At 63.4% G+C, this 221,889-nt stretch carries 233 protein-coding genes and 1 tRNA gene (1 of these 234 only partly in view); 124 read left to right on the top strand and 110 right to left on the bottom strand.

Annotated features, from left to right (window positions below; all coding sequences use genetic code 11):
- The 4 genes from rpsK to FHS84_RS03945 form a co-directional block, all read left to right on the top strand.
- A protein-coding gene (gene rpsK, locus FHS84_RS03960; protein WP_166930636.1) for a 30S ribosomal protein S11 crosses the window boundary here: on the top strand, positions 1-367 show its 3' portion. Its footprint begins 32 nt before the window's first position; 367 of the gene's 399 nt are visible here — the last part of the coding sequence; its start codon lies beyond the left edge, outside the window; it ends in the stop codon at positions 365-367.
- A gap of 136 nt (positions 368-503) precedes the next feature.
- Positions 504-1,523: a DNA-directed RNA polymerase subunit alpha gene (locus tag FHS84_RS03955; RefSeq protein WP_166930632.1), complete on the top strand. Its 1,020-nt coding sequence runs from the start codon at positions 504-506 to the stop codon at positions 1,521-1,523.
- A 57-nt stretch (positions 1,524-1,580) separates the two neighbouring features.
- The gene (gene rplQ, locus FHS84_RS03950; RefSeq protein WP_166930630.1) at positions 1,581-2,000 is read left to right on the top strand and encodes a 50S ribosomal protein L17; all 420 of its coding nucleotides are present in this window, start codon (positions 1,581-1,583) and stop codon (positions 1,998-2,000) included.
- A gap of 183 nt (positions 2,001-2,183) precedes the next feature.
- Complete coding sequence (locus tag FHS84_RS03945; RefSeq protein ID WP_166930627.1) at positions 2,184-3,635, top strand: Do family serine endopeptidase; 1,452 nt, start codon at positions 2,184-2,186, stop codon at positions 3,633-3,635.
- A gap of 53 nt (positions 3,636-3,688) precedes the next feature.
- Here the strand turns inward: FHS84_RS03945 and FHS84_RS03940 are convergent, their stop codons facing one another.
- Complete coding sequence (locus FHS84_RS03940; protein WP_166930618.1) at positions 3,689-3,943, bottom strand: con-10 family general stress protein; 255 nt, start codon at positions 3,941-3,943, stop codon at positions 3,689-3,691.
- A 159-nt stretch (positions 3,944-4,102) separates the two neighbouring features.
- Between FHS84_RS03940 and FHS84_RS03935 the strand changes: the two genes are divergently transcribed.
- Both FHS84_RS03935 and FHS84_RS03930 read left to right on the top strand, forming a co-directional pair.
- Positions 4,103-5,410 carry a replication-associated recombination protein A gene (locus FHS84_RS03935; RefSeq protein WP_166930615.1) on the top strand — a complete coding sequence of 436 codons (1,308 nt, stop codon included), beginning with the start codon at positions 4,103-4,105 and terminating at the stop codon, positions 5,408-5,410.
- A gap of 89 nt (positions 5,411-5,499) precedes the next feature.
- Positions 5,500-6,024, top strand: a complete 525-nt coding sequence (locus tag FHS84_RS03930; RefSeq protein ID WP_166930612.1) for a hypothetical protein — start codon at positions 5,500-5,502, stop codon at positions 6,022-6,024.
- 30 nt (positions 6,025-6,054) lie between these two features.
- On the opposite strand, the gene FHS84_RS03925 is transcribed toward FHS84_RS03930, so the two are convergent.
- The 3 genes from FHS84_RS03925 to crcB form a co-directional block, all read right to left on the bottom strand.
- Positions 6,055-6,213 (bottom strand): hypothetical protein, encoded by a 159-nt coding sequence (locus tag FHS84_RS03925; protein ID WP_166930609.1) that lies wholly within the window; start codon positions 6,211-6,213, stop codon positions 6,055-6,057.
- 100 nt (positions 6,214-6,313) lie between these two features.
- Entirely contained in the window at positions 6,314-6,682 is a 369-nt protein-coding gene (locus FHS84_RS03920) for a DUF190 domain-containing protein (RefSeq protein WP_166930606.1), read from the bottom strand.
- A gap of 2 nt (positions 6,683-6,684) precedes the next feature.
- The gene (gene crcB / locus FHS84_RS03915) at positions 6,685-7,092 is read right to left on the bottom strand and encodes a fluoride efflux transporter CrcB (RefSeq protein WP_166930604.1); all 408 of its coding nucleotides are present in this window, start codon (positions 7,090-7,092) and stop codon (positions 6,685-6,687) included.
- Between the two features lie 74 nt (positions 7,093-7,166).
- On the opposite strand from crcB, the gene FHS84_RS03910 reads away from it, so the two are divergent.
- The 4 genes from FHS84_RS03910 to FHS84_RS03895 all read left to right on the top strand — a co-directional run bounded on the left by FHS84_RS03910 (position 7,167) and on the right by FHS84_RS03895 (position 11,199).
- Positions 7,167-8,321 (top strand): RluA family pseudouridine synthase, encoded by a 1,155-nt coding sequence (locus FHS84_RS03910; protein ID WP_166930602.1) that lies wholly within the window; start codon positions 7,167-7,169, stop codon positions 8,319-8,321.
- Entirely contained in the window at positions 8,318-9,004 is a 687-nt protein-coding gene (locus FHS84_RS03905; RefSeq protein ID WP_166930600.1) for an ATP12 family chaperone protein, read from the top strand. Before FHS84_RS03910 ends, FHS84_RS03905 begins: the two co-directional genes overlap by 4 nt.
- A gap of 251 nt (positions 9,005-9,255) precedes the next feature.
- Positions 9,256-10,788 carry an acyl-CoA carboxylase subunit beta gene (locus tag FHS84_RS03900; RefSeq protein ID WP_166930598.1) on the top strand — a complete coding sequence of 511 codons (1,533 nt, stop codon included), beginning with the start codon at positions 9,256-9,258 and terminating at the stop codon, positions 10,786-10,788.
- 18 nt (positions 10,789-10,806) lie between these two features.
- Positions 10,807-11,199, top strand: a complete 393-nt coding sequence (locus FHS84_RS03895; protein WP_166930596.1) for a hypothetical protein — start codon at positions 10,807-10,809, stop codon at positions 11,197-11,199.
- 203 nt (positions 11,200-11,402) lie between these two features.
- On the opposite strand, the gene FHS84_RS03890 is transcribed toward FHS84_RS03895, so the two are convergent.
- On the bottom strand, positions 11,403-11,801 hold the full coding sequence (locus tag FHS84_RS03890) for an endonuclease domain-containing protein (protein ID WP_166930594.1): 399 nt from the start codon (positions 11,799-11,801) through the stop codon (positions 11,403-11,405).
- 401 nt (positions 11,802-12,202) lie between these two features.
- Here FHS84_RS03890 and FHS84_RS03885 point away from each other — a divergent pair, with 401 nt between their 5' ends.
- The 3 genes from FHS84_RS03885 (at position 12,203) to FHS84_RS03875 (ending at position 15,146) form a co-directional block, all read left to right on the top strand.
- Complete coding sequence (locus FHS84_RS03885) at positions 12,203-12,760, top strand: GNAT family N-acetyltransferase (RefSeq protein ID WP_166930592.1); 558 nt, start codon at positions 12,203-12,205, stop codon at positions 12,758-12,760.
- 62 nt (positions 12,761-12,822) lie between these two features.
- On the top strand, positions 12,823-13,368 hold the full coding sequence (locus FHS84_RS03880; protein ID WP_166930590.1) for a peptidoglycan-binding domain-containing protein: 546 nt from the start codon (positions 12,823-12,825) through the stop codon (positions 13,366-13,368).
- Positions 13,369-13,472: 104 nt separating this feature from the next.
- Positions 13,473-15,146, top strand: a complete 1,674-nt coding sequence (locus tag FHS84_RS03875; RefSeq protein ID WP_166930588.1) for a M28 family metallopeptidase — start codon at positions 13,473-13,475, stop codon at positions 15,144-15,146.
- Between the two features lie 2 nt (positions 15,147-15,148).
- On the opposite strand, the gene FHS84_RS03870 is transcribed toward FHS84_RS03875, so the two are convergent.
- Positions 15,149-15,535 carry a RidA family protein gene (locus tag FHS84_RS03870; RefSeq protein WP_166930586.1) on the bottom strand — a complete coding sequence of 129 codons (387 nt, stop codon included), beginning with the start codon at positions 15,533-15,535 and terminating at the stop codon, positions 15,149-15,151.
- Positions 15,536-15,543: 8 nt separating this feature from the next.
- On the bottom strand, positions 15,544-17,700 hold the full coding sequence (locus FHS84_RS03865) for an FUSC family protein (RefSeq protein ID WP_166930584.1): 2,157 nt from the start codon (positions 17,698-17,700) through the stop codon (positions 15,544-15,546).
- A 90-nt stretch (positions 17,701-17,790) separates the two neighbouring features.
- Here FHS84_RS03865 and FHS84_RS03860 point away from each other — a divergent pair, with 90 nt between their 5' ends.
- Genes FHS84_RS03860 through FHS84_RS03845 form a run of 4 tightly spaced genes read left to right on the top strand, consistent with a single transcriptional unit; the run spans position 17,791 to position 21,164 of the window.
- Positions 17,791-19,791, top strand: a complete 2,001-nt coding sequence (locus tag FHS84_RS03860; RefSeq protein ID WP_166930582.1) for an ATP-binding protein — start codon at positions 17,791-17,793, stop codon at positions 19,789-19,791.
- Between the two features lie 13 nt (positions 19,792-19,804).
- Complete coding sequence (locus FHS84_RS03855; RefSeq protein ID WP_166930580.1) at positions 19,805-20,098, top strand: acylphosphatase; 294 nt, start codon at positions 19,805-19,807, stop codon at positions 20,096-20,098.
- The gene (locus tag FHS84_RS03850; RefSeq protein ID WP_166930578.1) at positions 20,098-20,454 is read left to right on the top strand and encodes a CidA/LrgA family protein; all 357 of its coding nucleotides are present in this window, start codon (positions 20,098-20,100) and stop codon (positions 20,452-20,454) included. Before FHS84_RS03855 ends, FHS84_RS03850 begins: the two co-directional genes overlap by 1 nt.
- Positions 20,451-21,164, top strand: coding sequence for an LrgB family protein (locus tag FHS84_RS03845; RefSeq protein ID WP_166930576.1), 714 nt, complete (start codon positions 20,451-20,453; stop codon positions 21,162-21,164). Before FHS84_RS03850 ends, FHS84_RS03845 begins: the two co-directional genes overlap by 4 nt.
- A gap of 55 nt (positions 21,165-21,219) precedes the next feature.
- On the opposite strand, the gene FHS84_RS03840 is transcribed toward FHS84_RS03845, so the two are convergent.
- On the bottom strand, positions 21,220-21,657 hold the full coding sequence (locus FHS84_RS03840; RefSeq protein WP_166930574.1) for a cbb3-type cytochrome c oxidase subunit I: 438 nt from the start codon (positions 21,655-21,657) through the stop codon (positions 21,220-21,222).
- Positions 21,658-21,726: 69 nt separating this feature from the next.
- Entirely contained in the window at positions 21,727-22,386 is a 660-nt protein-coding gene (gene lipB, locus FHS84_RS03835; RefSeq protein ID WP_166930572.1) for a lipoyl(octanoyl) transferase LipB, read from the bottom strand.
- A 40-nt stretch (positions 22,387-22,426) separates the two neighbouring features.
- Between lipB and FHS84_RS03830 the strand changes: the two genes are divergently transcribed.
- The 12 genes from FHS84_RS03830 to FHS84_RS03780 all read left to right on the top strand — a co-directional run bounded on the left by FHS84_RS03830 (position 22,427) and on the right by FHS84_RS03780 (position 29,352).
- Positions 22,427-22,663: a FliM/FliN family flagellar motor switch protein gene (locus FHS84_RS03830; protein ID WP_166930570.1), complete on the top strand. Its 237-nt coding sequence runs from the start codon at positions 22,427-22,429 to the stop codon at positions 22,661-22,663.
- A 97-nt stretch (positions 22,664-22,760) separates the two neighbouring features.
- Entirely contained in the window at positions 22,761-23,258 is a 498-nt protein-coding gene (locus tag FHS84_RS21095) for an NAD(P)-dependent oxidoreductase (RefSeq protein ID WP_208393685.1), read from the top strand.
- The gene (locus FHS84_RS03825; RefSeq protein ID WP_208393684.1) at positions 23,255-24,016 is read left to right on the top strand and encodes a phosphoadenylyl-sulfate reductase; all 762 of its coding nucleotides are present in this window, start codon (positions 23,255-23,257) and stop codon (positions 24,014-24,016) included. The genes FHS84_RS21095 and FHS84_RS03825 overlap by 4 nt, the downstream gene beginning before the upstream one ends.
- A gap of 105 nt (positions 24,017-24,121) precedes the next feature.
- Complete coding sequence (locus FHS84_RS03820) at positions 24,122-24,436, top strand: ArsR/SmtB family transcription factor (protein ID WP_208393683.1); 315 nt, start codon at positions 24,122-24,124, stop codon at positions 24,434-24,436.
- A gap of 121 nt (positions 24,437-24,557) precedes the next feature.
- Positions 24,558-24,643 (top strand) — tRNA-Leu (locus tag FHS84_RS03815).
- Positions 24,644-24,793: 150 nt separating this feature from the next.
- Complete coding sequence (locus FHS84_RS03810) at positions 24,794-26,185, top strand: tetratricopeptide repeat protein (RefSeq protein ID WP_166930566.1); 1,392 nt, start codon at positions 24,794-24,796, stop codon at positions 26,183-26,185.
- Between the two features lie 60 nt (positions 26,186-26,245).
- A complete protein-coding gene (locus FHS84_RS03805; protein WP_166930564.1) occupies positions 26,246-26,653 on the top strand; it encodes a bacteriohemerythrin in 408 nt (135 codons plus the stop codon).
- 144 nt (positions 26,654-26,797) lie between these two features.
- The gene (locus FHS84_RS03800) at positions 26,798-27,967 is read left to right on the top strand and encodes an acetyl-CoA C-acyltransferase (protein WP_166930562.1); all 1,170 of its coding nucleotides are present in this window, start codon (positions 26,798-26,800) and stop codon (positions 27,965-27,967) included.
- Positions 27,967-28,176, top strand: a complete 210-nt coding sequence (locus FHS84_RS03795; RefSeq protein WP_166930560.1) for a hypothetical protein — start codon at positions 27,967-27,969, stop codon at positions 28,174-28,176. Before FHS84_RS03800 ends, FHS84_RS03795 begins: the two co-directional genes overlap by 1 nt.
- Before the next feature lie 176 nt (positions 28,177-28,352).
- A complete protein-coding gene (locus FHS84_RS03790; protein ID WP_166930558.1) occupies positions 28,353-28,532 on the top strand; it encodes a hypothetical protein in 180 nt (59 codons plus the stop codon).
- Between the two features lie 78 nt (positions 28,533-28,610).
- Positions 28,611-28,955: a hypothetical protein gene (locus FHS84_RS03785; protein ID WP_166930556.1), complete on the top strand. Its 345-nt coding sequence runs from the start codon at positions 28,611-28,613 to the stop codon at positions 28,953-28,955.
- A 61-nt stretch (positions 28,956-29,016) separates the two neighbouring features.
- Entirely contained in the window at positions 29,017-29,352 is a 336-nt protein-coding gene (locus FHS84_RS03780; protein ID WP_166930554.1) for a hypothetical protein, read from the top strand.
- On the opposite strand, the gene FHS84_RS03775 is transcribed toward FHS84_RS03780, so the two are convergent.
- Positions 29,339-29,791 (bottom strand): BLUF domain-containing protein, encoded by a 453-nt coding sequence (locus FHS84_RS03775; protein WP_166930552.1) that lies wholly within the window; start codon positions 29,789-29,791, stop codon positions 29,339-29,341. The two genes, FHS84_RS03780 and FHS84_RS03775, sit on opposite strands and share 14 nt — an antisense overlap.
- Positions 29,792-30,042: 251 nt before the next feature.
- Between FHS84_RS03775 and FHS84_RS03770 the strand changes: the two genes are divergently transcribed.
- On the top strand, positions 30,043-30,474 hold the full coding sequence (locus FHS84_RS03770) for a DUF1489 family protein (protein WP_166930550.1): 432 nt from the start codon (positions 30,043-30,045) through the stop codon (positions 30,472-30,474).
- A gap of 179 nt (positions 30,475-30,653) precedes the next feature.
- Positions 30,654-31,526, top strand: coding sequence for a PEP-CTERM sorting domain-containing protein (locus FHS84_RS03765; RefSeq protein ID WP_166930548.1), 873 nt, complete (start codon positions 30,654-30,656; stop codon positions 31,524-31,526).
- Positions 31,527-31,577: 51 nt separating this feature from the next.
- Here FHS84_RS03765 and panC read toward each other — a convergent pair whose 3' ends face one another.
- On the bottom strand, positions 31,578-32,429 hold the full coding sequence (gene panC / locus FHS84_RS03760; protein WP_166930546.1) for a pantoate--beta-alanine ligase: 852 nt from the start codon (positions 32,427-32,429) through the stop codon (positions 31,578-31,580).
- A 68-nt stretch (positions 32,430-32,497) separates the two neighbouring features.
- Between panC and putA the strand changes: the two genes are divergently transcribed.
- A complete protein-coding gene (putA, locus tag FHS84_RS03755; RefSeq protein ID WP_166930544.1) occupies positions 32,498-35,611 on the top strand; it encodes a bifunctional proline dehydrogenase/L-glutamate gamma-semialdehyde dehydrogenase PutA in 3,114 nt (1,037 codons plus the stop codon).
- Between the two features lie 34 nt (positions 35,612-35,645).
- Positions 35,646-36,023: a DUF6165 family protein gene (locus FHS84_RS03750; protein WP_166930543.1), complete on the top strand. Its 378-nt coding sequence runs from the start codon at positions 35,646-35,648 to the stop codon at positions 36,021-36,023.
- Here the strand turns inward: FHS84_RS03750 and FHS84_RS21740 are convergent.
- The 4 genes from FHS84_RS21740 to FHS84_RS03730 form a co-directional block, all read right to left on the bottom strand.
- The gene (locus FHS84_RS21740; RefSeq protein WP_166930541.1) at positions 36,017-36,217 is read right to left on the bottom strand and encodes a helix-turn-helix domain-containing protein; all 201 of its coding nucleotides are present in this window, start codon (positions 36,215-36,217) and stop codon (positions 36,017-36,019) included. The genes FHS84_RS03750 and FHS84_RS21740 overlap by 7 nt on opposite strands.
- Positions 36,214-36,639: a hypothetical protein gene (locus FHS84_RS21735; protein ID WP_166930539.1), complete on the bottom strand. Its 426-nt coding sequence runs from the start codon at positions 36,637-36,639 to the stop codon at positions 36,214-36,216. Before FHS84_RS21735 ends, FHS84_RS21740 begins: the two co-directional genes overlap by 4 nt.
- 38 nt (positions 36,640-36,677) lie before the next feature.
- Positions 36,678-37,460 carry a CPBP family intramembrane glutamic endopeptidase gene (locus FHS84_RS03735; protein WP_166930537.1) on the bottom strand — a complete coding sequence of 261 codons (783 nt, stop codon included), beginning with the start codon at positions 37,458-37,460 and terminating at the stop codon, positions 36,678-36,680.
- 93 nt (positions 37,461-37,553) lie between these two features.
- Positions 37,554-39,179, bottom strand: coding sequence for a D-alanyl-D-alanine carboxypeptidase (locus FHS84_RS03730; protein WP_166930534.1), 1,626 nt, complete (start codon positions 39,177-39,179; stop codon positions 37,554-37,556).
- 456 nt (positions 39,180-39,635) lie between these two features.
- Here FHS84_RS03730 and clpS point away from each other — a divergent pair, with 456 nt between their 5' ends.
- Together clpS and clpA are read left to right on the top strand one after the other, a co-directional pair.
- The gene (clpS, locus tag FHS84_RS03725) at positions 39,636-39,980 is read left to right on the top strand and encodes an ATP-dependent Clp protease adapter ClpS (protein ID WP_166930532.1); all 345 of its coding nucleotides are present in this window, start codon (positions 39,636-39,638) and stop codon (positions 39,978-39,980) included.
- Positions 39,981-39,983: 3 nt separating this feature from the next.
- Complete coding sequence (gene clpA / locus FHS84_RS03720) at positions 39,984-42,302, top strand: ATP-dependent Clp protease ATP-binding subunit ClpA (RefSeq protein WP_166930530.1); 2,319 nt, start codon at positions 39,984-39,986, stop codon at positions 42,300-42,302.
- A gap of 59 nt (positions 42,303-42,361) precedes the next feature.
- Here clpA and FHS84_RS03715 read toward each other — a convergent pair whose 3' ends face one another.
- The 6 genes from FHS84_RS03715 to FHS84_RS03690 form a co-directional block, all read right to left on the bottom strand.
- A complete protein-coding gene (locus FHS84_RS03715; RefSeq protein WP_208393682.1) occupies positions 42,362-42,826 on the bottom strand; it encodes a DUF559 domain-containing protein in 465 nt (154 codons plus the stop codon).
- Positions 42,827-42,926: 100 nt separating this feature from the next.
- Positions 42,927-43,565 carry a hypothetical protein gene (locus FHS84_RS03710; protein WP_166930528.1) on the bottom strand — a complete coding sequence of 213 codons (639 nt, stop codon included), beginning with the start codon at positions 43,563-43,565 and terminating at the stop codon, positions 42,927-42,929.
- An 816-nt stretch (positions 43,566-44,381) separates the two neighbouring features.
- On the bottom strand, positions 44,382-46,043 hold the full coding sequence (locus tag FHS84_RS03705; protein WP_166930526.1) for a S41 family peptidase: 1,662 nt from the start codon (positions 46,041-46,043) through the stop codon (positions 44,382-44,384).
- Positions 46,044-46,159: 116 nt separating this feature from the next.
- Positions 46,160-46,576: an HIT family protein gene (locus FHS84_RS03700; protein ID WP_166930524.1), complete on the bottom strand. Its 417-nt coding sequence runs from the start codon at positions 46,574-46,576 to the stop codon at positions 46,160-46,162.
- A gap of 63 nt (positions 46,577-46,639) precedes the next feature.
- Positions 46,640-47,803, bottom strand: a complete 1,164-nt coding sequence (locus tag FHS84_RS03695; RefSeq protein WP_166930522.1) for a GNAT family N-acetyltransferase — start codon at positions 47,801-47,803, stop codon at positions 46,640-46,642.
- The gene (locus FHS84_RS03690) at positions 47,800-48,267 is read right to left on the bottom strand and encodes a RidA family protein (RefSeq protein ID WP_166930520.1); all 468 of its coding nucleotides are present in this window, start codon (positions 48,265-48,267) and stop codon (positions 47,800-47,802) included. Before FHS84_RS03690 ends, FHS84_RS03695 begins: the two co-directional genes overlap by 4 nt.
- 94 nt (positions 48,268-48,361) lie before the next feature.
- Between FHS84_RS03690 and FHS84_RS03685 the strand changes: the two genes are divergently transcribed.
- From FHS84_RS03685 to FHS84_RS03670, 4 genes are all read left to right on the top strand, one after another.
- On the top strand, positions 48,362-49,408 hold the full coding sequence (locus FHS84_RS03685) for an agmatine deiminase family protein (protein WP_166930518.1): 1,047 nt from the start codon (positions 48,362-48,364) through the stop codon (positions 49,406-49,408).
- On the top strand, positions 49,405-50,268 hold the full coding sequence (gene aguB, locus FHS84_RS03680) for an N-carbamoylputrescine amidase (protein ID WP_166930516.1): 864 nt from the start codon (positions 49,405-49,407) through the stop codon (positions 50,266-50,268). Before FHS84_RS03685 ends, aguB begins: the two co-directional genes overlap by 4 nt.
- Positions 50,269-51,207: 939 nt before the next feature.
- Positions 51,208-53,406 carry a hypothetical protein gene (locus FHS84_RS03675; RefSeq protein ID WP_166930514.1) on the top strand — a complete coding sequence of 733 codons (2,199 nt, stop codon included), beginning with the start codon at positions 51,208-51,210 and terminating at the stop codon, positions 53,404-53,406.
- 142 nt (positions 53,407-53,548) lie between these two features.
- Positions 53,549-54,109 (top strand): nitroreductase family protein, encoded by a 561-nt coding sequence (locus FHS84_RS03670; RefSeq protein WP_166930512.1) that lies wholly within the window; start codon positions 53,549-53,551, stop codon positions 54,107-54,109.
- Positions 54,110-54,269: 160 nt separating this feature from the next.
- Here the strand turns inward: FHS84_RS03670 and FHS84_RS03665 are convergent, their stop codons facing one another.
- The 3 genes from FHS84_RS03665 to FHS84_RS03655 form a co-directional block, all read right to left on the bottom strand.
- Positions 54,270-55,196, bottom strand: a complete 927-nt coding sequence (locus FHS84_RS03665; RefSeq protein ID WP_166930510.1) for an ROK family protein — start codon at positions 55,194-55,196, stop codon at positions 54,270-54,272.
- A gap of 106 nt (positions 55,197-55,302) precedes the next feature.
- On the bottom strand, positions 55,303-55,959 hold the full coding sequence (locus tag FHS84_RS03660) for a hypothetical protein (protein WP_166930508.1): 657 nt from the start codon (positions 55,957-55,959) through the stop codon (positions 55,303-55,305).
- Positions 55,949-56,233, bottom strand: coding sequence for a DUF3572 domain-containing protein (locus FHS84_RS03655; protein WP_166930506.1), 285 nt, complete (start codon positions 56,231-56,233; stop codon positions 55,949-55,951). Before FHS84_RS03655 ends, FHS84_RS03660 begins: the two co-directional genes overlap by 11 nt.
- Before the next feature lie 186 nt (positions 56,234-56,419).
- Between FHS84_RS03655 and FHS84_RS03650 the strand changes: the two genes are divergently transcribed.
- Positions 56,420-56,794: a response regulator gene (locus FHS84_RS03650; protein ID WP_166930504.1), complete on the top strand. Its 375-nt coding sequence runs from the start codon at positions 56,420-56,422 to the stop codon at positions 56,792-56,794.
- Positions 56,795-56,797: 3 nt separating this feature from the next.
- A complete protein-coding gene (locus FHS84_RS03645; protein WP_166930502.1) occupies positions 56,798-58,168 on the top strand; it encodes a PleD family two-component system response regulator in 1,371 nt (456 codons plus the stop codon).
- Here the strand turns inward: FHS84_RS03645 and tehA are convergent.
- A complete protein-coding gene (gene tehA / locus FHS84_RS03640; RefSeq protein WP_166930500.1) occupies positions 58,165-59,136 on the bottom strand; it encodes a dicarboxylate transporter/tellurite-resistance protein TehA in 972 nt (323 codons plus the stop codon). The genes FHS84_RS03645 and tehA overlap by 4 nt on opposite strands.
- 73 nt (positions 59,137-59,209) lie before the next feature.
- On the bottom strand, positions 59,210-59,623 hold the full coding sequence (locus tag FHS84_RS03635) for a hypothetical protein (protein ID WP_166930498.1): 414 nt from the start codon (positions 59,621-59,623) through the stop codon (positions 59,210-59,212).
- Between the two features lie 113 nt (positions 59,624-59,736).
- Between FHS84_RS03635 and FHS84_RS03630 the strand changes: the two genes are divergently transcribed.
- Positions 59,737-60,351: an SAM-dependent methyltransferase gene (locus FHS84_RS03630; RefSeq protein WP_166930496.1), complete on the top strand. Its 615-nt coding sequence runs from the start codon at positions 59,737-59,739 to the stop codon at positions 60,349-60,351.
- Here the strand turns inward: FHS84_RS03630 and xth are convergent.
- Entirely contained in the window at positions 60,348-61,130 is a 783-nt protein-coding gene (xth, locus tag FHS84_RS03625) for an exodeoxyribonuclease III (RefSeq protein WP_166930494.1), read from the bottom strand. The genes FHS84_RS03630 and xth overlap by 4 nt on opposite strands.
- Positions 61,131-61,432: 302 nt before the next feature.
- On the opposite strand from xth, the gene FHS84_RS03620 reads away from it, so the two are divergent.
- A complete protein-coding gene (locus tag FHS84_RS03620; protein WP_166930492.1) occupies positions 61,433-62,245 on the top strand; it encodes a hypothetical protein in 813 nt (270 codons plus the stop codon).
- Positions 62,246-62,249: 4 nt separating this feature from the next.
- Here FHS84_RS03620 and FHS84_RS03615 read toward each other — a convergent pair whose 3' ends face one another.
- From FHS84_RS03615 to erpA, 3 genes are all read right to left on the bottom strand, one after another.
- On the bottom strand, positions 62,250-62,606 hold the full coding sequence (locus FHS84_RS03615; RefSeq protein ID WP_166930490.1) for a hypothetical protein: 357 nt from the start codon (positions 62,604-62,606) through the stop codon (positions 62,250-62,252).
- 38 nt (positions 62,607-62,644) lie between these two features.
- On the bottom strand, positions 62,645-63,232 hold the full coding sequence (locus FHS84_RS03610; RefSeq protein WP_166930488.1) for a hypothetical protein: 588 nt from the start codon (positions 63,230-63,232) through the stop codon (positions 62,645-62,647).
- Positions 63,233-63,339: 107 nt separating this feature from the next.
- Positions 63,340-63,687 (bottom strand): iron-sulfur cluster insertion protein ErpA, encoded by a 348-nt coding sequence (erpA, locus tag FHS84_RS03605; RefSeq protein WP_166930486.1) that lies wholly within the window; start codon positions 63,685-63,687, stop codon positions 63,340-63,342.
- A 95-nt stretch (positions 63,688-63,782) separates the two neighbouring features.
- Between erpA and FHS84_RS03600 the strand changes: the two genes are divergently transcribed.
- The 6 genes from FHS84_RS03600 (at position 63,783) to FHS84_RS03575 (ending at position 69,193) form a co-directional block, all read left to right on the top strand.
- Positions 63,783-64,985 (top strand): deoxyguanosinetriphosphate triphosphohydrolase, encoded by a 1,203-nt coding sequence (locus FHS84_RS03600; RefSeq protein WP_166930484.1) that lies wholly within the window; start codon positions 63,783-63,785, stop codon positions 64,983-64,985.
- Positions 64,986-65,065: 80 nt separating this feature from the next.
- Positions 65,066-66,046 carry an SPOR domain-containing protein gene (locus FHS84_RS03595; protein ID WP_166930482.1) on the top strand — a complete coding sequence of 327 codons (981 nt, stop codon included), beginning with the start codon at positions 65,066-65,068 and terminating at the stop codon, positions 66,044-66,046.
- 3 nt (positions 66,047-66,049) lie between these two features.
- Positions 66,050-67,057 (top strand): beta-N-acetylhexosaminidase, encoded by a 1,008-nt coding sequence (nagZ, locus tag FHS84_RS03590; protein WP_166930480.1) that lies wholly within the window; start codon positions 66,050-66,052, stop codon positions 67,055-67,057.
- Positions 67,054-67,857, top strand: a complete 804-nt coding sequence (locus FHS84_RS03585; RefSeq protein WP_166930478.1) for a segregation and condensation protein A — start codon at positions 67,054-67,056, stop codon at positions 67,855-67,857. The genes nagZ and FHS84_RS03585 overlap by 4 nt, the downstream gene beginning before the upstream one ends.
- Positions 67,854-68,741, top strand: a complete 888-nt coding sequence (scpB, locus tag FHS84_RS03580) for an SMC-Scp complex subunit ScpB (RefSeq protein WP_208393681.1) — start codon at positions 67,854-67,856, stop codon at positions 68,739-68,741. Before FHS84_RS03585 ends, scpB begins: the two co-directional genes overlap by 4 nt.
- Before the next feature lie 68 nt (positions 68,742-68,809).
- Positions 68,810-69,193, top strand: coding sequence for a hypothetical protein (locus tag FHS84_RS03575; RefSeq protein ID WP_166930476.1), 384 nt, complete (start codon positions 68,810-68,812; stop codon positions 69,191-69,193).
- Between the two features lie 247 nt (positions 69,194-69,440).
- Here FHS84_RS03575 and FHS84_RS03570 read toward each other — a convergent pair whose 3' ends face one another.
- The 3 genes from FHS84_RS03570 to FHS84_RS03560 form a co-directional block, all read right to left on the bottom strand.
- Positions 69,441-70,454, bottom strand: coding sequence for a zinc-binding alcohol dehydrogenase family protein (locus FHS84_RS03570; protein WP_166930474.1), 1,014 nt, complete (start codon positions 70,452-70,454; stop codon positions 69,441-69,443).
- 72 nt (positions 70,455-70,526) lie between these two features.
- Positions 70,527-71,627 (bottom strand): serine hydrolase domain-containing protein, encoded by a 1,101-nt coding sequence (locus FHS84_RS03565; RefSeq protein ID WP_166930472.1) that lies wholly within the window; start codon positions 71,625-71,627, stop codon positions 70,527-70,529.
- 64 nt (positions 71,628-71,691) lie between these two features.
- A complete protein-coding gene (locus tag FHS84_RS03560) occupies positions 71,692-72,105 on the bottom strand; it encodes a hypothetical protein (RefSeq protein WP_166930470.1) in 414 nt (137 codons plus the stop codon).
- Between the two features lie 129 nt (positions 72,106-72,234).
- Here FHS84_RS03560 and FHS84_RS03555 point away from each other — a divergent pair, with 129 nt between their 5' ends.
- Both FHS84_RS03555 and FHS84_RS03550 read left to right on the top strand, forming a co-directional pair.
- Entirely contained in the window at positions 72,235-72,942 is a 708-nt protein-coding gene (locus FHS84_RS03555) for a response regulator (RefSeq protein ID WP_166930468.1), read from the top strand.
- Positions 72,943-72,945: 3 nt separating this feature from the next.
- Complete coding sequence (locus FHS84_RS03550; RefSeq protein WP_166930466.1) at positions 72,946-74,283, top strand: ATP-binding protein; 1,338 nt, start codon at positions 72,946-72,948, stop codon at positions 74,281-74,283.
- Here FHS84_RS03550 and rnd read toward each other — a convergent pair.
- The gene (gene rnd, locus FHS84_RS03545) at positions 74,280-75,434 is read right to left on the bottom strand and encodes a ribonuclease D (protein WP_208393680.1); all 1,155 of its coding nucleotides are present in this window, start codon (positions 75,432-75,434) and stop codon (positions 74,280-74,282) included. The two genes, FHS84_RS03550 and rnd, sit on opposite strands and share 4 nt — an antisense overlap.
- 187 nt (positions 75,435-75,621) lie before the next feature.
- Here rnd and FHS84_RS03540 point away from each other — a divergent pair, with 187 nt between their 5' ends.
- The gene (locus tag FHS84_RS03540) at positions 75,622-76,140 is read left to right on the top strand and encodes a GNAT family N-acetyltransferase (protein ID WP_166930464.1); all 519 of its coding nucleotides are present in this window, start codon (positions 75,622-75,624) and stop codon (positions 76,138-76,140) included.
- 1 nt (position 76,141) lies between these two features.
- Here FHS84_RS03540 and trpB read toward each other — a convergent pair whose 3' ends face one another.
- Positions 76,142-77,344: a tryptophan synthase subunit beta gene (gene trpB, locus FHS84_RS03535; RefSeq protein ID WP_166930462.1), complete on the bottom strand. Its 1,203-nt coding sequence runs from the start codon at positions 77,342-77,344 to the stop codon at positions 76,142-76,144.
- A 168-nt stretch (positions 77,345-77,512) separates the two neighbouring features.
- On the opposite strand from trpB, the gene FHS84_RS21085 reads away from it, so the two are divergent.
- Both FHS84_RS21085 and FHS84_RS03525 read left to right on the top strand, forming a co-directional pair.
- Positions 77,513-78,295, top strand: coding sequence for a hypothetical protein (locus tag FHS84_RS21085; RefSeq protein ID WP_208393679.1), 783 nt, complete (start codon positions 77,513-77,515; stop codon positions 78,293-78,295).
- 474 nt (positions 78,296-78,769) lie between these two features.
- On the top strand, positions 78,770-80,734 hold the full coding sequence (locus FHS84_RS03525) for an AAA family ATPase (RefSeq protein ID WP_166930460.1): 1,965 nt from the start codon (positions 78,770-78,772) through the stop codon (positions 80,732-80,734).
- 345 nt (positions 80,735-81,079) lie between these two features.
- On the opposite strand, the gene FHS84_RS03520 is transcribed toward FHS84_RS03525, so the two are convergent.
- From FHS84_RS03520 to FHS84_RS03510, 3 genes are all read right to left on the bottom strand, one after another.
- Positions 81,080-81,595: a GNAT family N-acetyltransferase gene (locus FHS84_RS03520; RefSeq protein ID WP_166930458.1), complete on the bottom strand. Its 516-nt coding sequence runs from the start codon at positions 81,593-81,595 to the stop codon at positions 81,080-81,082.
- The gene (locus FHS84_RS03515) at positions 81,583-81,879 is read right to left on the bottom strand and encodes a type II toxin-antitoxin system TacA family antitoxin (protein WP_208393678.1); all 297 of its coding nucleotides are present in this window, start codon (positions 81,877-81,879) and stop codon (positions 81,583-81,585) included. The genes FHS84_RS03520 and FHS84_RS03515 overlap by 13 nt, the downstream gene beginning before the upstream one ends.
- Positions 81,880-82,069: 190 nt before the next feature.
- Positions 82,070-82,555: a GNAT family N-acetyltransferase gene (locus tag FHS84_RS03510; protein ID WP_166930454.1), complete on the bottom strand. Its 486-nt coding sequence runs from the start codon at positions 82,553-82,555 to the stop codon at positions 82,070-82,072.
- Positions 82,556-82,694: 139 nt separating this feature from the next.
- On the opposite strand from FHS84_RS03510, the gene FHS84_RS03505 reads away from it, so the two are divergent.
- Positions 82,695-83,009, top strand: a complete 315-nt coding sequence (locus tag FHS84_RS03505) for a PadR family transcriptional regulator (RefSeq protein WP_166930452.1) — start codon at positions 82,695-82,697, stop codon at positions 83,007-83,009.
- Positions 83,006-83,650: a hypothetical protein gene (locus FHS84_RS03500; RefSeq protein ID WP_166930450.1), complete on the top strand. Its 645-nt coding sequence runs from the start codon at positions 83,006-83,008 to the stop codon at positions 83,648-83,650. Before FHS84_RS03505 ends, FHS84_RS03500 begins: the two co-directional genes overlap by 4 nt.
- Positions 83,651-83,741: 91 nt before the next feature.
- Here FHS84_RS03500 and FHS84_RS03495 read toward each other — a convergent pair whose 3' ends face one another.
- Positions 83,742-85,577: an alkaline phosphatase family protein gene (locus tag FHS84_RS03495; protein WP_166930448.1), complete on the bottom strand. Its 1,836-nt coding sequence runs from the start codon at positions 85,575-85,577 to the stop codon at positions 83,742-83,744.
- Between the two features lie 251 nt (positions 85,578-85,828).
- Here FHS84_RS03495 and FHS84_RS03490 point away from each other — a divergent pair, with 251 nt between their 5' ends.
- The 3 genes from FHS84_RS03490 (at position 85,829) to FHS84_RS03480 (ending at position 89,335) form a co-directional block, all read left to right on the top strand.
- Positions 85,829-86,929 carry an acyltransferase family protein gene (locus FHS84_RS03490; RefSeq protein ID WP_166930446.1) on the top strand — a complete coding sequence of 367 codons (1,101 nt, stop codon included), beginning with the start codon at positions 85,829-85,831 and terminating at the stop codon, positions 86,927-86,929.
- Between the two features lie 184 nt (positions 86,930-87,113).
- Positions 87,114-88,919, top strand: a complete 1,806-nt coding sequence (aspS, locus tag FHS84_RS03485) for an aspartate--tRNA ligase (protein WP_166930444.1) — start codon at positions 87,114-87,116, stop codon at positions 88,917-88,919.
- Complete coding sequence (locus FHS84_RS03480; RefSeq protein ID WP_166930442.1) at positions 88,919-89,335, top strand: hypothetical protein; 417 nt, start codon at positions 88,919-88,921, stop codon at positions 89,333-89,335. The genes aspS and FHS84_RS03480 overlap by 1 nt, the downstream gene beginning before the upstream one ends.
- Positions 89,336-89,586: 251 nt before the next feature.
- On the opposite strand, the gene FHS84_RS03475 is transcribed toward FHS84_RS03480, so the two are convergent.
- From FHS84_RS03475 to FHS84_RS03425, 11 genes are all read right to left on the bottom strand, one after another.
- A complete protein-coding gene (locus FHS84_RS03475) occupies positions 89,587-89,838 on the bottom strand; it encodes a hypothetical protein (RefSeq protein ID WP_166930440.1) in 252 nt (83 codons plus the stop codon).
- A 187-nt stretch (positions 89,839-90,025) separates the two neighbouring features.
- The gene (locus FHS84_RS03470) at positions 90,026-90,526 is read right to left on the bottom strand and encodes a F0F1 ATP synthase subunit B family protein (RefSeq protein WP_166930438.1); all 501 of its coding nucleotides are present in this window, start codon (positions 90,524-90,526) and stop codon (positions 90,026-90,028) included.
- A 27-nt stretch (positions 90,527-90,553) separates the two neighbouring features.
- A complete protein-coding gene (locus FHS84_RS03465) occupies positions 90,554-91,084 on the bottom strand; it encodes a F0F1 ATP synthase subunit B family protein (RefSeq protein WP_166930436.1) in 531 nt (176 codons plus the stop codon).
- The gene (locus FHS84_RS03460) at positions 91,084-91,308 is read right to left on the bottom strand and encodes a F0F1 ATP synthase subunit C (RefSeq protein WP_166930433.1); all 225 of its coding nucleotides are present in this window, start codon (positions 91,306-91,308) and stop codon (positions 91,084-91,086) included. Before FHS84_RS03460 ends, FHS84_RS03465 begins: the two co-directional genes overlap by 1 nt.
- A 32-nt stretch (positions 91,309-91,340) precedes the next feature.
- Positions 91,341-92,096, bottom strand: coding sequence for a F0F1 ATP synthase subunit A (locus FHS84_RS03455; RefSeq protein ID WP_166931800.1), 756 nt, complete (start codon positions 92,094-92,096; stop codon positions 91,341-91,343).
- A gap of 12 nt (positions 92,097-92,108) precedes the next feature.
- Positions 92,109-92,432 carry an AtpZ/AtpI family protein gene (locus FHS84_RS03450; protein ID WP_166930431.1) on the bottom strand — a complete coding sequence of 108 codons (324 nt, stop codon included), beginning with the start codon at positions 92,430-92,432 and terminating at the stop codon, positions 92,109-92,111.
- Positions 92,433-92,931: 499 nt separating this feature from the next.
- Positions 92,932-97,443, bottom strand: coding sequence for an AAA family ATPase (locus FHS84_RS03445; RefSeq protein ID WP_166930429.1), 4,512 nt, complete (start codon positions 97,441-97,443; stop codon positions 92,932-92,934).
- Positions 97,444-97,470: 27 nt separating this feature from the next.
- The gene (locus tag FHS84_RS03440; protein WP_166930427.1) at positions 97,471-98,475 is read right to left on the bottom strand and encodes a thioredoxin domain-containing protein; all 1,005 of its coding nucleotides are present in this window, start codon (positions 98,473-98,475) and stop codon (positions 97,471-97,473) included.
- A gap of 110 nt (positions 98,476-98,585) precedes the next feature.
- Positions 98,586-99,566 (bottom strand): DsbA family protein, encoded by a 981-nt coding sequence (locus FHS84_RS03435; RefSeq protein ID WP_166930424.1) that lies wholly within the window; start codon positions 99,564-99,566, stop codon positions 98,586-98,588.
- Positions 99,567-99,614: 48 nt separating this feature from the next.
- Positions 99,615-100,100 (bottom strand): DciA family protein, encoded by a 486-nt coding sequence (locus FHS84_RS03430; protein ID WP_166930422.1) that lies wholly within the window; start codon positions 100,098-100,100, stop codon positions 99,615-99,617.
- A gap of 209 nt (positions 100,101-100,309) precedes the next feature.
- Positions 100,310-101,038: a thioredoxin domain-containing protein gene (locus FHS84_RS03425; protein ID WP_166930420.1), complete on the bottom strand. Its 729-nt coding sequence runs from the start codon at positions 101,036-101,038 to the stop codon at positions 100,310-100,312.
- 14 nt (positions 101,039-101,052) lie between these two features.
- On the opposite strand from FHS84_RS03425, the gene mutY reads away from it, so the two are divergent.
- Positions 101,053-102,321: an A/G-specific adenine glycosylase gene (gene mutY / locus FHS84_RS03420; RefSeq protein WP_166930419.1), complete on the top strand. Its 1,269-nt coding sequence runs from the start codon at positions 101,053-101,055 to the stop codon at positions 102,319-102,321.
- A 115-nt stretch (positions 102,322-102,436) separates the two neighbouring features.
- Here mutY and FHS84_RS03415 read toward each other — a convergent pair whose 3' ends face one another.
- From FHS84_RS03415 to FHS84_RS03380, 8 genes are all read right to left on the bottom strand, one after another.
- The gene (locus FHS84_RS03415; RefSeq protein WP_166930417.1) at positions 102,437-103,549 is read right to left on the bottom strand and encodes a site-specific DNA-methyltransferase; all 1,113 of its coding nucleotides are present in this window, start codon (positions 103,547-103,549) and stop codon (positions 102,437-102,439) included.
- A gap of 113 nt (positions 103,550-103,662) precedes the next feature.
- Positions 103,663-104,271 carry a ribonuclease HII gene (locus tag FHS84_RS03410; protein ID WP_166930415.1) on the bottom strand — a complete coding sequence of 203 codons (609 nt, stop codon included), beginning with the start codon at positions 104,269-104,271 and terminating at the stop codon, positions 103,663-103,665.
- Between the two features lie 257 nt (positions 104,272-104,528).
- Complete coding sequence (locus tag FHS84_RS22030; RefSeq protein WP_166930413.1) at positions 104,529-104,999, bottom strand: methyltransferase; 471 nt, start codon at positions 104,997-104,999, stop codon at positions 104,529-104,531.
- Positions 105,000-105,016: 17 nt separating this feature from the next.
- Entirely contained in the window at positions 105,017-105,319 is a 303-nt protein-coding gene (locus tag FHS84_RS03400; protein ID WP_166930411.1) for a hypothetical protein, read from the bottom strand.
- On the bottom strand, positions 105,316-105,864 hold the full coding sequence (locus tag FHS84_RS03395) for an RNA polymerase sigma factor (RefSeq protein ID WP_166930409.1): 549 nt from the start codon (positions 105,862-105,864) through the stop codon (positions 105,316-105,318). The genes FHS84_RS03400 and FHS84_RS03395 overlap by 4 nt, the downstream gene beginning before the upstream one ends.
- Before the next feature lie 18 nt (positions 105,865-105,882).
- Positions 105,883-106,284, bottom strand: coding sequence for a DUF6249 domain-containing protein (locus FHS84_RS03390; RefSeq protein WP_166930406.1), 402 nt, complete (start codon positions 106,282-106,284; stop codon positions 105,883-105,885).
- A gap of 12 nt (positions 106,285-106,296) precedes the next feature.
- Positions 106,297-106,512, bottom strand: a complete 216-nt coding sequence (locus FHS84_RS03385) for a hypothetical protein (protein WP_166930404.1) — start codon at positions 106,510-106,512, stop codon at positions 106,297-106,299.
- An 84-nt stretch (positions 106,513-106,596) separates the two neighbouring features.
- Positions 106,597-107,136, bottom strand: a complete 540-nt coding sequence (locus FHS84_RS03380) for a biotin transporter BioY (RefSeq protein ID WP_243850671.1) — start codon at positions 107,134-107,136, stop codon at positions 106,597-106,599.
- A gap of 128 nt (positions 107,137-107,264) precedes the next feature.
- On the opposite strand from FHS84_RS03380, the gene FHS84_RS03375 reads away from it, so the two are divergent.
- Entirely contained in the window at positions 107,265-108,956 is a 1,692-nt protein-coding gene (locus FHS84_RS03375; RefSeq protein ID WP_166930399.1) for a tetratricopeptide repeat protein, read from the top strand.
- 29 nt (positions 108,957-108,985) lie between these two features.
- On the opposite strand, the gene FHS84_RS03370 is transcribed toward FHS84_RS03375, so the two are convergent.
- On the bottom strand, positions 108,986-110,128 hold the full coding sequence (locus tag FHS84_RS03370) for a PA0069 family radical SAM protein (protein WP_166930397.1): 1,143 nt from the start codon (positions 110,126-110,128) through the stop codon (positions 108,986-108,988).
- A gap of 101 nt (positions 110,129-110,229) precedes the next feature.
- On the opposite strand from FHS84_RS03370, the gene FHS84_RS03365 reads away from it, so the two are divergent.
- The 4 genes from FHS84_RS03365 (at position 110,230) to FHS84_RS03350 (ending at position 114,370) form a co-directional block, all read left to right on the top strand.
- On the top strand, positions 110,230-111,078 hold the full coding sequence (locus tag FHS84_RS03365) for a hypothetical protein (RefSeq protein WP_166930395.1): 849 nt from the start codon (positions 110,230-110,232) through the stop codon (positions 111,076-111,078).
- A 75-nt stretch (positions 111,079-111,153) separates the two neighbouring features.
- Entirely contained in the window at positions 111,154-111,786 is a 633-nt protein-coding gene (locus FHS84_RS03360; protein WP_166930393.1) for a glycosyltransferase, read from the top strand.
- A gap of 258 nt (positions 111,787-112,044) precedes the next feature.
- Positions 112,045-113,001, top strand: a complete 957-nt coding sequence (locus FHS84_RS03355; RefSeq protein ID WP_166930391.1) for an isoaspartyl peptidase/L-asparaginase family protein — start codon at positions 112,045-112,047, stop codon at positions 112,999-113,001.
- Positions 113,002-113,017: 16 nt separating this feature from the next.
- Positions 113,018-114,370: a serine hydrolase gene (locus FHS84_RS03350; protein ID WP_166930389.1), complete on the top strand. Its 1,353-nt coding sequence runs from the start codon at positions 113,018-113,020 to the stop codon at positions 114,368-114,370.
- Between the two features lie 4 nt (positions 114,371-114,374).
- On the opposite strand, the gene FHS84_RS03345 is transcribed toward FHS84_RS03350, so the two are convergent.
- Positions 114,375-115,025, bottom strand: coding sequence for a MarC family protein (locus FHS84_RS03345; protein ID WP_166930387.1), 651 nt, complete (start codon positions 115,023-115,025; stop codon positions 114,375-114,377).
- Between the two features lie 136 nt (positions 115,026-115,161).
- Here FHS84_RS03345 and FHS84_RS03340 point away from each other — a divergent pair, with 136 nt between their 5' ends.
- Positions 115,162-115,449, top strand: a complete 288-nt coding sequence (locus tag FHS84_RS03340; protein ID WP_166930385.1) for a type II toxin-antitoxin system ParD family antitoxin — start codon at positions 115,162-115,164, stop codon at positions 115,447-115,449.
- Between the two features lie 29 nt (positions 115,450-115,478).
- Here FHS84_RS03340 and moaB read toward each other — a convergent pair whose 3' ends face one another.
- The 3 genes from moaB to FHS84_RS03325 are packed head-to-tail and all read right to left on the bottom strand — an operon-like array spanning position 115,479 to position 118,698.
- Positions 115,479-116,018 carry a molybdenum cofactor biosynthesis protein B gene (gene moaB, locus FHS84_RS03335; protein ID WP_166930383.1) on the bottom strand — a complete coding sequence of 180 codons (540 nt, stop codon included), beginning with the start codon at positions 116,016-116,018 and terminating at the stop codon, positions 115,479-115,481.
- Positions 115,996-117,819, bottom strand: coding sequence for a lytic transglycosylase domain-containing protein (locus FHS84_RS03330; RefSeq protein WP_166930380.1), 1,824 nt, complete (start codon positions 117,817-117,819; stop codon positions 115,996-115,998). The genes moaB and FHS84_RS03330 overlap by 23 nt, the downstream gene beginning before the upstream one ends.
- Positions 117,820-117,843: 24 nt before the next feature.
- Complete coding sequence (locus FHS84_RS03325; RefSeq protein WP_166930378.1) at positions 117,844-118,698, bottom strand: uracil-DNA glycosylase; 855 nt, start codon at positions 118,696-118,698, stop codon at positions 117,844-117,846.
- A gap of 94 nt (positions 118,699-118,792) precedes the next feature.
- Between FHS84_RS03325 and FHS84_RS03320 the strand changes: the two genes are divergently transcribed.
- From FHS84_RS03320 to FHS84_RS03300, 5 genes are all read left to right on the top strand, one after another.
- Positions 118,793-120,421 carry an electron transfer flavoprotein-ubiquinone oxidoreductase gene (locus tag FHS84_RS03320; protein ID WP_166930376.1) on the top strand — a complete coding sequence of 543 codons (1,629 nt, stop codon included), beginning with the start codon at positions 118,793-118,795 and terminating at the stop codon, positions 120,419-120,421.
- Between the two features lie 9 nt (positions 120,422-120,430).
- Positions 120,431-122,107, top strand: a complete 1,677-nt coding sequence (locus tag FHS84_RS03315) for a tetratricopeptide repeat protein (protein WP_166930373.1) — start codon at positions 120,431-120,433, stop codon at positions 122,105-122,107.
- Positions 122,107-122,964 (top strand): 4-(cytidine 5'-diphospho)-2-C-methyl-D-erythritol kinase, encoded by an 858-nt coding sequence (locus FHS84_RS03310; protein WP_166930371.1) that lies wholly within the window; start codon positions 122,107-122,109, stop codon positions 122,962-122,964. The genes FHS84_RS03315 and FHS84_RS03310 overlap by 1 nt, the downstream gene beginning before the upstream one ends.
- A gap of 105 nt (positions 122,965-123,069) precedes the next feature.
- Positions 123,070-123,273, top strand: coding sequence for a hypothetical protein (locus FHS84_RS03305; RefSeq protein WP_166930367.1), 204 nt, complete (start codon positions 123,070-123,072; stop codon positions 123,271-123,273).
- Positions 123,274-123,438: 165 nt separating this feature from the next.
- Positions 123,439-124,305: a sulfotransferase gene (locus FHS84_RS03300; protein ID WP_166930365.1), complete on the top strand. Its 867-nt coding sequence runs from the start codon at positions 123,439-123,441 to the stop codon at positions 124,303-124,305.
- Positions 124,306-124,309: 4 nt separating this feature from the next.
- On the opposite strand, the gene FHS84_RS03295 is transcribed toward FHS84_RS03300, so the two are convergent.
- A complete protein-coding gene (locus tag FHS84_RS03295; RefSeq protein ID WP_166930363.1) occupies positions 124,310-124,969 on the bottom strand; it encodes a hypothetical protein in 660 nt (219 codons plus the stop codon).
- Positions 124,970-124,986: 17 nt separating this feature from the next.
- Positions 124,987-126,003 (bottom strand): polyprenyl synthetase family protein, encoded by a 1,017-nt coding sequence (locus FHS84_RS03290; RefSeq protein WP_166930361.1) that lies wholly within the window; start codon positions 126,001-126,003, stop codon positions 124,987-124,989.
- Between the two features lie 115 nt (positions 126,004-126,118).
- Here FHS84_RS03290 and FHS84_RS03285 point away from each other — a divergent pair, with 115 nt between their 5' ends.
- From FHS84_RS03285 to FHS84_RS03260, 6 genes are all read left to right on the top strand, one after another.
- Complete coding sequence (locus tag FHS84_RS03285; protein ID WP_166930359.1) at positions 126,119-126,349, top strand: putative signal transducing protein; 231 nt, start codon at positions 126,119-126,121, stop codon at positions 126,347-126,349.
- Positions 126,346-127,053: a methyltransferase gene (locus FHS84_RS03280; RefSeq protein WP_166930357.1), complete on the top strand. Its 708-nt coding sequence runs from the start codon at positions 126,346-126,348 to the stop codon at positions 127,051-127,053. Before FHS84_RS03285 ends, FHS84_RS03280 begins: the two co-directional genes overlap by 4 nt.
- Positions 127,054-127,332: 279 nt before the next feature.
- A complete protein-coding gene (locus tag FHS84_RS03275) occupies positions 127,333-128,232 on the top strand; it encodes a glycine--tRNA ligase subunit alpha (RefSeq protein ID WP_166931797.1) in 900 nt (299 codons plus the stop codon).
- Between the two features lie 208 nt (positions 128,233-128,440).
- The gene (gene glyS / locus FHS84_RS03270; protein WP_166930356.1) at positions 128,441-130,453 is read left to right on the top strand and encodes a glycine--tRNA ligase subunit beta; all 2,013 of its coding nucleotides are present in this window, start codon (positions 128,441-128,443) and stop codon (positions 130,451-130,453) included.
- Between the two features lie 795 nt (positions 130,454-131,248).
- Positions 131,249-133,921, top strand: a complete 2,673-nt coding sequence (gene ppdK, locus FHS84_RS03265; protein ID WP_166930353.1) for a pyruvate, phosphate dikinase — start codon at positions 131,249-131,251, stop codon at positions 133,919-133,921.
- A 390-nt stretch (positions 133,922-134,311) separates the two neighbouring features.
- Complete coding sequence (locus FHS84_RS03260; RefSeq protein WP_166930350.1) at positions 134,312-134,992, top strand: cell wall hydrolase; 681 nt, start codon at positions 134,312-134,314, stop codon at positions 134,990-134,992.
- Between the two features lie 84 nt (positions 134,993-135,076).
- Here the strand turns inward: FHS84_RS03260 and nadC are convergent, their stop codons facing one another.
- The 8 genes from nadC to FHS84_RS03220 form a co-directional block, all read right to left on the bottom strand.
- Positions 135,077-135,928 (bottom strand): carboxylating nicotinate-nucleotide diphosphorylase, encoded by an 852-nt coding sequence (nadC, locus tag FHS84_RS03255; RefSeq protein WP_166930347.1) that lies wholly within the window; start codon positions 135,926-135,928, stop codon positions 135,077-135,079.
- A gap of 31 nt (positions 135,929-135,959) precedes the next feature.
- Entirely contained in the window at positions 135,960-137,552 is a 1,593-nt protein-coding gene (locus tag FHS84_RS03250; RefSeq protein ID WP_166930344.1) for an L-aspartate oxidase, read from the bottom strand.
- A 69-nt stretch (positions 137,553-137,621) separates the two neighbouring features.
- Complete coding sequence (gene nadA, locus FHS84_RS03245; RefSeq protein WP_166930341.1) at positions 137,622-138,653, bottom strand: quinolinate synthase NadA; 1,032 nt, start codon at positions 138,651-138,653, stop codon at positions 137,622-137,624.
- Between the two features lie 719 nt (positions 138,654-139,372).
- Positions 139,373-140,332, bottom strand: coding sequence for an NrtR DNA-binding winged helix domain-containing protein (locus FHS84_RS22180; protein WP_166930339.1), 960 nt, complete (start codon positions 140,330-140,332; stop codon positions 139,373-139,375).
- A gap of 10 nt (positions 140,333-140,342) precedes the next feature.
- Positions 140,343-140,867, bottom strand: coding sequence for a tyrosine phosphatase family protein (locus tag FHS84_RS03235; protein ID WP_166930337.1), 525 nt, complete (start codon positions 140,865-140,867; stop codon positions 140,343-140,345).
- A 63-nt stretch (positions 140,868-140,930) separates the two neighbouring features.
- Entirely contained in the window at positions 140,931-141,518 is a 588-nt protein-coding gene (locus FHS84_RS03230; protein WP_166930334.1) for an HD domain-containing protein, read from the bottom strand.
- The gene (locus FHS84_RS03225) at positions 141,515-142,303 is read right to left on the bottom strand and encodes a sulfite exporter TauE/SafE family protein (RefSeq protein ID WP_341801807.1); all 789 of its coding nucleotides are present in this window, start codon (positions 142,301-142,303) and stop codon (positions 141,515-141,517) included. Before FHS84_RS03225 ends, FHS84_RS03230 begins: the two co-directional genes overlap by 4 nt.
- Before the next feature lie 171 nt (positions 142,304-142,474).
- Positions 142,475-143,605, bottom strand: a complete 1,131-nt coding sequence (locus tag FHS84_RS03220; protein ID WP_243850665.1) for a beta-ketoacyl-ACP synthase III — start codon at positions 143,603-143,605, stop codon at positions 142,475-142,477.
- Between the two features lie 172 nt (positions 143,606-143,777).
- On the opposite strand from FHS84_RS03220, the gene FHS84_RS03215 reads away from it, so the two are divergent.
- From FHS84_RS03215 to FHS84_RS03185, 7 genes are all read left to right on the top strand, one after another.
- The gene (locus tag FHS84_RS03215) at positions 143,778-145,091 is read left to right on the top strand and encodes a PAS domain-containing sensor histidine kinase (RefSeq protein ID WP_166930332.1); all 1,314 of its coding nucleotides are present in this window, start codon (positions 143,778-143,780) and stop codon (positions 145,089-145,091) included.
- 37 nt (positions 145,092-145,128) lie between these two features.
- Positions 145,129-145,839 carry a 7-cyano-7-deazaguanine synthase QueC gene (gene queC, locus FHS84_RS03210; RefSeq protein WP_166930331.1) on the top strand — a complete coding sequence of 237 codons (711 nt, stop codon included), beginning with the start codon at positions 145,129-145,131 and terminating at the stop codon, positions 145,837-145,839.
- On the top strand, positions 145,836-146,471 hold the full coding sequence (gene queE / locus FHS84_RS03205) for a 7-carboxy-7-deazaguanine synthase (RefSeq protein ID WP_166930329.1): 636 nt from the start codon (positions 145,836-145,838) through the stop codon (positions 146,469-146,471). The genes queC and queE overlap by 4 nt, the downstream gene beginning before the upstream one ends.
- 39 nt (positions 146,472-146,510) lie before the next feature.
- Positions 146,511-147,113, top strand: a complete 603-nt coding sequence (locus FHS84_RS03200) for a class I SAM-dependent methyltransferase (protein WP_166930327.1) — start codon at positions 146,511-146,513, stop codon at positions 147,111-147,113.
- Positions 147,114-147,209: 96 nt separating this feature from the next.
- Complete coding sequence (locus tag FHS84_RS03195) at positions 147,210-148,433, top strand: sensor histidine kinase (RefSeq protein WP_166930325.1); 1,224 nt, start codon at positions 147,210-147,212, stop codon at positions 148,431-148,433.
- A 120-nt stretch (positions 148,434-148,553) separates the two neighbouring features.
- Entirely contained in the window at positions 148,554-148,883 is a 330-nt protein-coding gene (locus FHS84_RS03190; protein ID WP_166930323.1) for a hypothetical protein, read from the top strand.
- Positions 148,880-149,503, top strand: coding sequence for a hypothetical protein (locus FHS84_RS03185; protein WP_166930321.1), 624 nt, complete (start codon positions 148,880-148,882; stop codon positions 149,501-149,503). The genes FHS84_RS03190 and FHS84_RS03185 overlap by 4 nt, the downstream gene beginning before the upstream one ends.
- Here the strand turns inward: FHS84_RS03185 and FHS84_RS03180 are convergent.
- On the bottom strand, positions 149,500-150,084 hold the full coding sequence (locus tag FHS84_RS03180) for a nitroreductase family protein (RefSeq protein ID WP_166930319.1): 585 nt from the start codon (positions 150,082-150,084) through the stop codon (positions 149,500-149,502). The two genes, FHS84_RS03185 and FHS84_RS03180, sit on opposite strands and share 4 nt — an antisense overlap.
- 114 nt (positions 150,085-150,198) lie before the next feature.
- Between FHS84_RS03180 and cysE the strand changes: the two genes are divergently transcribed.
- The 3 genes from cysE (at position 150,199) to FHS84_RS03165 (ending at position 152,578) form a co-directional block, all read left to right on the top strand.
- Positions 150,199-151,014, top strand: coding sequence for a serine O-acetyltransferase (gene cysE / locus FHS84_RS03175; RefSeq protein WP_166930317.1), 816 nt, complete (start codon positions 150,199-150,201; stop codon positions 151,012-151,014).
- A gap of 120 nt (positions 151,015-151,134) precedes the next feature.
- Positions 151,135-151,365 carry a DUF3126 family protein gene (locus tag FHS84_RS03170; protein ID WP_166930315.1) on the top strand — a complete coding sequence of 77 codons (231 nt, stop codon included), beginning with the start codon at positions 151,135-151,137 and terminating at the stop codon, positions 151,363-151,365.
- Between the two features lie 7 nt (positions 151,366-151,372).
- Positions 151,373-152,578, top strand: a complete 1,206-nt coding sequence (locus FHS84_RS03165; RefSeq protein WP_166930313.1) for a hypothetical protein — start codon at positions 151,373-151,375, stop codon at positions 152,576-152,578.
- On the opposite strand, the gene FHS84_RS03160 is transcribed toward FHS84_RS03165, so the two are convergent.
- Entirely contained in the window at positions 152,579-153,529 is a 951-nt protein-coding gene (locus FHS84_RS03160; protein ID WP_166930311.1) for a helix-turn-helix transcriptional regulator, read from the bottom strand.
- A gap of 277 nt (positions 153,530-153,806) precedes the next feature.
- On the opposite strand from FHS84_RS03160, the gene FHS84_RS03155 reads away from it, so the two are divergent.
- Positions 153,807-154,100 (top strand): winged helix-turn-helix transcriptional regulator, encoded by a 294-nt coding sequence (locus tag FHS84_RS03155; protein WP_166931773.1) that lies wholly within the window; start codon positions 153,807-153,809, stop codon positions 154,098-154,100.
- Positions 154,101-154,168: 68 nt separating this feature from the next.
- Here FHS84_RS03155 and FHS84_RS03150 read toward each other — a convergent pair whose 3' ends face one another.
- Positions 154,169-154,897: a hypothetical protein gene (locus FHS84_RS03150; protein WP_166930309.1), complete on the bottom strand. Its 729-nt coding sequence runs from the start codon at positions 154,895-154,897 to the stop codon at positions 154,169-154,171.
- Positions 154,898-155,278: 381 nt separating this feature from the next.
- On the opposite strand from FHS84_RS03150, the gene FHS84_RS03145 reads away from it, so the two are divergent.
- Entirely contained in the window at positions 155,279-155,569 is a 291-nt protein-coding gene (locus FHS84_RS03145) for a DUF6949 family protein (protein WP_166930307.1), read from the top strand.
- 2 nt (positions 155,570-155,571) lie between these two features.
- On the opposite strand, the gene FHS84_RS03140 is transcribed toward FHS84_RS03145, so the two are convergent.
- The gene (locus FHS84_RS03140; RefSeq protein ID WP_166930305.1) at positions 155,572-156,312 is read right to left on the bottom strand and encodes a PhoH family protein; all 741 of its coding nucleotides are present in this window, start codon (positions 156,310-156,312) and stop codon (positions 155,572-155,574) included.
- A 281-nt stretch (positions 156,313-156,593) separates the two neighbouring features.
- Between FHS84_RS03140 and FHS84_RS03135 the strand changes: the two genes are divergently transcribed.
- The gene (locus FHS84_RS03135) at positions 156,594-157,127 is read left to right on the top strand and encodes a gamma carbonic anhydrase family protein (RefSeq protein WP_166930303.1); all 534 of its coding nucleotides are present in this window, start codon (positions 156,594-156,596) and stop codon (positions 157,125-157,127) included.
- A gap of 80 nt (positions 157,128-157,207) precedes the next feature.
- Entirely contained in the window at positions 157,208-157,879 is a 672-nt protein-coding gene (locus FHS84_RS03130; protein WP_166930301.1) for a CHASE3 domain-containing protein, read from the top strand.
- Here the strand turns inward: FHS84_RS03130 and FHS84_RS03125 are convergent.
- The 7 genes from FHS84_RS03125 to FHS84_RS03095 form a co-directional block, all read right to left on the bottom strand.
- Positions 157,876-158,442 (bottom strand): DUF4339 domain-containing protein, encoded by a 567-nt coding sequence (locus FHS84_RS03125; protein WP_166930299.1) that lies wholly within the window; start codon positions 158,440-158,442, stop codon positions 157,876-157,878. The two genes, FHS84_RS03130 and FHS84_RS03125, sit on opposite strands and share 4 nt — an antisense overlap.
- Positions 158,443-158,568: 126 nt before the next feature.
- Positions 158,569-159,219, bottom strand: a complete 651-nt coding sequence (locus FHS84_RS03120; protein ID WP_166930297.1) for a hypothetical protein — start codon at positions 159,217-159,219, stop codon at positions 158,569-158,571.
- A gap of 99 nt (positions 159,220-159,318) precedes the next feature.
- Positions 159,319-159,471, bottom strand: a complete 153-nt coding sequence (locus tag FHS84_RS03115) for a DUF3309 family protein (RefSeq protein WP_166930295.1) — start codon at positions 159,469-159,471, stop codon at positions 159,319-159,321.
- Positions 159,472-159,603: 132 nt separating this feature from the next.
- On the bottom strand, positions 159,604-160,566 hold the full coding sequence (locus FHS84_RS03110) for a DUF5700 domain-containing putative Zn-dependent protease (protein WP_166930293.1): 963 nt from the start codon (positions 160,564-160,566) through the stop codon (positions 159,604-159,606).
- Between the two features lie 112 nt (positions 160,567-160,678).
- Positions 160,679-162,058, bottom strand: coding sequence for a glycoside hydrolase family 43 protein (locus tag FHS84_RS03105; RefSeq protein WP_166930291.1), 1,380 nt, complete (start codon positions 162,056-162,058; stop codon positions 160,679-160,681).
- Between the two features lie 71 nt (positions 162,059-162,129).
- Positions 162,130-162,663 (bottom strand): inorganic diphosphatase, encoded by a 534-nt coding sequence (gene ppa, locus FHS84_RS03100; protein WP_166930289.1) that lies wholly within the window; start codon positions 162,661-162,663, stop codon positions 162,130-162,132.
- A gap of 94 nt (positions 162,664-162,757) precedes the next feature.
- A complete protein-coding gene (locus tag FHS84_RS03095; protein WP_166930287.1) occupies positions 162,758-163,162 on the bottom strand; it encodes a DUF4019 domain-containing protein in 405 nt (134 codons plus the stop codon).
- A 373-nt stretch (positions 163,163-163,535) separates the two neighbouring features.
- On the opposite strand from FHS84_RS03095, the gene FHS84_RS03090 reads away from it, so the two are divergent.
- The 7 genes from FHS84_RS03090 to FHS84_RS03060 all read left to right on the top strand — a co-directional run bounded on the left by FHS84_RS03090 (position 163,536) and on the right by FHS84_RS03060 (position 167,499).
- Positions 163,536-164,084, top strand: coding sequence for a hypothetical protein (locus FHS84_RS03090; RefSeq protein WP_166930285.1), 549 nt, complete (start codon positions 163,536-163,538; stop codon positions 164,082-164,084).
- 162 nt (positions 164,085-164,246) lie between these two features.
- Positions 164,247-164,672: a hypothetical protein gene (locus FHS84_RS03085; protein ID WP_166930283.1), complete on the top strand. Its 426-nt coding sequence runs from the start codon at positions 164,247-164,249 to the stop codon at positions 164,670-164,672.
- Between the two features lie 168 nt (positions 164,673-164,840).
- Complete coding sequence (locus tag FHS84_RS03080; protein ID WP_208393671.1) at positions 164,841-165,329, top strand: deaminase; 489 nt, start codon at positions 164,841-164,843, stop codon at positions 165,327-165,329.
- A gap of 298 nt (positions 165,330-165,627) precedes the next feature.
- Positions 165,628-166,074 carry a tellurite resistance TerB family protein gene (locus tag FHS84_RS03075; RefSeq protein ID WP_166930281.1) on the top strand — a complete coding sequence of 149 codons (447 nt, stop codon included), beginning with the start codon at positions 165,628-165,630 and terminating at the stop codon, positions 166,072-166,074.
- A gap of 127 nt (positions 166,075-166,201) precedes the next feature.
- Positions 166,202-166,399, top strand: coding sequence for a toxin-antitoxin system, antitoxin component, Xre family protein (locus FHS84_RS03070; RefSeq protein ID WP_166930279.1), 198 nt, complete (start codon positions 166,202-166,204; stop codon positions 166,397-166,399).
- Entirely contained in the window at positions 166,389-166,724 is a 336-nt protein-coding gene (locus FHS84_RS03065) for a type II toxin-antitoxin system PemK/MazF family toxin (protein ID WP_166930277.1), read from the top strand. Before FHS84_RS03070 ends, FHS84_RS03065 begins: the two co-directional genes overlap by 11 nt.
- 40 nt (positions 166,725-166,764) lie before the next feature.
- On the top strand, positions 166,765-167,499 hold the full coding sequence (locus FHS84_RS03060; protein ID WP_166930275.1) for an AbiV family abortive infection protein: 735 nt from the start codon (positions 166,765-166,767) through the stop codon (positions 167,497-167,499).
- A 162-nt stretch (positions 167,500-167,661) separates the two neighbouring features.
- Here FHS84_RS03060 and sdhA read toward each other — a convergent pair whose 3' ends face one another.
- The 3 genes from sdhA to sdhC are packed head-to-tail and all read right to left on the bottom strand — an operon-like array spanning position 167,662 to position 170,232.
- On the bottom strand, positions 167,662-169,449 hold the full coding sequence (sdhA, locus tag FHS84_RS03055; RefSeq protein WP_166930273.1) for a succinate dehydrogenase flavoprotein subunit: 1,788 nt from the start codon (positions 169,447-169,449) through the stop codon (positions 167,662-167,664).
- Position 169,450: 1 nt separating this feature from the next.
- Positions 169,451-169,828: a succinate dehydrogenase, hydrophobic membrane anchor protein gene (gene sdhD / locus FHS84_RS03050; protein WP_166930271.1), complete on the bottom strand. Its 378-nt coding sequence runs from the start codon at positions 169,826-169,828 to the stop codon at positions 169,451-169,453.
- Positions 169,825-170,232, bottom strand: coding sequence for a succinate dehydrogenase, cytochrome b556 subunit (gene sdhC / locus FHS84_RS03045; protein ID WP_166930269.1), 408 nt, complete (start codon positions 170,230-170,232; stop codon positions 169,825-169,827). The genes sdhD and sdhC overlap by 4 nt, the downstream gene beginning before the upstream one ends.
- Before the next feature lie 189 nt (positions 170,233-170,421).
- Between sdhC and FHS84_RS03040 the strand changes: the two genes are divergently transcribed.
- The 5 genes from FHS84_RS03040 (at position 170,422) to FHS84_RS03020 (ending at position 179,186) form a co-directional block, all read left to right on the top strand.
- Positions 170,422-171,864: a hypothetical protein gene (locus FHS84_RS03040; RefSeq protein ID WP_166930267.1), complete on the top strand. Its 1,443-nt coding sequence runs from the start codon at positions 170,422-170,424 to the stop codon at positions 171,862-171,864.
- A 69-nt stretch (positions 171,865-171,933) separates the two neighbouring features.
- Entirely contained in the window at positions 171,934-173,463 is a 1,530-nt protein-coding gene (locus FHS84_RS03035; protein ID WP_166930265.1) for an alpha/beta fold hydrolase, read from the top strand.
- Positions 173,464-173,798: 335 nt separating this feature from the next.
- Positions 173,799-174,455, top strand: coding sequence for a ribulose-phosphate 3-epimerase (gene rpe, locus FHS84_RS03030; RefSeq protein ID WP_166930263.1), 657 nt, complete (start codon positions 173,799-173,801; stop codon positions 174,453-174,455).
- Positions 174,456-174,459: 4 nt separating this feature from the next.
- The gene (locus FHS84_RS22175; RefSeq protein WP_166930261.1) at positions 174,460-176,169 is read left to right on the top strand and encodes a heparinase II/III domain-containing protein; all 1,710 of its coding nucleotides are present in this window, start codon (positions 174,460-174,462) and stop codon (positions 176,167-176,169) included.
- 32 nt (positions 176,170-176,201) lie between these two features.
- A complete protein-coding gene (locus tag FHS84_RS03020; RefSeq protein ID WP_166930259.1) occupies positions 176,202-179,186 on the top strand; it encodes a P-loop NTPase fold protein in 2,985 nt (994 codons plus the stop codon).
- 3 nt (positions 179,187-179,189) lie between these two features.
- On the opposite strand, the gene FHS84_RS03015 is transcribed toward FHS84_RS03020, so the two are convergent.
- Positions 179,190-180,392, bottom strand: coding sequence for an NnrS family protein (locus tag FHS84_RS03015; protein ID WP_166930257.1), 1,203 nt, complete (start codon positions 180,390-180,392; stop codon positions 179,190-179,192).
- A 205-nt stretch (positions 180,393-180,597) separates the two neighbouring features.
- On the opposite strand from FHS84_RS03015, the gene creD reads away from it, so the two are divergent.
- The 6 genes from creD (at position 180,598) to FHS84_RS02985 (ending at position 186,918) form a co-directional block, all read left to right on the top strand.
- Positions 180,598-181,977, top strand: a complete 1,380-nt coding sequence (gene creD, locus FHS84_RS03010; protein WP_166930255.1) for a cell envelope integrity protein CreD — start codon at positions 180,598-180,600, stop codon at positions 181,975-181,977.
- 139 nt (positions 181,978-182,116) lie between these two features.
- A complete protein-coding gene (locus FHS84_RS03005; protein ID WP_166930253.1) occupies positions 182,117-182,953 on the top strand; it encodes a TolB family protein in 837 nt (278 codons plus the stop codon).
- A gap of 81 nt (positions 182,954-183,034) precedes the next feature.
- A complete protein-coding gene (locus FHS84_RS21725; RefSeq protein WP_166930251.1) occupies positions 183,035-183,682 on the top strand; it encodes an HAD-IA family hydrolase in 648 nt (215 codons plus the stop codon).
- A gap of 146 nt (positions 183,683-183,828) precedes the next feature.
- Positions 183,829-184,860, top strand: a complete 1,032-nt coding sequence (gene tdh, locus FHS84_RS02995; protein ID WP_166930249.1) for an L-threonine 3-dehydrogenase — start codon at positions 183,829-183,831, stop codon at positions 184,858-184,860.
- Positions 184,857-186,047, top strand: coding sequence for a glycine C-acetyltransferase (locus FHS84_RS02990; protein WP_166930247.1), 1,191 nt, complete (start codon positions 184,857-184,859; stop codon positions 186,045-186,047). The genes tdh and FHS84_RS02990 overlap by 4 nt, the downstream gene beginning before the upstream one ends.
- 76 nt (positions 186,048-186,123) lie before the next feature.
- Positions 186,124-186,918 (top strand): succinate dehydrogenase iron-sulfur subunit, encoded by a 795-nt coding sequence (locus FHS84_RS02985; RefSeq protein ID WP_166930245.1) that lies wholly within the window; start codon positions 186,124-186,126, stop codon positions 186,916-186,918.
- Here the strand turns inward: FHS84_RS02985 and FHS84_RS02980 are convergent.
- Positions 186,887-187,801 (bottom strand): LysR family transcriptional regulator, encoded by a 915-nt coding sequence (locus FHS84_RS02980; protein ID WP_166930243.1) that lies wholly within the window; start codon positions 187,799-187,801, stop codon positions 186,887-186,889. The genes FHS84_RS02985 and FHS84_RS02980 overlap by 32 nt on opposite strands.
- A 7-nt stretch (positions 187,802-187,808) precedes the next feature.
- The gene (locus FHS84_RS02975) at positions 187,809-188,771 is read right to left on the bottom strand and encodes a YeiH family protein (RefSeq protein ID WP_243850693.1); all 963 of its coding nucleotides are present in this window, start codon (positions 188,769-188,771) and stop codon (positions 187,809-187,811) included.
- Between the two features lie 525 nt (positions 188,772-189,296).
- Here FHS84_RS02975 and FHS84_RS02970 point away from each other — a divergent pair.
- Positions 189,297-191,975: an alpha-L-rhamnosidase gene (locus tag FHS84_RS02970; RefSeq protein WP_166930239.1), complete on the top strand. Its 2,679-nt coding sequence runs from the start codon at positions 189,297-189,299 to the stop codon at positions 191,973-191,975.
- Between the two features lie 68 nt (positions 191,976-192,043).
- On the opposite strand, the gene FHS84_RS02965 is transcribed toward FHS84_RS02970, so the two are convergent.
- Entirely contained in the window at positions 192,044-192,400 is a 357-nt protein-coding gene (locus FHS84_RS02965) for a hypothetical protein (RefSeq protein WP_166930237.1), read from the bottom strand.
- Between the two features lie 46 nt (positions 192,401-192,446).
- Here FHS84_RS02965 and FHS84_RS02960 point away from each other — a divergent pair, with 46 nt between their 5' ends.
- Positions 192,447-192,662, top strand: coding sequence for a hypothetical protein (locus tag FHS84_RS02960; RefSeq protein WP_166930235.1), 216 nt, complete (start codon positions 192,447-192,449; stop codon positions 192,660-192,662).
- 107 nt (positions 192,663-192,769) lie between these two features.
- Positions 192,770-193,006 carry a hypothetical protein gene (locus FHS84_RS02955; protein ID WP_166930233.1) on the top strand — a complete coding sequence of 79 codons (237 nt, stop codon included), beginning with the start codon at positions 192,770-192,772 and terminating at the stop codon, positions 193,004-193,006.
- On the opposite strand, the gene FHS84_RS02950 is transcribed toward FHS84_RS02955, so the two are convergent.
- Complete coding sequence (locus tag FHS84_RS02950) at positions 192,963-193,820, bottom strand: ferritin-like domain-containing protein (RefSeq protein WP_166930232.1); 858 nt, start codon at positions 193,818-193,820, stop codon at positions 192,963-192,965. The two genes, FHS84_RS02955 and FHS84_RS02950, sit on opposite strands and share 44 nt — an antisense overlap.
- Before the next feature lie 278 nt (positions 193,821-194,098).
- Here FHS84_RS02950 and FHS84_RS02945 point away from each other — a divergent pair, with 278 nt between their 5' ends.
- Positions 194,099-194,503: a DUF7450 family protein gene (locus tag FHS84_RS02945; RefSeq protein WP_166930229.1), complete on the top strand. Its 405-nt coding sequence runs from the start codon at positions 194,099-194,101 to the stop codon at positions 194,501-194,503.
- 69 nt (positions 194,504-194,572) lie between these two features.
- Here the strand turns inward: FHS84_RS02945 and atpC are convergent, their stop codons facing one another.
- From atpC to lepB (FHS84_RS02905), 8 genes are all read right to left on the bottom strand, one after another.
- On the bottom strand, positions 194,573-194,953 hold the full coding sequence (atpC, locus tag FHS84_RS02940) for an ATP synthase F1 subunit epsilon (protein WP_166930227.1): 381 nt from the start codon (positions 194,951-194,953) through the stop codon (positions 194,573-194,575).
- A 60-nt stretch (positions 194,954-195,013) separates the two neighbouring features.
- Complete coding sequence (atpD, locus tag FHS84_RS02935; protein ID WP_166930225.1) at positions 195,014-196,456, bottom strand: F0F1 ATP synthase subunit beta; 1,443 nt, start codon at positions 196,454-196,456, stop codon at positions 195,014-195,016.
- A 20-nt stretch (positions 196,457-196,476) separates the two neighbouring features.
- Positions 196,477-196,881: an organic hydroperoxide resistance protein gene (locus tag FHS84_RS02930; RefSeq protein ID WP_166930223.1), complete on the bottom strand. Its 405-nt coding sequence runs from the start codon at positions 196,879-196,881 to the stop codon at positions 196,477-196,479.
- Positions 196,882-196,895: 14 nt separating this feature from the next.
- A complete protein-coding gene (locus FHS84_RS02925) occupies positions 196,896-197,768 on the bottom strand; it encodes a F0F1 ATP synthase subunit gamma (protein WP_166930221.1) in 873 nt (290 codons plus the stop codon).
- Positions 197,768-199,297, bottom strand: a complete 1,530-nt coding sequence (gene atpA, locus FHS84_RS02920; RefSeq protein WP_166930219.1) for a F0F1 ATP synthase subunit alpha — start codon at positions 199,295-199,297, stop codon at positions 197,768-197,770. The genes FHS84_RS02925 and atpA overlap by 1 nt, the downstream gene beginning before the upstream one ends.
- A gap of 57 nt (positions 199,298-199,354) precedes the next feature.
- Entirely contained in the window at positions 199,355-199,915 is a 561-nt protein-coding gene (locus FHS84_RS02915) for a F0F1 ATP synthase subunit delta (protein ID WP_166930217.1), read from the bottom strand.
- 248 nt (positions 199,916-200,163) lie between these two features.
- Positions 200,164-200,988, bottom strand: a complete 825-nt coding sequence (lepB, locus tag FHS84_RS02910; RefSeq protein ID WP_208393670.1) for a signal peptidase I — start codon at positions 200,986-200,988, stop codon at positions 200,164-200,166.
- A 54-nt stretch (positions 200,989-201,042) separates the two neighbouring features.
- Positions 201,043-201,900: a signal peptidase I gene (lepB, locus tag FHS84_RS02905; protein ID WP_166930215.1), complete on the bottom strand. Its 858-nt coding sequence runs from the start codon at positions 201,898-201,900 to the stop codon at positions 201,043-201,045.
- 130 nt (positions 201,901-202,030) lie between these two features.
- On the opposite strand from lepB (FHS84_RS02905), the gene FHS84_RS02900 reads away from it, so the two are divergent.
- The 3 genes from FHS84_RS02900 to FHS84_RS02890 all read left to right on the top strand — a co-directional run bounded on the left by FHS84_RS02900 (position 202,031) and on the right by FHS84_RS02890 (position 204,752).
- The gene (locus FHS84_RS02900) at positions 202,031-202,558 is read left to right on the top strand and encodes a peroxiredoxin (RefSeq protein ID WP_166930213.1); all 528 of its coding nucleotides are present in this window, start codon (positions 202,031-202,033) and stop codon (positions 202,556-202,558) included.
- A 262-nt stretch (positions 202,559-202,820) separates the two neighbouring features.
- Complete coding sequence (gene queF / locus FHS84_RS02895; RefSeq protein WP_166930212.1) at positions 202,821-203,294, top strand: preQ(1) synthase; 474 nt, start codon at positions 202,821-202,823, stop codon at positions 203,292-203,294.
- A gap of 150 nt (positions 203,295-203,444) precedes the next feature.
- Positions 203,445-204,752 carry a hypothetical protein gene (locus tag FHS84_RS02890; RefSeq protein WP_166930210.1) on the top strand — a complete coding sequence of 436 codons (1,308 nt, stop codon included), beginning with the start codon at positions 203,445-203,447 and terminating at the stop codon, positions 204,750-204,752.
- Positions 204,753-204,767: 15 nt separating this feature from the next.
- Here FHS84_RS02890 and FHS84_RS02885 read toward each other — a convergent pair whose 3' ends face one another.
- Entirely contained in the window at positions 204,768-205,304 is a 537-nt protein-coding gene (locus FHS84_RS02885; protein WP_166930208.1) for a PAS domain-containing protein, read from the bottom strand.
- Between the two features lie 126 nt (positions 205,305-205,430).
- Positions 205,431-205,970 (bottom strand): PAS domain-containing protein, encoded by a 540-nt coding sequence (locus FHS84_RS02880; protein ID WP_166930206.1) that lies wholly within the window; start codon positions 205,968-205,970, stop codon positions 205,431-205,433.
- Between the two features lie 147 nt (positions 205,971-206,117).
- Between FHS84_RS02880 and FHS84_RS02875 the strand changes: the two genes are divergently transcribed.
- Positions 206,118-206,813: a hypothetical protein gene (locus tag FHS84_RS02875; protein ID WP_166930204.1), complete on the top strand. Its 696-nt coding sequence runs from the start codon at positions 206,118-206,120 to the stop codon at positions 206,811-206,813.
- A 16-nt stretch (positions 206,814-206,829) separates the two neighbouring features.
- On the opposite strand, the gene FHS84_RS02870 is transcribed toward FHS84_RS02875, so the two are convergent.
- The 4 genes from FHS84_RS02870 to ygfZ all read right to left on the bottom strand — a co-directional run bounded on the left by FHS84_RS02870 (position 206,830) and on the right by ygfZ (position 209,926).
- On the bottom strand, positions 206,830-207,711 hold the full coding sequence (locus tag FHS84_RS02870) for a DUF1684 domain-containing protein (RefSeq protein WP_166930202.1): 882 nt from the start codon (positions 207,709-207,711) through the stop codon (positions 206,830-206,832).
- Positions 207,712-207,742: 31 nt separating this feature from the next.
- On the bottom strand, positions 207,743-208,375 hold the full coding sequence (locus FHS84_RS02865; protein ID WP_166930200.1) for a DNA-3-methyladenine glycosylase I: 633 nt from the start codon (positions 208,373-208,375) through the stop codon (positions 207,743-207,745).
- A complete protein-coding gene (locus tag FHS84_RS02860) occupies positions 208,372-209,043 on the bottom strand; it encodes a VOC family protein (protein ID WP_166930198.1) in 672 nt (223 codons plus the stop codon). Before FHS84_RS02860 ends, FHS84_RS02865 begins: the two co-directional genes overlap by 4 nt.
- Before the next feature lie 106 nt (positions 209,044-209,149).
- Positions 209,150-209,926: a CAF17-like 4Fe-4S cluster assembly/insertion protein YgfZ gene (gene ygfZ / locus FHS84_RS02855; RefSeq protein WP_166930196.1), complete on the bottom strand. Its 777-nt coding sequence runs from the start codon at positions 209,924-209,926 to the stop codon at positions 209,150-209,152.
- A gap of 54 nt (positions 209,927-209,980) precedes the next feature.
- Here ygfZ and FHS84_RS02850 point away from each other — a divergent pair, with 54 nt between their 5' ends.
- On the top strand, positions 209,981-211,303 hold the full coding sequence (locus FHS84_RS02850) for a dihydroorotase (protein WP_166930194.1): 1,323 nt from the start codon (positions 209,981-209,983) through the stop codon (positions 211,301-211,303).
- A gap of 16 nt (positions 211,304-211,319) precedes the next feature.
- On the opposite strand, the gene FHS84_RS02845 is transcribed toward FHS84_RS02850, so the two are convergent.
- A complete protein-coding gene (locus FHS84_RS02845; protein WP_166930192.1) occupies positions 211,320-211,583 on the bottom strand; it encodes an usg protein in 264 nt (87 codons plus the stop codon).
- A gap of 526 nt (positions 211,584-212,109) precedes the next feature.
- Between FHS84_RS02845 and FHS84_RS02840 the strand changes: the two genes are divergently transcribed.
- From FHS84_RS02840 to FHS84_RS02815, 6 genes are all read left to right on the top strand, one after another.
- Complete coding sequence (locus tag FHS84_RS02840; RefSeq protein ID WP_166930190.1) at positions 212,110-212,901, top strand: LysE family translocator; 792 nt, start codon at positions 212,110-212,112, stop codon at positions 212,899-212,901.
- A 53-nt stretch (positions 212,902-212,954) separates the two neighbouring features.
- Positions 212,955-214,193, top strand: a complete 1,239-nt coding sequence (locus tag FHS84_RS02835) for a hypothetical protein (RefSeq protein ID WP_166930188.1) — start codon at positions 212,955-212,957, stop codon at positions 214,191-214,193.
- A 2-nt stretch (positions 214,194-214,195) separates the two neighbouring features.
- Positions 214,196-214,573 (top strand): hypothetical protein, encoded by a 378-nt coding sequence (locus FHS84_RS02830; protein WP_166930186.1) that lies wholly within the window; start codon positions 214,196-214,198, stop codon positions 214,571-214,573.
- Between the two features lie 142 nt (positions 214,574-214,715).
- Positions 214,716-215,276 carry a BamJ family beta-barrel-assembly machinery protein gene (gene bamJ, locus FHS84_RS02825; RefSeq protein WP_166930185.1) on the top strand — a complete coding sequence of 187 codons (561 nt, stop codon included), beginning with the start codon at positions 214,716-214,718 and terminating at the stop codon, positions 215,274-215,276.
- A gap of 9 nt (positions 215,277-215,285) precedes the next feature.
- The gene (locus FHS84_RS22170) at positions 215,286-217,934 is read left to right on the top strand and encodes a glycosyltransferase (RefSeq protein WP_166930183.1); all 2,649 of its coding nucleotides are present in this window, start codon (positions 215,286-215,288) and stop codon (positions 217,932-217,934) included.
- A 49-nt stretch (positions 217,935-217,983) separates the two neighbouring features.
- A complete protein-coding gene (locus FHS84_RS02815; protein WP_166930181.1) occupies positions 217,984-218,202 on the top strand; it encodes a hypothetical protein in 219 nt (72 codons plus the stop codon).
- A 2-nt stretch (positions 218,203-218,204) separates the two neighbouring features.
- Here FHS84_RS02815 and modA read toward each other — a convergent pair whose 3' ends face one another.
- The 3 genes from modA to FHS84_RS02800 form a co-directional block, all read right to left on the bottom strand.
- Positions 218,205-218,969 carry a molybdate ABC transporter substrate-binding protein gene (gene modA / locus FHS84_RS02810; RefSeq protein WP_166930179.1) on the bottom strand — a complete coding sequence of 255 codons (765 nt, stop codon included), beginning with the start codon at positions 218,967-218,969 and terminating at the stop codon, positions 218,205-218,207.
- A 175-nt stretch (positions 218,970-219,144) separates the two neighbouring features.
- A complete protein-coding gene (locus FHS84_RS02805; RefSeq protein ID WP_166930177.1) occupies positions 219,145-220,542 on the bottom strand; it encodes an FAD-binding oxidoreductase in 1,398 nt (465 codons plus the stop codon).
- On the bottom strand, positions 220,535-221,494 hold the full coding sequence (locus tag FHS84_RS02800; protein WP_166930175.1) for an L-threonylcarbamoyladenylate synthase: 960 nt from the start codon (positions 221,492-221,494) through the stop codon (positions 220,535-220,537). The genes FHS84_RS02805 and FHS84_RS02800 overlap by 8 nt, the downstream gene beginning before the upstream one ends.
- Positions 221,495-221,889: the final 395 nt, after the last annotated feature.

The following is a 221,889-nucleotide window of genomic DNA, read 5'->3' as shown; positions in this document are numbered from 1 at the left end:
CCGCAAGAAGGAAAAGAAGAACGTCGTCGTCGGCGTTGCGCACGTTGCTGCGACCTTCAACAATACGATCATCACCATCACCGACACGGCGGGAAATGCGATTTCCTGGTCGAGCGCCGGCATGATGGGCTTCAAGGGTTCGCGCAAGTCGACGCCGTATGCGGCGCAGGTTGCGGCCGAAGACGCCGGCAAGAAGGCCGTCGAGCACGGCATGCGTACCCTCGAAGTCGAAGTTTCGGGCCCCGGTTCGGGACGTGAATCCGCGCTGCGCGCGCTGCAGACCGTCGGTCTGGTCGTGACCAGCATCCGCGACGTGACGCCGATCCCGCACAACGGCTGCCGTCCGCCGAAGCGCCGTCGCGTCTGATTTGCGTTGAGAGTTTCATTGGGTGCGGTGCCCGTTTTTCCGGGCCTGCACCCAACGAGTAAAGTTCGGAGAGTGAGTACCCGTCGAACGCAATGGGCGTGATCCGACACGTCCGGGAAACGATGAGGCAAAAGAAGTGTTTCAGAAGAATTGGCAAGAACTGATTAAGCCGCAGAAGCTTCGCATCGATACTGCGGGGCAGGATGCGGGCCGCTATGCGGTCATCGTCGCGGAGCCGCTCGAACGCGGTTTCGGCCTGACGCTGGGCAACGCGCTGCGCCGCGTTCTGCTCTCGTCGCTCCAGGGTGCCGCCGTGACCTCGATTCAGATCGAGGGCGTGCTGCATGAATTCTCCTCGATCGCCGGCGTCCGCGAGGACGTCACCGACATCGTGCTCAACGTCAAGCAGATTGCGTTGAAGCTGCATGCCGACGGTCCCAAGCGGCTGTCGCTGAAGGCCACCGGCCCCGGCGAAGTCACGGCCGGCCAGATCGCCGCGATCGCGGACGTCGAGGTCCTCAATCCGGATCTCGTGATCTGCACGCTGGATGACAAAGTCGAGTTCCGCATGGAACTGACGGTCGCCACCGGCAAGGGCTATGTCCCGGCCGACCGCAACCGTCCCGAGGACGCGCCGATCGGATTGATCCCGGTCGACAGCCTGTTCTCGCCGGTCAAGAAGGTGTCGTACAAGGTCGAGAACACCCGTGAGGGCCAGATCCTCGACTACGACAAGCTGACTCTGACGGTCGAGACCAACGGTGCGCTGACGCCGGATAACGCCGTGGCTTATGCCGCGCGCATCCTGCAGGACCAGCTCCAGGTCTTCATCAACTTCGAGGAACCGCGCGAGCGCGTTACCGAGGAAGCCAAGCCCGATCTCGCTTTCAATCCGGTCCTTCTCAAGAAGGTCGACGAGCTCGAGCTGTCGGTGCGTTCGGCGAACTGCCTCAAGAACGACAACATCGTCTACATCGGCGACCTCATCCAGAAGACGGAAGCGGAAATGCTCCGTACACCGAACTTCGGCCGCAAGTCGCTGAACGAGATCAAGGCGGTGCTGGCCGAAATGGGCCTGCATCTCGGCATGGAAGTGCCGGGCTGGCCGCCGGAGAATATCGAAGACCTCGCCAAGCGGTACGAGGACCAGTACTAATCGTTTCCCGCTCTCGCGCCTTGCGAGAGCGGGTAGTTTTTCCAGGGGTAGAAGACAATGCGCCATCGCAACTCCGGCCGTAAGCTCGGCATGAAAGCACAACACCGCACGGCCATGTTCGCGAACATGGCGGCGGCGCTCATCAAGCATGAGCAGATCACCACGACGTTGCCCAAGGCGAAGGAAATTCGCCCCATCATCGAGAAGCTGGTGACGCTGTCTCGCCGCAACGATCTGCATGCCCGCCGGCAGGCGATCTCGACCGTGCGGGACCTCGATCAGGTCAAGAAGCTGTTCGACGTCCTCGGGCCGCGTTATGCCGGCCGTCCGGGCGGCTACACGCGCGTGCTCAAGGCTGGTTTCCGGCACGGCGACAACGCCGCCATGGCGGTGATCGAATTCATCGACCGTGACGTCGAGGCCAAGGGCAAGGATTCCGGCCCGGTGGTCACCGCGGAAGAAGAAGCCGAAGCGTAAGCTGGCTTGATTTCGCGAGAGTTCAGGCGAGGGCGGTCCGGCGACGGAGCGCCCTTTTGCTTTTTTCACTACACGCTTTCATTTGCGTAAGTTGGCGAGTGCATCGGCGTGAGCAATAATCCGGACAGCGAGCCTGCAACGGGACCGGGGGCGGTCCTGACGCGGATCATGGAGGCAGTGAAAATGCATCGCAGCGGTTTGATTGGGGTCGCCGCGTTCGTGCTCCTCGGCGGAGCGCTCTACAGCTTCACCGCGCCGGCGGCACAGCCCCCGGCGAAGAAGGCAATGCCGGCCCCCCAGCAGATGCCGGTGCAGAGCCGCGAAGTGCCGCGCAGCATGAGCCAGGTGCAGCTCTCGTTCGCGCCGGTGGTCAAGCGCGTTGCGCCCGCCGTGGTCAACGTCTATTCGCGCAGCGTGGTGCAGGCGCCGGCCAATCCGTTCTTCAACGATCCGTTCTTCCAGCGCTTCTTCGGCCTCAATCCGCAGCAGCAGAAGCGGGTGCAGCAGTCGCTCGGCTCCGGCGTGATCGTGCGCGCCGACGGATTGATCCTGACCAACAACCACGTCATCCAGGGCGGCCAGGACGTCGTCGTGTCGCTCAACGACAAGCGCGAATTCAAGGCCAAGGTGCAGATCTCCGATCCGCGCACCGACCTCGCCGTTTTGAAGATCGACACCCACGGCGAGCGCCTGCCGGTGGTCGAATTCGGCAATTCGGATTCGCTCTCGGTCGGCGATGTCGTACTCGCCATTGGCGATCCCTTCGGCGTCGGCCAGACCGTCACCATGGGCATCGTGTCGGCGCTGGCGCGCGCCAATTCCGACGCCTCGAACTACCAGTTCTTCATTCAGACCGATGCGGCCATCAATCCGGGCAATTCCGGCGGCGCGCTGGTGACGACCGACGGCAAGCTCGCCGGCATCAACACCGCCATCGTGTCGCCGTCCGGCGGCAACGTCGGCATCGGCTTCGCCATTCCGTCTAATCTGGCGCGGCGCGTTGTCGAGGGTGCGGCCACCGGCAGCGTGCGCTTCCCCTGGGTCGGCGCCGACGGCCAGCCTGTGACCGCCGAGATCGCCAATGCGATGAAGCTCGGGCGGCCGCAGGGCGTGTTGCTCAAGACCGTCTATCCCGGCGGTCCGGCGGCGCAGGCCGGGCTTCACACCGGCGATGTGATCGCCGCAATCGACAACGGCGAAGTCGGCGATATGCAGGCGCTGAATTATCGCGTCGCTACGCACAAGGCGGGCGAGAGCGTGAAGGCCAAGGTGTTCTCCGACGGCCACTGGCGCGAGGCGACCATTCGCCTGTCTTTGCCGCCCGAAAGTCCGCCGCGCAATTCCACCACCATCGGCGGCCGCAATCCGCTGAACGGCGTGCGGGTCGAAAACCTGTCGCCTGCGGTCGCGCTCGATCTGCAGATGAACCTGTTCGCCAAAGGCGTGGTGATCCGCGCGGTCGGCGGCGGCTTCGCGGCGCAATACGGTTTCCAGCCTGGCGATATCGTGCGCTCGATCAACGGCCGCCCGGTCAACGACGTCGGCGCTCTCAAGCGCATGCTGGAAGGAACCCGCCATTGGGACCTGGTGATCGACCGCGGCGGCCGGCGGTTGAGCCTGACGGTGGATGGTTGAAGCAAAATACCCCGCCGCTGTCAGGCGGCAGGGTATCTTGAGCTACGTCGGAGTTAGCGCTGACCACCCTTTTTGCCAGCTTCTGAGGCGAGGTCGTGGTCTTTTGAAAACGAACGCTTTTCGTCGGGAACGTTTTCGCCGCCCTTCTGACCTGCTTCGGAGGCCAGTCCATGGTCTTTCGAAAACGAGCGCTTCTCGTCCGGGACGCTTTTGCCGCCTTTGCTGGCGATCTCATGCTGCTTGTTGGGATCCATGCCGGCAAAGCCGCGGCTCGAGGTGTTGCTGTTATCTTCGTTCTTGTCAGCCATATCGTTATCTCCTTTGCTTTCGAGGCGGGTCCTTCCGCCGCACCTCAAGTCGATAACGCCTCCTGGGAGCCGACCGTTGCATGGTGTTTTTTTGCAGCGCGAGGGCAACTGCTGCGCTCTAGTTTGCGGTTGGAGCGTGTAGCTTTATAGTATGCGCCCATGTCCGATCTCTTCGAGTCCGCTGGTTTGGATGATGGCGCACCACGGCCTTTGGCCGACCGTTTGCGCCCGAAAACGCTCGCCGAAGTAGTCGGCCAGGATCATCTGATCGGCCCCGAGGGGCCCATCGGCCGCATGGTGGCGGCGAGCAGGCCGCATTCGATCGTGTTGTGGGGTCCGCCGGGCACCGGCAAGACCACCATCTCGCGGCTGTTGTCTACCGCCTTCAACCTTCATTTCGAGCAGTTGTCGGCGGTCTTCTCCGGCGTCGCCGATCTGAAGAAGACCTTCGACGCCGCCCGTCAGCGCCGCCGCATCGGGCAGGGCACGCTGCTGTTCATCGACGAAATCCATCGCTTCAACCGCAGCCAGCAGGACTCGTTCCTGCCGGTGGTCGAAGACGGCACCGTCGTTCTGGTCGGCGCCACCACCGAAAACCCGTCATTCGAACTCAACGGCGCGCTTCTCAGCCGCGCCCAGGTGCTGGTGCTGCATCGTCTCGACGACGCCGCGCTCGAAACCCTGCTCCGTCGTGTCGAAGCCCACACCGGTGAAAGCCTTCCGCTTGACGACGACGCCCGCTCGACCCTGAAGGCGATGGCCGACGGCGACGGGCGTTATCTCCTCAATCTCGCCGAGGAAGTCACCGCGCTGAAGGTGGTGAAGCCGCTCGATCCCGCCGCGCTGGTGGAAGCGGTGCAGCGCCGCGCCCCGATCTACGACAAGAGCCGCGAGGAGCATTACAATCTGATCTCGGCGCTGCATAAATCGGTGCGCGGCTCCGATCCCGATGCGGCGCTCTACTGGCTGGCGCGCATGCTGGCGGGCGGCGAGCACCCGCTGTACATCGCCCGCCGTCTGGTGCGCATGAGCGTGGAAGACATCGGGCTCGCCGATCCGCAAGCGGTGGTGCAGGCGGTTGCCGCCAAGGACGTGTTCGATTTCCTCGGCTCGCCGGAAGGCGAGTTGGCGCTGGCCCAATGCGTGGTCTATCTCGCCACCGCGCCCAAATCGACCGGCGTCTATAAGGCATTGGGGGCGGCCCGCCGCGCCGCGTCCGATCATGGCTCGCTGATGCCGCCGGCCCATATCCTTAATGCGCCGACCAAGATGATGAAGAATCTCGGTTACGGCTCCGGCTATCAATACGATCCCGATACCGAAGACGGCTTTTCGGGCCAGAACTATTTCCCCGACGGCATGGCGCGCGAGCAGTACTACCAGCCGCGGGAAGTCGGTTTCGAACGTGAGATCCAGAAGCGCCTGGATTACTGGGCCAAGCTCCGGGCCAAGCGCGCGGAATCGTGATCGGCGGCGGGCGCTATTTTATTTCTACACTATCGCATTGGCCAAAGGCTTGGGTTTCAATCCCGCCGGCATCGAAGCGGGAGTCGCGGATGAACAAGTTCTGGTGGACGGTCTATGGCGCGGTGGTGGTTGTCGCGGTGATCGTGACTGTGGTGCCGCGGGCTTTCGGCGGGGATTTCAATTTCGGCCTCGGCGTCCATACGGATGCGTCCGCGCGCGATGTCGGGCTGCCGTTCTATCCCGGCGCCAAGCTGCATAAGGACGGCAAGGACGACGAGTCGTCCGCCCGCATCACCGGCGCGTTCGGCAGCTTCGGCATGAAGATCGTTGCCGTGAAGCTGGATTCGAACGATGCGGTCGACCGCATCGCCCCGTTCTATCGCGACGCCTTGCGCAAGTACGGACCGGTGCTGGATTGCTCGGCCGGCAAGCCGTATCCGCCGAAGGCCGGCGACAAATCCGATCGCCTCGATTGCGGCGACGATCATCCCAAGCCGGGCGATATCGTTCTCAAGGCGGGTGTGAAGAAGAATTTCCACGTCGTTGCGATCGAGCGCGACGGGCGCGGCAGCCTCATCAATCTGGTCGCCATCGAGATGCGTGGCGTCGATTGAGCGGAATGCGGGCTTAGCGGGAGAGCGGACTTACTCGGGCCAGATGGTCGTCAGAACCCAATGCGTCGGGGTCTCGGTGATTTCGGCGATGATGGCCCCGGCGGCGAGCTGCTTGTTCTTTTCGCGTTCGACGAAGGCCTTGGTTACGTTGGCCTTGGGAAAGGTCTCGACGTCTTTGGTAGCGCTCAAAGAAACCTCTCCTGGTACACAGCCGGTCCGGTAACGGACGATAGAGTACATCCATTTCGGGAAGGTTTATTTTTACCGGGCTTTGCGTAGGGGAAACTCCCTATGCGGCCGGATCGGCCGGGCCGCCGGCGGGCTTTTTGTCGCCGTAACGCAATACCGTGACCTTTTCGATGGTGACCAGGCCGGACCCCATCATGGCGTCGAGCACGGGCAGGAAGCTGTCGATCTTCTCCTCGGAATCGCAGATTTCGATCACCAGCGGCAAGTCCTCCGAAAGGCGGAGGATTTTCGCGGTATGCAGACGGCTCGATTTGCCGAACCCCATCGGCCCGCGCAGGACGGTAGCGCCCGCCAGCCCCATTTCGCGCGCCTTGAGTACGATGGCTTCGTAGAGCGGCTTGCCCTCGAAGCGGTCGGCCTCGCCGAAGAAGATGCGAAGGAGTTTCGCGTCGGACGGAATTTTCGTCATGGTCACGCACCCTTCAACTGGTTGATGAATCCGGCGGTCAGCGAGCCCAGCCAAACCCCAAGCATGCAGAGCGTGACCGAGCCCACGACGTTCCCGCTCGCCGCCATCCACTCGCCTTGGCGCATCAGGTTGAGGGTCTGCAGCGAGAACGAGGAGAAGGTGGTGTAGCCGCCGCAGAAGCCGGTCATCACGAACTGGCGGGTGCCGCCGGAGACGAACAGCCGCCCGTCCGGCGCGGTCAGGGTAAAGAAGAAGCCGATGATGAACGAGCCGGTGATGTTGATGATCAACGTGCCCCAGGGAAACGTCTCGCCGATGGAGGCCGCCACAAGCCCCGAAACCGCGTAGCGGGCACCGGTCCCGAGCGCGCCTCCGGCCATCACAAGCAAGAGCAAGGGCAGAGGCGGCATGGGCAAGCTCCGGGTACTGGTAGAATCTATGGAAGCCTACTAGAACCCCCATCGCGACCCCACGGCAACCCAAAATGGCCAGCGAACAACGCATCGACCGCGACGACGACGGCATCCGGCTGGATCGCTGGTTCAAGCGGCATTATCCGGCGCTCACGCACGGCCGGCTGGAAAAGCTGCTGCGCACCGGGCAGGTGCGGATCGACGGCGGCCGCGCCAAGGCGTCCGACCGGCTGGCGGCCGGTCAGATGGTGCGCCTGCCGCCGTTGGTGACCGAAGGCAACCTGACCGAGAAGCCGCGCGCGCCGCAGCCGCAGATGCAGGGCAGCTTGCAGGACTATGTCCTCTACATGGATTCCTCGGTGATCGTGCTCAACAAGCCGCCGGGCCTCGCCACGCAAGGCGGCTCGGGCCTCACCAAGCACATCGACGGCATGCTGGACTCGCTGATGTTCGAGAAGCGCCAGCGTCCGCGTCTGGTCCACCGTCTCGACCGCGACACCTCCGGCGTGCTGGTGATCGCGCGTACGGTTCCCGCCGCCGCCGCACTGGCCAAGTCGTTGCAGCAGCGCGATGCCTCGAAGATTTATTGGGCGCTGACCAAAGGCGTGCCGGCCAAGAAGCAAGGCACCGTCAAGGCGGCGCTGCTCAAGGAAGGCGGCCACGGTCCGCATGGCCGCGACGAGAAAATGACGGTCCGCGACAGCGACGAGTCCAAGCACGCCATCACCGACTACATGGTGATGGGCGAAGCGGGCGAGGAGTTTGCGTTTGTCGCCGCCAAGCCGGTGACCGGGCGCACCCATCAGATCCGCGTCCATCTTGCCTTTCTCGGGACGCCCATCATTGGCGATTTCAAATACGGCGGCGATGCCGCCAAGGGCACCGGCATGATTGCCGACCGTCTGCATCTGCATGCCCGCTGCATCGACATCGCCCATCCCGACGGCGGCCGCCTGCAAGTGACCGCGCCATTGCCCGATCATATGCGCACCAGTTTCGAATCTCTCGGCTTCGATCCCGATGCCGAGCCCAAGACCTTCTCGTTCAAGCCGGAGAAACCGGCCGCGAAGAAATCGGGATACAAGCCGTTCCGTTCGGCGGCCGCAAAATCCGATCCCAAGGTCTTCGGTCGCATTACCCGCGACCGCAAGTTCGGCACCAAGAAGCCGGGCGCCAGTAAGTCGGGAGCCAAGAAGCCGGGTCCGCCGCGCGGAAAGAAGAAATGAAGCGTTTCTACAAAGAGGTCTCCGTCTCCGCCGCTCCGTTCCGCATTCTGCTTGATGGCCGTCCGGTGAAGACGCCGGCGCGCGCGCCGCTGGAACTACCGACGCTGGCGTTCGCCGAAGCGATTGCCGAAGAATGGCGCGAACAGGGTGACGAGATCGCGCCCGATGCGATGGTGCTGACCAAGCTTGCCAACACGGCGCTCGATCGCGTGGCGCCGATGCGCGAGGGCGTGATCGGGCAGGTGATGGGATTCCTCAACGATCTTCTCTGCTATCGCGCCGAGCATCCGGCCGAACTGGTGACGATGCAGTCCGCCGAATGGGATCCGCTGCTCGATTGGGCCGCCGAGCGCTACGGCGTTCGGCTGCGGACCCGTCCCGGCATCGTCCACTTCGCCCAATCCGACGAGGCCGTCGCCGCGTTCCGCCGGGCGGTGGAGGCCTACGATCCGTTCGCGCTCACCGCGCTGGCGACCGTCGCGCCGATCCTCGGCTCGCTGGTGCTCGCCCTGGCGCTGGCGGAAGGCCGCCTCGACGCCGAAGCCGCGTTCAGTCTCAGCCAGCTCGACGAACGCTTTCAAGTCGAACGTTGGGGCAGGGACACCGAAGCCGAAAAGCGCGCCGCAGGGCTGCTTGATGCAGTGAAGGTGGCGGAGAGTTTTTTGCGTCTTTCAAAGCAATAGTGTCATCCCCGGCTGAGCAAGCGGTCGATAGCGACAGCGTATTCGACCAGCGAACGGAAGGGGACCCAGGTCGTCGCGTTTCTGAAAAGATTGGGATGAGGTACGGCATTTTTTGATCCAGTGTGCAGATTTCTGCTCCTGGGTCCCCTTTCCCTCCCAGCCATAGCGCTTCGCGCAAGGCTGGTCGGCCGGGGATGACAGTTAAATGCCCCCGCACTACATTTCCCCATGATTTCCTCCGGGGTTCGCCCATGAAGCACGTCATCCAGGAACTCGAAGAACGCCGCGCGCGGGCGCGGCTCGGCGGCGGCGCAGCCAGGATCGAGGGCCAGCACAAGAAGGGCAAGCTGACGGCGCGCGAGCGCATCGAGCTTCTGCTCGATCCCGGCTCGTTCGAAGAGTTCGGCATGTATGTCGAGCACCGCAATTACGAGTTCGGATCCGACAACACGCGCATTCCCGGCGACGGCGTGGTCACCGGCTGGGGCACCATCAACGGCCGCATGGCCTATGTGTTCGCCAAGGACTTCACCGTCTTCGGCGGCTCGACCTCGGAAGCGCATGCCGAGAAGATCTGCAAGCTTCAGGATATGGCGCTGCAGAACCAGGCGCCGATCATCGGACTTTACGATGCCGGCGGCGCGCGCATTCAGGAAGGCGTCGCCTCGTTGGCGGGGTTCGGCGAGATCTTCAAGCGCAACGTCATCGCGTCCGGCGTGATCCCGCAGATTTCCGTCATCATGGGTCCGTGCGCGGGCGGCGACGTCTATTCCCCGGCCTTGACCGATTTCGTCTTCATGGTCCAGGGCACGAGCTACATGTTCATCACCGGCCCCGACGTGACGCGCACCGTCACGCACGAGGATGTCACGCCGGAGACGCTCGGCGGCGCCAAGGTACACACCACCAAATCGTCGGTCGCCGACGGTGCTTACGAGAACGATATCATCTGCCTCGAGGAAATCCGGCGGCTGTATGATTTCCTGCCGCTCAACAATCGCGATAAGCCGCCGCATATTCCGACCGAAGACGTCTACGACCGGGTGGAGATGTCGCTCGACACCCTGGTGCCGGAGACGCCGAACAAGCCTTACGACATGCGCGAGCTGGTCCTGAAGGTCGCGGACGAGGGCGAGTTCTTCGAGATCGGCGCCGAGTTCGCCAAGAACATCATCACCGGTTTCGGCCGCATCGAAGGCAACACGGTCGGCTTCGTCGCCAATCAGCCGCTGGTGCTGGCGGGCGTGCTCGATGCCGACGCCTCGCGCAAGGCGGCGCGCTTCGTGCGCTTCTGCGACTGCTTCAACATTCCGATCGTGACCTTCGTCGATGTGCCCGGCTTTCTGCCCGGCACGGCCCAGGAGCATGGCGGCATCATCAAGCACGGCGCCAAGCTCTTGTATGCCTACACCGAAGCGACGGTGCCGAAGGTCACCATCATCACCCGCAAGGCCTATGGCGGCGCTTATCTGGTGATGGCCTCAAAGCATTTACGCGGCGACGTCACCTATGCCTGGCCGTGGGCCGAGATCGCCGTGATGGGCGCGAAGGGCGCGGTGGAAATCATTTTCCGCAAAGACGCCGGCGATCCCGAAGCGCTCGCCGCGCGCACCAAGGAATACGAGGACAAGTTCCTCAACCCCTTCATCGCCGCGTCGCGCGGCTGGGTCGACGAAGTCATCCGCCCGCACAACACCCGCAAACGCGTCGCCGGCGCGCTACGGATGCTGCGCAACAAGGACGTGCCGGCGGTGTGGAAGAAACACGGGAACGAGCCGTTGTAGATTGTGGAGGGGGGCAAAATGTCGAAACGCCGATTTGCGGAAATAGCTTCTGCCATTTTGGGATTTATCCTCTCGGCACTGGTGTTGATTTTTAGTTCGAGGCCACATTTCCTTGAGGGGCTCACATCGCGCATTGAATGTTCCGGGCTCACGGCGGACATAGTGAACATGGCGTTCGTTGTTTGGTGTTTCGGCAATGTCGCGTGGCAGGAGCATGAAAGTGAGCCGTTCGACAGAGCCAGAAAATGGCAGTACGGTTTGCTAGCCGCGGGAGCGATTTGGGCGTTCGGGTACTCGAAATTTGTCCCCCGCGAAGTGCGGCTACTCTCCAATGAAATGCCCGCTATAGGCTTTCTTGCGTTCGCAGTTACTGCACTGATTGTGGGCTGGGTTATTCGCGTTCGCAAATAGCTGGTCAAAAAGGACAAGAGAATTTCACGCGGAGACGCGGAGACGCGGAGAGAGTGCGCTAGTCTACTCTACGGCTCAAAATGTGCGATCTTAATCCAGCAAGCGATGCTCCCTCCGCGTCTCCGCGTGAATTAAACAATACCGGAAGATTTACGCTCGATCTTTCCTCCCCCGCGGTGCTCTGCCGATGGCGCCGCACAGTTTCAGGATAGCGGGGGAGGTGGATCGCGGCGTGAGCCGCGAGACGGAGGGGGGACTGTGAGTTCGCCGATCATATCGAGGACTTCGCCGAGCTTGGTATAAACCCGCTCGTTGGGTATGCGGATCACGCGCCAGCCATGCTTCTGCAGAAACGCGTCCCGGCGCAGATCGTGCGGGCGATGGGCGTCATCGCTGTGTTGTTCGCCGTCGAGTTCGATGACAAGTTTCGCTTTCATGCACGCGAAATCGGCAATGTAGGGACCGATAGGATGCTGGCGGCGAAAGATGCAGCCGCCATCGCGCCAGGTGCGAAGGCGTGACCAGAGAATGGTCTCGGCTTCCGTCATGCGGCGGCGCAAAGACTTGGCGAAGTTGCGCGCACCGGTTTCGTTTTCGCGCATTGCGGTCCCCCCTCCGTCTTGCAGCTACGCTGCAATCCACCTCCCCCGCTGTCCGGGCATCTTGCAATTTGGACGGCCGCAGCACCGCAGGGGAGGAAAGATTAGCGCAAGGCGTTCGGTGAGGCCTTGCCGTCCGCCAAACCGTCACCATATTTCCAGACAGGCGTCCCGACATCCGGCCGCTTGAAGCTGCGTGTCTGTTGCAGGTTCCGGGAATGAGCGGGCTTCCGTGGCTGAAATCGCAGAGCGATTGTCATTGCCGCTCAATCGCTTGATGCCGATTTTGTCGATTTGAATTCCGGTTTCTGCGTTTTCTGCACATCCGCTCTCCCCCCAGGGGTATCGCGCAATTCCGCAAAACAATTATCTTGCTGAAGCTGCCGAACTGAGCCGTCAAACCCATGATTGATCTCGCCATTCCGACCCTCGAAACCGACCGCCTGATCCTGCGCGGCCACCGCGAGGCCGATTTCGAAAGCATGCTGGCGATGTGGCAGGACCCGGTGGTCCAGCGCTATTTCCACGGCGAGCCGATGAGCCGCGAAGACGCCTGGGCGCGGTTCCTGAAAGGCTTCGGCATGTGGGCGGTGCGCGGCTACGGCATCTTCGCCATCGAGGAGAAGGTGAGCGGCGCGTATGTCGGGATGACCGGCGCCTTCGAGGTCCGGCGCGAGATGAAGCCTCGCATCGACGACTTGCCCGAGGCGGGCTGGTCGCTGGCGGCACGCTTTCACGGCCACGGCTATGCCACCGAAGCGACGCGCGCCGCGCTCGCCTGGATGGACCGGCAGTTGGGCAGCGAAGTGTTTTGTATCATGGTGCCGGAAAACGTGCCGTCGATCCGGGTGGCGGAAAAGTGCGGTTTCGTACGCTCGCACGAAACAATCTACAAAGACGAAGCGACGCTGGTGATGAAGCGCCCGCCGCGCGGTGGGATTGTTGGTGTCCCAACCAATTGAGCGCAGCCGCCGGCCAGAATCACGCTATGGTGCCTCGCTTTTCGGCACTTGGGGGTGCAGTCATGGCCGAATTCAGCGGGCCCGAATGGTGTGCGCGTTTTACCGGCAGCCGGTCGATCGACGATCTTCATCCGGATTGGCGCGGCAAGGTGTGGGCGTTTGTCTCGGCGTTGCAGCGGGGCGGGGCGCAGGTCGATGTGCAGGCGACGTTGCGGCCGCCGGAACGCGCCTATCTGATGCATTGGTGCTGGATGATCGCCAACCTGTCTCAGGCGCCCGCGGCGGTGCCTGCGATGGACGGCATCGGCATCGACTGGACGCATGGCGGCAACGTGCGCGATGCCAAAGCCGCAGCGGCAGCGATGGCCGAATGCTACGGCCTGCAGTTCCTGCCGTCGCTGAAGAGCCGCCATATCTTCGGCCGCGCCGTCGACATGACGATCGCGTGGCAGGGCCGGCTCAGCGTACGCGATTTCGACGGCAACGTGCATTACGTGCTGACCGAGCCGCGCGACGGCACCAATCCCGAAGTCGCCAAGATCGGCGCGACGTTCGGTGTCATCAAGCTCGCGACCGATCCGCCGCACTGGAGCGACGACGGGCACTAGCGTTCGCCGAACTCTGCGGCAGGTTGGCGGCGCCGCGGATTGTGATTTGCGGCGGGGGCGCGCGCCTTTAACATCGCCTTCTCGTCTAGAGGAGGCCTGCCGTTATGCCGTTGTTGCGTTCTGCGTCTGCCGCGTGTGCTGCGCTGCTCCTGATCGGGGCGGCTCCGGCCCGATATCCGGTCCATCCCGTCACCAGTCCGGACATCAAGGCGGCCGATATCGCCGCGCGCGACAAAGCCATTGCCGACGATGCCTTCGAAGGCCGCGGTCCCGGTACGGTGAACGGCGAGGCTTCCGCGCAGTGGATCGCCGATGAGTTGAAACGGATCGGCGTCAAGCCGGGCAATCACGGCAGCTATTTCCAGAATGTCGCCGCCGCGGTAATCGCGCTCGACGGACCGAAGTCGGCGTTCTCGTTCGCCACCCGCGAGGGTTCGCTGACGCCCAACTTCCCGGAAGCGGTCACCTATTGGACGCCGCAATACGCCGCCGGCACGGTCGAGGTGAAGGACGCGCCGCTGGTGTTCGTCGGCTACGGCGTCGTGGCGCCGGAATACGGCTGGAACGACTACGCCGGCATCGACGTCAAGGGCAAGACGGTGGTCATTCTGGTCAACGATCCCGGCAACGAGGACGCCGCGCCAGATCCCGCCTTCTTCAAGGGCAAGGCGATGACCTATTACGGCCGCTGGACCTACAAATACGAGGAAGCCGCGCGCCAGGGTGCCGCCGCCGCCATCATCGTGCACGAGACCGTGCCGGCGGCCTATGGCTGGAACGTGGTGCGCAACTCCCATTCCGGCAGCAAGTACTGGCTCGAGAACAAGGACAAGAACGGCAATCGCGTCAAGATCGAAGGCTGGGTGACGCTCGACACCGCCAAGGATCTGTTCAAGCGTGCCGGGCTCGATTACGCGACCCTCAAGGCTGCCGCCAACAAGCGCGGCTTCAAGGCGGTCGAGATGGCGGGCGAGACGCTCAGCGTTCATGCCGTGTCGCACATCAGCCACGTCAAGACGCGCAACGTCGTCGGCGTCATTCCTGGCAAGAAGGCCCCCGGCGATGTGGTGATGTTCAGCGCCCATTGGGATCATCTCGGCATCAAGCCGGAGCTTCCCGGCACCGACAAGATCTACAACGGCGCGGTCGACAATGGCTACGGCGTTTCGATGATCCTGGAACTGGCCGAGGCCTTCGTTCACGACGGCAAGCCGGAGCGTTCGATCGGCTTCGCGTTCTGGACGATGGAAGAGCAAGGCCTGCTGGGGTCGGAGTATTTCGCCGAGCATCCGGTCTGGCCGCTCCGGCACATCGTCGGCGTGGTCAATCTCGATGGCGGCATTGCCGGCGGACGCGCCCGCGATATGAGCCTTTCCGGCAGCGGCCAGTCCGAGCTCGAAGACGTGCTCGCCGATGCCTTGAAGACGCAGAACCGCGTGATCTCGCCCGATTCAGAGCCCGAGAAGGGCGGCTTCTTCCGCTCCGATCATTTCAGTCTGGCGCGCGCGGGCGTCCCGGCGATCACGCCCGGCGGCGGCGAGGATTTGATCGACGGCGGCAAGGCGCGGGCCAAGGCGCTGGGCGACGACTATCTCGCGCACCACTATCATCAACCGTCGGACGAATTCGATCCCAAGTGGGATTTCTCCGGCATGTCCGCCGACGTCGAAATCCTGCACACCTTGGGCGACACGCTGGCCAATTCCGACAAATGGCCGAATTGGCATGCCGACAGCGAATTCCGCACCGCCCGCGACAAGGTGATGAAGGCGAAATAACTCTAGCGGTTGCCGGTGTAGGCCCAGCACTCCACTTCGCAGCGGCCTCCGAGTGCGAGGCCGTTGCAGCCCCACGCGGAGCGCACCGGCAATCGGTCGGGTTTGAAATAGGTGACGTAGACGGCGTTGAAGGCGTCCCATTCGGCCATGTCGGCGAGCATGACCTGGACCTTGAATACGTCGTCGAACGTCAGCCCATGCTTGGCGAGCGTGTGGGCGATGTTGCGCATCGCTTGATGCGCTTCGGCTTCGAGACCGCCGGGCACCAGTGTCTTGGTTCCCGGCCGGTTGCCGAGCTGGCCGGAAAGATACAGCACGTCGCCGACGCGGGCGCTTTCCGAGAACGGCAGTCCGGCGGCGGCGAATGTTTCCGAGCGATGGTATTCCATATCGGTCCTCAAACCTGTTTCGGGATGCGCGCCGCCAGCATGGCGACGCGCTCGGCGGTGCGTTCGATGTGGATCAGGCGCCGCGTCAGCGACACCATGGCGTTATGGCCGCCGAGGCTTTCGCCCAGGCTGCGGCGGTGCAGGTGGCCTTTATGCCGTTCCGGAACGGCATTGGTGTCGAGCGTCTGGTCGATGTTGCCGCGTGCGGTGGTCAGCAGCTTTTCGGTGGCGTCGGCATCGAGTTCGGCTTTGCGGGTGCGGAACAGCACGCGCATCGACGCGAGATCCGACGCCAACAGATAGTTGGCGCTGACGAGGCCATTGAGATCGGCCAGCACTTTGCGGTCGATCTTGGGTTCGTCGGCGAGGCGCCGCACGGTCATGGCGAGGTTTGCGGTGGCGTCGTGGGCGCGCTTGCGGGCCAGCCGGAAGTCGTGGTCGTTGCGCCGCCGCGCCAGCGACAGGGCGGCATAGGCGCGGTCGGCGTCCACCATCACGGCGACCAGCTTGGGCACGTTCTTCCATTCCCAGCTCGGCAACAGATAGCTGAAGCCCCAGGCGAGCCCTGCGCCGACCAGCGTATCGCCCAGCCGCTCCAGCACCAGCACCGTTCCCGGTTCGACGGCGGGCCCGAAGAAGTGAAGCTGCAACAGGGCGGTGATCGAGGCGCACAGCGCGGTGACGCGGAAATCGACTGTGGCGAAGGCATGCGCGCCGCCGACGGTGAAAATCACCGGGATGAACAGCAGCGGCGCCGGAACGTAATGCACCAGAAGCGCGGCGACCACGCAGCCCGCGGCCGTCCCGACGATGCGGTCGTTGCGGCGCTGCTTGGTGACGGCGTAGCTCGCCCGCATGATGAGCATGGTGGTGAGCAGCACCCAGCCGCCGTGCAGCATTCCGGGCATCAGCAGCGTCAGGAGATAACCGGAGACCATCGCGCCGGTCAGCCGCAGGGTGTAGCGCAACACCGGCGAGGACCAACTGAACTGCGAGGCGAGCACGCGCGCGTCCATGCGGTCGCGATGGACGAAGGCTTCGAGGTCGACGTCGGGCAGGATGGTGCGGGCGTCGGCGTCGGGATCGGCGGCTTGCGCCAGCCGCTCCATGCGGGCGATGCCGAGCCCGAGCTTGTGACCGGTGGAGCGGAACGCCGATGTCGCCAGCGTCTCGCGTCCCCAGCTTGTGGCGGCCATCTGTTCGACTTCGGCTTGCAAGGCGGCGATTTCGTCGGCATGGGCATTGAAGTCGAACCGCTTGCCCGGCGTGGTCAATGCCAGGGCCAGCTCCTCGCAGTCGTCGGCGAAGGCGTCGGTGAGGGTCTTCAACTGTTCCAGCAGTCCGGTATGGCCGGAATTGCGCAAGGTCTCGATATCGGCATCGCTCGACACCAAGGTATCGAACACGTCGAGCAGGGCGAGCAGGGCTGCCATCCAGCGCCGCCGCGCCGCCGTCTTGCGCCCCAGGAAGATGAAGTCGCGTGCCGCTTGAAGTTTCTCGATGAACGCCGCATGCGCCTCCACCAGCCGGCGCAGGGCTTCGTCGGTCCGCGCTTGGGGATCGTAGAGCTCCGCCTTGGCTGCCAGATAGGCGCTGAAGGCGTGGACGGCTTCGCTGAGGTAGGTCCGGCGGTTGCGGTCGTCGAGTACGGCCGAGGCGGCCAATGCGAACAGGGTGTAGCAAACGCCGCCGGCGGCGAAGAAGGTCATGTAGCCGGAGATCGGCAGCAGCGCCGCTTGGTTGGCGGCCATGCCGAACAGGAGCGCCAGGACGGCGGCCACACCCAGTCCGATCGCCCGCTGGCCGTAAGCCGAGACCAGACCCGAGACAATGCTCATCGACGCCACCAGGACGCCCATCAGGAACCGGTGCTCGTGGGCAGCCATGGTCAGGAAGGCCAGCAGGCACGCGCCTGCGACCGCCAGGGCGAACATGCGGGCTTTGACCGGCAGCGGACCGGGCCGGTCGACGATGGAGGCGCATAGGGCCCCGGAAGCTGCCAGGATGGCATCGGTCCGGCCGAAGGCGAGGGCGAAGCCGCCGCCCACCACCGCCATCCCCAGGGAAACGAAGGCCCCGTTCTCGATATGCATACGGAACAGGTTGCGGCCGAGCTGGCGGGGTACGGCCTTCAAGGGGGTGTGGACGCGAGATAAAACCGACATGGGTTTACCTGAGCCTGAGGACCTCCTAAAAGCAAGAATGCCGGTCTCGTTCGCAGTATCCGCAGCAAATACGGGGGCGTAGAGGGACGCGTGTTCAACAAGATTCTGATCGCGAACCGGGGCGAGATCGCCTGCCGAATCATCCGCACCGCCCGCCGCATGGGGATCGGCACCGTGGCGGTCTATTCCGATGCCGATCGCGGCGCCTTGCATACCGGCCTCGCCGATGAGGCGGTACGGATCGGGCCGGCCCCGGCAGTCGAATCCTATCTCAACACGCACGCTATCCTGGAAGCCGCCAGAAAGACCGGCGCCGAGGCGATCCATCCCGGCTACGGCTTCCTGTCGGAACGGCAGGCTTTCGCCGAGGCGGTCACGCGGGTTGCCGGACTGGCCTTCATCGGCCCGTCGCCCGAGGCCATTGCCCGGCTGGGCGACAAGATCTGGTCGAAGAAGCTCGCCAAGGATGCCGGCGTGCCCACCATCCCTGGCTATGTTGGTGAAGTGATCGACGTCGGCCACGCCGCCCGCATTGCCGCCGAGATCGGCTATCCGGTGATGGTCAAGTCGTCGGCCGGCGGCGGCGGCAAGGGACTGCGCATCGTCCGTAGTGAGAAGGATCTGCGCCAGGCACTGCTGTCTTCGCATAACGAGGCGCGGTCCAGTTTCGGCGACGATCGGCTCTTTCTCGAAAAATACATCTCGCCCTTGCACCACATCGAAGTGCAGGTGATGGGCGACAAGCACGGCCATGTCATCCACCTCGGCGAGCGCGAATGTTCGCTGCAGCGCCGCTATCAGAAGGTGATGGAAGAAACGCCGTCGCCGTTCGTCGATCCCGATATGCGCCGGGCGATGTGCGGCGCGGCGGTCGCGCTGGCCAAGTCCGCAGGATACGACAGCGCCGGAACGGTCGAATTCGCCGTCGATCAGGACAAGAACTTCTACTTCCTCGAAATGAACGCCCGCCTGCAGGTGGAGCACACCATCACGGAAGCGGTGACCGGGCTCGACATCGTCGAACTGATGATCCGCGTCGCAGCCGGCGAAGCGCTGCCGCTGCGCCAAGCGGATGTGAAACCGAAGGGCTGGGCGCTGGAAGCCCGCATTTATGCCGAAGACCCTGCGCACGGCTTTCTGCCGTCGTCAGGCCGGCTGGTGCGCTATCACGCGCCGGACGAGGGCAAGATCGGTTCCGCCACTTTGCGCATCGATACCGGCGTGCATGAGGGCGACGACATCACCATCCATTACGATCCGATGATCGCCAAAGTCACCACGCATGCCCCGACGCGCGTCGAGGCGGTGAATGCGATGAGCGTGGCGCTCGACGAATTCGTGCTCTCCGGCATCAAGCACAACGTCGCGTTCCTCAGTGCGCTGACCCATAACGCGCGCTTCCGCGAAGGGCGCTTGTCGACTGGATTCATTGCCGAGGAATTCCCGCAAGGGTTCAAGAGCCGCGCCATGGATGCGGCCGCCAAGCGACGGTTCGTTGCTGCGGCCGTCGCCGCCAAGCTCGCCCGTACCAAGCGCGCCAGCGGCATTTCCGGCACGCTCAACGGGCCCTTCAACGGTTCGGAGCGGTTTACGGTCGCGCTCGAAGCGACCGAGTTCGCCGTGAGCGATGCCTTCCTCGCCGGTGACGAACTGTTCAGCAAGATCGACGGCACCGATTACTCCGCCGGAGTCAAATGGCGGCCGGGCCAGCCGATGCTGCGGATCCTCGACCAAGGGCAGGAATACGCGATCCAACTCATCCGCTTGCCGGGTGCTTATCAGCTCAGCCAGGGCGGCCATCAGGCGCTGGTGACGGTGCGCAGCGCCCGCGCGGCGGAACTGGCCAAGTTCATGCCTAAGCGCGCCAAGATCGATACGTCGAAGAAGCTGCTCTGTCCGATGCCGGGTCTCGTCGTGTCGATCATCGTCGACCGCGGCCAGGAGGTGAAGGCGGGCGAGCCGCTGGCGGTCGTCGAAGCGATGAAGATGGAAAACGTGCTGCTCGCCGAGCGCGACGGCACCATTGCCGAGATCAAGGTTCGTGCGGGCGACAATCTCGCGCTCAACGACGTTATTCTGGAATTTGCCTGAGACGGGAACGAAAATGGCCGGAGAAGAGGATATCACGTCGCTGCGGTTGAAGATCGAAGGCCATGTGCAAGGCGTCGGGTATCGCGCCTTCGCCGCCAACGAGGCCCGCAAGCTCCTGCTCAACGGCTGGGTCCGCAATCAATTCGACGGAACGGTGGAAATCCTTGTGTCCGGTCCCACCGTTCAGGTAGAGACCTTCGTGGGAATCTGTATGCGCGGGCCGCAATGGTCCACCGTGACAAATGTCGAACTCCATCGTGCTGAACCGCCCAAACTGACGGGCTTCCATATCGCTTCGACCTACTGATGCTGCAATCCTTCGCCATTCTTCTCGGCTTCCAACTCGGAGGCGAGGTTCTCGTCCGCGTGCTGCACGTGGGCATTCCCGGTCCTGTTGTCGGCATGGCTATGCTCGGCGTGTGCTGTATCGCCAGCCTCAAGCTGCGTCGGACTTGCGAGGCGGCAGCGGCGACGCTGCTCGGCAACCTGTCGCTGTTGTTCCTGCCGGCGGCGGTGGGGATCGTGCAGTTCCTGCCGCTGATCGCCAAGCAGGGACTGGTCATCGGTGCCGCCATTCTCGGCTCGACCGCGCTGGCGATCGCCGTCACCGCACTGACCTTCCGGTTCGTGGTTCACCGCATGAAGCTGGAGAATCGCGAATGACCGACATCACGCGCCTCTGGGTCTATCTGTCGGCAAGCCCCTTGCTGTGGCTGTTCGCGACGCTCGCCGCTTACGTGCTCGCCGACCGGTTTGCCAAGATGGTCGGCCGCCATCCGCTGGCCAATCCGGTGATGGTCGCCACGATTCCGCTGGCGCTGCTGCTGTGGTCCACCAAAACGCCGTACACGACCTATTTCGAAGGCGCCCAGTTCGTCCATTTCATGCTCGGTCCGGCGACGGTCGCGCTGGCAGTTCCACTTGCCGCCGAATTCAAGCGCGTGCGCCGGCTGGCAGTGCCCATCCTCGTCGCCTTGTTCGCCGGATCGCTCACCGCCATCTTCAGCGCCGTCGGCATCGCGTGGCTGCTCGGCGCGCCGCACGACGTGCTCGCTTCGCTGGCGCCGAAATCGGTCACCACCCCAATCGCCATGGGCATCGCGTCGCTCATCGGCGGCTTGCCGTCGCTGACCGCCACCATCGTCGTCGTCACCGGCATTCTCACCGGCGTGATCGCATTGCCGCTCACGCGGTTGTTGCGGGTTCACGATCACGCCGCCCACGGCTTCGCCTCGGGGCTCGCCGGTCACGGCATCGGCACGGCGCGCGCCTTCCACGACAGCCCCATCGCCGGCACCTTCGCCGGATTGGCGCTGGCGCTGAACGGTCTTCTCACGGCAATCCTGGCACCGCTGGTGATGCGGCTGTTCTAGCGCAACCGGAAAAGTGTGAAGCGGTTTTCCGATAAGTTGCGCGTCAACAAAAAGCTTATTCGGCTGCCAGCCGCACCGGATCGACGTCGGACGCTTCCGCATCCAGCGCCGGGCGGCGGCGGATCAGTTCGCGAACGGCCGAGATCAGGAACACCACGAGGCTCGAAACCGAGATGAGTTCGCCGATTCCCATGAACGGCGCCAGCGCCTTGTTCTGGGTCAACAGGAACACCGCAAGCAGCGGGATCATCACGATCACGCCGACCGTCGAGAGCGCGTAGTTGGTCCATGCCAGCCGCTTCGAATAGGTCTTCGCGGTCAGAGCATAGAAGCCGCCGTAAAGCGCCATCGTCACCCAGCCGAGAAGATTGAGATGGGCATGCACCGGCATCAGCCGGAAGTCTTCATTCATTCCCATCCACATGCCGCCGAACATGCCCATCAGAACGAACAATCCGCCGGTAACGAAAAAAGCTGCAGAAACGCGTGGCATCAGACCCTCCAGAAAGGAACAATTCTGAGAGCCGTATCCTGCTTATATGTGGTGCGACAAGGCGTCAGGCTATTCCGATGCTATGCGTACGGGGCCGAACACCTCTTCGAAGGCTGCGCGTAGCGCAAGGTCAACTTCGTTTGTGTTCACGACAATTCCGAGGTCCTTCAGGCTGGTAACGCCGTGGCCGCGGATTCCGCACGGCACGATCCCGTCGAAATGGGTGAGGTCCGGCGCCACGTTGAGGGCGACGCCGTGGAAGGTCACCCAGCGGCGCACGCGCACGCCGATGGCCGCGATCTTGTCCTCGCGGTCGCCGCGTACCACCCAGATGCCGACGCGGTCGGAGCGGCGCTCGCCTTTGACGTCGAAGCGCTTCAGCGCCCGGATCAGCCACTCTTCGAGATCGTGGACATAACGCCGGACGTCGCCGCCGCGGGGCCTGAGGTTCAGCATCACGTAGCCGACCCGCTGATCGGGGCCATGATAGGTGAACTGTCCGCCGCGTCCGGTCTTGAACACGGGAAAGCGGGGATCGAGCAGATCTTCTTCGCGGGCGCTGGTCCCGGCGGTGTAGATCGGCGGATGTTCGACCAGCCAGACCAGCTCGGGCGCGGTGCCGTCGGCGATGGCGGCGGCGCGCTCTTCCATGAACGCGACGGCTTCGGGGTAGGGCAGGAATCCCGGACGGACGGTCCATTCGGGAGCTATTAACGATTGAGAAAGCATGTCGGCCTAAGCATGTGCTTCGTTGCCCAGGGTACGGCCCATGCTGAACAATCTCCAGAATGTCAAAGTCGAAATTTCCGTGGTCTTGGGCCGGTCGGTCATTCCCATGCACCAGCTCCTGCGGATGGGCCGCGGCGCGGTGATCGAGCTGGATGCCAGCCAGGACGACCCGGTGTTGATCCTGGCCAACGACAAGCCCGTCGCGCGCGGCGAAATCATCATCCAGGGCGACCGGATCGGGGTCTCGGTTCTCGAGCTCCTGAAGGGCTACAACTAAAATACAAATCTCTACGTAAGAACTAGGTATTCACACTATGTTCTTGCATTTTTTGGAGAACGCACCTACTTCAGTGTAGTTCGCTGAGGCAGAAGCCGTGCTCCCGATCGTCTTGACCCCCGAAACAGCCAGAATTGGCCTCATTGGCGAGGGCGAGGCTCTGGAGCGCCGCCGTGCGCTGCTGGCGGGCGCGGGTATCACCCCCATACCCGTGCTCCCAGAGGGCGATCTCGGCGATCTCAGAATTCTGTTCGTCGCCGGGCTGCCCACGGACCTGTCCGAGGTACTGGCTGCACGCGCGCGCCGGGCCGGCATTCTCGTCAATGTCGAGGACGTGCCTTCGCTCTGCGATTTCCACGTTCCGGCCATCGTCCGTCGCGGCGATCTGTTGTTCAGCGTCTCGACCCGCGGCCGTGCGCCCGGTCTGGCGCGGCGCCTGCGCGAATGGCTGGAGGAGCGTTTCGGTCCCGAGTGGGAAGTGTTTTCGGCGGAATTGGGCGAGGCCCGCACGCGCTGGCGCGGCGAGGGCGCTTCGGCCGCCGACATATCGGTTCGTACACGGAAGATCATCGAAGAGAAGGGTTGGCTCGGGTGAGTGTGACGGTCATCAGCGGCGCCCCGCGCGCCGGCGAACGGCGTGAAAGCCTGGACGAAGCGACCGCATCGCGTCTGGCGCGGCTTCAGGCCGAGGCGGCGAACCGCGACGCCCAAGGCATCGTGGCGCTGGCGCTCGCCGAGTTCCCGCGCAAAGTCGCGATGGTTTCGTCGTTCGGTGCGGAGTCGGCGGTGCTGCTGCATATGGCGGTGGAGATCGACCCCGACACGCCGGTGCTGTTCCTCAACACCGGCAAGCTGTTCGGCGAGACGCTGCGCTATCGCGACCGGCTGCAGGATGTGCTCGGTCTCGGCGATTTGCGGGCCGTGGCGCCGCGCGCGGCCGATCGCGATCGGCTCGATCCGGAAGGCACGTTGTGGTCGAGCGATCCCGATGCCTGCTGCCATTTCCGCAAGGTTCTGCCGTTGCGCCGCATGTTGGAAGGCTTCGATGCCTCGATCACCGGCCGCAAGCGGTTCCAGACCGGGGCCCGCGCCGGCATGGCGGCGGTCGAGTTCTTCGAAGGCCGTTTCCGCTTCAATCCGCTGGCCGGCTGGTCGCAGGAGCAGCTCGAAGAGTATCTCACCGCCCACAACCTGCCGCGCCATCCGCTGGTGGCCGACGGCTATCCGTCGATCGGCTGCATGCCGTGCACGCGCCGGGTCAAGACGGGCGAGAGCTATCGCGACGGCCGCTGGGCCGGGCTCGACAAGGACGAATGCGGCATCCACGTCGGCGTCGACGGCGAGGGCATCTAGCGCTTCACCGAAAAGTGGGAACCGGTTTTCGGTTATGACGCGCGACCGACATCACCTCTTGCCTTAATATTAGAGTAATCTAATATTCCGGCATCCGAGGAGCCGATGGCCGCGAGCGAAGAAAAGCAGATGCAGGCGATGGCGCACCGGGCCGACGAGGCGGCCGGTCTGATGCGCGCCCTGGGTCATGGCGCGCGCCTCCGGGTGATGTGCGAGCTCGGGTCGGGCGAAAAGAGCGCCGGCGAGCTGGTGCAGTCGTCCGGACTCAGTCAGTCGGCCTTGTCGCAGCATCTGGCGCGGTTGCGCGAGGACGGCTTGGTGGCGACCCGCCGCGAGGCCCAGACGATCTATTACAGCGTTGCCGACCCGCGGGTCCGGCGCATCGTCCGGCTGCTTTACGAGCTCTATTGCGGCACCTGACCGCCCGCGCGGCGGTTTGCCGCCCGGTTTGGGCCGAGAAAGCCCGTTCTGGTGAATTTCGGCCGGATTCCAAGCCCTTCACAAGCGCTTTGGGGTTTGCTACACCCCGCCCCCCTGAGCTGCGGTCGTGGCGGAATGGTAGACGCACTAGCTTGAGGTGCTAGCGGGAGCAATCCTGTGGAAGTTCGAATCTTCTCGACCGCACCAGCCTTCCTTTTGCAAACGGAGTGAAGGCTGTTCTAGGGTGCCATTTCGGCCCAACCATCATTTCCGGAACCCGTGCCGCGCCCCTGTGTCGCGCGGGATGTGCCGTGCGATCCGTGGTCAATTCGCGGCCGTGAAACGAGGGGAATTCGGGTGGCCGGGGAAGAGTTAAAACCGTCGACCGTTATCAGCCTTGCAGACGCCATGCAGGCTTATTCCGCTGGCCGGTATGCGGAGGCCGAGGATATCGGCTGCCGGATTGCGGCGGTCCATCCGAACGATCCGGCGGTGTGGAATCTTCTTGGCGTGGTGGCACGGATGACGGGACGGCAGCCGGAGGCGGTGGCGTGCTACCGGCGCGGCATTGCGGTGGCACCGGATTATGCCGCCCTATGGTCGAACCTCGGCAATGCCCTGAAGGACCTCAAGCGCTGCGAGGCGGCGATCGTCTGTCATCGCCGGGCACTCGAACTCGAACCGGATGTCGCCACCTCGCTGCACAATCTCGGCGTTGCGTTGACGGCCGCCGGCCGCGATGGCGAGGCCCTCCATGCCTATGATGCGGCGCTGGCCATCGAGCCGGCGAATGAGAATGTGATTTGGGATCGTGCTCTCAGCCGGCTTCGGCTCGGCGATTATGCCGGCGGCTGGCAGGACTACGAGGCGCGGTTCGGTCGCGATGAACTGCCCAAGCGTGATCTGCCCGGCATGCGCTGGAACGGCGGGCCCTACGCCGGAAAAACGCTGCTGGTGGCGGCCGAGCAGGGGCTCGGTGACGGCATCTGGGTGGCGCGCTATCTCAAGCGGGTCAAGGCGCTGGGCGGCGAGATGATTGTCGAATGCCGCGAGCCGTCGCGGGCGCTGCTGGCATCGATGGGAGTGGCCGATCGCATCATCCTGCAAGGCGAACCGCTGCCGGCCGTCGACTTTCATATTCCGCAGTGCAGCCTGCCGGGAGTGTTCACGCCCGACGAAGCGGCCATTCCCACTGAGCCGTATATCACCGCCGATCCGCAGGAGCGCGCGCGTCTGGCGCCCATCATCGCCGCCGCGGCCGGAGAGAGGTTGAAGGTCGGGATCGTGTGGGGCGGCAGCGGCACCTATGCATCGCGGGCTGATCGCGACGCCAAGCTGGCTTACTTTCTCGCCCACTTCAACATACCGGGCGTGCAACTCTTTTCTTTGCAGAAGGGACCGCAGGAAGAGGAGCTGAAAGCGCTGCCGGCTGCTCCGGTGGTCCACCTGACGCCGCACACGGCCGACATGTTCGAAACCGCCGCTGCCGTGGCCGAGCTTGATCTGGTGATTATGACCGACACCTCCGTCGCGCACTTGGCCGGCGCGCTCGGCAAGCCGGTATGGGTGCTGCTCTGCCGCGTGCCGCATTGGATGTGGCAGTACGGCCGTTCCGATTGTGCGTGGTATCCGTCGATGCGCTTGTTCCGGCAGCGGACCTGGGGTGATTGGACAGGCGCATTCGATGAAGCGGCGGCGGCCCTGCAAATGCTGGTGCTGCAACGCTCTGGGAAACTACTTACCGTTTAGTTTTGGCAGTCCTTAACCAGAGCGGGACTGGAATGACGGCGTGCTGCAAGAGAGGCTGTCATGGCATTGCTGACCTGGAATCCGGGCATGAGCGTCGGGGTTCGCGTCCTCGACGAGGATCATAAAAAACTGATCGCGATGATCAACGAGCTGCATTCCGGCATGCTGGAAGGGCATAGCAACGACGTCGTCGGCGGCGTGTTGCGCCGGCTCGCCAGCTATACCGTCGAGCATTTCCAGCGCGAGGAGAAGTTCTTCGCGGAGACCGCCTATCCCGGCGCCGCCGCGCACAAGCGCGAGCACGAAAAGCTCAAGACGCAGGTGATGGCCGAGATCCAGAAGTTTCAGGCCGGCACCACCGGTCTCGGCATGGAGACGCTCAACTTCCTGCGCGACTGGCTGAAACATCACATTCAGGAAAGCGACAAGGCTTACAGCGCGCATTTAAATGCGCATGGCGTGAACTGATTGCGCTCACAATTGCGATGATGTGCTGGACGCATTGGAAGTGCCCGAAGTTGACCTTCTGACACGCTCGCCCGCTCCGTCTCCGGTCTGTATGTTGCGCATACACTGATATGCGACCGACAAAATCAGGCTGGAGAAATGCTGATGTCCGACGTCTTTGTGATTGCCGGCGCCCGTACGCCGATGGGCGCCTTTCAGGGCGAGTTGTCGTCGCTCTCCGCGCCCCAGCTTGGCGCTGCCGCGATTGCCGCTGCGATGGAGCGGTCCGAAATTCCCGCAAGTGAGATCGGCGAGACGGTCATGGGATGTGTGCTTCCCGCCGGCATGGGGCAGGCGCCCGCGCGCCAGGCCGCTCGCCAGGCCGGCATTCCGGATGCCGTTCCCGCGACCACGGTCAGCAAGGTCTGCGGCTCGGGCATGAAGGCGATCATGGTCGCCGCCGACGGGCTGGCGCTGGGGCGGGGGAGCTTTGCGGTCGCCGGGGGGATGGAGAGCATGTCCAATGCGCCCTACCTCTTGCCCAAAGCCCGTGGCGGCTACCGGCTGGGGCACGGCGAGATCAAGGACCACATGTTCCTGGACGGGCTGGAGGATGCCTCCGAGCACCGCCTGATGGGCACCTATGCCGAGGACGCCGCCCGCCACTTCCAGTTCACCCGCCAGGACCAGGATGCCTATGCGACTGAGTCGCTGGTTCGGGCCAAGCGGGCTCTGGCCGAGGGGGACTTCGAGGCCGAAATTACCCCCGTAACGCCGGCCGGCCGGTCTCCGGTTGCCCACGACGAACCCCCGCGCAAGGCCGATCCGGCCAAAATCCCCCTTTTGAGGCCTGCATTTGCCCCGGACGGGACGGTCACGGCGGCCAATTCCTCCTCGATCTCGGACGGGGCGGCGGCCCTCATATTGGCAAATACGGATGGCCTACGGTCACAGAGCATTAAGCCCGTCGCGCGTATCGTTGCCCATGCGAGCTTCGCGTTGGAGCCGCGTTGGTTCACTACGGCCCCGGTCGGGGCGGTCCGCAAGGTTCTGGAGTTGGCGGGCTGGTCGGTCGAGGACGTGGATTTGTTCGAAGTGAATGAGGCATTTGCCGCGGTTGCGATGATCGCTATGCGCGAACTGGATCTGCCTCACGAGCGGTTGAACGTGAATGGAGGGGCGTGCGCCCTGGGCCATCCGATCGGATGTTCGGGAGCACGAATTGTGGTGACGCTGCTGCATGCGCTGGCAAAGCGCGGATTGAAAAAAGGCGTTGCATCGCTCTGCATTGGCGGTGGCGAAGCAACGGCGCTGGCACTGGAGATGGTAAGCTGATGCAGGAAAAGATCGAATATCTGGTTTCGTACGATTTCGGCAAAGCCGGCGTTTGGGGGGTGATCAAGGCGCGCTCGCCCGAAGAGATCAAAGCGAAATATCCCGAGCTTGAGATCGTGAAGGCGATTGCCAATCACTTCACCTTCGATATCGACAACGAGCCGGAAGGCTGGCTCGCCGAGATGGTGCGCGAACGCAAATCCGTCTGACGGTGCCGACGACCTGACGCGGCGGACGCTCGCCGTTCGCCGCTTGTCGTCCTCCGCTGTGGGTGGGGTGGGGCACCTTGAGCGCGGGATTTGACGCGGCGCGGCTATGACTGGCTCCGCCCTTGGTGATCGGGCCGAAACAGGCTAAGCACAATCGTTGCTTGGCGATTTGCGCGATGTCCGATCCTCTGCCGCCCCCTCAAACCAGAATTTACCTCAACGGTGGGCCGTTGCTGCGCGCGCTGGGCTGCGGCGGCTGCGGGCTGGGCTGTTTCTCGCTGTTCCTGGTCGTCCTGGTGCTGGGCGGCGTGCTCGGTCTGCTGCTGTTCGGCTGGAAAACGCTGCTCGGCGGCTGAGCTGCCTTCACGTCCGAATTGAAAACTGTTGCGGTCTGTTGTCTGCTCGCGAAGGTTAATCCTAACGGGGGCTGCGCAATGGACACGATCCTTAATGCCTTGAATGCCGTGCTGGACATCTTCCGGCTGGGCTTCAATCAGGTAAACGCGGTGCTGGGGCTGATTATCGCCCTGATCGCCTCGTTCCAGCTCTCGGCCTGGAAGAAGCTGTGGGAAATGGCGCTGGCGGCCCTGGCATTCCACATCGTGGCCCTGATGCTGGCTCCCGCGATCGACCACGGCGCGGCGATCCGGCTGCCGGCGTTGACCGAGCCGGTGACCTGGCGCAACTGGCTGGCGATCTATGTCGGCTACGTGGTTCTGATCGCGTTGTTTTATTTCCTTCGTACCCGGCTCCTGAAGCCGGCGGCGGCCCACCACTGAGCCCGATGGCTCTTCCGGCCTGCTTGGCGTAGACTAAGCGCACTAGGCTAGGGGGTCTGCCATGGAAGTTGTTACGAGCTTCCCGACGTATTTCGTCGGGTTCTTGCACACGCTTTGCGTCATGCCGACGCTGGTTTATGTCGTCGTGGTCGCGTTGTTCTTTGGTCTCATCACCAACAAATTTGCCGGTGTGATCTTCATTCCGGTTCTGGCGGCTGCGGTTTTCATCGCGGCGCAAGTGATCGGGCCGGTCGTGATCAACAATGCGGCGCTGACGATGCCCGAGTTCAATCTGGCTTTCGCCAAAATGGCGGTCGCCTGCTACGCCGTGTTCCTGGTGCTCGATACGGTCGTGTTCGCGATCAAGAAGCTGGTCGGGGCGATCATCGACCGGTAGCCGCACCGCCGCCGGTGTTGATGCGATAGAAGCTCCTGAGAAGGACCGCGAGTGCTGCGGCCTTCTCGGGGGAGATCGCATTTTCGATTGCGTCCGCCGTGATCTTGAACATGTCGGCGGTCCGCGGTTCGCCGCGGGTCCAGCGATCGAAGCCCATGCTCCATCCGCCGAACAGGCGCTCGGCGACATGCTGCTGTACAAGTACGCGGATGCCGAAATGGCGCCGGTCGCGTTCGATCGGGCGGAAGATTTCCATTACCGCAGCTTCCGGGCCTTCGAGGATTTGGAGGAATCCCTGATCGATGTGGAGCAGCAAGCCGGTGACGTTCGCCCGCTGATTTTTGGCGCGCGACACATCGAGAATGGCCGAGAGTTCGTCGGTGTTGAGGGGCCACGACGCCGTCGAGACGTACATCAATTGGTAGATCGGAAGGTTCATCGGGACGCCACAATGCGATGGGTCTTTCTCACCATGTCTGGACCCCGTTAAAGGGGTCTGAAATAAATCGCCGGGCCTGTCCGATGTTGTCGCCGGACGCGCGGGTCCGCCGCCGAAAAACGACGGAAACCTGCGAAAAATAACGACAAAACGCTCCACCGCCTGACGTATAGGTATTTTCCGCAAGGGCGGCTGTGGACACCCTTGAGGATCGTCTTGGCGAACCCGCTCGGCTTGGCTAAGACGGCGCCATGACCGTTCATCTCGTGAAGCTTTGCGTCGGTGTGGAGTCCATCCAGGATTTGGTCGATTGGCAGCAGGCCCGGCTCAAGGAACGCCGCAAGAAAAAGCAGCCGCTCGAACTCGTCCACGTCACGCGGATGATGCCCAAGCGCATCGACGAGTTGCTCGACGGCGGCTCGCTCTACTGGGTCATCAAGGGCCATATCTGCGCCCGCCATCGGCTGATCGATCTCAAGCAGGTGACGAAGAACGGCGTGCCTCACTGCGGCATCGTCTATGACCCCGAACTCGTGCAGACCGAGCGCCGCTTTCGCTCGCCGTTTCAGGGCTGGCGTTATCTCGAAGTCAACGATGCGCCCGCCGACGCCCGCGCCATCAAGGGCGGCAAAGACATGCCCGAAGAGCTGAAGATCCAATTGGCGGAACTGGGCTTGCTCTGACCGGCCTTGGGTTTGCGAAGTTGACGCCGTTCTTATCGTTTACAGCGCGCCAAGTCCGTCCTTGAAATATAACAATTATTTCGCTGGCATATTTGTTGCTCCGTGACCTGCGTCTGAGGTGGGCGTTGTGGGCGAGGTGCGCTCGACGGCCTGCATCGCAGTTGATCTGGAGAGGCACAATGAAAAAGGTACTGTTTGCGACCGCCGCATTGGTTGTGGTGTGTATGGCCGCCCAAGCCGCGCCGGTCGTGATCGAGGATGGATTCGTCAAGGCAGGCGTCAACGATAACGGCACCCTCGGCTCCGGAGGTAACAATCCTCCCGGTATCCTATACGACAAGACCGGCACGGGGTCCTACGGCATCAACGATTTCCTGACGCCGGGCACGCCGTTCGAAGGCTTCTATATCAAGTCGTCCAGCGGCGGCTGGGGCGCCAACAACACCGGCGGCTCGAGCTTCAATACCGTCGCTCCCACGACGGGATCGAGCAAGACTGCGTCGTGGACCAGCACCAGCACGGACGGCGCTCTGACGGTGACGAACACCTACACGCTGACGACCTTGTCGGGCCGTTCGGTGATCGCCGTCGATACCAGCATCACCAACAACGCCACGTTTGCGCTGGGCGGTCTCGAATTCCTGCGCACGCTCGATCCGGATCCGGATGTGAACGCCTACGGCGTTTATGACACCGCCAATGCGATCCTGTCGGGCGATGCCTGCGGCACGGGTCTGCACTCGGGCCAGACGATCTGCATCGGTACCGAGTCGAGCGACAGCCACAAGGTCGGCATCAGCCGCGATTGGAGCACCGATCCCGACGTCTATCTCGCTGGCGTCAACGACGGTGCCTTCGGCGACTATGCGATCGGCATTGCGTTCGCGCTGGGCGATCTGGCGGCCGGCGGCCAGAAGACCATCAGTTATTACTATGCACTCGGCGCCGATCGCGGTACGGCTTCCGGCGGCGATGTTCCCGAGCCGCTGACGCTCGGCCTGTTTGGCGCCGGCCTGTTCGGTCTGTGGCGTTCGCGTCGCAAGACCGCCTGACGGTACCGATTAGGAGGGGGGAAGACGGCGCCTTTTGGGCGCCGTTTTCTTTTACACCGCCATGTTGTCGATGAGCCGGGTCCGGCCGACCGTTGCGGCGGTCAGAAGGCGGGCGGGGCGGTCGAGGCTCGACAGCGGCTCCAGCGTTTCGGCGTCGCGCACCGTGAGATAATCGACTTTGTTGAAACCGGCGGCGAGCAGCGCTTGCTTGCCGGCTTCTTCGATCTCGGCGATGGGCCTGCCGTCGTGCAGGTCGGCGATCAGGCTTTGCAGCACGACATTGAGCTGGCCGGCGATTTTGCGCTCGTCGTCCGACAGATAGGCATTGCGCGAGGACATCGCGAGCCCGTCGCGTTCGCGGATGATGGGGGCGCCCAGGATCTGCACCCCGAGGCCGAGGTCCGCCACCAGCCGGCGAATGACCAGCAGTTGCTGATAGTCCTTCTCGCCGAACATCGCGACGTCGGGCATCGCGGCCAGCAGCAGCTTCGAGACCACGGTGGCGACGCCGGCAAAGAAGTGCGGCCGGGAGTCCGATTCGAGACCGAGCGCAGGTCCGCCGACGTCGAGCTTGGTGGCAAAACCGGGCGGATACATTTCTCCGACGGAAGGCGCGAAGACGAGGTCGGTCTCGCCGGTGGCGCCGAGCTTCTCGGCATCGGCCATCAGCGCGCGCGGATAGCGGTCGAAATCTTCGTTCGGCGCGAACTGGGTCGGGTTTACGAAAATGCTGACCACCACCACGTCAACGTGCTTCTGAATTTCACGCACCAGCGAAAGATGACCCGCATGGAGGGCGCCCATGGTGGGAACCAGTCCGATCTTGGACTCATCCTGCCGTAGGGCGGTGATGCGGTGACGGAGTTCGGCGACGGTGGTGACGATCTGTGGAACGTTGCTCATGCTGCAACATTAGCCGCTGAGCCAACTCCACGCTAGAATGGCCGCGACACAATAACGCGAAGCTCCTCATGGCCGACTCAACTCGTCAAGCCATCGCCGATGCGTACTTCGCCGATGAAGATCACATTTCCGTTCAACGGATTGCCGCCGCACAGCGCGATCCGCAGGAAGATAACGCTATCAGCATCCTCGCGCGTGATCTCGCTGGTCGCATTCGCAGCGAGGGCGCACGCCGGGGTGGTGTTGACGCTCTGACGCAGGAATACGCGCTGTCGACCGAGGAAGGCGTCGCGCTGATGTGTCTCGCCGAGGCGTTGCTGCGCGTGCCCGACAACGAGACCGCCGATCTCTTGATCCGGGACAAGATCGCGCCCGGCGACTGGGAAAGCCATCTCGGCAAATCGGACTCGCTATTCGTCAATGCGTCGACCTGGGGCCTGATGCTGACCGGCCGTGTGGTGCGCATGGGACTCGCACCCGAATGGAACCTCCAGGGCGCCATCAAGAAAATCATTTCGCGCTCCGGCGAGCCGGTGATCCGCCAGGCGATCGGCACCGCGATGCGGATGATGGGCGGGCAGTTTGTGCTCGGCCGCACCATGCGCGAAGCGATCCGCAACGCGCGCGAATGGCGGGAGAAGGGCTATCGCTATTCCTTCGACATGCTGGGCGAGGCCGCGTACACCCAAGCGGACGCCGAACGGCACCTGAAACACTATCGCGACGCCATCGCCGACATTGCCGAAAACTACAAGGACGACGACGCCCCCATCCATGGCCGTCCGTCGATTTCGGTCAAGCTGTCGGCGGTGCACCCGCGCTACGAATGGATCAAGCGCGCGCGTGTGTTCGACGAACTCGTCCCGGTTCTGACGGATCTCGCGATCCGCGCGCGTCGTGTCAACATCGGTCTCACCGTTGATGCCGAAGAGGCCGACCGTCACGAACTGATGCTCGATGTCTTCGCGGCGCTGCTGGAAAATCCGGAGCTGAAGGGCTGGAACGGCCTCGGGCTGGCGGTACAGGCTTATCAGAAGCGCGGTCTTCCGACGATCCACTGGCTGATCGAAATGGCCCGCCGTCACGGCGTGCGCATTCCGGTGCGGCTGGTCAAAGGCGCCTATTGGGATACGGAGATCAAGCGCGCCCAGGAAGCGGGCCTCGTCGATTATCCGGTGTTCACCCGCAAGGCGGCGACCGATACGTCGTATATCGCCTGCACGAATGCCATCTTCGCGGCGCCGGATGCGATCTACGGCATGTTCGCCACCCACAACGCCCATACGCTGGCCGCGGTGGATGTGCTGGGAGCCGGCCGCGATTTCGAATTCCAGCGTCTGCACGGCATGGGCGAAGCGCTGCACGAGCATTATCACGCGATCAAGAATCCCGGCGTTCCGACCCGCATCTACGCGCCGGTCGGCAGTCACGAAGATCTGCTGGCGTATCTTGTGCGGAGGCTGCTTGAGAACGGCGCCAACTCCTCGTTCGTCAATCGTATGGCCGACGCGGAAGCCTCGCTCGATACGCTGGTCGCCGATCCGGTCGCGGCGCTTGCCGAGATGACGCCCAAGCGCAATCCGCGCATTCCGCTGCCGCGCGACATGCTCGGCAACCGCGTCAACTCGCAAGGACTGTTGTGGAGCGACCCGCCGCGCGCCGAACCGCTTTTGGCGGAGATGAAGAAATCGCTGGAGCGTTTGCCGCTGGCGGCTCCTATCATCGGCGGCAGGGAGAAGGCCGACCTTCCGGCGCCGGTGACCGATCCTTCGGATCGCACGCGTGTGATCGGGCAGGTGGCCCTGGCTGGCCCGGCCGAAGCCAAGGAAGCGCTCGATCTCGCCTACAAGGCACAAGGCGACTGGGATCGTTTGGGCGGCGACGGCCGTGCCAAAATTCTCGAGCACGCTGCCGATCTGTTCGAGCAGAACCGGGCCTCCCTGATGGCGCTGATCGTGCGCGAAGGCGGCAAGACGCTACCCACCGCGATCTCCGAACTGCGCGAGGCGGTCGATTTCCTGCGCTACTACGCCTCCGAAGCGCGGAAAAACTTCGCGCCGCAAGCGATGCCCGGTCCGACCGGCGAATCCAACGAACTGACGCTGCACGGCAAAGGCGTGTTCGCCTGCATCTCGCCGTGGAATTTCCCGCTGGCGATTTTCACGGGGCAGGTCGCGGGCGCGCTCGCTGCGGGCAATGCGGTGCTGGCCAAGCCTGCCGCGCCGACGCCGCTGATCGCCGCGGCCGCCGTTCGTCTGCTGCATCAAGCGGGGGTGCCGGTCGACGTGCTGCATCTGTTGCCCGGCTCGGGATCGAAGATCGGGGCCGCCATTTTCCCCGACCCGCGGCTCGCCGGCATCGTGCTGACCGGCTCGACCGAAGCCGCCACCGTCATCAACCGCGCACTTGCCGCCCGCGACGGGCCCATCGCGACGGTGATTGCCGAGACCGGCGGCCAGAACGCCATGATCGTCGACTCCACGGCGCTGCCGGAACAGGTTGCGCGCGATGCCGTGACCTCCGCCTTCGACAGTGCCGGTCAGCGTTGCTCGGCCTTGCGCGTCTTGTTCCTTCAGGATGACGTCGCCGACAAGATGCTGGACATGGTGCTGGGCGCCGCCGACGAGCTGCGCCTCGGCGATCCCTTCGACCTCGCCACCGACGTCGGCCCGGTCATCAACGAGTCCGCCCGCGAAACCCTCGAACAGCATGCCGAGAAAATGACCCGGCAGGCCAAGCTGCTGAAGAAGCTGCCGCTCCGCCCCGAGCACAAGAACGGCGTTTTCTTCCCGCCGCATGTCTTCGCGATCGAGTCCATTTCCGTTCTCGAACGCGAGGTGTTCGGACCGATCCTGCATGTGGTGCGCTATTCCGCCGGTCATCTCGACAAGGTCTGCGAGGCGATCAACGCCACCGGCTACGGCCTGACGCTGGGCATCCATACCCGCATCGAGTCCACCGCGGCGTTCATCCGCGACCGCGTCAAGGTCGGCAACGTTTACGTCAACCGCAATCAGATCGGGGCGGTGGTGGGCGTGCAGCCGTTCGGCGGCGAGGGTTTGTCGGGAACGGGGCCCAAGGCGGGCGGGCCGCATTATCTGCAACGCATGGCGCTGGAACGCACCTTTACGGTGAACACCACGGCCTCCGGCGGCAATGCGGCGCTGTTGAGTTCGAGCTGAAGCATGGGATAGTGCGGCCGGGAAAGGCCGTACCATGCTGATCGAGACTGCGCCGGGAGAAGTGATCGACCGGGTGACCATTCTGGAACTGAAGCTCGAGAAGATCGCAGATCCTGCGAAGCTCGGCCCGGTGCGGCTGGAACACGAAAAGCTCAGCGCGGCGCTCGCGGCCGCAGCGCCGATACCGGGGCTTGTGCCGTTGCGGGCGGCCTTGAAGGCGGTCAACGCCGAGCTGTGGCAGGTGGAAGACGACCTTCGCGATCTTGAGCGGGTCGGGGATTTCGGCCCGCGCTTCATCGAGCTGGCGCGTTCGGTCTATCGCCACAACGACCGGCGCTGCGCCCTGAAGCAGCAGATAAACGACGCCGCGGGCAGCGCCCTCACCGAAGTGAAATCCTACGCGCCTTACTGATCGCCTTCGTCTTCGAAAACGTCTTCCACTTTGAGACCGAACAGACGGCCGATGCGGAAGGCCAGCGGCAGCGACGGATCGAACTTGCCGGTCTCGATGGCGTTGACGCTCTGGCGCGCGACGCCGAGACGTTCGGCAAGATCGGCTTGGCTCCAGCCGCGTTCGGCCCGCAGGACGCGCAATCGGTTTTTCACAGCGCACCGTTCCGGAATTTGCCGACGAAGCGGAATACCGCATAGCCGATCAATTGCAGCAACAACACGCTGAGGACGCCGTTGACGAAGTACTCCTCCGGTGTCGGGTGGACGAACGGCAACAAGCCGTTGATGTCGAACAGGTGCCATGTCACCGCGATCACCAGCGGCACGATTGCGCCCAGCGCCGTCATCGATCCCCAGAACCACGCCGTCTTGTGCTGGTGAATGATGACCTCATCGGCGTTGCGATAGCACGTCAGCGTCAGGCCGACACAGCAGACCGTCAGCACGGAAAGGGCGATGGCCTTCGGGATGGACGGTCCATGAGGCGGGACCAGCACGATGACGACGAGACCGAGCGCCATCACGCCCATGGCCGCAATCTGACGCCCCCAAAAGCCTGCTTTGGAATACCGCATGGCAGAGTTCCTTTCTGACAACAGGGCCGACGGCCGGTTCAAGGATAAAAGGCGGGCAGGAAAAAGCCGAGTGCGAATGACACCGCATTGATCACGGCGTGCGCGGCATAGGACGGTCGCAGTGAGCCCGTGCGGGCGACCCACCATGCCAACAGGATGCCGATCCCGAAAATCTCGACAGTGCCGAACCAGCCCGAGAAGCCGCCGCGGGCGACATACAGTCCGTGGACCGCTGCGAACACCGCCGCACTGACGAGGATCGCCGGCCACAGCGGCATTACGCGCCGCAGCCATCCGAACAGATAGCCGCGGAACAGCACTTCTTCGAAGAACGGAACGATGACGCTCAGGCAGACGATTCCAACGGCGAGTTGAATCCAGCTTTTGGGATTGATCGCCTGTTCCGTCACCGAAATCGGCAAGGAGATGCCGAGCCCGAGCTTGAGACCGTTTTCGATGGTGAATTCGATCACCATCACGGCGATGCCACTCAGCGCAGCCCACATCAGCACACGGCCCGGAACGGCCGGCAGGTAAGCGGCGAAGGAATTCGGATGGATGCGTTTGGTGTAGCGCCACAGGACCGAGAGAGCGACCACCGCGGCCACCGTGGTGGAGGTGACCACGAACGTGAAATCGCCGGGCAGGATCTCCACGATCTGTTGGGGCGTGAGGTGACCGTTCTTGCGCATCACCACAAAGGCGGCCGCGAGAATGGCGAGGCCCGCCACGGCGTCGGCGGCAATCCAGGTCAGGAAGGCCGAGACGGTGTCGCGCAGGCGGATTTGCGGTTTTGCTTCGAGGCGGCCCAGATCGCTCATGTCTGTCGTGTACCCTTGTCCAAATGTCAAGCAAACATGACATAAGTGGGCGCACGTGTCAAGCGTGCTTGACACACCTCCAAAATCGGAGGGTTAGCGGCTGGAAATCGCGGCGAAGCAGGTCTGGCCGCGTTCCGTAAGGCGGGCGCAGATCTGGCGGGCTTCCCGTTCGGCGAAGGGGCCGAAACGGGCGCGGTACAGGGTGTGACCGTCGACCGACTGGAACGGCACCACGATGCGCTGAGCCTGTCCGAGCACGTCCATGGCCTTTTCCGCGTAGGCGGCGAGCTGGGCGCGGGCGAGGTTCAGATCGGCGAAGGCGCCGATCTGGATGGTCCAGTCGTGCAGGCCGAGGGTCTGGCGCAGCGAGCCGCTGTCGCCGACATCGCCTTCGCCCAGAATCACCGGGCGCATGGCGGGCTTGGGAGCGGCGCTGGCGACCTGAGTCCGCGGCGCGGCCGACGGAATCGGCGAGGGATTGGGGCGCGGGGCTGGCGGCAGCATCGCCACCGTGGACGGGCGCTGCGTCGTGGTCGGGATCGTCCGCGGCTGGCTCGGTGCCGGCGTCGGAATGGGTGCTTTCGGCAGCGCCAGAGCCGCAACCACTGGCGACTTGCCCTGCGGTTTCGGCAGTGAAGGCGGCGGCGGCGTCGGACGCGTGTCGTCGATCTCTTCGGCGTCGGCGCGACGTTCGGCAGTGTCTTCGTCGTCGCCTTCGGACGGCCCACCCGGCAACGCGATATACGAGCCGGAATTGGCGAGCGCCGGATTGGGCGCAGTGTTGAGCGCCACCTGCCACGGCACCTGGGCTCGGGCCACCAGCTTGTTGTCGTTCCGGGCGGCGTTGAAGGCGAGGTCGAGCAGCCGCATCATCTCGCGATCGCGCTTGACCGCCGTGCGTCCGCCCATGACCACACCGATGATGTGGGCGTTGTCGCGCACGACGCTCGAAACCAGGTTGAAGCCCGAGGCGCCGGTATAGCCGGTCTTGATGCCGTCGGCGCCGCGATAGCGTCCGATCAGGTTGTCGTGGGTGGGATATTCCACGCCGCGGAAGCTGAACGAGGGCGTCGCGAAATAGTGATAATACTGCGGGAAATCGTAGGCGAGGTGGCGCGCCAGAACGCTGAGATCCTCCGCCGTGGTGATCTGCAGATCGTCGGGCAGGCCGGACGCGTTATGGTAGAACGTGTTGCGCATGCCGAGCGCCCGCGCCTTGGCGGTCATCAGTTCGGCGAAATGGCCTTCGGTGCCGCCGAGATATTCGGCAACCGCCGCGGCGACGTCGTTGGCCGAGCGGATCACCAGCGCCTTGATGGCGATGTCCACGGTGATCTGGTCGCCGTTGCGCAGATGCAGGTTGGTCGGCTTCTGCGCGGCAGCGTGCGCGGAAATCGGGATCGTGGTGTTGAGGTTCACCTGTCCGCGCTTCATCGCGTCGAACAGGAGATACAGCGTCATCATCTTGGTCAGGGACGCCGGATGACGCTCCTGCAGATGATTGCGGGCGTAGAGGACCTTGCCGGTCGTGCCGTCGATGATGAGGGCGGCATCTTTCGAGGGATCGGTCGGGCTCGACGCGACCGCGCGACCGGAATGGCGCACCACCTTGTGGCGGCGCGCATCGGCCGGTGTCGCGAAGGCGATGGCCAAGGAGGTCAGCAGTGCCAGGACTCCGACGAGCCCGACACGCCTCCGGCACCGCAATGGTTCAGTCATGCACTCAGCCCCAAGCACTCGTGGGTCCCTCGCTTATCACAATAGGACCAAATAGTTGCGACTTCTGCAAGTCAAGTTCGGGATTTCAGCATTTGCTTCCCGGCCCTTAACGCGAATTTCTCAAATGGGGCGTGTGTGGCGAATGGAAGCTCTTGGGGCATCCGCCGGCCACATCGGCCCGGAGCGATTCTGCGTTGCACAACATGGGTATTGCGATGCACAATGAGTCGCTAAGCACTGCTTCGCGGCCAGGGCCGCCGGCGGCTGGTGCCTCAGGGAAAACGTGTATGTGCTTTGCCGCTATTGCCGGACGGGCAGCCGCGCGTTTTGATGGGCAGCAGCGGCAACATCGCTGCGGAACGGATTTAAATCCCCGAAACGTAAACCCTGGCGCTTAAGACCAGTTGCGAAATCGCTGGTTAATCCCTTTATAATATTCGGCAGCAAGAGCGGCTCATGAGAGACGGACGCGACGACAATCAGGACGGCAACGGCAACGGCACGGGACCAGGGACCGGCGTCGTTACCAAAACGCGGCCGAAAACCAAGAAGCCGTCGCTCTACAAGGTTCTGCTGCTCAACGACGACTACACGCCGATGGAGTTCGTCGTTCACATTCTGGAACGCATTTTTAACAAGAACCGGGAAGAGGCGGTCCAGATCATGCTGCACGTTCATCGGCATGGCGTCGGTGTTTGCGGCGTCTTCACGTTCGAGGTGGCCGAAACAAAAGTCGCGCAGGTGATTGAATTCGCCCGCCGCCACGAGCATCCTTTGCAGTGCACGATGGAAAAGGAATAGCCATTGCCGTCATTGTCCCGCAGTCTCGAACAGGCACTACACCGCGCGATCAAGCTCGCCTCCGACCGGCATCACGAATACGCAACCCTTGAACATCTCCTGCTTGCGCTGACCGACGATTCCGATGCGGCGCAGGTGATGAAGGCGTGCAATGTCGATGTCGAGGCGCTGCGCCAATCGCTGCTGCGCTATATCGACGACGAGCTGCTCACGCTGGTGATCGAGGACGGCGAGGATGCCAAGCCGACCACCGGCTTCCAGCGCGTCGTGCAGCGTGCGGTTCTTCATGTGCAGAATTCCGGCCGCGAAGAGGTGACGGGCGCGAACGTGCTGGTCGCCTTGTTCACCGAGCGCGAGAGCCACGCCGTCTACTTCCTGCAAGAGCAGAACATGACGCGGCTCGATGCGGTGAGCTACATCAGCCACGGCATCGCCAAGCGCCCCGGCATGAGCCAGCAGAAGAACGTGCGCGGCAACGAGGAAGAGGAAGAGACCGACCGTCCGTCGCAGAAGGGCGGCGGCGCGCTCGAGAACTATTGCGTCAATCTCAACGACAAGGCGCGCCAGGGCCGCATCGATCCGTTGATCGGCCGCGATGCCGAAGTCGAACGCACCATCCAGATTCTTTGCCGCCGTCAGAAGAACAATCCGCTCTATGTCGGCGATCCCGGCGTCGGCAAGACCGCCATCGCCGAAGGCCTGGCGCGCAAGATCGTCAAAGGCGAGGTGCCCGAAGTCCTTCGTCCGTGTACGATCTATGCCCTCGACATGGGCGCGCTGATCGCCGGCACGCGCTATCGCGGCGATTTCGAGGAACGGCTCAAGTCGGTCGTCAAGGAACTCGAAGGCCTTGCAGGTGCGATCCTGTTCATCGACGAAATCCACACCGTGATCGGTGCCGGCGCAACGAGCGGCGGCGCCATGGACGCGTCGAACCTCTTGAAGCCCGCACTGCAGGCCGGATCGCTGCGCTGCATCGGTTCCACGACCTATAAGGAATACCGCCAGTATTTCGAAAAGGATCGCGCGCTGGTCCGCCGCTTCCAGAAGATCGACGTCGCCGAGCCGACCGTTCCGGACACGATCAAGATTCTGAAGGGCCTCAAGCCGTATTTCGAGGAGTATCACAAGGTCCGCTATACCGCCGATGCGATCAAGGCGGCGGTGGAGTTGGCGGCGAAATACATCAACGACCGCAAGCTGCCCGACAAGGCCATCGACGTGATCGACGAAGTCGGCGCCTCTCAGATGCTGCTGCCCGAGCACAAGCGCAAGAAGCAGATCGGCGTCAAAGAGGTGGAAGAGGTTATCGCCAAGATGGCGCGCATTCCTCCCAAGTCGGTGTCGAAGACCGATGCCGAGGCGCTGCGCAGCCTGGAAGACGATCTCAAGCGCGTCGTGTTCGGTCAGGACAAGGCGATTGCCGCGCTGTCGAGCGCGATCAAGCTGGCGCGTGCCGGTTTGCGTTCGCCGGATAAGCCGATCGGCTGTTATCTGTTCTCCGGTCCTACCGGCGTCGGCAAGACCGAAGTCGCCAAGCAGCTCGCGTCGATCCTCGGCGTGGAACTCTTGCGCTTCGACATGTCGGAATACATGGAGCGTCACACCGTCAGCCGGTTGATCGGCGCGCCGCCGGGTTATGTCGGTTTCGACCAGGGCGGCCTCTTGACCGATGGCGTCGACCAGCATCCGCATTGCGTGCTGTTGCTCGACGAAATCGAGAAGGCGCATCAGGACCTGTTCAACATCCTGTTGCAGGTGATGGATCACGGCAAGCTCACCGACCATAACGGCAAGAAGATCGACTTCCGCAACGTTGTCCTCATCATGACCACCAACGCGGGCGCGTCGGATGCCGCCAAGGAGGCCATCGGTTTCGGCCGCGGCAAGCGCGAAGGCGAGGACGAAGAGGCGATCAAGAAGCTGTTTACGCCGGAATTCCGCAACCGTCTCGACGCGACCATCGCGTTTGCGGCGCTCGGCCGCCAGACCATCGACCGTGTGGTCGAGAAGTTCGTGCTCGAACTCGAAGCCCAGTTGATCGACCGTGACGTGACCTTCGATCTCACGCCGGAAGCGACCCGCTGGCTCGGCGAGAAGGGCTACGACGATGCCTTCGGCGCCCGGCCGCTGGCGCGCGTCATCCAGGACAACATCAAGAAGCCGCTGGCCGACGAGATTCTGTTCGGCAAGCTGCAGAATGGCGGCACCGTCCGCGTGCTCCTGGATCGCGATGCCGACAAGCTGGTGTTCGAGTTCATCACCGACGACGCCAAGCCGAAACAGCTTCCGCCGCCGGAAAAGAGCGAAGAGAACGTGTAGCCCTCTGCCCCGCGGGTGCTTATCTGCCCCCGCGGGCGCAAAATTCTCGTCACCTGCACTCAGACCGTGGGGGAGCGGGTAGCGACAGCGTAGACCCGCGCGTAAGCAGGGGTAGGGGGCTCGTTCTCCCTCCGCTGTGAGCGCTCGCGCCGAACCGGAGGCGGCTCCATCGTGCCCTGCAGAATCCGCGCAATTCCGTCGAGCACAACGTCGAGCCGCTTGTAGACATCCTCGTTGGTCACCCGGAATACGCGCCAGCCAAGCGTTCGCATATACGCGTCGCGTCGCTGATCGTGCCGGATCTCTTCATCGGATCCATGCGTCTCGCCATCGACTTCGACAATAAGCTTGGCCGCGCTGCAGGCGAAATCCGCGATGTACGGTCCGATGGGATGTTGCTTGCGGAAGCGGAACCCGCCTTGTTCGCCACGGCGTAATCGTGACCACAAGATGATTTCGGCATGAGTCAATTGCTTGCGCATTGCGCGCGCATGGCCCAGCGATTTCGGTTGGCAATACGCCACGGCCGGCCCCCTTCGGCGCTTCGCGCCACTTCCCCCACTTCGCGTTTTCTGGCGCGCTACCGCGCGCCGCAAACGCTCGCGGGGGCAGAGGATAACGTCATCATCCGCCTCGCGCGACTGCTCTCCATCCCGCGAAGACGATCCCAGAGATCAGTCCGAACTCACCGGTCCGCGTTACGGCATCTGCCGGTATGGCGTGGGCGGTCCAGGCGGAAAGCACGCCGAGAGCGTGCGCCAGCGGCGCCTGGGAGAGGTGGAACACGGCCATGGTGACGTGATCGAGGAAATCGCCCAGCACGGCAAGAACCGCCGCCACGATATCGAACGCGCGCTGGTCGACCGAGAAGAAGCGGGTCATCACGATATCGTTCACCGCGAACCCGAAATCCTTTCCCCACAAATGTCCGAGTGCGAGGATATAGCCGTTGCAAAGCGCGATCACGGCCAGGAAGCCGCCGCACAGCATCACCGCCCGCCAATCCTCGCGCGGCAGCGTGGCGGTGAACAGCAGGCGCAGGGCCATGATCGCCAGAACCAGCACCGCGGCGGCTTGCAGTAAGCCGATGCAGATCAGTCCGTAAAGGCTCAGCACCAGGACGGAGAGTTTACCCGGCAGGAGATAGACGAGGGCGCCAATGACGGCCGCGAACGCGACGGCTTCGAGCAGCGCCATGACAAGCGCCAGCCCCCCATCAGCCGCACGGCGCACCGCGCTTTGCTCCAACTGATCGTACGCCACGGCTGCCCCCTTCGGCGCGTCCCCAGTTCGCAGAACTTAGCAGAGAACGCCACATTTCTCTGCCCCCGCGGGCGCAAAACTTTTTCGACCAGCACATGGACCGTTGGGAAACCCGCCGTAAGGCGGAAGGGGTTCCCTTGGGGTGGTGTCAACGCCGAGCGCGGGGGCAGAGCTTAGCAATGTGTGCTCCCCTTTTCTGCTCTCCGCGGGCGCGCCGTTTCGGCTCGCACCACCTTTTCTGCCCCCCGCGGGCGCGACGCTCATGCCATCGGCATTCAGACCGCGGAGGGAAGTCCGGCAAAGCCGGGAAGGAGGGCTCATCTCGTAGAATAATCCGTCTACGGATTATCGCCCACGACTAACCTTAATACCTCTCCCGCGACTGGTTCCGAACACCCGCGCACATGGACGGAAGATAACTCAGGCAGACGCTGGCTTCGCGTTGCACATCGCTCGCGCCCGCAAAATCCGTTCATGTTGCGATTGCGAGTACTTGCAAACAAAGCAGCGTTTGTCGCACCCCTTGAAAGTTCTCCTTCCGTTCCCCACATGTCATTCGTGTTTTTTGACAACGGGAGTGGCTGGCAAACCAACGGCGGAAGGAAGTCGCGCGGACCTCTGTATCCGCCAAGAGCGCGAAAGACATAGCGAGGGTTCGGTGTCTCAACTCGGGCGCACCATATGCCCTTCGAGGAAAGCAGACTGTGACCGGTCATGTGCCGCTTGAGTGCGGTCCATGTCGGCGCCCTAGCTTTTGCCTCCATCCCTACCGCGTGCGGGCCCTTCAAGACGTTGAAGGGCCCGTTTTATTATGGGTTAGCGGGACGCTTTGATGATCGCGACCGCTTTTTCCAGCACCGGATCGCGACCCTGCCGGATATCCGCGATGGTCGGTTTCACCGTCACGTCCGGCGCAATGCCGACGCCTTCGAAGATGCGGCCGTCGCCGAACGAGTCATCCTTGGCGCAGATGAACGCCATGCCGCCGCCGGGCAGCTTGAACAGCAAAGGATTGCCGGTCGAACCGCCACTGGTTTCGCCGACCAGCTTGCCGCGTCCGGAAGAGACATACGCCACCAGGAAATCCTCAGCCGCGGAGTAGGTTCGTCCGCTCACCAGCACGACGACAGGCTTGGCATAGTGCAGGTTCGGATCGGGCGTGAAGGTCGGCGCCGTCCCGCGCACCCAGCCGATCGGCCGGTTCCAGGAGCGGTACGTCGCCCTGTAGTCGACGCCGCGCCAGCGCGATCCGAGATAGGGCTTGTCGGCCAAGGCGCGGGCGAGGGCATCGGCGTAATCGCTATTGCCGCCGCCGTTCTGGCGGATGTCGATGATGAGACCCTTGGCGGCGGAGGCGGCTGCGAAGTTTTCCTTCAGCGTCTTGATGCCCGCATCGTCCATGAACCAATTGACTTCGAGATAGGCGACGTCGCCCGGCAGGATCTTGAACGAGGCCGTGCGCTCGATCTTGGGCAGGAAGCCGAACGGGCCGTCATTGTGCTTGCGCGGCAGGTCGACAGTGACCGTCTTGCCTTGCGCATCCTTGAGCACCACCTGGGCCGGTTTATCGACCGGTCCGCGCAGAAGCTGGAAGCCGTATTGCCAGACATCGCGATCCTGTTGGGTGTATCCGGAGATATTCGGAGCGACCTTCGTTTTGGCGTACTCGAGCGCCGGCTCGCCATCGATGCGTACGATCTCCGAACCGACGCGGACTCCCTTCGCCGTCAGGGCGGGATCGGAAACGCCGGTGACGATGATCTTGCCTTCGATCAGGCGGGTGTCGACGGCCGTGACGCCGTTCATGCGGTCCTGCAGTTCGGTGGGCGGCAGCACGCGCGAGTGCCCGTCCTTGAGCTGCCCCATGAAGCGCGTCAGCGCACGGTAATAGTCTTCGGTGGTTTTGGCGGCGCGCGCGTCGGCCAGTGCCGCGACATAGGCGACGTCCCAATCGAGGTCGGGGATGCGGTCGAAGAACGGGAAGTTGAAGCGCGCTTCGGCCCAGATCTTGGACACCCCCGCTGCCTTCTCCTCATCGCTCAGCACCGGCTTGTACGGTGTGGCGATGGCCGGGCTGTCCTGCCAGAGGCGGTTTCTCTGTTCCAGCTTGGTCTGCAGCGCCTTGAAGGCCGGTCGATCGCGCAGTGCGGTGAAGGCGGCATCCTTGGCGAGGTCATTGGCTTTGACCATGGCCCCAAGCGCGACGGCCTGGGTCAGCGTGGCCATCGCCTTATCCGCATCGCCCAACTTCGCCAGATAACGCGCATGCTCGAGCTGAGCGTCCGGCCAGCCGGTCACACCGGTGACGAGATGGTCGCTCTCCAGCTTGCCGATGGCTTCGGCCGCCCCGCGATAATCCTCTTTCGCCGCCAGAGCCTTTGCGGTGTCCGTTGCGGCGTCGAGGCGCTGCGTGACCGGATCAGCCCATGCGGCCGCGGTCACGGCGCAGACCGAGGCGAACGTCAATAACCATTTCATGGCAACCCCATATGCAAACTATCCCGACCATAGATGCGGGCATACGGGGTGTCTGGATATGTACTGTCTGCATGGGAGGCATCCCTTGCGGCAGCCTCTGCAAACTAGCGAACCGCCTAAAGCGCCGCCCGGATCTTCTCGGCGAGCGGCTCCAGCTCCGCCGCCGGGACCATGTTGCGCTCGTGGAATTCGAGATCGATGCCGGCGTGGCGCGGAATGATGTGCATGTGGATGTGGAAAACGCTCTGGCCGGCTGGCCGCCCGTTGAGCTGGACCAGCATGATGCCCGGCGCCCCGGTGGCCTTCTTGACGGCGGCAGCGATCTTCTGCGCCGTTTGGATCAGTGCGGCGGCACCTTCGGGCGACAGCTCGAAGATGTTCTCGGCCTCTTCCTTCGGCACCACCAGCGTGTGGCCCTCGGCCTGGGGCATGACGTCCATGAAGGCGAAGGTCTTGTCGTCTTCATAGATCTTCACGCACGGAATCTCGCCGCGCAGGATCTTCGCGAAGATATTGGAGCGATCGTAGGGCATGGTTCCTCGCGGACGGATTTCGACTCCCTTTTTAGCAACCGCTAGGGGCTAGGTGAATGGGTTTTATCCCTTCTTGAACGGCGATGCGGCGGATAAGTCTTCGATGTCCTCGGCAATCGCGTCACGCTCGGCCTTAAGGTAGTTCGCCACGGCCGTGCGCAGGCCCGGATGGGCGATGAAGTGCGCGGAGTAGGTGGGCACAGGGTTGTAGCCCCGGAGCAGCTTGTGTTCGCCCTGCGCGCCGGCTTCGACTTTGGCAAGGCCCTTGGCGATGGCGAAGTCGATGGCCTGGTAATAGCAAGCCTCGAAGTGCAGGAAGGGCACGTACTCGGTGCAGCCCCAGTTGCGTCCGTAAAGCACGCCTTCGCCGAACAGATTCAGCGCGCCGGCGATGTACTTTTTGCCCCGCCGCGCCAGGATCAGCAAGACCTGGTCTGCCATGTCTTGACCGATGCGGCTGAAGAATTCACGCGTCAGATAGGGATGTCCCCATTTGCGCCCGCCCGTGTCCATATAGAACTCGAAGAACGCATCCCAATGCGCCTCGGTGATGTCGGAGCCGGTGAGCCAATCAAACGCGATGCCTTCGGCCTGGATCGCCGCGCGCTCCTTGCGCAGGTTCTTGCGCTTAGAGGAAGACAGCTCCGCCAGGAACGTATCGAAGCTGTCGTAGCCTTGGTTCAGCCAATGGAACTGGCGATCGGTACGGAGCAGATAGCCCATCGCCTCCGCCGCACGCCATTCCTCCTCGATCGGGAAGGTGATGTGCAGCGACGAGCAATCGAGATGCTCTACCGCCGCTGCCCCGGCACTTAGCAGCGCGTTACGTGTTGCCGTTTCATCGGCACCGTTGGCGATCAGCATTCGACGGCCGGTCACGGGCGTGAACGGCACCGCGGATTGCAGCTTGGGGTAATAGCGCCCGCCGATGCGTTCCAGCGCATCGGCCCAGGCGTGATCGAAGACGTATTCGCCTTGGGAGTGCCGCTTGACGTACAGCGGCATCAAACCCTCGATGCGGCCATGCCGTTCGACGGCGAGATGGACCGGCCGCCAGCCGGTGCGCGGCACGGCGGACTTGGACTCTTCCAAGGCGACGAAGAATTCGTAGCGGGTGAAGGGATGGGGATCGGGGCGGCCGGATGGATTGGCGCAAGCATTCCACGCCGTCGCGCCGATATCGGCGGCACGACCGGATAGACGCGCGGTGACCCCGTCCTCCGTCACGCGATCTCGAACACGGCTTCCACCTCGACCGAGACGTTCCTGGGCAGCGAGCCTGACCCGACGGCGGCACGGGCGTGCTTGCCGGCATCGCCGAACACTTCGACCATCAGGTCGGAGGCGCCATTGGCGATCTCCGGGTGCTGGGTGAAGCCGGGCACGGCATTGACGAATACCGACAATTTTACGCAGCGTGTCACCCGGTCGAGGTCGCCGTCACAGGCCGCCTTGGCCTGGGCGAGGAGGTTGATGGCGCACAGCCGTGCGGCGGCCTTGCCGTCTTCGACCGAGAGGTCCTGGCCGACGATGCCGACGTATTTGAGCCCGTCAGCGGCGGCGGGGATCTGCCCCGAAACGAACACCAGGTTTCCCGTTTTCACGGTGGGCACATAACTCGCCACCGGCGCCGGCGGCGCGGGCAGGCTGATCCCCAAATCCTTCAATCGTGTCTCGATGCGGCCTGTCATACCAATCCTCGTGCGGGGGGCGGATCCCGAAAGGTGGAACTTAACGTGTTTCAAGTCCTTTCTTCAAAGGGTTTCGGCGCGCTATAGAGGAATCATGAGCCGGACGCGCGACGCCGAGATACCGGGCCCATCCGAGGGTTTGGCGATGACCCCCGATTGGGCGGAGCATGTGCGTACGTGGATGTGCTGGCCTTGCCGCTCGGAAACCTGGGGTTCCGACGAGGCCATGCTCAACGCCAAACAGGTGGCGGCGCGCATTGCCCGAGCGATATCCACCTTCGAGCCCGTGGTCATGGCCGCGAGGCACGAGGATGTTCCCGCCGCCAAGCTCGCCACCGCCGGCAAGGTGCATCTGTTCGAGACGCCGCTCGACGACTCGTGGGCGCGCGACACCGGACCGACATTCCTCGTCGGTTCCCATGGCCGGCGGGGCGCCGTGCAGTGGCAGTTCAATGCTTGGGGCGAGAAATACCGGCCTTATGCCGACGATGCCGATCTGGCGACGCGGATCGCGGAGTATGCCGAGATCGAGGTCCAGGAAGCGCCGCTCATCTGCGAGGGCGGAGCGATCCATACCGACGGCGAAGGCACGCTGATTACCACCGAACAGTGCCTGCTCAATCCCAACCGCAATCCGCATCTCGGCAAGGAGGAGGTCGAGTTCCTCCTCAAGCGCTATGCCGGTATCGAGAAGGTGATCTGGCTCGGCAGCGGGTTCTCCGATGACGAAACCGACGGCCATGTCGACAATATCGCCTGTTTCGCCGCGCCGGGACGCGTCATCGTCGGTGTCCCCTCGTCGTCCTCGCTGCCCGATGCGCCGCCGGTGAAAGAGGCGATCCGCCGGTTGCAGCACGAGCGCGATGCGCGGGGACGCGCCATAGAAGTTGTAGAGCTGCCGCAGCCGCGCCGTGTGCGTTTTGACTGGCGCGGACGCATTCTGCAAACAAGTTATGTCAACTTTTATCTGGCCAACGGCGGCATCGTCATGCCGTCGTTCGACGATCCCAACGACGACAAAGCCGAGGCCGTGTTAGCAGCTTGTTTCCCAGGCCGCGACGTTTTGCAGGTAGAAGTGCTCGATTTGCTGCAAGGTGGCGGTGGAATCCATTGCATTTCTCTGGGAGAACCGGCGGCATGAGAACCGTCCATTTCGCCGCCACGCAGTTCGCTTGTTCTTGGGACATCCGGGCCAATATCGAAAAAGCAAAGTATCTGGTTGTGGAGGCCATCGAACTGGGCGCGCAGGTCGTGCTGCTCCAGGAACTGTTCCAGACTCCGTATTTCTGCCAGGACCAGTCGCCGGACCATTTCAAGCTGGCGGCGCCGATGGAAGGCAATCCGTTGCTCGCGGAAATGAGTACCCTGGCGAAAGAGCTGAAGGTGGTCTTGCCGGTGAGCTTCTTCGAGCGCGCCGGTCACGCCTATTTCAATTCCCTTGCCATGATCGATGCCGACGGGCGCGTGCTCGGCCTCTATCGCAAGACGCATATTCCGGCCGGGCCCGGCTACCAGGAGAAGTATTACTTCACGCCGGGCGACACGGGCTTCCGCGTCTTCAAGACGGCCTACGGAACATTCGGCGCCGGGATCTGCTGGGACCAGTGGTTTCCCGAGTGCGCGCGCAGCATGGCGCTGATGGGCGCCGAAGCGATCTTCTTTCCGACTGCCATCGGGTCCGAGCCGCCGCCGGCGCCGCCGTTCGACAGCTGCGATGCCTGGCGCCGCGTGATGCAAGGCCATGCCGCCGCCAACGGCGTGCCGGTTATCGCCTCGAACCGTGTCGGCGCCGAGAAAGGCGAGGCAGGCGAACTGACGTTCTACGGCTCGTCGTTCATCACGGATGCGCACGGCGCCTTGGCGGCGGAAATGGATCGCACAGCGGAGGGCGTTATCACGGCATCCTTCGATCTCGACGAACTGGCCACCGCGCGCGCGTCCTGGGGCCTTTACCGCGACCGCCGGCCGGAGATGTATGGTGCACTGACAAGGCACGGGTGAAAGACTTCATCTTTCGGGAGTACCGCCCCCACCCAGAAAATCGCTCGCAGAGTTCGTCGGATTTTCCTTCGGCGCTTTTCCTGCTCGCGATTTTCCGACCTCCCCACAAGGGGGAGGTAATAAAAAACGGGCCCTTCAACGTCTTGAAGGGCCCGCACGCGGTAGGGATGGAGGCAAAAGCTAGGGCGCCGACGTGTACCGCAGTCAAGCGGCACACGACCGGTCACAGTCTGCTTTCCTCGAAGGGCATATGGTGCGCCCGAGTTGAGACACCGAACCCTCGCTATGTCTTTCGCGCTCTTGGCGGATATAGAGGTCCGCGCGACTTCCTTCCGCCGTTGGTTTGCCAGCCACTCCTGTTGTCAAAAAACACGAATGACATGTGGGGAACGGAAGGGGAACTTTCAAGGGGCTGCGACAAACGCTGCTTTGTTTGCAAGTACTCGCAATCGCATCGGGGCCGCATGTTGCAGCGATAACGACATGCACTGCTAAGCACGGATTTTGCGTTAGCTGCCGTCCATGTGCGCGAGCGGTGCGAGATAGTCAGAACGAGTTGCGGCTCCGGGACTGACAATGTGGTCTACGTGCAAACACAAGGTGGTCTGCGTGCAAACACAAGCGCAAAAAAATTGGAGGCCGCACATTCCCAGAGTGCGGCCTCCAACTTCTTTCGGTCGGTTCCTATAGCGTTTCATTGCTATAGATTTCTCGCCGATCGATGGAGAGATATTACCACCGAAATCGAGGCGGCCCCGATCACATCTCCGGCTACGGGTGTAAATTGCTGCGCACGAAGCAATAGCTTACGCGGCTGCCGCGTTCCCAAAATTAACTGAAACTAATGAGCCGGAGACTAGCCGCCGCGTCGGGAGTGGGGCGAAATGCTTTCCACGTATCGCGGGCCAAGTCGTGCGCGCTTCCCGAAGCAGGTCATGGATGAGAAACCTCAAGCAGTGCTCCGTGTGGGTGATAATGGCGGCCGCTACAGTGGCTGCGAACGGCGCCGATAACGAGACTTCGTCGCGGCACCTCTCCACGACGATGGCTCTGACAGGGCTTACCGCGGTTCAGATGCAGTCGGCGGGGCCAGTGGTCCTCGATCGCGATGCACCCGAAGGCCCACCCGACGGCCGCACATTCCTTTACATGACGGCCGATAAGATCAAGGCAAACGGCTGGAATCCGCTGGTCGCGGACGGCGGCTTCCTGATTCCGCCGCGCGGGCAGACGCAGTGTTCGCCCGGTTGCATGGTCGGCGTTCCACAGAACCGCGCGCTTTCCCCCTTGCATTTTGGGTGGACGCCGTCGAGTTCGCCATCCGAAACCGCCCGCGCATTTCAGAACGCCATATCCGCCGCCATCCGGAATGGGCTCAACACGTTCTGTCCGCCTTCGCAGACCCCGTATGTCATCGACAAGCCGCTCTACATACCGAGTGCGGATTACGGCAAGTCCGCCCTTCAGGGCACATCGTACACGTTCTACAGCGATGGTTTCCCAAACCCCGCGATCTGGGCCGGGGCGAGGCAGGCCTGCCGAATTGTAAATAGCGCCGGCGGCACGGTGCTCGTCGACGGCGTCATGTACGGGACTTCGCCGAGCGGCGGCTGGGACATCAGGGGGATCTCGTTCGAGGGAAACACGACCCCGCAAATTTGGTCCGGCGTGACCTTCTCAAAAACGTCTCCGGCCGAGCTCACCTTTCCCGGTGGGGCGCCCGCGAACGGAACGCCTGTCACGTTTTCGGCGGACGGCAAGATGCCGGCCCCGCTGCTTGCGACGACCGTCTATTACGTTGTGAACGCGGCAGGCAATACGGCCAATATCTCGCGGTATCCCGGCGGCGTGACCTATCCCGGTCCAAAGCCCGCACTACTCCAGCTTACGGCTCCGGGAGGGGGTGCGTTCACCGTCCGTTGGGGGAAGCCGATCGTTCAAAGCAACGAATTCAGCGGCTGGAGAACGATGTCGGAGGTGTACGTCGTACAAAACGGCACCGGCGACGGCGTGCTGCTGGGCAATGCCGGAGGTGCAACACTCCGCGACTTCAATATCGGCGGCAAAGGCGGCTCCGCCGTCGGATCGATCAGGTCCGGAACCGGCCTTGTCGTGGGCTCGACAAACAATATCGGGCTTCTGCAACTGGAACACGGGTCCATTCGAGGATTCTATACCGGTGCGGCGATCGGCGACGGAACGGGCGCTCCCGATGGCTGGAAGATCGACGGCGTCGAATTCGCCAACGCCAATGTCGGGCTCAGCGTCCGGGCCAAAGTCAACAATCTCGACGTCCGGCCTTATTTCGAGAATGTCGATACGACCGGGATCGTCAACTGCGGAAACAGCACCCATATCCACGACGGTAAATTTTCGATCGACGCCGTGGTCTACATCGACAATACGTGCGCCGCATCCCGTAATGCCGTCATAGAGCGAAACACGTTTTCCAATGTTCGCGGCGCGCTGCATGCCGACACCACGTACGTGGATGTCGGTGCCCCCGGCATGGAGCAGGTAGGCTGCGTTACGGTGCGGGACAACGATATGCTCTATTACGCCGAAGCTTCGGGCTATTCGCTGCGTGGTCTTCGCATTCGCGGCGTGAACCCGTGCATTCACGCTTCGCCGAACTCTTTTACACCGGCGGATTGGACGCTCGGCGGCACCAAACCAAACAAGACGGTCGACGACAGTTCGACCATCAATGGAATTTGGGGATCCAAGACCTACGCCGGTCCCTCGCAATCCGGGAATATCACCGTCTACGGCAACGGAGCCTTTGCGCCGGCCGTTTCGTCGCATCCGCTGACGCAGAACGACGTCAGCAACAAGCCGAGCGGCGGAAGCCTGATTATTCCGCCCGGAACGCATGCCGACATCATCGACTTCGCTCCTACGGCGAATGTGGAAGTACGGCGGATCGTCCCGCCGGACGCGTTGCATCACGTCTACACGTTCAGAGTCGCCAACGAGCGCGCGATATTCTCGCCGAACTCGCCGTGGATGAAATTGAGAGACGGCGCGGCGTTCAGTTGCGCCGCAGGGCACCAGGGCATGATCTCCGGTATCATCATGAATGATCCGAGCGGATATCCGACACAGGTGTTCTATGAAGTGGGGCGGGTCTGCTACTGACCCGCGACGCGCGTAATACAAGCCTGATTTGTGGTGGATGGCGCTGCGTTTGAGCCAAAACGGCGCAGCGTGACGCGCGTGCCGTGGTGCTAGTCTGCGCGGCGGTACCGGTCATTTCCGGCACAAGCAATCAGGTGACGATATGGATCTCGAGACTGCAATCCGCGAACGGCGCGCCGTGCGCCACTATACCGACGAACCCGTCAGCGACGGTGTTCTGCGGCAACTGATCGATGCGGCGACGCTGGCGCCGAGCGCGATGAACGAGCAGCCCTGGCTGTTCACGGTGGTGCGCGACAAGGAGCTTCTCAAACGGGTTTCGCGCGACGGTAAAGCGGCGACCCTGGCGATCATGATCGCCAACGGCGCACCGAGCGAGCGTGTCGAGAAGATGAAAAATCCGGCTTACGACATTCTCTACAATGCGCCGGCGCTGATCGTGATCGCCAGCGCCAGCAGCGGGCCGTGGGCGGCGGTGAACTGCAGCCTAGCGGCGCAGAACCTGATGCTGGCGGCGCGTGCGGCCGGTCTCGGCACCTGCTGGATCGGTCAGGCGCAGGCATGGCTCGCGTCGGCCGACGGCAAGGCGGCGCTCGGACTGCCGCCGGATTGCACGCCGGTGGCCGCCATTATCGTCGGACATACCGCCGAATTCCCGCCGCCGGTGCCGCGCAAGCCGGCTGAGGTGAAGTGGATAGGGTAATCGCCATTTTCGTCATGGCCGGCCTCAGAGCCGGCCATCCATTTTGCAGCCCGCACAATCTTTGCCGATGTGCCAAACGTTGCCTCCGCCTGGATGGCCGGGTCGTAGCCCGGCCATGACGATAAGTAGTACGGGGGCGGCCATGACAATGGTGAGTGGGTTACCTCGCCAGGCCGGCAGCGACTTCATCTTCGGTCCACAGCCAGGCGGCGCCGCGCACGCCCGACGAGTCGCCGTGCTTGTTTCTGACGATCTTCGTCGGGGCTTCGGTGGTGAAGGCGTAGTGCTCGACCCGCGGGGGAAGCTCCGTGTACAGAGCGTCGATGTTGGACAGGCCGCCGCCCATCACGATCACGTCGGGATCGAGGATGTTGACCACCTCGGACAACGCCCGCGCCAGACGGTCGTAGAAATTCTCGAGTTCGGTGACAGCCGCCTGTTCGCCGAGTGTCGCCGCCTTGACGATATCGGGCAGGGCTTTGCCGACGCCGGTATGCGCCTCGTAAAGCCGCGCCAGCGCCGGGCCGCTGCACCAGGTCTCGATGCAGCCTTTCTTGCCACAGTAGCAATCCTGAGCGTGCTGCACCTCGGCGACGCTGGGGCGCGGCAGGGCGTTGTGTCCCCATTCGCCGGCCACCGCATGGGCGCCGGTCAGCACACGGCCGTCGACCACCACGCCGCCGCCGACACCGGTGCCGGTAATCACGCCGAACACCACCCGCACTCCCATGGCGGCGCCGTCCGAAGCTTCCGACAGCGCAAAGCAGTTGGCGTCGTTCTCGACCCGCACCGGACGGGCGAGGGCGGACGACAGGTCCTTGTCGAGCGGATGGCCGATCAGGACCACCGAATTGGCGTTCTTGACGAACCCCGTCTTGGGGCTGATGGCGCCGGGAATGCCGATCCCCACGCTGCCTTTGCGGCCCAGCTTGGCCTCGGTCGCTTCCACCAATCCTACAATGGCGCGGACGGCGGAGTCATAGCTATCGCGGGGCGTGGGGACACGCTCGCGCAGGATTTCCCGGCCGCCGGTATCCAGCGCCATGATTTCGATTTTCGTACCGCCTAGATCAATGCCGAAACGCATAAGGGCCCTCCATGTTCTGCGCTACGGCCGGGCCGCCCAGCCAGCCATCCAGGCGGTGTTCGTGCGCGAAATCGAGGACCAAGGCAAGTGACGGAATGGATGGCCGCTAGGGCAGCCGCTCCAGGATAAACGACTGCACCTCGCGCCAGTCCTTGGCGTGGCAGTGGGCGGGGAAGCCGGTGCCAAGCAGGACGCGCAACGGCTCGCTTTCGACAACGTGCACGAGCGTCACGTCGGGTGCGGCCTTGGCAACGTCGGCGAGATTGGAGGGGATATCGTCGATGAAGAAAGTCTGCGCCCGTGCATGGGCCGCCAGAGCGCGGACGGCGGCGCCTTTATCGGCGAGATAGCCGGCACCGCAGTCGTTGGCGATCAGCGGATAGCCGATGCCGAGCCGCGCGAAATTCCTCAGCCGCGCCTTGGCCTGGATCGCATTGACGTTCGACAGCACCACTACGCTCGCCACTTGCGACAGTTCGGCCAGCGCCTCGCAGGCGCCCTCGACCGCATCAAGGTCGTCGAGGTCTTCGCGATACTCGTCCACCAGCGCAATGCACTCGACATCGAGGATCTGCGAATTGTCGTCCAGGCGCCGGATGCCGCCTTCGAGCTGATAGGAGGTGAGGTCGAGGTAGAGGCCGCGCTCCGCCAGCCAGCGCCCGAAGCAGCCGGTGAATTGCAGCAGCACGCCATCGGCGTCGGTGATGACCAAGGGACGGCCGGACGGAACGGCGGCAATGGCGGAGGTCAGGTCACACTTCACGGGCGCCGCTCAAGACATGGTTGGCCGCGTGCAGTTGACGTGGATCAAGCTTCTGTTCCGCGCAAAAGTCGGTCGTGGTGGCGTCGCCGGCCAGAATGTACTCCAGCACGGCCCTCAACATGTCGGGGTCGGCCGCCCGCCGGCGCAGCTCGTCGGCGTCGATTCCGGTGTTGCGCAAGAATCGTTCGATGTCCTCGTCCCGGCCCGCTAAAAAAGTCAGTCCATTCAAGGCAATCGTCTCGGCGTGCTCCCTGGTCAGCCTGTCGCGGATCAAATTCCCACCCAATTCAAACATTAACCGCAGATAATCCGGCCGGAATGCATGTCCGGACCGGTCAACGTCAAGGGAGCGTTAATACTCGCAAACTAATACTACGCAATGTGATTGCGATCGAGTCGGGTCAGGTACGTGCAACCAGGTGGTGTGCGACAGCCCGGAGGGGTGGACCGGAGAGTTCTCATGGACGCGAAATCGAAGACCGTTCTCATCGTCGAGGACAATGAGCTGAACATGAAGCTCTTTCACGATCTGCTCGACGCGCACGGCTACAACATCCTGCAGACCAAGGACGGCATGGAAGCGCTCGATATCGCGCGCGAACATCGCCCGGACCTGATCCTGATGGACATCCAGCTGCCGGAAGTTTCCGGACTGGAAGTCACCAAGTGGCTGAAGGAAGACGATACGCTGAAGGCGATCCCGGTGGTCGCGGTGACCGCGTTCGCCATGAAGGGCGACGAGGAAGTCATCCGCCAGGGCGGTTGCGAAGCGTACATTTCCAAGCCGATTTCCGTGACCAGCTTCCTGGATACGGTCCGCCGTTTCATCGGGTGAACCATGACGGCCCGAGTCCTGGTCGTTGATGACATTCTTGCCAACGTGAAGCTGCTCGAAGCCCGGCTGACCGCCGAGTATTTCGAAGTCGTCACGGCGTATTCGGGCGCTGAAGCGCTGGGCAAGATGGAAGCCAGCGATCCTGATATCGTCCTGCTCGACGTCATGATGCCCGGCATGGACGGATTCGAAGTCTGCCGCCGCATCAAAGCCAATCCGCGCACCGCCCATATTCCGGTCGTGATGGTCACGGCGCTCGACCAGCCGTCGGACCGCGTCACCGGCCTGGAAGCGGGCGCCGACGATTTTCTCACCAAACCGGTCGACGACGCGGCCTTGTTCGCCCGCGTGCGCTCGCTGGTCCGCCTCAAGATGATGACCGACGAGCTTCGCATGCGCGAAACCACCGGTCAGGCGATGGGGCTGATCGATCCTTCGACCTCGTTCATCGAAAGCGGCATCGCCGGACGCATCCTGATGATCGAGGACCGGCCGGATTCCGCCAACTGGTTCGCGACCGCCCTGCGCAAGGAAAACGACGTCGCTTGCGTCGACACTTTCGAAGAGGCCCTGGTGCGCGTGCGCGGCGGGGACTTCGACCTCATCCTGGTGTCGCTCGGCATGCGCGGCTTCGACGGCCTGCGCCTCTGCTCGCAGTTGCGTTCGCTCCCCGAGGGACGTCACGTGCCGATCCTGGTGGTGGTCTCGGACGGCGACAAGCGCAAGCTGCATCAGGCGCTCGAAATGGGCGTCAACGACTACCTGACGCGACCGGTCGACACCAACGAACTCGTCGCCCGCGTGCGCACCCAGCTGCGCAAGAAGCGCTACGCCGACCGGCTCCGCCACAACGTCCAGCTCAGCCTCGAAATGGCGATCACCGACGGCCTGACGGGGCTGCACAATCGCCGCTACATGACGCGCCACCTCGATAACCTCGTGGCCCAGGCGCACAAGACCGGCAAGCAGCTGTCGTTCGTCATCATGGACATCGACTTCTTCAAGCGGGTCAACGACAACCACGGCCACGACATCGGCGACGAAGTGCTGCGTGAAATGGCCCGCCGCATCACCGCCAATGTGCGCGGCTGCGATCTCGCCTGCCGCTATGGCGGCGAGGAATTCGTCGTGGTGATGCCGGAAACCGAAGTGGCGTACGCCTATACCATCGCCGAACGGCTGCGGAAGAGCATCGAGACTACGCCGGTGGCGATCTCGCGCGCGCCGAACAAACTGAACATCACGCTGTCGATCGGCATCGCCGGTTCGATGGGGCCGGCGGACTCCGCCGACAGTCTGCTGCGCCGCGCCGATCAGGCGCTGTATGCGGCCAAGAACTCCGGCCGCAACCGGGTCGTAGCCGACGCGGCCTAGACCAACAGTTTTCCCCGCATCAGCAGAACCGCCGTGCGCACCGCTAAGGTGCCGATGAACGCATTGGCGCCGAGGAAGATCGGCAGCGCCAATGTCTGCGCCACAGGCACGCCCGAGAGCGCGAGTTTCAGCGCGCACACGGTGGTCGAGGCGATGCCGAAGGTATAGGCCCAATATGACGGCGCGAACGGGGTCTCGCCAAGCCAGCGCCACAGCCGGATGCCGAGCAGAAGCTGGAACAGGCCGTAGCCCCACAGCATCAGCAGCCAGTGATCGGTCGTGCCGGGCGCGAGATTGAGCCATGCCATGCCGCAGACCACCGGCGGCGCAAACTGGATGCCGATCAGCGGGCGCTGCGGCTTGGGCAAACCATCCGGCTGCCACAGGCGCATGACGATGAGCGACTCCAGCGCCAACCACGAGAACACGCCGGCGCCGAGAAACAGCCAGCCCCAATCGGAATGCCCGAGTACACCGAGAGCGGCGGCGCTGGTGAAGTTGCCGGCGACAGTCGGCAGATAAAGGCTGGGTGCCGTATCCAGCATGTCGCGTCCGCCGCGCCACAGCCCGCCGGTGTGCATCAATGCGAAAAACAAATGCCAGCCGATTCCGGCGAGCGCGAACGTCCACGCGGCCAGCATGCTGTAGCGCGCCACGGCGAGGGTCATCAGCAGCGTTGCAATGCCGACCAAGGCCGGCGTCGATCCCTGGACGGGATGCGCGAACTCGGCGCGCGTCTGTGCCGGTCGCAAAATGGCTTGGACGACATAGAAGACAAGCAGCGACGCCCACACCAGACCCGCCAGCGCAAGGATCGCTTCCCCGATCATCGCCGGTACATGCCAATACTGGACCGCCAACCGCCACGATTGGCCGAGACCGGACAGTCCCAGCACCATGCCGAAGTGCGCGGCGGGCAAGCGTCCGCTGCGAGAAGGCGCCTGCGGATTGGCGACGAGGGCGTCCATGAAGGCTCCGGAACGACGTCAGACGGGAAAAGATGTACAGTTAATGTGTGTATTTCCCGCGGAGGCGACGAAGTCAATGCGGCGCAACGCGCTGCTTGCGTGCCGGTCTGGCAGGGCCGGTCTTTGGAATGATCTGCGCCGTTACCGTGTTGGTCGCCGCCGTCACGCGCACTGCGGCGATGTCGTCTTTCGGCAGGCGCGTCGTGTACCGGACGCTGACCGGCATCAGCGCTTGGACTACGGTTACGGAATCCTCCGGCGGGTCTGCAACGAACTCGAAATCGAGGTCGCCCGCTTCGTGACTCTTCTTGACGATAAGGTGTGGTTTCTCCCAGCCGCCGGTTTTCACGGCGCCTTTGGCAGTGACGATCATGTGCTTGCCGGAGATGACGGCGGTTGCGGAATCGACGCGGTAAATCAGGCTTTCCGCACTGGCCGGGGTTGCCGCAAAGACAACGAGAAACGCAAGAATTGCGCACGCGCGCATCGAAGCCTCCATGGCGCGTGGTTAGGTGGCTAATGCGGCGCAATTGAGGACGGTGGCGATGCCCCGATTGCCATGATACTGACGTCAATTGATCGAATTTCGGGACGGCGATTATGGCGGACGACCAACGCGCTTTTTGGAACGAACGGTTTTCCGGCGACGATTATCTGTTCGGCACCGAGCCTAACGCGTTCCTTGCGACGCAACGCGAACGATTGAAGCCGGGCATGCGGACGCTCGCGGTAGCGGACGGCGAAGGGCGCAACGGCGTGTGGCTAGCGCGGCAAGGGCTGGATGTGCTGTCGATCGACTTTTCGCCGGTGGCGCTGGCTAAGGCCGAGAAGCTGGCGGCCGCTGCGGGCGTGACGCTGAAAACCGAATGCGTCGATCTCGCCCATTGGGAGTGGGGCGTGCCGCGTTTCGATGTGGTGGCTGCGATCTTCATCCAGTTTGCCGATCCGGCGTGGCGCGGGCGTATCTTCGCCAACATCAAGCACGTTCTGGTGCCCGGCGGATTGCTGCTGTTGGAAGGCTACCGTCCCAAGCAACTCGAATACGGCACCGGCGGACCATCGCAAGTCGAGAACCTGTACACGCGCGATCTGTTGGAACGCGAATTCGCCGACATGAATATCCTGCACCTCGCCGAATACGATACCGAAGTCAGCGAAGGTTCGCGCCACAAAGGCATGTCGGCGTTGATCGATCTGGTGGCGAAGAAGCGCTAGACGTCGATCTCTGCGATCACCGGCACATGGTCCGAGGGCTTGTCCCAGGCGCGCACGCGCTTGTCGATGGAGCAGGTTTTGAGCCGGTCGGTGGCTTGCGGCGTGAGCAGCACGAAGTCGATGCGGATGCCGTGATCCTTCTGCCAGGCGCCGGCCTGATAGTCCCAGAACGTGTAGCGGTGCGGGGTGGCATCGCAGGCGCGGAAGGCATCCTGCCAGCCGAGATGCTCGATGGTGCGCAGCGCGGCCTGGCTCTGCGGCTGGAACAAGGCGTCGTTCCGCCATACGGCCGGGTCGTGACAATCGTCGTCGGTCGGGATGACGTTGAAATCGCCCATCAGCGCCGCGGGTTCTTCGTAGGTGAGGATTTCCGCTGCGCGGGCGTGCAGCCGCTCCATCCAGCCGAGCTTATAGATGAATTTCTCCGAGCCGAGCGGGTTGCCGTTCGGCGCATAGACCGAGGCGATACGGATCACGCCTTTGTCGCCGCTCACCACTGCTTCGATGTAGCGGGCATGGATGTCGTCTTCGCCGCCCGGCAGACCACAGGTGATGTCTTCGAGCGGACGCTTCGACAGGATGGCGACGCCGTTATAGGTCTTCTGGCCATGCACCGCGCAATTGTAGCCGAGGTCCTCGAACACGCCGCGCGGAAAGGCGTCGTCCATGCATTTGATCTCCTGCAGGCAGACGACATCGGGCGCGGCGTCTTTCAGCCATTGGGTCACGGTGTCGATCCGTGCCTTCACAGAGTTCACATTCCAGGTGGCGATTTTCATGGGCGAGGGGAGATTCGATTGCCGGGGGAGACTAGGACTTAACCAACTGGATTGTCATCCCGGCCAAGCCCTTCGGAGCACGAAGTGCAAGGGAGTGCGCAGAGCCGGGACCCACACGGACACAATCCAGATTTCAAAGTGGATCCCGGATCGCGCCCCGTGTGCCATGCGCCATCATCATCGCGGGCGCGTCCGGGATGACAACCTGTGGCGTAACGCGAATGTAATCGGGGTGAAGGGCTGGCGCAGGTGACCGTGCCGCAGCGGCGGGCTAGACTGAGGGTACTTGAAGGGTTTGGGCCATGCGCAGAGTTCTCTCCGGATTTGCCGTCCTGCTGCTTTTGTCGGCAGCCGCCGTGGCGGCCGACAAGCCGTCGGACCAGACATCGCCGAACGGTGCGCCGCCGCCGTTCAACCCCCGGCTCGGACATGCGGGGTTGCCGACCGCACCCGGCAATGTCCAGCCCGGCATGCCGAAACCCGGCATGCATCCGGGCGGTCACGACGGCAAAGGCGACCATCGTCGCCATCGCGATGACCACATCTGGGGCGGGCCGTTTTATCCCTATCCGCCGATGCCGATGACGTGGCCGTATCCGCCGTATCCGTATTCGCAATACTATTATCCGTACCCGCCGCAGTACTATCCCAACAACATCTATGGCGACGACGATTATCCGCCGACCTCGACGCGCGGACTGGTGGTGCCGGGCGATCTGCCGGTCGGCATCACGGCCTATTGGAACTACTGCGATGCGCCGGACGGGTATTATCCCTATGTGAAGGAGTGCAGCCACGAGTGGACGCGCATTCCGATCTCGCCGCCGCCGCCGGGCACAGTGACACCGCTGAGCTATTCCGACTGGCAATGGTGCGAGGAAAAGAAGGCGTTCTTCCCGTATGTGACGGCGTGCCCGGCCGGCTTCGAGTCGATCCCGGTGACTGCGCCGGGCAAGGCCCAGGCCGGTCCGCCGCAAACCGCCAACTGGTATTTCTGCGATAATCCGCGCGGATATTCGCCCTACGTGGTGCAATGCGCCCGCGACTGGCGCGCCGTCCCCGCAGTGCCGCCGCCGAGCGTGAAGATCACGGTGAAGGACGAGAAGAAGAAGTAAGCCGTTAGTCGTACGCAAATACCGAGCAACTCGACATCACTTCGTTTTGATCATCGATCACCGCGAGCATGACCGTGTCGAAGTGCCCACTGATAATCCAGGGCAGGCCGCTTCGCGTGCCCCTAATCAGCCAACGACCGTCGGACAATTTTGCGTGCCACGGGCGGAATTTTTCGTGGTCGGGATAGCGGCGGAAGCACTGTGCTTCGGCAAGGCTTATGATTTGTTCTCGTGAATGCCGGGATTTCGTCCACGGCAGTCTGTCGCTGCCGGAGAACTCGTCCAACGCTGCAATACTGGCCAGCAGCACGACCGGAAACAGCACGGCCGTCAGAACCGGCTTCAGCCACGTTTTGCGCATGAGCCCCCTCCCGCGAACGGGAGCATACACCTGGGCCGTTACTCCGAATAGCGTCGGCGGTGTTCGGGCTTGTAGCCGATGAACACGTTCTCGTAGAGGCACGACAGCGTGTAGAGAACATCGAGGCCGTTCGGCGACATGCAGGGCGCGAGATATGGCGATTCACGGCGCGCGAGCTCGCGGTGCCAATGCTGAGGATCGGAAACGTCGGACGCGACGCCGAAGCGGCCCGGATCGTTCCTCATCGCCAAGCCGATGCGATCGCAAATGGCGCGGACTTCGCGCGAGGCAAGGTCGTAATGGCCGGGATCGCAGGCGGACAGCGCCAGTGCGATGCCGTTGCCCGTGCCCGCGCCAGACGACGGTCCATTATACGTGTACGGATTAAAATAAGGTGCCGTGATGGTATTGGAGCCTCCGGCGGCCGGCATTCGGCGTTTGCGCGGTTCGAGCCGCAGCGGCGGCGGTGCGGGCGCCAGCGTGATCTGGGTTTCGTGTTCCTCGGCTTTCGGTTTCTGCGGTTCCCGCTCGACAATGAGCGCGTTGAGAAAGGCGATCGCCGCTGCGACGTGCAGCAGCGCCACCAGCAGAAACGCAGGAATGCGGTCGCGAAACGCTGTCGCCATAGCGGTTCCAGGCGGGTGCCCTACGGGAGTACCACGCTGCGGAAACGACCGGCACTTAAGCCGGCTTCATGACAAAATCGCTACTTTTGTCGCAAAGTGTGCAAGGCTCAGATCGAAAAACTCGTGCCGCAGCCGCAGGAGGAGCGGGCGTTGGGGTTGTTGACCTTGAACGCGGCGCCGATCAGTTCGTCGACGTAATCGAGTTCCGCACCTTCAAGGAACTCCAGCGATATCGCATCTACCAGTACCTTGACGCCGTCGCGCTCGATGATGAGGTCGTCTTCGGCCGGTTTGTCGTCGAGGTCGAAATGGTACTGGAACCCGGAGCAACCGCCGCCGGAGACCGACAGGCGGAGCATTTTGGGCGAGCCCTCGGCGGCGATGATCTTGGCGATCTGGCGCGCGGCGCGGGCAGTAACGGCAACGGGGGCGGTTTCGGTGGTCATATCGGACATGCGATAATCCTAGCGAGTCTTGGTCCAAAGCGCTCGCAGGAAAAGTGGGAACCGGTTTTCCGTTCTGCAAGCGCGAAAAAGGAAAATCTAGGAAAATGGCCGATACAAGCAAACCCGCCGGACGGCTGGGGCCGGTGTTTCATCCACCGGGGCGTGCGGCCTATGCCACCTTTCCGGACCACAGCCGCGGACGGCTGTTTCCCGAGCCCGAAAGCGCCACCCGGACCTGCTATCAGCGCGACCGCGACCGTATCCTGCATTCCACGGCGTTCCGGCGCCTGAAACACAAGACGCAAGTCTTCGTCGAGCACGAGGGCGACTACTACCGCACCCGCATGACCCATTCGCTGGAAGTGGCCCAGATCGCCCGCTCGGCGTCGCGGGTGCTGGCGCTGGATGAAGACCTTGCGGAAGCCGTGGCGCTGGCGCACGACCTCGGCCATACGCCGTTCGGGCATACGGGCGAGGAGGCGTTGGATGCCGCCACGGAAGAAATCGGCGGCTTCGATCACAACGCGCATGCGCTGCGGCTGGTGGCCAGGTTGGAGCACCGCTACGCCCGCTTCGACGGCCTGAACCTCACCTGGGAGACGCTGGAAGGACTGGTCAAACACAACGGACCGCTGACCGGCCGCATCCCGGAGCCGATCGCCCGCTTCAATGCACGCTGGTCGCTCGAACTGACGTCATGGCCGGGACTGGAAGCGCAGGTCGCGGCGCTGTCGGACGACATCGCCTATCTCACCCACGACATCGACGACGGGCTTCGCGCCGGGTTGTTCTCGGTGGACGAGCTGCTGACGGCGCCGCTCGCCGGTCCCCGCGCCAAAGAGATCATGGATCGCTACGGCGAGCTCGAGGCCAGCCGCTTCATCGGCGAACTCGTCAGTAGACTGATCGGCGATATGGTGGCCGATCTACTGACTGAGACCCAGACCCGGCTGGCGGCGGCCAAGCCCGGCTCGGTGGCGGAGGTGCGGGGTGCGGGCAGGGCGCTGGCCTCGTTCTCCGAACGCATGGGGGCCGATGCGCAGGCGCTCAAGGACTTCCTGTTCGTCCATATGTATCGGCACAAACGGGTCACGGCGACGCGCAACCGGGCCAAGGCGCTGATCGCCGAATTGTTCGGGGTTTTGGCGGTAAATCCGGCGCTGCTGCCGCCCGGCTGGGCCGCGACCTGCGGCGCCCCCGCCGACGCCGTGACCAAGGGTGTGGTACGCGACTACATTGCCGGCATGACCGACGGCTACGCCATCCAGGAATACAGACGCATTTTCCACAAGGACGTGCGGCTCTAGCAGCCCCCTGGGGTTTACCACGCCGTGATTCGGCCTTGCCGGGGTGCTAGCTTCGAGGTCCTGAGATTCGGAGCATGCCTATGGCGAATTTCGACCGCGCCACACGGGACCGGGACGACGACCGGGACGGACGCGACTATGACGGCGGAAACGACGAGGACGACAACGAGGGCTCGCACCTTCCGGTCGTGATCATCATCGCCATTCTGGTGCTGGCGGCGTTCGGCGGCGTGGTCTGGCTTGCCTATAACCAGGGCGTCGCCCGCGGCCGCAGTGACGGTCCGGTGCGCATCGCCGCCACCACCAAGGCCGACGACAGCGGGATCAAGGTCTACCAGCAGTCCGCCGGCCCCGAAGAGGACGGCGCAGCCCAGAAGTCCGCCGCAACGGCCCCGGTCGCACAGCCTCCAGCCCAGCCCCAGCCGGCTCAGACCCAGCCGGCCCCCGGACCGCAGACTCCGGCTCCCCAGGTCCAACCGGCCCAGACCGCCGCCGTGCCGCCTCCGCCGCCGCTGATGGGACCCAAAACCGCCCAGCCGGCACCGCAACAGCAGGTTGCCCCAAAGGCATTCGCCCAGTCCGCGCCGCCGCCCAAGCCGCAGCAGCAGGTTGCCGCCGCCAAGCCGTATACCCAACCGGCGACGGACGAACCGGCCAAGCCGCAGGTGGCGACCAAGCCGCCGGCCCAGCTCGGTGGCGCCCATCCCGCGGCAGTCCCCCCGGCCGCGACCGCCGCGGCCAAGCCCGTCACGCCGCCGCCGCTGAAACCGGCAACCATGAAGCCGGTGGATGCACCGGCGAAATCCGCGGCCTCGGGCAGCTATCTGTTGCAGCTCGGCGCCTTCAAATCGGATGCCGAAGCACGCACGGCGTGGAAGGCCTACCAGTCCAAACATGCGGCGCTTCTCAATGGCTTCGGACCGGACGTTCAGAAAGTAGATCTGGGCGATAAGGGCACCTGGTACCGCCTGCGCATTGCTTCGTTCGCCGACAAGGATGCGGCGGTCGCGGTATGCGATCGTCTGAAGGCACAAGGCGGCTCCTGCTTCCTGGCGAAATAGTCCATGCGTCGACGCGTGATCTTTGGCTGTTCGGGGCCCGTACTCGAACCGAGTGAGCGGGACTTCTTCCGCGACGTACAGCCGTGGGGCTTCATTCTGTTCGGACGGAACGTGAAGAACCGCGAGCAAGTCCGCGCTCTGACAGACTCTTTGCGTGAGACCGTTGGCGATGCGGCAGCGCCGGTCCTGATCGACCAGGAAGGCGGCCGGGTCGCCCGCCTGAGGCCGCCGGAGTGGCCGGCCCGCCCGCCGCAGGGCGTGTTCGGCACGCTCCACCGCGAGCATGCCAAGACCGCGGCCGATGCCGCTTATCTCAACGCCCGGTTGATTGCCTGCGATCTGGCGGAAATCGGCGTAAACGTCGACTGCCTGCCGGTGCTCGATGTGCCGGTGCCGGGCGCCCATGACGTGATCGGCGACCGCGCCTTTTCGACCGATCCGACTGTGGTCATCGAGCTTGGACGGGCCGTTATGGACGGGCTGATGGACGGCGGCGTCCTGCCGGTCATGAAGCATGCCCCCGGTCACGGCCGGGCGGGGTGTGACACCCATCTGGACCTGCCGCGCGTCACCGCGTCCCGCGAGCAGTTATCCGCAGCCGATTTCGTGACTTTCCGCAGCCTGGCCCATTGTCCCATGGCCATGACCGCCCATGTGGTCTATGAGGCGATCGATCCGAACCGTCCGGGCACCCTGAGTCCTCGAGTCGTTCACGAAGTGATTCGGGGCGAAATTGGTTACCAAGGGCTCCTGATGACCGACGATCTGTCCATGCAGGCGCTTTCCGGGCCGCTTTCGGCCCGCGCCAAGGCGGCGCTGTTCGCAGGCTGCGATGTCGTGCTTCACTGCAACGGCGGCATGGACGAAATGAAGGACGTGGCCACCGAGGCCAAGCCGCTCGAAGGCGAGTGGCTGAAACGTGCGGAAACGGCCCTCGGCCATCTGCGTACGCCTGTCGAATTTGATCGTATTGCCGCCGAGGCGCGGCTCAAAGAGTTGCTTGTGGCATGAGCGAAGAACTGGCCGACACTTTCGAGACCATCGAGCTGCCGCCGGCAACCGAGGACGAGAAGCTCGTCGTTACGCTCGACGGCTTCGAAGGCCCGCTCGACGTTCTTCTGTCGCTGGCGCGGACCCAGAAGGTCGACCTCGCCAAGATCTCGATCCTGAAGCTGGCCGACCAGTATCTCGAGTTCATCGAGCAGGCCAAGCGGATGAACCTGGAACTGGCTGCCGACTATCTCGTCATGGCGGCTTGGCTGGCTTATCTCAAGTCGCGCCTGATCCTGCCGCAGCCGGAGCAGAAGGAAGGCGAGCCCTCGCCCGACGAACTCGCGATGCGCCTGCGCTGGCGGTTGCAGCGCCTCGACCAGATGCGCGAAGCGGCGGCCCGCCTGATGGCCGGCGACCGTCTGGGGCGCGAAGTCTTTGCCCGCGGCATGCCCGAGCCGGTCAATGTCGTGAAGCTGAAGACCTACAAGGACACGATGTACGATCTGCTGTCGGCCTATGCCGGCGAGCGGGTCAAGAAGATGCGCGGCAAGAACTATCAGCTCCGGGCTTCGCCGGTGATGCTGATCGATCAGGCGCGCGAGCGGCTGGAACGGCTGTTGGGGAAAATCCCCGATTGGAGCAATCTGGCATCGCTGCTGCCGGAGGGGTGGACCGGCGGTCCGCGGCGGCGTTCGGCCATGGCCAGCATGTTCATGGCCTGCCTGGAAGCCGCCCGTGACGGCCGTGTCGAACTGCGCCAGATGGCGCCGTTCGAAGACCTATTCATCAAAGACCTTGCTAAAGAGGCATCCGCATGAACGGCGTTCTGAAGGTGCAAGAAGACCTTGCCGAAGAGACGGACGTGTCGATGCCGGTCAGTGAAGGACAAAACGTGTCAGACGAAAGCGTACCGCCGAGTTCGGATCAACCCGCCGAAGAAACCGCTCCCGCATTGGAAGTAGTGACCGAAGCCGCGCCCGAGACGGCCGAAGCGGTCGGCGAGCCAGTCGCCGAAGCGTCGGAAGAGGCTCCGGCGGCCGAGGAAGGGATCAATCCCGAGCATATGCGCATGTGCGAAGCGCTGCTGTTCGCGTCGGCGGAACCCTTGTCGGAAGAGGCGTTGAAGGCATCGCTGCCGGAAGGTTCCAATGTCGCGGCGATCATCGCCGAACTTCAGAAGGAATATGAAGGCCGCGGCGTAAATCTCGTGCGCGTCGCGGAGAAGTGGCAGTTCCGTACCGCCGCCGATCTGGCGTTCCTGCTGCGCAAGGAAAAGCCCGAGCAGAAGAAGCTGTCGCGCGCCGCGATCGAAACGCTCGCCATCATCGCCTACCATCAGCCGGTGACGCGCGCCGAAATCGAAGACATCCGCGGCGTCATGCTGTCCAAGGGTACGCTCGACACGCTGATGGAAGTCGGCTGGATCAAGATCCGCGGCCGCAAGCGTACGCCGGGCCGCCCGGTGACCTACGGCACGACCGAGGCCTTCCTGGTCCAGTTCGGACTGGAGAACATCTCTCATCTTCCCGGAATGGAAGAACTCAAGGCTGCCGGGTTCCTCGAAGCCGTGCCGCCGAACGGTCTCGACGTTCCGACGCCCTCCGATCAGCTCGGTCCGGACGAGGATCCGTACGAAGGGCCGGAAGAGGCGGAACTCGCAACCGGCGGCGCCGACCCGTTCATGCCCGGTTCATCCGAATAGTGGGATTCTCCCGGCCGGAGCGCAGTCTCGCGGTGCCAGCCGCCGCGCGCTTTTGCTGGGAGTGACCTATGAAGAAGCTGATCCTGTTTGCCTTGGCCGCCGGTCTCGCGGGCGTGACCGCTGCGAACGCCGCCGATCCGGCTCAGCCTGCCAAGCCCCGTCAGATTTGCATCCGGACCTCGGACATCAACAGCATGTCCTATCCGGACAACCGAACCATTCTGTTCCGCATGAACGGCGGGCCGGTGAAGGTGTGGCGCAACGAGCTGCCGCGCGAATGTCCGGGCCTGAAGTTCGAGCAGGGCATCGCTTGGCAGATTTGGGGCGGCGAAGTCTGCTCCAACATGCAGGTGTTCTACGTTCTGCGCCGCGGCACGCCGTGCATGCTCGGCACCTTCGTCCCCGCCGACCAGCCGCGCCAGGACGGTTGGGCGCCGCCGGAGAAGAAGTAACCACACTCTCGCTTTCCTCCCTCGCGGTGCCGTGCCTTGGAAGCACGCACAATGTTGAGATAGCGGGGGAGGTGGCGCCATAAGGCGACGGAGGGGGGATTGCTCCGGCGCTTATTCGGTCCCCCTCCGCCTCACGCGCTGCGCTTGATCGGCACCCTCCGCTTTCCTCAGACAGTGCGGGTCGTTGTTCGCGATGCCGCGGGGGAGGAAAGAGGCGCCGTGGCGCGTCGGGGATGACGGTCTCTCCCTAAAACCCTTCCAGCACGATCTTGCCTTTGGTCTTACCGCTTTCGATGCGGGTATGGGCCAGTTTCAGGTTGGCGGCGTTGATCGGTTTCAGGACCTCCGTCACCGTGGTGGTGATGTCGCCGTCCTCGACCAGCACGGCCACCGTGTCGAGTAGCTTGCCTTGTTCCCCCATGTCGGGGGTCTCGAACATCGCGCGGGTGAACATCAGCTCCCAATGGGTGGACACCGCCTTGCGCTTGAAACTCATGACATCGAGCTTTTCCGGATCGTCGATCAGGCCGAAACGGCCCTGCGGCGCGATCAGGGCGACGATATCGTCGAAGTGGCGGTCCGTCTGGGTGGTCGAAAACACGAAGGCGGGCGCACCGTTCTTCAGCGCCGCGATCTGATCGGCCATCGGCTTGGAATGATCGATGACATGATGGGCACCGAGTTCCTCCACCCATTCCCGCGTTTCGGGACGTGAGGCGGTGGCGATCACCATGACGTTGGTGAGGGCGCGGACGAGCTGAACGGCAATCGATCCGACGCCACCGGCGCCGCCGATGATAAGCACGGCGTTGGCCGCACCGGGCACCGGCTTGTTGATGTCGAGGCGGTGGAACAGCATCTCCCAGGCGGTGATGGCGGTCAGAGGCAGCGCGGCCGCCTCGGCGTTCGACAACCGCTTCGGTTTGCGGCCGACGATGCGTTCATCGACCAGATGGAATTCGCTATTGGCGCCGGGACGCGTAATCGAGCCGGCATAGAAAACCTCGTCACCGGGCTTGAAGCGGGACACCTTATCGCCGACCTCGACGACCCGTCCGGCGACGTCCCAGCCGAGGACCTTCCACTGGCCGGGTTCCGGAGCGGCACCGCGGCGAACCTTGGTATCGACCGGATTGACCGAAATCGCCTCCACGGCAACCAGCAGATCGCGGCCCGTGGCGGCTGGTTTTTCCAGTTCGATGTCGACGAGAGCGTCTTCGCGATCGATGTTGCCAGGGATCTGGTAGCCAACGGCCTTCATGGAACTCTCCGCAGATTGGTGCCCTCACCATATGGGATTTTTGGAGAGGGACGCCAACCTGCAATTCGGCTTTCAGTCGTCCGGCGCCGGTGCCGCCATGGCCGCGGCGCGGGCTGCGCGCAGGTCACGGCTGTTGCGGATCAACAGGTCCTTGAGGAAGAAGACGCCGTAGACGCCGGTACGGCGGTCGATCCAGGGCAGGGTGCCGAACGCGCCGGGGCTGGAGACCACGGTGCAGGAGCGATCCGCTGCCAGCTGTTCGCACCAGTTGCCGAGCGCGTATTCCCAGCCGGACGGAACGCCGGGCGGCAGATAACCTTTCTTGAGGCCGAGCGTCTGCACGGATTCCATCTCGCGTAGGGAGCGCTCGGACAGGATCTGGCGGCCGTCGAACCGTCCGTTGGCGGCGAGCATGGTGAGGAACTTGGCATAATCGTCGGCAGTGGTGACGGCGCCGCCTTGCAATAACGGGTTCAGCGTCTCTGCCGGTGTGGCGCCACGGGCAGGCAGGTGTTCCCATCCTGTCGCCGTCATACCGAGCGGGCGTGCAATGCGTTCCTCGAACAGGTCCGACCAGCGGCGGCCGGTGACTTTCTCGACCATGGCGCCGGCGACCTGAAACTGCGGTCCGCCGTATTCGAACACTTCGCCGGGCGGGTTGGCGAGCGGCCGCGCTGCGATGTCGGCTGCCGATTGCGCCAGCGTGATGCGCGGGTCCTGACGCACATCCACCCGTGCGCGGAGATTGCCGAGGCCGGCAGTCTGGGCCAGCAACATGCGCAAGGTGATGCGTCCGGCGTCGCCGCGAAACTCCGGCAGCACCGTCGAAATCGGCGCATCGAGATTCAGTTTGCCCTCATCGACCACGGTCATCACCAGTGCGGCGGTCATCCACTTGCTGGCCGAGGCGACGGGGTAGCGGGTGTTTGCGTCGATCTTTCCGACATCAACACGATAGAGGAGCTTGCCGTCCTTCATCACGATCGCCGTGACCGGTGTACCCGAGCGGGCGATATCGTTGAGTTTGTCGACCAGCGCTTTGGGCGCGGGACCGCTGACGTGGACGGCGGGCGGATCGACGGCCGTGCCGATGCGATGAGCGGCGTGGCGAGCCGCCATCACGCAGCCGGAGAGAAGGAACGACGCGGCGAGAATGGGAATGAGCTTTTTCATGACGAGCCATCGTAGAAGGAAAAGCCGGTCCGGCGGAGAACAGTCGGACCGGCGAGGCCGGCGATCAGTCTTGGGGGCCTGACCACGTGCCACTGCGGGACGCCGAGCCGTTGGGGCCGGTGGTGTTCGAATACCAGTTCAACGAGCCGTCGCTGTTGGTGACGCCGCGATCGCGGGTCCAGGTGTTGCCGTTGTTGCCGCGAACGGTCGTCGAACTGTTGCACGATCCGTTGGCGCAGGAGCGATAGCGGTCGGAGGTATAGCCGTAACCGCGATTGGTCTGGAGCGAACGGTGGCCGGTGCAAGTGCCGCCGGCGCAAGAGCGGTCGACGTGCTTGTCGTAGCCGCGGCCGTAAGCGCCTTGGGCGTGCACCGAGCGGTGGAAACCACGGCCTGCCATCGCGGCGTCGGTGGTGGCGGAGAACGAGAACGCGGCGACCAAGGCGGCGACGGCAAATGAGAGTTTTTTCGCATTCATGGGGGATGTCCTCTTGGATGCGAAGGACCATGGCCGTGTGCGGTATCGGGACGATTGCGGGGAGGAAACGGTTTGTAACGCCGTGTAACGGCGCTTGCAGTCGCGCCGGACGCGGAGCAAAACTTGGCCATGGGGCAAGCCATTCTGGTCGTCGAGGACGATCGCGAAATCTCCGGACTGGTCAGCGCGTTTTTGGTACGCGAAGGATTTTCTGCGCGCGTGGCCGAGAACGGCGCCGAGATGGATCGCCTCTTGGCGGAATGCCCCGCCGATCTCATTCTGCTGGATCTGATGCTGCCGGGCGAAGACGGACTGTCGATTTGCCGGCGGCTGCGGGCGGACGGCAACATCCCGATCATCATGGTGACGGCGAAGTCCGACGACATCGACCGCATCATCGGACTCGAAGTCGGTGCCGACGACTATGTCGCCAAGCCGTTCAATCCGCGCGAACTGGTAGCGCGCATCCGTGCCGTGTTGCGGCGGACCGCGCCGGCGGCAGCTCCCGCGACGACGTCATCGCGGCGGGTGCGGTTCGAGGACTTCGTATTCGATATCGATGCTCATCGGCTGCATCGCGGCGGCGAGGAGATCGCGCTGTCGACCGGCGATTACGATCTGCTTGCGGTCTTTGTCGAGCGGCCGATGCGGGTCCTGACGCGCGACCAGTTGATGGATTTGACCAAAGGACGGAGTTGGGAAGCGTTCGACCGTTCGATCGATGTCGCGCTGTCGCGCTTGCGCCGGAAGATCGAAGCAGACCCGTCGAAACCGGCGCTGATCAAGACGGTGCGCAATGCCGGCTACATGTTCGCAACCGCGGTGCGAAAGGACTGAGCCGTGCGATTGTCGTTGCGCCTCGGATTGATCGTCGCTGCCGCATTGGCGCTGGTGTTCAGCGCGATGATGCTGACGTTCATCATGTTGCAGCGGCCCGGACGCGTTTACGGCGTGGTATTGCCCTTGCCGCGGCAGGCGGCTGCCATGGCGGACCTGATCGAAAACCTGCCGTCGTCGCAATGGCCGACGGCGACCGCCGCGATCAGTACGCCGGCGACCAAAGTATCGGTCCTCGATGCGCCGCCCGCGACCCGCGGCGGACTGGCGATGCCGGGCGTGACGGTGGCGTTACGCGCTTATCTCGCCGCCATGGACGGGCGTCCCGTTTCGATCATGGCAGGATTGCGCCGCCTCGATCGGTCGCCGGATGTCCGCCTTGGCAACGAGACGGTGCGCGCAACATCGCCGGTGCGCATCGTGATCGGGTTGCGCAACGGCAAACTCCTGGTGATCGAGGCGATGGGCCCGGCATCGCAGCGTTTCACCGGCGTGCGTCTCGGAGTGCTGGCGCTGGCAGTCACTTTGCTGATCGGGTTCGGCACGCTGTGGTTCATGAACCGCCAGATGAAGCCGCTGGAGCAATTGGCCAAGGCGGTCGAGCAGTTCGGCACGCGGCTGGAAGCCTCGACGCTCAAGGAAGAGGGCACGATGGAACTGCGCCAGTTGATCGCCGCCTTTAACCGGCTGCGGGCCAATATCGGCGATCTGGTGCGCGGGCGCACGCGTATCATCAGCGCCGTCGGACACGATCTCGGCACCTACCTCACCCGACTTCGTTTGCGGGCGGAGTATATCGCCGACGCCGATCAGCGGGCACGGGCGATCCGGGACATCGACGACATGCACGGGCTGATGCAAGAGACGCTGGCGCTTGCCAAGCTGCAGCACGACGGTGATGGCGATACGCCGGTCGATATCGCTCCGCTGCTGAAGAATGTCATCGCCGGTTTTGCGGAAACGGGCGGGCCGGTGCGGGAATTCCTGCCGGGAACACCGGTGATGGTCCGTATCGCCCCGGCGGCATTCGCGCGGGCAGCGGGAAATCTGATCTCCAACGCCCTCAAATACGGTAGCGAAGCGGACGTGCGGCTGTCATCATCGGGTGCGACGGCAGAGCTGGTCGTGGAAGATCGCGGTCCCGGTATTCCGCCCGAGGAACGCGCGGCGGTGCTGGAACCGTTTTATCGCCGCGACAATGCCCGCAATCTCAACGAGCGCGGCTTCGGCCTTGGCCTCGCGATCGTCAGCGAAGTGGTGAAAGTCGCGGGCGGCACGCTGACATTCGAAGACCGCGACGGCGGCGGCTTGCGCGTGAAGATCGCACTGCCGCTGGCCTAGTCTTCCAACTCCACGACAACCGCCTCGTTGTTTTCGAGGGCGATGGCGAGCTGGCCGTTGCGGAGCGCGATGGCGTCCTTGCCGAACACTTCGCGGCGCCAGCCGGTGAGCGCGGCAACACCTTCGTCTTCGCCGGCGGCGAGGCGTTCGATGTCCTCGGCGTTGGCGATCAGGCGCGGCGCCACGCGGGCGTGCTCGGCCCTGAGCCGCAACAGGGTCTTCAACAGATCGACGGCAGCGGGCGAGGGATCGCGATGGCGGTGGCGGTTCATGTCGGGCACGAACGCCGGCGGCGGATTGTTCTTGGCGGCGGCAATGGCATCGAGCAGGCTCCTGCCCATCTTCGATGCACCAAAGCCTTTCGGGACGGCACGGATCCGCTCCAGCGCATCGCCGTCTTCCGGCGGACTGGCGGCGAGTTCCAAGAGGACTTCGTCCTTGAGCACGCGGTTGCGCGGCACGTCGCGCGCCTGGGCTTCGCGTTCGCGCCATTCGGCTACGGCGGCAAGCGCTGTCAGGAAACGCTTGTTCGCGGTGCGCGGCTTGAGCCGTTTCCAGGCCAGCGTCGGATCAAGCGCGTACAATTCTTCGCTCTTCAGCGCGGCGATTTCTTCCGCCACCCAACTGGCGCGACCCGTGCGCGCGAGTTCGGCCGAAAGCTTTTCATAGACCACGCGCAGATGCGTCACGTCGGCGAGCGCGTATTCGAGCTGGCGGCGGGTGAGGGGGCGCCGCGCCCAATCGGTGAAGCGTGCCGACTTGTCGACGTCGGCCTGCGCGAGCTTACGCGCCAACGTCTCGTAGGAGGCCGCTTCGCCGAAACCGCAAACCATCGCGACGATCTGGGTGTCGAACAGCGGATCGGGAATGACGCGGCCGGTATGCCAGAAGATCTCGATGTCCTGGCGGCCGGCATGCAGCACCTTGATGATCTCGGGCTTGGCGATCAGTTCGAAGAACGGCGTGAGGTCGATCCCTTCCGCCATCGGATCGATGATCGCCGCGACGTCGGGCGCCGCAATCTGGATCAGGCACAGCTTGGGCCAGTAGGTCGAGTCCCGCATGAACTCGGTATCGAGGGCGACATAAGGGGCCGTCGCCAGTTCCTGGGCGAGGTTCTGAAGATCGGCGGTGGTTTCGATAATCCGCATCCGGCCGTGATACCGGATTCGCAATTGCTTGGCGCCTGACGAAACGCCCCGCGACGACAGTGCAAGCGTAAAAAGCAGCTCCCCAGCTAAATCTTGTAATATAGTTGCGTAAGGCGCTATATCCGTAAAATTCCTCCCAGGAAGTATTTGGGCAGCGGCGGGGCCGGCTTGCTGCTATGGTGCAGGCATGACCTCGATCTATCCCAGCCATCTGGTCCGCGAAGTGCTGTGGCAGGGCGAACGGCTTCTGGTCCGTCCGGTGCGGAAAGACGACACCGACGGCTACATCGCCGCCGCCAAACTGTGCACCATCGAGGACATCCGGCGCCGGCTGATGACCGGGATCATGCAGGTATCGCAGGCGCTGATCGCCAAGTTCACCGAGGTAGACTACGACCGCACGATGGCGTTCGTGGCCGAGGGCGTGAAGGGCGATCTAATGGCCATCACCCGCCTGGTACACGACAGCTGCCGCAAGAGCGCCGAGTTCGCCATCATCGTACGCAGCGATCTGCAGCGCAAAGGTCTCGGCATGCTGATGCAGAAGATGCTGCTCGACTATGCGCACGACGTCGGCCTGCACGAAGTCTGGGGCATGGTCGATTGTGAAAACCGCAAGATCCTCAGCTTGGTCGAAAAGCTCGGCTTCACCCGCCGCCTCGAATTCGGCAACCCGTTCGCGCGGGTGGTGAAGGTGCTAGGGTAGGTTACATCCCCAGCACTTCGGCGACGTAATCGATATCCTTGTCGCCGCGGCCGGAGAGGTTGACCACCACGATCTTGTCCTTGCCGAGCGTGGGCGCGAGCTTGATCGCGTGCGCCACGGCGTGGGCGCTTTCGAGGGCGGGGATGATGCCTTCCACCTCAGAAAGCTCCTGGAACGCGGCGAGGGTCTCGGCATCGGTGGCGGAGACGTACTGCACCCGCTCGATGTCTTTGAGATACGCATGCAGCGGTCCGACGCCGGGATAATCGAGGCCCGAGGCGATCGAATGCACCGGCAGCGGTTCGCCTTTGTCGTCCTGCAACAGATACGTCTTCATGCCGTGCAGCGTACCCGGCGTGCCGTAGGTGAGCGTCGCGGCGTGCTCGCCGGGCTGTGAACCCTTGCCGGCCGGTTCGACGCCGATGATGGCGACGTCCTTGTCTTCCAGGAACGCGGTGAATAAGCCCATCGCATTCGAGCCGCCGCCGACGCAGGCGACGAGATAATCGGGCAGGCGGCCGGCCTGTTCCTGAATCTGCGCGCGCGCTTCGCGGCCGACCACGGATTGGAAGTCCTGCACCATCATCGGATAGGGATGCGGACCGACGACGGAACCAATGGCGAAGAAGGTGTCGTCGTGATTGGTGACGAAATCGGTGAAGGCACTGTCGACGGCGTCTTTCAAACAGGCGCCGCCCTGGCTGACTTCAATCACCTTGGTGCCCAGCATCTTCATGCGGATGACGTTGGGATGCTGCTTGGCGATGTCGATCGCGCCCATATGGATTTCGCATTTGAGCCCGACCAGCGCCGCTGCGGTCGCCAGCGCCACGCCATGCTGTCCGGCACCGGTCTCGGCGATGACGCGCTTCTTGCCCATCCGCTTGGCCAGCAACGCCTCGCCGAGGCAGTGATTGATCTTGTGCGCGCCGGTGTGATTGAGGTCCTCGCGCTTGAGATAGATCTGGGCGCCGCCGAGCTTGGCGGTGAGATTTTGCGCCCGCCACAGCGGCGAGGGACGGCCGACGTAGTTCTTCAGAAGATAGCGATATTCTTCCCAGAAGGTCGGGTCCTGACGGATGGCGAGATAAGCCTGTTCGACCTCTTTGATGACGGCCTCGAGCTGCGGCGGCACGAAACGCCCGCCCCATTCGCCAAAAAAGCCATTGATGTCAGGAATTTGCGTCTGGTTGGAATCCGTCATGATGGCCGGCCGGCTGCCGCTCCCAGTGAAATTTTTGTGCTGGGATGGTTCGGGGATAAGAAGATTAATGTCAATGCGCCGAAACGCCGGGGCGCGGGTCCGACCAATGTCGGCTCCTGCGCGGGTGCGGACTCGTCTATCGTGGCGGCAAAACCCGAGGGAAACGCCATGCTCCGCCTTGCGCTCGTATTCGCTCTGTCTGCCGCCGCCGCGGTTGCCGCCGACAAACCGGTGGTCCCCGATTGGGCGCAGCCGGGTTCGGCCACCCGCACCCAGGTGGCGCCGCCGGCCGATTTCCATCGCGCCACCACGACCTTCCATACGCCCATCGGCGTGTTCGACGGCCAGTCCGATGTCGGCAGCGCGGTGGTGCCGGGCAGCGCCTCGTTCGACAAGGCGACCGGTGCTTATACGATCATCTCGGCGGGCTATAACGTCTGGTACTCGCGCGACGAATTCCGTTACCTGTGGAAAAAGATGAGCGGCGACGTCTCGCTGGCGGCCGACATCGCCTATCCCGATCCGAAAGGCTACGACGACCGCAAAGCGGTTCTCATTATCCGCCAAAGCCTCGACGACGATTCCGCCGAAGCCATCGTGGCGCTGCATGGCGGCGGTATGGTCCATTTGGCTGAGCGCCCGACGACGGGCGCGCGGGTGAAGGACATGGAATACCGCATGGGCGGCCGCGGACGCCCCGGCGGCAAGTCGCCCGACGATCTGGTGCCGGTGATCGCCAAACGCATCGGCATCGAAAAACGCGGCGACGAATTCACGCTGTGGATCAGCCTCGAAGGCGAACCGATGCACCAGTTCGGCCCGCCGATCACGCTCAAGCTGAACGCGCCGTTCTATGTCGGCATCGGTTTCTGCTCGCATCTGCCCGACAAGGCCGACACCGCGGTGCTGTCCAACGTGGTGCTGGAAAACGCGGCGGGGAAGGTGAAGTAGCGGCGCCATAAAGAAAAGGCGGGACCCTATCCCCGCCGTTCTTTCCGGACTTGGAGGCGGCAAGTCTTGCATTCGCGTGTCACGGCGAATGGGCCTGCACCTGACCGGTTCAGCGAGGTTCGCAGCTCGGCCGCCAATGTATTGTCCGCTCGCGCGGCGGGGCCCTGGCACCCCGGAACACTGGATCGGCCCTGCATGGCGCGCCACAAGCTCACGCGTCGAAGCCTCTGTATGCACTTGTCGTTCGGACTGTATTACCGGCCGCGATGATCGTCCTCGCGCACCTGATGGCCGTCACTCCTGTCATTGCAGGAATAGACGTGGGAACCCGCGCAGCGGAGTTCAAGAGAGCAAACGTACAGAATTATCACGTTTTTCGGCGAGTGAGAGGCGGGTGCAAAGGCGAGTGTAGGAAGCAAATTTTGCCCGGCAGTCCACTTCTTCTATATTCGAACCAATCAAGGGGGGTATGCCATGAAAATCAGTTCCGTTCACGTGACCAATTTCCGCTCTTTGAAAGATGCAAAAATTGTTTGTGATAACCTTACTGCACTAGTGGGGCCAAACGGGGCTGGAAAGTCCTGTTTTCTCAATGCTCTTGATCTTTTTTATTCCCCGTCACCAATTGTTACCTTGGACGATTTCTATAACCGCCAATCATCTGAAGATATTGAGATCGCGGTCACTTTCAAAAATTTATCCACGATCGAAAATAAACGTTTTTATACTCGCGTCCATGAAGGCGAGTTACCGGTGGTGAGGGTGCTCTCACTAAATCCGAAAACCAATGGCCGGTACTTCGGATTTGCTTACAGGAATGCCGACTTTAGCGAAGTTAGAGCACTGTCTGGGCGAGAGCAGATTAATAAGTACGCCGAACTTAGAAACCGGGAACCGTACGAGTCATCATTGCCGCCAGCGCGTTCGCAAGCTGCTGTTGCTGAAGCTCTTGAGCAATGGGAGGCGGACTCAAAAAATGCCGATAAGCTTGAGCTTGCGCGCGACGATGGGCAGTTCATCGGCTTTCAAAACGTAGCAAGAGGTTATCTCAATGATTTGACGCGCTTTATTATGATCCCAGCAGTTCGGGATGCTGGTGACGATGCGCGCGACACACGGGGATCAGCAATTACGCAATTAATGGACCTTGTCGTCCGTGCCGCCCTTGCAACAAATAAGGAAATTGAGAACCTACGCAGCGAAATCGAGACGCGGTACCAAGAGCTCACCGACCCTGCGCGTCTGCCCGAACTGGGAAGCTTGGAAACATCGCTCGGAGACACATTGCATACGTATTATCAGGATACGGATGTTGCGCTTAATTGGCTCCCAACCGAAGGGGTCAATTTACCACCTCCTAAAGCAGACGTTCGCTTGGTTGAGGACGATTTTCACCTGCCAGTTTCGAGGGTTGGTCATGGTTTGCAGAGAGCTTTCATCCTTTCATTGCTTCAACATCTTGCGGTTGTCCGAAGCACAGCTAATGAAGGGCAATCTGACGTAGATCGTGTTTTATCTGAGCCTTCAACGCCCGAATTGAATCTCATCCTCGCAATTGAGGAGCCAGAACTTTACCAGCACCCCAATCGGCAACGGCATTTTGCTCGGGTTCTATATGAGCTTGCAGCCGGGAAAATTCCGGGAGTGGCATCATCTACACAAGTGATCTATGCAACTCACTCACCACTTTTCGTTGGCATAGACAGCTTCGATAACGTTCGGCGGTGCACCCGCACCAAGTTGGATAGCTCTGCACCAAAAGTCACGAGCGTCGCTGCAACGACGTGGGATGAAATTGCCGAGTTGATTTGGAAGGCAAACGGCGAACCTGGGCAAAAATTCACTGGTGAGTCAATTAAGCCTCGCGTCACCGCACTCATGACACCATGGACTAATGAAGGCTTCTTTGCCGATGTAGCTGTACTAGTGGAGGGTGAAGGGGATAGAGCGGCAATAAAAGGCGTAGCAAAGGCGCTACGCGGGATCGACTTGGAAAGCCAAGGGTGCGCGATAATTCCTTGCAATGGGAAAGGTAATCTCGATCGCGCGGCTGCTATATTTTCTCAGCTTAACATACCCATTTATGTCGTTTGGGACAGTGATAAAGGAGTTGACAACACAGAAGCTCAAAATCGCACCTTACTGAGATTGTTCAATCAACCTGAAGAAGATTGGCCATCATTTGTTTCAGAGCGATGCGCGTGCTTTGAAGTGAAACTCGAGCGTTCGTTGCAAGGCGAGATCGGGTCCGATCTGTTTCAAGGTCTTCTCACTGAGTGCAAGACTTTCTATGGTATTCCGAAAGACAAGCACGCGCTGAAAAACCCGTTCGTGCTAACAGAAATCGTCACTAGGGCCAGCGCTGCTGGCCATGGTCCAGATACAGTGCTCGCGATTGTAGATAGGATATTATCTCTGCGGAAACAGAAGGGGGCCTGACACGGAATTGTCCGCTTGCAATGACGAGATAAGCATCGTGTCGCTTTGAAATGAAGCATGAGCCCCCTTCGCCCTGGCGGGCACTTCCCCCACGGTCTTTGTACCGGTGACGAGAATCTTGCGCCCGCGGGGGCAGAAAGAGGCTCGTGAAACGGGACGCCCGTTTTACGTATCCGTTACTCCGCCGGGTCGGCGAGTTCGCCGCGCTAGGCGGCGGTGAATTTCTTGCCGATGCGCGCGAAAGAGGCGATGCCGTGGAACGCTCCGGGTGCGACCATCAATTTTGTCGGCACGCCGGAGGTGTTCTTCGCGCGCCTGATGCGAGGCCGGAATTCGTACCGGCTCTCATAGACCCTTCGCCACCCACGCCATCGGCAGATAGAGCGTGCGGGGTTCTTGCGGGAAGGGTTTGAAGCCGTATTGGGCGTAGAACGCGGCGGCTTCGTCGTCGAGCGCGTGAACGAGGACGGCGGTGGCGCCGATCTCGCGCGACGCATTCAGGCATCGCAATAGCGCGTCCTTGAGGAGCGCCGCGCCGAGGCGCATCCGTTGGTACCGCGTATCGACCGCAAGCCGTCCGATAATCAAAACCGGCAGCGGGTCCGGCATGTTGCGGGCGAGCGCGGAGGGCGCGCGTTCGCGGGTAACGGCACCGGCGGCAACGGCGTAGAAGGCGGCGACCTGGTTTTCCGTGCAAACGACATAGGTCCGCGAGCCGCCGCGGCCTTCGTTCTTCAGCGCCCGCGTGCGCAGCCACTCGTTCAGCACCGGTCGGCCGCAGTCGAATGCGCCGAGGTAGTGCGCGGCGGTCAGCGGGGCGGGGCCGCTCAGGACCGGCGAACGGCCGCTTACTTTTCCCATGGCGCTTTGGCCGCGAGCAGCGCTTTGAGCTTGGCATTGGGTGCCGGTCTCGCGTCGAGCGAGCGCACAAAGGCGTCGTATTGCGCCTCGTCGAGAGCGAACAGGCGCCGGTCGAGCAGGATGTCGGTGGCGCGCTGATGCGTGCTTTCGATAATGAAATCGGTGCGCGTCTTGCCGACCGCCGTCGCCGCATCGTCGACCACATCGCGCATCGCTTTGGTCATGCGTAGGTTGACCACCGTCTCGCGGCGGGCGCGGGCTTTCTTTCTGACAGGGGCGTCCATGGGCGGCTCCGTTGTGCCAGAGACGTGTATACACATTCGGTATACATTTTTCAAGGTCGGGGGGCGTGGTGAGGCTACTCGCACCACGACCGGCGGTGGCCTTCCCATTTGCGGGCGAGGCCTTCGCGGACGAGCTGGTCTCCGACCGAGCCGGAGCCGCGATAGACGCTGCGCAACTGCGCCGAGGAAGCTACAATCGATAACGATAGAACTTCGTGTCGACCGACATGACCGGAAACGCTTGCGGCAGCGCGGACTTGTCGATCTCGACAAAGCCGTTCTTCTCGTAGAACCGGTGTGCCGCCAGATAGAGCGCGGTGGTGCCGAGGAAAATGTCCGTCACGCCGCGGGCGCGCGCCCACGCCAGCGCGGTGTCGAGCAACGCCTTGGCGACGCCGCTGCCGCGCTCCTGCCGGCGGACGAACATCTTGCGCAAGGCGACCTGGCCGCCGCCGATGTCTTTCAACGCAATCGTGCCGATCACCGTGCCGGATCTGACGGCCAGCCAGAAATTGCCGTTGCCGTGCTGATAGAAGGACGAAATATCGGCGAGGTCGGGCTGTGCTTCGCGCGTAATGGCGACACCGAATTCCTCGCGCTGAATCGGAAGGATCAGATCGTAGACGGTGTCCGGATTTTCGCCGTCGTAAGGCGCAACCGAGAAAGCGTCGATCATTTCGTTTCCCAATTCGGTCGATGGGGACTCGTCGTAACGCGACATGCAGCCAACGCACAATCACCGTCGCGTGATCCCTGCGCGTTCCGGCGAGCGGACGCCCCTTGACGGCGATAGTCTACATATGTAGAGTATTGTCATGGCACCGAAACCGAACCAATCGCTTCAGACCCGCGCCGTTTTGAGCGCACTGCTCGAAAAGCCGCTGTCCTGGCGGCACGGCTATGACTTGTCGAAGGCCACCGGACTGAAATCGGGCACGCTCTATCCGCTGCTGATCCGGCTTTCCGATCAAGGCTTGCTGGACTCGAAATGGGAAGAGGCCGAGCCGGGACGGCCGCCGCGGCATGCTTATCGCCTGACGGCGAGCGGCAAGGCGTTGGCTCTGTCGTTCGATGCGGAAAAGGGCACGCGCGCTGCGCCGGGCGGCAAACTGGCGGGGAAGCCGGCATGACCATCGCACGCCGATTTGCCGAACGTTTGATCGATCATGCTGCGGCCGTGATGCCGGAAAGGCTCAGCGAATGGGCGGAAGCCATGCGGGCCGAATTCGACACGATGCCGGAAGACCGGGAAGCGCTTGCCTGGGCTGTGGGCTGCGTGTGGGCGAGCTATCGCGAAAGGATCGAACTGATGCAGATATTCTCTAAATCGCTGCTGCGTGCGGCGGCCGGGTTTGTGGCCTTGGCGGCCTCCATCCACGGATTGATATGGTGGTCTCCGCGCTATGTCGGTTTGCTGGTGCCCGCCCTGTCGCTGTTTTATGGCGGCGTGTTCGCGACTTTGTGGCTTGTGGAACTCGCGATCGCGCGCTTCTGGACGGCCCCCGGCAAGCCGTTCCTGAAAACGCTGTTGCGGACGACGGTCCTGTGGCTCTGGCCAGTGGGCTGGGAAGTCTCAATTTTTGTTGGCGCTTGGAAGGCCACCTTAGGCTACCCCCACGTCCACGTCGATTTCATCGGCTTCATGCTGAGGATATTGATCGATAGGGCGGGATACTTCTCGTTTTACTTCGTCGCGATCTTCGTGCCGCTGCTCCTGTGCGAGCTGATTATCGCGAGTGTTTCGAAGCCGCGCAGCCGTCTTCCTGCCTGACGCGCGGAGACGATCCATCTTTCCTCCCAGGCGTTGTCGCGACCTGCAAGCCGCACGGTGGTCGAATAGCGGGGGAGGAAAGAGGGCCTTTCTACTTCTCCACCAATCCCACGGTCCGTCCCGGCATGCCGGCAGCGTCGAAGTATTTGGTGTCGCCGACCTGCTGCTGGTTGAGGATGGTGTGGAAGCCGTTGGCGGCTTTGTCGGAGACGAGGTTGCGCTTCTCGACCTTCGGCTCCTTGCCGCCGACCAGGGCTTCTTCCATCACGCGGCCTTTCAGGGTGCCGGGACCGGCGAGGGAGAGGCCGAGGATGTGCGCCAGCGTCGGCGTGATGTCGACGTTGCCGACCGGCGCCTTGTCGGCATAGCCCTTTTTGAAATCGGGACCGATGGCGGCCATGAAGTTGCGGGTGTCGCCGCGGCCGAAACTGCCGTGCATGCCCTGACCCTGATGCAGACCGCCGTCGATGATTTCGGCCTGGCACATCTGCGGCTCGGCCTCGAGGCAGCCGCCGATCAGGAAAGTGCGCATCGAGACGATGATCGCCGGCTGGGGCATTTTCGAGGAGCCGATCATATTGATCGCGCTCATCGGCAAGGCGCCGGCGAAGTCGGATTTCGGTCCGGCGGCGAGGAGGGCGTCGTTGACGAACAGGCCGCTGACATAAGGCTGCTCGATCAGCTTGGCGACGACGGTCTTGGCGACGGCGCGGTCGCCCGAAGGCACATAGATGAAACCGGTCGGGCCGTTGCTGACGACGATCGCCTGCGGGGCGGCGGCCGAAGGACCGATCAGGCCGTTGCCTTGGGCGGGACGTTCGCCGGAGGCGGGATCGAGTTCGGCGCCTTCGCGGTCGGGATCGAACACCTTCTGGCCGAGCCAGCCGCCGACATCGAGCGCCAGGAATCCGGGCGCCAGAGTCGGACGTCCCACGGTGCCATCGGCCGCGGGAATGGACTTCGCAATGGTCGAAAAGCCGTGGTCGGCGGTGACGAAGACGTTGGTGTTCTCGGCGAGATCGTATTGCTTCAGAGTCTCAACAATGTCCTTCAAGCTGGCGTCGGCGTTGCGGATTGCGGCGCGGGCGCTGGTCGAGTTGATGCCGGGCACGAGCTTGCCGTCGCTGTCGAGCGCGCCGTGCTGGGTGGTGTCGGGATCGCGCGACCAGAACAGGATCGCGAACGGCTTACCCGACTCCTTCAGACGGGGAATGATGACCTGGGTCACCGCCTGACGCAGCCACGCCTGCTGCACGATGTTGGGCGTGCCGGCGTGCGGCGGGACCGGGATGCCGGCCGCGGCCTTGGCGATGTCGGCGCCGAGATCCTTGCCGAGCATGGTCGACTTGGTCGGGCTGCCGTCCGCATTGGTGGGGGTGCCGGTGGAGTCGTCGATGAAGAGGCCGAGCGGGCCGTCGACGGTCTCGTTCTTGGAATCGAGCGCGGGCAGGAACTGGATCGCCGTCGGACCCTTCTTGCCGATCACCACCGTGTTGTAGCCGGCCTTGCGGGCGGCCTCGATGATGGTGGTCTGGGCGATGTAGTCGTTCGGATAGTGCCCCTTGATGTCGCGCAGAATGCAGTCGTCCTCGACGAATGTGACGGTCCCGTTGAGGCGGCAGGGCACCGGGAAATTCACCCACAGCGAGTTGCCGTAGTTGCCAGTGTCGCCTGGGAAATGGCCGGTGGCGATGACCGCGGCGTTGACCGTCGTCAGGGTCGGATAGCTGGAATGGCTGTTGGTGAAATCCACCCCCTCGCGCCGGATCTGGGCCATGGTCGGGGCGGTGTCCGGGGTCACCGAGGTGTAACGCAGCCCGTCGGCGACGAAGATCACGATATTGCGCTGAGAACCGGCGGACGCGGGCAGGGCAGCGGCAACGGCAACGGCCAGCGCGGCCGCGGCGGCGAGACGGGCAAATTTCATGGCGGGACCCCAGAAAAGACCGCCGGACCTTAGCCCATGAGTGCGACAGTTGAAGCAAAATCGGGGGCGAAAGCCGTCTCTCAGCCGCGGCCCGGATTTTATCCAGACCTTTTTCCGCCTGTACCGGCAGTAACGGAGACTTGAGTGGTTTTCGGAAGAGAACTCATTAGGTTAGCCTAATAATATGACAAAGGCTCGCGGTGGAGCGCGCCAAGATGGGGACGGGGGCGCCCACGGCGGCGTGATATCGCGTGAAAGCACATTATGAAGTTCTCGACGGCCTGCGGGGCACGGCCGCCATCAGCGTTGTCATCTTCCATATCTTCGAACTGATCACGCCGGACTGGGCTCATAACCCTTTTCCGCACGGCTATCTGGCGGTGGATTTCTTCTACGCTCTGTCGGGCTTCGTGCTCGGCTATGCCTACGACAACCGGCTGAGCCCTCTGACGCCGGAAACCGAACGGCTTGGCTTCTGGGGCTTCATCAAGCGGCGCTTGATCCGGCTGCATCCGCTGGTGCCGGTCGCCGTCACGCTGGGCCTGATCTGCTATCTCAACGATCCCAATATCGGCACCACCCAGCATATCGGCGTCGGGGTGTCCTTCGGCGCGATCGCGCTGGCCTATGTGCTGACCCTGTTCCTGTTGCCGTCGCCGACGCTGCCCAATCACTGGGACGAAACCCACTGCATCGACGCGCCGACCTGGACGCTGTTCTGGGAATACATCGCCAACCTGTTCTACGTGGTTTGGCTCCACCGGGTGGGCAAGGGCATGCATCGCGCGCTCTTGGGGCTCAGCGCCGTGGCCCTGATCGTCACCGCGTTCCTGCTGGCAGGCCGCCATTCGCTCGGCTGGGGCTGGGGCTATGAACTTCTGTGGGTGGCGCCGGTGCGCCTGGCGTACCCGTTCCTCGCCGGGCTTCTGGTCTACCGCATGGGCTGGAAAATCCGGCTGCCGGTGCCTTATCTCACCGCTTCGGTACTGGTCCTGGCGGTGCTGGCGGTGCCGGTCCTGCCGGGGGTGTGGAATACGCTCCTCGAAGCGGCGATGATCATCGCAGTATTTCCCGTGATCCTGATGGTCGGCGCCAGCATCCGCGATGTGAAAGGGCCGCTGGGTCCGCTCTGCCGCTTCACCGGGGAGCTGTCCTATCCGCTCTATATCCTGCATTACCCGTTCGTATTTCTGTTCGGCCACTGGGCTTGGGCGACCCATCCCGCCGATCCGCTGAAATATGGGGCAGCGGCCGGGGTTTTCGTCTTCGTGATCGTCCTGGCGACGGTGCTGCTCTATGCCTACGACAAGCCCGTCCGGGCCTGGCTTGGGCGCCGGTACGCGAGCCGCTGAGAGGGCCTTTCGAAACCGACGGTTTAGCGGCTCCGGGGCAGGGGCCGCTGCTCCGGAATCCCAGGATTTCGCTTGGGATTGGCCGAAGATTGCGACAGTTGCAGCAATTCCAGCAATATACTTGACCTCGGCCCCCCGGAACCGCCACATACCCCTAGATTTTCGGCACTCTAAGGACTTGGTCATGCACGCCTATCGCACCCATACCTGTGGCGAACTGCGGAAGAAGGATGTGGGCACTCGTGCCCGCCTTTCCGGGTGGGTCAATCGCCGGCGCGACCATGGCGGCCTGATCTTCATCGACCTGCGCGATCATTACGGCATCACGCAATGCGTGGTGGAGCCCGACAGCCCGGCTTTCGCCACCGTCGACAAGGCGCGCTCGGAATGGGTGCTGACCTTCACCGGCCATATCGAGGCGCGTACCGAGGACACCATCAACCCGGACATGCCGACCGGCGAAATCGAACTCAGGATCGACGAAGCGTCGGTGCAGGGTACGGCCAGCGACCTGCCGGTGCCGGTGTTCGGCGATCTCGAATATCCGGAAGAGACGCGGCTGAAATACCGCTTCCTCGACCTCAGGCGCGAGAAGCTGCACAAGAACATCATCCTGCGCTCGAAGATCATCTCGTCGGTCCGCCGCCGCATGATCGACCAGGGCTTCATGGAATATCAGACGCCGATCCTGACGGCCTCCTCGCCGGAAGGCGCGCGCGACTTCCTGGTGCCGAGCCGTCTGCATCCGGGCAAGTTCTACGCGCTGCCGCAGGCGCCGCAGCAGTTCAAGCAGCTCCTGATGGTCGCGGGCTTCGACCGCTATTTCCAGATCGCGCCGTGCTTTCGCGATGAAGATGCCCGCGCCGACCGCTCGCCGGGCGAGTTCTATCAGCTCGATATCGAGATGAGCTTCGTCACGCAAGACGATGTTTTTGCTGCCGTCGAGCCGGTTCTTCATGGAGTCTTTGAAGAGTTCGCCGAGGGGCGCAAAGTCAGCCCGGCGCCGTTCGTGCGTATCCCCTACGAAGAATCGATGCTGAAATACGGCGTCGACAAGCCGGACCTGCGCAATCCGCTCATCATTGCCGATGTTGGCAGTGTCTTTGACCGCGAAGACGTGGCCTTTAAAGCCTTCAAGAACAAGACCGTGCGCGCCGTTCCGGCGCCGGGCGCCGCATCGCAGCCGCGCTCGTGGTACGACAAGCTCGAAGCCTGGGCGAAGACCGAACAAGGCGCCGCCGGCCTCGGCTACATCGTGTTCGAAGACAAGGACGGCGTCCTCACCGGTAAAGGCCCGATCGCGAAATTCCTGCCGCCGGAAGCGCAGGCCGAACTGGCGAAGATCGTCGGCCTCAAGGCGGGCGATGCGGTGTTCTTCTCCGCCAACGCCAAGAAGGATCGCGCCGCCGCGCTGGCCGGTCAGGTCCGCATCAAGCTCGGCCGCGACCTCGGCCTGATCGACGACAGCAAGTTCGAGTTCTGCTGGATCGTCGATTTCCCGATGTACGAATGGAACGAGGACGAGAAGAAGATCGACTTCTCGCACAACCCGTTCTCGATGCCCCAGTTCGACCGCGAGAAGTTCCTGGCGCTCGATCCGGCCGACCAGGACACCATTCTCGGCATCAAGGCGTTCCAGTACGACATCGTCTGCAACGGCATCGAACTCTCCAGTGGCGCCATCCGCAACCACGATCCGGACGTGATGCTGAAGGCGTTCGAGATCGCGGGCTACAAGCGCGAAGAGACGGAAGTGAAGTTCGCCGGCATGCTGAATGCGTTCCGCTACGGCGCCCCGCCGCATGGCGGCACCGCGCCGGGCATCGACCGCATGGTCATGCTGCTGGCGGGCGTCGACAATCTGCGCGAGATCATCCTGTTCCCGATGAACCAGCGCGCCGAAGACCTGATGATGAACGCGCCATCGGAAGCGACGCTGAAACAGCTCCGCGAACTGCACATCCGGGTGGTCAAGCCGGAGAAGGAGTGATGCACGGCAGCGTCCGTCTCGGCTTCGGGATTGCGGCGCTGCTGGCGGCGGGGGTGTTCGTCGTCAAGGTGTTCGGCAATCACGAAAGCTGGTTCGTGCGCGCGGCGCAGGCCAATGCGGTGCGCTGCCTGACCCAGTCCTCGTGCCCGCGGCTCGATAATACGGGCGCCGCTGTGGATGTGCGACCGCCACTGGCGAAGGATAGCCGCTGCGCCAAGACCAAGGCATGGGCGGAAGTGAAGGCGGTCTCCAACGGCCAGACCAAGATCGTGCTGCTCTGCACCGAGGGCAATCAGCCGTACCTCTATCACATGGGCCGCTTGTCGGGCGGCGAGGCCGGTTCCGAGCAATGGCTGGCCTGCCGCACGGCCGGCTGCTCGGCCGAACTCACGCTTCTGAAGCAGCGGATGATGTGAGTTCGTCTTTCCTCCCTCGCGGTGTTGAGGCATCGAAGCACGCACCACGTTGAGATAGCGGGGGAGGTGGCGCTGAAAGCGCCGGAGGGGGGAATGCTCCGGCGTGCGATCGATCCCCCCTCCGCCTCACTGCGTTCGGCACCTCCCCCGCTATTCGTAAGGGCGTGCGGTTCATTGGGCGGAGATCCGCGAGGGGAGGAAAGAATACGGCTAGGCATGCTGCTGACCGGCGGTGCGGTACTGAGTTTCAATCAGTAATCGGTGCCGTCGTGGTGGCAGGCTTCGCCGAAGTGGCCGCAGCCGTCGCCGTCGAGATGGGATGCATCGGCAAGTGCTTCGGTGCCGGTCGCGATGATGGCCCCGCTGATCGGCGAAACGGCTGCGATCATCGGCTCAGGGGATTTCGGATCGGCGGCATGCTTCGCGAACCAGCGCTTGCGGTGCCACGCGATACCGCCGCCAATGACTGCCGCGATGAGCAAGGGTATGGCGAGGTTCCACATGACGACCTCCGCGAGGTATGCGCATTTTAGGCGAAGAGGTGGTCGGTGGCGAGCAGGGGCGCGCGACGGCCCCCCACCCGAAAACTGCTGCGCAGTTTTTCGACCTCCCCGCAAGGGGGAGGTGATGCATACGAAAACGCCCCGCTCGGAGGGAGCAGGGCGTTGTCAAACTTGAATGTCGGACGACTTACGGCGTGTTGGCCGAGAAGTCCTTGATCGACTGTTCGACCAGAGCGGCGCTGCGGCTGGGGTCGAGATGCTTGGTAATCAGCGTCTCGGCAGCAGCAGCGGCCTTGTCGGCAGCGAGCGCCCGGATTTCGTCCAGCGCGGCGGTCTCGGCCTGCTCGATCTTTTCGCGCGCGATCTGGGCACGGCGTTCGATCTGCTGGCGGAGCTGGGCGCGGGTCTCCTTGGCGAAGCGCTCGGCTTCCTCCTTGGCGTCGGCGACGATCCGGGCCGCTTCCGTCTCGGCCTGGGCGGCCTTCTGGACATAACCGGCCAGGACGGCGGCGGCTTCTTCCCGCAGCTTCTTGGCCTCTTCCAGTTCCTTGGCAATGCCGGCGGCACGGGCGTCGAGCATTTTGGCGACCGTGGAGGGCACGCGAAGGATCAGGAACGCGACGATCAGCACAACAAGGCCGATCGCGACCCAGACTTCGTATTCCTTGAGCAGTTCAAACAGGTCCATGGACTCGTTCCAGGTATGGCGTCAGGGTCACAAGGCCTTGACGGCGGCCTCCGCCTCTTCGGGGGGTACAGTGACCCCGATCAGCCGGTTCACAATCTCCGCAGCGGCATCCTGCGCGGCTTTTGTGACATGTGTTGCAGCCTCGGCCCGCTTGGCCGCGATTTCGGCGTCCGCCTTGGCAGCCGCGGCATGCGCCTCGGCATCGGCAGCAGCCTTGGCCTTTTCGGTCTCGGCTTCCAGCACCTTGCGGTTGGCGTCCGCCTCGGCATGGGCCTTGGCACGGGCAGAGGCGAGGGCCGACTCGTAGGCGGCGAGCGCCGCTTCGGCATCGGCCTTGTGCTTCTCCGCTTGCGCGATGTCGTCCGCGATCTTGCCCTTGCGAGCGCCGATCACGCCGGCGATGCGGGGACCCGCGATCCGCCACAGGATGACGAACAGCGCAACAAAGGTCACCACGAGCCAGAAAATCTGGCTCGGAAAGCTTTCCGTCTTGAACGGCGGAAAGCCGGCACTGTGCTGCGCCTCAGTGCCGGTATGCGTGACGGCGGGCTCGCTCATCAACCGAACAGGATGATGAAGGCGATGACGAGGCCGAACAGGCCGGTCGCTTCGCACAGCGCGAAGCCCAGGAACATGTTCGCGGTCTGGCTGGCGGCCGCACCCGGATTGCGCAGGGCGCCGGCGAGATAGTTACCGAACACCAGACCGATGCCGACGCCCGCGCCAGCGAGCGCGAAGCAGGCCAGACCGGCACCGATCATTTTTGCGGCTGCAACTTCCATAGTCGTATTTCCTTCTACAGTTTTTTGGCAGGTCAGTGATTGGCGTGATGGATGGCTTCGTTGAGATAGATGCAGGTGAGGATCGCAAACACGTAGGCTTGCAGAGCCGCAACCAGCATTTCGAGCGCGTAGATGCAGACGATCAGCGCGAAGGGCGCCAGCGCGACCCCGTACATGATGCCGCCGGCGCCGATCATCAGAACGACGAAGCTCGCAAACACGGCGAGCAGCGTGTGCCCGGCGAGCATGTTCGCGAAAAGACGGACCGACAGGCTGACGGGGCGCGTCAGGAACGAGATCACCTCGATCGGCACCAGCAGGATGAGCAGGTACCACGGCGCCGAGGGGACGAAGAGTTTGAAGAAGCCCAGACCCTGCTTCATGAAGCCCACGATCACCATGGTGACGATCACGAAGCTGGCGAGGGTGAAGGTGATGGCGATCTGGCTGGTCGCGGTGAACGTCCACGGGATCAGGCCGAGGAAGTTGTTGAACAGCACGAACAGGAAGATCGTGAAAATCAGCGGGAAGAACTTCAGCCCGTCGCTGCCCATGGTCGAATTGATCATGCTGGCGACGAACTCGTAGGAGAGTTCCGCCATCGACTGGCCGCGGCTCGGCACCAGCCGGTTCTTCGACACCGTCAAGGTCAGGAACAGCGTCGCCACCGTCACGGCGACGATCATGAACAGAGCCTGATTGGTGAAGTAGATCGGATGGCCGGCAATGCTGAAAAGCGGGTCATGGAAAATGACCGGCTTCACCTCGAATTGCTCCATGGGGTTCATGGCCACGGCGCTTCACTCCTTCGGCGCCATATCGGCGCTTATCTGGCGGGCGGTGCGGATGACGTTTCGAATCCCCGCGGCGGCGCCCAGTAAGAACATCACGACCAGACCCACCGGCCGCGTATGCAAGGAGGCCCAATGCTCGGCCGCCCAATCGATGCCCCATCCCACACCGGCGCCGACGAATACCGCCGAAACAAGCTCAGTCCCGAGGCGGAAGGCGATGCCGTACGCTGAGGCCGGCTGCGCCTGTGGTTCCTCCCCGGCGTGCTTCTTGCCGGCGGCGTCGATCCGTTCGCCAAGTCGCTTTAAATCTTCGGGTTCGGATGGCGGCAAGGACCGCTCCTAGGCTCGCGGCGTGGTTCGAAAGCGGCCGGACCATAGGGGCGGTCTCGAAAGGCGTCAAGCGTGCGCAAACGCGCACAAGGGGCTGAAAAAGCAGGGCGAATCAATCCCGCGGCGAAATAGATAGGGCGAATTTTAGGCAAATCATGCCGGACCAGGGGCTTGGGCGCCGGTTCGGCGTTTACTGAACCGGTCTGGTGGCCAGGTTATCTGCCTCGGTCCAAGACCAATAGAGGGACACAGAGAATCGGTCGCTTGTGATTAGCCCCGACTGTCATCCCGGGCGAGCGGCGGCCGCGGAGCGGTCGCGCGAGGAAAGGGGACCCAGGTGGCTGCGCCGCCCGGTCCGCTGCGGTCGGGCAGGACTTTCCCGGAAACAGTCTTGGTGTGCGACGACCTGGGTTCCCTTCCCCTCCCGCCCTTCGCTGCGTTGCAGCGCCGGACGGTCGGCCGGGAATGACAGGTTGGGATGCGCGGACAGGCGGCAGCCTTACTCGGCGGCCACCCGTTCGGCTTCGGCCAGGGACACCGAGACCAGCTGCGACACGCCGCGTTCGGCCATCGTGACGCCGAACAGACGGTGCATCTTCGACATGGTCAGCGCGTGGTGGGTGATGACCAGGAAGCGCGTGTCGGTCAGCTTGCACATCTCTTCGAGCATGTTGCAGAAGCGTTCGACGTTGGCATCGTCGAGCGGGGCGTCCACTTCGTCGAGCACGCAGACCGGCGCCGGGTTCACCAGGAACACCGCGAAGATCAGGCTCATCGCCGTCAACGCCTGCTCGCCGCCCGACAACAGGCCGAGGGACTGCAGACGCTTGCCCGGCGGACGGGCGAAGATTTCGAGGCCGGCTTCCAGCGGGTCTTCCGATTCCGTGAAGGTCAGCTTGGCTTCGCCGCCTTCGAACAGCTTCGAGAACAGCATCTGGAAGTTGGTGTTGACCTTCTCGAAGGCTTCGAGGAGACGCTCGCGGCCTTCGCGGTTGAGGCTCTGGATGCCGCGGCGCAGACGTTCGATGGCGCCGATCAGGTCGTCGCGGTCGGTGGTGAGGCCGGTAAGGCGGGTTTCGAGTTCCGCCGCTTCCTCTTCGGCACGCAGGTTGACGCCGCCAAGGGCTTCGCGCTCCTGCTTCAGCTTCTCGACCTTCTTTTCGGCGATTTCGATCGGCGGGAGTTCTTCGTCTTCCTTGATCTCGGCGCGTTCGGCGAGTTCTTCCGGCGCGCAATCGAGTTCGTCGCGGATGCGCTGCAACAGTTCGGTCAGGCGGGCGGAATCGCCCTCCATCACGGCTTCGGCGCGGGCGCGTTCCTCGCGCGCGGCGGAAAGAGCGCGATCGCAATCGCGCGCCGCGCGGTCGGCTTCGGCCAGCGTGGTCTCGGCTTCGGCGCGGGCATCGCCGGCTTCCTTGCGGGCGACTTCGGCCACGCCGATGGCGTCGAGCAGGGCGCCGCGCTTGTCGGCGATGGCGGCCGGCACGGCTTCCGCGCCGGTCAACTCTTCGGCCAACTGCGCCTGACGGCTTTCGAGATCGGCGATGTGTTCCGCTGCGGCGCTGTTGCGCTGCTCCCAGCGGCTGCGTTCTTCGACGATCACGGCAAGGCGCCGTTCGCGGGCTTCGCCGTCGCGCTTGAGGTTTTCGAGCACGGCGCGGGCGTTGGCGGCGGCATTGCGCGCTTCGCCGGCCGCTTCGCGGGCGTTGTCGACCGACTGGATCAGCTCGTGGCCGTCGCCCAATTCCTCGAGCGATTGCGCCGTCTGACGCTCGGTTTCGAGAGCGGCGTCGCGCGCTTCGGTGATGCGCGTGATCTCGGCTTCTAGAGCGGCAAGCTGCTGGGCGCGCTCGGCCGCCTGCTTGGCGGCTTTGTTGGCGGCATCCTGCGCCGCCATCACGGCGGCAGCGGCGTTGCGTTCGTCCTGCTCAGCCACACGCAGAGCCTGACGCGCCACTTCGGCCTTATCCTTGGCGGCTTCGTAAACCTGTTCGGCCGCGGTGCGGGCGGTTTCATAGGTCTCGAACGCGGCCTGCTTGGCGGCCTGATAGGCTTCGTCGGCGTTCGCTTTGGCGGCCTGATAGGTGGCTTCGGCAGCGACCTTCGCCGCCTGGAAAGCGTCTTCCGCCTCCGTGGTCGAGGTGAGGTAGAAGTCCTCCGCCTTGGCCTTGACCGCTTCGTAGTTTTCGACCGCGGCCGACTTGGCGATCTTGTAGGCTTCTTCCGCTGCGGCCTTGGCCGAGGCATGGCGCGCTTCGGCGTCCGCCTTGGCGGCCTGGTAGGACTGCTCGGCTTCGGCCTTGGCGGACAGATAAGACTGTTCGGCTTCGGCCTTGGCAGCCTGATAGGACTGCTCGGCTTCGGCCTTGGCAGCCTGATAGGACTGTTCGGCTTCGGTCTTGTTGATGCGATGCGATTCTTCCGCCGCAGCCTTGGCGGTCTGATGGGCTTCGACGGCCGCAGCCTTGGCCGCGCGATAGGCTTCTTCGGCTTCGGTCTTGGCGGTCGTATAGGCTTCGGCGGCAGCGTCGCGGATCTCTTTCGCAACCGCGATCAGGCCGTCGAGTTCGGCGAGGCGGTTCTTCTGCTCGAGACGGACGGCGGATGCCGACGGCGCATCGGCCGAGGCGCGGAAACCGTCCCAACGCCACAGGTCGCCGCGCGGCGACACCAGACGCTGGCCGGGCTTCAACTCCGCCTGCAACGCGGCGCCCTGATCGGGGAACACCACGCCGGTCATGGCGAGACGGCGCGACATGGCATGCGGGCCGGACACGAAATAGCTGAGCGGACGGGCGCCGACGGGCAGGGCCGGAGCGTCGCTGTAATCCGCCAGATCGCGCCAATGACGGGGGCTGGCTTCGTCGAGCGGATCCTGCAGCTCGTCGCCGAGCGCGGCGGCGAGGGCGCCTTCGTACCCCGACTGCACGTTGACGGCATCGAGCAGCGGCGGCCACTTGTTTTCGGCGCTGGCCGCGAGGATGCGCTTCAAGGCGCTCGCTTCGGTGGTGAGATGGGTCAGCTCGCGCTCGGCATTTTCGAGCTCGGTGCGCTTCTCGCGTTCGATGGTTTCGAGCGCGGCGCGGCCGTTGGTGTCGGCCTCGTCGATGCGGGCGCGGCCTTCACGGTCGGCTTGATCGATGCGGGCGCGGCCGGTGGTGTCGGCCTCTTCGATGCGGGCGCGGCCTTCGCGTTCGATCAGATCGAGCTTGGCGCGGCCTTCGCTGTCGATGGCATTGATGGCGGCGCGGCCTTCGCGCTCGATAGTGTCGATGGCGGCGCGGCCGTCGCGGTCGATCGCGTCGATGGCGGCGCGGCCTTCGCGGTCGGCACTTTCGACGGCGGCGCGGCCGTCGCGGTCGGCATTCTCGATCGCGGCGCGACCTTCGCGTTCGGCGGTTTCGAGCGCAGTGCGGCCTTCGCGTTCGGCCGCTTCGATGGCGGCACGGCCGTCGCGGTCGACGGCTTCGAGTGCGGCGCGGGCTTCGCGTTCGGCCGCTTCGGCGCGCTCGCGGGCTTCGCGTTCGGCAGTGTCGAAGGTCGCGCGGGCTTCCTTCTCGGTGTTTTCGAGACTGTCGCGGGCGGCGCGTTCGGCTTCGTCGAGCACGGCGAATTCGGCGCGCGCGGTTTCGGCAAGCTGGGCCGCCATGTCCGCCAACTGGCGGGCTTCGGCGACGGCCGCTTCGGCGGCACCGACATCCGGATCGGCGGCGGCGTTGGCCTTCGCTTCGGTGAGACGGTTTTCGGCCGCCTGGAGCTGGACCGACGCGTTCTCGGCCAGTTCGTTCGAGACGCGGCGCTGGCGTTCGAGGCTGGCGATCTTGGCGTTGCGCTCGGCGAGATCGGCCTGCAGCTTTTCGAGCAGGCGTTCGGCCTCGTAGAGGGCCGCGTTCATCTCGCCGTTTTTCTGATCGGCTTCGGCGAGTTCGACGCCGGCGCGTTCCTGCGCGGCTTCGAGATCGTTGGCTTCGGCGACGAGGGCGGTGAGCGCGGTCTCGGCATCGGTGTGCAGCGTGTGCTCGCGTTCGAGGTCGGCGCCGTTCTGGGCGATGCGCAGACGCAGCGACTGGGCGAGTTCGCGGGCGCGGGCCTCCTCGGCGTCGAGTTCCTCGCGCTGACGGATCAGGCGGGTGAGGGCGGCGGCGCGTTCGGCTTCGACTTCGCGCAGCGGCGGCAGCGTTTCGGCGGCGGCGGCCTGCGCGGTCGAGGCGACGGCGGCGAGCTGGGTCGCTTCCTCGACGATGGCGACGGCGGCGGTGAGGGCCTCCTGCGCGGCGGTCGCCTTCAACTGCGCCGCACTCCAGCGCAGATAAAACGCGAGGGATTCGGCGCGGCGGATGTGGCCGGACAGATTGCGGTAGCGCGAGGCCTGACGCGCCTGACGCTTCAAGCTGGCAAGCTGGCCCTCGACTTCCTTGATGACGTCGTCGAGGCGCGAAAGATTGCCTTCGGCGGCCTTCAAACGCAGTTCGGCTTCGTGGCGGCGCTGATGCAGGCCGGAAATGCCGGCGGCTTCTTCCAGGATGGCGCGGCGGGCGAGCGGCTTCTGGCTGACCAGCTGGCCGATCATGCCTTGGCGCACGAACGCGGTGGAGGAGGCGCCCGACGAGGCGTCGGCGAAGAAGATCTGCACGTCGCGCTGGCGCGCGTCGCGGCCGTTGATGCGATAGACCGAACCGGCTTCGCGCTCGATGCGGCGCGACACCTCGATGGTCTCAAAGTCCTGGTACGGAGGATTGGCGGAACGGTCGGAATTGTCGATGGCGAGCGTCACTTCGGCGACGTTGCGCGGCGGACGGCCGGCGGAACCCGCGAAGATGACGTCGTCCATTTCGGAGCCGCGCACCGAGGTCGGACGGTTTTCGCCCATCACCCAGCGCAGGGCGTCGAACAGGTTGGACTTGCCGCAGCCGTTGGGGCCGACGATGGCCGTCAGTCCGGGCTCGATATAGAGTTCCGTTGGCTCCACAAACGATTTGAAGCCGGAAATCCTTAAGCGTGTGAACTTCACGAGTGGCTACCTTAACGCTGTGCCGTCTTATTTCTTCGACAGCAGGGAATCCAACTTGGCCTTGAGCTGGGGCCACGACATGTCGGCATCGTCAACGGTCACACCGTTGATAATCAGGGTCGGCGTGTGGTCCACCTTGTACTTGGCATAGGCCTCGGCGCCGACCTGATTGATGCGATCGAGTTCCTTCTGGTCGGTCATGCAACGGTCGGCATCGTCGGGCGAAACGCCCATGATGCGGGCCATCTGCTTAACAGCCCCGCCGACGTCATCAATCTTGTATCCGTCGGGGTCCCATTTGGGCTGATTCCGAAACATGAGGTCAAGGAACTGAAAGTACTTATCCGCAGGCAAACACTTGCGCGCGATCGCTTCGACGGCGCCATCCACCGGATTGAGCGGAATGGCGCGGAAAACGTAGAGCACTTTACCCGTGTCAACATATTCCTGCTTGATCTTGGGGATCAGCGTCTCGTTGAGGCGGGCGCAATGCGGGCAGGTCGGCGCGGCGTATTCCAGAAGCACAACCGACGCGTTCGGATTGCCGAGCGTGCGGTCTTCGGGCTGCACCACGATGGCGGTGTTGTTCGCCGCGCCCGACGTGCTGCCGGAGCGATGGAAAACGAAATAGCCGGCGACGAAGGCGAGCACGACCACGACGAGGCCGAGGATCACCTGATTGCGCGTGAACAGCGGCTTGTGTTCTTCCGGCGGAGGTTCGGGCGCGGCGGAAGGCTTCGGCGCAGCGGCCTTTTTCGGCGCGGCCTGCGGCTGCGGGGCTCCGGCGCGCAGCACGGCGCGCATCGCGTCGCATTCGGCCCGCTCGGCCTTGGCGAGCTCGGTCTGTCCGGCGGCCGCGAAGGAACCGGCCTTCTGCTCGCGCTCGGCGATCAAAGTGGCGACGGCGCTCTGGATTTCGGCATCGCTCAAGCCGCCGGCCGCCGCTTTTACGGCTTCCAAAGTGGCGCGACGCTTCGCGTTCTCGGGCGGCGTAGACAGGATGGCGTCGTCGAGCCGGTCCTTGAGGGCCATGGGAATCTCCACGGGAGTGATTCGAAATGTGGAGCGGGACTATAGCCCGTCTTGCGCGCGGCAAGGCAAGCCGAGTCGGCCCGAGGGCGAATCTGCCTGTGGAGAAGCGGTTACTGACCGCCGTTTGTCAGGGAATTGATTCTTAACCGGAGTACTTCCAGCCGGGTTTGGCTGGTCGGCGGGAAGTTCACCACCTGGCCGTTCATGACGAAGGTCGGCGTGCCCTCGATCTGATAGCGGACCTGGGCGTCCTGGGCGATCTCGTTAACCCTTTCCAGCGCGGCGCGGTCGGCCATGCAGGTGCGGGCCTTCTCTTCGCTGAGACCTTCGCGGGCGGCCAGTTTGACGATGGCGCCGGAGACATCCGGGATTTGATAGCCGTCGGGATCCCACTGCGACTGCTCGCGGTACATCATCTCCATGTAGGGGAAAAAGCGCTCTTTGGGCAGGCAGCGGACGATTCCCGCGATCGCACCATCCGGGGCGCCCAGGGGATAGATGCGGAAAATGAAGAAGACGCGGCCGGTGTCGATAAACTCGCGCTTGAAGGCGGGGAACTCTTCGGCGGTGAAGCGGGCGCAGATCGGGCACATCGGCGCGGCGTATTCGAGGACTTTGATGGGCGCATTGGGATTGCCCATGGTGTGGTCGTCCTTGAACACGGCGATTTCCTGGCCGCCCTGCGGCTTGGAAAGATCGACGTCTTCCGCCGGCTTCAGCGCCTGCCACAGCCCGACGCCGAGCGCGACCACGGCAACGCCGCCGAGGATCATCTGCAGCCGCGTGAATACCGGGCCTTTTTTGCCCGCGGGGGCAGGGGCCGTACCGGATGCCGTCTGCGTCGCGCCGGGATCGGCGAGAAGGCGCAAGGCGACGGCCTCGTCGCGTTCGGCTTTGGCCTGCGCGGCCTGACCGTTCTTCTCGAGTTGAGCCGCCTTCTGCTCGCGCGCATCGATCAGCCGCGACAGCGCCGCGCCGATCTGGGCGTCGGTCTCGCCGGCATTGAGCGCGGCGTCGAGAATGTCGCGCCGGTGGGTGTTCTCGGCCGGCGTGGCGTTCAGAGCTTCGGTAAGGCGGTCCTTGAGGGTCATGGCCGTCGGGTCCCAGCAGTTGGCAGCGAGTGCGCTTCTTAGCGCCGACTATCGGGTTTGACTATGCCTTGCACGCGCCAAGCGCATCAACGCTTCGCGAAGTCCCTCCGGCCCGGTATAGGAGCGGACAGGGTCGTCGGGCGCGATATCGGGCGCCGGCTTGGCAATCGGCGGCGGCTTTTCGGGCTGCGTCAGCGCCATCTGTACGAATTTTAACCGGGCGACGGCCGGACGGCCGAGATAGCCGTTGATGCGCTCGGCCAGCGCCCGCGTCTCGTGGCTGAGAAACACCGCTGCGGCCGGTTCGGCCATCAGCGTCAGCACGCCGCCGTGCGCGCCCTGGCTGAGGCGGAGCGGACGCGCCAGCCGCGCCACTTCGGGGCCGGCGATCTTCTCCCAATGCAGCACCAGGGTCGGATCGGAGAATCCGGCGCGCGCGAACGCGGCGGCGCCCAGGACGGGAGCATCGTTGCCGACCGGGCCGACCCATTTGCGGCGTTCGGGAGGCGTGTCGGGATCTTTCGGCTTGGGCATGGACACATCTTAGAGGGAAAGGCGCTCACACGGAAACGCTGAGGTGAACTGGAATGTCTTTCCTCCCTCGCGGATCTCCGATTTGGACGACGCACAACGTGCGAATAGCGGGGGAGGTGGCGCGGTCAGGCGACGGAGGGGGAATGTTCCGCCGCTGTGTTGGTCCCCCCTCCGCGTTTCACGCTGGCGCGCGAACCGCACCTTCCCCGCTATTTTGTCTCTGTGCGGCTCGGACGTTTCGGCTCCGCGGGGGAGGAAAGATGTTTCGTCTTCTTGTGGTGCTTGTGATGCACCGGCTTTTGAGGCGGCGGCTGGGGCGCGGCGGCTTTGGCCAGCAGCGCGTCGATGCGGGTTTTCAGTTCGGGCCAGGACGCCTGGTCGCCGCCGGTAAGGACTTTGCCGTCGAGCACGATGCTCGGCACCGAATGGATGTCGAACCGCTTGGCGGCGTCGTCGGCGAGGCGGTTGAGGCGGTCGAACTCGGCCTGATCGTGCATGCAGCGCTTGGCGTCTTCGGGCTTCATGCCCGCCATGCCGCCGAGCTGCACCAGCGCCGCCTCGACGTCGGGAATGTCGTAGCCGTCGGGGTCCCACATCGCCTGCTTGCGGAACGCGAGATCGAGGAAATCGTAATAGCGCTCCGGCTTCTGGCATTTGGCCATGCCCGCGACGGCGCCATCGGGCGCGGCCAGCGGGAAGATGCGCAACACGTAAAGCACCTTGCCGGTATCGATGTAGGCCTTCTTGATCTCGGGGAAGACGGTGGCCGCGAAATGGGCGCAGTGCGGGCACATCGGCGCGAAGTATTCCACCAGCACCACCGGCGCGTTGCGATTGCCGAGGGTGCGGTCGTCGGGAAAGAGCTTTTCGCGCGGGGCGGCATTCGCGGCGGCGGCGAACAAAACCAACAGAAGGATTTTCAGGACGCCGTTTTTCACTATGCTCTCCGCAAATGACGAAAACCAAAACCACACCGGCACAGGCGCTGCTCGCCTGGTACGACCGGCACCGCCGCGTATTGCCCTGGCGCGCGCCTGCCGGCCGTCGCGCCGACCCTTACCACGTCTGGCTGTCGGAAATCATGCTGCAACAGACCACGGTTCAGGCCGTGGCCAGCTACTACCGCAAGTTTCTCGACCGCTGGCCGACCGTGGAGTCGCTGGCGGCGGCGCCGCTGGATGAGGTTCTCGCCGCCTGGGCCGGGCTCGGCTACTACGCGCGGGCGCGCAACCTGCACAAATGCGCCGTCGTGGTGACGCATGAACGCGGCGGCAAGTTTCCCGAGACGGCGGCGGAGTTGAAGACGCTGCCGGGCATCGGCAGCTACACGGCCGGCGCGATCGCGGCGATCGCCTTCGATCAGCCGGAAGCCGCGATGGATGCCAATGCCGAACGCGTGGTGGCGCGTCTGTTCGCGATGGACGAGCCGCTGCCGGGCGGCAAGCCGCGGCTTCTGGCACAGGGGCGCACGCTGGTGCCGCAAAAGCGCGCCGGGGATTTCGCCCAGGCGATGATGGATCTCGGCTCGGCGATCTGCACGGTGAAGCGTCCAGCGTGCGGGAATTGTCCGCTGGCGGAAGGATGCGTGGCGCGGGCGAACGGCATTGCCGAAACCCTGCCGGTCAAAACGCCCAAAGCGGCGCGGCCGCTGAAGCGTGGCGCGGCGTTCGTGGCGATCAACGGCGGGGGCGCGGTGCTGCTGGTGAAGCGGCCGGAGAAGGGTTTGCTGGCCGGAATGCTGGAGCCGCCGCTGGGGCCGTGGACGGCGAAATTTCCGGCCCGCGAAGCGGCGCTGAAGCAGGCGCCGTTTGCAGCGGCGTGGAAGAAGCTGCCGGGCCTGGTGCGCCACGGTTTCACGCATTTCGAACTGGAGATCGAGGTGTGGGTGGCCGAAGTGAAAGAAGACTGTCATCCCCGGCTGAGCCAGCGCAGCGCCGCGAAGGGAAGGGGACCCAGGTCGTCACGTCTGGATGACGCTGAAGAACTGGCACCGAACCCTTCCGTCAAAACCACGAAAGCGTCCGCACCTGGGTCCCCTTCCCTCGGACTGCTCAGCCGCTTCGCGGCCGAACCGTCCTCGCCGGGGATGATAGAGAGTTTTTGGGTTCCATCCGAGCGATTGAAAGACGTCGCGCTGCCGACCGTCATGCGCAAGATCATCACGCATGCGTTGGCGGACGAGGGACCGCTCTTTACCCAAACAAAAACACCCCGCCGCTAGGACGGGGTGTTTCTTGCCGTTGTTTTTCCCCACTTCACCCAAACTTTTTGGCGTTCAAACGCCACGCAGGCTTTACGCGCCAGGGCGCGACGGCCGCTCGGACCTTCGGTCCGGTTTATGAAATCGATGCCCGAAGCTGCTGACGCAGCACGTCGATCGGAATGAGTTTACCGTTCTGCTCGTACTGCCAGAAGGTCCAGCCGTTGCACGCGGGCGCGCCTTGGACGTGGGCGCCCATCTGGTGGATCGAGCCGGTGGCGTCGGCGCAGACGAGGGTGCCGTCGGCGCGAACCTTGGCCTTATGACGCTTCTGGGTGCCGTGCAGCACCGTGCCGGGCGGCAGCAATCCGCGTTCGACCACCCAGCCGAACGGAATGCGCGGCTCGGCGCGCTTGGATTTGTTGGTCTGCAGGCATTCGTCCGGCGCCGGTTCGACCGCGGCGATGCGCTGGCGGGCGGCGGAGGCGTATTCGTGGTCGCGCTCGATGCCGATGAAATGACGGCCGAGCTTGCGGGCCACCGCGCCGGTCGTACCCGAACCGAAGAACGGGTCGAGGATCACGTCGCCCGGCTTGGTGGACGCCACCACGACGCGATAGAGCAGGCTTTCCGGCTTCTGGGTCGAATGGACCTTCTCGCCGTTGTCCTTTTTGAGGCGTTCCTTGCCCGAGCAGATCGGGATATCCCAGTCGGAGCGCATCTGCAGGTCGTCGTTGAGCGCCTTCATGGCCTCGTAATTGAAGGTGTACTTCTGCTCCGGATTCTTGGTCGCCCAGATCAGGGTCTCGTGCGCGTTGGTGAAGCGCGTGCCCTTGAAATTGGGCATCGGATTGGCCTTGCGCCAGATGATGTCGTTGAGGACCCAGAAATCGAGGTCCTGCAGCGCGGCGCCGACGCGGAAGATGTTGTGATAGGAGCCGATCACCCACAGGGCGCCGGTGTCCTTGAGGACGTGTTTGACCGCCGCCAGCCACTGGCGGGTGAACTTGTCGTATTCGGCGAAGCTGGCGAACTTGTCCCAATTGTCGTTGACGGCATCGACCTGGGAATTGTCCGGCCGGCGCAGTTCGCTCTTGAGCTGGAGGTTGTAGGGCGGATCGGCGAACACCAGATCGGCACAGCCGGGCGGCAGCGACATCATCCGTTCGATGCAATCGCCTTCGACTACCCGGTCGAGGGCCGCATCAAGGCTAAGTATGGGCTTGGGCGTTTTTACGGGGAGAGCCATGACCTAATCACCGAATCAGCTGCGAGAACGGCACAGTGATTCGGGTGATTCGCCGCGTCAAGAGTCTTGTGAATCAATAACTTAGCGAGACTCAGTGTTGAGTCCGGCAGGGGTCAGCCACACAAGATGTTGTAGACCGGCGCGAAGCTGCGGCGGTGGTGCGGGGTGCAGCCGTGGGCCTTGAGTGCAGAAAGATGGTCGGGCGTGCCGTAGCCCTTGTTGTGATCCCAGCCGTAATCGGGGTGCCGTTCGTGCAGCGCCAGCATCTGCCGGTCGCGGGTGACCTTGGCCACGATCGACGCCGCCGCGATGGAGACCGACAGGCCGTCGCCCTTGATCAGGGTCTCGCAGTCGCACGGCAAGGCCGGGGCGTCGTTGCCGTCGACCAGAGCGAAACAGGGGGCCGGGACCAGCGCCCGAACCGCCCGCGCCATGGCGAGATGCGTCGCCTGGCGGATGTTGACCAAATCGATTTCATCGACCGAAGCCTCGCCGACGCCGACCGCCACCGCGCGGTCGAAAATCTTGTCGAACAGCTCTTCGCGGGCTTTTTCGGTGAGCTTCTTGGAGTCGTCGAGCCCGCGCGGGTAGCGGCCCTTCTCGAATATCACCGCCGCCGCCACCACCGGTCCGGCCAGCGGCCCGCGCCCGGCTTCATCCACGCCGCACACCAGCCCGTCGTGCAGGGCGAGAAGGCGCAGTTCGTGGGAAAACGTGGGCATGAGGCCTTATAGCCGAGAGGAGCCTCTCCGGCGACGCGGGGTGCCGACGCATGCACAGAGAAATGGGGCGTTCTCGCCATTCTCTGTCATCCCCGGCTGAGCCAGCGTAGCGCAGCGAAGGGAAGGGGACCCAGGTCCAGACACGGGCATTGCGATGAAGGACAAGTCGTGATTTTCCGGCGCGATCGGAGAGGTGTTGCCACCTGGGTCCCCTTCCCCTTCGCGCTGCGCGCTTCGGCCGGGGATGACAGATTTGGTTAGAACCACCGCCGCACGCGGGTGCAATAGGTGCGGTAGTCGTCGCCGAATTTGCGGGTGAGGTAGGCTTCCTCGCGCGGGATGACGTACCAATTGAGATAGGCGAACATCACCACCGCCGACAGCAGCATCGGCACCGCGCCGAAGGCGAGGCCGAGGCCGGTCAGGAGTGAGATCAGGCCGAAATACATCGGATTGCGGGTGACCCGATAGGCGCCGCCGCCGACCATGCGCGCAACAGGCCGGTCGGGACGGACGTCGACCTTCAGCTTGCGAAAGCGGTCGAGAGCCGAGATGGCGAAGGCCAATCCGGCGACGATGACGAGACCGCCGGCCGCCCAGCGGAACGGCGCCGGGACGCCGGTGATCCAGCCGCCATAGGCAAAGCTCGTAGCGATGCCTCCGACGAGGCAGACGAGAAACACCACCGGAGGAAGCACGACGATGCCGGCGGAGTCGGTCTCGGGCACGCGGGATGCTCCGTGGTTCAGAACTGCAAGAGCTGGCGTTCGCTCCACAAGCGGTCGACCAGGAAGGTCGCGGCCAGGACCGCGGCTCCGATGCCGAACGTCGGCGAGTATCCGAGCAGGATGATGCTGGCGGCGAAATCACCGACGATCGCCCGGATCGGCAGCAGCAGGCAGGCCACGGCCGCCGCGAGCACCGAGATCATCGCGATCTCAATCCATTTGCGCCGCTCGTGCGCTTTGACGCGCAAGACCACACGGTCCGAGAAGCCGTTATCCGGAACTTCGGGCAGGGGCTGCGAGAGCATTTCGTCGAGGTTCATGACACCGCTACCTTACGCCATTCCCCCAGCAAGACCTCAAGCTTAGCACGTCCACGGTTAATGTGCGACTTCAAGGTCCCCAGGGGGATTTTCAACGATTCCGCGGCCTCTTCGTTCGACAGGCCGAGGGCAAAACACATCGTCAGGGCCGCCCGTTGCATCGGCGCCAGTTGCGCCATCGCGCTTTCCAGGTCGTGCCTGATCAGGCTGGCATTCTCCGGTTCCGGAGCGTCGTCCGAAAAGTCGGTTCCGGCCTCGGACAACTCGTCCAGCGATTCCAGTTTGCGTTTGCGCGCTTCCATCAGGAACCTCGACCATGCGATGGCACACAACCATCCGAAGAAATTGCCCGAACTGAACTGGCCGATCTTCTTGTAGGCTTCGATGAAACTTTCCTGGGCGAGGTCGTCCGCCAGGGCTCCGTTGCCCTTGGTCAAGCGCAACAGGAAACCGCGTAACTTCGATTGATGCTGGCGTACCAAACGTCCGAAAGCGGCCGGATCCCCCTTGGCCGCTTCCAGCGCCAGCCATTCGCTCTCGCTCATGGACAGTCAGCATATAGGCTATTTGGATTCTTCGCGACTGGCGGCTCGAGCGCCGAGCACGCGGGCCAGTCCGACCATGAACGGGAAGATGCCGATCACCGGCAGGAAGTCGCCGCCGTTCCAAGGCATCTGGAAGCCATCCATGCCCCAGAAGAAGATGGCGAGGGCGATGCCGATGCACATCAGGAAGATGCCCGAGGTGACCGGATTCTTGTCGCCGGCGCCGCCGCGGCCGTTGCTGGTGATTCCGGCCAGCATTTCCGGGGTCAGAACCGTGCCCTTTTCGGCCAGGCGCTCGATCATGCGGTACTTCGACCGGCGGCTGAGATAGCTGAACAGGAACACGGTAAAGATGATGAGCAGAATGCTGCCGAAGATGATGGTCAGTGGCGCAAAGGCCGGATGTTCGAAGAACGGCATGGTGTTAGCCCCTTAGCGGATCGTGATGACGGTTCCGACGGCTGCGAGCGCTTGGCGGAACTGCAATTGGATCATATGAGCCATGAAACCGACGCTAACGGTGCGGCCGCCAGCGTTCGCCCATCCCATTGGCCCGAAACCGGGATGATGTTGGCCATGAAGGGACACGAATGCCAATCCCACGACGACGCACGCGGCGATCATGAACTTGTCGCGATGTTTGGTCATGGGTTGCCCCTTCCGTACCGGGTTACACAGACTGGATGCAGCCTGGGGTTCCGGCGGATGCAGGGGCAGGGAAATTTCGGTCGATTAGCGCCCGATGGCCTTCAGGAAGGCGGCGGCAAGGGCGGATTTCACCAGCCCACCGGCTAAAAACGGCAGCATTCCCAAAGCGATAGCCTTCTCGGGGCCGACCAGGACGGAGAGCCAGGCGGTGCCCAGGACGAGGCACAGGCCATTGCCCGCGACCATGCTGGCGAAGGCCAGGAGCGGCCGCTTGCCGGTCCAGCCGCGTTCGGCCAGGAAACCGGTCAGGGCGGCCATCAGGGGGAAGGCCAGGAGGTAGCCGGCGGTGGGGCCGATGAACACGGCCGGTCCGGTCAGGTGATCGCCGGCCAGAACCGGCAGACCGGCCGCCGCGGCCAGGAGCCATGCCACGACCGTCGCAGCACCCAGGCGCCAGCCGAGCACGGCGCCGACCAGCGTCACCGCCAGGGTCTGCATGGTCATCGGCACCGGATAGAACGGAACCTGGATATAGGAAGAAGCCGTCAGGATACCCGTACCGGCCAGTACGGTCAGCGCCTTCATCGCCACGCCGTTATTGAGACGAATGGCAGGGCTGAACATGGTGCTTTTCTCCGGATTCTTCCGCCCCATGACAAGCCATATCCGAGCGGCGAAGGCAACCCGTTCGATGGCTGCCATCTCCCGTCGTTTGCGCTAGTGTCGGTATCGGGTGTCGTCGGGGGGCTTCGATGAAAGCGGTTTTGGGCGTGCTGTGGCTGGCGGCTATGCCGGCATGGGCGGACGGCGGCGATCTCTTGTCGGCGTGCGAAAAGGCCGAGGGCGACGGCGCCATCAAGATCTGCACCGAGGCGGTGAACGCGAGCAAGGACGACGACCTTGTCCAGGCGCTGTTCTATCGCAGCCAGCTTTATTCCCAGGTCGACCGCGACGACGACGCGCTCGCCGATCTCAACCGCGCCCTCAAGCTCAAACCCGACGAACCGGCGCTCGTCACCCGCCGCTGCAAGGTGTGGTACTGGAAAAACGAGTATCAGAAGGCCATCGCCGATTGCGACCGCGCCATTACGCTGAAGCAGGCCAATTTCGATGCGTTCCTGTTCCGCGCCACCGCCTACGACGACAGCGGCGACCACAAGAAGGCGATCGCGGACTATACCGAAGCGCTGAAGATCAATCCGTCTTCGGCCGACGCCTTCAACAATCGCGGCGTGGCGCACAAAGCGCTGGACGAATACGACCTCGCGCTCGCCGATTACGATCAGGCGATCAAGCTCGACAGCAATATCGGCGTCTTCTACGGCAACCGCTGCTATGTCTGGTACCTGAAAAGCGAATGGCAGAAGGCGCGCGCCGATTGCGACGAAGGCATCCGGCTCGATCCCAAGAGCGCCTTCATCTGGGCCAATCGCGGCAACATCAACGACGATTCCGGCGATCACGCGCGCGGCGTCGAGGACTTCACCAAAGCCATCGCACTCGATCCCAAGAACGCGACCTATTACGCCTATCGCGCGCTCGCCTACGACAATCTCGATCAGTACGACAAGGCGTTCGTCGACGCCAACATGGCGTTGAAGCTCGATCCCGAGAGCGCCTATGCCTACAACGCGCGCGGCAACATCAATTTCAACAGCGGCAAGACCGACGCGGCGCTGACCGACTACAACAAAGCGATCGCGATCAGCAAGGACTACGCCACCGCCTACCGCAACCGCTGCAACGTCTGGCTGCGCAAGAAGGACTACGGCAAGGCGATTGCCGACTGCGATACCTCGATCAAGCTCGATGCAAGCGACTACTACGCCTGGATCAATCGCGCCAACGCCTATGACGAATCCGGCGAGCATCTGCGCGCCATCGCCGATTTCGATCAGGCGATCAAGCTCGACGGCAATCAGCCCGGCGCCTACAACGACCGCGGCGTCGCCTATCGCACGATGGGGCAGGTCGACTTCGCGCTGGCCGATTTCAACGCGGCGCTGAAGCTGAAGCCCGATTACCGCTGGGCGCTGCGCAACCGCTGCGAAGTTTATTACAGCCGCGGGGACTATCCGCGCGCGCTCGAAAACTGCAATACGGCGCTCAAGATCGAACCGGTCTGGACCGATGCGCTCAATGTCCGCGGCAACGTCTATGCCGAGATGAAAGAGCACGCCAAGGCGGTCGCCGATTTCACCGAAGCGATCCGCATCGATCCGGCATACGATCTCGCCTACTACAATCGCGCCATTTCCTACGACGCGCTCGGCGACAAGGCCAAAGCGCTGGCCGATTACGACAAGGCCGTATCGCTCGATCCCAAGCACGCGGCGGCGCTGTACAACCGCGGCCTCTTGAAGAAGGAAATGGGCGACACCAAAGGCAGCGAAGCCGACATCGAAAAGGCGCGCAAAATCGATCCCAATATCGGCAAGGAATAAGGCGTCTTCGCTGAGACAAAAAACAGCGATCAAAACAGCCGCAATTGATCCCCGGCTTTGGGCGGACGCTGGAACAGGTCGGTGCGAAGCTCCGTGTGCTGATGAAGGCCGTAGCGCCGGGTCGCCATGCGGAAGCGGTGGGCGAGCATCAGGGCGTACGGCCCGGTGCCGCGCTGGCGCTGGGTCCATTCGGCATCGTAATCCTTGCCGCCGCGCATCTGGCGGATCAGGCTGATGACGTGCTTGGCGGCGTCGGGCCGGTTGGTCTCCAGCCACTCGCGGAACAGATCCTTGATCTCGAGCGGCAGGCGCAGCAGCACGTATCCGGCCGAGCGCGCGCCCGCGTCCTTGGCGGCGGCCAGCACGGATTCCATTTCGCCGTCGTTGAGGGCCGGAATGATCGGCGCGAACATCACGGAGGTCGGAATGCCGGCCTGCGACAAGGCGCGGATCGCTTCCAGGCGTTTGGGCGGCGTCGAGGCACGCGGCTCCATCTGGCGGGCCAGCTTGCGGTCGAGTGTGGTGACCGACAGCGCGACCCGCGCCAGTCCCATCGCGGCCATCTCCGCCAGAATGTCGATATCGCGCGTCACCAGCGCCGATTTGGTGACGATGCCGACCGGATGGCGAAAGTCGCGCAAGACTTCGAGCACGCTGCGCATGATCTTCATCTGCCGCTCGATCGGCTGATAGGGATCGGTGTTGGTGCCGATGGCAATCGTGCGCGGCGTGTAGCCGGGCGCCGACAATTCCTTGGCCAAGAGTTCGGCGGCATTCGGCTTGACGAACAGGCGGCTCTCGAAATCGGCGCCGGGCGACATGCCGAGATAGGCGTGGGTCGGCCGCGCGAAGCAGTAGATGCAGCCGTGCTCGCAGCCGCGATAAGGGTTGATCGAGCGGTCGAACGAAATGTCCGGCGACTTGTTGCGGGTGATGATGGTGCGGGTGGCGTCGACGGTGATTTCGGTCTTCACCGGGGGCAGGGCGTCGTCGTCCGCCGGATCGTTTCCCGCCGGGGTGGTGGGGTGCTCCCAGCCGTCATCGACGACCACCCGCAGGAAGCGCTCATACCGCCCCGCCGCGTTGGAAACCGCACCGCGCCCGCGCAGCCGCCGGGGATCGGCAGTGATGTCGCCGGGATCGACAGTACGTTTGGCCACAACCTTCGTCATGGCCAGGAGTATGGTTTGTCGCAGAGAACAAAGCAAGTACAAAAGGCGTAGGCGGCAGCCTTTTTCCCGTTATAATGGCCGAAAGTTGGGGGGATTCGAATTTGAGCGACCCAGGGGAAAAGCCGCGCCCGGATTGGGCACGATTCGTCCGGCTGGCGTGGACGAGCGCTTTTTCCGCATTGGGGAGAATGCCGCTGCTGTTTCTATCTTCGGCGGTTCTTTATGTGGCGTTCGGCATTGCGGACCACTGGTTTTGGAGCAGCCTCGGTTCGATATTTGACGGTCTTCCCGCCGTTTTTCGCAGTGTTGCGATTTTGCTGATGGCGTTGCCCGAATTGGTTATCGACGCGTGGTTGTTGGCCCCGGTCGCCGTTGCGGTTCACCGCTTTGTTATTCTCGAAGAAACCTCTCGCGGTTTTTCGATCTTGCGCCAGACCTGCGTTCGGAGTTTTGCGATATGGACGTTTTGCGTCCAGCTAGTTCTTTTGATCGTTGGTTTCATCACGCAGCGCGGGGACAGTGGGTTCTTCCACTTCTTGGGTTACGTCGCGCTCATCATTCTGTTTGCGCGAACGCTTCTGATTTTCCCCGCTATCGCTATCGATGTTCCGTCTGCGAGTGTCGCCGACCGCATTGAAGCCGGTCTGTCCTCGTCTCGTGGTCTATTCTGGTCAACCGTCATCGGCTTGGTCATGGCTGTCCTGCCGCTGATGCTGACGGAGATCGCACCAGCGCTTGGCGAGGCGTTGATCGATAGCCTGCACGCCATGAACCCTGATTGGGTTGCGGCCCCGCAATTCGATGGCGGCTTCCTCACGGCAATACTCGATGACTTCCTGCATCCGTTGATTACAGGTGTTATCGCGGCCTTGGCCTCTTGGCTCTATTTGTGGGCCCAAGAGTACCCGTTCCAGGCCGCTGTGGTGCCGCAACCGCCGCCCCAAATTTAAGCAATTTTCTTTCCTGCCCAAATATGCGACAGAATAATTATTCCGTCCTCCGCCGGGGTCCGTCATAGTGGCTGCATGATTTCCGTCATCGTCCCCACCCTGAACGCCGAAGCCAGTCTGCCACGCTGTTTCGACAGCCTGATCGTGGCCACCGTGCGCGGGGTCGTGCGCGAGGTGATCGTGGCCGACGGCGGCTCGGCCGACGAAACCCTGATGATCGCCGATGCGGCAGGGGCGCGGATCAAGAAAGGCGGCCGTTCGCGGGCCTCCCAACTGATCGCCGGGGCCAATGCGGCGCGCAACGACTGGCTGTTATTCCTGCATCCCGAGGCGGCGCTCGAGCCGGGCTGGGAGAACGAAGTGGAAGCCTTCATCGCCCGCACGACGATGGAGCATCCCCGCGCCGCCTATTTCCGCTATGCGGTCGACGATTTCGGCGGCGGCGCCCGCCGCAGCGAAGCCTTCGCCGTGCTGCGCTGCGCGCTGCTGAAGCGGCCCTACGGCAACCAGGGCCTGCTCATTCCCAAGCGCCTCTACAAGCAGCTCGGCGGCTACCGTGAGGTTAAGCGCGAGGACAGCGATCTGGTCCGCCGCATCGGGCCGTCGCGTCTGGTGATGCTGCGCTCGCGGGCCGTGAACAAGCGGGTCTTGCCGTACGCGCCCGGCGTCGCCACCGAACACGGCAACGTCAGCATCGAGCGGTGCTGAGCCTTTTCTTTCCTCCCCTGCGGTGTCGCGGTCCGCGTGCCGCACGTTATTCGGATAGCGGGGGAGGTGGCTCGCGTAGCGAGACGGAGGGGGTAAGTCGGCGTCTGAGCATTCCCCCCTCCGTCGCCTAACGGCGCCACCTCCCCCGCTATTCATTCGGATTGCGGCGTGAAGGTTGGTTCTCCGCGGGGGAGGAAAGACGCCGGATCGTTGGCGCGCAGTGCTAGGATTGCTTCGATTCCATATGCGGAGTGTGCGATGCGGAGTGCGCTGGCGGTTCTCGGTATAGCGGTGTTGTCGGCTGGTGCCTGGGCGGGCGATGTTTGCACGGCGCACGGTAATTTCGCCGTGGCGGTGCACGGCGGGGCGCAATCGAAAGTGCGCGACGGCAGCCAGGAACTGGCGATCATGAAAGCGGCGCTGACTGAGGCGCGGACGGATTTGAAGAACGGCGCCTCGGCGCTCGACACCGTCGAAAAGCTGGTACGCACCTTCGAGGATTCCGGCGCGTTCAATACCGGCAAGGGCGCCATCGCCAATCAGGCCGGGCAGGTCGAAACCGACGCCTCGATCATGGACGGCAACGGCCTGCGCGCCGGAGCGGTGGCCTCGATGACGGCAGTGAAGAATCCGGTCGTCGCGGCGCGCCTCGTGATGGACGCGAACCGCCATGTGCTGGTGGTCGGCGACCGCGGACAGGCGTACGTGCAAGGCCTCGGCGCCGCGATGGTGACGCCGGACTATTTCGTCAACACCGGCAAAGCAAAGCTGGAGCCGAAGCCGCACGGCACGGTGGGCGCGGTGGTGCTCGACCGCTGCGGACATCTGGCGGCGGCGACTTCCACGGGCGGCTTCGATGCCAAGGTGCCCGGCCGCGTCGGCGACAGTCCGCTGGTGGGCGACGGCGTTTATGCGGCCGACGGCGTGGCGGCGTTCTCCTCGACCGGACACGGCGAGTTCTTCATCCGCTTCAATGCCGCCAAGGATGCCGCCGACCGCATCGCCTACGCCAAGACGCCGCTCAAGAAGGCGATGAAGATCGAACTGTTCGACGTGCTGAAAAAAGCCGGCGCCGAAGGCGGCATGATCGGCATCGACGCCAAGGGCAATGTCGCGCTGAACTACAACAGCGTCGGCATGCTGCGCGGCTACGCCACCGATCGCGAAGAGCCGGTGGTGGCGCAGTACGAAGGCACGATGGGGACGAAACGCTAGTCACAGTGGGGGCTCGATGACCGTTCTATTGAAGCGAATTGCGCAATTTGCATCCGTGCTGCTGCTGGCAATGCCGGCTTTGGCGGCGGCGCCCGACGCGGTGCGGATGGAGGAAATCATCCAATCCTACGCCAAGAGCGGCCAGTTCATGGGCTCGGTCCTGGTGTGGAAGGACGGCCAGACGCTGATCGACAAAGGCTACGGCTACGCCAATCTCGAATGGCAGGTGACGAACGCGCCGGACTCCAAATTCCGCATCGGCTCGATGACCAAGCAGTTCACGGCGGTCGCCATTCTGCTCCTGCAGGAGCGCGGCAAGCTCGCCATCACCGATCCGGTCCGCAAATACATCCCCGATGCGCCGGCGGCGTGGGACAAGATCACCTTGTACCACCTGCTGACCCATACCTCGGGCATTCCCAATTTCACCGATCTTCCCGACCATCAGGAGCGCGCCCGCAATCCGGTCACGCCGGCCGAGGAGTTGGCGTGGTTCAAGGACAAGCCGCTCAACTTTCCGCCGGGCACCAAATGGAACTATTCGAACTCGGGCTACAGCGTGCTCGGGATGGTGATCGAGAAGGCGAGCGGGCTGAGCTATCAGCAGTTTCTTACCGACAACTTCTTTACGCCGCTGGGCATGAAGAATACGGGGTACGACTCCAACAAGACCGTCATCGCAAACCATGCCTATGGCTATGCGCCGGGCAAGGACGGCGTCGAGGTGGCGGCCTACAACGACATGACCGTGCCGTATGCGGCCGGGGCGCTCTATTCGACCACGCACGACATCCTGATCTGGGATCAGGCGCTGTTCGGCGGCAAGGTGCTGAAGCCCGCGTCGCTGAAGACGATGATGAAGCCGTTTCTGGATGACTACGGCTGCGGCTTCTGGATCAAGAAGGCCGGTGGCCATACCGACGTCACCCATGCCGGCGGCATCAACGGCTTCAATACCGACGGCCATTACCTGCCCGACGACAAGCTGGCGGTGGTGGTGATGGCCAATCTCAACGGTCCGGCGGCCGGAGAGGTGGCGGAAAAGATGGTGAAGGTGGCTCTCGGCGAGCCGGTGGTGCTGGCGAGCGAACGCAAGGAGGTGGCGATCGATCCGGCGGGCTTCGATGCACTCGCAGGCATCTATCAGATCGCGCCCAAGTTCAGCCTGACGTTCTCGCGCGACGGCGGCAGCTTCTATGTCCAAGGTACCGGTCAGCCGCGCGTCGAAATTTTCCCGCTGGGGCCGCGCGAATTCTTTGCCAAAGTGGTCGACGCAGTGATGCGGTTCGAGGTCGACGCCAACGGCCGCGGCACGAAGGTGATCCTGCACCAGGGCGGCCGCGACATGCCGGGGCCACGCGTGAACTGAAAGACTAGAGCGCTCCCAGCAATCCCGAACTGTGGATGCCGTCGAACACGAACTGTACCGCCAGCGCCGCCAGCAGCACGCCGGAGATGCGGCCGACCACGTCGGAGCCGGTGCGGCCGAGGAGGCGCATCAGCGGGTCGGACAGGCGCATGCAGAGATAGGTGATCAAGAGACAGACGAGCACCACGGCGACGATCTCGGCGCGCTCGACCCAGGTCGCGGCGCGGCCCATCAACAGCACCGTCGCGGAAAAACTGCCCGGTCCGGCGAACAGCGGGAAGGCAAGCGGGAATACGGCGATGTCGCGGCGCTGGGCGGCTTCGGCTTGCTCGTGCTCGTCGATCGACGACATGCCGGGGCTCGAGAACATCAGGCTCAAGGCCTGCATGAACAGCAGGATGCCGCCCGCCACCTGGAACGCCGGCAGCGACACGCTGAGCACGCCGAGCAACGCACTGCCGCCGAAGGCGAAAATCAGCAGCATCGCACCGGCGATAATGACCGTACGCAGCGCCGTGCGGGCGCGTTCCTTTTTCGACATGTCGGCGGTCAGCGTCGAGAAGATCGCCGCGCCGTCGATCGGACCGAGGGTCACGAACAACGTCACAAAGGCGGGCCACAAGCCGATGGGCCACAAACCGGCGGGAAAATGCATGCTGTTCCTCGAATACTTCGGCAGGGTGCCAGTGTAGGCGTTAGCAGCCCGGAGCGCCAATTGCGGAACGACGCGGTGGACAGCACCGGGGCATTGGCATATTATGCCAACAAAGCAAAGCCCGCCGGGAAAAGCCATGCCCACGCGCAACGTCGTACTGACCGATCGCCAAGCCAAATTCGTCGAGAAGATGGTGGCGTCGGGGCGCTATCAGAACGCCAGCGAAGTCATGCGCGAAGGCCTGCGTCTTGTCGAGCAGCAGGAAGCCGAAAACGCCGCCAAGCTGAAAGCCTTGCGCGAAGCCGTGCAGCTCGGAATCGACGATATCGAGGCGGGGAGGGCAATCATTTTCGAAAGCGGCGAAGAGATGGAAGAATATCTCCGGAAGTCGACCGCTGCGGCCTTGGAGCGCAAGCGTAAGTAGAGCATGCGAACGCTGGCGTGACGTTCGGCCTACCGCTCGTTCAGCCGCGGCATGATCTCGACGAGATTGCACGGGCGGTGGCGGCTGTCGAGTTGCCAGCGCAGAATGCCGTCCCAGCCGTCCTTCACGGCACCGGTCGAACCGGGCAGGGCGAAGATATAGGTACCTCCCGCGACGCCGGCCGTGGCGCGCGACTGCATGGTCGAGGTGCCGACCGTGGTCGAGCTGATCTGGTGGAACAGCACCGAAAAGCCTTCGATTTCCTTCTCGAACAGCGGACGGAGCGCCTCCACCGTGACATCGCGGCCGGTGAGGCCGGTACCGCCGGTCGAAATCACGACATCGATGTCCCGGTCGGCGATCCAGGTCAGGACCTGGCTGGCGATGGCGGCCTTGTCGTCGCGCACCAGCGCACGGGCGGCGAGAACATGACCGGCCTCGGCAATGCGCTTGGCGAGCGTGTCGCCGGACGTGTCGTTCGACGCGTCGCGCGTATCCGAAACGGTCAGCACCGCGATGCGGACCGGCAGAAAGGGCCGCGTGTTATCAAGACGTGGTGTCGTTGCCATCGTCGTCGTCCTCGTCGTAGGTCGGGGGCGGAGGCGGCGGCGGTGCAGACTGTGCCGGCGGCTGATAGACCGGCCATCCACCGCGCGCGGTGTCGTCGAGACTTGGCGTCGGCTTGTCGCTGCGCCGGTTGTACATCCAGTAATAGGTGAGCAGCCGCTTCACATACGAGCGCGTATCGGGCGCGCGCATGCTCTCGATGAACATCAGGGAGTCGTCTTCCTTGCCGGCGCGCGCGGCGGTCCACGACGAAACCTTGCCGGGACCGGCGTTGTAGGCGGCCGCGGTCTGCACGATCGAGCCGTGATAATGCTTCAGCCAGCGGGCGATATAACGCTGGCCGAGAGTCATGTTGTAGGACGGATCGAGCAGGTCGTCCTCGGCGCTGGCGCCGCCGAGTTCGCGGGCCGTGCGCGGCATGATCTGCATCAGGCCCATAGCGCCGACGGGCGACACCGCGCCCGGCTGGAAGCGCGTTTCGATGCGCACGAAGGCGAGCACCAAGGCGGGATCGATGGTGTAGCCGCCGGTCGGCGAATAGGGCGGGATCGGGAACAGGCCGGTCAGGGTCTGGCCGTGCGCGTAGCTGATCTCGCTGGCGCGCAGTTCGAGGTTCGGCACGCCGATTGCGCGCGCCAAAGCGGCGTACGCGGCATCGAGATTCAGCTTGGCCGATTGGCCGAACGCGCGATTGAGTTCGGTATTGACGTAGTAATCGTATTTGCTGTCGTCGACCTGCCACAGCGCCACGGCGCGGTGGGCGGGACCGTTCTGCATCAGCCGCTGGAAATCGCCGGGCGTCAGGACCGGATCGGCGAAGCCGGTTTCGATGTCTTGGCCCAGCATCCGCTCGGCCAGAAGGCCGTAGAACGTCGGCTGCGCCTGGGCGGCGACGGTCAACAGCGTGACTACGCGCTGGGCGTCGCCGGTGCGCATGTAGGAACGGGCGGCCCAGAATGCGGCGGCGCCGCGGTTCCAGTTGGGAATGGAGGCGATGGTCGCCACCTGCTCGAAATGCGCGGCGGCATCGGGATAACGCTGCAGACGGAAGGCGGCGAGGCCTGCACACCAGTCGAGTTGCGGCGCATACTGGCGGCCCGCGGCAGCGGCGCTGTCGCCGAGCGCGAACGCCTGCTCGTCGAGACCTTCGGCGAGATACGACATGCAGATGCGCTGCGACAGCGCGGCGATATCGCTGGCGGGCGCGATGTTCTTGGCCGTCAGGGATTGCAGCGCGGCGTAGGCGAGATCGGGCTGATCCGATTTAATGTCGGCCAGGATCTGCTCGAGAACGGCGCGGGCCGCATCGGAGGTCACGGCCGGCGGCGGCAGGTCGGCGTCTTCATAGCCGCCACCGCGGCGCGGCGCCCCCGGCAGACCGGGGATCTTCGCCGTCACGACGGTTACGGTGCGGCGGTGATGCTTCTTGCCGACGCGCTTCTTCACCACGGCGCGCTGCTCGGCCAGCTTGTGAACGCGCGAGGCGATCGGCAGCTCGCCGTATTCCTTCAGCCACGCGACCAGCGTGGTAACGGGCGTGCGCTTGCCTTTCGGAGAAAGGTAGTGCTCGGCCTTGACGTAGCCTTCAAGGGATTTGTCTTCGATCTGATCGAACAGCGCAGCGGCGGTGGCGAAATTGCCGGCGCGCTCGGCGGCGATGATCTTGCGATAGCGCGCAACGTCTTCGGGCGACAGCACGGCGGGCTGAATCGGCGACAGACCCGGCGACGGCGCAGGATTTTGCGCGTACGCGGGCCACGCGACGAACAACAACGCAAATGCAACGACAAGACGGCGGATCATCGGGTTCCCTCCGGCCGGGTCTTGTTAGCGGACTGAGGCGGTCTTCTCAAGCAATCCGAGCGAAACGATTTTCTTTTCTGCGGCCTGCAGATCGCGCCATGCGAGTTTCTTATGCGAGGGCTGGCGCAGCAAATAGGCCGGATGCAACGTCGCGATCACGGGGATCATTACATCGCCGACACGATACTCGAGCCAGCGTCCGCGCAATTTCATGATGCCTTCGGAAAAACCGAGCACATGCCGCGCTGCGACCGCTCCCAGAAGAATGATGATTCCCGGATTCACCAATTCGATGTGGCGGCGCAGGAAGGGCAGGCACATCGCCGCTTCTTCCGGCGACGGATCGCGATTCTGCGGCGGGCGCCAGTTGAGCACGTTGGTGATGTAGGCGGTGGACCGGTCGAGTTCGATCGACGCCATCATCTTGTCGAGCAGCTTGCCGGCGCGGCCGACGAACGGCAGTCCCTGGCGGTCTTCTTCCGCACCCGGCGCTTCGCCGATGAACATGATGCGCGAGGCCGGATTGCCGTCGGCAAATACGGTATGGGCGCAGCTCTTTTTCAGCGCGCAGCCGTCGAATCCTTCGAGGGCGGCCTTCAACTCGGCGAGCGAGGTAGCCGCCGCGGCGAGCGACTGCGCGGTGCCGATGGAGTCGTTGTTTTCGAGCGGCAGCGGGGCCGCTGCGGCCGGACGGGGCGCCGCAAAAGACGACGCCGGCTTCAGCATCGGACGCGGCGCTTCAGCCTCCGGCGCGCGCAGGGGCGCGGCGGGCTTGGCCACCAGCCGGTTCATTGGCTCCTCGCCGATGGTCTCGTCCGCGCCGGAGTCGACCAGCCAGGCGAGGGCGGCAAGGGGATCGTTTTTCAACGGGTCCGTCATTCCCCCAGCATACGGGACGGAACGGCCCGGCGCGACCCCGTTTGGTTGACCGGGGCGCCATGACCGCCCCATAAAGCTGTGGGATGACCCGAAAATGACCGATAGCCGCGAAAGCATGGAATTCGATGTCGTGATCGTGGGCGGCGGGCCGGCAGGTCTGGCTGCGGCGATCCGGCTCAAGCAGCGCGCGGCGGCGGCGGGCCGCGAGGTCTCGGTTTGCCTCCTGGAGAAGGGGGCCGAGATCGGGGCGCACATTCTGTCCGGCGCGGTGATCGACCCGGTCGCCCTCAACGCGCTGATCCCCGATTGGCGGCAGAAGGGTGCTCCGCTCGACACGCCCGTCACCGAAGACCGGTTTCACTATCTGACCGAGACGCGAGCCTTCCGCATCCCCAACGTCCTGATGCCGCCGTTGATGAGCAATCACGGCATGGAGATCGCGAGCCTCTCCAATCTCTGCCGCTGGCTCGGTGGGCAGGCCGAAGCGTTGGGGGTGGAGATCTATCCCGGTTTTCCCGCGGCCGACATTCTCTATGAAGACGGTGCGGTGGCGGGCGTCGTCAGCGGCGATTTCGGAGTCGCCAAAGACGGTCATCACAAGGACACCTACACGCCCGGCATGGAATTGCGTGCCAAATACACGCTGTTCGCCGAAGGCGCGCGCGGCCATCTCACCAAACGCCTGATCGAACGGTTCGGTCTGGGACGCGGCGTGCAGAAGTACGGCATCGGCCTCAAGGAATTGTGGGAGATCGATCCGGCCAAGCACCAGCGCGGTCTGGTCGAACACACCATGGGCTGGCCGCTCGACAACCGCACCGGCGGCGGCTCGTTCCTCTATCATTGGGGCGAGCAGCTCTGCGCCATCGGGATGGTGATCCATCTCGACTACAAGAATCCGAACCTGTCGCCGTTCGACGAATTCCAGCGCTTCAAGCTGCACCCGCTGATCCGGCCGATGCTGGAAGGCGGCAAGCGGATCAATTACGGCGCCCGCGTGGTCAGCGAGGGCGGGTTCCAGTCGGTGCCGAAGCTCACTTTCCCCGGCGGAGCGCTGATCGGCTGCGGCGCCGGATTCATGAACGTCCCGCGCATAAAAGGCACGCATAACGCGATGGCGTCGGCGATGCTGGCGGCCGATGGGGCATTCGACGCGCTGGGCGCCGGCGGCACGCTCGAGGCTTACGAAACGGCCTACCGTACCAGCGCCGTCTACCGGGAATTGAAGCTGGTCCGGAACGTCAAGCCGCTGTGGTCGCGTTTCGGTACCGTCCCCGGCGTCGCCTTGGGCGGGCTGGACATGTGGACGAACCAGCTTTTCGGCGTCAGCCTGTTCGGCACGCTCGCCCACGCAAGGGAAGATGCCGATACCCTGGTGCCGGCCAAGGATTCCCCGCCGATTGCCTATCCCAGGCCGGATGGGGTCTTGACCTTCGACCGGCTGTCCGGCGTGTACCTTTCCGGCACCAACCACGAGGAAGATCAGCCGGTTCACCTCCTGTTGACCGAACCTTCACTTCCCGTAAGGGTGAATTTGCCTAAATATAACGAGCCGGCGCAGCGCTATTGTCCGGCGGGTGTCTACGAGATTGTCGAGGGACGGTTTCAGATCAATGCGCCGAACTGCGTCCACTGCAAGACTTGCGACATCAAGGACCCATCGCACAACATTACCTGGGTAGCCCCCGAAGGCGGCGGTGGCCCGCGTTACTCGAATATGTAGGAGACAGGATTGCGTATCCTCCCGTTGATTGCCGCTCTGTCGTTCCTGGCGGCCCCAGTGCCGAGCGCGGCGAAGACGATCGTAAGCTTCGACAGCGGCGACCACATCGCCGCCAGTCTCGGCGATTATCTCGCGGCCCGTTTTGCTGCCGGCAATCACGACTATGCCGAAGCGGCCAAGCTGTACCAGCAGGCCCTGTCGCGCGATCCCGAAAATCCGCAGCTCCTGACCTACGCCTTTTTCTACGCCGCCAGTGCCGGCGAGGTGGACGATGCCGCCAAACTGGCCGAGCGCCTCGTGGTGGCGACGCCCGACGATCGCGCAGCGCGTCTGACGCTCGCCATCGCCGCGATGAAGAGGCACGACTACAAGAAGGCGCGCGAAGAGATCGCCAAGTCCGCCAAAGGGCCGTTCACCTCGTTTACGGTCGCGCTGATCGACGGATGGGCTGCGGCCGGTGCGGGTGATGCCGCCACCGCGCGGGCCGATTTCAAGCAGCTTCACGCCCAGAAGAGCGCCGACGGGCTTGCCTATTTCAACGAAGGAATGCTGGCCGAACTGCTCGGCGACAAGGACGGCGCCACGGCCGCATATCTGGCGTCGATCGAAGCCTCGGGACCGACCCCGCGGGTGATCGAAGCCTACGGCAAGTTCCTCGAACGCAACGGCCGCGCCGCCGAGGCGAAGAAGCTTTACGAACGCGCCGCCGAGGAGAACGGCTATACCATCGTGACCACGCCGGGTCTGGCGCGCATCGCCGCCGGGCAGATTCCCGATGCCTTCGCGCCGCGGGCCGAGGACGGCGCCGCCGAAGCGCTGTTCGGGATCGCCTCGTCGCTCAACGACGAAGCCAATCGCGATATCTCGGTGCTGTATCTGCAACTGGCGCTGCACCTCAATCCCAAGCTCGATCTCGCCACCATCCTCCTGGCCAACCGCTGCGAAGCGCTCGGCAAGTTCGAGGACGCGATCGCCGCCTACGAAAAAGTTTCGCCGTCGTCGCCGTTCTATCGCATGACGGAAGTGGCCGTCGCCGTCGATTACGCCCGTCTCGACAAGTCCAAAGAGGCGATCGCCCGGCTCGAGAAGCTATCGAAAGCGTATCCCAACGATCTCGAGACCTGGACTGCGCTCGGCGATTCCTATCGCGCCGCCAAGCGCTACGACGACGCCGTGAATGCCTACAATAGAGCGCTGTCCTCGCTCGGCGAGCCGTCCAAGAAAAGCTGGCCGCTGCTGTACGCGCGCGCCGTCGCCGAGCAGGAAACCGGCCGCTGGGAAAAGGCGGAAGCCGATCTTCAGGATGCCCTGAAGCTGTCGCCCAACGAACCCGATCTTCTCAACTATCTCGGCTATAGCTGGGTCGACCAGAAGAAGAACGTCAAGGAAGCGCTGACGATGCTCGAGAAGGCGCGGGCGCTGTCGCCGCAGAACGGCTACATCATCGACAGCGTCGGCTGGGCCTATTACCGTCTTGGACGGTTCGAAGATGCGGTGGACGCGCTCGAAGATGCGGTGCAGCTCGTGCCCGGCGATCCCACCATCAACGACCATCTCGGCGATGCCTATTGGAAGGTCGGGCGCAAGCTCGATGCGACATTCCAGTGGAGCCATGCCCTTGCGTTCGGGCCCGACGCAGGCGAAAAGGCCAAGATCGAAAAGAAGCTTAAAACCGCTGGTGAGTGATGGCGCGGGCGCCGGCCAAGATCAATCTGTTCCTGCACGTCGGCGACAAGCGCGCCGACGGCTTCCACGCGCTGCAAAGTCTGGTGGCGTTCACCGAGGCGGGCGACGATCTCGCGTTTGCGCCGGACGACGCGTTGACGCTTGCGATCGACGGCCCGTTCGGAGCGGAACTGTCGGCCGGCGACGATAACCTGGTCGTCAAGGCCGCGCGGGTGTTCGAACCGGCGCTTGGTGCCGCCAAAGGCGCGCACATCACCCTGACCAAGAATCTGCCGGTGGCGTCCGGCATCGGCGGCGGCTCGGCCGATTGCGCCGCGACGCTGCGCGGACTGAATGCGCTGTGGGGCCTCGGCCTCGATACCGCCGCGCTGCAGGAGATCGGCGCCAGCCTCGGCTCGGACGTTCCGGTGTGCATCACCTGCCAGCCGCAGTGGATGGAAGGACGCGGCGAAATCCTCACCGAACTGCCGGCGCTGCCGGACCTCGCCGTCGTGCTGGTCAATCCCGGCGTCGGGGTGCCTACCGGCAAGGTGTTCGGTGCCCTCAAGGAGCGTCGCGGCGTCGGCCTGCCGCTGCCGCCCAAGTTTGCGAGCGCGGACGATCTCGTCGCCTATCTGAAGGACACGGCCAACGACCTCGAAGCGCCGGCGCGGGTGATCGCCCCGGTGATCGGCGACGTGCTGGATTTCATCGCGGGACAGGGCGCGCTTCTGTCTCGGATGTCGGGAAGTGGCGCCACCTGCTTCGGTCTGTTCGAAAACGGCACACACGCGGCCCGCGCGGCCGAGGCTATCCGCGCCGCCCATCCCGGCTGGTGGGCCGTGGCGAGCCGGCTGAGCGGCCGCATTTACGACTGATAAAATGCCTTCGGGTTAGGGTCGGGCTCTGTTTCTTCAATTATCGCGCTTTCGGACGGAAAACCGGTTTCCCCTTTTCCTGAAAGCGCTCTGATGGAGGCCGGCATGGCGACCTGGGTCCGCTGCACCGAATACGAAGAAGGCGTCGATCCGAGCTTTTCGGCACAGATGCTGGTGAACCTCGAAACCGTTCGCTACATGGTGCGCGGCGTCGAATCGACGGCGATCAGTTTCACGGCTTCGACCGGCCAGGACGGCCTGGCGGTGCACGAGACGCCGGAACAACTGCTCGGTATCGCGCCGAAATAGTGTCGCGTCGTATTCTAGAACGCCGTTTTGATACGCGCCGCGACGGAAATTTTGTCTCTGTAAATTGATATGTACCGCCGACAAATTGTCTTCCGGTGCCGTCTACGCCAAAATTAAGTCCATGTCCGGGAGGGCGAACGAACGCCGACGTCCGGAGGTGTAGACGTGGATTCCGTCCCGCAGGATCGTGTCCTCGACGCGATCTGTGAATTGCCTGCTCCCGATGGCTCGTTCGCGCCGGCGCAGCAGCATCTGTTCCGCACCCTCGGCGAGACACGCAAGGCGGTGGTGCTGGCTTTCCCACCCAAGGCCGGCGGCACGTTCCTGCGAACCGCGATCATCAAAGCCATCGACGGCCAGCTTGTGCGCATCGTCCATGCCCTGGCCGGACGCGATGCGACGCCGTATCTGCCGACGCTGCTGCGCTACTTCGAAGGCGGCGTCACCGACAAGACGCTGGTCACCCATGTCCATATGCTGGCGCTGGGGGCCAACCTCCATCTGATGAACGCATTCGCCATCAAGCCGGTCGTCATGGTGCGGAGCATTCCGGACATGCTGGCGTCGTATTGGGACATGATCGAAAGCGACGACGACGCTCTGCGCGACGGCCTCAATTGCCACATCCCGCCGAACTTCCGCACGTTGGCGCAGAACGCCAAGGCCGATTTCATCGTCGATATACTGGCGCCTTGGTACGTGAATTTCTACGCCGGCTGGATCGCCTACGCTGCGGCGGCGCCCGACAAGGTGTTGATGATCGATTTCCGCGTCTTCCAGCAGAATCCGGCCGGCGTGGTTGCCGGCATCCTCGATCATGTCGGTCTGCCGTGCGACACGAAGGCCTGCGAGGCGGGCGTGGCTTATGCCTGGGAGATCCGTTCGGCCTTGCGGTTCAACAAAGGCGAGGGGGGCCGCGGCGCCGCTTATTTCCGCCCGGTGCACTTGAAACGTCTCACCCGCATGGCCGCGCATTATCCCGTGCTGGCGGACTGGTGCGACGTTCTCTTGTCGGTGCGCAAGAGAGCGTGAGCCGTTACTGAAGCTGTTCGCCGGCGACCAGCGTGACCTGACGGTCGGCCATGCCCCAGACTTCGCCGACCTTGCGCGGCGTGGCGTTCTTCATCTCTTCGTCGCTGCCCATATTGGGACGCGGAATGTTGTAGTGGAGGAAAAGGCTGGAGCCTTCGACCTTCCAGGTGCCTTCCGTTTTCCAGTCCGGCCGCGTGGCGGAGAAGGTGTGATCCGGCCGCCAGTAAATCCGGGTGACGGTGCCGTCCGGGTCCTTGGCGACGATGGTATTGCCGACGCGGGACAGCGCCGCCAACGCCGCCAGCGTTTCGGGGGTGTCGGTCAAGGCGCGGCCCGGCACCAGCGTGATGCGGCGTGCGCCATGAATCCAGACATCGCCGAGTTGATGCGGTTCCACCGGAACGCAGGCCGTTTTGCCCGGAACGGTCTGGGTGGCTTCCTGGGTGAGGCAGAGCTGGCCGCTGGTGATTGCCCAGGTGCCGTTGCTGGCGCGGTCGCCGCTGCGGGCCGCAAAAACATTGTCCGCGCGATAGAAGACCCGCACGGAATTGCCGGCGTTGTCGACTGCGATCGAGGTATTGCCGACATATCCGGCCATCGGATCGTCGGCGGCGTGAGCGGAAACCGCGGCAAGGCACAACGCCGCGAACCAGGTAAACCGCATCTCTTCCCCCTTAGTGTTCAGTACGCCCGCTCGACGCAGAAGCCGGCAACGGCGGCGAGCACGTCGCGCATCGGGCTTTGCGGCACGCGGTCGAGCGCCCGGCAGGCGAGGCAGGCGTAACCGCGGGCCCGTTCCATGGTGTCGGAAATCGCGCCGGTCTGCTCGACCAGCGTGATGGCGCGGTCGAGATCGGCTTCGCCCTGCGGGCCGGTTTCGATGGCGCGGGTCCAGAACTTCTTGGCCGGTTCGTCGGCACGGGCCACCGCCAGAATGACGGGCAGGGTGACTTTGCCTTCGCGGAAATCGTCGCCCACCGACTTGCCCATCAGCGCCTGACGGCCGGAATAATCGAGCGCGTCGTCGACGAGCTGGAAGGCGATGCCGAGATTCATGCCGTAATCGCGCAACGCTTCGGCCAAAGCGCCCTTGCCGGACGCGATCACCGCCCCGGCTTCGGCGGCGGCGGCGAACAGTTCGGCGGTCTTGGCCGAGACGACGCGCAGGTAATGCTCCTCGTTGACGCCGAGATTGCCGGCGCTCTTGAGCTGCATCACTTCGCCTTCGGAAATCACCGCGGCGGCGCGCGACAGGATGCGCAGGACTTCGAGTTCGCCGCTCTCGACCATCAGTTCGAAGGCGCGGGACAAGAGGAAATCGCCGACCAGCACGGAGGCCTTGTTGCCCCAGACGATATTGGCCGAGACCTTGCCGCGGCGCAGCGAGCTTTCGTCGACCACGTCGTCGTGCAACAGGGTGGCGGTGTGGATGAACTCGACCGCCGCCGCCAGCTTGGCGTGATCGTGGCCGGAATAGCCGCCCATGGTCGCCGCGGCGAGGGTCAGCAGGGGCCGCAGCCGCTTGCCCCCGGAATCGATCAGGTGCTTGGCGAGGTCCGGGATCATCGCCACCGCGCTCGCCAGCCGTTCATGGATCAGCATGTCGGTGGTGCGCATGTCCGCCGCCACCAGGGCGTGCAGGCGCTCGACGGGCGATACGTCGGCTTCGGAACGGCGGAGACGGGGCGGAACGGACATGAAAGGAAACTGCTCGGTGCTGGCGGGCGAGATTGGTAGCCGGGGCGCCCTGGGTCAAGCGCCCAGGGAAAGATTTCAGTGATACAATGGCTTCGTCTGCAACTTGGAATCGGCCGTGAAGACGATCCTGAAAACCAATAACCCGGTCCTGCTCAACTATGCCGTCGTCCTGCTCAAGGATGCCGGGATCGAGGCGGGCGTATTCGACGAATCCATGAGCATCCTGGACGGCAGCATGGTGATCATTCCCCGCCGGCTGATGGTGTCGGAGGATGACGAGGAGCGCGCCCGCGAAATCCTGCGCGACGGAGTCGGCGGCGCGGCGCTGGAACCGGATAGGCCGTGAGCGAGCGGTTCCTGGGCGGACGGGTGATTGTCCGGCAATCCGAAACCGGATTCCGGGCCGGGCTCGATGCCGTGATGCTGGCGGCGGCGGTACCTGACTGTAATGGCGAAGTGCTCGAACTCGGCGCCGGAGCGGGCACGGCGAGCCTGTGTCTGGCGGCCCGGCAGGCGGCCGTGACGGTGGTCGGACTGGAGATCGACCCCGAGCTGGTGGCGCTCGCCGGGGCCAATGCGGAAGCCAATGCGATAGCCGGGCGGGTAACCTTTGCGGCGGCGGATATCTTCGATTTGCCAGCGGCTTACCGGCGCTCTTTTAACCATGTTCTGTGCAATCCGCCATTTCACGGCGACGAGGGGCAGGCGGCGCCCGATCCGGCCAAGGCGCGGGCGCTGCAGGACGGCGGACGTCTGGCGGCCTGGCTGGAAGTGGGTTTGAAACGAACGGTTTCGGGCGGGACCTTCACCGCCATTCTGAGGGCCGATCGGCTCGGCGAGGCCCTGGCGGCGCTGCCCGAGCGGGGCGTCACGATCTTTCCGCTGTGGCCGAAGGCGGGCGTGGCGGCGAAGCGGGTCATCGTCCAGGCCCGCCAGGGCTCGCGGGCCCCGCTGGTCGTCGCCGCCGGTCTGGTGCTGCACCGGGACGACGGGACCTACACGGCCGAGGCCGACGCGGTGCTGCGGGAGGGTGAGGGGCTGGAGGTCTGAAATTACCTCCCCCTTGTGGGGAGGTCGAACGCGGAGCGTTTCGGGTGGGGGGCGGTGCCCATCACAGGCGGCGGTCCCCCACCCGGAAAATCGCTCGCCCCCTGCATCGTTCCATCTCGATCCCAATCATCGTGCTCGCGATTTTCCGACCTCCCCACAAGGGGGAGGTAAAGTAAGGGCGTGGCATTTGCGGTGTTGTTTGGGCCTGTATGGCTCTGTAGGTTCCGCCTCGCCCGGAGGCGCTGAACCGTGACACGCAACATTACGCAAATCGACAACTTGCCAAAGGCTCAACCTGAGAAGCCAAAGGCAAAAACCTTCCAGGACCTGATCCTGACCCTTCAGAACTATTGGGCGGCGCAAGGCTGCCTGATCCTGCAACCCTATGACGACAACATGGGCGCCGGTACCTTCCATCCGGCGACGACGTTGCGCGCGCTCGGCCCGAGACCGTGGCGGGCGGCGTACGTCCAGCCGAGCCGCCGTCCGACCGACGGGCGCTATGGCGAGAACCCGAACCGGCTGCAGCACTATTACCAGTATCAGGTGATCCTGAAGCCGTGCCCGGACAACGTGCAGGAGCTGTATCTCGGCTCGCTCAAGGCCATCGGGCTCGATCCGGCGGAGCATGACGTGCGCTTCGTCGAGGACGACTGGGAAAGCCCGACGCTGGGCGCCTGGGGCTTGGGGTGGGAAGTCTGGTGCGACGGCATGGAAGTCACCCAGTTCACCTATTTCCAGCAGGTCGGCGGCATCGATTGCGATCCGGTCTGTTCCGAAATCACTTACGGTCTCGAACGTCTCGCGATGTACGTGCAGGGCGTCGAGTTCGTCTACGACTTGGCCTTCAACGAGAACTTCCGCTACGGCGAAGTCTTCCATCAGGCCGAAAAGGAGTTCTCGGCGTTCAATTTCGAATACGCCGACACCGAAATCCTGTTCCGCCACTTCGCCGACGCCGAAAAGCAGTGCAAGGCTCTGGTGGAGAAGGGCCTGGCGCTGCCGGCCTACGACCAGTGCATCAAGGCCTCGCACAGCTTCAATCTCCTGGATGCGCGCGGCGTGATTTCCGTCACCGAACGCGCCGCCTATATCGGCCGCGTGCGCGCGCTGGCCAAAATGTGCTGCGAGGCGTGGCAGGCATCGCCCATGGGCGCTTATGAACCGAGGTATGGGTGATGAACACCTGTCATCCCCGGCTGAGCGCAAACGCGCAGCGTTGGAGCGAAGGGAAGGGGATCCAGGTGATCCTGCAGTCCCGCTCGCGAAGAACACGCACTGGCGCCCATTCTTCATCACCGTCCAAACTTTGGGACCTGGATCCCCTTCCCCTTCGCCGCTGCGCGGCTTCGGCCGGGGATGACACCGTTTTTGTTGGAGGCCACTGATGGCCGAATTGCTGCTTGAACTGTTCTCCGAAGAAATCCCCGCGCGCATGCAGGCGCAGGCGGCGAAGGATCTCGAACGTCTTGTTGTCGGCGCGCTGAGCGACCGCGGACTGCTGTTCGAAGGCTCCAAGGCGTTTGCCGGTTCGCGCCGCCTGACGCTGGTCGCCAGCGGCTTGCCGGTGAAGCAGCCCGACGTCTCGGAAGAGAAGAAGGGCCCGCGCGTCGGGGCGCCGGAAAAGGCCGTGGAAGGCTTTTTGCGCTCGGCGGGCGTGACGCTCGATCAATGCGAGAAGCGCAACGACGGCAAAGGCGAGTTCTACGTCGCCGTCATCCATCGCAAGGGCCGCGCCACCCAGGACGTGCTGGCGGAAATCCTGCCGGAATGCTTCGCCAAACTGCCGTGGCCGAAATCGATGCGCTGGATTCCGAACAACCCGGTGCGCTGGGTGCGGCCGCTGCATTCGATCCTCGCCGTGTTCGACGGGGACGTGGTGCCGTTCGAGTTCGCCGGCGTGAAGAGCGGGGCGACGACCAAAGGCCATCGCTTCCTGTCGACGGGCGTCATCACCGCCAAGACGTTCGAAATCTATCGCAATGACCTCAAGCATCATCACGTGATGCTGGATGCCGAGGAGCGCAAGGAAACCATTCTGACCGACGCCAAGAACAAGGCGTTCGCGCTCGGGCTGGAACTGATCGAGGATCGCGGTCTCTTGGACGAAGTCGCGGGCCTCAACGAATGGCCGACGGTCCTGATCGGCACTATCGAAGATCAGTTCATGGACGTGCCGGCGGAAATCCTGCAAACCTCGATGCGCGTGCATCAGAAGTATTTCTCGCTGCGCGATCCCAAAACCGGCAAGTTCGCCAACAAGTTCGCCGTGGTCTCGAACATGACGCCGGAAGACGGCGGCAAGCAGATCGTGGCGGGCAACGAACGCGTCCTGCGCGCGCGTCTGTCGGACGCCAAGTTCTTCTGGGACCAAGACCGGCAGCACCGGCTCGACAGCCGCATCGACAAGCTGAAAGGCATCGTCTTCCACGCCAAGCTCGGCACGCAATATGAGCGCGTGGAACGCATCGTGGCGCTGGCGGCGGAAATTGCCGGCAAGATTGGCGCCGATATCGAAAAGGCGAAGCATGCCGCGCTGCTGTGCAAGGCGGACCTGACCACCGGCGTTGTCGGCGAGTTCCCCGAACTGCAAGGCGTGATGGGCCGCTATTACGCGCTGCACGATAAATACAATTCCGACGTCGCCGATGCGATCCGCGACCACTACAAGCCGGTGGGGCCGAGCGATGCCGTGCCGACGTCGACGGTTTCGATTGCCGTGGCGCTGGCGGACAAGCTGGATCAGCTCTCGCAATTCTTTGCGGTGGGCGAGAAGCCGACCGGATCGGGCGATCCGTTCGCGTTGCGCCGTGCGGCACTGGGCGTGATCCGCATTATTCTCGAAAATGGCATTCGTCTGCCGTTGGGCGTGAGTGATGAATTGCTTTCCTTCTTCGCCGACCGTCTGAAGGTCGCGCTGAAGGAAAAGGGCACGCGTCACGATCTGATCGATGCGGTGTTCAGTCTCGGCAACGAAGACGATCTGGTGCGCCTCGTGGCGCGCGTGGAGGCGTTGCAATCCTTCCTCAAGTCGGAGGAGGGCGCCGATCTGCTCGCGGGCTACAAGCGGGCGGCCAATATTTTGAAGGCCGAGGAAAAGAAGGACAAAACCACCTTCGACGGAACGCCGGTGGCTTCCGCGCTGGTTCTGCCGGAAGAGAAGGCGCTGTTCGCCGATCTCGACGCGGCGGCGGCGAAGGTGAAGTCCGAAATCGCGGCCGAACGGTTCGTCGAAGCGATGGGCGTGATGGCGTCGCTGCGCGCGCCTGTGGACGCCTTCTTCGACAAGGTCACGGTCAACGACAAGGACCCGGCCCTGCGCAAGAACCGCCTCCTGCTGCTGTCGCGCCTGCGCGCCACGCTGCACCTGGTGGCGGACTTCTCGAAGATCGAGGGATAAGCAACACTGTCATCCCCGGCGCCTCGCCATCGCGCAAGCGTCGTGGCGGGGCGGGAAGGGGACCCAGGTGGCATCGCATCTCCGCTCGGAGAGGACTGGCCCTGGCGCCTGTTCTGCATCACCGCCGATACTTCCAGACCTAGGTCCCCTTACCCTCGCTGCGCTGCGCTTGCTCAGCCGGGGATGACAGGTGGTGGAATATCGCCCGCCGTGACACGTCCGTCGCGAATGGGTCGCGTGAACTGATTCCGGGCGTCCCGTGCAGGCTTCGGCGCGGGTTGGGCGTGGACGCTCGCCCCATTTCTGCCTTAATTGAAATGCCCTCGAATTAGGCGTTTTACGGTCAGCAACCGTAAGCACCGCGAGCGAACCGCGTGCCCCTTGAGGTAACCTTCGCAGGCACACCGCTTTTTCGGAATCGGGACGCGGGAAGGGGTATCGGGAACCCTGAATCGGGCGTCATGCGTGACGGCTTTTGTCCCACCCTGAGACCATGACGGATATACGACGAAGCCCCTGTTTTCTGCGCAAAAATCGTGCGCAACAGCCGCGCCCGCCTGTCACATTGCGTCCCGGCGAATGGGGTTCTAATGCCGCCTGCTGTAAGTAAAGTCCCTCACTCCAAAACATGGTCATGGCCCGCGTATGCAGGTCTTACAGGATACAGGTTCTCGCGACTCCCTTCGTCAACGCGAAGCCCGTTCCGCTGCCAGACCAAAGACGCGCGGCGACCTTCATTCGCCGGCTATGACGATGTGGACGACGGATAACAACAAGCAAAGGTAGAGAGAAACGATGACGAAATGGGTCTACGCATTCGGAGACGGCAAAGCTGATGGCGACGCCTCCATGAGAAATCTTCTCGGCGGTAAGGGTGCCAACCTCGCCGAGATGAGCAGCATCGGTCTGCCCGTTCCTCCGGGCTTCACCGTCACCACGGAAGTGTGCACGTATTTTTATGCCAACGGCCATAAGTATCCGTCGGATCTGAAGGCGCAGGTCGACGCCGCCGTTGAGCACATGGGCAAGATCATGGGCGCCAAGCTCGGCGATCCCAAGAACCCGCTGCTGGTATCCGTCCGTTCGGGCGCCCGCGTTTCGATGCCGGGCATGATGGACACGGTCCTCAACCTCGGTCTGAACCCGGAAACCGTCGAAGGCGTGATCAAGCTGACCAACAACCCGCGTTTCGCGTGGGACAGCTATCGCCGCTTCGTCCAGATGTATTCGAACGTCGTGCTCGGCCTCGAGCATCATGATTTCGAAGAGATCATCGAAGCCGCCAAGGAAGCCAAGGGCGTCGAACTCGACACCGAACTGGACGCCGACGACCTCAAGGCCCTGACCGTGAAGTTCAAGGCCCTGGTCCAGAAGAAGCTCGGCAAGCCGTTCCCGGATACGGTCGAAGACCAGCTTTGGGGCGGCATCGGCGCCGTGTTCTCGAGCTGGATGTGCCAGCGCGCCCAGACCTATCGCCGTCTGAACAAGATCCCCGGCGATTGGGGCACGGCCGTCAACGTGCAGGCGATGGTGTTCGGTAACCGCGGCGAGACCTCGGCGACCGGCGTTGCCTTCACCCGCGACCCCGCCACCGGCGAGAACTACCTGTACGGCGAATACCTCATCAACGCCCAGGGCGAAGACGTGGTGGCCGGCATCCGCACTCCGCAGCCGATCACCAAGCTGGTGCGCGAGCGCCAGGGTGGCAAGCTGCCGTCGATGCAGGAAGCCATGCCGAAGATGTACGACGAGCTGTTCGCCATCGGCCAGAAGCTCGAGCATCACTTCAAGGAAGTGCAGGACGTCGAGTTCACCATCCAGGAAGGCAAGCTCTGGATGCTGCAGTGCCGCGCCGGCAAGCGTACCGCCAAGGCTGCGCTGAAGATCGCCGTCGACCTCGTGAACGAAGGCCTCATCAACAAAGAGACCGCCGTTCAGCGCGTCGATCCGTCGGCTCTCGACCAGCTCCTGCACCCGACCCTCGACCCGAAGGCCCCCAAGACCAAGTACACGACCGGTCTTGCCGCGTCGCCGGGCGCCGCCATCGGTGAAGCCGTCTTCACGGCCGACGAAGCCGAGAAGCTGGCCAACGACGGCCATGACGTCATCCTGGTTCGCGTCGAAACGAGCCCGGAAGACATTCACGGCATGCATGCTGCGAAGGGCATCGTCACCGCCCGCGGCGGCATGACCAGCCACGCGGCGGTCGTCGCCCGCGGCATGGGCCGTCCTTGCGTCGCCGGTTGCGGCAATCTCCGCGTCGACTACGACAAGAAGCAGATGACGGTCGGCGACAAGGTCATCAAGCAGGGTGAAGTCATCACCATCGACGGTTCGGCCGGTGTCGTCTACGTCGGCCGCGTGTCGATGCAGAACCCGGAACTGACCGGCGATTTCAACACCCTGATGGAATGGGCCGACTCGATCCGCAAGCTCAAGGTCTATACCAACGCCGACACTCCGACCGACGCCAAGACCGCGCGTTCGTTCGGCGCGCAGGGCATTGGTCTGTGCCGCACCGAGCACATGTTCTTCGAAGGCGACCGCATCGTGTCGGTCCGTCAGATGATCCTGGCGGAAACCGTGGAAGAGCGCGAGAAGGCGCTGGCCCACTTGCTGCCGATGCAGCGCGGCGACTTTGAAGAAATCTTCCGCGTGATGGACGGCCTGCCGGTCATCATCCGTCTGCTCGACCCGCCGCTGCATGAATTCCTCCCCCACAAGGACGTGGAATACGAAGCGGTTGCCAAGCAGGCCGGTATCTCGATCGAGAAGCTGAAGGCCAAGAGCGCGACCCTGCACGAGTTCAACCCGATGCTGGGTCACCGCGGCATCCGCCTCGGCGTCACCTACCCGGAAATCACTGCGATGCAGGCGCGCGCCGTGATCGAAGCGGCGGTCAACGTCGAGAACGAAGGCATCAAGGTCGATGCCGAGATCATGATCCCGATCGTGGCCTGGAAGCAGGAACTCGATCTCGCGGCCGACATCATCAAGAAGGTCGCCGAGGACGTGAAGAAGGAAAAGGGCAAGCTCCCGAACTTCAAGATCGGCACCATGATCGAACTGCCGCGCGCTGCGCTGCAGGCCGGCAAGCTGGCCGAGACGGCTCAGTTCTTCTCGTTCGGCACCAACGACCTGACGCAGACCACCTGCGGCATCAGCCGTGACGACGCCGGTCCGTTCCTTACCGACTATCAGGTGAAGGGCCTGCTCATGCGCGATCCGTTCGTGTCGATCGATCGCGATGGCGTCGGCGAATTGATGGCGATCGCAGCCGAACGGGGCAAGAAGACCCGTCCGGAAATCGAGATCGGCATCTGCGGCGAGCACGGTGGCGATCCGAACTCGATCGAACTGTGCGCTCAGATCGGCCTCAACTACGTCTCTTGCTCGCCGTTCCGCGTGCCGGTCGCCCGTCTGGCGGCTGCACAAGCGGCGCTCAAGAAGTTCGAACGCGACGTGTGATCTGATCACGCGTATTTTCGAATGACATAACGGGAAGCCTCCGGAGCAATCCGGAGGCTTCTTCGTTTTTCCGGTGTGTCGGATGATTGCAAAGAGCACGCATGATTTGAGTCGTCAGTTGGTCACAATCGTGAAAACGACGTTCAGTCAGCCGAAATAGACCTCGAAAGACTCACAAAAAAATCCCAGGGTTTGCCTCGATTTTTGGTTTTCAAGCGTGACGTCGTGTCACGATTCCGTATTTTTTCATTTGACCCGAGCGCGGTTCAGCGGCTAGACGCGCCACTTCCCTCTGCAGGGGAGGTGGGGGAGCCATTCGAGTTCACGCCGACCAAGGTCGACCTAACACGCCGACACAGACGAAACGAAATCCGAAGAGAGTCATTCCCGATGCCAAAGAAATCGCCAGACGTCCTACGCCGGTCCGATCGCATCCTCGTCGGTGCGCTGACCGTCGTGCTCGCAGCTGTAAGCGCGGCTGTCGGGGCGGCCGCTGCGTATCGTCCGCACCCGGAACAACTCAAAGCGACGACGGCCGTCGTCGCCCAGGTTCAGCCGCAAGTCGCCCAACCCGTTGTTCCCGTACAGCCCGTCGTGCCGGTCTCGGCCGAAGAGGTGCGTTCCGCTTCGCTGGTCGAACAGGCCGTGATGAAGAAGTTGCTCAAGGAGCACCGCTGCCTTTCCGATGCGCTGTATTTCGAAGCGCGCGGCGAAGGCGAGCGCGGCCAGAAAGCCATTGCCGAAGTGATCTTCACGCGGCTGCAAAAGGGCAAGTACGGCCATTCGATCTGCGCCGTCGTCTACGAAGGCGCCGGTCAGCCCAACTGCCAGTTCTCGTTCACCTGCAACGGCGCCCTCCACAAGACCAAGCAGTACGGTCCGTGGATGAAGGCCCAGCAGCTTGCCGCGCGCATTCTCACCGGCGAAGAGCCGCTCAAGGGCGCCACCGGCGGTGCGATCAATTTCCATGCTGCTTCGGTCGATCCCGATTGGGCCGGCGAACTCGCCCGCACCACGCAGATCGGCAACCACGTCTTCTACAAGAAGCCGGGTATCAAGCGGGAAATGTGAGTAAAGACGAATAGCGAAAAGGGGCCGACGCGAAATGCGGTCGGCCCCTTTTTTTGTTTGTAATACGGTGTTTTCCGGCTGCGCCTAGAAATCCAGCGCCACATCCAGGTTCGGCGCCGAGTGCGTGATCGCGCCGGAGGAAATGTAGTCGACGCCGGTTTCGGCGATCGCCCGCACGGTTTGCAGAGTCACGTTGCCGGAGGCTTCGAGCGCGGCACGGCCGGCATTGAGCTTCACCGCTTCGCGCAGCATGTCGGGCTTCATGTTGTCGAGCAGCACGGTATCGACGCCGAGTTCGAGCGCGATCTGAAGCTGTTCGAGCGAATCCACCTCGACTTCGACTTTCACCATGTGGCCCAGACCGGCGAATACGCGCTCCACCGCCGGCTTGATGCCGCCCGCGGCGACGATGTGGTTGTCCTTGATGAGGACGCCGTCGTCGAGGCCGTAGCGATGGTTAACGCCGCCGCCGCAGCGCACCGCGTATTTCTCGAGGATGCGCAAGCCGGGGATGGTTTTGCGGGTGCAGACGATCCTCGCCTTGGTTCCCTTCACCGCGTCGACCAGGGCTCTCGTGGCGGTAGCGACGCCGGACAAATGCCCGACAAAGTTGAGTGCCACCCGTTCGCCCGCCAGGATCGCTCTGGCCGAGCCCTGAACGGCCAGGAGGGGCGTGCCGGCCTCGACCGTGTTGCCGTCCCGCGCCTCCAGGCTGACCTTCAGGGAGCCGTCCAGGATGTGGAAGGCGGCCTCGGCCGCTGCCAGCCCGGCAATGGTCCCGGCCTTGCGGGCCACCAGAACCGCCGTGGCGCGCTGGCCGGCGGGCAGGACCAGGTCGGAGGTGATGTCGCCGGCCCGTCCCAGGTCCTCTTCCAGGGCCAGACGGACGGTGTGCTCGAGCAGCAGGAAAGGCGGGGTGCGCAGAGGGAAGGGCATCGGGTCGGGTCCGGGGGAGTAAGGGAGGGGTCTATTTGGCGGCGCAGGCGGGCGAAACGGGCTCTGGAGCGATAGCGTCGGCGGCGATCCGCTCGGCATCGGCCAGGGTCATGAAGGTTCTCTCTCCGGTTGTGTCCGTCGCAGTAAAATCGCTGCGGTAGTGTCCGCCGCGGCTTTCGTGGCGGGCCAGGGCTCCGGCGACGACCATCTTGGCGGTAACCGTCATGTTGAGCAGTGAGGCCTCATGGCCGCCGGCGCGCTCGATCTGGGCGATGCGGGCGAGGGCTTCGGATAGCCCGGCGGCGTCGCGCTCCAGGCCGGCATAGCGGGTCATCACCTCGCGGAGCTGGCGCGGCACCGGCGGAGCGGCGGAGCGGGCAGGCGCGGGCGGCGTGCCGCGGCTCTTGCGCGGCTTGGTCGTGGCCCGGATGTCGTCGGCCGCGCGGGCACCGAATACCAGTGCCTCGAGCAGCGAATTCGACGCCAGACGGTTGGCGCCGTGCAGACCGGTGCAGGCGCATTCGCCGATCGCCCACAGACCTTCGAGGGACGTCCGGCCGCGAACGTCGGACGCGATACCGCCCATATGATAATGCGCGGCGGGCGCCACCGGGATCGGCTGCGTCGCCGGATCGATGCCGGCGCCGCGGCAGATTTCGTAGACCGTCGGGAAGGCGGAGGCGAACTTGGCGCCGACCGCCTTGCGGCAGTCGAGGAACACCTTGTGCCCGGCGACCAGCTCGCGATGGATCGCCCGTGCCACCACATCGCGCGGCGCCAGTTCGGCCAAAGTGTGTACACCCGGCATGAAGCGGCGGCCGGTCTCGTCGATCAGGATCGCGCCTTCGCCGCGTAAGGCTTCGGTGGCAAGCGGGGCAGGATCCTTGTCGATTGCAATGGCGGTGGGATGGAACTGCACGAATTCCGGATCGGCGATCACGGCACCGGCGCGCGCCGCCATGCCGAGGCCTTCGCCGCGGCTTTCCGGCGGATTGGTCGAGACGGCATACAAGGCGCCGAGCCCGCCGGTCGCCAGCACCACGGCACAGGCGCGGATCAGGATCAGGCGCTGCACCGGTCCATGCCAAGTGCGCGCAAATAGGCCGACGACACGGCCGTCTTCGATGGCGAGTTCGATGGCGTGGAAGCCCTCGATGATGCGGATCGAGCCGGTTTCGCGGGCACGCGCCGCCAGCGCGGCCATCACTTCGGCGCCGGCGCGGTCGCCTTTGACATGCACGATGCGCGCAGCCGAATGCGCCGCCTCGCGGCCGACGGCAAGCGAGCCGTCCTTGGCGCGGTCGAACGGGGCGCCGAATTCGACGAGATCGTGAATGCGCTCCGGCGCCTCGCGCGCCACCAGCGCTGCAATGTCGGGATCGCTGAGGCCCGCACCGGCGGCGATGGTATCGGCGGCGTGGCTCTGCCAGGTGTCGCCGCGGCCGACCGAGGCGGCGATGCCGCCTTGCGCCCGTGCGCTCGAGCCGGACACGCCGGGATGCTCGTCGGCGAGCACCACGCACGGGAACGGCGCCATCTTCAACGCCGTAAACAAGCCCGCAACGCCGGCGCCGAGGATCAGCGCGCCTTGGGTCTCGATGACATTGTCGATATGCGGCTTCATGGCAGCAATCTCTTTGTTATGTCGCGCTTCATAGCCGGAAAACCGGTACCGGCTTTCCGTGAAGCGTTTTCACGCGGCAAAGCGGGCCTTGGTGACGGGCACCGCCAGCATGCGTTCCACGCTCTTGCGGGCGCGGGCGGCAATGGCCGGATCGACCGTGACTTCTACCGTCATGGTCTCAAGGGCGTTGAGGATTTTCGGAAGCGTGATGCGCTTCATGTGCGGGCACAGATTGCACGGCCGCACGAATTCGGTCTCGGGGAACTCCACCGCAACGTTGTCGCTCATCGAGCATTCGGTGACGAGCACAACCTTGTTCGGATGCTTGGCGGCGACGAAATCGATCATGCCCGAGGTCGAACCGGCGAAATCGGATTCGGCAACGACTTCCGGCGGACATTCGGGATGGGCCATCACCACCACGCCGGGATTGGCGCTACGGAAATCGCGGATGTCGGCGGCGGTGAAGCGCTCGTGCACTTCGCAATGGCCTTTCCAGGTGATGATCTTCACGGCCGTCTGCTTGGCGACGTTCTGCGCCAGGAATTCGTCCGGGATCATGATGACCGTATCGACGCCCCATTCGCGGGCGATGTCTTCCACCACGGCACGGGCGTTCGACGAGGTGCAGCAGACGTCGCTTTCGGCCTTCACGGCGGCGGAGGTGTTCACATAGGTCACCACCGGCAGGCCGGGATGCTTGGCCTTCAGCGCCACGACGTCGGCGGCGGTGATGGAGGAGGCGAGGGAGCAGCCTGCTTCCGGATCGGGAATAAGAACCGTCTTGTCTGGCGACAGCACCTTCGAGGTCTCGGCCATGAAGTGCACGCCGGCCTGGACGATCAGCTTGGCTTCGGTCTTCGCGGCCAGCCGTGCGAGCTGCAACGAGTCCCCGACGAAGTCGGCGACGCAATGGAAGATTTCCGGCGTCATGTAGTTGTGCGCCAGGATCACCGCGTTCTTCTCGCGCTTCAGCGCGTTGATGGCGGCAATGGTGGGCGCGTGAACGGCCCATTCGATGTCGGGGATGACGTGCGACACCTTTTGGCGAAGCGCCTCAGTGGCGGCGGCGACATCCGGCGTGAAGGGCAGTTCGGGCATATCTTTGTCCTGTTATGCTCGTTTTGAGTATATATCTAGGGCAAAAACACCGGCCTTCAAGGCCGGCCGTTGGGTTTATGCTACACATGAGTACAAATCCGTCAAGCCATTTTGTTAGCCATGACGGGAATTCCAGGAAATTCACTTTTTCCTAGAACCGCGTCGAGTTCGCAATTTTCCCGAAACAGTTGAAAACAGCAGCCAGTTGAGGCAAAGCCTTCTGCAGATACGCTCGTAAATCGAGCGATGTCATGCTGCTGTGCGCAGCTCCTTGGGCTCTCCTTCGGGAGGGCCCTTTTTTTATGGCGACATCGCCCCCGCGGGGCACATCTGCAATGCCAAAGGCTACGTGCCCGGCCACTCCGCGAGATATTCCGTATGATGAATATACAATCGCGACGGCCGCGCTGAGCGGGGTCACGCGGCCATGTGTTTACGTCGGCAACGTCACCGATGATCGCATCGGAACGTGGCATCGGCACAAGAAATGAAGCGCGGAATCACGGCTTCGTGAGCGGCGTTTTTAATGACACCGGTTGCAATGCACAAAGTGTCTCAGTGAGGTTTGCTGTTGCCCGTTCGACTTATAGACAGCGTACAATCTGGATCGCTACGCGAAGGCAACGGGTTCTGCACGGAGGCCCTCCCAGGTTCCGAACGGTTCTCCACGGCTTTGTCGGTGGCGTTCTTAGCCCTCCTTCGGGAGGGCTTTTTTTTGCTCAGGGTGTGCGCTGGCGCGCCAGCTTCACGCCGGGCGAGGGGCGCTCGCGCAGGACTTCGCGGCGGAAGCGGAACAGCTCGGCCGGCCGCCCGCGCGGCGGCGAATTGAACTTGCCGGTGCCTTCCACCAGACCCTGATCTTCGACCAGCCGGCGGAAATTCTGCTTGTGCAGGCGGGTGCCAGAAATCGCCTCGACGGTGCGCTGCAGTTCGAGCAGCGTGAACGAGGCCGGCATCAGTTCGAACACCACGGGCCGGTATTTCATCTTGCCGCGCAGCCGGGCAATGGCGGTGGCGAGGATGCGGCGATGGTCGAACATCATGCGGTCGCCGAGCGGCGAGATGCGATCGTTGCCGCCGCGTCCGTCGCGCGCGGCTTCGCTGACGATGCCGGCTTCGTAGAGCAACTCGTAGCGCTCCAGCACTTTCTCTTCGTCCCAGCCGATGTCCTCGTCGCCGAAACAGAGCCGGACGCGGTCGCGCCGTAGTTCTGCGCAGGACCGGTCGGGCGCCGAGGCGACGAATTCCTCGAGCGCGGGCAGGATCATCTCGTCGATCACCGCCGGCTTTTCGATGCGCCAGTCTTCCCAGGGGAAGTAACGATACCAGTCGCGCCAGACGCTGTCGGGGGCATTGCGTTCGCCGAGCTGCTTGGTCAGCGCGAGATAGCCAACCGAGACCACGCGCGCATTTTCGCCGGGCTTCAGGGTGTGACGGCCGCGGTCGCCGAACGTGTAGAGCTGCTCGACATAGCCGAGATCGAGATAGGTCTGTTCGCCCACCCAGGTTCTGAGGCCGCTTTCGAGGGTGCGATGGGCGACCGGATCGAACGGGCCGAACGGCAGGGCATCGTCGGCACCGGCAGCATGCACGACCAGAACGCTGGGCAAATCGTCCACCACCGAAACGATGGCGGCCGACAGCCCGATGGTCACAACATGTTTGTCCGGATTCGTCACGCCCCCAATCCTATAGCCCAAGTTGCTCCAGCGAAAACTCTACCGGCACACCTTCCTCGACGGGAACGGCCGGCCCCATTTCTTCCACCGCCTTGATCATGGCGCCCTGGCGTTCGAGCTGGGCATCGGCATGGCGGATGATCGCCCGGTTGGGATAGGCATGCGGCGCCCGCGCGCGCATCTCGCGGGCAAGCCGGAATTCGGCGCCGCGCCACGCCCGGTCGCAGAGAATAGTGTAGGCCGTCGCCATCGAGCGGGACACGCCGGCCCAGCAATGCACGATCAGCGGCCGCTTGGCGTCCCAGCCGCGGGCGAATTCCAGCACCGAGGCGACATGCTCTTCTCCGGGTTGGCACTTGCCGTCCTCGGGATCGCAGATGTCGTGCACGGCGATGCGCAGGTGGCGGGCTGCCGGAAATCCGCCCGGCGTCTCGATCATGTATTCGGGCGAGAGCAGGCTGATGAGATGCGACGGCTGGTAAGTCCGCAGCATATCCGGCAGGACGGAAAGAGGTGTGACGAGGATCAGTGGCATGGCTTCATCTGTTAGCCCGCCATTATGACACGCGAAAGCCGGAATTGTTGCTATTTCAGTTTGTTACACCGACAGCTTGCGAAAGCGCTCGAGGAAGAGGGCTTGCGCCTCGGCGGTCGGCAGCGGCGTCAGCCTGGGCGTCTTGAGAGCGGCAGGCGGGGCGCCGAAGATCTTCTTGGCTTCGTCCACCTCGAACCCGGCAAGCTGGGTTGCCTCGTGGTAGGCGGAAAGCAGATCGGCCCGCTTGAATAGCTTTTCAAGGGCCGCGGGCGGCTTCGGCGGCAGCCCGAACCGAAGATGGATGGCCGCCATAAGTTTCAGCTCTAAGCTCTTGTAACTGATACCGACGGCGGCCTTGAATGGGCTTATGAGGTCACCGACAACATATTCCGGGCCGTCATGGAGCAGGGCCATCAGGCGGGCTTCGCGGGTCAGTCCCGACGGGCTCAGTTCGACTGCCAGCCGTTCGACCACGACACAGTGCTGCGCCACCGAGAAGGCGTGCGCCCCCTTGGTCTGGCCGTTCCAGCGCGCCACGCGGGCAAGGCCGTGGGCGATGTCTTCGATTTCGATGTCCAGCGGCGAAGGATCGAGCAGATCGAGGCGGCGGCCGCTCAACATCCGCTGCCAGGCACGAACTTGTTTGGTCATAAGAAAAGCTTCACGGCTACGGCGGCCAGCACGACCGCCATGACCCGCCGCAAATAGACTTCCGGTATCCTTGGGGCAAGGGCACTGCCGATCAGAATTCCGGGGATGGATCCCATCAGCAGCGTCCCCATCAACGTGAAGTCGACATTACCCAAGAGCCAGTGGCCGGCGCCCGCCACCAGGGTCAGCGGCACGGCGTGGGCGATATCGGAGCCGACCAGCCGCACCGCGGGCAGTTCGGGATAGAGCAGGATCAGAGCGGTGACACCGAGCGCGCCGGCACCGACCGAGGACGAGGCGACCAGGATCCCCAGAACGACGCCGGTCAGCACCGTGTACCGGATGGTCAGCTTGGGCGAGAGCTTGCCCACGCGGGAGGCATAGATCTTGAGCAGCCACGGCCGGAACACCAGCGCCGCGGCCGTCACCAGCAGCGCCGACCCGAGCACGTCGGACACCAGCGCGTTGGTCTTGTGGCTGTCGATACCGAGGCGATTGAGCAGGAACAGGGTGGCGATCGCCGCCGGTACGCTGCCCATCGCCAGCCGCCGGACCACGCGCCAGTCGATGGTGTGATGGGCGCCGTGCACGAACGAGCCGACCGTCTTGGTGACGGAGGCATAAAGCAGGTCGGTGCCGACCGCCGCGACCGGCGGTACGCCGAAAAGAAGGATGAGGATCGGCGTCATCAGCGAACCGCCGCCGACGCCGGTCAACCCGACGAGCGCGCCGACCAGAAGGCCGCTCGCCACGTAACCCCATTGAATGCTGACAAGAAAATGCACGCGCGTCCTTGTGTCGAAGCCCTGCCCGGAAGGGCGCGGACTATCACATGCGTTTATCGCGCCATGCAACGATGAGATATTTCCGCAAGGGAAATACAGCCCGTTCGTGTTTTTCCTTGCCGCGCCGCAGCGATCCGTGTGCTGACGAATGGCAGCGGCGGAAGGAGATGCCTACATCTTCTTCAAGATCACGCTGCCGGCGGAGTAGCCGGCGCCGAAGGTGCAGAGCAGACCGACGTCGCCGCTCTTCAAATCGGCGCTGTGCTTGTTGAAGGCGATGATCGCGCCCGCCGACGAGGTGTTGGCGTACTGGTCGATCACGTTGGGCGCTTCGTCGGGTGTCGGATCGCGGCCGAGCACCTTGTGCGCCAGGAACAGGTTCATGTTGATGTTGGCTTGGTGCAGCCACATGCGCTTGACGTCCGACGCGGTGAGATTGTTCTCGGCCAGATGGTCGACGATGAAATGGCCGACCAGCGGCAGCACTTCCTTGAACACCTTGCGACCCTGCTGGACGAACAGCTTGTCGGGCTTGCCGATGCCTTCCGGCGCGCAGCGATTGAGGAAGCCGAAATTGTTGCGGATGTTGTTGGAAAACTGCGCCTTCAGCTTGGTCGAGACGATTTCCCAGACATTGCTGCCGCGCGCAGTCTCGGCGCGCTCGACGATGTAGGCGGTGCAGGCGTCGCCGAACAGGAAATGGCTGTCGCGCTCGCGGAAATTGGCGTGGCCGGTGAGGACTTCGGGATTGACCACCAGGACGGCGCGCGCGCCGCCGGTCTCGATCAGGCCGCGGGCGATATGGACCGCATAGGTCGCGGACGCGCAGCCGACGCTCATGTCGAAGGCGAAGCCGGTGATGCCGAGGGCGCCCTGAACCTCGATCGCCATCGCCGGATAGGCGCGCTGCTGCACGGCGCAGGAGCAGATCACGGCGTCGATGTCGGAGGGCTTCTTCTCCGCCGTCGCCAGCGCTTCGCGCGCCGCCGCCACGGCCATCTCGGCCATCACGGAGAGTTCGCTATCGGGACGCTCGGGGATGCGCGGACACATCACATCGGGATCGAGGATGCCTTCCTTGTCGAGCACGTAACGGTTCTTGATGCCCGACGCCTTGACGATGAATTCGGAGGAGGATTCCAAGAGGGCCTTGCACGTGCCGGCGGCGATCTCGGCTTCGTGCTCGCTATTGTAGCGATGGACGTAAGTGTTGAACGACGCCACCAGTTCTTCGTTATTGATGGTTTGGGACGGCACGTACACGCCCGACCCGGATATCGCCAAAACTGACAAATTCCTCATCCCTTCCAGATCCTTGCCCAAACTGCCGGACCCAGGCCGTGAACGCAAGAGTCAGCCTAAACAGACCGTTTAGAACTTGCCTGTATGTGTGTACGCCGAGTGGGGAGTTGTGCGACCGTTGGGTGCATTTTTCAGGTCTGCCGACCGGCCGGGTTCGCCGGATCGTGCGCGTATGACAGCCGGAACGTGCTGGGCGTTCTTCGCGCTCGGTCTGCTGTTCGGGTTGGCCACGCAGGTCATGGCACCGCGCGAAATTGCCACGGCCGCCGTCATCATGATCGGCATCGTCATTGCCGTCATTTTGTTGCGCAGGTTGGCCGAGCGCTCGGATAAACAACTTCTGGTCGGCGATTTCAGCTATCGCGGGTTTTTTGAGTCGGCGATCGAAGGCATCTTCCGGACTTCGCCGGACGGCCGCTATCTGGATGTGAACCCGGCGCTGGCGCGCATCTACGGCTACGCGACGCCGGCCGAGATGAAAGCCGCGTTCACCAACATCGCCTCCCAGCTTTATATCGATCCCAGCCGGCGCGACGAATTCAAGAAGATCATGGACGCGCATGACGAGGTGTCCCACTTCGTCAGCGAGATCCGCCGCCGCGACGGATCGACCATATGGATCAGCGAGAACGCCCGCGCGGTGCGCGACTGGCGCGGTCAGATCGTCTGCTACCAGGGCACGGTGGAGGACGTCACCCAGAAATTTGCCGCCGAACGCGCCATCAAGAAGGGTCTCAAGCGCGCCGAGCAGGCCAACCGCACCAAGAACGCCTTCCTGGCGATGATGAGCCACGAACTGAAGACCCCGCTCAACGCCATTATCGGATTTTCCGAGATGATCGGTACCGAGATGCTGGGGCCGATCGGCAACAAGGCCTATCTCGGCTACGTGCGCGACATCTCCGCGAGCGGCAACAAGCTGCTGGCGATCATCAACGACGTGCTCGACGTGGCGCGGCTCGAAGGCAACGCCATCGTCCTCAACCGCTGCGAATGCAGTCCCCGCGAGATCGCCGATGTGGCGCTGATGCGGGCCCGCGCCCAGACCGGCGACGGCCGCGATGTGGAACTGGACCTTCCGGGCGATCTGCCGGTGCTTCATGTCGACAAGACGCGGCTGGCGCAGGTGCTGTCCAATCTGCTGGCCAATGCGCTCAAGTTCACGCCGCCGCCCGGAGCGGTGCGGCTTCGGGCCTGGCGGACCGATACCGGCGCGGTGCATTTCGCCGTCAGCGACAGCGGCATCGGCATGTCGGAGGAGGCCATCGCCTTGGTCCTGCAGCCGTTCCAGCAGGCCGACGCCTCGCTGGCCCGGCGGTTCGAAGGGGCCGGGCTCGGCCTGCCGATTGCCCATGCCTTGACCAAATTGCACGGCGGCAGCCTCGCCATCGCCAGCGCCGAGGGCAAAGGGACCACGGTCACGGTCGAACTGCCCGAGGCCTGCTTGCGGCGCCAGGAGCCCGAAATCGAGGCCGCGTACGGCTAGTCTTCCCTTGGCCCTGCGCTTCGTCTAAACCGCCGCCATGACGGATAATTCGGCAGACAGCGCCCTCGTACTGTTTTCCGGCGGGCAGGATTCGACCACCTGTCTGGCCTGGGCTCTCACGCATTTCGCGCGGGTGGAGACGGTCGGCTTCGATTACGGCCAGCGCCATCGGGTGGAGCTGGACGCGCGCGGCCGCATCCTTGGCGCGATCCGGACGCAGTTTCCCGCCTGGGCCGAACGGCTCGGCGAAGATCACATGCTGACGCTCGACGTGCTGAAGCAGATCGGCGGCAGCGCCCTGACCGATGCGACCAAGATCGAGATGGGCCGCGACGGCCTGCCGACCAGTTTCGTGCCCGGCCGCAATGTGCTGTTCCTGACGTCGGCGGCGGCGCTCGGCTACCGGCGCGGCATCGCCGATCTGGTCGGCGGCATGTGCGAGACCGATTTCTCCGGCTATCCCGATTGCCGCGAGAAGACCGTCGTCGCGACCGCCGAGGCTTTGACGTTGGCGCTCGACCGGCGCGTGACCGTGCATACGCCGCTGATGTACATCGACAAAGGCGCCACCTGGGCTCTGGCGGAAGAACTCGGCGGGACGGCGCTGATCGATCTCATCGTCGAGGAGACCGTCACCTGCTACGAGGGCGATCGCACCCATCGCCATGACTGGGGCTACGGCTGCGGCGCCTGTCCGGCGTGCGATTTGCGCGCCAAGGGGTACGCGCGTTACGCTGCCGCGCGATGACGTACGCGGTCAAGGAAATCTTCTACACGCTGCAAGGCGAGGGCGCCCGCTCCGGCCGCGCGGCGGTGTTCCTGCGCTTTGCCGGCTGCAATTTGTGGAACGGCGTCGAAGCCGATCGCGCCGACGCCAAGTGCACCTTCTGCGATACGGATTTCGTCGGTACCGACGGCACCAAGGGCGGCAAATACGCCGATGCGCAATCGCTCGCCGATGCGGTCGCCGCCGAATGGCCGAAGGATAATTTCGCCCAACCTTATGTGGTGTGCACGGGCGGCGAGCCGCTGTTGCAGCTCGACGAGGCGCTGATCGCAGCGCTGCATATCCACGATTTCGAGATCGCCATCGAAACCAACGGCACCATCCTGCCGCCGCCGGGTATCGAATGGATCTGCGTCAGTCCCAAAGCGGGCAACGAGTTGGCGATCGAAACCGGCCAGGAGTTGAAGCTCGTCTATCCGCAGGAGGGCGCGCCGCCGGAGAAATACGCCGATCTTCTGTTCGATTACTATTTCCTGCAACCGATGGACGGACCCGATCGCGAGGCCAACACGCGCGCCGCCGTCGAATACTGCTTGAAGCATCCGCAGTGGCGATTGTCGCTGCAAATACACAAGTATCTCGATATCCGATAACGGATGCTGCCAACGGTGGAGCCCATGAGAATACACCCAATGCGCTCCACCGCCGATCTCTTCCGGCTAATGCGGAGCATTCCGGATTTCCGGCGTTACGGGCATCTGCAAGAGGAATTCGGCTTCGATCATTGGCATGTAAAAAGCCCTTACCGGCGGCGACCCTACAAACGGCGCGTGGTTGCGGTGATCGACGGCTTTGCGCCCGAGACGGTGGTGGAGATCGGTTGCGGCTTGGGCGAAATCATATGCCGCATCAAGGCTCCGCGCCGGTTCGGCTTCGATCTCGAAGCATCCGTGATCGAAGGCGCGAAGGCGCTGCATGGTTCCGCGGTGGCGTTTCATCAAGGCGATCTGTGCAAACCTGTGGCGATAGCCGCCATAGTCGGCGGACCGATCGATGTGCTGGTGGCGGTGAACTGGCCGCACATGCTGCCGTTCGACGACATCGTAACGGCTATCGCCGGACTTACCGATAGAACGCCGGTACGCACTCTGATCATCGACACCATTCATCCCGACCGGCCGGGCTATCAGCATTACCACACGGTCGGCGATGTGAGGCGGCTCGGCGACGTAACGGCGACGGTTTCGGGCGGCGATTTCATTCGGGAGTTGCACGCGGTGCGACTGTCACAATAACTTCGCAAAAACGCGGCGTTCCGGCGCGCCCGCTTTAACGGACAGCAAACGACGCCTGCCTACTTTCGTCCGCGCGAGCAACGGGCGGGTAAGCGTATGAGTTCGTTTGGCGGCGTACATGCCAGCAAGCCGGATATCGATGCCGCCTGGACGGCGGGACGGATCGCGGTCGGACTGCCTCCGATTTCAGAGGATGCCACCTGCGCCGAAGTCTATGAGATGCTGCATGCGCCCGGTGCTCCGCGTGCCGCAGCCGTGGTCGATTACGACGGCCGCGTGCTTGGATTGATCAATCGGCTGCGCTTCCTGTCGAAATACGCCCAGCGCTTCATACCTGAGCTTTACGGCCGGCGGTCGATCATGGCGCTGGCCAATCCTTATGCCCTGGTTCTCGACGAAAACATGCGGGTGAGCGAGGTCGCCGCCACGATCACCGAGGATCATCCCGATGCGTTGCGCGAGTGCTTCGTCATCACCCAGGGCGGCAAGTATCTCGGTATCGGCACGTCGGAGGAACTGGTCAAGGCGAAGATGGCGCTCCTGGCTGCGCGCGAAGAGCAGCTCAATGCCGCCATGGTGGCCGCGGACGACGCCGATCGTACGCGTTCGAATTTTCTCGCCTTGATGAGCCACGAATTGCGCACGCCGCTCAACGCCATCATCGGCTTTTCGGAAGTGATCGCGGGCGAGATGTTCGGGCCGCATTCGGTCAAGCGCTACGGCGATTACGCCAACGACATTCTCGGTGCCGGACGACATCTGCTGGCACTTATCAACGACATCCTCGATCTTTCGAAGATCGATGCCGGCCATCTGGAGCTGCATTCCGAGCCGGTCGATCTTTGCGCCTTGCTGCAGGATGCGGTGAAGTTCCTGGCCGGACGTGCGGCCGACGGCAAAGTGAGGCTCTGCCTTGCCATGCCCGACGAATTGCCTCCGGTCCGCGCCGATGCGCTGCGGTTGAAGCAGGTGCTGCTGAACCTTTTGTCAAACGCCGTGAAATTCACGCTGCCGGACGGCACGGTCACGATCGGCGCCTGCGTTGCGGCGAACGGCGGCGTCGAAATCAGTGTCGCCGATACCGGCATCGGCATGGCGCCGGACGAAATCCCGATCGCGCTGGAGCCGTTCCGCCAAGTGTCGTCCCCGCACGCGCGCAATGTGGAAGGCACCGGTCTCGGTTTGTCGCTCGCCAAGGCTCTCACCGAGCGGCATGGAGGGACGCTGTCGATCGAAAGCAAACGCGACGTCGGCACGACGGTCCGCATCCATCTGCCGCCGGGGCGGACGATCGCTGCGGACAGCACTGCCGCGGCGTGATCGAACATTGCCCTAAAGCATCTGCATTGGGTGCCCGAGCCAACCGATGGTTTGGTGTTGCAACCAATAATTGTAGTACTATCCTGAAGTGCGGATGTGACTCACCGGCTGGAGGGCACCATGGCGTTGTGTTTCACGCGCAGCGACACCGACACGCTCAAGATCCGCTGCCAAGGCTGTCGCGGTTCAGCGACGATTTCGCGGCAGGATATTGACGATCTCTTCGCGGGAAAGAAGGAGACCATCAAGGTTCGGCTGCTGAGCTATGGTCCCCCAAGCGCAACCGACGAGAGCGGCGCGAATTACATGAATTTCAAGCTCGATCTCGACAACAAGCAGCTTCGCACCCGGCTGACGAAAGCGCTGGGCGCCGAGCGCGCCAAGCCGCTGGTCGTCAAAGGCGTTGCGATGGGCAAAGTACCGTCCGCATCGCGAAGAGGTGCCCGGTGAGCGCCGACGCGGGCGACAAATCCGGCGAAACGCCCGCCAACACCATTCGAGAAACCATCAAATGGGTCATCGCCGCGTTCGCCGCGCCGTTGGCGATCATGGTGGGAACGAGCCCGCTGGCGAATTTCGGCGCCCTCGAAGGTAACCGGCTGGCCGTAGCGATCCTCTGCGGCGGCGTTGGCGTCGGCATGATCCTGTGGGCGATCAAAGAAGCGTCGGACGTCTTGCTCCTGGACACCTATTACCTGAGCCAGGTCCGGAGCGAGCAATCGGAATACGTCGATGCGCACGCCGACGATTTGCTGCCGTTCGGGTATCACAGCCTCGAGGAATTCCTGTTCGAGCGCAAGCAACGGCGCGGCGAACTGGCGGATACCGAGGACGAGAAGGAAAAGGAAAAACTCCGCGCCCAACTCGACAAAATGCAGACGTTCGTCATGCGCATCATCACCGTGTCGCACTACGAACGGATGCGGGAGGATTTCAAGCACCGGCGCGCGCGACTGCTGACCGCTGCAGTGATCGGCACTGTGGCGTTCGGCGGCTTCGCCTGGGCGACAGGGGCACCGGTCAAGACCGATGCAAAGCCGCCGGTCAGCGTCTACTGCGGCGCCCGCTAGAAGCGCGTGACGATCTTCGCCATGTCCGGCCGCACGCGTTCTTCGAGTTCGACCGCGCTTTTGCCGATGTAGATGAAGCCCGCAATGCGTTCGCCCGGCTTGAGACCAAAGCGCTCCTTCACGCCGGGATGATAGGCGTACCATTCGGTCAGCCAGTTGGCGACGTAGCCGAGCGCGTGCGCCGCCATCAGCATGGTCTGGCAGACGGCACCGGCCGACAATTCCTGCTCCCATAGGGGAATGGGGATGCCCTCGCGGGTGCGGCTGACGACGGCCACCACCACGGGCGCGCGCAGAAACCGGCCAGCCTCCTGGGCCGCCCGCTCCTCGGACAACTTCTCGGTCTCGCACAGTGCCTCGACCAGCAGCTTGCCGGCGCGGGTGCGGGCGTCGCCTTCGAAGACGACAAAGCGCCAGGGGAACAGTTTGCCGTGGTCGGGCACGCGCGCGGCGGCCTTCAGGATTGTCGCCAGTTCGGCGGCGTCGGGCCCCGGCCCGGTCATGGCCTTGGCCGAGCCGGAACGGCGGCTGAGCAGGAGGTCGATGGCGTCGGGAGCAGGGCGATTGAGGGGATTTTCCATAATTTCCGTAGGGCTGATTGCAGGGTGGTGTTCGGGCACCTATCTATGCAGTTTGATGCCGGAGCGTTTGGCGGTACTGCCTCCATACGATAAAGTGCGCCGCAGGAGAGGAAAATGTCTGTTTCGTTCGAAAAAGTGGCGGCCGTCGACCCGATCTGGACTGCCCTGCGGCAGCAGGCGGAGCAGTTGGCCACGCGGGAGCCGGCTCTGGCGAGTTTCGTCCATGCCACGATCCTCAACCATGCCCGGCTGGAAGACGCTCTATCGTACCACCTCGCCAAGAAGGTGGGGGACGACGATATCAGCCCGATGCAGGCGCGCGAGATTTTCGATCAGGCGCTGACCGCCGACCCCGGTATCGGGCAGGCGGTACGGGCCGATCTTTCCGCCGTGTTCGAACGCGATCCGGCGTGCCATTCCTATGTCGAAGCGTTCCTCTACTACAAAGGCTTCCACTCGCTGCAGTGCTATCGCATTTCGCATTGGCTGTGGACGGTCGGGCGCGAAGGCATGGCGCTGTTCTTCCAGAGCCGTATTTCGGAGCTGTTCGACGTCGATATCCATCCGGCGGCGCAGCTCGGACGCGGAATCATGATCGACCATGCCACCGGCGTGGTGATCGGTGAGACCGCCGTGGTCGGCGACGACGTTTCGATGCTGCACGGCGTGACGCTCGGCGGTACCGGCAAGGAAACCGGCGATCGCCATCCCAAGATCGGCCGCGGCGTGTTGTTGTCGATGGGCGCCAAGGTGCTCGGCAACATCACGGTCGGCGAGTATTCGCGTATCGGTGCGGGTTCGGTGGTGCTGAAGTCGATTCCGGCGCACTGCACGGCGGTGGGCGTTCCCGCCAAGCTGGTGCATTGTGCCGGCTGCGACCGTCCCAGCCAGGAAATGAATCAGTTCATCGACGAGGGCGACGGGCTGTAACCGGCGCAATTTGCGAGTCGCTATCGCGGCAATCGGCAGCGATTCCGGATTTCGGACCGGAAGTTGCTTGACCGGCCCAAGCGGGCATGCGACTCCAAACCGTCCGCGATGGAGGCGAGAGTGAACCGTAGCGAAATCTGGCGTGTCGAAAAATATCTGCGGAACCTGTTCCGACTGGACACGATCACCCTGGTGGAGCGTCCCAAGCAGCCCGATTCCGTCGAGGTGATGGTCAACGGCGAGTTCATCGGCGTTGTCTTCAAGGATGAAGAAGACGGCGAGATCTCCTACGCCTTCAACATGGCGATCCTGGAAATGGATTTGCCGCCGGCGCCGGCCAGCCGCGCCTGATCCGACGATGTTTGCGGCGCGGTCCGGAGCAGCCGGGTTTCTCGCCCGGCATCACTCGGCCGCGCTGTCTGCGGTGGCCGCGTTCGCTGGACTTGCAACCGCTGCCGCGACGGCATCCGTCTGGTACCAATCGATCGTTTGGCTCGATGTAGCCGCACTGGCGCTCGGCGCTGTGCTTGCGGCGGCGATCGGCTATTGGCATCTGCGCCATTTGACGTTGGCGATCCTGGTGGCCGTGACGCCGCTGCCGGGTCTGTTGTGGGCTGCGCCGCTGTCCGCCGGATCGTCTTTCGGATTGGTTCCGGTGATCGCCTACGCTTTCGGCTTCGCGCTGGCGACCCTGTATGTGCAACGTCTGCTCGACCGGCTTCTGAGATCCAGGGCGGGCGAGGCCCCGTGGTACGCGACCGGCGTCATGCTGGTGCTGACGGCCGTCCTGGTGCCGATATGGTTTCACGGCACAAATAGCAATGCGGCGGTGCAGGCCGCGAGCGATCTCATCGGGACTTCCGCTTCGGTGCTGCTGCTTCTGCCGCTTTCGCTGCCGCTGCTTCGCTTCGACGAGGCGTTCGTCGCCGAGGCCAACCGGGCGCGCGAGCGGCGCGGGCGGATTTTCGAATGGCTCGGCGGTGCGGCGATTCCGCGTTGGGGTTTGTCGTTCACCGGGATCGCGTTGGTCTTCCTGGCGCTCGGATGGTTCGGCGCCGAGGCGATGCTGCTGCGGGGCTGGTGGCAGTTTGCTCTGACGGCTGTGCTGGTGTGTGCCGCGCTCGGTGCATTTGCCGGCGGTTGGCGCGAAGGCCTCGGCCTCGGACTGGTGTTGGCGCTTGTTACCGTCGTCGCACTGTGGTGGCGCAGTTACGATCCGCGATTGCCGTTCGGTGCCGTCGCCATTTTGGAAATGACGATGCTAGCCGGACTGCTGGCGCTTGCGGGAGCACGGCAGATGCGGCGGTGGCGCGCAAGTGGCGAGCCGTCCGACATGGTCCGCCGCCGCGCGCTGGAAGACTCGGCAGGTGGCGTGTTTGCGACACTCGGCGCAACCGCAGCCGCAATGCCGTCGCTGATCCACGCCGGCGCGCCGGTGGTCGTGCTGTCGATCCTCGCTGCGGGGCTGTGCGGCGCGCTGCTGTTTCCGGCGATCCTGACGGCACTCGAAACGCTGCTGCCGCACCGCCGTTCGGTCGAGGACGTGTTCCACGCCGGCCGGTAGCTACCGTTTCCGCACGGTCTCAGACGGCAGTTCGCCGAAAGCTAGGCGATAGCGTTCGGCAAAACGTCCGAGATCGACGAAACCCCAGCGGCGGGCTATCTCGGATATCCGCGCCGAGCTTTGGGAGTTCTTGAGTTCGCGCCGCACGGCTTCGAGGCGCAGTTGTCTCAGATAGGCGATCGGGGTCGTCCCCTTGAAATCCCTGAAGCCGTTCTCGAGCGTGCGCGGCGTGACGTAACAGGCATCGGCGATGTCGCGGATGCGGATCGGAGCGCCGGCGTTGGCGCGCATGTATTCGATCGCCTGCTTGACGGCGCGCGGAGCGGGACCTGCGTGCCTGGGGACTTGGCCGATGCGATCCAGCAACGGCTCGAAAATCATCCGCAGCACCGCCTCGCTCATCAATTCGGAAGCCAGCGTCGAAGGCGATTGCGGGCAGGAAAGGTCGCGGGCGATCGCGCTGAGCAGCCGGCGGATCACTTCACCGCGGTCGTCGCCGAGATTGAGCACGGGCATCGGCGGCAAATTTTCGAGCGGTACCGAGCCGAACACCGACGATATCGCGCACGAGGCTTCCTCGATCGACCATTTCAGCGACGTGCGTGCGTGTTCTCCGGCACAGAGCGAGACGTTGTCGCGTTCTTCCGGCGTGTAGAGAACGATGGCTTGTCCCGGCCCGGCGACACGCTCGCCATGGCTGTCGATCACCTTCAAGCCGCCGACCTTCGGCAAGGTCACGAATACGGTGTTCTTGATCGAGGCCTTCGTCCGGAAATTCCATTCCGCGTTCGCCCGAATACGCCACAGCGCGCGGTTGTTCCGAGCCACGAGCATGCCCGACCAGTGGAAGCGATCGGGATGATCGACATGGGCGATCCGAACGTCAGGCAGATAATCCGCGAACTTCTCCGCCAGAGTACCGGCCCCACCACCGATGTTGTGATTGACCATGTGAGACTGCCCCCCGGCAGCGGCCTCTTTTCCGAGAGACGTGCCGGCATCCTGTCGTGCGGAGTTCGATGAGTATGCAGGCTCCGAAAGCCCTGCGCGATTTGCGAAGGAATTGCGGCGCGGAGACTGGAGCACCGGGCGGACTCATTCAAGATGTCCGCCCAGTCTGGGGGTAGCCCAAACGAACCAAAAAGGAGGCTCGGGGGCTTTGGGACTTTGCGTTGAGAGTTGCTTCGTCCGCACGCCGGAAACGGCCGATTTGTGTTCCGTGCATTGGATGGCCAGGGAGTTCGGCGACAAGTGGAGTCTGCCGGTCCTGTGCCAACTGAGTGCCGGACCGTTGCGATTTCTCCAGTTAAAACGCGCTTTGGGGGTGGTTTCTCAGCGTATGCTCACGCGGACGCTGAAGAAGCTGGAGAAAATCGGAGTGGTCGCCCGCACGGAGCGGCTGGGGCCTTCGCCGCAAGTCAGCTACGAACTAACCCAGAGCGGACAGTCCGTGTATGAAGCGGTCCGGCTTCTCAACGTCTGGATGGCCAAGCACGATCTGACCATGCTCAAGAAATCGTGATCCCGCCGGAATGCAATCTAAAAGTTGTAGTTGTGCGAATTTTCCCGTAACGCGGGCAGTGCACCGATTCAGGGTGTGCCGGCTGTCTTGCGGAATGTGGCGATCAGCTTGTCGGCCTTGGCGGTGATGTCGCGCCAGGTATCGAGGTGCGCACGCTTGAAGCGCATCGACAACGTCACGCCGCGTGCCAATTGGGTCTCGCGCAGACAACTCGGGCTCGGCACTTCGGGCGATTGCTTCACACAGCGCAGCACCACCGGACCGGCATCGGTCTGGCCGACGAACAGCTCTTCGTTGCGATAGCCGGTGTCCCGCCGGAACGTATAGCGGTGCAGTCCGTAAGGGCCGTCGTCGCCGCGGCGGTCGGAGAGATAATCCGGCCAGACCCGCTTCAGCTTGTCCGCTTCGCTCAGGGACGCTTTGGCTTTGATGGTGAGATAGACGACGTCGGAATCCTCCGCATTGCTGGCGAAGGCATCCGCCGCCCAATTCGACCAGCCGGAGAGGTCGGGCAGCAGCGCGAACAGGGCCGCTTCGGCTCGCGTGCCGCCGGTGCGGGCACTGTCATAGATCAGGTAGTTGGCCGGGATGCGGAAGGCGAGGCCGCCGACGGTGAGGGCGACGAGATCGCTGCGCGATGTCGGCGCGGCTTGCTCGTTGAACAGGCCTTCGCCGCGCGGCGCCAGATAGAAAAACAGAAAAGCCGCCGACAGGGCGAACGTCACCCCGAATACGCTCAAAGGGATCAGCCAGCCGGAGCGCCGGCGGACGGTTTCGTCGTCGTTCAAACGGCCCATCGGAAGTCTTGGCCCCACGCAGTGCGAGTCGAGTTTTTTACAGTATGGGCCAACCGGAAAAGGAGAGTTAGCGGCTAAAGCAACGGACTTTAAATTCGCCTCATGCTGATGGCAGGCACCGAGCGAATTTAAAGTCCAAAGTTGCTTTAGCATCATATTGAATCCTAAAGCGTCTTTGGACCTTAAATGCGACCCTGAACCTGATCCCAGCACTGGGTCGCATTTAAGGTCCGACGCTTTAGCCCAAATCGGAACGACGCTACCCGCCGCTGTTGCATTGGCGCGCCAGTTCCGCCCAACCCGTTCCATTCCGGGACAAAATCGGCGCTCCAGCCGGGCACGCGGTCTGCAGAACCACTCCCAAAACACAGGGGAAGCGGCATGCACGGCCTGATTATCATCTTCTTCGCCATCGCGATCGGGTTCACCGCCTCGGGGATCACCGCCAACCTTTACCGCCTGATCGCCAAGAAGCCGGAAAGCCTGAAGGCCCGGCTGGTCTATGCCGGCGTGATGGTCGTGGCCGGTCCCAACGTGCTGTTCGAGAACGCCGCGACGTCGTTCAAGACCAAGAAATGCTCCAGCATCGCGTTCTGGCTGGCCGCCGCGATCGCCGGTTATTGGAGCTTCGTCCTCGGCCTGTTCGTGCTGAACATCTACGTGGCGAGGTAGGCTCAGAGGACCGTCAGCATTCCGGCCACCAGCGGGTGGCGGACGATGTCGGCGTCGGCGAGGCGAACCACCGCGATCTCCGGCACATGCTCCAACCGGTCGGCGACATCCTTGAGGCCCGAAAGGCCGGGCAACAGGTCCGTCTGGTCGGGATCGCCGGTGAGCACCATGGTGGAGCGCCAGCCCAGCCGCGTCAGCAGCATCTTGAGCTGGGTGTAGGTGCAGTTCTGCGCCTCGTCGATGACGATGAAACAATCGCTGAGCGTACGCCCGCGCATGTAGGCAACCGGCGCGATCTCGATGATGTTCTCCGCGACCAGTGCTTTCAGCCGTTTGGTGCCGAGCCGCTCGGTCAGCGCGTCGTAGAGCGGCCGGAGATAAGGCGCCAGCTTGTGCTCGAGATCGCCGGGCAGAAAACCGAGGCTCTCGCCGGCTTCGACCGCCGGCCGCGTCAGCACCACGCGACTGACCCGTCCGGTTTCGAGCGCTTCGACCGCTTTGACGATGGCGAGATAGGTCTTGCCGGTGCCCGCCGGCCCGAGCGCGACAGTCACCGCGCGCTCCTCAAGGGCATCCATCAGTTTTTGCTGTGCCGGGCTCATCGCCCGGACGTTCTTCACATATTTTCGTTCTCGTGGTCGTTCGTCATGCGGACTCCAACCCGTCCTGGACGGAAACAACGGACGGACGTTTTCGCTGTCTGGTAACTCACGGGACTTGTAACGCGCAGATCGTTTGGCCATGGGTACTCCCTGGTCAACTTGCAGACACCGGAAATTTGAGATGAGGAAGCGTGACGGCGGCGAGGCCTTGAAAAACCGGAAATCTCAACTGTGCAACGCCGCACCGTTTGATGTCCCCCGCAGGAAGCGAAGTCGAATCACGCCAACACGCCAAGAATATCAGAACAACGCCTTCCGGCGCCGACAATTTCGCATCGTCACATATCTGGCATAATGCCGAATGAAGCGGCACACTGCGCGAGCAACGTGCCGCGATAACAAGCAGTATTGGATGCAAACGAATGCCGTTCTATTCGATTGACGGGATCGCCCCAGAACTTCCGCCCGCCGGCGAATACTACATCGCACCCGATGCCGTTCTGATCGGACGCGTGCGTCTGATGAAGAACGCCAGCGTCTGGTTCGGCGCAGTGCTGCGCGGCGACAACGACTGGATCACGATCGGCGAGGACTCCAACGTTCAGGACAATGCGGTGATCCATGCCGATCCGGGCCAGCCCGTCGTGCTCGGCAGAGGTGTCACGGTCGGCCATCGCGCCATCATCCATTCCGCCAGCGTGGGCGATCACAGCCTGATCGGCATGGGAGCCACGCTGCTCAACCGGGCACGGATCGGCTCCTATTGCGTGATCGGAGCCGGCGCTCTGGTGGCGGAGGACAAGGTCATCGCCGACGGCACTCTGGCGCTCGGTGCACCCGCCCGGCCGATCCGCAGTCTCGACGAAGAACAGCGTAAACGGCTGGAGCTTTCGGCGGCGATTTATGTCGCCAATTCCCGCCGGTTTCGTGAGGGCCTGCAGCCGGTTAATCTGTAAGCGCTGCTGACGGCATGGACGTTAACGGGGACGCAACTGTTACGTGTTAGTAGGTGGTTCCCCTAACGGGATTCCGGGGTATGTCGTCTTCCGCGCTCAAGGCGCAGCTTTCCGAAATGGGCAAGGCCATGCTGGTGGCGGGCCTGGCGCTTCTGGTCGCGACAGCCGTGCTGCTCGTGTCGGCAGAGCGCGACCTGCGCAACAGCAACGAGGCGGTGCAACGGACCAATGGAGCGCTGCTGCAGCTCGCCGAAATCGAATTCCTCGTCATCGGCGTCGACTATTCGGCGCGCGGCTATGCCCTGACGGGCGAGCAGTTGTTCTTCGATCACGAAAACGAAAAGCAGCGCGACCTCAAGCTGGGACTGGCCGAACTCGGCCGGCTTGTCGATGCGAAACATGCCGGAGAAGTTACTCGGCTGGAACGTCTGATCGACCGCCACGCCGTCGTATATGCCCAATTCGTGAAGACCGGCGCGCGCGACACCGAAGCCATGGCCGCGCTCATCACCAATCCGATGCAGCGCCAGAAGCGCTACGACGTCCTCAACGAAGTGCGCGCGCTGCGCATCGGCTTGATGGACGATCTGGTGAGCCATCAGGTGCAGGCCGAAAAGCAACAGCGCTACACCCTGATCCTGACGTTCGTGATCGTCGCTACGGCGTTTCTCGGCGGCATCGTGGAAGTGGCGATGAAGAACGTTTTCCGCCGCCGCCGCGGTCTTCGCGCATCGGTCTCGACCGAGGCTTAATCCGCCGCCTGCTGGCGCTGCGCTTCCTGCCAGACGCGCCGGATGCGCGCGTCGTTTTCCGGACCGTAATTGAACCACGCCGCCTTGTTGTTGCTGGCATCGACGATGAACAGCATGTCGAGGCGGCCGAGGCGCTGGATCAGCGTATTGCGCAGGGCGTTGATGGTCATCTCGCTGGCGAGCAGCCAAGCCTGCGGCATCAGCTGGATCGCCTGACCGCAGCGCTGGATTTCCTGTTCGAGCCCTGCGATCGAACTCGACTTCATTTCGGCCATGATGACGAAGCGCGATTGCGATGCCGGTTCCGGCTCGCGCACCGCATAAGCGGCGCCGAGATCGCCTTCCGCGGTGAAGAACACCGGACGCTGCGGCGCCGGCGCAGCGGGGCGGAAGAGGGCGGCAAGCGCCTCGTATTCATGAGCGGGCGCAAAGCGTCCGGCGTTGTCGGATGCGACCAGCGAGTGTGGCGCCAGGCGTCCTTCGCTCGCGAACAGCCGCATCTGTTCGAGCGTGTAGGGCCCGAAGCAGCGATCGTTCGCCTTGATGGTCCAAGTCGAAGCCATGCGTGCCGGATGCGAAACTGCGGCTTCTAAGTTAGATTTGAAACGTTACGGAAAGCTTTCGCCGACCCTGGGGGTAAAGAAAAGGCCCGGAAATCCGGGCCTTTAGCTCTCCCGTCCCAGGACGGATCAGTCGTCGAAATGCCAATTGCCGTCGTTGTAGCGGCAGGCCGTGCCCGAGCGGTTGTAGGACCGCCCGCGGACATAGGTGGTTTCGGACCACGACCGGCACACCCGGCCGCCGCGGTTGAATTCACGTTCCGGCACGAAATACCCGTAGTTGTCGCCATGGCGCCAGTCGTAGCGGCGGCCGAGGTCGCCGTTGAGGCCGGTGGCATAGGCGCGGAAGGCGTAGGGATGGTCTTCGCACGGGATGTCGCGCGAGACCGCGTTGCCGAGCAGGCCGCCCAGGATGGCGCCGCCGACCACTGCGCCGCCGTTGCCGTGACTTGCCGCACCACCGATCAGACCGCCGGCGAGAGCGCCGAACAGAGTCCCGGCCACCTTGTTATTGTCCTTGCGGCAGGTGTCCTCGTAATAGCCCTGCCGGTAGTAGTTGCCGGACGGCGGAGGCGGCGGGCCGTAATCGTCATCGTCGTCGTTGCGGTATTCGCTGAAGCGGTGATAGCGGCCGTTGCGGTCGTAATAGCCGTCGCGATCGGCGCGGCTGTAATAACCGTCGGGATCGGCACCCGGCGGCACCCAACTCGGTTGGGCCAAAGCCGGCGTCGCAACCAGAAGGGCCAATGCCACGCCCGCCAGCATCTTCATCTTCATCACGGCTGCACTCCTCTCAAGACCATGTTGACCCAAGCATCGGGTCTCGAGGCTGAACCGCTCCTGAACGGATTGGGGCGGAATCGGGACGTGAAGAAAACGTCAGATCCGTCCGATCAGCACCAGGATCAGTACGATGATCAATACCAGCCCAAGACCGCCCGACGGGTAATAGCCCCAACCCGAGGAGTATGGCCAGGACGGAAAGGCGCCGATGACCAGAAGGATCAACAGAACGATCAGGATCAGGCCCATGGGGTGCTCCACCGCTTCAATGCGGGAATGGAACGCTGTCCCGGACGGATGGTTCCGCTGTCAGCCGGGGCGTCCAGAATCGAAATCGAATCCTTCTAAACTGCGTGATATCGCCGTGCTTTATTTGGAAAATTACTTGGATTGCTCGGTCAGATAGGCGCGGATCAGCGGCTTGAGTTCGTCCGGGCTCATGCGCGCCAGCTCGGGCAGCGAGTAGCGGGCGGCCAGCGCTTCGGCCATGCGATAGCCCATGTAATACCCCGCGTTGGACGGCAGGCCGGGATAGGATTCGTTCATGTGAAACCACAGGCCGTAGGTTTTGCCTTTGGCGTCCATGTCGAGCAGCATCTGCGCCGAGGCCTGCTTCATCGCACCGGGCGCCTGCATCCGCTCGTAGAGATCGGCCGGCCACGCCAGCGCCTGTTTCGGCGTCGCGCCGGGAGTGATGCGATAACTGACATAGCTCGCCAGTCCCTCGACCCAGGCGCCCCACCACACCACGCCGAGATTCTGCTTCAGCGCGTTACCGAGCACTTGGCTGTGATGGACATGAAACATCTCGTGACTGAACAGGACCGGCAGATCGGACGGGGATTCGATCATCGCCAGCATGTCGATGCCGAACCGCATGCGATAGACGCCATCCGGCCCGACGCCGCCGCTGCCGCCAAAGCGCCCGAACGAGGGACCGAACAGGATCGGCGTCGTGCAGGCGAAATCGGGAAAGGCCTTGGCGAAGCGCGTCTCGGCGCTCGCGAAGACCTTCGGAAAATCCGCACTGAACGCGGCGAGCTTGGCGTCGGTCAGCGGCGGATAATCGCCGAAATGCTCGGGATGGTCGGGATCGAACAGGCGCACGGCATAGCCGCGCAATTCGTCGTCATTGCCGAAAATGTCCGACTTGAAGAACTCGGGATGCTTCGCCACCACCTCGGTGACGAAGCGCGCGGCGCGCTGATCCGGCGGCAGTCCGGCCGTGGCCGCGCGGAAAGCGAGCACCTCCGGCATGAGGTTGGTGGTCTGGCAGACGCCCGCAAACACCGGAGTGGTGCAGGCGAGGAGGCCGGCAAGCGCGGCAGCGGATCGCATCATCATGATGCTGATGTAGGTCCGCTGCTGCTCCCGTCAACACGGCGCGACGCAATTGCGCGGACGTCGGAATTTCCAGTACCGAGAAATCTGACTAGCGGCGCGCGTCGCCCAGCAGCTACTTGCCGGCCTTGGCGAATTGCCAGTAGTCAAAGTCGAACAGCGGATCCGATCCGTCGCCTTTGAACACGAAGAACAGGTCGTGCTTGCCGGCAGCGCCTTTCACGGGCGCGGAGAGGCTCTGCCAGGCGCCCCAGCCGCCGGTACTGCCGACCGCGAGAGTGCCGATCACCGGCCCGCTGAAGCTGTCCAGATGCAGCTCAATCGTGCCGCCGGCACCGCTGGCGACCCTGGCTGTGAAGCGCTCGGCGCCTTTGCCGAAATCGACTCCGGCGACCTTGATGTAGGTCTTATTGGTGATGCGGGTGACGTAGACGCTGTCGCCGTTCTTCGCGGTCTTGATTCCGGGCACCCAGTCGATCGGATGATCCCACGGGCTTGGTACGCGCGAAGTCCAGGCGATCGTTTCCGCTTCGACGCGGCGGTAGGGATCGAGCGACTCGATCTGGGCGACGCCTTCGGTATTCCACCACGGCAGATTGGGGATGGTGCCGTCGGCGTTGTAGTTGAATTTGGCGACCGTGATCGAACGGCGCTCGCGATGGACCGGCGTATCGTCGAAATTGAAGCGGTAATTGAAGCCGAAGACGTACGAGCCGCCTTTGTAGTCGATGATGCCGGGATGATTGCCCGACGATGCCTTGTTGCCGTCCATGATGTCGCCATGGTGCACCCAGGGGCCGGTCGGATGGTCGCTCATGACATAGCCGATGCCTTCGGAGCAGCAGGTCGAAGCGTAGGCGAGATAGTATTTGCCGCCGCGCTTATAGAACCACGGGCCTTCCTGATAATTGGCCGGCTTGGTGGGCTCCTGCACGATGGGGCCGCTGTACGACACCATGTCCTGGTTGAGCTTGACGTACCAAAGGTTCGGATTGCCCCAATAGAGATAGGCCTGACCGTCGTCGTCGACGAAGGCGGTGGGATCGATATAGCCGGTTACCGGTCCGACCAGCGGATGGCCGAGCGCGTCCTTGAACGGTCCCTCCGGTTTGTCGGCAACCGCGACGGCGATGACGTTCTTGGGCTCGCCCGGCACGCTGACAGGGGCATAGAGATAGAACTTGCCGTTGCGCGGCACCACTTGCGGCGCCCAGGCGTCGTTGTCCTGGCGCGCCCAGGGAAAGGTCTTGAGCGAAGCGACGGCGCCGTGATCGGTCCAGTTGACCATGTCGGTCGACGTGTACAGCCGCCACTCCTTCATCTTGAAGCCGTAGGCGTCGTCTTCGTCGTGGCTGGTGTAGAGATACACCGTGCCGTTGTAGACCATCGGCGCCGGATCGGCAGTGAAGTTGGTCTGGATGATCGGGTTTTCCGCATGGCTCGGACACGCGGCCGCCAGCGCTGCGACGGCTATCGCGCACACCGATTTCGACATGACCATTCTCCTGCTTTTGTCCGACAAGCTGTGGCGGAACGGGCAGTCAGTCAATACGTCGGGAAGACGCGCTATTTGTTCTCGGCGTAGCGCGCCAGACCTTCGCGGATCAGCCGGCGCGCGGTATCGGCGTCGCCCCAGCCGAGGATCTTCGACCACTTGCCGGGTTCGAGGTCCTTGTAGTGCTCGAAGAAGTGCTCGACCTGGTGGCGCGTGATATCGGGCAGGTCGGTGTAGTCGTGCACGCGCTCGTAGCGCAGGGTGAGATGCGGCGAGGGCACCGCGATGATCTTCTCGTCGGTGCCGCCGTCGTCTTCCATCATCAGCACGCCGACGGGACGCACATTGACGACCGCGCCCGGCACCAGCGCGCGGGTGTTGCAGACCAGAACGTCGACCGGATCGCCGTCGCCCGACAAGGTGTGCGGAATGAAGCCGTAATTGCCGGGATAGCGCATCGACGTATAGAGGAAGCGGTCGACCACCAGGACGCCCGCCTCCTTGTCGATTTCGTACTTGATCGGTTCGCCGCCGATGGGAACTTCCACCAGCACGTTGACGTCGAAGGGCGGGTTGTTGCCGGGGGCGATTTTGTCGATGCGCATGGCCGTCCCATGCCGTTCCTGACGTTGCGTCAGTCAACAGCAATTGTGGGCGCCGCAAGCGGAGTTGCGCGAGCGAAAATCACCCCGCGGCCGGTTAACCGAGCGAATATGCGGAAGTCCGCCAAGTGCCGCCGACATGTTCGAGGGTCACGCGTTCCTTCATCAGGCCGCCCTCGTATTGGGAGCGAAAATCGACCACGGCGGTATGCAAGGCGTCCTCCGTCCGCGCCGGCCGAAGCCGGAAACCCGTCACCTCGCGTACGATCACCTTGCCGGCCTTGCCGTGCCGCGTCGCGACCGTGTCCGTCCACGGATCGCACGGCTGCGCCGTCTTCAATGAGGGCGCCGCTTCGTTCCAGCCGGTGCGATACTCGCCGCGGTCCATCAGCATCAGCCACTCCTTGGCGGCATTGGTCGATGCCGCTTGCGGGTCGGGCCCGGCCGAATCGACCGAAACCGGCTTGAGGAAGGCGAATAAGCTGCTGAACAAACCTTTCACGACGGATCCTCCTGGCTGGTTTGTGTGTGGCTACCCTTATGCAGATGGGGCCGATCGCGCGAATTTCAACCGCCCGCGCAGCAATCATCCGCCTGCGGAACAGCGACATTTCGTCCAGCAAAATCGGCCCGAAACGGCACATTCGCGCTAAGCTGGAATGTGCGATGCGATACAGCCGAATGGGTGTTTGCGGGCTACGGGTAGGAATGGATACACGCGGAGATGCGAGGCTCGGAGTAAGGGCTGTCATTTCCGGCTGATCCGGCATGAATGTAAGTAATCACGACAAAGTGTCTCGCAGGTCGGAGAAGGGCGTGGCGTGATTGGGCGGCTGTCCGTACCATGGATGCCCATAGTCGGTGCGAGGGTTGCAATGAGACGTTCGCTTGCTGCTGGTTTGGTTGCCTCGGTCTGGTTCGGTCTGTTCGCTTGCGGCGCGCCGGCCCAAACGCTGCGCGACGGCGCGCACGATTTCGATTGGGGGATCGGCACCTGGAAAACGCATCTGAAGGTGCTGCGGCAGACGGCGAGCGGGCCGTCCTGGGTAGTTTACGACGGAACGTCGGTGGTACGGCCGATCTGGAACGGGCGCGCCAATATGGTCGAGCTGATCGCCGATGGTCCCGGCGGTCCCATCGAAGCAATCAATTTGCGCCTCTATAATCCGCAGGCGCACCAATGGAGCCTCAACTTCGCCAGCGTCAAAGGCGGCGTGATGAGCGTGCCCTCGATCGGCGCTTTCGAGAACGGACGCGGCGAATTCTACGACACCGAACCGATCAACGGCCGCAATGTGCTGGTGCGCGGCGTGTGGTCCGACATCAAGAAGGACAGCGCCCATTTCGAGCAGGCGATCTCGGCCGATGGCGGCAAGACCTGGCAGGTCAACTGGGTCGCCGACGATACGCGGGTGGCGCCGTAACGCGCCGCCTATCCACCGAATTTCCGGATTGAGTATCAGTTGCGGCGAGCCCCGTCGCGGCATTTGATTTCCCACGGCTGAGACTGCGCGGTAGGTTCTCTCGTCTGGGTTCCGCCCGGCAAAGCAGTGGCTCTTTGCCCGCGGCGCCAGGGGAGGATCGTCATGGATCACACGTTCGTCTGCACGAAGATGAAGACGCTTTGGGTCTTTGTTGCTGCGATTGCCGTGTTTGCGACGGCGGGCGAGGCACAGCCTGCTCGCGGTCTTGTCTCCTCGCCTTACACTTCGGTGGTGAATTGCCCCGATGCCGCGACCCTGGTCATCGACATCACGCCGGCCACATTACCGGCCGGATGGACGTCCGGGCACGCACAACTCCAGCTCCGGTCGGTCGAAGCGGCGCCTTCGCAATGGCCGGCCGGCAAACAGGCGCTGGTTTGCCACTACAAAGCCAAGGACTGCACCGGCTGCACCGGCGGCGCCGATACGCTGCTGCTGAAGCGCATCGTGGAGCCGGGGTCCTGCATGAATTCCATTCCCGGCCAGCCGAAGACGTTCTTCCTCTGCAAGCCCGGCGCGGTCAACTAGTCCGGGTTTGCGCGTGAGGCGGTGAGGACCTCGCCGCCGGTCCGCGGCCGACACGATTGCAGGCGAACGACGTGGCGGCGCCATCGCGACGGCGACGGGGCCGGCATGGCGAATCTGCGGCAAAACTGTATAGTGCCGGGGTGACATTCATCCAGCGGCGAGGCCGATGTGAGCGAGCGATGGGACCAGCATTTCCTGGCGTTGGCGGTGCAGGTGGCGCGGATGTCGAAGGACCCGTCCACCAAAGTGGGCGCGGTGATCGTCGGGCCTGAGCGGGAAGTGCTGTCGACCGGGTTCAACGGCCTGCCGCGCGGCATCGCCGACACCGAGACCCGTCTGAGCGACCGCGAGACCAAACTGAAGCTGGTGGTGCATGCGGAGATGAACGCCATCCTCAACGCCGCCCGCAACGGCATCCGGCTCAAGGGCTCGACGCTCTATCTCGCGGCGACGGACATATCGGGCGCCGAGTGGGGCGGGCCGCCGTGCACGCGTTGCTGCGTCGAGAGCATCCAGGCGGGGATCGTGGAGATCGTCTCGCGCCCGGAAAAAGCCGTGCCGACCAAATGGTCCGACGACCTGAAACTGGCCCGCGCACTCCTCGCCGAAGCGCGGATCAACTATCGCGAGATCGCCGCGCCGGGGGAGAAGGGGTAGCGGGGTCGAAGATTACCGCGGCTTGGCGATGCGCACTTTGACGACCGGCGGCGGAGGCGGTTCTTTCGCCCGCTGGGCCTGCGCGGCTTCGGTTAACTGTTGCCGCTTTTTGACGGCGGCTGGGGACATGTCCGGAAGCTTCGGCATCGGTGACGTCTCTGGGTTCGAGCTTTCCATAGAACTTTAATGGGGCCAGACCAAGGCCGCATTTTTGCCCCGACCCGACGAATTCGACGTGTTCCCGCGGCCCCTTTCCCTACGTCCTCGGTGCGCTATGCTGGCCGGGAAAGGGAGTACCATGTTCTTCGACCAGCTTATGAGCCTGTTTAAGTGCCCCCAACCGGAGGCCAACCCCTCGGGCGACCTGCGGATCGCCGTGGCGATCCTGTTGCTGGAAGCCGCGCACCGGGACGAGCATTTCGATCCTGACGAACGCGCCACCATCGAACGGCTGCTGACCGAGCGGTTCTCGCTTTCGCAAGACGAATGCGCGCGGCTGATGGAGGCGAGCGAAGCGGCCAGTGCGCGCAACGTTCAGCTCTATCCGTATACGCAGGCGGTGTTTCAGCACATGGCGCCGGAGGAACGCGTCGGGTTCGTCGAGATGCTGTGGGAGGTGGCCTATGCCGACGGCGTGCTCGACCCCGAGGAGGACGCACTCATCCGCAAACTCGGCGGCCTGATCTACGTGACCGACCGGGAACGGATGCTGGCGAAGAAGCGAGTGCTGGAGAAGAAGGGGTAAGGTTCTTATGTCGATCTTGAAGTGAAGGTCGGACGACTAGGCGCCTCGCCCAAGCTTTTTGCCTGGAATAGCGCCGCTTTGCCAAAACGGCGTTTCGCGGTAAAATTGCACATTCGAGGTGCATGCGATGTCCGACCCGAAAACGTTGATCGACAAGATCAAGGCTCTGCCACCCGATCATCTTCCTGAGGTGGAAGAGTTCGTGGACTTGGTGGCGGCGCGCGCCCAGAACCGGGCCGTCGTGCGTGCGGCTGCGGCCGCGAGTAGCCCGGCGTTCGAGAAGGTGTGGAACAACCCGGACGACGACGCCTACGATGAGCTTTGACTTCGGCGACATCGTGCTGGTGCCGTTTCCCTTCACCAGTCAAACCGCCTCAAAGAAGCGCCCCGCCGTCGTCGTTTCCAATCGCACCTACAACGACAGCAAACCCGATATCGTGGTGATGGCCGTCACCAGCCAACTTCGTCCTGCACCGATCCTGGGTGAGGTGTGGCTGCAGGATTGGCAAGGTGCGGGGCTATTGAAACCATCTGCCATCAAGCCGGTATTCGCCACACTGGAGCAGGGGCTGGTGATACGGAAATTAGGTGGGCTTGGTGCCGCGGATACCGAGGCGTTGAAGCGGGCGATTGGTGTGGTGTTGGGGTAATGGGCTCATAATCAGTCTAGGATGTGAAGGGGGGCAGATATTGAGATCGGGAAGAGCACCAACGCAGTTCGCAGCACCACGTAAGCAGGATGTTAATGCTTCTATTGAGGAATGCATAAACAATGCAAAGCGTTTGGTCGATGACGCGGAATATCTCGAATTTCAGGATAGCGGTGCAACTCGGTTAGCTCTTTCGTTTCTTGCCCAAGAGGAGTGTTCAAAGGCATTTCTTCTCTACATGATACGTGAGGAGATGATCCCTTGGGATGCTGACGTTCTTCGGATAATTCGAAACCACTCCTGTAAGCATTTGATCGCGCTTGTGATCGATTATGTAGAACCTGAGTGGGAAGATATTGAAGAGATCAAAGCTATTATTGATGCAGAATACGAATTAGGCGGTAGGTTCCCGAAGAAAATAAGCAGTGCACTGAATATTCTATATTTTGAGAAAATCGAAAACGGAAACTTTCTTGATGATTCAGATTATGACCGTGATGTCGAAGATATTGCCAAGGGAAAGATTGATTGCATTAAGCAGAATGCGATTTATGTTGATATCGACAAGAGCTGTCGTGCGAAAAACCTGCCGCGGGTAATTCTGCAAGAGGATGCAGAGCGGGAGCAGCGAAAGGCAGAGCACTATATATCGGCTGTTCGTCGATTGGTTGGCCCCAATGCCTACGAAGGAGTGCAGCTGTCCAAGTTGCGTAAGGCGGTGAAGGCAGTCTATTGGCAGAGGTACAAGCGACAGATGGGAAATCCACCCGAGTAATACTTTTGCTGTATCGTTGCAGTTTACGAGTATTGAGGGATCGCGACTTACCCCTCACCCGGTTTGCCTAAGCACTTACTTCGCGAAGAGCTGCTAAGTGCAAGGCAAACCGCGCCGACTACGCTGGCGCTATCGGCCCCTCAACGGGCGAGGGACGTAACTTCAATACACTCTCTTCTTCGGCGGGATGTATTCGACGTCGTTGGACAGCGTGTAGGAGTGCACCGGGCGGTAGTCGAGCCGCACGTCGCCGGTTTCGTTGTTGAGCCAGCTCAGCGTGTGCTTCATCCAGTTTTTGTCGTCGCGTTCCGGATAGTCCTCGCGGGCGTGGGCGCCGCGGCTTTCGGTGCGGTTGAGGGCGCTGTTGATCGTGACCGCCGCCTGGGCGATCAGGTTCTCGTATTCCAGCGTTTCGACCAGATCGGTGTTCCAGATCAGGGTGCGATCGGAGACTTTCAACTCGTCGCGGCGGCCGTAGATTTCGGCGATGCGCTTCTGGCCTTGCGCCAGCACTTCGCCGGTGCGGAACACGGCGGCGTCTTCCTGCATGGCGCGCTGCATGGCAAGGCGCATCTCGGCCGTCGGCGTCGTACCGTTGGCATTGCGCAGGCGGTCGAGGCGGGCGAGGGCTTGTTCGCCGGCGCCTTTCGGCAGGTCGGCGTGCTTCTTGTTCTCGCCGATCACCTTGGCGGCCTGGGCGCCCGCGGCCTTGCCGAACACGACGAGATCGATCAGCGAGTTCGAGCCCAGACGGTTTGCTCCGTGTACGGAGACGCAGGCGGCTTCGCCCACCGCCATCAGGCCGGGGATCACCGCATCGGGATTGCCCTCGTGCAGGGTGACGGCTTCGCCCATGTAGTTGGTCGGAATGCCGCCCATGTTGTAGTGGACGGTCGGCAGCACCGGGATCGGGTCCTTGGTGACGTCGACGCCGGCAAAGATGCGCGCGCTCTCGGCGATGCCGGGCAGGCGCTCGTGGATGATCTTGGGATCGAGATGCGACAAATGCAGGTTGGCATGGTCGCTCAACGAACCGACGCCGCGGCCTTCGCGGATTTCCACCGTGATGGCGCGGCTGACCACGTCGCGGGACGCCAGGTCCTTCGCGTTCGGGGCATAGCGCTCCATGAAGCGCTCGCCTTCGCTGTTGGTGAGATAGCCGCCTTCGCCGCGCACGCCCTCGGTGATGAGGACGCCGACGCCGTAGACGCCGGTGGGATGGAACTGCACGAATTCCATGTCCTGCAGCGGCAGGCCGGCGCGCAGCACCATGGCATTGCCGTCGCCCGTCTGGGTGTGGCCGCCGGTGCAGGTGAAATAGATGCGGCCGTAGCCGCCGGTCGCCAGAATGACCTTGTGGGCGCGGAAGCGGTGAATGGTGCCGTCGTCGAGCTTCCAGGCCATCAGCCCGCGCACGCCCTCGTCATCGGTGATGAGATCGAGGGCGAAGTATTCGACGAAGAAGTTCACCTCGTGCTTGACGCACTGGCCGTACAGCGTGTGCAGCATGGCGTGACCGGTGCGGTCCGCCGCGGCGCAGGTACGCTGGGCGATGCCCTTGCCGAAATGGCTGGTCATGCCGCCGAACGCGCGCTGATAGATCTTGCCTTCCTCGGTGCGCGAGAACGGCACGCCGAAATGCTCCAGCTCGTAGACGGCTTCCGGCGCGTTGCGGCAGAGGTATTCGATGGCGTCCTGGTCGCCGAGCCAGTCGGAACCCTTCACCGTGTCGTACATGTGCCAGCGCCAGTCGTCCTCGCCCATATTGCCGAGCGCGGCGGCGACACCGCCCTGGGCGGCGACCGTATGGCTGCGGGTGGGGAAGACTTTGGTCACGCACGCGGTCTTGAGGCCGAGGCGGGCGCATTCGAGCGTGGCGCGCAAGCCGGCACCGCCGGCGCCGACGACGACGACATCGAACGTATGATCGGTAATCGGATAAGCGGTCATGTCAGGTCCCGACAATGCGCAGCAGCGCGAAAATCGTGGCGGCGGCAAGCGCCAGGGCAAAGGTGTAGTTCACCAGCATCAGGAAAAAACGTAACCCCTGATGCGGCACGTAATCGAGGATCACTTCCTGCAGGCCCAGCACCATGTGGTAGAGGGCGATCAGCACGAACGCGGCCATCAGCACGGCGTTGACGGGATTGAACAGGAAATTGAGCACCGCCGCGATCGGCGCGCCGATGAGGCCAATGATCGAAATCGCGAACCAGACCGTCAGCGGAATGAGCGCCACGGCGGTGACGCGCTGCTTCCAGAAATGGCCGACGCCGGAATGAGCGGAGCCCATGCCCTGGGCTTTGTGCAGAGGCGTTTCCAGGCTCATTGGTAGTAGCCTCCGTATCCTGCGTAAGCGATGGCAAAGACGCCGATCGCGATCAGCACCGACAGCACGATCACCGCGATGCCGCTGATGTCGGCGGTGCGGACCTGATAGCCGTAGCCGAGGTCCCAAGCGAGATGCCGGATGCCGTTCACCGCGTGATAGGCCAGCGCCCAGGTGAAGCCGAACAGGCAGATCTGGCCGATGGTGGTTTCGGCGAGGTCGATGAAGAAGTTATACGCCTCGGGCCCGCTGGAGGCGGCGATCAGCCACCACACCAGTACGACGAGCCCGCCCGCCAGTCCGACGCCGGTGACGCGATGGACGATCGAGGTCGCCATGGTGACCGGCCAGCGGAAGATGGTGAGGAAGGGCGACAGCGGGCGCGGCTTCAGATGTTCCGCCATTCAAGTCCTCGATGCAAAGAGGGGCAAAGACGGCCGGAGCATAGATTCTAAGCGTTCTAAGTCAACCTTTGGGTGACCCTTGGCAGCATCGGAAAGCGACCATTTCGCGATTTGCGCGCCGGGAGGTTACGCGGCATTGTCCGAACGTCCCGCGGGCGGCATAACGCTGCCGCGTGGTGCGAGGAATTCATGAGCGAATCGGCGATGCGGCTGCGTCCGGCAGTTTGGCCAGTCCATTTCCACGTCCCGGCGGCGCACGTCTCCAGCCTGTGGGCCGAACTGGCGGCGATCGTGCTCCTGGCGCCGCTATTCCTCTATGCGGCGTGGTGGAACGGTTTCCCGTTCATGTTCTTCGACTCGGGCGCCTATGTGCTGGAGGGCTTCCGCCGCTTCTTCGTGCCCGAACGCTCGCCGGTCTATTCGCTGTTCCTCGATTACGCCCACGGCCGCCAGAGCCTGTGGTTCGTCGCCTGGGCGCAGTCGGCGATGACCGCCTTCGTGATCGTCGAGTTCGCTCGGGCCCTGTGGCCGCGGACGAGCCTGTGGATGCTGCTGCGCGTCGGCGCGGCGCTATCGGTCTTGACCAGCGTCGCGTGGTTTGCCGGACAAATCGAGCCGGACTGCTTCACGGCGGTCTTCATCCTCGCCTTCTATCCGCTCGCCTTCAAGCTGAAGCAGGTCGGGGTCGTGCGGTCGATCCTGCTGGTTGCAGTGGCGGGGCTGGCCATCGCCTGCCATCCCTCGCATCTCGGCACGGCGGCAGGACTGGTGCTGTGCCTGGCGCTGGTCTGGATCCCGACTTTCGTCTGGCGCCAGCGCAAATTCCCGCGTCCCAACGTGTTCGTGCCGCTGCTGTGCTTCCTGACCGGGCTGGGGCTGGTGCTGGGCGCCAATTACTCGCTGGTGCGCAAGGTCCCCGAGATCAAGGAAAAGGTCTTCGTCAGCCGCTCCGGCCCGTTCTTTCTTACGGCCCGCCTGATGGGGGACGGCGTCGTGAAGAAGACGCTGTACGACCTCTGCCCGAGCCGGCCGACCATGGTGCTGTGCCCCTACAAGGACCACCTGTCCCGGACGGCCGACAATTTCCTGTGGGGGCCGGAAAGCCCGTTCAACAAGATCGGCCGCTTCTACGGGCCGAAGGACGAATACGAGCTGATCGTCCGCCACAGCCTGACCCATTATCCGCTGCAGAGCCTTCTGCCGGGCCTGTGGGGCTCGGTACGCCAGTACTTCATGGTCCGCACCGGCGACGGGGTCGAGCCGCAGGTCTGGGTCTTGCGCGACCTGTTCTACGGTTTCATGCCCAAACAGCGGCTGGCTTACATGGACGCCCATCAGCAGAGGGGCAAAATCCACTTCGGCGCGGTGAATGTGGTCCACGTTCCGCTGGCGTTCCTGGCGCAAGCCTGGCTCGGCTGGGTGCTGTGGAAGGCGCTGAAGCGGCGGCGCTGGAACCTTGCCACGCTGCCGGCCTTCGTGTTCGTGGCGCTGCTCGGCAATGCCATGGTCTGCGGCCTGTTTTCGGGGCCGCACGACCGCTATCAGTCGCGGGTGGCGTGGGTGCCGGTGCTGGTCGTCTTGCTGACGGCCCGTTCCAGCGTCGAGCGCGCGCTCAGGAGCCCCGTGTCTTAGGCGGCTATTTTTCAGGCTTTGGCGTCCCACTTGCGGATTACCTACGCGTTATCCAGAGGCAGGGTACCGATGATGTTTCTTGCTAGGCGGCTCCTAATCGTTCTGTGCGTCCTTACCATCGGTTTGCAGACCCCTGCCTTTGCCGGACCGCCGCAAATCGTCGGCGCGGACGACCTCAATATCTACGGCACCAAAGTTCGGTTTGCGCGAGACTGCCGCGTTCCGGGTAACGCTGTCGTGTGGGTAGCACCTCCGGCACAGGCGGGCGAAGATTGGTCGGCCGCTACGGGTGTATCTGTTCCCGTGGCGTTGAAGGCCGGTGAGCGCCTGAACGGCTACTTCTGGGCGCGTGCCGAGCAACCGCTGAAGGTGACGGTAACGATCCATGGCGCCGCGCCGGACTACAAAAATCTGGCTATCGGCACGGTCGAACTCACCACAGAATGGCAGCGTTTTGCCATTGATGGCGTGGCGGGGGCGGACCTTCCGGCGGGGTCGCAATTCCTGTCTATCGGGTTGGGACGTGTGCAACGGAATGTCGTTCTCGGCCCGGTGATGTTTACCACTGACCAACTCGACAATCTGCGCATCACGAGGGCCTTTGCGGCTTTCCAACCGCGATCCGTCACGGAGGATGTGCAAATTGCTTCGGTTCCGGGTGTGACCCTGGCCGGCAGGCTGCGCGTACCGGCCACACATGGTGGGGGGCCGTTCCCGGCCGTCCTTCTACTGTCCGGCAGTGGCCCCAGCCAACGCGGCGGTTTCAACCTGCTGGAGGAGCGGCTGCTGCGCGACGGCATTGCCGTTCTGACTTATGATAAACGAGGCATCGGGCAATCGACCGGGCAATTCGTCGACACGCTCGAAAACATGGAGACGGATGCGGCTGCTGCCGTGTTGTTCCTGCGGAGCCGGCCCGATATCGATGGGGCGCGCATCGCCATTGCCGGCCACAGCCAAGGCGGGGCGGTGGGACCGGCCGTTGCCGCTCGCGATCCGGCGATTGCAGCCGTCGTGATGTTTGCCGGGCCTGCAGCGCCACCAGAGCCTCCCGGACCGGGCCACGAAATAAACTTTGTGATTCTGAGAGACATACTCATCAAAGGCGGTGCAGCTCCGGCGGCCGTTGCGCGGGTGACCGCGACCGCCGAGACGCTGTTCGAGGCTGAAATCCGCGAGGCATCATCCAAGGAAATCGGGCCGCTGCGGGAAAAGGTGATCCAAGCCCTCATGGCGTGCCACTTCAGCAGCGAACAGGCCGAGGCCGCTTTGACGACCTTGCGTTCCGTCGTACTCGAAGCGTTCAACGCCCATTTCGATCGAACGCTTGCCAAGCTGCGCATGCCGGTTCTGGCTCTTTATGGTTCGCGCGACGAGATCGTCCCGTCGGCCGACCACATGCCGGCCGCGAAGAAGGCGCTTGCCTCCAATCCCGATGCACAAGTGATCGAGATCGCAGATATGAACCACTCGTTTCATAACGTGCGGAACGCCAGCGCTCAGGAACAGGCCAATCCTGGGCCGGTGGCTGCGCCGGAAGTGATTACCTTGGCCGGGGACTGGCTCAATGCGCATTTGCACGCGGCGGGCCACCGATGATCCTTCGCTGCCCGCTAAACCGGTCCGGCATCCCAGCGGCGCGGACAACTGCATCGGCGCGTGAAACTTGAATGGATTCAAGGCTGCAGATTCGGGATGCAGATTTGAGTCGCGAAGATCCGACAGGAGCGGGAGGACGGCGGGCGCCATTTCCGCCGCGGCAAACCGATCAGCGGCGGCCTCAAGCAACACCGAGCATGATCAATCCCCCACGGGCTGCGACCGACATCACGAGGCCTTGGGGCTTGCCCGTGCTGATTGTCCTGTTGACGATCCGCCAAACGGTCGAACGCGCCTTGCGACAACCCGTCGAATCCGGCACTTAATGCGGGATTATGGGTAACATTCGCATTTCACCGTCCATTCTGTCCGCCGATTTCGCCCGTCTGGGGGCGGAGATCGAGGCTTTGGACAAGGCTGGCGCCGACCTGATCCATGTCGACGTGATGGACGGCCACTACGTGCCCAACATCACCATCGGCCCGCCGATCGTGAAGGCGCTCCGGCCGCACACCAAGAAGCCGTTCGACGTCCACCTGATGATCGCGCCGGTCGATCCCTTCCTGGACGCCTTCGCCGAGGCGGGGGCCGACGGCATCACCGTCCATCCGGAAGCCGGTCCGCACATCCACCGCACCCTGCAGCGCATCCGCGACCTCAAGAAGAAGCCGGGCATCGTGCTTAATCCGGGCACCCCGATCGACCATATCGACCCGGTGCTCGATCTGGTGGACCTGGTACTCATCATGACCGTCAATCCGGGTTTCGGCGGCCAGAGTTTCATCACCAGCCAGCTCAAGAAGATCGAAGCGGCGGCGGAACGCATCGCCAAGACCGGACGGTCCATCGCGCTCGAAGTCGACGGCGGCATCAACAAGACGACGGCCAAGCAGGTAATCTCGGCCGGCGCCGATACGATCGTTGCGGGAACGGCCGTGTTCCGCGGCGGTCCGCAGTGCTACGCGGCCAATATCGCGGCTTTGCGAGGGTAGAGGTGTGGCTGCGCGCCCCAACCGACCGACGCTCGATCTTCTGCCCGAGGCCCTGAAGGTCGCGCTGTGGCGCGTTGCCGATCGCGGCCGCGGCTGGGTCCGCAGCACTTGGCTCTATCGCCGGTTCCTGAGCGGTCCGCTGCCCGATCATGTCGTCTACTGTCCCGTCGACACCATGCCGCGACGGCTGGACGACGCCGAGGCGCTGCTGCGCGGCAAATTCCGCTTCCAGGGCGAGACCGTCGACGCGGGCGACCGCTCGATTTTCGACCGGTCGGCGCCTTCGGAGGAATGGCTTCAGGCGCTGCACGGTTTCGCCTGGATGGCGCCGCTGGCGGCCGCGAACGGCGAGGCGGCGCGCACGCTGGCGACCAATCTCGTGACGCAATGGCTGAAGCGCTACGGCAAATACAGCGAACCGGCATGGCAGCCGCACATCATCGCCCGCCGCATGGTGGCGATCTTCGCGCACGGCCGCTTCATCCTGACCAACTGCGATATGCTGTGGCGCTCCAGGGTTTACGTCTCGCTGCGCGAGCAGTCGCGGATGCTGGCGCGCATCGTCGGCGAAGCGCCGGAAGGCTTGCCGCGGATCGAAGCCGCCGCCGGGCTGGCACTGTCGGGCATCTGCCTCGACGACAGTCCGAAGCGGATGGAGATGGGGCTCGCCCGCCTGGAAGACGAGCTGACGCGCCAGATCCTGCCCGACGGCGGCCATCTCAGCCGGTCGCCGGAAGTGCTGGTGCAGATCTACCGCTATGTCGTGATGGTGATGGAAGTGCTCGCCGCCACCGGCCAGCAAGTGCCGCACGGCATCCGCACCGCGCACGACCGCATGGCGCCGATGCTGCGCTTCTTCCGCCACGGCGACGGCGCACTGGCGCTGTTCAACGGCGGCGGCGAATCCAGCGCGCGGATGGTGCATGCGCTCCTGCAGCGCGACGACGTCAAAGGCCAGCCGTTCGGCTATGCCCGCCATTCCGGCTATCACCGCATGCACGCCAGCCGGACGCTGGTGCTGTTCGATTGCGGTGCGCCGCCGCCCGGCGGGTTCTCCACCAATGCCCACGCCGGATGCCTGTCGTTCGAGTTGAGCGCGGGCACCCATCGCGTGATCGTCAATTGCGGCACCGCCACGCTCGCCGGACACCGGCAGTGGCAGGACGCCTTGCGCGCCACCGCGGCGCACTCGACCGTGACTCTCGCCGACACCTCGAGCGCCATCATCGTGCGCGAAGGCTGGATCAAGCGGATGCTGGGGCCGCGCATCATCCACGGGCCCGAAAGCATCGAGACGCGGCGGATCGAGACCGAGAAGGGCAACATCGTGGTGGCGAGCCACGACGGCTATGTCGCGACCTTCGGCGTCCGCCACGAGCGCGAGCTGACGCTGTCGCCGCACGGTCTTGCGCTTACCGGCACCGACCGCCTGATGCCGCGCCAGGACCGCAAACAGGCGCTGCCGTTTGCGGTGCGCTTCCACATCCATCCCGACGTGCGGCTCAGCCGCGCCGAAAGCGGCTACATCCTGTTGAAGCTGCCGAACGGCGAGGGTTGGCGCTTCCGCGCCACGGCGCCGGTCGAAGTGGAGGAAAGCGTCTACGTCGGCGGCGCCGCCATCCGCCGCGCCGAACAACTCGTCATCACCGGACAGGTGAAGAACGAGCCGGTCGAAATCGGCTGGATCATCGAACAGATCGGCGCGGGAACGTAGGCAGCGCTGAGTGCTGCGATGGAGGTGTGGTCGTGGCGGAACGAGATCGCGAATCCCGCATTTTCCGAGAATCGGTGGAAGAGATTTTCACTAATGCGGACTCAAGCGATTACGCTCTTCAGGCCGTGTTGGATGAGCTTCCATACTACTCCGCACGACACTCTTTTGGCGGCGTTTCAGGTTTTCCCCAATTTTCGATCGATTTCGATGCTTTGGTTTTCAGCATACTGGGCGTCGGCCAGCGTGGTCGTGAATTCGACAGCGCGCATTGGTTCTATGCGTATTTAGGGGGGAGCTTCAGCTGGAGGAAGTTGGATGCTGCAATCTCGTCGCGGCGTCAGCGGCTTGAATTGCCCGATCAAACGCGCCCAGAGATCAGCATTGCACCGATATTGTCGGACCTCGCTGCTGAGGCGTTATTGATTGCACAGAGAACGCAATCGAATACGTCATCAAGCTTTCAGCTCCACCATTTATTGGTGAGTATTTTGAATAGCCGCTCTTCACTCATTAGCTTGTTAGCAGTTTTCGATAGACCTTCTGGTGTTCTACAGAAGGCGGTTGATCGAGCAAGGAAAGAACTTCTCGGTTGGGGTTTTGAGAATCTGCCCGCCGCGAATATGAACGCCTGGGCCGAGGTTCTAGGCAACAAAGATACTGAAAGCGACACCAACGCTGTTGCTTCGCCGCCAAGTCCCTCAGCAGTGCTGCACGTCACGTCTGAGGACCAAATTCCCGACTTCTCCCCCGATCGTCCCGGCATTGATGCAGGTGACAGTCTTGGCATCGATCCCGACGTGCAGGCGTTTGCCAGGCTGATCTGCCTGAAGGATGTGAAGCCGCCGCTGTCGATCGGCTTATTCGGTGGCTGGGGCGCGGGCAAGTCGACCTTTATGGAACGGCTGGAAAGGGCCATCATCGCGATCACGGATGCAGAGGCACAGCGGCGCGAGAACATCAAAGCGGGACGCGCCCAACCGCAGCCGCCGGAGGCGCCGGGGTTTCTCGCGCGTGTTGCCCATATCCGCTTCAACGCGTGGCAGTATTCCGACGCCAACCTGTGGGCCAGCCTGACCACCGAATTCTTCGACCAGTTGCGTGCGGGCGGCCACGACCGGCAGGGCAATGTCGTGCACGAACGCCTCGTGCAGCGCGTCAAAAACTACGTACGCGCGCTGTCCGACGACGCGGTGGAGGCCCAACAGGCCCTCACCGACAGCCGGCGGGCCCTGAAAGAGGCGCGCGCGGAGCGCGACTTGGCACGGTCAAAGGTGCGGGACGCGCAAAACGATGTGCTCACCGAGGACGCCGTCAGAAAGATTGCCGAAGTATACGACGCGAACAAGAGCGCGCTGTCTCGGTTGGGCATTGCAGTGCCGCCAGGAGATGCCGAGAAGGCCGTCGAGCGTTTCACGGAACTGGCTAAGCAGGTTCGGGAGTGGCCGGGCCAAGCGAAGGCCGTTCTGAGTGCGGCTTGGCACTACAAGTGGAAGTGGCCGGTCCTTGGCGCCGTAGCCGTGTTCGCCACGTCGGTTGGTATTGTCTTATGGAATCCGGGACTGATGCCGAGGATCGTTGGCGGGATGACGGCGGTTCTCAGTTTCGGTGGCATCGTTGCCGAGCGCTTGCGAGAGCCATTCCGTATCGTGACGAAAATTGCGCGCGATACGGCGGCGCTCGGCGGCAAACTGAAAGCCGTTAAAGACGACGCGGAAAAGCAACTGCTCGCCAAACAGGTCATCGTACAGGATAAGCGCGCCGAATTGGAACGGCGAAAGGAGAAAGCAGAAGAAGCTGGCAATGCGCTGGCGACCTATTCTGGCGCACAGGGGCAGTCGCCGTCGCGATTGCTGCATTATCTGCTCAATGACAATCCCGAAACCAAGGAAATTGAAGGCCAGATTGGCCTCATCAGCCGGGCGCGGCGGCTGTTCCATGCGGTCGACAAGATCGCTGTCGAAGAACGCCAGAAAGACAATCCCGACGAGGACGTGCCCGAGCGCATCGTGCTCTACATCGACGATCTCGACCGTTGCAGCCACGATCAGGTTTATGCGGTGCTGCAAGCGGTGCATCTGCTGCTGGCGTTTGAATTGTTCGTGGTGGTGGTGGGCGTTGATGTCGCCTGGGTCGAGGAGGCGATCACGCGCCAGCTTCGCGACGGGCCGCAAACCCAAAGTGATGACGAGAACAAGCGCCGCAAGCGCGCCATCGATTACCTGCAGAAAATTTTCCAGATCCCGTTCTGGCTCAAGCCGTTGTCGACCGACGGCAACGATGGCGGAAGCTATGGCCGCTTCGTCGGCGCGCTGGCGGGGTCTATCGCCGCTGTGGACACGACGCCTGAAATCGTGGTGACGGGGGAGGAGGCCAAGGACATCGCCGGAGTAGACAGCGAACTTGTCCTCGAACCGGAGCCGGACACTGAGGAAGCGGCGGGCGACGGGGATATTCCGGACGGGAACGCGGAGACGATCGAAGAAGCCCGAACCTTGGCGACCATGCGGCTTGATCCGCGCGAGGTCGATTTCCTCAAATCTCCGGCGATCGGCGCCATCGCGGCGCATGATCCGCGCGGCGTCAAGCGGATGATTAACACCTACCGTCTCGCACGCGCCCGCATGAGCCGCGGCGAACTCGACAAGCTACTGAATGCCGACGATCCGACGTATCCGATCTTGGCACTGTTTGCGGCTATTGAAACCGGACAACCCATTGAAGAAATCGTGGATGTGATCGATCGTGATCTGCGAACCAAAAATTTCGGTGCAGAAGACGTTGGTGAAATCATCAAAGCGCGGGTAACTGAACAAGATAGAGAATGGCGGAGTGTAATTGAGAAAAATGCCCCAGCGGCAATAGTGATGGAAGCTTCTAAGCTGCACGAGTGTTGGGTCGCGGTGGAAAAGGCATTTGCTTACGCGCGTACCATGCGGAAGACACATGACGTATTTGTCGCCGACTGTCGCCCGATCGCCCGGCTTGTCCGCCGTTATTCCTTCAGCCGGAAGCAGTGACGCCTACACCGGTTTCGTATCTCCGCTCGCTCGCGGGCGGGAGAGGACGCGGCCATAGGCGATGGCGAAGATGAGGAACGCCACGCTCCACAGGCAGCCGGCGATGTGGAGGAGGGCGATCATCGCCGCGCCGCCGAATACCGACACGAGGCGCAGCAGCGCCGCCAGCGACACCAGGATGAAGATCGCCACCGTCCAGCGTCCGGCGATCAAAGGGCGGCCGGTGTGGCCGAGGCTGGCGCGGGTCATCACCGCCAGGGTCATGGTGCCGATGGCGCCCACCGTCAGGGCGTGCAGCGCCGTCGTCGTCGGCATGAAATCGAACACGATGTCGAGGCCGAGCAGCAGCAGCCCGGCCGCCAGCCAGCCGTAGCCGACATGCAGGATCAAGAGCAGCGGTTCGCGCAGGGTCGCGCCGCCGCGCCAGCGCGACAGCCGCCATCCGGCAGCGGTGCCGCCGACGATCAGGCCCCATCCGGTGATCGCCGCATCGGGCAAGATCATCCAGAGGATCACGCTAGCCGCAGTGATCGCGAGTGCAATCGTATCGCGCCGTTCGGCCGGTGCGGGGACGGGAACTTCGGGGCGGAACTTCACCAGCCAATTGCGCGTGAAGCTGGGAACGATGCGGCCGCCGACCAGCGCGATCAGCGCCAGCAAGGTGGCGATACCGACGCGGTTTCCGGCCAGCGCCGTTTCGGTCACGCCCAGGGTTTCGAGATGGACCAGCAGATTGCCGATCACGAGCACGCTCAGCGCCACCAGCATCGGCAGATTGCGCCAGTTCTTGCCGGCTATGATTTCGCGCGCCACGACGGCGAGGAATGCAACCGGGAACGCCAGATCGATCCCGGCCGCGGCCGGTTCGCCGATCACGCCGGAAATCAGCACCGTTATGCGTCCCGCCAGCCAGAGCAGCACCAGAAGGACGAGCGGTCCGCCCTGTAGCGGCATCCGGCCGGTCCAGTTGGGAATGGACGTGAGGAGAAAGCCCGCCACTACGGCGGCGCCGTAGCCGTAAATCAGTTCGTGCGGATGCCAGATGATGGCCGGCATCGCGGTCGGCGGCATCAGCCCGCTCGTATAGGCCACCAGCCACACCGGCACGGCGATGGCGGCCCAGATGGCGGCGGCGAGAAAGAACGGCCGGAAACCGGCGGAGAACAGGATCGGGCCGGAGGTGGCCTTGTAGCGCGGAATCGCCATGGGGATCGCTTTCGAGAGCGGGCAGGACTGAGTCCAAAGAAGTAAAACAGATACCACAATAAAACAACCAGCCAGCGGGGATGCCGCGGGCACTCCTAGGGCGGCGCGCGAACCGGCTTGCGGCGGCCCGCCCAAGGTGTATACTTTGTGTTACAAAGTAATTGGTATTGCATAGTCCTGTTTTGCCCACATGCGGAGGGAAGCAATGGCAATCGGTGACGGGCTTACATCGGGTGCGCGCGGGCGCTCGCCCGGCTTGAAGATACTGGTGATCGTGGGATTGACGCTGCTGATGGCGGTGCCGCTGTTCCTGATCCAAATGGCGCTAGTCGACCGGCAGAAGACGGCGGAAGGCGCGGCAACCGATATCGCGCAGGGCTATGGCGGACCGCAGACGGTGGCGGGACCGGTGCTGCTGGTGCCGTACCGGCTGAAGCACATCGAATTCGTCGACGGCAAAACCGTCGAGACGGCGCAGGATTTCGTCGGCGCGCTGTTGCCCGACGATCTCAAACTGGCGGTCAAAGCGGACACCGAAACACGGTATCGCGGCATCTTTCCGGTGCCGGTCTATCGCGCCGCGGTGGACATGACGGCGCGTTTCGACAAGGCCGCCATCGCCGCCGCATTCCCGCAAGGCGCCGAAATCGATTGGAAGAGCGTGACCGTCACGGTGCTGGTGACCGACGCCCGCGGTCTGGCGGACAATGTCACGCTGGCCGTCAACGGTCGTGTGGTGCCGTTCGAGCCGGGGGCGGGAATTTCGACCCCCGCCACGACCTACAACGGCAACCCGTCGCCGCTTTCCGGCATGCAGGCGCGGCTCGATCTGACCGAGGCAACCGACCTCAAGCTGGCGACCAAGTTCGTGCTGCGCGGCACGCGCGAGTTTTCGCTGGCGCCGCTCGGCCGCCGTACGGTGGCGAACGTGCAATCCGCCTGGGCCTCGCCGAGCTTCTTCGGCGCCTTCCTGCCGAGCGAGCGGCGCGTCGGCAAGGACGGATTCACCGCGTCGTGGACGGTGCCGTATCTGGCGCGCGGTTTCGGCCAGTCTTTTGCCAAATCCGAAGACGCAGTCGGCGCGATCATACCCCAGGCGTTCGGCGCGCGTTTCTATCAGCCGGTCGATCATTACCAGCTCGTCCAGCGGGCCTTGAAATACGCCATCCTGTTTGTGGCGCTCGGCTTCCTGACATTTTTCGTCGCCGAAACCGTATCGCGGCGGCGCATCCACGTGGTGCAGTACGCCATGGTCGGTGCGGCGCAGGTGCTGTTCTATCTGCTCTTGCTGTCGATCGCCGAGCATATGGGCTTCGCCATCAGCTATGTCATCGCCGCGGGCGCGACGGTGCTGTTGACCGGGCTTTATGCGGTCAGTGCCTTACAAAGTTGGTGGCGCGCCTTGGTGACCGCAATCGTGCTCGGCGCGCTTTATGGGATGCTGTATCTGATCCTCAATTCCGAGGACAACGCGCTGCTGACGGGCTCGTGCGTGCTGTTCGCAGCGCTGGCGGGCACGATGTACTTCACCCGCAAGATCGACTGGTACCATGTCGCCGATATCGGCGGCGGCAGTCCGTCGTAATCCGGGTTTGGATGGAGGGGGAGGACGGCTTCCCCTCCGTTTTTTGTGATCCCCGCTGCTCCCCTGACCATGTTTCCGCGGTTGGCCGAGCATGCTATGGCACCTCAGGAACTCGCATCGGTCGCGCCAAGGGGGGCAAATGCGCATCGCAGTTTCGGCAGTCCTCGCATTTTATCTGGCCGCCGCCGCGGTTGCCGGCGAACGCATTGCGACGCCGTTTTCCGGACCGGCAGACGACGTTCGTTTGGCGTTATCGCCGGACGGACAATGGGCGCTGTGGGGCGTCGGCCGCTCCGACAGGCCGTCCGATATCGTCTTCAGCAGGAAGACGCCGTCCGGCTGGAGCGCGCCGGCGCCGGTGCCATTCAATTCGCCCAGGAACGATTTCGATCCGGCGTTCAGCGCCGACGGTCACACGGTCTATTTCTTTTCCGATCGCGACGGCGGATACGGCAAGAGCGACCTCTACGAGATTGCCTTCGATCCCGTTTCGGGAAAATGGGGCGAGGCCGCGAACCTGGGCGCCAACGTCAATTCCAGCGGCGACGAATGGGCGCCGAGCGTGACCAAGAACGGCAACGTGCTGCTGTTTTCGTCGGATGGACACGGCGGCTATGGCAAGCACGATCTGTTCCTGTCGCGCAAGGCAAACGGTGTCTGGGGCGTGCCGGAAAATCTCGGGCCGGGCATCAATTCCGCCGACGAGGAGTTCGATGCCGCGTTTACTCCGGACGAACGCACGATCGTTTTTGCCAAAGGCACGTTCGGCGCCGTCACGAAGGTGCGGCTGCACCGCGGCGAACGGGCGGGAGCGCGCTGGCAGGACAAGGGCGAACTCTCGGCCGAGATCAATTGCGGCCGCCACTTGAATTTCGGTCCGTCGTTTCCCGCGTCGGAGCCGGGGACGTTCTACTGGTCGGGCGATTGCGGGGATGGCCGCGGCGATCACGACATCTGGCACATCACTTGGCCGTGATTGCGTGCTCTTCTGACCGCATTCCCCGCGCGGCGCACACGTGCTAAGGCACCCCCAGAACGTTGTCGGAAGAGGCAAACGGTGACACTCAACACGCGCATGCCCGTGATCAAGGGCGTTGTGTTCGATCTCGGCGGCGTGGTCATCGACTGGAACCCGATGTACCTCTATCGCAAGGTGTTCGACGGCGACGAAACCAAGGCCGCCAACTTCCTCGCCACCATCTGCACGCTCGAATGGAATGCCCGTCAGGATGCCGGCCGCGACCTGATCGCGGCGACCGCCGAGCGCGTGGCGCAATTCCCGGAATGGGAGCGCGAAATCCGCGCCTATTACGGCCGCTGGATCGAGATGGTCGGCGACGCCATTCCCGGCACGCCGGAGCTGATGGCCGAACTCAAGGCGGCGGGCCTGCATCTCTTCGCGCTGTCGAACTGGAACAGCGAGACGTTTTCCCGCGTGCGCTACACCTTCAAGCCGTTTCGGATGTTCGAGCACATCGTTCTGTCGGGCGATTACGGCTGCATCAAGCCGGATCGCAAACTGTTTGAAATTGCACTCAAATGCTACGAGATGGAGCCGGAAAATCTGGTCTTCGTCGACGACAGCCCGGCCAATGTCGAAGGCGCCGCCAAGGTCGGCTTGCCGGCGCTGCACTTCACCGGCGCGGAAAAGCTCCGCCGCGACCTGATCCAACTCGGCGTGCCGCTGGCGCCCGCCGGAGCATGAACCGGAAACCCTGACGGCGTTTCACGACAAGATCGTGCCTGCGGGCGCCCATGCGCCGGGGTGGTTGCTGCCATCCGCAACGTATTGTTGCGCCGGATCAAATGCGGCGTTACCGATTCAAGCCGCAATTTGCCTGGGACCATTCCATGAAAGCGCTTGTGAAGACGAAAGCCGAAGAAGGCATCTGGCTCCAGGACGTGCCGGAGCCCGAATACGGCATCGACGACGTGCTGATTAAGGTCCTGAAAACCGGGATTTGCGGCACCGACGTCCATATCTACAACTGGGACGCTTGGTCCCAGAAAACCGTCAAGCCCGGCACCACCATCGGCCACGAGTTCGTCGGCCGCATCGCCGCCGTCGGTTCCAACGTCCACGGCCACAAGGTCGGGGAGTTGGTCAGCGCCGAAGGCCACATCATCTGCGGCCATTGCCGTAACTGCCAGGCGGGCCGGCGGCACCTCTGCGCCAATACCCTCGGCGTCGGCGTCAACCGCAACGGCGCCTTTGCGGAGTACGTCGCGGTACCCGCACTGAACCTCTGGCATTGCAGCGAGAAGGTGCCGGAAGAAATTTATGCCATCTACGATCCGCTGGGGAACGCGGCCCATACCGCGCTGGCGTTCGATCTGGTCGGCGAGGATGTCCTCATCACCGGCGCGGGTCCGATCGGCATCGCCGCGGTGCCGATGGCGGTGAAGGCGGGCGCGCGTTATGTCGTCGTCACCGACGTCAACGATTACCGGCTGGGATTGGCCAAGAAGCTGGGCGCGACGGCGGTCGTCAATGTTGCCAATCAAGACCTGAAGTCGGTGATGCGCGATCTCGGCATGCAGGAAGGCTTCGACGTCGGTCTCGAGATGAGCGGCAATCCCGCGGGCTTCCGCAAGATGCTGGAAACCATGGCCAACGGCGGCAAGATCGCCATGCTCGGCATCCAGCCCGGCGACACCGGCATCGATTGGAACACGGTCGTGTTCAAGGGCCTCACCATCCGCGGCATCTACGGGCGCATGTTCGGCGAAACCTGGTACAAGCTCACCAGCATGATCCAATCGGGCATGGACATCACGCCCGTCATCACCCATCGCTATTCCTACAAGGATTTCCAGGAGGGCTTCGACGTGATGCGCTCTGGGCGTTCCGGCAAGGTCGTGCTGGATTGGAGTGAACTATGACCCAACCGTTGGATGAATCGCTGCATACCGATCTTCAGGCGATGGCCAAGGCGGGAACGCTGAAGACCTTCCGCCATATCACCGGACCGATGGATACCGAAGTCGGCATGGCCGAGAAGTCCGGCCGCATCTTAGTGCTGTCCTCCAACAATTATCTTGGGTTGGCCGATCATCCCGAAGTGATCGCGGCCGGCAAGGCGGCGCTCGACAAGTATGGCGCCGGCACCGCGTCGGTGCGGTTCATCTGCGGCACGTTCGAAATCCACAAGGAGATCGAGCAGACGCTGGCGCGGCTGTCGCGCACGCATGCGGCGCTGACCTACGTGTCGTGCTGGGCGGCGAATACCGGGCTCATTCCGGCGGTGGCGGGCGAGGGCGACGCCATCGTCTCCGACGCGCTGAACCATGCCTCGCTGATCGACGGCTGCCGCGCCGCCAAAGCCAAGCGTCTGGTCTATCGCCATTCGGATATCGACGATCTGCGCGAAAAGCTGGCCGACGTGCGCGACGCGCGGCGCATCTTCATCGTCACCGACGGCGTGTTCTCGATGGAAGGCGATATCGCCAAGCTGCCCGACATCGTGACCCTGGCCAAGCGCTACAACGCCGCCATCATTCTCGACGACAGCCACGGCGTCGGCGTGATGGGCAAGCACGGCCGCGGCACGGCGGAGCATTGGGGCGTAGAAGGCGAGATCGCCATCGTCACCGGTACGCTCGGCAAGGCGCTCGGCGGCGCCGCGGGCGGCTATGTCGCCGGATCGGAAACGCTGATCGAATATCTGAGCCAGGTTTCGCGGCCGCAATTGTTCTCCAACGCGCTGCCGGCCACGATTGCGGCCAGTGCCAAGAAGGCGATCGAAATCCTCGAACGCGAACCCGAGCGGGTGACACGGCTGCACGCGCTCGCCAAGATGATGCGCGAGGGACTGAAGAAACTCGGCTTCAAGCCGCTCGAAGGCGCCAGCGCCATCGTGCCGATCATCGTCGGCGATACGGCATTCGCCATCAAGATGAGCCAGGAACTGCTGGGCGAGGGCATCTTCATCACCGGCTTCGGCTATCCCGTGGTCCCCGAAGGCACCGCCCGCCTGCGCATCCAAATGTGCGCGTCGTTGACCGACGAACAGGTGGCGTTCGCGCTGGAGAAATTCGAGGTAGTGGGGAAGCGGTTGGGAGTGATTTAGGGGCTGCGACAACATTGCAGCGGCCGTCCGGCTTTGCTAAAGCTGGTTCCCCGCCGATTTTTCCCCGGAGAATCAGATGGTTCAATTCGTGCTGCCGAAAGGCTCCAAGCCCGTCAAAGGCAAGACGTGGGAAGGGCCGAAGGAGCCGAATGGCAAAAAGGCCAAGCGGACCAAGGAATTCAAGATCTACCGCTACGATCCGGCGGACGGCGGAGCCCCCCGCATCGACACCTACACGGTCGATCTCGATAGCTGCGGGCCGATGGTTCTGGACGCCCTCATCAAGATCAAGAACGAGATCGACCCGACACTGACCTTCCGCCGCTCGTGCCGCGAAGGGGTGTGCGGCTCATGCTCGATGAACATTGCGGGCGTCAACACGCTGGCCTGCACCAAGGCGATCACCGACGTCTCCGGTCCGATCAAGGTCTATCCGCTGCCGCATATGCCGGTGGTGAAGGATCTGGTGCCGGACCTGACGCATTTCTACGCCCAGCACGCCTCGATCAAGCCGTACCTGCAGACCAAGACGGCCGAACCCGAGACCGAATGGAAACAATCGCCGGAAGAACGCGCCAAGCTCGACGGCCTCTACGAGTGCATCCTGTGCGCCTCGTGCTCGACCGCGTGCCCAAGTTATTGGTGGAATTCGGATCGCTATCTCGGCCCGGCGGCGCTGCTGCAGTCCTATCGCTGGATCGCCGACAGCCGCGATGAGATGACCCCCGAGCGCCTCGACGATCTCGAAGACCCGTTCCGGCTTTATCGCTGCCACACCATCATGAACTGCGCCGCCACCTGCCCGAAGAACCTCAATCCGGCCGAGGCGATCGGCAATATCAAGCGGATGCTGGTGAAGCGCGGCGTTTAGTGCGTTTGTCTTCGCGGACCAGGGCGAGAAACGCGTTTGCGGCGGCGCTGCCATAGCGCTGCTTGTGGCGCAGCACATAGAAATGCCGCTTCGGCAGAGCGAAGGGCAGGCGCTCCAGCGTGCCGCTGCGCAGCGCCCCGTCGACCGCATGGCGGGATAGCAGCGTGGCGCCGGCACCGGCTTCCACGGCCGCGCGGACGGATTCGTTCGACGGCAGTACGAGCACGATTTTCAGCGCCGCGGCCGGTACTCCCGCTTTGTGCAGCGCCTCTTCCAGGATCACGCGCGTGGCGGAGCCGTGCTCGCGCAGCACCCACGGGATTTTGGCCAGATCGGCGGCGCCGAGGCGTTTGCGGACGGGGACCAGTCCGGGCGGCGCCACCATCACCATCTCGTCGTCGGCAATCGCGGTCACCGACAGCAGCGGATCGTCGATCGGGCCTTCGATGAAGCCGAGATCGACTTGGCCTTCATGCACCGCCTCGCGCACGGTTTCGGTGTTGCCGATGGTGAGCGTGAGGGCAATGCCGTCGTTGCCGGCGTGAAAGCGCTGCATCAGCGGCGGCAGCCAGTAATTGCCGACCGTCTGGCTGGCGGCCAACGCGAGGCTGCCGATCTTCAGCGCCGACAGATCGGCCAGCACGGTCTCGGCTTCGGCCGCCCGCGCCAGCACCGCCCGCGCCTGGGCGAGAAACCGCTTGCCGGTCTCGGTGAGACGGATGCCGCGGCCGACGCGGTCGAACAGGGTGACGGCATAGCGGCTCTCGATCGCCGCCACCGCGGCGCTGACCGCCGACTGGGTGAGGTGCAGCGCCCGCGCCGCCTGGGTCACATGCTGGCGTTCGGCTACGGCGACGAAGATGCGGAGCTGCTCCAGGGTCATTGGCGAGTCAGGCGGTCAATTCGATCAGCATGAGACTGAATCCGGCGACGAAAAGAAAGGCGGCAAATCCCAGAAGCAGCGGCTTCAGGCCCTTGGCGCGCAGTTTGGCGAAGTCGGTTTCGAGCCCCATGCCCGCCAGCGCCATCGACAGCAGGAAGGCGGTGAAGGCGGCCACAGCCTGTTTGTCGGCGGCCGGAATGGTCACGACGCTGTTGAGCCCGACCAGGGCGACAAAGCCGAGCACGAACCACGGCAACGGCACAGGGCGGCGATGCTTGGCGGCCTTGCCGTAGTGCTTGATAAGGCCGAGGCCGATCACCAGCGGCGCCAGCATGGCGATGCGGGACAGCTTGGTGATGGTGGCGAACTCGCCGGCCTCTTTGCCGTCCTGGAAGGCGGCGCCGACCACCTGGGCGATCTCGTGGATCGAAGACCCCGCCCACAGGCCGTACTGGTGCGGGGTGAGGTGCAGCAGCGCCGGAAACAGCGGATAGACCAGCATGGCGATGCCGCCGAACACGGTCACGCACGCCACCGCATAGGCGACGTCTTCGTCGGGCGCGTCAGTTACGGTGTTGGTGGCGATCACCGCCGAGGCGCCGCAGATCGAGGTACCGGCGGCGATCAGTTCGGCCAGCTTGCTCTCGACGCCAAGGCGCCGTCCCAGCCATTTGGTGAAAACGAAGGTCGCGCCCAACACGACGGCGATCAACACTAGGCCGGTGAGGCCGACTTGGGCGACTTGCTGGGCGGTCAGTTGCAGGCCGATCAGGATGATGGCGAAGCGCAGGATGCGGCGCATCGAGAAGCCGACCCCGGCTTTGGCGCGGACCGGCGTGCCGATCAGGTTGTGGAACGCCATGCCGAGCACGATGGCGATGATCAGCGGACTGAGACCGGAGAACAGCCGGATGGTGTGGACGGTCCCGGCAAAGGCGGCGAGGGCGGCGGTGAGGAGAAGGCCCGGCAGCACGCTACGCGCGCCGGATAGAAGCTGGGAAAGATCAAAAGGGTGGATCCGCTGGGCAGGGGCATGCATGCAGGAACTCGCGTTTTATACGCGGGCAAACTGGCATATGCCGCTTACATCTATCCAATTCATTATAACGGTTCAATCGTTCGGGATAATCGAACGGTCAATACACCATAGCGGCGATGCGGCAGTCCATCACATTCGGAGGGCCGCCTTCCGGCGATCATCAGAGGCGGCGTTCGATCTGCCGCACTGAAAAAGCTTATGCGGTGGGCGTTTTATTCATTTATCGCCTCCCCAATGGTCCGGGTATTTGAAACGTCCTGGAATGGTAACTAAGGGCCACGCCGGACATGCCTTTGGGCTGGTAATCGCATGCCGCCCGGTTCCATAGTTATCCGTGATAACGGCGTCGTGGAGCAGAGCCAAATGGGGATGTGTCGTAGAACTTTTTTGACGACAGCCGGAATTGTCCTTGGAACGCCAGGCGCTACGGCATCCGAAGGCTTGAAAGCGGACGGCTTGCGGATCGAGAAGCCGCAGGTTGAACGCCTCGACAACCCCTTGGGTTTGGAAGAACGGCGCCCTCGTTTTTCCTGGCGGATCGCGGCCGGCGGCCGGAACATCCGGCAGGTATCGTATCGCATTCGCGTGGCATCGAGCATGGAAGTGCTCAGGGCGGGACGCGCCGACATCTGGGACAGCGGACAAGTCTTATCGCGGCGTTCGGTCGATGTGCCGTATGCCGGGCCGGAACTCGCATCGCGGCAGCGCTGTTATTGGTCGGTCGAAGTTGCCGACAACAAAGGCCGGATCGCGAAGTGTGCGCCTACCTGGTGGGAAATGGGCTTGCTCGCCAGCGGTGATTGGAACGCGGCGTGGGTCGTCGTGGAGGACGCTGCCGGCAAGGCCTACCGTGCGGCACATCGAGCCGGCGAGACGGCGAAAGCGTATCCCGCACAACCGGCCATGCTGCTCGGCCGTAGGTTTTCCGTCGCCAAATCCGTTGTTCGCGCCCGTCTGTACGCAACCGCGCTTGGTGTCTATGAGGCCCGTATAAACGGCAAGCCGGCAGGGGATCGGACTCTGGCACCGGAATTAACGGACTACCGCAAACGGCTGCTCTATCAGGTATACGATGTCACCGAACTGATCGTACGCGGAGAGAATGTCCTGGCCTCCATGGTCGGTGATGGCTGGTATGGAAGCCCGTATAGCTGGGAACCGAAGGCCTACATGTTTGGCGCCCCGCCCAACCGGTTTCTGGCTCAATTGGAGCTGTTCTATGCCGACGGGACAAAGGACCTTGTCTGCACCGACGAGCATTGGCGCATTGCGGCGTCGCCCGTTCGCTTTTCGCAGATATACGATGGTGAGGTCTATGACGCGCGAATGGAACAACCCGGTTGGGATTCCATCGGGTTTGACGATAGCGCCTGGGCTCCGGCGGAAATAGGTGAAGCTCCTCCCGCGGTTCTCGAAGCCCAGCTATCACCCCCGATCCGGAAAGTGATGAAGCTGAAGCCTGTCGCCGTGACCGCGCCTGAAGCAGGCATCGCCGTTTTCGATTTCGGCCAGAATTTCGCGGGTTTGATCTGGCTGAACGTAAAAGGGCCGGCCGGCACAGAAGTGAAGCTGCGCTTTGCGGAATACCTCGCGCCATCGGGCCGAGTGGATCAGTCCAACTTAAGAACGGCTAGAGCACAAGCCACATACATCCTCAAAGGCGACCCGAACGGCGAAACCTGGGAACCTCGCTTCACCTATTTTGGCTTCCGTTACGCCGAGGTGTCCGGTTTTCCAGGCGAAGCTTCAAAAGATGCGGTAACGGGCGTCGTCATTCACAGCGATTTGCCCGCTACCGGTGAGTTCCGTGTCGGTAACCCCGTGATCCAGAAGTTCTGGCAGAATTCGGTCTGGAGCCAGCGTTCGAACTTCATGGGCATTCCCACGGACTGTCCGCAACGGGACGAGCGTATGGGTTGGCTCGGCGATGCCCAGGTATTCTGGGATGCCGCTTCCTTCAACATGGATACGGACGCCTTTGCGAACCGCTTCATGGGCGATGTTCGGGCGGGCCAATCCGCGGATGGCGCCTTCCCCGAAATGACCCCGCATGCGATGGGCGACGGCCGCTTCATGGGTGCGCCAGGCTGGGCGGACGGCGGTGTCATCATTCCGTGGACCGTTTTCCGCCACTATGGCGATACCGCCATTATCGACCACAACTGGGCCGCCATGGAGCGATGGATCGCGTATATCTTGAACGCAAATCCAGACCGCGTTTGGCGAAACGGGCGAGGCAGCGATTGGGGCGATTGGCTCGCGATCGATTCCGGTGACAAGCCCACGCCGAAGGACCTCATCGGGACGGCGTTCTGGGCCTATTCCGCGTCGCTTATGGCCGAAATGGCAGCGGCTACCAGCAGAACCGAAGCGTACGCGTCCTACAAACGGCTTGCCGCCGAGATCGCCGCCGCATTCCGGAAGGAATATGTCCGCGCCGATGGTGAAGTGGGAAGCGGCAGTCAGACCAGCTATATCCTGGCGCTCGCCTTCGGCTTGTTGCCGGAAGCCCTGCGTAGCGCGGCGGCAGACAAGCTTGCATCCAATATCCGCGCCCACGGCACCAAACCTTCGACAGGATTCCTCGGAACGCCGTATATTCTCGATGCCTTGGCATCCCACGGTCACGAAGACCTCGCGGTCGAGCTGCTTTTGCAGACCGGTTATCCCTCCTGGGGCTACATGGTCATGAAGGGCGCCACCACGATGTGGGAGCGGTGGAACAGCGACACCGGCGACATCGCGATGAATTCCTACAACCACTACGCCTTCGGTGCGATTACGGCGTTTTTGTACCGTCGCATTGCGGGCATCGATCAGACGGCGCCGGGATTCGAACAAATCCTCATCCGCCCCATCTGCGATCCCCGGCTCAAATTTGCCGTCGGCAGCTATGAGGCCGTGTATGGCCGAATCTCGACAGAGTGGCGCAGAAACGCGATGGGGCTGCAGCTCCGTGTCACGCTTCCGCCGAACACCGATGCTGTCATCCAGATTCCGGCTTCGACAAACCAGACCGTCCTCGAGAATGGACGGCCCATGCGGCCGCGTGATGGTCTGAACATTCTCGCACGCGATAGCCGCATAGTGGCGGTATCGGCCGGGTCAGGCAGCTACAAATTTTCCGTTGTCTGAGCGAAGAAGTTGGACCGACTGGCGTCCGCTTTCGGACATATGCTCCTTTGCCTGATGTGTGGGCGTGCTCAGCACACCGTTTTCGCCAGCGCGCTGCCCATCGAGTCCGAGGCGCCGAGTGGGTCGGGTGGCTGGCCGGAGAGGTCGGCGGTTTCGTAATAGTCGCCGGTGAGAAGGTCGTATTCGTCGGCCTCGAGACTTTGGATCGTGCGGGCGGTGCAATCGATCCGGACCTTGAACACGACTTGCGGATTGCGGCTGTCGTGCCATTTGACGATCCGCACCGCGCCATCCTTCTGCACCGTCGAGGGGGCGTAGAAGAACTTCACGTCCTGGAACGTGAAATACGAAACCCAATCGGATTCATTTTGCGCCAGGGCAGGGGCCGTCAGCGCCGCGGCGATCAGCAGAATTGGAATTCGCATCAAGAGCCCTCTTGCGACTACCTCAAGTTGAGATCATAAAAGCGGCATGACTAAGGTCATCGCACTTCTTGGCGCCTGTGCAGCGACGGTGCTCGTGATCGTGTACGCGGCCCTTCCGGTGGATGTTCCCGCGTGGCTCCTCTGGCTGGCGCTTGCATTCGGCGCAGCGATTACGCTCGCCTGGGGTTGGCAGACCCGGTTCGGAACCCGCCGTTCGTCGCCCGATGAGATCAGGCCGCCGACGTGGATACGGTGGCGCTGAGCGGCTAACACCGTTCAAGCGTGCCGCGCCGGTCAGTAACGCGGCCATCACGGGTCACAGACGGGCCGCAATTTCTCCCCCTTGAAGCCACGCCGGGGTGTCACCACATGACCCCCATGACCAGAGTGTTTGCCCTTCTCGTATCCTGCGCGGTGACGCCCCTCGTATTTGTGGCGGCGGCCGGATTGGCGGACGTGCCGGCTTGGCTGATGGTCCTGTCGCTCACGTTCTGGGCTGCGGTGGTCGGAGTGTCGGTGTGGCAGAACCATTTCGGCTTGCGGCCGCAGCCCGTCGCCGAGATCAAGCAGCCGCTGTCGCGCGGATCAGGCCTGCACGCACCGTGAGCATGCGCCACAGGCCGGCTCCGGCCAGTTTGACGGGCCATCCCTGCGGATCGGCGCCGATCGCCTTGGCGATCATCCGGGTCAGTTTCTCGATGTGGCGACGGCGGTAGATCCTGAGCGTGGTTGTGGTCACGGCGCGCGAGCAGGCGGTGCGGCTGTAGGGGCGGGCGGTCACTTCCGAGGCGGGGACGGTGGCGCAATAGCGGGAGAACGCGATCTCGTCGTCGTCGCTTTCGGCGGCGCGGCCGACCGCGATGACGATCTTCCTCCACAATGGCAGGTCGGCTTCATCCTGGGTCTGAAGAGTTTCGTAGAACAGCTTGTAATGGCGGTATTCGTCGGCCGCGATGCGTCCGGCGATTTCTTGCAGTACCGGTTCAGCCGTCGCTTCCTTGATGGCGGTGTAATAGGACGAGGTGCCGCTTTCGACCACGCAGCGCGCGATCATCTCGCCCCGTTTGGAGCCGCGCACCGAGGTCTCGTCGGAGCCGTCGAAATGGGCCGGGCGGTAGCCGGCGCGAAAGCGTGCGAAGGCGTCTTCCAGATCGAACGACGGATCGGCCATCTCCGCCCAGCGGCCGAGCACCAACCCATGCTGGCTCTCTTCGCGGCCCCATTGCTCAATGACGGGATGGAACGACGGATCGGGGAAGACGCGCTTGAGATAGCCGACATAGTCCGGGGCATTGTACTCGACCAGCGCCGCCGACTTGATCGCGTCGACCAGCCACGGCTCCGCCTTGGAGCGATCGAACTTGTCCCACGCGATATCGTCTGGGCTCCAGCCCTGCCTATAGACCGGTTCTGACGTCATTCTGGCCTCGTGTGTGCACCCGTGTGCATAGATTATAACAAGACCAAAACGCATGAGGGAACCGGCTGTTCTGAGATCATCTTTTCAAAAAGAGCGGTTGTCGAAGCTGTCGTAACGACAAACGCGCTGCAGCTACGACTGGGTTGCACGTTCAACGCCGCTGTCCTGCTAAACTGCATGCCTCAGCGTCTGCGTAGGCGGATGTATTCGCCCGCAAGCATCCGTCCGATTGGATTGGGCATCAAAAGTGGCTTCGGCCACAGGCGCAGGAGGTTTGCATGAAAAATGTATCGACCGGCGCGTTACTCGGCGCGCTCGCAGGCATGATGATCGCGCTGCCGGCAGCGGGGGCGGATATTCCAAAAGGTAATCATTACCTCTGCTATCCGGTGAAGGATGTTTCGTTCAAGGCGCGCGACGTGGTCCTCACCGATCAATTCGGCAAGTGGAAAGCTACCCTGGTGCGGCCGGTGCAATTGTGCACGCCGACCGCCAAGATGGTCGGCAAAACGACGTATCCGATCGTCGATTCCAAGCTGCACATGGTCTGCTACGAAGTCAAAATGGAGAGCAAGAAGACGCCTCCGGTGCAGACCGCCGACCAGTTCGGCACGCTCAAATTCCAAGCCTATCCGGCGAACATCGTATGCCTGCCGGCCGGCAAGACGGTTCTGAAGGAGTAACGCTGCGTGCAAAACAAAACCGGCGTGCATGGGAATGCACGCCGGTTGTCTATTTTGAACGGTGCCGGATCAGGCGTCGGCGCGCAGCTTGGTCAGCGTGTCGAGCTTGGCCTGACGTACGGACTTTTCGGTGTCGGTGACCGCCTTGGCGAGACTTTCCGTGACCGCTGCGATGCGGGCATCGATGTCGTTCGCCGGGATGGCTTCCTCGGCCAGCACCGTCAGCTTGGTCTGGGTGACTTCGGCAAAGCCGCCGAGCACGAAGAAGCGCTGGGCTTCCTTGCCGCCCGAGACGGTGATGACGCCGGGGCGCAGAGTGGTGATCACTGCGGTATGACCGGCCATCACGCCCATGTCGCCTTCGGAACCGGGGATCGTGACCATGTCGGCATCCGCGGACAGCAGAAGCTGTTCGGGAGAGACGAGGTCGAAGGAGATTTTGTCGGCCATGCCGTTTCTTCTCTCATACATCGTCATGGCCGGGACCGGCCCGGCCACGACGGTCAGTGATTACGCCGTTTCCTTGGCCAGCTTTTCGGCCTTGGCCACCGCGTCTTCGATGGTGCCGACCATGTAGAACGCCGCTTCCGGCAGATGGTCGTATTCGCCTTCGATGAGCGCCTTGAAGGAGCGGACGGTGTCCTTGAGGTCGACGAACACGCCGGGGAAGCCGGTGAAGACTTCGGCGACGTGGAACGGCTGGCTCAGGAAGCGCTGGATCTTACGGGCGCGGGCGACCGTGACCTTGTCCTCTTCCGACAGCTCGTCCATGCCCAGGATGGCGATGATGTCCTGCAGGGCCTTGTAGCGTTGCAGGATCGCCTGGACGCGGCGGGCGACGTCGTAGTGCTCCTGGCCCACGACATGCGGGTCGAGAATGCGCGAGGTCGAGTCGAGCGGGTCCACGGCCGGATAGATGCCGATTTCGGTCAACGCACGCGACAGCACCGTGGTGGCGTCAAGGTGCGCGAACGAGGTCGCCGGCGCCGGGTCGGTCAAGTCGTCGGCCGGCACGTAAATGGCCTGCACCGAGGTGATCGAACCCTTCGAGGTGGTGGTGATGCGTTCCTGCAGGGTGCCCATGTCGGTGGCGAGCGTCGGCTGATAGCCCACCGCCGAAGGAATACGGCCGAGTAGAGCCGACACTTCCGAGCCGGCCTGGGTGAAACGGAAGATGTTGTCGATGAACAGGAGCACGTCCTGGCCCTGGTCGCGGAAATACTCGGCGACGGTCAGGCCGGTGAGGGCGACGCGGGCGCGGGCGCCCGGCGGCTCGTTCATCTGGCCGAACACCAGCGAGCACTTCGAACCGGCGGTCGAACCCTTCTTGGGGTCCTTGTTCACGCCGGACTCGATCATCTCGTGATAGAGGTCGTTGCCTTCGCGGGTACGCTCGCCGACGCCGGCGAACACCGAGTAGCCGCCGTGCTTCTTGGCGATGTTGTTGATCAGTTCCTGGATGAACACCGTCTTGCCGACGCCGGCGCCGCCGAACAGGCCGATCTTGCCGCCGCGGGAATACGGAGCGAGGAGGTCCACTACCTTGATGCCGGTGACCAGCACCTGGGCTTCGGTCGACTGGTCGGTGAAGGACGGGGCTTCGGCGTGGATCGGGCGGTATTCGGCCGCGTCGACCTTGCCGGCTTCGTCCACCGGATCGCCGATCACGTTGATGATGCGGCCCAGCGTGCCTTCGCCGACCGGAACGGCGATCGGGCGGCCGGTGTCGGTCACGGACTGGCCGCGGACGAGGCCGTCCGTGGTGTCCATGGCGATCGTCCGGACGATCGATTCACCCAAGTGCTGCGCGACTTCGAGCACGAGCCGGCGGCCGTGATTGTCGGTTTCCAGCGCGTTCAAAATCTGCGGCAGATGTCCTTCGAACTGAACGTCCACCACGGCGCCGGTGACCTGCGCCACCTTGCCGATTTTGTTGCTCGTCGTCGCGTCCATGTGGGAGTTTCCTTGCGAATTTAAAGAACAGTCAGGGTGACGGGGATATTTCCGCGCGTCGCCTTGGAGTAGGGGCACATCTGATGGGCGTCATCGAGCAGGGCCTTGACGGCGGCCTTGTCTGCGCCCGGAACCTTGAGACCGATTTCGGCGGCCAGCGAGAAGCCGTCGTCGCCCGCGTTCAGCGTGATCGAGACGTGCACCTGGGCCGAAGCCGGATCGATGTTGTGCTTCTTGGCCAGCACGATCACCGCCTGATTGAAACAGGCCGAATAACCGATGGCAAAGAGCTGTTCGGGATTGTGGGCATCGCCGTCGCCGCCGAGTTCCTTGGGGAAGGACATGGCGAGAGCCAGCGTGCCGCCTTCGATACCGGCGCGGCCGGCGCGGCCGCCCTTGGAAATCGCTTTCGTCGTATAGGCCATGATCGTTCTCCTTCTTAGAGCGCTTCTGCGCCCGAAATGATTTCGATCAGTTCCGAGGTGATCTTGCCCTGGCGCGTGCGGTTGTAGAGCAAGGTCAGCTTGTTGATCATCTCGCCGGCGTTGCGGGTCGCACCGTCCATCGCGGTCATTTTGGCGCCGAATTCGCCTGCCACGTTTTCCAGCAGTGCACTGAAAATCTGTACGCTGATGTTCTTGGGCAGGAGTTCGGCGAGGACTTCCGCTTCGTCCGGCTCGTACTCGTAGACTTGGCCGGTCTTGCTGTCGGTTTCCTCGATCGCCGCCGGGATCAGCCGCAGCGCGGTCGGGGTCTGCGTCATCACCGACCTGAAGCGGGCATAGATCAACGTCGCGACGTCGAACTTGCCTTCCTCAAACCATGCCAGCAGCTTCTTGCCGATTTCGTCGGCATTGGCGAAACCGAGCTGGCGCACGGCAGTGAATTCCACCGTGTCGACGATCAGTTCGGCGTACTGGCGCTTGAGCTGATCGCGTCCCTTGCGGCCGACGCAGAGGATTTCGACCTTCTTGCCCTCGGCCTTCAGCTCCTCGATCTTCACCTTGGCGAAGCGGACGATGTTGGAGTTGAAGCCGCCGCACAGGCCGCGGTCCGCGGTGCAGACGACGAGCAGATGCTTGTCGTCCTTGCCGTTGCCGGTGAGCAGCTTGGGGCCGCCGGGGTTGTTCTTCAGCCCGGCCGCCATGCCGGAAATCACCGCCTTCATCTTCTGGGCGTAGGGGCGGGCGGCTTCGTTGGCGGCCTGGGCGCGGCGCAGCTTCGACACCGCGACCATCTGCTGGGCCTTGGTGATCTTGCGCGTCGCCGTGACGGAGGCGATGCGGGTGCGGAGCGCTTTCAGGCTTGCCATCAGACGAACTCTTTCGCGTAGTCGTCGATCGCGGCCTTGAGCTTGCCTTCGATTTCGGCATTCAGGGCGCCGACGGTGCGGATGGCATCGAGGATGTCCTGGTGCTTGCCGCGGAACAGCGAGAGCAGGCCCTTCTCGAAGGCGCCGACCTTGGCGACCGGCAGCTTATCGAGATAGCCCTTCACGCCCGAGTACAGCACGACCACTTCTTCTTCCACGGCCAGCGGCGAATACTGCGGCTGCTTCAGGAGTTCGGTCAGGCGGGCGCCGCGGTTGAGGAGGCGCTGGGTGGACGCGTCGAGGTCGGAACCGAACTGGGCGAACGCCGCCATTTCGCGGTACTGCGCCAGTTCCAGCTTGAGCGAGCCGGCGACCTGCTTCATCGCCTTCACCTGCGCCGACGAACCGACGCGGCTGACCGAGATGCCGACGTTCAACGCCGGACGGATGCCCTGATAGAACAGGTCGGATTCAAGGAAGATCTGGCCGTCGGTGATCGAAATCACGTTGGTCGGAATATAGGCCGACACGTCGTTCGCCTGGGTCTCGATGACCGGCAACGCGGTGAGCGAGCCGCCGCCGTTGGCGTCGTTCATCTTGGCGGCGCGTTCGAGCAGACGGGAATGGAGATAGAAGACGTCGCCCGGATAGGCTTCGCGTCCCGGCGGGCGGCGGAGCAGGAGCGACATCTGGCGGTACGAAACGGCCTGCTTCGACAAGTCATCGTAGATGATGAGGGCGTGCATGCCGTTGTCGCGGAACCACTCGCCGATGGCGCAGCCGGCGAACGGCGCGATGTACTGCAGCGGAGCCGGTTCGGCGGCGGTGGCCGAGACCACCGTGGTGTATTCCATGGCGCCGGCGTCTTCGAGCGTCTTCACGATCTGCGCGACGGTCGACAGCTTCTGTCCGATGGCGACGTAGATGCAGTAGAGCTTCTTCTTCTCGTCGTTCGACTGATTGATCTTCTTCTGATTGATGATCGTGTCGATGGCGATGGCGGTCTTGCCGGTCTGGCGGTCGCCGATGATGAGTTCGCGCTGGCCGCGGCCGATCGGGATCAGGGCGTCGATCGCCTTGAGGCCGGTCTGCATCGGTTCCTTCACCGAGCGGCGCGGAATGATGCCGGGGGCCTTGACGTCGACGAGGCGCTTCTCGCTCGAGGCGATCGGGCCTTTGCCGTCCATCGGATTGCCGAGCGGGTCGATGACGCGGCCGAGCACGCCCTTGCCGACCGGCACGTCCACGATGGCGCCGGTGCGCTTGACGGTGTCGCCTTCCTTGATGGTGACGTCGGAACCGAAGATCACGACGCCGACGTTGTCGGTTTCGAGGTTGAGGGCCATGCCCTTGATGCCGCCCGGAAACTCGACCATCTCGCCGGCCTGGACGTTGTCGAGGCCGTAGACGCGCGCGATGCCGTCACCGACCGACAGAACCTGTCCGACTTCGCTGACTTCCGCTTCGGCGCCGAAGTTCTGGATCTCGCGTTTCAGGATCGACGAGATTTCGGCCGGTTGGATGTTCATCGTATTACTTCCTTTATCCTGGGCAGAAAGAGTGTCTCACGCGTTGGCGTGACGAATTCAGTGGCTGGCGCCCCGCATCGCAAGACGGAGGCCGTTGAGCTTGGAACGGAGCGAAGAGTCGATCATCCGCGAACCGACCTTGACGACGAGGCCGCCGAGGAGGGTGGGATCGACTTCGGTGTTGAGCAGCGGATCGCGGCCGAGCTTTTCCTTCAGCGCGCGCTTCAGTTCTGCGATCTGCGCGTCGTTGAGTTTGTGGGCCGAGAGAACCTGCGCTGCGATCTCGCCCTTCTCGCGCTCGACCAGCGTGTTGAAGTCGCGAATGATCGCCGGCAGCAGGAAGAGGCGGCGCTTGGCGCACAGCAGAAGCAGGAAGCGCGTCGTCAGCGCATCGGCTCCGACCGCATCGAGTACGGCCCTGATGCCCTTGGCTTGGTCGTCGCGCGAAAACACCGGCGCGCGAACCAGCCGCGCAAGATCGGCGCTTTCCGCGAGGAGGCCTTTCAGCGTCAGGAAATCGCGTCCGACGGCGTCGATCGCTTTGGTTTCGAGAGCGAGTTCGAAGACGGCCAGCGCATAGCGCCCTGCGATCCCCGACAGATGAGCTTCGTCTGCCACGCTTTATCCGTTTCATTGGAGCCGGAGCGAGACTCTCCGAAGCTCCACTAAATCCCTGATGGGAAATGAAAAATTAGCGGTGCGCGCGAATCCTTAAACGCGTGCGGCGAGGGCCTTAGCATGGGATGGGAACAGCGTGCAACAAGCGGGGTGGTCGCGGGGAGGGCGTTGGCCAAAATGGCGCAATTCGGTGACGCAATTCTGAACAACACGCCGTCAATTAAGGCGAAATCCGGGCAGCCGCGGCGTCATCGAACCTGCCGAAGCGTACGATCCTTGCGCACGTTCAACGGCCATTCCCAGACTCCGTCGGCGTTGACGAAGTCGACCGAAACAATCACCAGGCGAGCCCGGCCGGTCACATTTGCAGCCGGCAGGAAGCCGACGCCGTTGCGCTCCAGCGGCACGCGGCTGTCGGCCGAGTCGTCGCGGTTGTCCCCCATGACGAAGAGGTGGCCGGGTGGGACCACGTACTCCGGCGTATCGTCGAAGAACCCGTTCCAGCCCTTCTTGTAGATCGGATGCTGGCGGCCGTTCGGCAGGGTCTCGATGAAGCGGTAGACCTCCTCATAGGCGCCGGGCGGGTCTTCGGTCGGGCCGTTCTCGGCTTTGCCGATCCCGTCGGGGCGAAGGGCCAGTTCCTTGCCGTTGATCCAGAGCCGGCCGGCGATCATCTGGACCCGGTCGCCGGGCAAGCCGACCACACGCTTCACCAGGGTCTGGCTCTCATGCCCCGGCTTGCGGAACACCACCACGTCACCCGCCTGGGGCAGGCTGGCGAAGATCTGCTGGGTCGGTGTCGAGCCTGATGCGAACGGGAGTGAATAGCGGTTGTAGCCGTAGGAAAACTTGGTCGCGATCAGGAAGTCGCCGATGCCGAGACTGGGCTGCATCGAGCCGGACGGCACGTAGAACGGCTGGGCCAGAGCCGCCGCGCCCATATAGACCGCGCCGAAAATGAGGAGGGGCTCCTTGGCGTAGTCCCAGACCAGCCGGCTGCGCTCGGCGGCCTTGTAGCGCCGCAACGCCTTGCGCAGCCGAATCCAGGCCGCAAACCACCAGGACCGAGTCATCGTCACGCCCTCCCAGCCCGATACCTGGGGCGACCCGCGGCAACTTTCAAGAGGTTACCGCACCCAGTTCAGGATACGCGAGAAGCGGAAGTTGAACGGCCATTCCCAGATGCCGTTGGCATTCTTGAAGTCTACCGAGCCGATCACGACAAAGGCGCGGCCGACCAGATTGCCGACCGGGACGTAGCCGACGCCGCATTCTTCGAGCGGAAACCGGCTGTCGCAGGAATTGTCGCGATTGTCGCCCATCATGAAAACATGGCCCGCGGGCACGACATAGACGTCGGTATTATCCATGCGGCCGTCCCACTGCTTCTTGAAAATGCGGTGTTCCTTGCCGTTCGGCAGGGTCTCGGTAAAGGTCGGCACCATCGTTTCGCCGCCGAACTCGTCCTCATTGGAGGCGAGGCCGGCGTATTTGATCGGCAACTGCTTGTCGTTGATCCAGAGACGGCCTTCCTTCATCTGGACGCGGTCGCCGGGCAGGCCGATCACGCGCTTGACGAAGGTGATTTTGGGGTCTTTCGGCAGACGGAACACGATCACGTCCCCGACGGTGGGCAGGCGTTGCAGGATCGGCTTGGGCGTCGCCTTGGACTCGCCGAGGAAGACGTAATCGAACGGCATCGAATAGCGGGTGTAGCCGTAGGGGAACTTGGCGGCCAGAACGGCGTCGCCGATGGCCAGCGTCGGCTCCATCGAGCCCGAGGGCACGTAGAAGGGTTGCACCACGATGGTGACGAACCCGAACATCATGACCACCGCATAGAGCGGTTCTTTGATCCAGTCCCACACCGCCTGGACGTCTTTACGAGCGAAAAATGCCGCCACGGGAGCCGGCACCAACTTCGCCACGGTGGCACGAACGCGACCCAGGAAATCGGCCGCCCCCTTCGACTGTTCAGACTTCATCAGGCGGTCGCCCATCGGTTTCCCATACGCATTTCGTGGTTTTTGCCGTGACTTTCAAGGGCAAACGAGTGTTGCCGTGACAGACCGGCACCCCTCATACTCGTCGCCCAAGAAACCAAGGAAGTACTCCATGAAGCGCGCTTTCGCCAGTATCGCATTGATCCTTGCGGCATTACCGGCACATGCCGCCCTCAGCGTGGGCGCCCCGGCGCCCGATTTCACCGCCCAGGCCTCGCTGGGTGGAAAAGAATTCACGTTCGCGCTGGCCGACGCGCTCAAGAAAGGGCCGGTCGTCCTCTACTTCTACCCGGCGGCCTTCACCAAGGGCTGTACCATCGAGGCGCACGACTTTGCCGAAGCCACCGACAAGTTCGCCGCCCTCGGCGCCACCGTGATCGGGGTCAGCCACGACGGCATTGCCAAACTGAAAGAATTCTCGGTCAGCGAGTGCCGCAACAAGTTCGCGGTCGCGGCCGATCCGGACGGCAAGGTGATCGCAGCCTACGACGCCAAGATGCCGGTCGTGCCGTACGCCAACCGGATTTCGTACGTCATCACCCCCGACCACAAGGTCGCCTTCGCCTACAGCGACATGAGCCCCGACAAGCACGTGACCCTCACCATGGATGCGGTGAAGGCGTGGAAGGCGAAGAAGTGAAAACGGCTGTCATCCCCGGCCGAGCAATCCGAGCGTAGCGATGGAGGTGAGGGGAAGGGGACCCAGGTGCAAGCGAGCGGTCGGTCCAGGAGGTGTGGCACAGTCCATTCTTCGCCGGCATGCGGGTGCGGCGACCTGGGTTCCCTTCCCCTCACTGCGCTGACGCTGGCTCGGCCGGGAATGACAGGAAGGTCGGCGCGCTTGGGATGACAATCGCGGATCGGTGCTATAAACCGCGCCGCCGATTCAGACGAACTGTGTCATGCCCAAGAAAACCGACCTCAAGAAATCCCTCACCCAGCTCGGCCATCACGTTTCGCCGATCCCGGCTTCGCCGGCCGTGGCCAAGATCGAGGCGGTGCCCAATCCTCATCCGGGTACGGACTATGTCGTCCGCTTCACCGCGCCGGAGTTCACCTGTCTGTGCCCGGTGACCGGCCAGCCCGATTTCGCGCACTTCGTGATCGACTACTGCCCGAAAGGCGCTCTGGTGGAGTCGAAATCGTTTAAGCTGTTCCTGAACAGCTTCCGCAACAATCCGGCGTTCCACGAGGACACCACGCTGATGATCGGCAAGCGGCTGGTCGACGTGCTCAAGCCGAAATACCTGCGGATTTGTGGTTATTGGTATCCGCGCGGCGGCATTCCGATCGACGTTTTCTGGCAAACGGGCCGTTTGCCGCGGAACGTCTGGCTGCCCGACCTCGAGGTGGAACCTTACCGCGGCCGCGGCTAAGACCAGGAGCGGTAAGGATTATATCGCATAGCCAACAATCCTGGCGCTAAGGTTTCCGGGTGGTTGCCCATTAACTTTGGTATTAGTCGATAACTTTCTAGTTACGTCCTGCGCCTTATTCTCACGTAACGACGTGAGAGTTCCGCATTCATGCTGCAAAGTATGTCACCCATACTATCTGCTGCGGCTTCGCCGGCGTTTCTGGCGAAGGGATGCGTCAATGTGGTGGAACTGGACGCCCTCAAGGAGATCGCCGGCGAACGCTGGCCGCGCATCCGCGACGGCGTTTACGCCCGTCTGGAATTCCTGCTGCGGTCCAAGCTCGGCCCCAACGATCTGTTCGTCCGTCTCGGCGAGACGGCGTATCTCATCACCATGCCGACCACCGAAGCCGACGATGTGAGCGCCATCTGCACGCGCGTCGCGTTCGATCTGCATATGAGTTTTCTCGGCGAGTGCGGATTGGCGCAGATCCACGTCGACGCGGTGGTCGGCGGCGAGGACGATGCGCTGGTGTTGCGGCGCCTGCCGGCCACCACCATCGCCGAGCTCGCGGAGCGGGTCGGTATCGCCGATCTGCTGGCCAAGCCGGACGGCATGATCCCGACATTGAGCGAGCCGTCGGAGCACAGCCAGAATCGCGCCCCTTATCACCGCTCGTCTCACGGAAACGCACGCGGCCGTTCTCCGGCGCAGGCCGCTTCGGCCGAAAGCGCGGTTCAAATCGAGCACCATTTCCTGCCGGTGTGGTCGGTCCCCAATGCGGCGGTCACGACTTATATCTGCACGCCCAAGGCGATCCGCGTTGCCGGACGGCAGTCGACTATTCCGGCGTCTGCGCTGGAGCCCAGAGAGCGGCTGATCGTCGAGATGTCGGTACTGCGTCACGGCATCGCCGAACTGACGCGTTCGCACCAGGAGGGCAAGCGGTTCCTCCTCAACATCCCGCTGTCGTTCGACGTCTTCGGCCCGCCGGCCGGACGGATGGAAGTGCTCTCCGCCTGCCGAGAGATGCCGCACGATTTCCGCTCGTTCATCACCTACGTGATTTCGAACGTGCCGCTCGGGGTGGGGCAGACGGCGCTGGCCAACATGGTCACTGCGCTGAACCCGTTCGGGCGTGCGGTGGTGGCGACGGTTCACCCCGCGACGCGCGCGTTCAGCGGCTATCAGGGTATCGGATTGAAGGCGGTCGGCTACGATGTCGAGGAGTTTCCGGCGCGCGCCAAGTTCGCACAGGACGACGCCGAACGTCTGGCGCAGTTCGCCCGGCGCAACAATCTCGGCACGTTCCTCAACGGCATTTGCGACAAGAATGTGCTGAAATACGCCCAGGATGCCGGCATCCAGTATCTGTGCGGCCCCGCCGTCGCGCCGCCGACGACAACGCCGCGCGGGATGTGGCGCCTGGACTGGGCGCAAGTGCTGGCGAAGCCGGAAGTGGAGTTGTGGGTCTAGCGCCGCAAAGCGGCTTCAGACTGCGGCCGGGCTGCCGATGATCGTGCTGTCGATTTCCAGGTTGGCGGTGCCGATGCCAGCGAGCAGGTTCAACGTGTCGAGCTTGGTGTCGGAAATCGAGACCCCGAGAATGGTGTCGATTTTGCCATTGTTGTCGGCCATCGGCACCAGCAGCCGTTCGATGGCGACCGAACGCTCCGGCCAGGAATAGCGGCCGCGGACGTAATGGAATGTCTGCCGGGAGACGACGATGTCGTAGGTTTCCCGAAGGCGGGCGCACAACGGTGCGTCGCCGATCTCGCTGAGCCACTTGTTGGTCACGTCGTTGCCGAACAACAGCGCCATGTGTTCGCCGATCAGCCGGTAATAGTAGTCTTTGTGATCGTCCCGTACATCGATCAGGAAGTAGTAGCCGAGCAGCGCGGGCACGCGGTTCGGCCGGAAGTCGCGCCGCTTCGGCAGCGCATCGCCGGGAGCGAGCGACTGGAAATAGCGGGCGGCCTCGGCAATCGCCGGGTGGACGGGGCCGGAGAGGAGCGGCTCGAAGTTCATGCCCGTATTGTGCAGCGGAGTTATGCCCGAGCGGTTAAAAAATGCTCAGAACGCGCCCGCTTGTGTACAACTTCCAATATGTTGTGGTCCGTACTATTTCCCGCGCCGGCGGGTGTCCAGGCCGGGTTAAGCCGGCTCGCAGGCCGTCGCGGCCCCGGTAATCGCTTCATCGACCTCGAAACCGGCGGCGCCATTGCCGGTGAACACAATGACGAAATCGTCGAGGGGCAGGGTGGGGATCGTCACGCCGAAAATGCTCGCAACCCGACCTTGATCGTCGGTCATGGGCACCAGTAGCCGCTCGATCGGTACCGATCTGTCGGGCCAGGTGTAGCGGCCGCGGCAGTAGTGAAATGCGCGCGACGCCACGACGCCGTCGTACATCGGCTTGAGAAGATTGCGCAGATCGGGCGGAAGCGTGCTGAGCAACGAGTCTTGCCGATTGGTGCCGAACAGGATCCCGACTTTTTCGCCGACCAGGTCCCAGCGATAGTCACCGGCCAGAACATCGACGAGGAAAATGTAGCCCAGTGCGTGGCGCACGTGACTGGGACGAAAGGCGTGCCGTCTCGGCAATGCGTCGCCCGGCGCGAGCGTCCGGAAATAGCGTGCGACCTCCGCGATCACGGGGTGCACTGGCCCGGAAAGGAGCGGCTCGAAGTTCATGGCCGCATTGTGGCGCGGAGTTATGCCCGAGGCGTTAAAAAATGGAGGCAAAACGCTAAACCGTGCGACTGACAGCAAGTCGCATCTGCTATTGCTTGCAATTTACGGTCGTCTCTCCCAGGCTGCTCGCATTCAAGGGGTGCTTCCATGCGATTTGCAGGTCTTCCGGTTGCGGCATGCGTTTTTGCGGCGATGGCGGCAGGCGCCAGCGCGGACTCGGATGCGGACAAAGGTATCGAATTCCGTCCCTATTTCGGCGCCGCCTACGAGCGGGGCTGGCTCGAGTTCAAGAGCACGACGCTTTACGGCAAGGAAGTTACCGGCTATGCGCCGATCATCGGCGTTACCATGGGCAAGTACTTCGCGCTGGAAGGCTCGGTCCGCAGGGCCTACGGCGACGGCGAGACCGTGAATGCGACGCTGCCGGATGTCCTCACCGATACGACCAAGATTTCGACCAAGACCGTGACGGCCTACCATACCTCGTCATCGGCGTTCGCGTTCGACCTCCTGGTTCGCTATCCGCTCGGCAACACCGGGCTGGCGCCATTCTTCCTCACCGGGATATCGATCGACAAGCTGAAGGAAGTCACCAAGACGGACTCGACGGTCACCTCGCACCTGCGCAGTGCGACGGATACCTCGAAGGACGTCATCACCACCGCCACGGAATACGCCGTGTTGCAGGGCAAGACGGAAGTCAGCCCGGAAATCGGTTTCGGCTTGTCGTACTCCTACGGCGGCGCGGAACTGCGGGTGCTGGGGCGCATCCAGAACCTCAACATGGGCGACACCGGCAAGTACTTCCTGACCGCCAGCGCCGGTCTGGTGATGAAGCTCTGAGACAGCCTTTCCGGCCTTAATGCGCCGCCGCGTGCGGGTCCTTTTCGCCGGCTTTCATCGCCAGCGGAATGAAGTCGACCGCGAACGGGCAGTTGAAGAAGTTCGACCGCGCGCAGTTCGGATTGTAGGCGAAGTTGAAGTCGATGGTGACCGTGGCCGGCGGGAACTTGCCGGCCGGCAATTCGACATCGACATAGCGCCCGGCGTGATAGGCGCCTTTGCCGGTCAGCTCATCGGTATAGAACGAAGACAGCGACTTCACGTCGGCGGGTTTGCGCGCATCGCCGTAGAGGGGCAGGGTGACGGTCTTGCCTTGCAGCACGAAGGTCGCGTCGCCGGCGTGGAAGAACTGCTTGTCGAGCCCGCGCGAGGTGCGGAAGACGTGCGGCGTGAACTTCGGATCGGGCTTGAAGGCGGCACTGACGCGATAGGCCGGATCATAGGGAAACACGTCGATGCCCTTGAACGCCTTCGCCGCCTTGTTGGTCTGATCGAACACCCACAGGCGCAGGCCGGTTTCGCCCGGCGCCATCTGGGTCGCGCCGCCGGTGACGTCGATATCGGGCGCGATATCGATGCCGTTGGCGAGCGCCGCTTCCGGCACCGGCTTGCCGCCCTTGGTCAGCACGGCCTTGCCTTTCTGGAATGAAGCGATCAGCGCCGCATTCGCCGCCTTGCCTTTGGCCCAATGCCAGGTCGCCGGTTTCTTGGGATCGCCGATCAGCGAGGCGAACTCGCCTTCATGGAGGTAGGCGGCGTCGTTGATCTTGAGATAGGCGTGCTTCTGGGTGGCCCAGACGGCGTTGGCGTCCTTGATGCCGTCCTTCCAGACTTCGGCGGGCGTCTTGGCGTCGGCGGCGGTCAGCACCAGGGCGGCGGCAAGGGCGTATTTCAGCATCGCGGTTCCCCAAAACTCATTTCACCTGGATTCACTTGGTACGGGCGCGTTTTTCTTCCAGCATCGGGAAGGCGGCGTTGCCCGCCAGCGCTTCGCATTCGGCATGGCGGAAACAGGTCACGACGTGGTCGTTGACCATCCCGATCGCCTGGGCGAAGGCGTAGACGATCACCGGGCCGCAGAAATTGAAGCCGCGCTGCTTCAGCTCCTTGGCCAGCTTCTGGCTCATCGGCGTTTCGGCCGGAACCTGCTTGATGGTGCGCCAGTGGTTGATCTTCGGCCGCCCGTCGACATGCTTCCAGATCAGATAGGGAAACCCGCCGGGCTCCTTTTCCTGGATGTCGAGCCAGAGCTGGGCGCCCTTGATGGCGGCGTTGATCTTGGCCGGGCTGCGGACGATGCCCTCGTTGGCGAGGAGGCGGTTCACCTCGCGCTTGCCATAGCGGGCGATCTTTTCCGGCTGGAAGCCTTCGAAGGCTTTGCGGAAGTTTTCGCGCTTCCGCAGGATGGTGATCCACGACAGCCCCGCTTGGAAGCCGTCGAGGACCAGCTTTTCGTACAGTGCTCGGGCGTCGAGCTCCGGTACGCCCCATTCCTTGTCATGGTAGGAGACGTACAGCGGATCGACGCCCGGCCACGGGCAGCGGCTAATGCCGTCGCTCACTTCTTTCCCTTTTTCGCCTTCTTGGCCGTCTTGGCCGGAGCGGACTTCTTCACCGCCTTGGGAGCGACCTTCTTGGCCGGCTTCGGCGCGACCTTCTTGGCGGCCTTTTTGGCGACCGGCTTTGCCGCTTTTTTGGCAGCCGGCTTGGCAGCCTTTTTCGCGGGCGCAGCCTTCTTGGCGGGAGCCGCCTTCTTCGCCGGAGCGGCTTTCTTGGCCGGGGCGGACTTAGCCTTCGGCGCGGCTTTCTTGGCAGCCGTCTTGGCGACGGCCTTCGGCGCGGGCGCTTCGACCGGTTCCGGCAGCAGCGTGGCTTCCAGCTTGTTGCCGTCGAGATCGATCACGAAGGCGCCGTAATAGTCCGGGCTGTAGTCCGGGCGCGGGCCGGGGGCGCCGGCATCCTGGCCGCCGTGTTCCACTGCCTTGGCATGGAAGGCGTCGATCGCCTCGGTGGTACGGGCGACGAAGCTGATATGGACGCCGTTGCCCGCCGTCGCGACCTGCTGATTGTGCGGCAGCTGGACCCAGAACTGGGGATGCTCTTCGCCATAGCCGATGCCGTAGGGCAGGAACTCCATGACACGCTTGTAGCCGAGTGCTCCGAGCACGGCGTCGTAGAACTGAGCGGCGCGTTCGACGTCACGCACGCCAACAGAAACATGATGCAGCATGGGGTATCCCTCCTAATGGGCGCTGTTCGAATATTCGAAACCGGTTGTCGGTCCGATAGCGCAACAATTCAAGTCCGGCGCCACTTTGCTGCGCCCGTGGTGTGAATCAAGTAAAAAGCCATTCCGGTTTGACGATCGATATCTCGGTACCGGCCACGGTGAGCGGTCCCGCCGCTTCGAGTCGGTCCAGCCGCACCAGCGCGAAGCCGGCGTCGCCGTATGAGGACATGATGGTGCCGATCTCGACCTCGCCGGAGACGATCGCCGTACCGGCTTTCAGTTCGGATTCGGGGGCATTGAAGGGCAGCAGCCGCTTGCGGTCGGTGCCGCGGTGCTTCATGCGCGCGGTCAGTTCCTGGCCGACATAGCAGCCCTTGGTGAACGAAATGGCGTTGAGCTCGTCGAGGCCGCCGTCCATGGCGAACACCTTTTCGGAGCCGAAATCGGCCGCTTCCGGCACGCCGAGGCCGAACCGCCACTCATGATAGGCGCTGGCGCCGTCGACCGTTTCGATGCCGGCCGGAACGATGGTGCGCTGACCGAGGGCAGCAAGACGCGGGTCGTCGGGACCTTCGTCGGCGATCACGATCAGGTCGTCGCGGGCCGCGATCTCCACTTTGGCCCGCAGTTTGTACATCGAGAGCCGCTTGGCGAGAGCCGGGCGCTGGTCCTTCTGGACGTCGATCAGCATCGTGTCGCCTTGGGCTGACAGGAGGAAATCGAACAGGATCTTGCCTTGCGGCGAGAGCAGGGCGGCGTAGAGCGGCTGCTGCGTCAGCTTTGTGACATCGTTGGTCACCAGCCCTTGCAGGAAGCCGGTCGCCTCCGGGCCCGATACGGCGATGACGGCGCGGTCGCTGAGATGGCAGGGTTTGCGAATCAAGATCGCCTCGTGATGCAGTTGCCAAGGACGGGAACGCAGCCTACTGCTTGGGCCATGGAAAGCTACGACCTTTTGATCCGCGGAGGGATGTGTGCGACGCCGAACGGCATTGCACAAGCCGACCTTGGTATTCGTGCCGGACGGATCGCCGCCATCGGCAGAGTCGCTGGAACGGCGGCCGAGGTGTTCGACGCCCAGGGGCTGCATGTCCTGCCCGGCGTGATCGACACCCAGGTTCATTTCCGCGAGCCCGGCAACGAGCACAAGGAAGACCTCGAAACGGGTTCGCGAGCCGCCGTGTTGGGCGGGGTCACGGCCGTGTTCGAAATGCCGAACACCAATCCGCCGACCACCACGCGCGCCGCCATCGAAGACAAGCTCGCCAGGGCTGCCGGGCGGATGCACTGCGATCACGCCTTCTACGTCGGGGCGACGCCGGCCAATGTCGGAGCGCTGGCGGCGCTGGAGAAGTTGCCGGGCGTCTGCGGCGTCAAAGCCTTCCTGGGCTCGTCGACGGGCACGCTGCTTCTGGAGCAGGAGGAAGCGATCCTGGCGGCGCTGAAAGGCGGCACGCGCCGGATGGCGGTGCACTCGGAGAACGAGGAACGCCTGCGCGAGCGCAAACCCTACGCCGTACGCGGCGACGTGCGCACCCATCCGGTCTGGCGCGATGCCGAAACGGCGAGGAGTTCCACCGAACGCGTATTGCGGCTGGCGCGGCAGGCGGGACGGCGGCTGCATGTCCTGCATGTCACCACGGCCGAAGAACTGCCGCTGCTCGCCGATTCGCGCGATCTGGCGACGGTCGAAACCACGCCCCAGCACCTCACGCTGGCGGCGCCCGAATGTTACGAGCGCCTCGGCACCCTGGCGCAGATGAACCCGCCGATCCGCGAAGCCTATCACCGCGACGCGTTATGGCAGGCGGTTTCGGATGGCCTGATCGACGTCATCGGTTCCGATCACGCCCCTCATAGGTCCGAGGAAAAGGCCAAGACCTATCCCGAAAGCCCGTCGGGCATGACCGGGGTGCAGACCCTGGTGACCCTGATGCTCGATCACGTCGCCGCCGGACGGCTGACGCTGGAGCGTTTCGTCGATCTCACCAGTGCCGGCGCAGCGCGCATCTTCGGTATCGCCAATAAGGGTCGTATCGGCATCGGCTACGACGCCGATTTCACCGTGGTCGATCTGAAGGCGAAGAAGCGGATCGAGAATTCGTGGATCGCCTCGCGCTGCGGCTGGACGCCGTTCGATGGGCTCGAAACCACTGGCTGGGCCGTGGCGACCATCATCCGCGGCACGACGGTGATGCGCGACGGCGCCCTGGTCGCCGCCGGGCAGGGCAAGCCGCTCAGGTTTTGGGAAACGCTGTAGCTATCTCCCAAAATGCTCAGTTCATCACGAACTCACCGCCCACCATGCGCATTTCGGCGTCGAAGATGATGCCGCGGGCGGCGACGCGGACGGAATGCAGGCGGCCGTCGATGCTGGTTTGCCAGAATTGGAGAAAGCGGTTGAGCATCGGAAAGCCCGGCACCAGATCGAGATCCTGCCAGATGAAGCTCTGCAAGACGCTGGGATGATCGGGCATATGGTAGAGGATTTCCGCCGTCGTCAGCCGGTACCCGATGAGTTTGCGTTCGATGTCGCGCATCGCGTTCCTCGTTCAGCCAGGCGTGCCTCCGGCGTTTTTCGTTGCCGGGAGCAGGCCGAAACGTGTAACGCCTGTCCGGTTCATGCGTTGCCGGACCATGCGGTCTCTTCGTATAAGCGGCATGCGAGCGGCAAGAGTGCCATGCGAACTATTCCGCATACTGATTACATTGCGGAAAGGTTCGCGACAGGTTTCGTGGTGGAGGCCTTAGGTCTCCTCAGAGGCGTGGCGGGCCTTCCGGACAACGCACGGTCGCGTCGTCGCGTCGCATGGAGCGGTTGCGGCCGGCGGGACACTTTGCCGGTTCGGCGGCTCGGGGGGCCGGGAAACGGCCGCAAAACGGGTCAGGGGACAGGGAACCGTAATACAATCCTGAGGGTTACCGGCCGAATGGGCCGCAAGGCGTCGCAGGTACGAACTCGCCACACGGCGGGAATATTGTTCTATAAGCGGTTTCCCGCCGGATAGACGCAGGGGAACCAAAGATCCAGGCGAACGCGCCACACGGACCGGCTGTTGGGGTTTAATGGATTACGTAGCAATCATTCTCACGGGTTGGGCGATCGGGCTTATTGCAGCCGTTCCGATCGGACCGGTGAATCTGATCTGCATTCGGCGGACGCTGCAGTTCAACGCCTTCTACGGCTTCGTGTCGGGTCTCGGCGCCTCGCTCGGCGACGGCATCTTCGCCTGCATCGCGGCTTTCAGCCTGACCGCCATCGCCCAGCTCATCAACGGCTACTCGGTGCCGCTGCAGATCGTCGGCGGCATCATGCTGGTGGTGATGGGCATCCGGATGTTCTTCGCCGCGCCGCCGGAGCGAATCGGCGATGCGCTGAATACCAATACGGCCGCTGCGCCCGCGGGATGCCCGGCGGCGGGTAACGGCAAGGGGCCCGTGCTCAAGAACGGCAACGGCAAGAACGGCGCCGCCAAATCGCCGGCCCGCGGCATGGCCACAACTTTTGCGCTCACCACCACCAATCCGGCAACGCTGTTGTGGTTCTTCTCCGGTGCGGCCGGCCTCGGCGGATTGTCGGAAAACCTGCGCTTCTTCGAAGCTGCGTTCTGGGTTCTCGGCGTGATGCTCGGTTCGGCGACGTGGTGGCTGATGCTGACGACCACGGTCGGTATGCTGCACGCCAAGATCGACGATCACGTGGTGCAGTTGATCAACCGCGTTTCGGGCGTGCTGGTGTTCGTGTTCGGCATCGCGGTGCTGGTGCACGTCGCGTTCCCCAAATTGTTTTCGGGCGCGCCCGATCTGCCCGCAGCGGCGGCTCGGCACGCCACTCTCCCAATCCACCGGTCTTTGTGACATCCTGCCACCGGGGCGAGCAGGCGGGTTAAGCCTGCCGGCGGGGTGGCGTCATGACTTCCGAAATTGTGGTGATGAATCAGCGCGCTATCGCGCTTGCCGCGGATTCCGCGGTGACCCTGATCGACGGTGGCAAGATCATCGTCCGCAACGACCAGAAGAAGCTGTTCAACCTCGCCGAAGGCCTGCCGGTCGGTGTGATGTTCTTCGGCGTGGCCGACCTGATGGGCCATCCCTGGGACGTGCTGGTCGAGACCTACCGCACGCGCGTTGCGCCCAAGCCGATGTCTCATCTCGGTGATTATCCCGCGAGCCTGTTTGCGCACCTCGAAAGTCTCGACGCCTTCTTTCCGGCCTCGCGCCATAAGGACGAATACAAGCGGCTGCTGGCCTCGGTGCACCGCTTCATCTTCCGCTATGCCTATTACCTGCAGGAGACCGGCGTAGAGGGTCCCGACGAGGCGATCCTCGAGCGCGCCATCGAGAACGTCTGGAAGCGCTACCAAGCCTATCCCGACGGGCGGCCGCGTCCGGATCTCGCGTGTTTTCCGCCCGATTTCGCCGCCGTGCTCGAACGCGATTACGCCGACGCGATGTGCGAGGTGAACGGCTATTCCTTCAGCGCCTTTTCGATCGATCTCGAGGCCCGCAAGCGGCTGCACGACATCGCGATCTGGTGCGTGATCAAGGACCTGTTCCTCGAGGACGTCACCGGGCTGGTGTTCGGCGGCTACGGCACCGCGCAACCCTATCCGGTGGTGACGACCTATACCGTTTCGGCGATGGTGGGCGGGCATCTCAAGCGCGCCTGCATGGAACAGACGGTCATCGACGGCGACATGCACGCCGCGATTTCGCTCTATGCCGACAGCGAAGCGACCTATGCCTTTCTGCGCGGCATCGACATCGAACTGGAGTCGCGGATCTACGGCGTCTTCCACGTTGCCGCCGGCGAACTGGTCGACAAGGTGGTCGGCAGTTTCGGCGACATCGATCCGGCCCAGCGCGAGAGTATCCGGCGTACGGCGCAGGCCGAGCACGTGCCGCAAGCGGTCGAGACCTGCTACGAGGCCATCGGCGCCTACCAGCAGACGGCCTATATCGATCCGGTGCTCGCCGTGGTCGAGATTTCCGCTCGCGCCGATCTCGCCGAGACGGCCCGCGATCTTGTCGCCCTCAACATTTTCAAGAAGCGCATCACCGCTCAGGACCCCACCGTGGGCGGGGCGATCGACGTGGCGGTCATCAGCCGCGATGCGGGTTTCACCTGGTGGAAACGGCAGGGAGCCTGACCATGACCAACCGCTTTGCCGAAACCGCCGGCCGCCTCGACCGCTTCATCGCGGAGGTCAAAACCCGCCAGTACCAGGCCACTGGAGCAGGGCCGCAACCACAAGTGCCCGCTCGTCCGCTGTCCGGGCGCCATCCCGACCTCGATTGGCAGCAGACCTATGCCGCCCGCACCATCCTGCCGCGCGGCCGCGGCGAATCCGCCCCGTCTGCGCCGGGCTTTGAGGTTGCCCCCCACGCCGAACGGCCGCAGTCGCGGGAACCCATTGCGGAAATGCCCGGCGGTCCGGCGTCCGCTGGCGGTTACATCGGCGCCGCCCTCGGCAAACCTCCCAAGAAGCGCGGCGTCCTGGCGCGGCTCTTCGGGGGCCGCGATCGTTAACAGCGACGACAAAAGGCTGGCGCAACCGGCCATGCTATGGGCTATTCTGGGGGTGAACAGGAAGGGCACTGGGCGTAGCTGCGCCCGGACAGGATGAGTTGCGTGTCCGGTTGGACCGCGCACACCCGTGAGAGGAATAACCATGCGTCTTGCACTGATTTTGGCGGTCCTGCTGGCGGCGACGGCGGTCCATGCGAACGCCGCGGATCCCAAGTCGGACCCCAGGCTCACGCCGCAGGCCAACCAGGCCTTCCTGGCGGCCTGGGACAAGGCCCATGTCGGTAAGCCCGGCGCGGTAATCAAGCCTTCGGGCTTGCGCTATCAGATTCTGAAGAACGGTTTCGGCTGGCGGCCGCGCGCAACCGATTACGTGACGGTCTATTACACCGGCAAGCTGATCAACGGTGAAACCTTCGACGGCACCGAAGAAGGCATGCCGGTCCGCTTCAAGGTCAACAACCTGATCTCGGGCTGGGCCGAGGCGCTGACGCTGATGAAAGTCGGCGACCGCTGGCAGATCGTGATCCCGTACAAACTCGGCTACGGCGAGGCCGGTTCGCCCCCGTCCATTCCGCCTATGCAGACGCTGGTGTTCGAGGTCGAACTGCTGAAGGTCACGCCGCCGCGGCTGAGGCCCGCCGACCCCAACAATCCCGACGACAAGCACGCCGGCGAGGACATGGGACCGGCAGATAACGACTAGGCCCCGGACGTGATCGCTAGGTTGGCTCAGATTCTGCGCAGTCGCGGCGGAGCGGTGCGTATTGCGCTCGCGTTGCTGCTGGTCGTTTCGGCCAGCGCATTGTTCTGGGCCAGCCGCGACTACACCGTGATGGCGCCCGAGTGGGACGGCTTGGTGCGCGGCGTCACCTATTATCCGAGCCACACCTACGACAGCGAACAGCTCAAGCACGTGCCGCCCGAGCGCATCGACGCGGACATGGAGCAGCTATCGCACTTCACCGGCCACATCCGCACCTACACGGTGAATTACGGTCTCGACAAGGTGCCGGAAATCGCCCGCCGCTACGGTCTCACCGTGTCGCTCGGCATCTGGATCGGCGCCGATCTCGACAAGAACGAAATCGAGATGGAAAAGGCGATGGCGGTCATCCTCGCCAACCGGCGGGTGATCGACCGCGTGATCGTCGGCAACGAGTCGGTGATGCGTGGTGACGTCACCGGCGAACAGCTCAACGGCTACATCAAGCGCGTCCGCCGAGCGCTGCCGGCCCGCATCAAGGTCACGACCGCCGAAACGTGGTCGAGCTGGCTCCTGCATCCGGAGATCGGCGAATACTGCGACGTGATCTTCGTGCACCTGCTGCCGTACTGGGAAGGCTCCGACATCCGCGGCTCGATCGGCTTCCTGCAAGGCGCCTACAATCACGTCGCCGACGAATTTCCCGACAAGCCCATCGTGATCGGCGAAGTGGGCTGGCCGAGCCAGGGCCGCACGATGAACAATGCGGACGCCTCGCTCGCCAACCAGGCCTATTTCATCCGCAACTTCGTCCAGCTCGCGCTCGACAAGGGCTACGACTACTACATCATCGAAGCCTACGATCAGCCGTGGAAGGCCGCCATCGAAGGCAAGGGCGGCGGCGTCGGCGCCTATTGGGGCCTCTTCAACGCCGAAGGCCAGCCGAAGTTCAACTTCACCGGCGCGGTGCGCTCGTTCCCCGAATGGCGCAAATATACGCTGGTGGCGGGCATCTTCTCGCTACTGCTCGGGCTCATCATTCTCGGCCGCATGCCGCGGGTGCGCTCGACCGGCTATGTCGTGATGGGCGGGCTGGTGGCACTGGTGACGACCGGCATTCTTCTCTTGATCGACGCGGTGACGCTCAATTACGTCGACCCGGCCAACATCGCGATGATCCTGGCGATGAGCCCGCTGGTGCTGCTCGCCTCGATCGTCATCCTCACCGAAGGCGTCGAGCTCGCTTCGGCGCTGTGGCGGGTGGAAAAGCGTCTGGTGCGGGCGGAGATTCCCGAAAACCCGCCGATGGTCTCGGTGCACGTGCCTTGCTACAACGAGCCGCCCGAGATGCTGATCGAAACGCTGAACGCGCTGGCGAAGCTCGATTACGAGAATTTCGAGGTCATCGTCCTCGACAACAACACGCCCGATGAAGAGACGTGGAAGCCCGTGGAGGCCCATTGCGAGACGCTGGGGCCGCGCTTCCGCTTCTTCCATTTCGGCGGCGTCAAAGGCTTCAAGGCGGGCGCGCTCAACATCGCCATCGAGGTCACCCATCCCGACGCGAAATACATCGCGGTGATCGACAGCGACTATCACGTCGATCCCAACTGGATGCGGCTGACGCTGCCGTACTTCGCCGACGAGCGCATCGCCATCGTGCAGGGCCCGCAGGATTACCGCGACGCCTCCGAAAGCCTGTTCAAGGCGATGTGTTACGAGGAATACCGCGGCTTCTTCCAGATCGGCATGGTGGAGCGCAACGAAAGCGACGCCATCATCCAGCACGGCACCATGACCATCGTGCGCAAGGACAAGCTGATCGAGGTCGGCGGTTGGGCGACGTGGTGCATCACCGAAGATACCGAACTCGGCCTTCGGCTGTTCGAGGCGGGATACGGCGCCGCGTATCTGCCGCTCTCGATGGGCAAGGGGCTGATCCCCGACACGCTGAAATCGTTCCAGGGCCAGCGCTACCGCTGGGTCTACGGCGCGATGCAGATCATGAAGCGCCATGCCGGAGCGATTTTCGGTGGCTCGACTAAGCTGTCGCTGGCGCAGCGCTATCACTTCTTCTCCGGCTGGCTACCGTGGCTGTCGGACGGCCTCGGCATGATCGTCACCTTCGTCGCGCTCGTCTGGAGTTTCGCGATGTGGGCGGCGCCGCGCTATGTCGACGTGCCGATGCCGGTGCTGTCCGCCGCCGCGCTGGCCTTGTTCGCCGCGAAGATGCTGAAGACGCTGCTGCTCTATCCCTCCAAGGTGCGCTCCGGATTGCGCGGCGCGCTGATGGCGTCGATTGCCGGACTGGCGCTGACGCATGTGGTGGCGAAAGCGGTGTGGAGCGGCATATTCACCAGCGGCGTCGGCTTCTTCCGCACGCCCAAATGCGCCGACGAAGCGATGCTGAGCCAAGCCCTGCGCGGCGTATGGCAGGAAACGACGCTGTTCGGGCTCTGCATCGTGGCGATCGTCTCGGTGATGGAAACCGGCCGCTTCGACGATCCCGCGGCGTGGCTGTGGATCATCATGCTCGGCGTGCAAAGCCTGCCGTACGCCGCGACGGTGATCACCGCCGCCGTCTCCGCGCGCGGTCTGGCGAAAGATCGCACGCCGGCTGTGCCAGCCGAACCGCCGAAGTCATTGGTCAAGATATAGACACGCTTTGCGAGCGTAAGGTACCGTGCACTCTTTCGGGGGGCGCGAGATGAGCTTCTGGCTTCTGGTCGCGATCGTCGTGGTGATCGCCGCGACGGCCACAAAGGGGAAGTTGGGGATCAATATCAAGCGGGTGAAATGCCCACGATGCGGCAAGGATTTGCCGACTGTGCGCAGGCCCGCAAACGCGCATCAGGCAATGTGGGGCGGTTGGACCTGCTCGTGCGGCTGCGAAGTCGACAAATGGGGAAAAGAAATCGCGTCCTGACGCTATTTCCCCGCCACCTCGAACCCATACTTCACGAAAATCGCCGCTGCCTCGCGCCCTTCGAGGAAGGTGAGGAACGCCTTCGCATCCGGCCGCGCATCTTTAATCATCGCCACGGGATAGACGATGGGCGGGTGGGTCTTGTCGGGGAAGGTATCGACGATCTTCACTTTCGGTTCCGCCAGCGCATCCGTCCTGTAGACGATGCCAAGCGGAGTTTCGCCGCGCGCGACATAGGCGAGGGCCACGCGCACGTTCTCGGCGGCCGCAAGCTTGCTTTCGACGCCGGGCCATACGCCCAGCGCGGTGAGCGAGGCTTTGGCGTATTTTCCTGCAGGTACCGAGGCCGGATCGGCGACCGCCAGCCGCCCGCCTTTGAGCGCACCGGCGAGATCGAATTGCGGCGCGATTTTCAGGGACACCGGCGCCGCTGCAGGTGCGATCAGCACCAGTCGGCTGGACAAGAGCGTCTTGCGGCTGGAGGGCTGGATCAGGTTTTTCCGTTCGAGATAGTCCATCCAATCGGCATCGGCAGACATGAACACATCGGCGCCCGGCGAGGCTTCGATCTGGCGCGCCAGCACCGAGGAGGCGGCGAACGAGAACGTCACCGTCTTGCCGGTCTTCTTCTGATAGGCTGCGGCGATTTCGGGCAACGCCGAACTCAGCGAGGCGGCCGCGAACATGGTGACGTTGGCGGCCCAGGCAGCACCGGACATGATCACTGCCGTGAGCGTCACGGTCATAAATTTCGCGAGGCTGCGCATCGGTCCCTCCATGTCGGACGCCGAGCGGACACTATCGCTGCAGCCGGTGTCAACGGCGCGACCGTGTCGTTGAAACGCGACGCTTGCTCAAAACTTGAACAGAGGCCGGAATTCCTCAGCCGGTCCTTGGCGCGCCGCTGCGCAAGTTCGCGGCAGCGCATCAAGGTCGCACCGGTCAATCGGGGATCAGCTTGCCGGGATTGAGGATGTTCTTGGGATCGAAGGTGCGTTTCAGCGTGCGCATCATCTCGACTTCGGCGGCGCTTTTGTAGCGCTTCAGCGCCGCCCGCTTCATGATGCCGACGCCGTGCTCGGCGCTGAACGAGCCGCCGTGTTCGTGCACGATGTCGTGGACAATCTGCTGGATTTCGTCCCAATGGGCGAGATAGGCCTTGGGATCGCTGCCGCGCGCCATCTGGAAATTGAAGTGCAGATTGCCGTCGCCGAGATGGCCGAACGGTACCGGGCGCGCTTGCGGCAACCGATGGGCCACGGCGGTGATGGCGGTGGCGATGAAATCGGCGGCGGCGCTCACCGGCACGGACACGTCGTGCTTCAGCGACGGGCCTTCCGCCTTCTGCGCTTCCGACATGGCTTCGCGCAAGTTCCACAACGCCGCTCGCTGGGTTTCGCTGGCGGCAATCGCGGCATCGGCGGCAACGCCGTCTTCCAGTGTCTTTTCCAGGGCGCTCTCGAACACGGCACCGATGCCTTTGATGCCGGAGGCTTCGCACAGCACGTACCAGGGCGAGGGCGCCGACAACGGATCGCGGGCGCCCGCCACATGCTCCAGTACCAGATCGAGCCCGTCACGGCTCATCAGTTCGAAAGCGTTGAGCAGACCGTTGGTGCGGTCCTGCAAGATGGCGAGCAGGGCGGTCGCGGCATGCACATCAGGCACCGCAACGAACGCGGTGGCGCGTTCTTCCGGCTTGGGAAACAGTTTGATCGCCGCCGCGGTGATGATGCCGAGCGTGCCTTCGGCGCCGATGAAAAGCTGCTTGAGGTCGTAGCCGGTATTGTCCTTGCGCAGCGTGCGCAACAGATCGAGTTTCTTGCCGTCGGCGAGCACGACTTCGAGGCCCAGCACCTGCTCGCGCATCATGCCGTAACGCAGCACGTTGACGCCGCCGGCGTTGGTCGAGATCAGTCCGCCGAGCGTAGTGGTGCCTTCCGAGGCCAAACTCAGGGCCACCATCAGGCCGGCGTCGTCGGCCGCTTTCTGCGCGTTGGCAAGCACGACACCGGCGTCGGCCACCAGGCTTGCATCCTTGGCATCGACGGCGCGGATGGTGTTCATCCGCGCCAGCGTGATGAGGATTTCGCCGTTGAACGGAATCTGCGCGCCGACCAGTCCGGTATTGCCGCCTTGCGGCACCACCGCCGTATTGGTGGCGTGGCACAGCGTCAGAATGGCGGAGACTTCCTGCGTCGACGCCGGCTTCAGCAACAGCGGCGACTTGCCGGTGTATTTGCTGCGCCATTCCTCGAGATGCGGCGCGATCTCGGCCGGGTCTTCGGAAAAGCCCTTGGCGCCGACGATGGATTTCAGTTGTGCGAAAACGTCAGACATGGGTGCCTCGCGGCGCCGCAGCGCGTTTCAGACGGTCGTTGATCGCTTCCCCGAGACCATCGGACGGGATCGGCATCACGGCAATCGCATCGGTTCCGGTATCGAGCGCGCGCAGCATGGCGAACAGATGCGCGGCGGCTTCGGCGAGATCGCCTTTGCGGCTGAGATTGAGCACATCGGCCGGCGCATCGGGTCCGAAGCCGAGCAGCGTTTCTCCGGGCTCGGCGGTGCGGGCATTGAGGCGCACGCGCGCGTGCGGCGCGTAATGGCTGGTCAGCATGCCGGGCGAGGTCACGGGCCCGCCCGCGGCCGGTGCCGCAAGAGGTCCGACGATCTTCTCGATGGCTTCGCGCGGCACACCACCCGGCCGCAGCATCACGGCGCCGTCCGAGCCGAAGCCGATCACGGTGGACTCGACGCCGATTTTGGTCTCGCCGCCGTCGAGGATGAGGATCTTGTTGCCGAAGCCTTCGGCGACATGGCGCGCGGTGGTCGGGCTGACAGTGCCGGAGGGATTGGCGCTCGGCGCAGCCAGCGGCACGCCCGCGGCGGCGATCAGGGCTTGTGCGATCGGATGCGCCGGACAGCGCACCGCCACCGTATCGAGCCCCGCGCTCACCAGGAGCGAGAGCGGCGTATCGGCCCGGCGCGGCAGCACCAGCGTCAGCGGTCCAGGCCAGAACGCTTCGGCGAGCGCCTTTGCGGCGGCATTGAATTCGACGTGTTGTGCGGCTTGCGCCTGTCCCTGCACGTGCACGATCAGCGGATTGAAGCGCGGCCGGCCTTTGAGTGCGAAAATGCTGGCGACGGCTTCGCCGTTGGTGGCATCGGCGCCGAGGCCGTAAACGGTTTCGGTCGGAAACGCGACGAGGGCACCCGCACGCAACCGCTGTCCGCCTTCGGCAAGTGCGGCGGCATCGGCAGTGCGGACGGAGGAAACATCAGGCTGCATCGGGGCAATCTAGAGCGCTTCCCGAACAGTGGGAACCGGTTTTCGGAACGGAAGCGCGACAAAAAAAGCTCACAGCGCAGCGCTGCAAGCAAGTGTCTCTCTTTCCTCCCCCGCGGATTTCCACTTCTTGAGCCGCATGAGGATGAAATAGCGGGGGAGGTGGCGCCGTAGGCGACGGAGGGGGGATTGCAATGGTTGCGCGGTCCCCCCTCCGCCTCGCAAAAGGCTCGGCACCTTGTAACTTGAAGTCCCGCAGATCGGTTAAGCTGACCGGCGCGGTGGCGGACGGAAGGCCGCTGGCACCTGGGGCCTCAAGAGCCCGTGGGGAGCTTGGTCGTCCGTCCGCCGTTCCATCGAACCCGAACAGTCGCTTGGGCCGCAAGAAGCGCAGCTCG

It is taken from the genome of Rhizomicrobium electricum (assembly GCF_011762045.1).
Taxonomy (GTDB): domain Bacteria; phylum Pseudomonadota; class Alphaproteobacteria; order Micropepsales; family Micropepsaceae; genus Rhizomicrobium; species Rhizomicrobium electricum.
The sequence above is the reverse complement of the archived record's forward strand: the minus strand, read 5'-3'. Positions and strand labels throughout refer to the sequence as shown.

Bases quoted from the DNA above. Each gene is read 5' to 3' on its own strand.
- rplQ (WP_166930630.1), top strand. From the start codon at position 1,581: ATGCGCCATCGCAACTCCGGCCGTAAGCTCGGCATGAAAGCACAACAC.
- FHS84_RS03945 (WP_166930627.1), top strand. From the start codon at position 2,184: ATGCATCGCAGCGGTTTGATTGGGGTCGCCGCGTTCGTGCTCCTCGGC.
- FHS84_RS03940 (WP_166930618.1), bottom strand. From the start codon at position 3,943: ATGGCTGACAAGAACGAAGATAACAGCAACACCTCGAGCCGCGGCTTT.
- FHS84_RS03935 (WP_166930615.1), top strand. From the start codon at position 4,103: ATGTCCGATCTCTTCGAGTCCGCTGGTTTGGATGATGGCGCACCACGG.
- FHS84_RS03930 (WP_166930612.1), top strand. From the start codon at position 5,500: ATGAACAAGTTCTGGTGGACGGTCTATGGCGCGGTGGTGGTTGTCGCG.
- FHS84_RS03920 (WP_166930606.1), bottom strand. From the start codon at position 6,682: ATGACGAAAATTCCGTCCGACGCGAAACTCCTTCGCATCTTCTTCGGC.
- crcB (WP_166930604.1), bottom strand. From the start codon at position 7,092: ATGCCGCCTCTGCCCTTGCTCTTGCTTGTGATGGCCGGAGGCGCGCTC.
- FHS84_RS03910 (WP_166930602.1), top strand. From the start codon at position 7,167: ATGGCCAGCGAACAACGCATCGACCGCGACGACGACGGCATCCGGCTG.
- FHS84_RS03905 (WP_166930600.1), top strand. From the start codon at position 8,318: ATGAAGCGTTTCTACAAAGAGGTCTCCGTCTCCGCCGCTCCGTTCCGC.
- FHS84_RS03900 (WP_166930598.1), top strand. From the start codon at position 9,256: ATGAAGCACGTCATCCAGGAACTCGAAGAACGCCGCGCGCGGGCGCGG.
- FHS84_RS03895 (WP_166930596.1), top strand. From the start codon at position 10,807: ATGTCGAAACGCCGATTTGCGGAAATAGCTTCTGCCATTTTGGGATTT.
- FHS84_RS03890 (WP_166930594.1), bottom strand. From the start codon at position 11,801: ATGCGCGAAAACGAAACCGGTGCGCGCAACTTCGCCAAGTCTTTGCGC.
- FHS84_RS03885 (WP_166930592.1), top strand. From the start codon at position 12,203: ATGATTGATCTCGCCATTCCGACCCTCGAAACCGACCGCCTGATCCTG.
- FHS84_RS03880 (WP_166930590.1), top strand. From the start codon at position 12,823: ATGGCCGAATTCAGCGGGCCCGAATGGTGTGCGCGTTTTACCGGCAGC.
- FHS84_RS03875 (WP_166930588.1), top strand. From the start codon at position 13,473: ATGCCGTTGTTGCGTTCTGCGTCTGCCGCGTGTGCTGCGCTGCTCCTG.
- FHS84_RS03870 (WP_166930586.1), bottom strand. From the start codon at position 15,535: ATGGAATACCATCGCTCGGAAACATTCGCCGCCGCCGGACTGCCGTTC.
- FHS84_RS03865 (WP_166930584.1), bottom strand. From the start codon at position 17,700: ATGTCGGTTTTATCTCGCGTCCACACCCCCTTGAAGGCCGTACCCCGC.
- FHS84_RS03855 (WP_166930580.1), top strand. From the start codon at position 19,805: ATGGCCGGAGAAGAGGATATCACGTCGCTGCGGTTGAAGATCGAAGGC.
- FHS84_RS03850 (WP_166930578.1), top strand. From the start codon at position 20,098: ATGCTGCAATCCTTCGCCATTCTTCTCGGCTTCCAACTCGGAGGCGAG.
- FHS84_RS03845 (WP_166930576.1), top strand. From the start codon at position 20,451: ATGACCGACATCACGCGCCTCTGGGTCTATCTGTCGGCAAGCCCCTTG.
- FHS84_RS03840 (WP_166930574.1), bottom strand. From the start codon at position 21,657: ATGCCACGCGTTTCTGCAGCTTTTTTCGTTACCGGCGGATTGTTCGTT.
- lipB (WP_166930572.1), bottom strand. From the start codon at position 22,386: ATGCTTTCTCAATCGTTAATAGCTCCCGAATGGACCGTCCGTCCGGGA.
- FHS84_RS03830 (WP_166930570.1), top strand. From the start codon at position 22,427: ATGCTGAACAATCTCCAGAATGTCAAAGTCGAAATTTCCGTGGTCTTG.
- FHS84_RS03820 (WP_208393683.1), top strand. From the start codon at position 24,122: ATGGCCGCGAGCGAAGAAAAGCAGATGCAGGCGATGGCGCACCGGGCC.
- FHS84_RS03805 (WP_166930564.1), top strand. From the start codon at position 26,246: ATGGCATTGCTGACCTGGAATCCGGGCATGAGCGTCGGGGTTCGCGTC.
- FHS84_RS03800 (WP_166930562.1), top strand. From the start codon at position 26,798: ATGTCCGACGTCTTTGTGATTGCCGGCGCCCGTACGCCGATGGGCGCC.
- FHS84_RS03795 (WP_166930560.1), top strand. From the start codon at position 27,967: ATGCAGGAAAAGATCGAATATCTGGTTTCGTACGATTTCGGCAAAGCC.
- FHS84_RS03790 (WP_166930558.1), top strand. From the start codon at position 28,353: ATGTCCGATCCTCTGCCGCCCCCTCAAACCAGAATTTACCTCAACGGT.
- FHS84_RS03785 (WP_166930556.1), top strand. From the start codon at position 28,611: ATGGACACGATCCTTAATGCCTTGAATGCCGTGCTGGACATCTTCCGG.
- FHS84_RS03780 (WP_166930554.1), top strand. From the start codon at position 29,017: ATGGAAGTTGTTACGAGCTTCCCGACGTATTTCGTCGGGTTCTTGCAC.
- FHS84_RS03775 (WP_166930552.1), bottom strand. From the start codon at position 29,791: ATGAACCTTCCGATCTACCAATTGATGTACGTCTCGACGGCGTCGTGG.
- FHS84_RS03770 (WP_166930550.1), top strand. From the start codon at position 30,043: ATGACCGTTCATCTCGTGAAGCTTTGCGTCGGTGTGGAGTCCATCCAG.
- FHS84_RS03765 (WP_166930548.1), top strand. From the start codon at position 30,654: ATGAAAAAGGTACTGTTTGCGACCGCCGCATTGGTTGTGGTGTGTATG.
- panC (WP_166930546.1), bottom strand. From the start codon at position 32,429: ATGAGCAACGTTCCACAGATCGTCACCACCGTCGCCGAACTCCGTCAC.
- putA (WP_166930544.1), top strand. From the start codon at position 32,498: ATGGCCGACTCAACTCGTCAAGCCATCGCCGATGCGTACTTCGCCGAT.
- FHS84_RS03750 (WP_166930543.1), top strand. From the start codon at position 35,646: ATGCTGATCGAGACTGCGCCGGGAGAAGTGATCGACCGGGTGACCATT.
- FHS84_RS21735 (WP_166930539.1), bottom strand. From the start codon at position 36,639: ATGCGGTATTCCAAAGCAGGCTTTTGGGGGCGTCAGATTGCGGCCATG.
- FHS84_RS03735 (WP_166930537.1), bottom strand. From the start codon at position 37,460: ATGAGCGATCTGGGCCGCCTCGAAGCAAAACCGCAAATCCGCCTGCGC.
- FHS84_RS03730 (WP_166930534.1), bottom strand. From the start codon at position 39,179: ATGACTGAACCATTGCGGTGCCGGAGGCGTGTCGGGCTCGTCGGAGTC.
- clpS (WP_166930532.1), top strand. From the start codon at position 39,636: ATGAGAGACGGACGCGACGACAATCAGGACGGCAACGGCAACGGCACG.
- FHS84_RS03705 (WP_166930526.1), bottom strand. From the start codon at position 46,043: ATGAAATGGTTATTGACGTTCGCCTCGGTCTGCGCCGTGACCGCGGCC.
- FHS84_RS03700 (WP_166930524.1), bottom strand. From the start codon at position 46,576: ATGCCCTACGATCGCTCCAATATCTTCGCGAAGATCCTGCGCGGCGAG.
- FHS84_RS03690 (WP_166930520.1), bottom strand. From the start codon at position 48,267: ATGACAGGCCGCATCGAGACACGATTGAAGGATTTGGGGATCAGCCTG.
- FHS84_RS03685 (WP_166930518.1), top strand. From the start codon at position 48,362: ATGAGCCGGACGCGCGACGCCGAGATACCGGGCCCATCCGAGGGTTTG.
- aguB (WP_166930516.1), top strand. From the start codon at position 49,405: ATGAGAACCGTCCATTTCGCCGCCACGCAGTTCGCTTGTTCTTGGGAC.
- FHS84_RS03675 (WP_166930514.1), top strand. From the start codon at position 51,208: ATGAGAAACCTCAAGCAGTGCTCCGTGTGGGTGATAATGGCGGCCGCT.
- FHS84_RS03670 (WP_166930512.1), top strand. From the start codon at position 53,549: ATGGATCTCGAGACTGCAATCCGCGAACGGCGCGCCGTGCGCCACTAT.
- FHS84_RS03665 (WP_166930510.1), bottom strand. From the start codon at position 55,196: ATGCGTTTCGGCATTGATCTAGGCGGTACGAAAATCGAAATCATGGCG.
- FHS84_RS03650 (WP_166930504.1), top strand. From the start codon at position 56,420: ATGGACGCGAAATCGAAGACCGTTCTCATCGTCGAGGACAATGAGCTG.
- FHS84_RS03645 (WP_166930502.1), top strand. From the start codon at position 56,798: ATGACGGCCCGAGTCCTGGTCGTTGATGACATTCTTGCCAACGTGAAG.
- tehA (WP_166930500.1), bottom strand. From the start codon at position 59,136: ATGGACGCCCTCGTCGCCAATCCGCAGGCGCCTTCTCGCAGCGGACGC.
- FHS84_RS03635 (WP_166930498.1), bottom strand. From the start codon at position 59,623: ATGCGCGCGTGCGCAATTCTTGCGTTTCTCGTTGTCTTTGCGGCAACC.
- FHS84_RS03630 (WP_166930496.1), top strand. From the start codon at position 59,737: ATGGCGGACGACCAACGCGCTTTTTGGAACGAACGGTTTTCCGGCGAC.
- xth (WP_166930494.1), bottom strand. From the start codon at position 61,130: ATGAAAATCGCCACCTGGAATGTGAACTCTGTGAAGGCACGGATCGAC.
- FHS84_RS03620 (WP_166930492.1), top strand. From the start codon at position 61,433: ATGCGCAGAGTTCTCTCCGGATTTGCCGTCCTGCTGCTTTTGTCGGCA.
- FHS84_RS03615 (WP_166930490.1), bottom strand. From the start codon at position 62,606: ATGCGCAAAACGTGGCTGAAGCCGGTTCTGACGGCCGTGCTGTTTCCG.
- FHS84_RS03610 (WP_166930488.1), bottom strand. From the start codon at position 63,232: ATGGCGACAGCGTTTCGCGACCGCATTCCTGCGTTTCTGCTGGTGGCG.
- erpA (WP_166930486.1), bottom strand. From the start codon at position 63,687: ATGTCCGATATGACCACCGAAACCGCCCCCGTTGCCGTTACTGCCCGC.
- FHS84_RS03600 (WP_166930484.1), top strand. From the start codon at position 63,783: ATGGCCGATACAAGCAAACCCGCCGGACGGCTGGGGCCGGTGTTTCAT.
- FHS84_RS03595 (WP_166930482.1), top strand. From the start codon at position 65,066: ATGGCGAATTTCGACCGCGCCACACGGGACCGGGACGACGACCGGGAC.
- nagZ (WP_166930480.1), top strand. From the start codon at position 66,050: ATGCGTCGACGCGTGATCTTTGGCTGTTCGGGGCCCGTACTCGAACCG.
- FHS84_RS03585 (WP_166930478.1), top strand. From the start codon at position 67,054: ATGAGCGAAGAACTGGCCGACACTTTCGAGACCATCGAGCTGCCGCCG.
- scpB (WP_208393681.1), top strand. From the start codon at position 67,854: ATGAACGGCGTTCTGAAGGTGCAAGAAGACCTTGCCGAAGAGACGGAC.
- FHS84_RS03575 (WP_166930476.1), top strand. From the start codon at position 68,810: ATGAAGAAGCTGATCCTGTTTGCCTTGGCCGCCGGTCTCGCGGGCGTG.
- FHS84_RS03570 (WP_166930474.1), bottom strand. From the start codon at position 70,454: ATGAAGGCCGTTGGCTACCAGATCCCTGGCAACATCGATCGCGAAGAC.
- FHS84_RS03565 (WP_166930472.1), bottom strand. From the start codon at position 71,627: ATGAAAAAGCTCATTCCCATTCTCGCCGCGTCGTTCCTTCTCTCCGGC.
- FHS84_RS03560 (WP_166930470.1), bottom strand. From the start codon at position 72,105: ATGAATGCGAAAAAACTCTCATTTGCCGTCGCCGCCTTGGTCGCCGCG.
- FHS84_RS03555 (WP_166930468.1), top strand. From the start codon at position 72,235: ATGGGGCAAGCCATTCTGGTCGTCGAGGACGATCGCGAAATCTCCGGA.
- rnd (WP_208393680.1), bottom strand. From the start codon at position 75,434: ATGCGGATTATCGAAACCACCGCCGATCTTCAGAACCTCGCCCAGGAA.
- FHS84_RS03540 (WP_166930464.1), top strand. From the start codon at position 75,622: ATGACCTCGATCTATCCCAGCCATCTGGTCCGCGAAGTGCTGTGGCAG.
- trpB (WP_166930462.1), bottom strand. From the start codon at position 77,344: ATGACGGATTCCAACCAGACGCAAATTCCTGACATCAATGGCTTTTTT.
- FHS84_RS21085 (WP_208393679.1), top strand. From the start codon at position 77,513: ATGCTCCGCCTTGCGCTCGTATTCGCTCTGTCTGCCGCCGCCGCGGTT.
- FHS84_RS03525 (WP_166930460.1), top strand. From the start codon at position 78,770: ATGAAAATCAGTTCCGTTCACGTGACCAATTTCCGCTCTTTGAAAGAT.
- FHS84_RS03520 (WP_166930458.1), bottom strand. From the start codon at position 81,595: ATGGGAAAAGTAAGCGGCCGTTCGCCGGTCCTGAGCGGCCCCGCCCCG.
- FHS84_RS03515 (WP_208393678.1), bottom strand. From the start codon at position 81,879: ATGGACGCCCCTGTCAGAAAGAAAGCCCGCGCCCGCCGCGAGACGGTG.
- FHS84_RS03510 (WP_166930454.1), bottom strand. From the start codon at position 82,555: ATGATCGACGCTTTCTCGGTTGCGCCTTACGACGGCGAAAATCCGGAC.
- FHS84_RS03505 (WP_166930452.1), top strand. From the start codon at position 82,695: ATGGCACCGAAACCGAACCAATCGCTTCAGACCCGCGCCGTTTTGAGC.
- FHS84_RS03500 (WP_166930450.1), top strand. From the start codon at position 83,006: ATGACCATCGCACGCCGATTTGCCGAACGTTTGATCGATCATGCTGCG.
- FHS84_RS03495 (WP_166930448.1), bottom strand. From the start codon at position 85,577: ATGAAATTTGCCCGTCTCGCCGCCGCGGCCGCGCTGGCCGTTGCCGTT.
- aspS (WP_166930444.1), top strand. From the start codon at position 87,114: ATGCACGCCTATCGCACCCATACCTGTGGCGAACTGCGGAAGAAGGAT.
- FHS84_RS03480 (WP_166930442.1), top strand. From the start codon at position 88,919: ATGCACGGCAGCGTCCGTCTCGGCTTCGGGATTGCGGCGCTGCTGGCG.
- FHS84_RS03475 (WP_166930440.1), bottom strand. From the start codon at position 89,838: ATGTGGAACCTCGCCATACCCTTGCTCATCGCGGCAGTCATTGGCGGC.
- FHS84_RS03470 (WP_166930438.1), bottom strand. From the start codon at position 90,526: ATGGACCTGTTTGAACTGCTCAAGGAATACGAAGTCTGGGTCGCGATC.
- FHS84_RS03465 (WP_166930436.1), bottom strand. From the start codon at position 91,084: ATGAGCGAGCCCGCCGTCACGCATACCGGCACTGAGGCGCAGCACAGT.
- FHS84_RS03460 (WP_166930433.1), bottom strand. From the start codon at position 91,308: ATGGAAGTTGCAGCCGCAAAAATGATCGGTGCCGGTCTGGCCTGCTTC.
- FHS84_RS03455 (WP_166931800.1), bottom strand. From the start codon at position 92,096: ATGAACCCCATGGAGCAATTCGAGGTGAAGCCGGTCATTTTCCATGAC.
- FHS84_RS03440 (WP_166930427.1), bottom strand. From the start codon at position 98,475: ATGGCCCTCAAGGACCGGCTCGACGACGCCATCCTGTCTACGCCGCCC.
- FHS84_RS03435 (WP_166930424.1), bottom strand. From the start codon at position 99,566: ATGACCCTCAAGGACCGCCTTACCGAAGCTCTGAACGCCACGCCGGCC.
- FHS84_RS03430 (WP_166930422.1), bottom strand. From the start codon at position 100,100: ATGCCCAAGCCGAAAGATCCCGACACGCCTCCCGAACGCCGCAAATGG.
- mutY (WP_166930419.1), top strand. From the start codon at position 101,053: ATGACGAAAACCAAAACCACACCGGCACAGGCGCTGCTCGCCTGGTAC.
- FHS84_RS03415 (WP_166930417.1), bottom strand. From the start codon at position 103,549: ATGGCTCTCCCCGTAAAAACGCCCAAGCCCATACTTAGCCTTGATGCG.
- FHS84_RS03410 (WP_166930415.1), bottom strand. From the start codon at position 104,271: ATGCCCACGTTTTCCCACGAACTGCGCCTTCTCGCCCTGCACGACGGG.
- FHS84_RS03400 (WP_166930411.1), bottom strand. From the start codon at position 105,319: ATGAACCTCGACGAAATGCTCTCGCAGCCCCTGCCCGAAGTTCCGGAT.
- FHS84_RS03395 (WP_166930409.1), bottom strand. From the start codon at position 105,864: ATGAGCGAGAGCGAATGGCTGGCGCTGGAAGCGGCCAAGGGGGATCCG.
- FHS84_RS03390 (WP_166930406.1), bottom strand. From the start codon at position 106,284: ATGCCGTTCTTCGAACATCCGGCCTTTGCGCCACTGACCATCATCTTC.
- FHS84_RS03385 (WP_166930404.1), bottom strand. From the start codon at position 106,512: ATGACCAAACATCGCGACAAGTTCATGATCGCCGCGTGCGTCGTCGTG.
- FHS84_RS03380 (WP_243850671.1), bottom strand. From the start codon at position 107,136: ATGTTCAGCCCTGCCATTCGTCTCAATAACGGCGTGGCGATGAAGGCG.
- FHS84_RS03375 (WP_166930399.1), top strand. From the start codon at position 107,265: ATGAAAGCGGTTTTGGGCGTGCTGTGGCTGGCGGCTATGCCGGCATGG.
- FHS84_RS03370 (WP_166930397.1), bottom strand. From the start codon at position 110,128: ATGACGAAGGTTGTGGCCAAACGTACTGTCGATCCCGGCGACATCACT.
- FHS84_RS03360 (WP_166930393.1), top strand. From the start codon at position 111,154: ATGATTTCCGTCATCGTCCCCACCCTGAACGCCGAAGCCAGTCTGCCA.
- FHS84_RS03355 (WP_166930391.1), top strand. From the start codon at position 112,045: ATGCGGAGTGCGCTGGCGGTTCTCGGTATAGCGGTGTTGTCGGCTGGT.
- FHS84_RS03350 (WP_166930389.1), top strand. From the start codon at position 113,018: ATGACCGTTCTATTGAAGCGAATTGCGCAATTTGCATCCGTGCTGCTG.
- FHS84_RS03345 (WP_166930387.1), bottom strand. From the start codon at position 115,025: ATGCATTTTCCCGCCGGTTTGTGGCCCATCGGCTTGTGGCCCGCCTTT.
- FHS84_RS03340 (WP_166930385.1), top strand. From the start codon at position 115,162: ATGCCCACGCGCAACGTCGTACTGACCGATCGCCAAGCCAAATTCGTC.
- moaB (WP_166930383.1), bottom strand. From the start codon at position 116,018: ATGGCAACGACACCACGTCTTGATAACACGCGGCCCTTTCTGCCGGTC.
- FHS84_RS03330 (WP_166930380.1), bottom strand. From the start codon at position 117,819: ATGATCCGCCGTCTTGTCGTTGCATTTGCGTTGTTGTTCGTCGCGTGG.
- FHS84_RS03325 (WP_166930378.1), bottom strand. From the start codon at position 118,698: ATGACGGACCCGTTGAAAAACGATCCCCTTGCCGCCCTCGCCTGGCTG.
- FHS84_RS03320 (WP_166930376.1), top strand. From the start codon at position 118,793: ATGACCGATAGCCGCGAAAGCATGGAATTCGATGTCGTGATCGTGGGC.
- FHS84_RS03310 (WP_166930371.1), top strand. From the start codon at position 122,107: ATGGCGCGGGCGCCGGCCAAGATCAATCTGTTCCTGCACGTCGGCGAC.
- FHS84_RS03305 (WP_166930367.1), top strand. From the start codon at position 123,070: ATGGCGACCTGGGTCCGCTGCACCGAATACGAAGAAGGCGTCGATCCG.
- FHS84_RS03295 (WP_166930363.1), bottom strand. From the start codon at position 124,969: ATGCGGTTTACCTGGTTCGCGGCGTTGTGCCTTGCCGCGGTTTCCGCT.
- FHS84_RS03290 (WP_166930361.1), bottom strand. From the start codon at position 126,003: ATGTCCGTTCCGCCCCGTCTCCGCCGTTCCGAAGCCGACGTATCGCCC.
- glyS (WP_166930356.1), top strand. From the start codon at position 128,441: ATGGCCGAATTGCTGCTTGAACTGTTCTCCGAAGAAATCCCCGCGCGC.
- ppdK (WP_166930353.1), top strand. From the start codon at position 131,249: ATGACGAAATGGGTCTACGCATTCGGAGACGGCAAAGCTGATGGCGAC.
- FHS84_RS03260 (WP_166930350.1), top strand. From the start codon at position 134,312: ATGCCAAAGAAATCGCCAGACGTCCTACGCCGGTCCGATCGCATCCTC.
- nadC (WP_166930347.1), bottom strand. From the start codon at position 135,928: ATGCCCTTCCCTCTGCGCACCCCGCCTTTCCTGCTGCTCGAGCACACC.
- FHS84_RS03250 (WP_166930344.1), bottom strand. From the start codon at position 137,552: ATGAAGCCGCATATCGACAATGTCATCGAGACCCAAGGCGCGCTGATC.
- nadA (WP_166930341.1), bottom strand. From the start codon at position 138,653: ATGCCCGAACTGCCCTTCACGCCGGATGTCGCCGCCGCCACTGAGGCG.
- FHS84_RS03235 (WP_166930337.1), bottom strand. From the start codon at position 140,867: ATGCCACTGATCCTCGTCACACCTCTTTCCGTCCTGCCGGATATGCTG.
- FHS84_RS03230 (WP_166930334.1), bottom strand. From the start codon at position 141,518: ATGACCAAACAAGTTCGTGCCTGGCAGCGGATGTTGAGCGGCCGCCGC.
- FHS84_RS03220 (WP_243850665.1), bottom strand. From the start codon at position 143,605: ATGAGGAATTTGTCAGTTTTGGCGATATCCGGGTCGGGCGTGTACGTG.
- FHS84_RS03215 (WP_166930332.1), top strand. From the start codon at position 143,778: ATGACAGCCGGAACGTGCTGGGCGTTCTTCGCGCTCGGTCTGCTGTTC.
- queC (WP_166930331.1), top strand. From the start codon at position 145,129: ATGACGGATAATTCGGCAGACAGCGCCCTCGTACTGTTTTCCGGCGGG.
- queE (WP_166930329.1), top strand. From the start codon at position 145,836: ATGACGTACGCGGTCAAGGAAATCTTCTACACGCTGCAAGGCGAGGGC.
- FHS84_RS03200 (WP_166930327.1), top strand. From the start codon at position 146,511: ATGCGCTCCACCGCCGATCTCTTCCGGCTAATGCGGAGCATTCCGGAT.
- FHS84_RS03195 (WP_166930325.1), top strand. From the start codon at position 147,210: ATGAGTTCGTTTGGCGGCGTACATGCCAGCAAGCCGGATATCGATGCC.
- FHS84_RS03190 (WP_166930323.1), top strand. From the start codon at position 148,554: ATGGCGTTGTGTTTCACGCGCAGCGACACCGACACGCTCAAGATCCGC.
- FHS84_RS03180 (WP_166930319.1), bottom strand. From the start codon at position 150,084: ATGGAAAATCCCCTCAATCGCCCTGCTCCCGACGCCATCGACCTCCTG.
- cysE (WP_166930317.1), top strand. From the start codon at position 150,199: ATGTCTGTTTCGTTCGAAAAAGTGGCGGCCGTCGACCCGATCTGGACT.
- FHS84_RS03165 (WP_166930313.1), top strand. From the start codon at position 151,373: ATGTTTGCGGCGCGGTCCGGAGCAGCCGGGTTTCTCGCCCGGCATCAC.
- FHS84_RS03160 (WP_166930311.1), bottom strand. From the start codon at position 153,529: ATGGTCAATCACAACATCGGTGGTGGGGCCGGTACTCTGGCGGAGAAG.
- FHS84_RS03155 (WP_166931773.1), top strand. From the start codon at position 153,807: ATGGCCAGGGAGTTCGGCGACAAGTGGAGTCTGCCGGTCCTGTGCCAA.
- FHS84_RS03150 (WP_166930309.1), bottom strand. From the start codon at position 154,897: ATGGGCCGTTTGAACGACGACGAAACCGTCCGCCGGCGCTCCGGCTGG.
- FHS84_RS03145 (WP_166930307.1), top strand. From the start codon at position 155,279: ATGCACGGCCTGATTATCATCTTCTTCGCCATCGCGATCGGGTTCACC.
- FHS84_RS03140 (WP_166930305.1), bottom strand. From the start codon at position 156,312: ATGGCCAAACGATCTGCGCGTTACAAGTCCCGTGAGTTACCAGACAGC.
- FHS84_RS03135 (WP_166930303.1), top strand. From the start codon at position 156,594: ATGCCGTTCTATTCGATTGACGGGATCGCCCCAGAACTTCCGCCCGCC.
- FHS84_RS03130 (WP_166930301.1), top strand. From the start codon at position 157,208: ATGTCGTCTTCCGCGCTCAAGGCGCAGCTTTCCGAAATGGGCAAGGCC.
- FHS84_RS03125 (WP_166930299.1), bottom strand. From the start codon at position 158,442: ATGGCTTCGACTTGGACCATCAAGGCGAACGATCGCTGCTTCGGGCCC.
- FHS84_RS03115 (WP_166930295.1), bottom strand. From the start codon at position 159,471: ATGGGCCTGATCCTGATCGTTCTGTTGATCCTTCTGGTCATCGGCGCC.
- FHS84_RS03110 (WP_166930293.1), bottom strand. From the start codon at position 160,566: ATGATGATGCGATCCGCTGCCGCGCTTGCCGGCCTCCTCGCCTGCACC.
- FHS84_RS03105 (WP_166930291.1), bottom strand. From the start codon at position 162,058: ATGTCGAAATCGGTGTGCGCGATAGCCGTCGCAGCGCTGGCGGCCGCG.
- ppa (WP_166930289.1), bottom strand. From the start codon at position 162,663: ATGCGCATCGACAAAATCGCCCCCGGCAACAACCCGCCCTTCGACGTC.
- FHS84_RS03090 (WP_166930285.1), top strand. From the start codon at position 163,536: ATGAGACGTTCGCTTGCTGCTGGTTTGGTTGCCTCGGTCTGGTTCGGT.
- FHS84_RS03085 (WP_166930283.1), top strand. From the start codon at position 164,247: ATGGATCACACGTTCGTCTGCACGAAGATGAAGACGCTTTGGGTCTTT.
- FHS84_RS03075 (WP_166930281.1), top strand. From the start codon at position 165,628: ATGTTCTTCGACCAGCTTATGAGCCTGTTTAAGTGCCCCCAACCGGAG.
- FHS84_RS03070 (WP_166930279.1), top strand. From the start codon at position 166,202: ATGTCCGACCCGAAAACGTTGATCGACAAGATCAAGGCTCTGCCACCC.
- FHS84_RS03065 (WP_166930277.1), top strand. From the start codon at position 166,389: ATGAGCTTTGACTTCGGCGACATCGTGCTGGTGCCGTTTCCCTTCACC.
- sdhA (WP_166930273.1), bottom strand. From the start codon at position 169,449: ATGACCGCTTATCCGATTACCGATCATACGTTCGATGTCGTCGTCGTC.
- sdhD (WP_166930271.1), bottom strand. From the start codon at position 169,828: ATGAGCCTGGAAACGCCTCTGCACAAAGCCCAGGGCATGGGCTCCGCT.
- sdhC (WP_166930269.1), bottom strand. From the start codon at position 170,232: ATGGCGGAACATCTGAAGCCGCGCCCGCTGTCGCCCTTCCTCACCATC.
- FHS84_RS03040 (WP_166930267.1), top strand. From the start codon at position 170,422: ATGAGCGAATCGGCGATGCGGCTGCGTCCGGCAGTTTGGCCAGTCCAT.
- FHS84_RS03035 (WP_166930265.1), top strand. From the start codon at position 171,934: ATGATGTTTCTTGCTAGGCGGCTCCTAATCGTTCTGTGCGTCCTTACC.
- rpe (WP_166930263.1), top strand. From the start codon at position 173,799: ATGGGTAACATTCGCATTTCACCGTCCATTCTGTCCGCCGATTTCGCC.
- FHS84_RS03015 (WP_166930257.1), bottom strand. From the start codon at position 180,392: ATGGCGATTCCGCGCTACAAGGCCACCTCCGGCCCGATCCTGTTCTCC.
- creD (WP_166930255.1), top strand. From the start codon at position 180,598: ATGGCAATCGGTGACGGGCTTACATCGGGTGCGCGCGGGCGCTCGCCC.
- FHS84_RS03005 (WP_166930253.1), top strand. From the start codon at position 182,117: ATGCGCATCGCAGTTTCGGCAGTCCTCGCATTTTATCTGGCCGCCGCC.
- tdh (WP_166930249.1), top strand. From the start codon at position 183,829: ATGAAAGCGCTTGTGAAGACGAAAGCCGAAGAAGGCATCTGGCTCCAG.
- FHS84_RS02990 (WP_166930247.1), top strand. From the start codon at position 184,857: ATGACCCAACCGTTGGATGAATCGCTGCATACCGATCTTCAGGCGATG.
- FHS84_RS02985 (WP_166930245.1), top strand. From the start codon at position 186,124: ATGGTTCAATTCGTGCTGCCGAAAGGCTCCAAGCCCGTCAAAGGCAAG.
- FHS84_RS02980 (WP_166930243.1), bottom strand. From the start codon at position 187,801: ATGACCCTGGAGCAGCTCCGCATCTTCGTCGCCGTAGCCGAACGCCAG.
- FHS84_RS02965 (WP_166930237.1), bottom strand. From the start codon at position 192,400: ATGCGAATTCCAATTCTGCTGATCGCCGCGGCGCTGACGGCCCCTGCC.
- FHS84_RS02960 (WP_166930235.1), top strand. From the start codon at position 192,447: ATGACTAAGGTCATCGCACTTCTTGGCGCCTGTGCAGCGACGGTGCTC.
- FHS84_RS02955 (WP_166930233.1), top strand. From the start codon at position 192,770: ATGACCCCCATGACCAGAGTGTTTGCCCTTCTCGTATCCTGCGCGGTG.
- FHS84_RS02950 (WP_166930232.1), bottom strand. From the start codon at position 193,820: ATGACGTCAGAACCGGTCTATAGGCAGGGCTGGAGCCCAGACGATATC.
- FHS84_RS02945 (WP_166930229.1), top strand. From the start codon at position 194,099: ATGAAAAATGTATCGACCGGCGCGTTACTCGGCGCGCTCGCAGGCATG.
- atpC (WP_166930227.1), bottom strand. From the start codon at position 194,953: ATGGCCGACAAAATCTCCTTCGACCTCGTCTCTCCCGAACAGCTTCTG.
- atpD (WP_166930225.1), bottom strand. From the start codon at position 196,456: ATGGACGCGACGACGAGCAACAAAATCGGCAAGGTGGCGCAGGTCACC.
- FHS84_RS02930 (WP_166930223.1), bottom strand. From the start codon at position 196,881: ATGGCCTATACGACGAAAGCGATTTCCAAGGGCGGCCGCGCCGGCCGC.
- FHS84_RS02925 (WP_166930221.1), bottom strand. From the start codon at position 197,768: ATGGCAAGCCTGAAAGCGCTCCGCACCCGCATCGCCTCCGTCACGGCG.
- atpA (WP_166930219.1), bottom strand. From the start codon at position 199,297: ATGAACATCCAACCGGCCGAAATCTCGTCGATCCTGAAACGCGAGATC.
- lepB (WP_208393670.1), bottom strand. From the start codon at position 200,988: ATGACTCGGTCCTGGTGGTTTGCGGCCTGGATTCGGCTGCGCAAGGCG.
- lepB (WP_166930215.1), bottom strand. From the start codon at position 201,900: ATGAAGTCTGAACAGTCGAAGGGGGCGGCCGATTTCCTGGGTCGCGTT.
- FHS84_RS02900 (WP_166930213.1), top strand. From the start codon at position 202,031: ATGAAGCGCGCTTTCGCCAGTATCGCATTGATCCTTGCGGCATTACCG.
- queF (WP_166930212.1), top strand. From the start codon at position 202,821: ATGCCCAAGAAAACCGACCTCAAGAAATCCCTCACCCAGCTCGGCCAT.
- FHS84_RS02890 (WP_166930210.1), top strand. From the start codon at position 203,445: ATGCTGCAAAGTATGTCACCCATACTATCTGCTGCGGCTTCGCCGGCG.
- FHS84_RS02885 (WP_166930208.1), bottom strand. From the start codon at position 205,304: ATGAACTTCGAGCCGCTCCTCTCCGGCCCCGTCCACCCGGCGATTGCC.
- FHS84_RS02880 (WP_166930206.1), bottom strand. From the start codon at position 205,970: ATGAACTTCGAGCCGCTCCTTTCCGGGCCAGTGCACCCCGTGATCGCG.
- FHS84_RS02875 (WP_166930204.1), top strand. From the start codon at position 206,118: ATGCGATTTGCAGGTCTTCCGGTTGCGGCATGCGTTTTTGCGGCGATG.
- FHS84_RS02870 (WP_166930202.1), bottom strand. From the start codon at position 207,711: ATGCTGAAATACGCCCTTGCCGCCGCCCTGGTGCTGACCGCCGCCGAC.
- FHS84_RS02860 (WP_166930198.1), bottom strand. From the start codon at position 209,043: ATGCTGCATCATGTTTCTGTTGGCGTGCGTGACGTCGAACGCGCCGCT.
- FHS84_RS02850 (WP_166930194.1), top strand. From the start codon at position 209,981: ATGGAAAGCTACGACCTTTTGATCCGCGGAGGGATGTGTGCGACGCCG.
- FHS84_RS02845 (WP_166930192.1), bottom strand. From the start codon at position 211,583: ATGCGCGACATCGAACGCAAACTCATCGGGTACCGGCTGACGACGGCG.
- FHS84_RS02840 (WP_166930190.1), top strand. From the start codon at position 212,110: ATGGATTACGTAGCAATCATTCTCACGGGTTGGGCGATCGGGCTTATT.
- FHS84_RS02835 (WP_166930188.1), top strand. From the start codon at position 212,955: ATGACTTCCGAAATTGTGGTGATGAATCAGCGCGCTATCGCGCTTGCC.
- FHS84_RS02830 (WP_166930186.1), top strand. From the start codon at position 214,196: ATGACCAACCGCTTTGCCGAAACCGCCGGCCGCCTCGACCGCTTCATC.
- bamJ (WP_166930185.1), top strand. From the start codon at position 214,716: ATGCGTCTTGCACTGATTTTGGCGGTCCTGCTGGCGGCGACGGCGGTC.
- FHS84_RS02815 (WP_166930181.1), top strand. From the start codon at position 217,984: ATGAGCTTCTGGCTTCTGGTCGCGATCGTCGTGGTGATCGCCGCGACG.
- modA (WP_166930179.1), bottom strand. From the start codon at position 218,969: ATGCGCAGCCTCGCGAAATTTATGACCGTGACGCTCACGGCAGTGATC.
- FHS84_RS02805 (WP_166930177.1), bottom strand. From the start codon at position 220,542: ATGTCTGACGTTTTCGCACAACTGAAATCCATCGTCGGCGCCAAGGGC.
- FHS84_RS02800 (WP_166930175.1), bottom strand. From the start codon at position 221,494: ATGCAGCCTGATGTTTCCTCCGTCCGCACTGCCGATGCCGCCGCACTT.